This is a genomic window from Dysgonomonas mossii DSM 22836 (genome assembly GCF_000213575.1).
GTDB lineage: Bacteria > Bacteroidota > Bacteroidia > Bacteroidales > Dysgonomonadaceae > Dysgonomonas > Dysgonomonas mossii.
In genome coordinates this window covers 403,700-634,385 of sequence record NZ_GL892004.1, presented here as the reverse complement: position 1 = coordinate 634,385, position 230,686 = coordinate 403,700, and the positions used below count along the sequence as shown (strand labels likewise).

The following is a 230,686-nucleotide window of genomic DNA, read 5'->3' as shown; positions in this document are numbered from 1 at the left end:
TGATTATATTCTTTTACCAGGTCATATATATAATTTGCAATCAGAGCCGGATTATATTCATCACCCGCTTGCTTTACGATCGATGCATATTCAGCAACTTGTTGCACAAGACCCTCTTCTTTTACACTTAGCGAAATATCAGCAGAGAGTGTTGTCGGAATAGAGATCCCTTGTTCCGCAGCCTTACGCAGTATCGATTGTATACGTGCATGTGTATATTGAATAAACGGTCCTGTATTTCCATTAAAATCAATCGATTCTTTTGGATTGAAGGTCATGTTCTTTTTAGGATCTACTTTCAGGATAAAGTATTTCAGAGCACCCATACCCACCATTCGGGCAATATTATTAGCCTCTTGCTCACTTACCCCTTCAAGCTTACCAAGCTCTTGTGATGTTTCTTTTGCTGTAGCAACCATTTCATCTACCAGATCATCGGCATCCACAACAGTTCCTTCGCGCGATTTCATTTTGCCTTCGGGCAACTCCACCATTCCATAAGAGAAATGCACTAGCCCTTTGCCAAACTCAAAGCCTAATTTATCCAACACGATTGACAAAACCTGAAAATGATAATTCTGTTCATTTCCCACTACATAAATCATCTTATTCAAATCTTTATGCGCTTTGAATCGCTGCTGAGCCGTTCCTATATCCTGTGTCATATACACAGAAGTACCATCACTGCGGAGTAATAATTTATGATCTAAACCTTCTGCAGTCAAATCGATCCAGATAGAACCATCTTCTTTCTGATATAAAACACCATTTTTCAGACCGTTGAGTACCGTATCTTTTCCGTCCAAATATGTTTCTGATTCATAATATATTTCATCGAAGTCTACGCCCAGACGCTTATATGTTTCGTCAAATCCGGCATAAACCCAACTGTTCATTTTTTTCCATAAAGAAACAGTTTCAACATCACCGCCCTCCCAGAGACGAAGCATATTGCGAGCCTCGGCCATCAATGTAGACTGAGCCTCAGCCTCTTCTTTAGATAAGCCTTTAGATTGTAGTTCGGCAAGCTCTGCTTTGTAATGTTTATCGAACATTACATAGTAATCACCAACAAGGTGATCACCCTTCTTGCCTGTGGATTCGGGAGTTTCTCCATTTCCCCATTTCTGCCAAGCGAGCATCGATTTACAGATATGGATTCCCCTGTCATTTACTATATTTGTTTTTACAACTCTGTTTCCATTTGCTTTTAACACTTCGGACAGTGCAAACCCCAACAGGTTGTTTCGTATATGCCCTAGATGTAGAGGTTTGTTTGTATTTGGAGATGAATATTCTACCATTACCAAAGGAGAATTATTATCAGCCTTTGTTATACCATAACTTTCTGCGGCATAAACTTCATTTAACACATCAATCCAGCAAGTAGTAGCAATAGTCAGATTAAGAAATCCTTTGATCACATTAAAGCTACTTACCTCCGATGCATTCGCTTTAAGCCACTCTCCTATCTCCTGTGCTGTTTGCTCAGGTCCTTTCTTCGACATTTTCAGAAAAGGAAATACAACTAAAGTATAGTGACCTTCAAACTCTTTCTTTGTTTTTTGTAAAGAAAGCTGTCCTGCTGTCACCACTTGTCCATAGAGTGACTCTATGGCATTAATTATTACCTCCTGTAATCTTATCTCTAGCTTCATATATGATTTTGAAAATTACTTATTCAGGTTGCAAAGCTAAGAAAAAAGTACCCTATAAGGTAGTTTTAGGGCATAAAAAAAGTAGGAAAGATTATTCCCTACTTCTTTTTTCTTTTTTTTAATCAATTATAGTGCAGCTAAATCAGCACCAGCTTTAAACTTAACAGTTTTCTTAGCCGGGATATTGATAACAGCTTTAGTTCTAGGGTTAATTCCTTTTCTTGCTGCTTTTTGAGTTACAGAGAATGTACCGAAACCAACTAGGGCAACTTTGCCATCTTTTTTCACTTCTTCTGTTACTGATTCAATGAAGGCTTCAAGAGCTTTTTTAGAATCAACTTTGCTCAATCCTGATTTTTCAGCAATTGCATTGATAAGTTCTGTCTTGTTCATAATAATTGAATGTAAATGATTTAATTAAACATTATATAACCGAATTGTTTTTTGTATACATTTCTAGTTCTGGCACTCAAATATAAGTGTTTTATTTAATAATCATAAAAAAAAATAGGAAAAACTAGCTAGAATTCAGAAAATATCTAAACGTAAAGTCATTTTCCTCAAGAAAAACAAAAAATATCTGTAATTTTGGGCTTTTGAAACGAAAAAACAAGAAATCAAGATGAATCAAAATAGCTCGGGATTCATGAGTTCGATTCCGGTAGTTACCCGAAATCTCATAATTATCAACTTCTTAGTTTGGATTGCTGATGAATTATTAGGCAGCAGGCTTAATATGAGTAATTATCTTGCTCTGCACTATTTTTATTCAGAACATTTCATGCCTCACCAGATTATAACCTATATGTTTATGCATGGGAGTTTGGGGCATATATTTTTCAACATGTTCGCTGTATATATGTTTGGCCGCACGCTTGAAATGGTATGGGGGCCAAAAAGATATCTGGTCTACTATATGTTGACAGGGATTGGAGCTGCCGCTTTACAAATGCTAATCACATATATCAGAGTTCATTCAATAGAAGCTAACATGTCGGCTGAAGCCATTTCCACGGTATATAATGAAGGAATGGGTATATTGATGAGCAACAGAAACTATACAGATCCTGACATGGGAGCATTAAACTTACTTGTTAACACCAGTATGGTTGGAGCTTCCGGCGCAGTATTCGGAGTATTGGTTGCTTTTGGTATGTTATTCCCTAATGTTGAGCTAATGATGCTTTTCTTCCCTGTACCGATAAAAGCAAAATGGTTTGTTATAGGCTATGGTGTGATGGAATTATTCTTGGGTATTGTGGATAACGCAGGAGATAATGTCGCACACTTTGCGCATTTGGGAGGATTGATCACGGGATTTTTCATAATACTTTACTGGCGTAAGAAAGGAAAAGCAAATGGGCACAATTTTAGAGAATATTAAATATCGATTTAAGCAGAAAGATATACTCATACAGCTTATAATCATCAACATCGCTGTATTCTTGATTCTTTCTGTTATCGGGATTATAGGTAAGTTATTTAAGATCGAAATATTTAACTTATTACCCTACATTGCCGTAACTTCTGACTTCTCTCTACTGATAAAACGTCCGTGGACATTATTGACCTATATGATTGTCCACCTCGAATTCTTTCATATACTGTTCAATATGCTTATGCTCTTCTGGTTTGGACAGATATTCCTGAGTTATTTCAGTCCTAAAAATCTGGGAAGCCTATATTTGCTCGGAGGTTTGGCGGGTGCAATATTGTATATCATATCATTCAACACGATACCATATTATCTGGAAATGAATCATCCCCCAATGATAGGGGCATCGGCTTCGGTTATGGCTATTATTTTTGCTTCCGCCTTTTACAGGCCGAATGCCGAAGTAAGCCTTTTCATGGTATTCCGTGTGAAGATTATCTATATCGCGCTTTTCCTTTTCGTTATTGATTTTATATCGCTAGACAGCAATACAAATCCCGGAGGGCATATCGCTCATATCGGAGGTGCCCTGATGGGTTATCTATTCGCTAAACAATACCTGAAAGGGAAAGATATAACCCGATGGATGAACAAAATAATTGACTCTGTTGCCAACCTAACCAAGCCAAGCTATAAAAAGAAGATGAAGGTTAAATACAAAAGACCTGAAACCGACCAGCAATATAATCAACGTCGCCATAAAGCAACAGAGGAGATAGACCGTATACTGGACAAAATAAAAACTTCGGGTTATAGCAGCCTTAGCTCAGACGAAAAAAAACAGCTATTTGATGCGAGTAAAAAATAAATTATCCAAGATTAGAGTTGGTCGATTTATCAAATATACAGTATTCGCCACCAACCTAATAGCTATCATTATACTCATCTTGTCAACTCTTGCATGGTATGTGGTTCCGTCTCAAGTAACATTTATTGCTTATCTGGGGCTTGGTTTCCCTATTATCCTATTTATAAACATTCTGTATCTAATACTCTGGGTTATTACCTTCCGATGGAAGTATGCATTGGTTCAACTTATCGCAATATGTGCATTCTGGCAACCAATATTAACATGCTATCCAATTCATTTTAAGACAAAAGAAAAAGACATTCCTCAAAAACACATAAAAGTACTCACCTACAATGTGCGTGCTTTCAATTGGGCGAAAGGTGAAGCCGCAAGAAACAATCCGATATTGGACTATTTGGTAAACAGCAATGCGGACATAATTTGTTTGCAGGAATTTGCTGTATCGCCTTCCAACAGTAAGAACAAGAAAAGTATAATATCGGAGGTGGAAATAAAACAAAAGTTGAAAGATTATCCTTATAGCAGAATCATAAAGCTGGGATCATCGCGAGGAAACCTCATATATGGATTAGCCTGTTTTTCTAAATTCCCGATAGAAAAAGCGGAGCGTCTCCCGTTAGAAAGCTCATACAATGGATCTGCTATGTATGAATTAATAATCAATAAGAAAAAGGTAACACTTGTAAATAATCATCTGGAATCGAACCGAATAACATCTGAAGACAAGAAACTATACAAAGAATTCTTCAAAACGAGAGATAGAGAGATGATCGGAGAGGTGGCCATGAACGTGCAAACACGACTAGGAGCAGCTTATAAGATAAGAGAAGCGCAAGCCAAAATAATACGCTCGATCATAGACAAACAAGAAACAGATGCGACTATTGTATGCGGAGATTTTAACGACTCACCTATTTCTTACGCTTATTATACAATCAAAGGAGATAACCTTGTAGACTCTTATGCTAACACCGGTTTTGGACAAGGTATCACCTACCATGAAAACAAATTCTGGTTCCGAATAGATTTCATCATGCACTCTATGGCTTTCCAATCTTATAACTGTACGGTTGACAAGATTAAATATTCCGATCATTATCCGGTTTGGACTTATCTGGCATTTAAAGAGCAATAATCATCAACTTATCCTATTGCAAAACAGAGCATAAAAAGGTTGATCTGTAAGAACCAACCCCTTGTATTTTATTGAAATCATATATTTATCTTACTGTCGATACCGGATGTTTATTTCCCTTATAACTCTTTAGAATTGCTCTTGTAGAACCTATATTCAGCTTCGAGTCGAGACGTACAGGCATGCGGTTGTTATCATTTGTAATATATACCTTCATGGCTTCTTTTTTATCGCTAAAGGCGTCATCCATGATACTTAGTACTAGTTTTATGCAGCTGTATTTATTCTTGTCATTCGCTTCAACGGTTTCTATACCATCGTATTCTATAATCATATTTACCTTTTTCTTTCCCGAGATAAAGTCTGTTTTTGTCGTTTGTCCTTTTCTCATCGAAGAAAAATCTAAAGTTCGAGCATAAAAAACCACACTCATCATATCATATATACACGACGAAGATGTCAAAGTTTCATCAAAACGAAAAGATCCATTTTTGTGGCGCTTTGCTCTTATAATAACATTGTTTCCGGTATACGTATAGCGCACCTCCTCTTTTGTATAGTCCTTTCCTTCAAATGCATCTTTGATATATGCCAACGGTACAAGGTCTTTGGTTGTATAACAAGACAAAGTATCGTTTAACGCAAATACTTTACGGACAGTTCCCGTAGACTGAGCCATCAATGTCATTTTGTAAGCATCAGTGCCATTATACTTTTCCGAAATGGTTTTCAGCGAGGAGGTTCCGGCTTTTGTATAAATAATTCCGTATTTGAAATAAAGATCATAAGACAAATCCTCTCCTGCCTGAAAAAATGTATTATTTAATTTACATTGAGCATTTGCATTCAGTCCGAATAAAGCTGAAAGCATAATTATGATTCCTGTAATTTTTTTCACCATAACTTTATCTTTTATAGTTTGCTAAGTTTTTAATTAAAAGCTATTCGTATTGTTGTAGCTATTATTAGAACTATTTCTATTCCTACCTGTAGCATTTCCTTGCTGGGTAGTAGTATTATTTTGGTTTCTAGTCCGCTGATTTTTAGCGTCTTTTTCTTCTAGTTTTTTCTTTCGCGCTTCTTTATCTTCGGGTTTCTGTTTTGTTATATCCAACGGTTTCTGGCTATCCATGCTATTTGAATTAATCCTCCAAGCCGGGTTATTCTCTTCAATCTCAAAGTTAGCCTTTACTTCGATTGCTTTGCCAAGATAGTAAACCAGTTCGGGTTGAAGTTTCATATCATAATCTCCGGTATCCCAAACTCCATTATTATTCCTATCGAGAACAATACGAGCATAATATGTTCCGGGATCAACGTCTTTAAAAACCGCAACATTATCTATGACTCTGGATTTACGAATTGGTTTATCCGACTTATCTAAAATTTCCATAAAAGAAGGAATACTATCTATGCCTTCTACCCATATAGCCAACTGTCCGTACTGATCTTCATTCTTCACCTTAAAGTTCTGTTCCAGCTTATTATTCCACAATCCGTAGATACTATAAATTGAAGCCGAGTCTATCCTCATCTGGTATTCTGAGCCATACGTCCACCTATTCTTGATAGAATATTTTCGTGGATTTACAGAATCTACAACCAGTTGAACAGGAATGTCGCTATATACACTATCTTTCTTCTGTCGAAGTATAATTTTACTTATCAGAGAATCTGTCGTAATAGGTTCATTAAATTCTAACTGAATATTTTTATAGGTATCCCACGAAGAATTCAAATTATTATTAATCGTTAAGAAGGTAATTGGGGGCTCCTCTCCTTCTTTAAGCTTTTTCCGTTCTTTCTCCTTTTCTTTTTCTTCTTTCTCCTTATCTTTCTTTCGAGTACGGTCTATAAACTTCAATGTGTCAGTTGTTGAAACTAACTGGTTTAAAGAGTCTGTCTTCATATAAGATACACGCAGCATAAGAGTATCCTGAGCCATGAGAGCTTTATCTTTCATCCAATAGATTAACGTATCGTTCTTTGGCGTTTTCTCTAATATAGCCCAATTCTCTTTGTCAAAATTGAGAGGCTCTACTTCCGGCATTGCTGTTGGTGCACCAAAGAACAATGAAAGCTGATTTGGTGTACGCTCATGTTTTTGCAGATATTGTCGCTGAAAGCCCGATTTAAAAGATCTCAAAACGATATTATCAGGTAAGAAGCGTGTATACTCTACTGTTTTAATCGTATCAATTTCTTTCTTGGGTGCTTCTTTCTGATTCTTTGGTGTTTCAGCTTCCTGATCGTGATCATGATCATGGTCTATAAATATAGTATCACTTCTTAGTGCCCTTTCTGATGTAGGTTCGATTATAGTTTCCATAAAAGCTATCGCTTCAGCAGGATTATCATACATATAATCTCTATTGGCATCAGCCAAAGCGTATATCTTATATTTCCCCGGCGCTACACCCTTAATAGAAAATACCCCGGCACTATTGGTACGCCCGATACGATCAAATTTCAGCTTGATAAAAGCTGAATCTTCCAAATTGGCATGTAATCCCACATAAATTCCTTTCACCGGCTCAAGGTTATCTGCGGTTATCACCTTACCGGAAATAGCCAAAGAATCGACAACATCTCCTGTAGAAAAAGAATATGAAAAATTTTCTAAAGGATTCTCCTCATTATTATCTACAATGGCATCCGTAAAATCTACTGTGTAAGTAGTATTCGGCATAAGAGTATCTCGCAATTCTACTGTTACTCGCCTGTTTACGGAGTGTATAATAGGAAAAGCTTTTTGCGGAGGGGTGATAATCACATTCTCTGAAGGATTCTTTATTGTTACATTCTCATCGAAATCTATCGTTATTTTTCCTTTCGCCACACGAGTTGCATTAAAACCCGGCGAACTACGTACCACCTTCGGAGGATCGAGATCAACCGGTCCTCCTGTTGGCGTAGCCATATTTGCACAGGCTACAGCGATCAAAATAGTGACTACTAAAACAAGTAATAATGAGATATATTTCTTTATGGACTGTACCATGTTTTATTTAATTTAACGCAAAAATACGATGTTTTATAGATAAATAGGTAAATAGGGTTATAAAATACTTTAACAGAACGCTTATCTGTGGAAAGAGTTGTTTAAAATCAATTGACTTTCATTTCCCATATTAAAAAGCAAATCCACAATACTCATATTTTCCACGAACCCTAGTTTTTGTTCAAAAACCTGATAATAAGGAATTGACACAAAGGAAGGATCTAGCGATAAATCTTTCTTTGGGTGAATCACATCCCGCATATCGAGCTCATGGTCTTCAAATGCCGTCTTATATCCGGAGGTATATTCTATCACAGGCGATTCGATATTGAGCAAACCTAGAATAAGAATTCGAAGCTCTTCATTAAAATCGAATAAGAAAGAATATTTCTTATGATAAAACGTATAAAAATCATCCTGATAGTATTCAAAAAAAGGAGTTGAATTGTAAGCCGAAACAATCGCATTCCAATGCATATGCTGCCAATTGCCATGATCTGCAATACGAATATCCTTCGTCAATGTTTTTTCGGAAGATGAATGAACGACAGGAATAGATAAAGGAATAGACCCATTAGCCGAAACAATCATAGAGCGATTGCGATACGACTGTTTTGTGTAATTCTCATTCTGCTCAATAAATATATGGTCTCCCTGCACAAATTTTGCATAATACTGAATAGGCGCTAAATAAGCCGATGAAAGATATATATTCATTACAGAATCAATTTACAGAAGTTAAACAACGTTCTTTTCTTACGTTTCCATTATGGGAGCTATACCAGATTAAACGAACTTTGCCTATTATATTCTTAAAAGGGATAAAACCCAACGTACGAGAATCCAAAGCATCTTTTATATTGTCAGATAGCACCCAATAGTAATCGTCTTGGAACCTATAGGTTGCCTGCTCTTTTCCCCCGATGTATAACTTATCGTCAGCAATATGAGCATTATCGTCCTGTTCTTGCAGTATTAGCTGCTTATACACATTAATATTCAAGCTATTAACACTTATCACTTTACCCTTCGATGGAACTATCAAGCGATAATTTTGAGTTGTATCGGTCTTACAACATATAGATAGTGTGGAGTCTTCTATATTCTCATTAATAATAAAAGCCTCTAATCTATTCAGCATAATACTTATTGTATCTGCTCTATGCTTTAAGCTACGAATAGGAATATTATGCTCTTCCATTATAGCCTGTATATCCTTTAACGCCAAAATATTCATGGAATATTCATTCATGACGTCGGCAGAAGCAATATGATTTATACGATTAAGGGATAACAGTCCTTTTTCTACTGAAACGGTATCACCGGGAATAGCAATACAACGACTGACAATTAGATCCTTCTTATCCAACGGCTTACCAACATCCATCGGATTGTTGAACAAGATAATATCGTTTCTCTCAATCCTTTTTTCCAGTATTCTTTTGTAAGGCGCTTCTAAAGAAGTGAGATATGAGCGAACACCAAATATTTTATCAAAAGTAAATGGAATCGTTAATATCGTAATAGGCAGACGAACACCGTATGATGTTTTATCAATAAGTACCTGATCACCTTCCAGAAGAGAGGTTTGCATCTGAGATGAGGATATGGTATATGACTCTACAAAAAAAGTCCGTATACATAACACAATGAGCAAAGTAATTAAAATCACTTTGCCCAAATATGTATAGATGTTTTTCTTTTTTGAAGACATTTTTCAATCCCCAATTTTAGCTTATTATTTTTTATTGCCGGATGTAAAAAGTCTGTTCCAGCGTATTCCGTTCTTATCTTTATCCAAAGAGAGCCATATAAACAAAGGTTTACCTACAACATGATCTTCGGGAACAAATCCCCAAACACGGGAATCGGCCGAATTATCTCTGTTGTCTCCCATCATAAAGTAATAATCCAATTTGAATGTATAAGAATCAGTCTGTTGTCCGTTAATATAAACTTTTCCATCACGATAGTCAAAATCGTTTAGTTCATAATTCTTTATACAGCGTATATATGTTGCTACCTTACGATCTACATCAGTATCAAACTTGATTGTTTCGCCTTTTTTAGGTATCCATAGAGGATGTAAATCTCCGGGTTGAGTTTGCATGTCATAAGTGATAGGATAAATTGTGGGTTGTACAAACTTTTGTCCCATTCTGTTAGCCAACTTATAAAACTGGTTTAGAGGAATTACTTTTTCTACAAATGGCTTTTGTTTCATCTCTTCTGCCATTTCTTTGGTCATATTTACACCGGAATATAAGAATCCGGGATTTCCATTTTTAGCTTTAGGGAAAATTGCCCTTACATACGAAAGGCTATCCACTTCGCTCAAATCCTGATACATCCCTATTCTTTTTTTGTCTTCCTGACTTAAGCCCAAATCATCGAAAGCAGCGGAAGATATATCTGTCCCATTGGTTTGCACACAATATAACAACTGCATTTTTTCAGGGCTTTCTATTGGTTTACCATTGATATAAACTGTATCACCCACGATAGAGATTGTCTCGCCCGGCAATCCGATACAACGCTTTACATAATTTTCTCGCCTGTCTACAGGGCGATAAAGTATGTCTCCGTATGTATTCTTATTTGTCCAAACCTGACTTCGTCCGGCTTCTTTGCACAAAACATAGTAATCTACTTCCTGAAACTTCGAAGCCACTGTATCTCCCGATGGATAGTTGAAAACAACTATATCATTACGCTCGATATGTCCTGTCCCTTTGAAACGCTTATATTCTAACTGAGGTTTTTCAAGATAGGACTTAAATCCAAAGAAAGGAAAAGTATGCTGCATCAATGGTAACGAAAACGGAGTCATTGGAGAACGCGCTCCATAGCTCAGTTTGCTAACACATAGGAAATCACCGACTAAAAGAGATTTCTCTAAGGATGAAGATGGAATCTGATAGTTTTGGAAAAAGAAAGTATTTATAAAATATACTCCTACCAATGCAAAAAGAATAGCATCGATCCAATCGAGGATACTCTTCACTTGACGGTTGTTAGATTGTTTCCATCTACCCCAAGGAACAAATTTAGTGATGTATATATCGATAAAAACAGGGATCAGGATCAATACAGCCCAATACCCGGTCCAGATAACAAACGCAATACAGCAAACACTAGCTAGAATGGCATATATCCATTGCTTCATCCCCGGTTTGCGACGTTCTCTTTTATTTTGCTGATTCGAAGAATTCTTTTCCATATCTTATTTTAAAATTTGAGCATATCACCCATTCCAAGGAATCCTTTTTTACCATTAGTAAATTCGGCAGCCAACACTGCACCAAGAGCAAAACCCACACGGCTTTTGGCATCGTGTTTTATACTTATAATGTCTGCTTCAGACTCATATATTATTTCGTGTATTCCCGGTACTTCTCCTTCACGAATACAATGTATAGACAGGTCTGTTTGTTTTTCTTCTACTTCCAAGTTCCAGCGTTCTTTCCGGTCAACTTCCTTTATAAGGTCTTCTGCCAGCGTGATAGCTGTTCCACTCGGTGCATCCAATTTATGAATATGGTGTACTTCTTCCATCTTCACATCATAGCTTGGATAGTTATTCATAATCTTTGCCAAATATTTATTGAGGGCAAAAAAGATATTAACACCAAGACTATAATTAGAAGCATAAAAGAAAGTTTGACCTTGTTCAGCACAAGCTTTCTTTACTTCCTCCAAATGTTCTAACCATCCTGTTGTTCCTGCAACAACAGCAACACCAACCTCAAAACATTTACGATAATTTTGTATGGCACTATCAGGTGTAGAAAATTCAATTGCAACATCAGCACTTTTGAATGCCGGAGAATTAAACTCCTCCAGATTATTCATATCAATGATTGATACAATATTATGACCTCTTTGCAGGGCTATCTTTTCTATCTCATGCCCCATCTTACCATATCCTATAAGTGCTATATTCATTCCGAGAGTTAATTTAATGAGTAACTAAAGCCTACAAATATACATAAAAACTTATTTCTATGAGATTGGATTTCTAATTTATCCCTGACTATTAGTCTATTTTATACAAAGAAAATTGCAGTTGATAAGAAATATAAACATAAATTATCTATTATTTTCATTTAACTAAATTTCAAGGCGAAAACAATAAACATAATGTAGAAAATAATGTTCTAATAAATATAGAAACTTTATCTGCTTCAATGTACTAGGAGCAGACAATATTGAACTTTACATTTATATATTTTCCAAAAAGAGGATACCTTTTTTCTAAGGTTATCCCCTTCTTATTTTGGATAACAATTAAGTTGAATCCTAAATAAAATTTGACTTATTCACAAAATCATAGATGATGTATCAAACTTCTTCGAAAAGAGGTGTACCAACAAAAAAAGACTGTCTAGGTTAACCTAGACAGTCTTTTAGTATTATAAGATTATTATTTAATCAATAAAATCCACAGTTTCTTCTCCAATCATTTTACGAAGTGTATTTTTCAACTTCACATATTGGATAAACAAATCGTGCTCTGCTATCTTACTTGGCTCATGCATTGGGCTCTTGAAGTAGAAAGACAACCAGTCTTGTATTCCGCTCAGACCTGCACGTTTCGCCAAATCGGAGAACAATACAAGGTCAAGACATAGAGGAGCAGCAAGAATAGAGTCTTTACAAAGGAAGTCCACTTTCATTTGCATTTTGTAACCCAACCATCCGAATAGGTCAATATTATCCCATCCTTCTTTGTCATCATTGCGAGGAGGATAATAATTGATACGTACTTTATGATAAACATTTCCATAAAGTTCAGGATACAGTTCTGGCTGAAGAATATTGTCTATAACTGAAAGTTTCGACTCTTCTTTCGTTTTGAATGAACCCGGATCATCGAGTACTTCCCCGTCACGGTTTCCAAGAATATTGGTTGAGAACCATCCGTTAAGACCCAACATACGAGTTTTGAACATTGGAGACAATACAGTCTTCAACATAGTCTGACCAGTTTTGAAGTCTTTACCACAGATCGGAGTCTGAGTTTTAGCCGCTAGTTCCCACATTGCAGGAATATCTACTGTAAGGTTTGGTGCACCATTGATATATGGGATACCCATCGATACTACAGCATAGGCATATACGTTTGAAGGAGCTAAATCTTTATGATTTTCCTTAAGTCCTTTTTCAAATGCTGCTAATGTTTTATGAACTTCACCAAGCGGAGTGAAAACTTCAGTACTTCCGCACCAGATAACCACGATACGATCGCAATTATTTTTTGTTTTAAAATCTTGGATGTCTTGTTTTACTTGTTCAGCTAATTCCCATTTAGTAGGAGCTGATTTTACCCATGTACCGTGTAGACGTTTAACAAAGTCTTGATCGAAAACAGCTTTCATTGGCTTGATTGCTTCCAATTCGTCTTTCACCTTGTTCAGGTCGTCTTTTGTCAACACATCTGCGTGTACTGCAGCTTCGTATGCGTTTTCTTCGAAGATATCCCATCCACCGAAAACAACATCGTTAAGATCTGCCAAAGGTACAGCGTCTTTAATCTTCGGAAAGCGATTTTCTTCCCTTTTTCCCAGACGCATTGTAGCTAACTGTGTAATTGAACCTACAGGAACACCTTGTCCTTTACGTGTTAATAACGTTCCTGCCATGAATGTTGTAGCAACAGCTCCAACACCAATTGTTAGAATACCAAGTTTACCCTTGGCTTCTTTCACTTGTACTTTTTCCATTTTTAATTAATTTTTAAAATACACTGCAACCCGCAGTAATCCTTTAAACCGGAGACTTTACTTCATCAGGATATTATCTCCCGAATTCATAAAATCCTATATAATAGCATAGTTTCAGTGAAGATCTGTTTTACTTTATTCTCCCAACCCGGGCTTTTCTACCATACAAGCGGTATCCATTACTAAAGCAGATAGTCAGACTGACTCTATAGTATTATCAATGTATTCAAGTATTGCCTTTCAATCTAATTGAAAGATAGATTTCAACTCCATGAAATCCGTTATAATTATATCAGCTGTAGCATTTTCGTCATCGTCACCCCAGCCCAAACCTTTGAGCCAAATAGTTTGGCATCCATTTTTTGTAGCGGGAACAATGTCTTTCGTATAAGAATCTCCAATAACCACAATGGAAGAACCCGGTAGACCGAGCTTCTCAACGCCTAATCCAAATATGGCAGGATCGGGTTTTCTTATACCAACAACAGCCGATTCTATAATATCATCAAAATATTTAAGTAAGTCAAAATCGCCTAATACAGACTGTACATTTCCATAGAAATTAGACACCAGAACCATTGGATAACGGTCTTTGAGTGCTGTAAGGATATCAACTTCCTTTTTAATCAAATCTTTTACAAAGTTATAACATTGATCTGAAATTGCAAGGCTATACATCTTTGTCTTATCATTTTCCTCTAGGAAGCCCTTCTCCAGAAGATATTCTATTTGAAGAGTTACTTTCTTTTTCAGTAAAACATGAAAGTTATCTTCGGGTAATATAACAAGATTAGCAGCCAGATAACGTTCTACATATACGAACGTCTCACGGAACTGTTCTCTGGTTACAGGAACCTTATTATCCAAATATGATTCCCATAAAACTTCAGACCAATGCTTACCATTGCTATCTATAGTACCTCCGTAATCGAAGATAATTCCTTTTACTTTTGACAAATCAAACATACTAAACTTATTTTAATTGTATTTTCCACTCTTTATATCCAGAACAAAGCTTTTACATATTTTTTCATGCTTTGTTACCATGTATACAAGCAGTATATTCAATACAGTTAATTCAAATACAAAATACAACCAAGGCCACCCCAACAATATAGACACAAATAATGCGATAGATCGTGTATTAAAAGAGAGTATATTGGTATATTTCATCAAAGGGAGGCTTTTCTCTCTGAAATCGTTGCGAAAACTTTCAGGAGCAACATCTCCAAATCTTTCTCTGAGTAATCGAAATAACACCTGAAGTCTTGGAGATCGATTTTCCTGATCGGTAGTATAATTACGATAGAAAAACAATACAATTTTTGCTCCAAAGTTTTTACTCCAAGTTAGCTCTTTAAATTTGGCAGTAAGCTCGGCCGAATTGTCTAATTCACTCCCTGCTTTCCCTTTAAGGAACAGTAGATGTACATTGCGATAGTAATCAGCCATCTCCGCTTGTTTGGAATGGAAGTAACCTGTAACACAAGCTAGAACCCATATCCATCCGCCCCACTCGGGATAAAGACGTAAGCAAATACCTACATAAATAGAAGCGAACCACAGATTACCGGCAAAACCATCCAAAACACGTCCTAAAGCAGAAAACTGCTTTGTCATGCGAGCCAACTGCCCATCTGCACTATCATAAGAGTTTGCCCATACGAGTAAAAATATCCCTAATAGAGATATCCATATATTGTCAAAATAAAAACATATACCTGCCCCTATCCCCAAGAAAATACTTGCTATGGTGACAGCATTAGGCGTAACACCTAATTTCTGAAACAATAGAGCCCAACGATAACCGATCGGACGATAGAAATAAATATCTATAAACTCTTCTGTATCCGTTGATTTTAGAGTAGATTCAAGTGTCGGTTGTTTATTATCCATTAATTTATTGATACTACTTTTATTACAAACTACTTTCCGTATAATGCAAATATAAGGTTATTATAATTATCCTTGCAAATCTCTTTGAATCTGCTTATGCACACATTCTGCAATCTTAGGCGCTGCATCACTTCTACAAGGAGCAAAGCTCGGCCAATCGTTAAAGTCAATTATTTTAAAAGAGCCATCCTCGTCTACAACGCAGTCTCCCCCATATACTTTAACATCTAATATCTCACCGGCCTTATCACATGCTTTCTTCAAAGCCTCTACATCAAACGGAAACTCATGCGCTTCACCATTTATTGCTTCAAGTCCAAATTTACTATGGCTCAAATCGTAAGGATAAAACCAATAGAAGAAATCAGTATCTGCCACTCCATAAAACTTAACAAGGTCTCCGACAAGATGTTCGTTGATCACAGCATTGGGTATATCACGTAAAGCAAACTCTTTTAATATCGATTTCACTTCGGGTATATTACGTGCATAGGTTACATCCTCTCTATGAATGGCATGCGAATCACCTCGTTTGATCCAATATGCATCCGCCGTCATTTTCTTCAACTCTTGGGTCGGATCATCGGTTACATCCACTATAAGGCTTGTTGGATATGGTATATGATTTTCCAACAACAAGCGAGTCATTGCCTCACGTGTACAGTTTTCAATACCGGTTCCCGGATTTATTATAACAGCTCCATCCTCTTCTCTTTTCTTTAGTTTACGAATGGTTGTTTTGTCACGAGCCATATTGAATATATATAGCTCATTCTCTTCACTTAAAATAAATTCGTCTTCCGTATACTCCCTTACATCATATCCCATATTTCTTAGACATTCGGCAGTCTCACTGAATATCATGCCGTCATTGCCTATATGATTGGGAGAAAATTTTGTCTTCCTTTTGATTCCTGCTACTTTTATCTTTGACATAGTCTTTATAATGTCCCTATCTCTATTTATATTAATTGTTTAAGAACTTCTCAGCTTTAACGATATCGCCTGCATGATCCACATCTACTATTTTTTCAAAAGGATATGCTTTTAATTGTAAATTGTCGGCAACTAATTGCCTCTGAAAGTTGCGCATACGAGCTTGCCCCGAATTCAAACAGGCCTCAAGCGTATGAATCGCCTTGGGTGTCAAACCGTAAATACCTCCGGAGATGTATTTACAATTATCAGAATGATCTAGAAAGCCTTTTATTGCCATACGTTCATTTACATCCACATAAAGCGGTTTTTCGTCATCTATGAAGTCTGTCACAGCCATCATACCGTCACTTTCCGAATCATTTATGAATGTTTGAATATATTCAGAAAACTCGTCTTCTTTAAAAATTGTGTCTACTGTCGTTAAGCAGAATTTTCCGTCTCTAAGAAAATCTCTCAACTCAAAAAAGCTATGCATCGAGCTGGGTGTGGACTTAATCACAATATTAAAGGGAATGCCCAATTCGAGATTAGTCAGATAGTCTTGCACTTGAGTCATTTCTTCGTTCACAATAATACTTATTGAAGAAGCATTATTTTTGAGAAATATATCAATCAGCCGACGAATCATTTCCACACCATTTAGCTTTACTAATGGTTTTGGCAAAGTAACACCTTCCTGGACAAGTCTAGAACCTTCTCCCGCAGCAATTATAGCGTAATTCATTTTTATTAACTAAATTTTAACTAAGAGGTAAATATACTATTCTTCTGCTTCTTTTATCAGGTCAACACTATCATCGCCGCCTTTATCCACATATAACTTTCTCAGTGGATTAGCATAAGCTTTATCATATTCTATACGATTGCCATAAGTATCAATAGCCATATATATTGCCTGACGGAACGACTCTTCTGAAGCTTTATTCTGTCCTGCAATACTGTATGCAGTACCATGAGCAGGCGATGTGCGCACAATAGACAGTCCGGCAGTAAAATTAACGCCGTCCTCCATCGCTAATGTTTTGAATGGGGCTAATCCCTGATCGTGGTACATAGCCAATATACCATCAAAATGAGTATAATCGCCCGAACCAAAAAATCCATCGGTCGGATATGGTCCAAAGCAAAGTATCTTTTTATCTTGCAACTCATTCAGTGCAGGAATTATAATCTCGTTTTCTTCATTTCCTAACAATCCATTTTCTCCGGCATGAGGATTCAGTGACAAAACAGCAATACGAGGTCGCCCCACCCTAAAGTCTCTTTTAAGACTTCGTTCGAAGCGAGTAGCTGTTTCCACTATCTTTTCCTTCGTCAATGTATTAGGAACCTCTGACAACGGAATATGCCCTGTAACAAGAGCTATCCGAAGAGAGTCTTTTACCAGAATCATTAAACTTTTATCCTGATCTTTCCCAAAACGTTCTTCCAAGTATTCTGTGTGTCCCGGGAATTTAAAGTCTTCTCGTTGTATGTTATGCTTATTAATAGGAGCTGTTACAAGAACATCTATTGCGCCATCCCTGAGGTCGGCGACAGCTCTTTCGAGCGATTGATATGCAGCTTCACCTGCAACAGGAGTAGCTTGCCCCAGCTCTACTTTAGTATCTTCATTGATACAATTGATGATATTGACCTTATTTACAACAGCGTCTTTTACATCACTTATCTGATTAAAAGCAACTGTCTGCAACTCCATCGCCTTGCGATGATAAGCGGCAACTTTAGCTGAACCGTATATGACGGGAATACATATTTCAGCCATACGTATATCTGCGAAGGTCTTTAATATAACCTCATAGCCTATTCCGTTTATATCACCTTGTGTTATTCCTACTTTAATCATAACTTTATATTTAGGCCTCTCAACTTCCACAAAGGAAGACTACACGAGGGTCATTTCTTTATTTTGCCTGATAGATTATTCTAAATCTTTTTTAGAAGCACTTAAAGCATCTCCTTTCATTGTCGACAACATACCACAGGCGGCAAAAATATCTTCTCCACGAGATGCACGAATCGTGCTTGTTACTCCTTTTTTAGTCAAATAATCGCGGAATGCCTCCATTTTCTCTTTAGTAGAAGTTTTCAAATCAACATTAGGTATTGCATGAAAGCGGATAAGGTTTACCCTACACTCAACCCCCCTAAGCATCTGCGTCAACTCTTTTGCATGAATTAAAGAATCGTTGAAGTTGTCAAACATTATATATTCGAAAGACAATCGCCTCTGCTTTGTCCAATCGTATTGTCTCAATAAATCCATTACCCCTGTGATAGGAAATGCTTTTTCGGCAGGCATAATCGATAATCTTTGTTCTTTTTCAGGACTATGTATACTGATAGCCAAATGAGCGTTGCTCTCGTCTAAGAAACGTTTCAACTTGGGCGTTACACCCGTTGTGGAAACAGTTATACGCTTCGGACTCCACGCCATTCCATAATCAGCAGTCATTATCTCGAGTGTCTTTTTCAGTTCTTCGTAATTATCCAAGGGCTCACCCATTCCCATAAAAACCACATTCGTCAAGCTCTCCGCTTCGCGAACAGAATAAAGCTGATTCAATATCTCGTTTGCTGTTAGATTTCCATTAAACCCTTGCTTTCCTGTCATACAAAACAAGCAATTCATTTTACAACCAACCTGAGAAGATACACAAAGCGTTGCCCGATCGTCCTCGGGTATCATAACGGCTTCTATCAGCTTTTCTTTTTCCGTTTTGAATAAATATTTTACAGTACCATCTACAGATTGCTGAAATTCGAGAGGGTTATACCGCCCTATATCATATTTCTCTGACAGCAAAGCTCTGTTTGCCACAGAGAGATTCGTCATTTCATCGATAGATGTTATTCTTTTCTTGTAAACCCAGTCTGCTATTTGTTTGGCAGAAAATCTGGGTAAACCACACTCACCTACTACACCATAGAAATCTTCCATAGTCATACCTAGTAAGTGCCTTTTATTTTCCATATTCTAGTATTTAGCTTTTAGCAAACAGCCTCTAGCAAATTGCTAAAGGCTATCGGCTAACAGCTTATTTTATAATCTTTTCTTAATTGCTTCGCTTTCCTTTTCAAAACCCGGTTTGTCGAGAAGAGCAAACATATTCTTCTTATACGCCTCTACTCCCGGCTGATCGAATGGATTTACGCCAAGAATATAACCGCTTATACCACATGCTTTTTCGAAGAAATAAAGTAACTGTCCGATACTATATTCATCCAGTTTAGGCAACTCTACTTTTATATTCGGAACGCCTCCGTCAACGTGAGCAATCTGAGTACCCAGCTCGGCCATCTTGTTTACAAAGTCTATTCTTTTACCTGCAAGGAAGTTCAATCCATCAAGATTCTCCTCATCAGTCGGCACTGTAAGAGTTTCATTTGGCTGAGCCACAGAAACAACAGTTTCGAAGATAGAACGCTCACCTTCCTGAATCCATTGACCCATCGAGTGAAGGTCGGCAGTAAAGTCTACCGCAGCGTTAAATATCCCTTTATTTTCTTTGCCTTCACTTTCTCCGTAAAGCTGTTTCCACCATTCTGCGATGTAGTGCAATTTAGGATTGAAGTTTGCAAGGATTTCTATCTTTTTGCCTTTTTTATACAACTCATTGCGAGTAACTGCATATATTTCAGCGATATTCTTCTCGAATGACACACTTGGAGCTGTTTCTTTTTCCATATAAACCGCACCTGCCACTAACTGACGAATATCGATACCAGCCAACGCTATTGGAAGTAACCCTACCGGAGTCAATACAGAGTAACGTCCTCCCACATTGTCAGGAATTACATATTTCTTGTAACCTTCTTTTGTTGCCAATGTATACAAAGCACCACGAGCCGCATCGGTGATCGCAACGATACGGTTTTTAGCTTCTTCTTTGCCTACAGCTTTTTCCAATTCAGCCTTCAGGATACGGAAAGCCAAAGCAGGCTCTGTTGTTGTTCCCGATTTGGAAATATTGATAATTCCAAAAGATTTATCTTTCAAATAAGCTAAAAGCTCAACAAGATAATCTTCGCCTATATTATTTCCTGCATATAAAATAACAGGATTTTTACGATCTTTCTGTAACCAGTCAAATGCATTTGATAAAGAATCGATAACTGCTCTTGATCCAAGATAGCTACCACCGATACCCACCAATACAATCACTTCACATTTGGCTTTCAATGCAGCTGCTGTATCTTCAATATCTTTCAATTGTGCATCTGTAATAGAAGATGGCAAATTGAGCCAGCCTAGAAAATCATTTCCTTTGCCTGATCCATCGTGAAGAGCTTCATTGCATTTTTTAGCAAGAGCTGCCTTACTGTTGATATCAGCTTGGCTTATAAAGCCTAATGTTTTGCTAATGTCTAATTTGATAACCTTATCCATATTGTTTCTTTATTTTAGTATCTGTTCTCTTAATGTTTTCACTTCCAGATGTGCAGGAGAATTTTCATACAATATACGATAAACCATATCTGCAACAGGAATATCCACATTATATTTTTCATTGATCTCTCTTACACACTTTGTGCCATAGTAACCTTCCGCTATCATTTCCATCTCTACTTGAGCAGCTTTTACCGAATAGCCCTTGCCTATCATTGCACCGAAGGTACGATTGCGGCTAAAACTAGAATAACAAGTTACAAGAAGATCTCCTAAATAAGCAGAATCCTGTATCCTTCTTTCGATAGGAGAAACGATATCAACAAAGCGTTCCATCTCTGATATAGCATTGGAAACCAATACCGCCTGAAAATTATCGCCATACTTCAGACCGTGACAAATTCCTGACGCAATCGCATATACATTCTTCAGGACTGCGGCAAGCTCAATCCCCGCAACGTCATTCGACACCGAAGCCCGCACAAATCTATTATTAAAGACTTGAGCAATCGCATTTGCCTTCTGAATATCGGCACAAGCGATAGTAGGGTAAGTCAATCGTTCCAAAGCTATTTCCTCGGCATGACAAGGGCCTCCCACAATCGCCATATTTTGGGGCGACACATTATAGTATTGCTCCAGATAATCTGTCACAAGCAAATTTTCCGGAGGCACGATGCCTTTAATCGCTGAAATAATAAATTTATTCGCCAAACTTGTGTTCAACTTTTCAAGATGACTTTTCAAGAAAGGAGAAGGCACTGCAAGGACTATGGTATCCGAATCTTCCACAGCTTGTGTGATATCGGAATAAAATGTAATTCTATCCAGATTGAACTCAACGTTTGAAAGATAAGAAGGATTATGTCCTGTTTTCTTAAAATCCTCTATTTGTTCCGGGCGGCGCATGTACCAGTTTATATGCTTTTCGTGATTAAGCATAATTTTGGCCAAAGCTGTAGCCCATGTACCACCTCCAAATATTGTTATTTTACCGGGAAAACTCATTCATTCATACTTTAATTAGACACAAGGGGATTAGCTAAGCTTTTTCACCCATCCTTCTACTTCGTCTACAGAAGGTAGTGCTAAATCCAGTTTATATTTTTTGTTAACTTCACCTATATCTTGTCTTATCTTCTGAGAATTGACATCCTTCATACTCTCAACAGTAAAGTATCCTGCTTTTTGTAATACAGGAACAAGATCTTCAGCGATTCCTAATTCTTCATATTTTGATACAGCATCTTTCTTCGGTGCTTTTTCGGGACGCATCTGAGGGAAGAACATCACTTCTTGTATGCTTTCCTGACCCGTCATAAACATAACCAGACGATCCATACCGATACCGATACCACTTGTAGGAGGCATACCATACTCTAAAGCACGCAAGAAATCCTGATCGATGAACATCGCCTCATCGTCTCCTTTTTCAGACAATTTGAGCTGATCTTCGAAACGAGCACGCTGATCGATCGGATCATTCAGCTCAGAATATGCATTTGCCAATTCCTTGCCATTTACCATCAGTTCGAAACGCTCTGTTAGTTCCGGATTATTGCGATGTTTCTTTGTAAGCGGAGACATCTCTACCGGATAATCTATTATAAATGTAGGTTGTATATAGTTTCCTTCACACTTCTCGCCGAAGATGGCATCTATCAGCTTTCCTTTGCCCATAGTTGCATCTTGCTCTATATCTAATTGCTTACAAACATCACGTAGCTGATCTTCATCCATGCCACTAATGTCAAAACCTGTAAAATGTTTGATAGAGTCAATCATCGTAACACGAGGATATGGAGCCTTATAGTCTATTTCCTTATCGCCCATCTTCACCTTAGTTGTGCCATGAACATCTGTACAGATCTTTTCCAGCATCCTCTCAGTGAAGTCCATCATCCAGTTATAATCCTTATAGGCGGCATAGAATTCCATTACTGTAAATTCCGGATTATGCGTACGGTCCATACCTTCGTTGCGGAAATTACGAGAAAACTCATATACTCCATCAAACCCACCTACAATAAGGCGTTTTAAATACAATTCATTTGCAATACGTAGATATAAAGGAATATCCAGTGCATTATGATGCGTGATGAAAGGACGAGCTGTAGCTCCTCCGGGAATACTTTGCAGCACAGGTGTATCAACTTCTATATATCCATGTCCGTTAAGGAATTCACGCATAGAGTTGAACACTTTTGTTCTTTTAATGAATACATCTTTTACGTTGTCGTTAACAACCAAATCAACATAGCGTTGACGATAACGTTGTTCAGGATCGGTAAAACCATCATAGGTAACACCATCTTTTACTTTTACGACAGGAAGAGGACGAAGCGATTTACCCAAAACCGTCAGTTCTTCGGCATGTACAGATATTTCGCCCATCTGAGTACGAAAAACAAATCCTTTAACACCGACAAAATCGCCAATATCCAGCAATTTCTTGAAGATAGTGTTATAAAGTTCTTTATTTTCATCCGGACAAAGATCATCTCGAGAAATATAAACCTGTATACGTCCCTCCGAGTCTTGCAATTCCATAAAGGAAGCTTTACCCATAATACGACGCCCCATTATACGTCCCGCTAAAGACACATAACGCTTATCCGCATCATCCTGAAAGCTCTCTTTGATCTCTTTCGAATATGCATTTACTTCATACAATGCAGCCGGATAGGGTTCTACTCCTAGTGCTCTTAGTTCATCTAAACTTTGTCTGCGAATTATCTCCTGTTCGCTTAATTCCAATATATTCATTATTAATCTATCCTCAGATTTTTATTATTTTAATAATATTTTCGCACACGAATAACCCCGCAAAGTTAAGAAATATAATGGAAAACAAACATCTTATTTTTTACTTAAATTTGAGAGACAACACATTCCGATTCAAAATTTAACAAGGATATAAAAATCAAGAGGCAAATCACTGGAAAAGAAAATTAAATTTTGTTTCTTTATTCTTTCTAATTTTTATACATAAAACCTGAAACAATGTACAATAAAAAGATATTATTTTCTCTGCTTCTATTGTTCTGTGCCATATCATTGACAAATACCGCATTTTCTCAAAACCAGAAAATTGTCATTTTAAAGCTAGATGATGTAACCGCAGGAGGCAAGGAAGGAATTGTTTCTCCTCGCTGGCAACGTGTTGCAGACTATATAGAAAACAAAAAAATAAAAGCAGGGTTTGGTATTATTGGATTTTCTCTTGCCGAAGACAATCGGGCTTACTTCAAATGGATTACCAATCGTGCAGAAAGAGGTTTCATTGAATTCTGGAATCATGGTTATTACAACCGTACAAAAGGCGATACAATAGGCGAATTTGAAGGAACTTACGAACAGCAGCTCAAAGCTCTGCATTTGACTGATAGTCTTGCAAAAGCAAAACTCGGACTTCAGCTTCGGGTATGGGGACCTCACTGGAGTAGCACAAACATTAACACTGATAAAGCTTTGGCTCAATTGCCTCAAATTAAAATGACATTAGGCAGTCCTGCGTCTCCGGTCTACTACAAAGGATATATATTGCCGCATACCCTAGATATGGAATACCCGGTACATAATCCGAATTATGATGAATTCCTTAAAGCTTATCGTGAAAAATCGAAAGATTTAAACTATTTCTACCTACAGGGGCATCCAAATAGTTGGGACGAAAACAAATGGAAAAACTTTGTAAAAATAGTAGAGTTCTTAGAATCGGAGAATGTAAAGTTCGTTACTCCATCCGAATTTCTAGAAATAATAAAAGGTAAATAAACTCTAGATAGCCTCAACCTCAAATTAACAAAGTTAAATACTTAATTATTTAAAAAACAATGCCGATGGTAGTGTTTTTTGTACCTTTGCACGCTCAAAAGATGGGAGGAATCACTCCTTAACAGTTAAATGCTTTTTTAGATGTCAAAAACAGCTAACATTGATGAATTACAAAACAAAAAAATAAGTAACCTTCTTTGGCAGTACGCATTGCCGGCCATAGTAGGAACTATGGTGAACGCCTTGTATAATATTATAGACCGTATTTACATCGGACACGGGCCTAATCTGGGAGACCATGCAATTGGCGGGCTTGGTATTGTTTTGCCGATAATGAATCTTACTGCCGCTGTGGGTATGCTGGTAGGTGCTGGTTCAGCCAGCCGTATTTCAATATGCTTGGGTAGCGGTGATAAAGAAACCGCAGAAAAGATAATAGGAAACTCGTTCCTTATGACTCTTTTATTCACTGGAGTACTTGTCACAACTTTATTTATTTTTCTCGATCCTATATTATTAAGGATTGGAGCCACAAAAGAGACATTTCCGTATGCGAAAGAATTCTTACTTTATTACCTGCCCGGTAATATATTTCTGACCATGTGCTTCAATTTCAACAGTATGATGCGTGCTTCGGGCTATCCTCAGAAAGCAATGTATACGATGCTGATCGGTGTTATAGCCAACATTATAATAGCCCCAATTTTCATCTTCTGGTTCGAATGGGGAATAAAAGGTGCTGCGATAGCTACTATCATTTCGATGTTTATCGGGCTATGCTTTGTCATGTACCACTTCATGAACAAAAATAGCATGTTGCGTTTGCGCAGAAAGCATATTGGCTTAAACAAAAAAATAGTATGGGCGGTCGCAAGCATAGGTATGTCTCCTTTTTTCATACAAGTTGCAGCGTCTATCGTCGTATTCTTCATCAATAACAATCTGAAAACCTACGGAGGTAATATTGCTATCGAAGCTTACGCCATAGCAAATACCCTGATAATGATCATTGTAATGATTATGGTCGGACTTACTCAGGGAATGCAACCTATTGTAGGATACAACTATGGAGCGAAAAGGATACAGAGAGTAAAAGAAACTTTGTTTTACACAATAAAAGTTGGTGTGGCTATCGGCTGCATAGGCTTAGCCATAGGCGTACTATTGCCGGACATTATAGTAAAACCCTTCAATCCCTCACCTCCTCTCGCTGCCGAAACAGCAAAAGCCTTACGGATTGTAACAATTATGCTACCACTAGTCGGATTCCAGATTGTAGTTACAAACTTTTTCCAATGTATAGGTATGGCAGGAAAATCAATCTTATTGAGTCTTACCCGTCAATTCCTATTATTATTGCCAGCCTTGTTTATTCTACCTCAATTTTTCGGAGTAAACGGAGTATGGTATTCATTGCCAACAGCTGACTTTTCGGCAACTTTACTGACCGCAGCTTTGTTTATATGGCAGATAAATAAATTTAAGAAAATAGAATCCGCAGAGCGATTATAATATGATAGATCATTTGAACAAACAAAATATATTAGAGCATTTCTCCATAACAGAGAATGACTTGCTTAAAGTAATAAACGAAGCTCTTGGTAAAGGAGGTGATTATGCCGACATATTTTTCGAGCACACTTTCAGTAATAGCATATCACTCCGTGACGGAGAAGTAAATCGTGCAGCCTCGAATATAGATTTCGGCGTAGGCATCCGGGTTGTTTCAGGAGATCAGACAGGCTATGCTTATGTAGAGAATACCCAAATAGCAGAGCTTCTGAAAGCGGCAAAAACAGCAGCAGGAATAGCCTCTATTCCGTCAAAAGGAATAACTCCGATAGAGATAAAAGAAAAGCATTTCAGAAATCACTATAAAATAGAAAGGCATTGGCTTGATGTCTCTGTAGCCGATAAAAAGTCATTTGTTCAAAAATTGAATGATCGAATTTTCGAGCTAGACACTCGAGTCATCAAAGCGTCTGTCAGCTTGAACGATTCCACTTCCTATATTCTGTTCTTTAACTCAGAAGGTATCCTTACATGGGATTACCGTCCAATGAGCCTTATGTCAGGGTCGTGCACAATGGAACAGGGGGGCAAGATAGAAAACGGATATGCTTCACGTGCCTACAGAAAAGGATTTGAATATTTAAACAATGATCTGATAGAGACTTTAGCAAAAGAGGCCGTTGCGCAAACTTCGCTGATGTTCGAAGCTATAAAACCCAAAGGCGGTGAGATGCCTGTAGTGATGGGTGCAGGCAGCTCGGGTATCTTGCTACATGAAGCGATAGGTCATACATTCGAGGCAGATTTCAATAGAAAGAACATCTCCATATTTTCAGATCAGCTTGGAAAACAAATCTGCTCATCCGACATAAATGTTGTGGATGACGGCACGATCGATAATGCCCGTGGCACAATCAACTTTGATGATGAAGGAATGGAAACCCAAAAGACATATATTGTGAAAGATGGGGTTTTGGAAAGCTACCTTCACGACCGAATCAGCGCCAAGCATTACAATGTATTACCTACAGGGAATGGACGGCGACAATCGTTCCGCTACGCTCCCCTACCTCGTATGCGGGTAACATACATGGAAAATGGAGGTATTCCCGAAGCTGACATTATAGCGTCGGTGAAACAAGGTGTATATGTCGATAATTTCACCAATGGACAAGTACAAATCGGAGCGGGAGATTTTACATTTTTCGTAAAAACAGGCTATCTGATTGAGAACGGGAAACTTACTCAACCTATAAAAGATATAAACATTATCGGAAACGGAGCCAAAGTACTCACCGACATCACAATGGTGGGCAATAATCTGAAGATAGATGAAGGCACATGGACATGCGGAAAGGACGGACAAAGTGTACCTGTAGGACAAGGGCTACCTTCGGTGTTAGTACGGAAACTTACTGTAGGCGGAGAATAATATTAGAAATTTACAGCATAAAAAAACAGGATCGATTTCTCAGAAAATTATCGATCCTGTTTTTATTTTAAATATCAGCTATTGCAAATTATTCATTAATAATACTGAAAAGCTCTTCTGCCGCTTCACGTGGCCCTTCTTTGCTTTTACCATCAATCGCCAAAGAAGTATGCATCTCTCCAATTTTTGCATCACTTTCGTCTAAAGCCAAGAAGAATTTACGAACAAGTGTTTCCGCTCTATCTCTTTCTTGCACAGGGCCAAAAGGATTTGCGAAATAAGACTTAACAAGCCCTTTTTCTGTTGTTGTTCCTTTTGCCTTTCTTGCTCCGTCTTCAAAAACCTGTATTGCTTTATCTACATCCTCAAAGAAACTGATCTTTGTTTCCGATTCGGCATAATTATTAGCATATAGCATATAATCAATCGTATACCCTCTCGATATAACTTCATAAGTAGATATCGGAATGGTTACTCGTGCATTTATTCTATCCGGGTTCGTATAAATACCTCTATCCAGCTGAGCAAAAGCATAAGCAGGATCCAAATCGTCGGTACGAACAAACGCCCCTATTTCTGTTCCGTATCCTTTTATTTGCCCATCAGCTTCAAATTGCAAATATCCCATATCATCGAATATTACACGCATGTGACGTATATATTTTTCGTTGAGTGTGCGGAAAGCTTCGAGGCTTTCAGATTTGCCCGCTCCACTATCTCCCATTATAATGATATTTGCTTCTTTACCATTCTTCAATGCAATGTTTACCATAGCCCCATGAATAGGAAGGTTACCTCTTTCCATTTGCTTGATATTATGCAGCGTAAGAAGCATCTTCTTCATATAACCGAAATAGTCGATCTCATCGCAATAATTAGCATAACCGATCAATATATCATTCTTCTTATCCTTATGATAGAAAGTACGTTTTTCTTCATAGCCGTCAGGATATCCGAATACGTAAATCAAATCGGGTTTCTTTCCTACATAATCATTGCCTTTAGCCAGCTCAAACAAATTGGCAAGACCTAAACCATGACACATAAAATCTTTATGGAAATAGACAAAAGCCAACAAGTTACCAACTTTTGCAGGATACAAAAACCACTCATCCTCATTCAGAATCAAATTAGCCAAAGGGTTTGTTTGATGTTCCTGAAAAATACCATCTCTTGTATTCTTCTTCGTATATGAAATATAAGGAGGATTGATAACTACTGTTCCTATAAATGGTATAGATGCAAGCCCTTTATACTCAATCGGACAATTCCATTGCATATCGTTAAGCATCAAGCCGGCATTAGCACCTGCGATAGTCTGACGGTATACGCTATGGCTGTATCCCATTACCGTTTCTTCTGTACGTCTGTAGATAGACAGAATCAACTCGTTGAGGAGTTGGTTCGCTTGCACAAAGCGTACATTTTGGAGACCATCACCCATGCGGTTGTTGTGAACAACAGTAACCCGCTCCAGCCTTCTCCAATAGTTATACAGCATTTCTATAAGCTCTATAAACAAGCCTTTATCCTTAAAGAATGGAGCAAACTTATTGTTTACCACCAAAAGCTCATCTATTTCACATACAGTCAAAAGCTTAACAACCTCTATCAAAGACATGGTAAGCTCCTCATCAGTTTTGAAATCTTTAATAAAATAATCGTAAATAATCTGGTTGTCTTTCTTTATTCTGAAAATAAAGGATTCAACCACCCGATGAAACGCGTAACTACTTAAAATTTTCTGTCTGTTATCACAATACTTCAAAGAGAAATTGATGATAGCACGATCCCTGTTTAATGTAAATTCTTGCAGCATCTTTGTTATTAATTAGTTAATATATTAGTATCAAAATATTTTTATTCCTAAATCTTTTATCTTCTTTATTTTCTTCACACTCTTCTTCCGAAACAATAATGCGGCAATACATATACCGATTGCCAGACAAAAGAGTAAAGACGATGTCAATATAAAATTGTAAACCGTGTCGTGTAATAAGAATGCTGTTTTTGCACCCGTCGTTCCCTCTTCGTATATTCTTATACATCCCAGCATCGTTTTGTAGGCATACAAACCCGGTATCATCGTTATACAAGCCGGCAATGTAAATACAACCGGAGGAGTATGTATTTTATGAGCACAATAGATACCCAAAAGCCCTATCACAACAGTCCCACTCAACGTAGCGGAGATCAAGCCAAAACCAAAATACAATAACGTGAAGCGAATAGCATGCCCCAGCCCTCCCAGCAAACCGGCAACCAACAATCCCTTCTTTGGCGTTTCGAACAATAGTGCAAAACCTATAGCAACAAAAAAACTAAGAAGAGCGTCTTTCAATATATCTATTAGCATAATCAAAAATTACTTATTCCTATTATTGTCATACTAATAAACATCCCCACAGCGATACATAAGAGAATAAATCCTCCGAATGCTCCACGGGCTATACCTGTAGGAATATACCCTTCAAGCAAATCGATTATACTATTTATTAGAGGAACTCCCGGAATAAGGAACAATACAGAAGTAGCAATAGATGTTTGAGGCAAATAACCAAATCCAGACAAGATATTCAATCCTGATATGGTTGTTGTCACAAACGCTGAGCAGATTACAATAACCATCAGGTTAAATTTTCTCTTGATCATCTCCTGACGTACTACAAGCCCCACAAAAGAAGCTAAAAAAGTAAAAGCCCCATCTATTAAATTTCCTCCGGCAAGTAAACATAACGAACCGCAAGCTATCCCAATGAACAGACGAACAAGCCAGACTGAATAACGAGAGGTATTCTTTAACCCTTTTATACGCTCGTGCAACTCCTGTAAGGAAATACGATCTTCGGCAAGTTCCCATGTAAGCAGACTGGTATTGGTGAGTATTCCAAAGTGTACCCCATGATGTATTATCTTCTTATTGGCCGTTATTATGTTTTCCTCATTATCCATATCAGTTACCGAGACCGAGACAGCAGTAAACGAAATCAGCATTTCTACTTTATAGTTTGTCTTCTGTGCTATACGTTGTACATTCCTATTAATTCTTTCACAGTGGGCTCCCGATTCAAGCAACAGGCTACTGACCTCCAATATGATGTCTACAAATTCCTTCAGCGACAACTCTTTGCCTGAATGTGTGTTTTCTACATCTGCACATCGATCATCAATATGCGAATAATCAAGAACGTTTGCGCGCATTTCTTTCTAAACTTTTTACGATTAAACATAAATGTAAAAAGCTCTTTTGAACTTCACAATGCTGCAATAAAAACACACCTGGATAATAACATCTCCTCCGACAAGAGGGATGAATGAAATTATTAGACATAACACTTTTATCGCGAAGCATTGTCAATCCGATTTAAGGCAGGTATCCTGGCTTTCACCATTTCTATTTTCCTTCCCATTTCTGTACGAAACAGTGGATTTTTAAATAGAAACTTTCGCGGTGATTACAGTTGCGCGACAGCTCAGGACTTTCACCTGATTCCCTATTCTCCTCAATATCTGAGGCACCTTAGCGGTTGAAGAATAATGATAAAGAACTTTCGGGAGGCAAAGGTATAGGAAAAAATAATAAATAGCACATCTTTTTTATTTTTTCCTATACAAAAAGATATAAAAGAAAACAAAAAGAGAAGAGTCTCAATCAATAAGCATTTTTACATTAAATGTTTATTATTATGCTGAAAAACATATAACTTTGTCACAGGTTTTGGTGTCATTTACTATATCCATAGAAAATGATGAAAAGGGAATCAGGTGAAAGTCCTGGACAGACCCGCTGCTGTAAGCTCCTCCAAAGACTTTGAACAATACTCTATCCACTGTTCTTACACTGAATGGGAAGGATGCTCAAAGATAAAGTAAGTCAGAAGACCTGCCAGAACCGTGTAATTTGAAGCTTTCGAGGAATAAAGCTGAGGATTTAGGATGGGATTTTTTTTCAGATAGAAAAAAAATTCTCTATTTTATTCTATTACATTTTATTTAAATACGTCTGTATTTGTTTCTTATTCTATTCCACGTAAGCTCCGATAATTGAGTATTTAGAAATTTATTTTATAATTAAATGGAAGCATATAAAAACTTTAAAGGCACACGGTGGCAAGAGGAAATCAATGTAAATGATTTTATACTCCAAAACTATAAAGAATACACAGGGGACGAATCTTTTCTACAAAACCCTACCGAAGCAACAATCAAGCTATGGGAGAAGTTAAGCAAAATGTTTCTTGAAGAAAAGGAGAGAGGCATATATGATGCCGAAACTCGCATCCCTTCACAGATTGATGCTTATGGACCCGGATATATAGACAACGAACTCGAAAAAATTGTAGGAGTTCAGACCGACAAGCCACTAAAAAGAGCAATCTTTCCGAATGGAGGTCTCCGTATGGTGAAACAAAGCTTAGCTGAATATGGTTACAAACTCGACAAAGGAACAGAGGAAATATTCTCAAAATACAGACGTACACACAACGAAGGTGTATTTGCAGCTTATACCGACAGCATCCGCCAAGCCAGAAGTAACGGATTATTAACGGGCCTACCTGATGCTTACGGACGTGGACGTATTATTGGAGATTATCGCAGAGTAGCTCTTTATGGTGTAGATCGATTAATCTCGGAGCGTGAAAAGCGTTTCCAAGAATGTGACCCTATTGTGATGACGGACGATCTGATTCGTCTTCGTGAAGAGCTAAGTTCACAAATAGAGGCCTTGAAAGCATTGAAACGTATGGCAGCTTCGTATGGCTTCGATATTTCTCAACCGGCTAATACGGCTCTGGAAGCTATCCAGTGGACATACTTTGGATATCTGGGAGCTATCAAAGACCAAAATGGCGCAGCAATGAGCCTCGGACGTGTAACCACTTTCCTCGATATCTATATCGAAAGAGATTTGCAGGCCGGCTTAATAACCGAAATAGACGCGCAAGAGCTTATCGATCATTTTGTGATGAAGCTACGTATTGTCCGTTTCCTCCGCACAAATGAATACAATGAACTATTTTCGGGAGATCCTGTATGGGTAACCGAATCGATCGGAGGTATGACAAACAACGGAAAGTCGATGGTTACGAAAAACAGCTACCGTATGCTTCATACGCTTTATAATTTAGGGCCTGCACCTGAACCTAATTTGACAATACTATGGAGTGACAGACTACCCGAAAACTGGAAACATTATTGTGCCAAGGTTTCTATCGATACTTCATCTCTTCAATACGAGAATGACGATCTGATGCGCCCTCAGTTAGGCGATGATTACGGCATAGCATGTTGTGTATCGCCCATGCGGATAGGCCACCAGATGCAATTCTTCGGTGCAAGAGCGAACTTGCCTAAAGCATTGCTTTACACTATAAACGGAGGTAAGGACGAAATAACCAAAGCTCAAGTATTACCGAAACATTGGGTAGAAAAGGTCTCAGGAGAGTATCTTGACTTTGAAGAAGTTTGGGAGAAATTTGATCGTACCTTAGATTGGGTTGCCGAGACTTATGTAAAAGCGCTGAACATTATACACTATATGCACGATAAATATTCATACGAAGCTTTGGAAATGGCTTTGCATGATGTTGATATCGTCCGCACACAAGCATTCGGGGTTTCGGGGTTATCTATTATCGCCGACTCTTTTGCTGCTATCAAATACGGAAAAGTACGCATCGTAAGAAATGAAGAAGGTGACGCAGTCGACTATATCATAGAAAAAGACTACGTTCCGTTTGGGAATAACGATGACAAGACCGACAGGTTTGCTGTGGAAATAGTAGAAAAGTTTATGAGCAAAATCCGCAAACGTAAGATGTATAAAGATGCTATACCTACACAGTCGGTGTTAACCATCACATCAAACGTGGTGTACGGAAAGAAAACAGGAAACACCCCTGACGGACGACGTGGAGGAACACCTTTTGCTCCGGGAGCTAACCCTATGCACGGGCGTGACACTAGAGGTGCTGTTGCATCACTTTCATCTGTAGCTAAGCTTCCGTTTGCTCACGCAAATGATGGTATCTCATACACTTTTGCTATCACGCCAAACACATTGGGTAAAAACAGGAAAGAGGAAGCTCAAAACCTGAGCGGACTTCTTGATGGCTACTTCTTACAAACAGGCCATCACCTGAACGTTAATGTATTTGACAGGAATCTGCTTATCGATGCGATGGAACACCCTGAAAAATATCCTCAGTTGACAATACGTGTATCAGGCTATGCCGTTAACTTCGTAAGGCTTACAAAAGAACAGCAATTGGATGTGATAAATAGAACGATTACTACATCATTCTAATATTTCATTAATAAATATGAGGTTACCCCAAAAGTAAAAATACTCTATTAAACGATTATTATCCTCTTTGTCATTCTGAATGTAATGAAGAATCTCGACTATCTATAAACGAGATGTTTCACTCCGTTCAACATGACAAAAGGATAGTAAAAAAACTTTAGGAGTCTCCTCATTATTTATTAGGAGGAAAACAAATAATGAAAGGTTTAATTCATTCTTTCGAGTCTTTTGGAACCAAAGACGGCCCGGGGATAAGGTTTGTATTTTTTATGCAAGGCTGTCCTCTTCGCTGCCTCTATTGTCACAATCCCGACACATGGAATATGAACGACAAGAAGCACGAACTAACTCCGGAAGAAGCTTTCGAAGAAGTAAAGAAAGTAAAAAACTTCATCCGCAGTGGAGGTGTAACCATCTCAGGAGGAGAGCCCCTACTACAACCCCAGTTCATTATCGAGCTATTTAAGCTGTGTAAAAGTGAAGGTTTACATACAGCTATAGACACATCTGGATATATATTGAACGATAAGGTAAAGGAGGTTTTAGAGTACACAGATCTAGTACTACTAGATATTAAGCATATTAACCCCGACAAATATAAAAACCTCACAGCAAAACCACTGGAACCAACACTTCGCTTCATGCAGTACCTCTCAGAAATTGAGAAACCTGTTTGGCTGAGATATGTGCTCGTTCCGGGCTTCACCGATGATGATGAAGACCTGAATGACTGGGCAAAACAAGTCTCTGAATATAAAAATGTACAGCGAGTAGATATTTTACCTTTTCATCAAATGGGGTTGCATAAATGGGAACAGCTAGGCGAAGACTACAAGCTTAGAGACATTGCGCCTCCTGATCAGTCGGAAATAGAGAAGGCTGAAAATATTTTCCGAAATTATGGACTTAAGATCTGATATATAGATTATTCATAAAACATCTACCTTTACAAAAACAAAAAAAGATCATCAATAAGAATACAAAATTTTATTTTTAGAAAACTTTTTAACAAAAACAAAATTTCAACATACTATACAACAGACAATTAACAACAAACAAAGAAAATATACACCAATAAAAACTTAAATAAAATATCCAATCAAGTCTTTTATTAAGTAAAATCATATAACTTTGTTAACATATACGGTTCCAAGTAAAATTGGATGAAAAGGGAATCAGGTGAAAGACCTGAACTATCCCCGTAGCTGTAAATTTCAGAAAGGAAGTTGGACTCTCACACCACTGTCAACGAATACTGATGGGAAGGTTACCAACTGCGAAATAAGTCAGAAGACCTGCCGTATATACATTCTAGCTTTCGGGAGAAAAGCAGCAGAATTATACAACATATTCACTTCAAATAAGTCTGTGTACTTCCCTGCTCCTGTCAGTTATATTTTAATTGATACAATAAAAGTATAAACGATAACGAATATGATTCAGACAGTTGTAAAAAGAGACGGACGTATCGTCGGTTTTAATGAAGAAAAAATCATGGCAGCGGTTCGCAAAGCCATGCTACACACCGAACAAGGAGAAGACTCCATTTTAATAAGACGTATAACAGACTATGTATCTTGCCAAGGCAATGAGCAAATGACAGTAGAGCAGATACAAGACATGGTAGAAATGGAGCTGATGAAAAGCCCTCGCAAAGAAGTGGCAAAAAAATACATCGCCTATCGTGACAAACGAAGCATTGCTCGCAAAGCCAAAACGCGAGATATGTTTCTGGAAATAATCGAAACCAAATCGAACGATATCACGCGCGAAAATGCGAACATGAATGCCGATACTCCTGCCGGCATGATGATGAAGTTCGCTAGTGAAACCACCAAACCATTTGTGGATGACTATTTACTATTACCGGAAGTAAAAGAAGCTGTTCGCCTCAACTATCTGCATATACACGACAAAGATTATTACCCCACCAAAAGCCTTACTTGCGTACAACACCCTTTAGATAAGATATTACAGAATGGTTTTTTTGCAGGGCACGGAGAATCTCGTCCTGCAAAACGCATCGAGACTGCGAGTATGCTGGGTTGTATCTCACTCGAAACAGCACAAAATGAGATGCATGGAGGACAGGCCATTCCGGCTTTCGATTTTTATTTAGCTCCATTTGTACGCAAGAGTTTTATTGAAGAAATAAAAGTTCTAGAACAAGCTACAGGAATAGAATACAAACATTTGTACGAGGTAGAAATAGATGATTATATTCCTTCTTCGGTCAAACATTTAGAAGGAGACAAACGAATTATACAGCATGCGATAAACAGAACAGTGAGCAGGGTTCACCAATCGATGGAGGCCTTTATCCACAACATGAACACAATCCATTCTCGTGGAGGGAATCAGGTGGTATTCAGCTCTGTCAATTACGGCACAGATACCTCCGCTGAGGGTCGCTGCATCATTCGTGAATTGCTCCACAGCACATACGAAGGTGTAGGAAGTGGTGTAACGGCTATTTTTCCGATACAAATATGGAAAAAGAAACGAGGTGTAAACTATTTGCCGGACGACAAAAATTATGATCTTTATTTACTAGCCAGCAAGGTGAGTGCCCGCCGTTTCTTCCCTAACTTTTTGAATCTGGATGCGACATTCAACCAGCATGAAGACTGGAAAGCTGACGATCCTCGCCGATTTGAACACGAAGTAGCTACAATGGGTTGCCGGACACGTGTATTCGAAAACCGCTTTGGAAAGAAAACATCTATCGGGCGGGGAAATCTCTCTTTCTCCACAATCAATCTTGTACGCATTGCCTTAGAATGTAGAAATATAGAAAATGAAAAAGAAAGAATAGATTGCTTCTACAGCAAACTAAACCAAATACTCGACCTGACCGCATTACAATTGCATCGCAGGTTCGAATTTCAGAAAACTGCCGCTCCCAAACAGTTTCCGTTACTAATGTCGGTATTATGGGAAGGATGCGAGCAAGTAAAAGATGAAAACACGATAGAGAAGGTTATCAATCAGGGCACACTAGGCATTGGCTTTATAGGTCTTGCCGAAGCTCTTGTGGCACTTGTAGGAAAACATCATGGAGAAGACGAACAAGCTCAAAAACTCGGATTGGAGATCATAACTTATATGAGAAATCGGGTAAGTGAATTCTCAGAAAAATATCAGCATAATTACAGTGTACTTGCCACCCCAGCCGAAGGTCTCGCCGGACGCTTTACCCGCAGAGACAAAAAAGACTTTGGACTAATCAAGGGTATTACCGATCGTGAATATTACACTAATTCGAACCATGTACCTGTATATTACCAATGCAGTGCACATAAGAAAGCCAAGACAGAAGCTCCTTATCATGATCTAACCCGTGGAGGACATATCTTCTATGTAGAGATAGATGGTGATGCCACCCACAACCCCGATGCCATATTGACAGTAGTGGATATGATGGATAAATATAATATGGGGTATGCCTCTGTGAATCACAACCGCAACCGTTGTTTGAAATGCGGCTATGAAAATTCGGATACGAAGCTCACCCGATGCCCCAAATGTGGTAGCAGCGAAATAGATCGCCTGCAACGCATAACCGGTTATCTGGTAGGGACAACAGACCGATGGAACAGCGCTAAACTAGCAGAGCTAAACGACCGCATTATTCATGAATAAGTTATCAATACTAAACGTTATACATGACACCACCGTAGATGGCCCCGGATTCAGGACAGCCATCTACGCTGCCGGTTGCACACATAGATGCCCGGGATGCCATAACCCACAATCGTGGAATATAGAAAATGGCACACCACACACCATTGAACAGCTATTAGAGATCATAAAAGAAGATGAGTTCGCAAACGTTACCTTCACAGGAGGAGATCCTCTGTTTCAAGTAGAAGGTTTCACAGAACTTGCACAACGAATAAAAGCAGAAACAAACAAAAATATCTGGTGCTATACGGGTTTTTTGTATGAAGACATTCTAAAATCGAATAGACTTTCTCAGATTCTTCCTTTTATTGATGTTTTGGTAGACGGCAAATATATTGAAGCACTGCGAAGTGAAGAATTACGATTCAGAGGCAGCAGTAATCAAAGAATCATAAATGTGCAAACGTTGGATAAATACAGGGATCCAGCTCAGCTCTTAGAATTTTCAGAAAAAAGTAACATAATCACACATTGTTGAATAAAATTCATGCCGATTTCTAAAATAAACATGATAAATTTATGCGATAAAAAAGAGATATGGTAAACTTAGATTAAAGGTTAGCCATTAAAAACATATATCAATCTCAATTAATATGAGTCCATAATGAATAAAGAGGTTGTAAACAGCTTGGTGCATAGAATCAAATCAGCACTACCGGAAAATGTAAAAATGCCCCATTACCGGATGGATTTGTTATCGTTAGTCCGAAAAGCTTTATATTGCAGATTAAGGGGAAAAACAACATTCAATCTGAATGAAATAATATTAATTCCAAAGGCTTAGATATATCTTTAGATAGCATTGTAAACCCTCAAAAGATGGGAAAATAAGGCATTCTATTTGAAACAAAAATGCTAATAAAAGATACTTCTTTAAAATATATTATGGAGAATATCAAAGAGACATTAAATGCGCATATCGAACTATGCAAACTCGCAAATAAGCACCCTGAGGCTAAAATGTCTATCGCAACAAATACAATGCCCTATCAGTTTTTTCTCAATTACAGCAATCTAGCGAGAATACCATCTTATAAATGGTTATATCAAACCCAACCGGTGGAGAATATGATGACCTTTAGTGAGTATAAAGTATCGGATGAAATAATCAACCTTGCTCATGAATTTGTAAAAGAATATAATACCATTGACTCTGATTTTATATTTGATCCTAACACCTTTAAATCTATAGTTGAAGACATTGTTTTTCTTTACAAATTAAACTTAATAACCAAAGAAGAGCTCAGTTTATTGAAAGAAGAATTTTTAACTTTGATTGACGACCTCGAAATAAAAACTGCATCGGGCAAGTTTAGCCCAACCTCAAAAATATCGGTTTATATATCTAATATTAGCATAGATACGACATACACAATTCTAGAATGGGAGCACAATCAAGTAACACATTTCCGTATATATGGTCTTTGCAGTATAAACACTGAAGATCCAACTATATGCAACGTTCATAAAACTTGGATCAATTCATTAAAACGATGCTCTACATTAATAACAAAAAATGCCGTTCTAATAAGAAAAGAGTATTTTAATGAGCAGAGAAAAACAGTAGAAATAATATTGGGAGAAGATACAATATCTGACGATTAAAAGTTTACAACTACAAGTTTATCTACAATTCAATGTATATTCAAAAGATTTTTTACATCAATACATCGAACATCATCCTAAGCCTTATCAATAGGCTCTAAAACAGAGACATTATTAACAGCCATGTCGATATAGCTTATTGTTTACACAAAATAATTCCCTCAACTTTGTCAGAAATTACCGAACAGACAAACAGCATGAAGGTAATATAAAGATATAAGATAAAAAATATCGTAGAACATTTATCTAGATGTATCATCAAGACGAATTACTCTATTGCCCTAATTCTAACTAAATTTTGCATTTGTGACAATCATTACGTCAGATATTATTTATGAAATAAAAGATTTATGCTGCTCTGTTTTTTTACAAAACAAAATATGATTATAACACAAATAATAGAAATAAACTAAAAGAGAACTTATGAATCGAAACAAACCAGTAACAACATTTCTCGTTTTTATAATGTTGTTCTTGTCCTTATCTACACTGCAAGCACAAGTCTCAATTGGGTCGGGAGAAGAACCTATCTCCGGATCTATCTTACAACTAAAAGAAAAAGGTGCAGTGACCGATGCAAGCCCTAATGCATATAGGGGTTTAGCTTTACCACGAGTAACCCTTTCGGAGAAGAAAGCCCTGTACCCGATGTTCTTAGTAGACCCCGACAATCCGGACTCGGGGCCTAATACGGCTTATAGTGGAGCAACTAATAAGCAGGCTTTAGATAAGGCTCATACCGGCATGATCGTCTACAATCTGACAGAGGACGACGACAAAGAACTATGTTTAGGATTAAACCAATGGGATGGAGAACAATGGAATTGCTTTCAGAGCAAAATGGGAAATGCTAAGTTCGATGCAGTAAATTGTTCCGACATAGAGATCAATGGAGTCTACGTGGAAGGCATACCTACTACTTCCGCTAATTATATAAGTATAAATCTGAATGTAACAAAAGTCGGAGCTTTTTCTATTACGTTAACTACGGGCAATGGCTACAGTTTCTATCAGTCGGGAGCTGCATTGAGTACTGGGAAGATGACTGTGAATATTCCATCTCAAGGCACTCCTGTGGATGCACAAACAGATAAACTATCGTTTAATGGCATAGAACTTATTCCGGGCTGTGAACCCGAAATAGAAATATCTTCTGCCATAGCCAATTACTCTCTGAATTGCTCCAGCATAGTAGTAAACGGAAGATACCTGAAAGGAACACCTTTAACAGTTTCAAATACGATAACTTTAAACGTAACAGTGACAACAAGCGGATCATATAACATAAATACACCTTTGACGAATGGTATCCGTTTTTCTGCCAATGGAAATTTTAATCCCGGGACACATACTATTACTCTTATTGGTTCGGGGACACCTACCGTCAATTCTGATTTCCCGATAACGATTAATGCAAATACGCCACAGGGGAATAACACGTGCAATACAACCATGCCGTTAACCTTGCCGGCTATGACTTATGCCGTTATAGGTTCGGGAAGCACTTATTCTTGGAACTCTACTGCCAGAAGCCAGGCATTGACCAATGGTGGTATCAGTTTTGGTCCGAATGGAATAGTAAAAATAGTAAGCTTCACTCAACTATGGGGTACTTCAACAATAAGTACAGCAACAAACTATCTAAGCAACGGCTATGGTTCCGGAGGGGCTATGCCTGATGTGGTATTGTACTTTGCATACGGTGCTGCGCCTACGGCAGCTCTCACTACGGCGTTGAAGGATTACATCAATAAAGGAGGCTGCGTAATCTATGGGTCGGCTGATGGAACTAGTAGCGATGTGAATACACTGATGAGCGGATTATTTGGTATAAGTCCGGCTATTGCTCAATCGGGAGGGCAAACAGACGACGATGTATATATGATATCTAATCTACCGACTGATCCTGTTATTAATGGTCCGTTTGGAAATCTTTCAGCAAGGCATTGGGGCGAAGATAATGGAACAGCCGGCTCTGTGATAATGACCGAGCTGCCACCTAATTCGGTGCAAATTTGTTCGGCCCGATCTGCTTCCAAAACCTTACAGGATCCACAATACTCAATCGTATGGTACAACGACAGCAAAAACTTTCTTTATTTTGGAGACAGTGTAGGTTCTTCCACAACTGATAATAGCACAAGCGCTTACCCGTCAAGATATAACAGCCAAGGATTACCATTGTCGAAGAATTATGGCCCGGGCACAGCGTGGAACCAGTTTATATACAACTCTGCCTTAGAGCTTAATGCTGTCGCCTGGATTCTAAAAAAGGCGGCGATTAGTGGAATTAATCCTCACTAGATAAAAGATTACTCAAGAAGATTGGCTTAATCAATTATTAAATTAAAAATAGTAATCTCTAGAACTTTTGGGACTTTTCAATCTTAAATATGCTTTCGCAAGAAAGCCTGATTAACAAAGCTACGCGTAGGAAAGGGAGATATTTGCATCTCCCTTTTTATTAAAAACTGAAATGTTCGGAGAAGAAGCAAATGAGTAGATAGAGGAAATCATAAACTAGAATGTTTATATTTGATATTAATCTCAACATGCTGCTAAAATGAAAATAGAAAAAATAACAGAGGGTAAAGACCGGTTTATGAACCTGCTGCTATTGGGCGATGAACAGGAAAGCATGATCCACAAATATTTAGAAAGAGGAGAACTATTTGCTTTATACGACACTGATCTAAAAACCGTTTGTGTCGTTACCCAAGAAGAAGAGAAAACTTTCGAAATCAAAAATATTGCAACTTACCAAAAAGAACAGGGGAAAGGATACGGAAGTCTAATGATGAGATACATAATCGACAACTACAAAGACAAATGTGACATATTATTGGTTGGCACAGGCGACGATCCTACTATATTGTCATTTTACAAAAAATTTGGCTTTGTATATTCTCACACCGTAAAAAACTTTTTCATAGACAATTACGACCATCAAATATTTGAAAATGGCAAGCAACTAATAGACATGGTTTATCTAAAAAATGAAATGAAAAAATCCTGACAGATTTCTCTATCAGGACTGCTGTGCACCCTTTACTGTTCTATTCCCAAACCTGTACTTTAGAATTTGATCGCTTTATTGCCTTTTGTCACATAAAGGAACAATATCCCGTAAGGTTTTTAGATAGTGGATAAATTCGAGAGTATCTTTATGCGTGCTAATTATAGCATCAGACTGACACTGTATAAATAGAACGACATAGTTATATAAAAATTCATCCAATAGTTTAGCAAAGTCTTTAGGAGAAATATCTTCTTTAAAGAATGTATATATCGGTTCCAGATTTATATCCCCTCTTTCTAACTTTTCCATAAATGTTTGCATTAGGCTTACTGCACTTTTGTATTTGTAAGGGTTGCTATAATTGAGTTTGTATAATTCACAATTGCAAAGTAAAGGGCACAGCCTCTCATTTCCTATCAATTGAGACAATAAGATATCAGAAACACAAATAATATATTAATATCCTAACTGTTAAAATATTATCTTCACAAATAAATTATTATTTGCTCTAAATGCTTATTTTTGCATATAAACAAATTCACAAATAGAAAGACATGGAAGAAACAAGCATAAAGAAGAGCAATCATGGTCCAAACGTCCGCCGATGGAGAGAATGGCGAAATATTAATCAAGATGTTCTGGCAGAGCAAATTGGTGTATCACAAGCTACTCTTTCGAGCTATGAGAAAAAGGATAAGCTCGAACAGGATATTTTAGAAAAGATTGCTAAGGTTTTAGATATTCCGGTTGAAGCTATTACTGAACTAGAACAAGGAACCTCTATAAATATTTATTCTGGAACTTGGCAAGACAATGCTATTACCAATCAGTACACTTTCAACCCGTTAGATAAAATAGTTGAGCTTTACGATGAGAAAATAGCTTTATATGAGAGAATGTTGAAGGATAAAGAAGAGGCTATTTCTTTGTTGCATGAGGTGTTGAAGGAGAGGAAGGGGTGAAGTCCTGATAGGCTCACAAAAATGAAAAACATAGAGATTGAATCTATTGAAGATTTAGATAAAACACTGTGATTTTTACTTCGATCTATACGGTATAAGCTATAACAATTTTATCAATAAAATTTCGTTTAAAGAGTAATGGCAGACATTTCAGTAAACTTTGAACTAAAGAATGATAAAATAGTTATATTTGTAGGATAATTATATTTTTCTTAAAAAAAATAGACAATTATGTTATTTTCTCACACAAAAGAAGATAAAAGTAGAGAGCTTTTTTGTTCTTTGCTACAAATTATCATCGAGCAATTACAACATGGAGTCGCTCGAGATCAAGTACTAGAAGACTTTATTCGTTCGATTGTAAGTGATGCAAAATCATTAAATAACGGAGAAAAAGACCATTGTTCTATCAATCGTGAGAATTATGAGTTTATCATTTATCTTAAAGTTAGTCAACCTGAATTGATAAATGAAATAAATCTTGACAAGATTTCTATCGAACAGTATAAAAAATTACTTATAGCTTTTGAGAAAAACAAGTATGAATTAGTCTAAAACATGGATGCTCAGCTATTAAACTTAAATCTATCCCAGTTAGTTCGAGCATGGAATAATTCAAAAGACAATTCCTATGCAGATAAACGACAGCAAGAATATCATGATTGTCTTGGAAAATTGTTTGGCTTTTTAAAACAAGAATCATTTGAAGCGATAGGTGATGTAGAAAAAAGAAATATGAGAGATATTATTTCTTTTTTTCAAAAAAGTCTAGAATTACTGGATAGTAATACAATCAACTCTATACCCTTTGAACTTATTGAATGTATAAAATTGGCTTCTTCGGATTGGATTTCTGATCATGATCAATATATAATTTTAACATCTTATGGTGATTATGCTTTTGTCATCCCAGAAGATATTACTCTTATATATCATCTAATTGAATCTAAATATAATATCCAATTCAAATATAAACTTATTCAAATAAAATTACCTAAATATCTTTTCAGAGATTATTTGACTAATGTAGTATTATATCATGAATTAGGTCACTTTGTAGATAATGTTTTAAAGATATCCCCTGTACTAACGGATTTATTTTTTGTCCACTATGCTTCGAGAACACATGGAATTATAGACGAAATCATTACATATTTCCCTTTTTTGGAAGATCCTCGTTTCTCTGAGAATGATAAGAAGATTTTAATAGCAAATCATACTGGAGAATATTTTAGTGATATTTTTGCATCTCAGTACATAGGATCATTTATAAATCAGCATCTTATATATTTATCAGAAGATTATCCGACTCATGCAAGTATTTCACATCCCTCCTTAACAAATCGAGTTAGATTTGTTGATGAATTTTTAAATAATAAACCAGATGGCTTTGTTCTCAAGTCTTTGAAAGAAACTTTATTTAATGTCTCAAAGTGTAGCTTAGAAAAAAGATTTATCGAATTAAAAAAAGATGATTTTCTTTCTTTAATCCCATCTGAAATAGATAAAAAAGAAAATTTGCATTCATTGTTTAAGCTTGGATGGGATATCTGGTTGAATGAATCATATAAATTCAAATTGAATAATAATATGAAAGATGATTTATTGCCTAGCCAAGTTTATACAATTATAAACAGCCTAATTGAGAAATCAATTAATAATTTTATTATTATTGATTTATGGACAAAAAACAAGTGAAAAAATGTACCTATCTAAAACTAAATTGAAAGAATACATTGATAAGGATAAAATAATCATACGTCCACTTCTGGAAGAGGATCAGATAAATAGTATTTCCATAGATTTTCGCTTAGGGTGTGACTTTTTAGTTTCTATACAAGGAAGAGATGCTTGTATTGATGCTTCTTTAAATAATATTGGAGCGACTAATATAGCCAATTTTTATCAGGAAACTAGAAAACAATTAGGAGACAGCTTTTTATTACACCCTAATCAAACTATATTATCCACAAGTTTGGAATACTTTAAATTACCTAATAATATATTGGGGATTATTAGCATGCGAAGCTCATATGCTAGATTAGGTCTGAGTATTTCTTCAACCCTTGAACCAGGTTACTGTGGCTGTATTTCATTAGAATTAACAAACACAAGCAAAAATCCTATTAAAATAAGTGTAGGATCTCGATTATTTCAGATTCGTTTTGCTTTTCTTAAAGGGACTCAAAGCTACCATGATAAAAAAAGAAAATATTTGTGTCAAGTCCGACCTCAGATATCTAGCTTTCATCAAGATTCAGATTTGATGATTTTAAAAAGGATAGATAACTATAATAATAATATTTTATAAAGTTGAGTTTCATTTAAGCAGAATTTTTTAATAGAGTAAAAGCCTGATAGATTTCTCTATCAGGCTTTTTCTGTACCCAGAGCCGGGATCGAACCGGCATGGAAGTGAATCCACTGGTGTTTGAGACCAGCGCGTCTACCAATTCCGCCATCTGGGCTTGTGCCTAGTGCGGTGCAAAAGTACACATATTTTTCATATATCAAAAGATCAAGTATAACTTTTTTGAAAAAGAATCGTATAATTTTATTTCGCTATTGTCCCTAATCGTTTTGTTTGTATATTAGTATGATATAACTTTGTATAAATTTTTAAAACAAACATGGATAACAAGAACAATTATTGCGTGATCATGGGTGGTGGCATTGGCAGCCGTTTTTGGCCCTTTAGCCGCGAAGCCCGTCCAAAGCAGTTCCTTGATTTCTTCGGAACAGGACGTTCTCTTTTGCAGATGACTGTAGACCGGTTTAAAAGAATCCTTCCTCTTGAGAACATATTTATAGTCACCAATAATGAATATGCTCAGATGGTACAAGACGAACTGCCTGAGTTGAAACCCAATCAGATATTGTTAGAGCCAATGCGACGCAATACAGCCCCATGTATTGCTTTTGCGACTTACCATATCAACTCTTTTAATCCTGAAGCAAATATTGTAGTTGCTCCTTCCGATCACTTGATTCTGAAAGAGGATGAATTCCTTTCTATTATTCAGAACGCTTACAAATTTGTATCTAAACACAATACGTTGTTGACGCTCGGCATTAAGCCTAGTCGTCCCGAAACAGGCTATGGGTACATACAAATGAGCGAAGAAAAGCTGGACGGTGTGAATAAGGTAAAAGTATTTACCGAAAAACCGAATTTGGAACTGGCTAAGGTCTTCTTCGAAAGCGGAGAGTTCCTGTGGAATTCAGGTATCTTTATCTGGAACAACAAAACTATCTTAAGCGCACTTCGTGAATATCTTCCTGAGATAACTTCCCGTTTCGACCGTGGTATCGATGCCTTTGGTACAGAAAAAGAAAAAGCCTTTATTGATGAGAATTTTCCATTTTGCCCGAATATATCAATAGATTATGGCATAATGGAAAAAGCTACAAATGTATATGTACAGGCAGCAGATTTCGGATGGTCTGACTTAGGAACTTGGGGATCACTTTACGAAATATCGGAAAAAGATAATGATGCCAATGCGTCGCTCATTGCCAACACTATATTTTTTGATAGTGCCGAAAATGTTGTGACATTGCCTGCCGGCAAATTAGCGGTTATACAAGGCTTAGAGGGCTATATTGTAGCCGAAGCCGACGGCGTGCTGCTGATTTGCAAGAAGTCGGAAGAACAGCGTATCAAGCAGTTCGTTGCTGACGTAAAACTAAAATACGGAGAAAAATATATATAAAAACAACAACCGAAAAGTAGTGTTTTGTTTATGATCTAAAAAATCATTCTTATATCGCTGTATGCATAATCTATAGAGTAGCGACACATTTTTTTCATAAACAACCATTACTTCATTTATTACAAAACAATTTTATTAATTAAACCGAAATCATTATGTCTATTTTTATTAGAAAATATTACGTTTTACTAGCGTTAGTTATGGCACTATTTTTCTTCAATTGTGGGGGAGGAGCTACTGAATCAAGGCCGGAATTATCACCTGAAGTTAAACAAGTTTTAACAGAAATGGTAACCTTAGAAAATCTCGATGAAAGTGCCGCCAAAATGCTAGAATCACTTCGTGCAGAAACTCTCACGAAAGCTAATCTAGATCAAATCACATCCGACTCGATTGTTATATTTGAAACCTTTGCATCTTCAAACGTCAAAAGATACGCATCAAGTATAGCACAAAAAGGAGCGATAAAGAACTATGACTCTCAACAAGAACGCAGTAATGTTAAAGTTGGAGCCAATCGCAATCTAACCGACTCATACGAACTTGTTGAAATAGAAAGTCCTCATGGCAAGTTAGAAAACTACATCAAATTGCTAAATGAGAATACCCTATCACAAGAACTTGAAGCACAGAGGAAAGTTCCCAAAATTTCAAACACTGTTGAGTTTATTACTATAATCAAAAAAGAGAATGGTCAGTTCAAGACCAAATCCTACAAAAAATAATCATTATCATATAAAATGAGCAGAGAACTTTTGCCAAATCTCCCTTACCTTGTAGCAGATATTAATCTGGCAGACTTTGGGAGAAAAGAAATAGAAATAGCAGAGCATGAAATGCCGGGATTAATGGCACTTCGCAAGAAATATGGAGCAACAAAACCGCTGAAAGGTGCTCGTATCATGGGTTCGTTACACATGACTGTGCAAACAGCAGTACTCATCGAAACCCTGAAAGAATTAGGAGCCGATATACGTTGGGCTAGTTGCAATATTTTCTCTACCCAAGACCATGCGGCAGCAGCTATTGCAGCAGCCGGGATACCCGTATTTGCATGGAAGGGAGAAACCCTTGAAGAATATTGGTGGTGTACAGAGCAAGCATTAGCTTTCCCTGAAGGGAAAGGCCCAAACCTGATAGTAGACGATGGCGGCGATGCCACATTGCTTATCCACTGGGGATATAAAGCCGAAGAAAATGCTGACTTTCTGAATAAAAAAGCTTCAAGCCACGAAGAGCAAGTAATACTCGACACCCTGTCTCGTATTCTTAAGGATGACAACAATCGTTGGCATCGTACAGTTGCCGATTGGAAAGGAGTATCCGAAGAGACAACAACAGGAGTACACAGGCTGTATCAAATGATGGAGCGAGGCGAACTGCTTGTTCCGGCTATTAATGTAAACGACTCGGTAACCAAGTCTAAGTTTGATAACCTCTATGGTTGTCGCGAATCATTAGCCGATGGCATCAAAAGAGCTACCGACGTGATGATTGCCGGTAAGGTTGTAGTTGTTGCAGGATATGGAGATGTAGGCAAGGGCTGTGCTCACTCTATGCGTTCGTACGGAGCTCGTGTTATAGTCACTGAGATAGATCCGATATGCGCCTTGCAGGCAGCAATGGAAGGATTTGAAGTGACAACAATGGAAGAGGCCGTGAAGGAAGGTAATATCTTTGTTACAACAACAGGCAACAAGGATATTATAACTATAGAGCACATGTCTCGCATGAAAGATCAGGCTATAGTATGTAACATAGGACACTTTGACAATGAAATTCAAGTGGACAAACTTGTAAACTACCCTAGCATTAAACATGTAAACATTAAGCCGCAGGTAGATAAATATACATTCCCTGATGAGCATTCTATATTCCTTTTGGCTGAGGGTCGTTTAGTGAATTTAGGTTGTGCCACCGGTCACCCTTCATTTGTGATGAGTAACTCATTCACAAACCAGACTTTAGCTCAATTGGAGTTATGGGTTCGCGACTATGAAGTGAACGTCTATCGTTTACCGAAGCATTTGGATGAAGAAGTTGCACGCCTACACCTTGAACAAATTGGAGTGAAGTTGACCAAGCTGACTGAGGCGCAAGCCGAATATCTTGGGGTTCCTGTAGAAGGTCCATACAAACCTGAGCATTACAGATATTAAGATATCATCTATCAATATAAACGGGCTTTGTTTTAAAGCCCGTTTTTTTTAATATATAAGTACTAAGCACTCGCATCATTATTCAAAAAGTGACAAAAGTGACAGGTTCCAATCTGTTCTTTATGTCACCTTTTTTAGTTTCTGATCACGACTCTTATTTTACTTTTATTTCAAAGATCACTTTTAATTAGATAATTATTATTTTGAAAAGTAATATAAACAAAAAAGAGTTCCGCTGTACAGCGGAACTCTTTTGTATAATATATATAAGATCTATTATTTCTGTCCTTTCAGGATATTAGCCTCATCAATATATTTGTCAGCTTCAATAGCCAGAGGAGAATTCATATATTGGTTTTTTATAATTGAAAACACTTCAATTACTTTATCGTAATTTCCTTGATTACGATATATAAGACCTGCTTTTTTGTATAACATAGGGCTTTGAGAAGCATTATCTACACCTTTAGCAGCCTTGATATAATATGAAACAGCCTCATCTGATTTTCCCAGGTTATCCAAACAGTCGCCGATTGCACCATTCGCCAGTTGTGATATTATTTTATCACTACCGCTATAGTCTTTCAGGTATTCAAGACCTTTCTCGTAGTTACCCATATTTGCATAACAGATTCCGGCATATAGTTTAGCCAGTTTTCCGGCTTTAGTAGAACCATAGTCACTTATGATTGACTCAAATCCTACATATCCGTTTTTATCGCCAAAAACAGCTAATGAATCTTGTCCGGCTCTGAAGTATTGTTCACCTCTGAACATCGCCACCTGAGCTTCGGTAGTTTTTGGCCCTACAATAAAATAGTTGTATGCAAGAAATGCACTAACTACGACAACTATAGCACCAATACCTATTAATAATTGTTTTTGGTATTTTTCAATGAAACGTTCTGATTCTGCAACTGCTGTTCCAATACGTTCCCAGTCTTTTTCTTCACGCAATTCAGCTTGTTTCTTTTTAGACATTTTTAATCTGTTATAAATATTTATATTATTCTGTTTATTTCAAATTTAGCAGCGACAAAAATAGCTGTTTTATCCTTATAAATAAAATCCTTAACTATATTTTTTTATTCGGTATAAAATTTAATGAGTTGTTCAAGTGCTTTTTGGCATGCAGGACAAAAATCTTTGCAGGTATTCGTCTTCATTCTACAGTCAACAGCAGGACGATATATCCCTTTGGATGAATAGCCTCCACCTTCAAAGACTCCAATAGGATATTTATCTGCCGACTTTATATCCGTAGGAATTGGAGTGCCTTTTACCAATAAACTTTTCCATTTCGAATTGAAATCGACAAGTGTTGTTATATTTGGTTCCCAAGGTTCTACACCGAAAGGATAGCTGTCGCTAAACGTATCATTCTCATAATAATATTCATCGGCCAATCCGCCAAAACTATGACCAAATTCATGAACAACAACAGGCTTGAAGTCTGCATGTCCCGTCGTAGTCAATGTATAGGCATTAAAAATACCACCACCGCCATACACATCGGTATTTGCTAATATAATGATATGAGCATAAGGTATCCCTGCAATTGCGTCGTGTATATCTTTTACATTCGTAGTAGTCAGATAACGATCAGAATAAAAGGTATCGAAATGGGAATGAAAAGCAGTTTCATTCCATTTGCCTTTGCGAGGCACGCTTACACCGGAGTCTTTCGATTCTGTTTCTACAGCAATAAAGTTGAACTTATCTTGCATACGATTAAATGGGCTATGTGCTAAAATCTGTTCGCATGCCGTTTTTGCATTTTGCCTGAATTTTTCCATTTCGGCCAGCGTGTAGCCCTCAGCCAGAATAACTACATTGACACATTTATCTACGGGCCCACCTTGATGCATAACAGTATAAGCCGGGATATTTTTCAATCCTTTTTTCCTTATTAGGATATCGTCAGGAGTGACAGTATGCCTAAGAGCGGTTTTGTACGAACCGTCTTTTTCTCGCAAACTTACCTCTATATCAACTTTATCTTTGGGATATGGTAATAAGAATGTGTTTTCGAAACTTTTTCTTACTGTAGCAGCCTCCGGGATGGTTAGCCATTCCTGAAATAACGAACTGAAGGATTCAAGATAAATACATTTCCCGGTATTATGATCCGTCATTTTGATTTGCCCGTTTCCTTGTCTGCCCAGTTCGGCAAGATGGTGGCGGCGTCCTGCCCATTCAGGCAATTGGTTTAATTGTTCGAGAGAAACCGTTTGAGAGACATTGTCACCTGTAAATATATAATCCACACGCAACGTTTTGTTTTCAAAGTATTCTTCAAAGTTTTGAGAATATCCCCCCAGTGCTAGAAGGGAAAGTGATAGGGTTAACAGAAAATATTTCATGAAAAGCTTCGTTTTAGAATAGAACAAAGATAAAAAATTAATCACAATATTTAAGGATAAAGTTTCTATCAATTCAATTTGATTCTTAGGATGGAAGATGAAAATTTATACTTTTTTTGATTTTTCATATTATGCTTTCTTATATAATTGATTAGCTTTGCATCCGAATACACTATATAGTTAGAGGTCTCTACATGAGGAAAATTCAGTTGTTGACGTATACGTTTCTGCTTATTCTTTTTTCTGTGCCTTTTTTGGGTGCACAAATTTCTCGTATAGACTCACGTATAACACATCTCGACAATCCTCAAGACTCATTGCCTACCGACTCTGCATCACCTCGGGTGCGTTTAAGTCGAGACCCTGTTCGTAAAACTCAAAACGATTCTATACGGATGCGTGGAGACTCCCTTCCTTCTGATTCTATAAAGAAAAAGAAAGCTGTTTTGGACGCTGTAGTAGACTACACAGCCAATGACTCTATTGTGCTTACAGCAGGAAATTGGGGGTATCTATATGGCGAAAGCGTAGTGAAATACACCGACATTTCACTCAAAGGAGAAAAGATATGGATGAACATGGATAGTAGCCTTGTTTACGCCACATACGGTCTCGATTCTGTAGGAAAAGAATTTGGATTCCCTGTATTTACAGATGGAGGAACAGACTACGAATCAAAAACAATGAAATATAACTTTAAAACAAAGAAAGGTTATATTACAAATGTGATTACCACTCAAGGAGAAGGTTATATTGTAGCAAGCAGAGCAAAAAAGAACGACGACAATTCGTTTTTCATGAGAGAGGGAAAATATACTACTTGCGACGATCACGAACATCCTCACTTTTACTTGGCACTGACAAAAGCCAAGGTGAGACCGAAAAAGAATGTTGTAACAGGGCCTGCATATCTTGTTATTGAAGACTTACCTCTTCCTATCGGTTTACCATTTGGATTTTTCCCATTTTCTGAAAAGTATTCTTCGGGAGTTATTATGCCATCGTATGGAGATGAACTCGCCCGAGGCTTCAACTTAAGAGACGGAGGTTATTACTTTGCAATCAATGATAATATCGATTTAGCTCTGACCGGAGAAATATATACCAAGGGTTCGTGGGGAATCAATGCCCGATCATCATACAGAAAAAGGTATAAGTATTCGGGGGGATTTGATGTCGGGTATCTTGTGACTAAACTCGGAGAAAAGGGAATAGATTACTCATTGGCAAAAGACCTAAAAATCAACTGGACACATAGCCAAGACCCTAAGTCCAATATGTTTAGGACGTTATCGGCTAGCGTACAATTCTCTACCAGTTCTTACGACCGTAATGATCTGAATACAGCTTATACCCCTGTAGGAACAAATAATACAAAAAGTTCAAATGTAACTCTTACCCAGAAAATACCCAATTCTCCTTGGAGTTTCTCTGCTAATATTAGTGCAGCACAACGGACACAAGACTCAACAATATCTCTTACTTTGCCTAACGTAACAGTTACTATGAGCCGCATAGCTCCGTTTAAGAGGAAGGATGCTGTAGGTGCAGAAAAATGGTATGAAAAGATACAGTTAAGCTATACGGGAGATTTAAGAAATAGTATTACGACAAAAGAAAACAAACTATTTCAGTCCAACTTGCAAAAAGACTGGAATAATGCAATGAAACATACAATCCCTGTGTCTGCCACTTTCAGCGCGTTAAACTACCTAAATATTACGCCGTCTTTCAATTATACCGAGCGATGGTATACAAGCAAAATAGAAAAGCGATGGGATGCTGATCAACGTCGCATGGTAGTTGAAGACACAACCTATTCATTCAACCGTGTTTATGATTTCAATTTCTCTCTTGGTTTTCAAACCAAGCTATATGGGATGTTCACTCCTATATTTTCAAAGAACACTCAGATACGACATGTATTTACTCCTAGCATAAGCCTAAGTTATGCTCCGGATTTTAGTAATCAAAAATTCGGATTTTATGAGAAGTTATATTACTATGATGCGGAAGGAAATTGGAGAGATACAGGAAATAAATATTCTCCATATGAACAAGGCATGTTTGGTGTACCAAGCCAAGGAGCCCAAGGAATGATTAATTTCAGCTTCGACAACAACATTGAGATGAAATACAGAGACTCTAATGACTCTATAAAGAAGATCAGTTTGATTGATAACCTCGGGATTAATTTCAGTCACAACATGATGGCCAAAGAGTTCAAATGGAGCGACATTAATATGGGACTCCGGCTCAAATTCAGCAAATCGTTTACTGTAAATCTGAATGCGGCATTCGATCCATATCTCTATCGGGCTGAAACAAACGATGCAGGGGAAGTAACCAGTTTGAGAAGGGTGAACGAACTTCGTATTTCAAATGGAAAAGGGTTTGGTCGATTGAAAAGTACAGGATATTCTATATCGCCATCCATTAATCAGGATACATTTAAGAAATGGTTTGGAGGCGGCGATGACAAGGATAAGGATTCTAAAAAGAAAGAAGAAGAACCCAGACAGAGTGAGAATAATTTGGCTGCAACCGGCGAGGAAGAAGAACGTAAAAGCTTGATGGAGGCAAAAAAAGATGATAACCAGTATGATGAAGATGGTTATGTAAAAAATGAAATCAAGTGGAATTTGGGGATCAGTTTTTCAATGAATTATAATACGAATAAACTACCTAAACAAGCAGCTCGAAACGATTATGCAGAATATAGAGGTACGCTAACTAAAGCCCTCAGTTTGAACGGGAATATACAGCCGACCAAAAATTGGAGTTTCAATTTCAATGCCAGTTACGACTTCGATGCAGGCAAAATAGCATACATGAGTTGCAATCTTACTCGTAATTTACACTGCTGGTCTATTTCGGCAAGCTTCAACCCTGTGGGTCAATATAAATCTTATTATGTATCGTTACGTGCAAGCTCTTCAATGCTTCAGGATTTGAAATACGAGCAACGCGGGCGGGCATCCAGCTATGATCCTAATTGGGATTAATATTTTTCATAATACTTTGAGCTATGCAAAGTATTATCTGTATTTGTCTTTTACTAAACCTATAAATATCACCAAAGATGAAAAAAATCATTTTCAGTTCTGTATTAATGATATCTCTTCTTTTTATCTTAGGCGCATGCAGTTCGGCAGACAAGCATTTCCTTAAAGATAAAGAGTACAGGGAACAAGTACACCAACAGTTTATGAAACGCAAAGACCTTGCGGCAGGACGTAACGAACAATTATTTTCTGTTTTAGATAAACAAGAACTCACACTGGAACAGCGTGAGGCCTTAGAATTCCTATACGCTTATATGCCTCTCTCAGATCTGGCAGATTATGATGCGGATTTTTTCCTTGGTCAGGTAGATGCAGCATTCAAAGCTCGTGATTACTTCGATTGGGGTAAAAAAATTCCGGATGATATATTCCGCCATTTTGTATTGGTCTATCGTGTAAATAATGAAAACCTAGATACTGCTCGACAAGTGTTCTTCGATGAACTCAAAGATAGAGTAAAAGGGTTGACAATGGAAAAAGCAGTATTAGAAGTAAACCATTGGTGTCATGAAAAAGTAACTTACCGAGGAACAGACGGACGCACATCAGCACCTCTGGCTTTAGCTAAAACATCTTGGGGACGATGTGGCGAAGAATCGACTTTCACCACTGCTGCACTTCGTGCTGTAGGCATCCCTGCCCGCCAGTGCTACACGCCACGATGGGTACACACCGATGATAATCACGCATGGGTAGAAGCATGGGTAGATGGCAAATGGCATTATATAGGAGCTTGCGAACCCGAGCCTGAATTGGATGTGGCATGGTTCTCTGCTCCGGTAAAACGAGCCATGATGGTACATACCAATGTTTTTGGACTGTACAATGGACCTGAGGAAAAAAATGTACAAACAGACCTCTATTCGGTTATCAATCTACTTGGTAATTACACAAATACACGCGACGTAAAAGTAAAGATAGTAGACGAGGCTGGTAAACCTGTAGAAGGTGCAACCGTAAAATTTAAAGTATACAACTATGCTGAGTTTTACCCTATTGCTACAAGTAGGACCAAAGCCGACGGAACAGCTTCTATAATCTCAGGTATGGGGGATATCCTCATCTGGGCAAATAAAGACGATGTGTATGGATATGCTAAATCTACTCCCGAATCGGGAGAAGTGACAGTTACATTAAAGAATAAACCGGGAAAAGGTTTAGATGAAACCATTGTAATGGAAGCCCCGGCAGAACAAGCCATAAAAGAATTAGCGCCCGAAAAGATTGCAGAAAATGCGAAGCGTTTGGCTCACGAAGACTCAATACGAAATGCATATATGGCAACCTTTATAAGCGAATCGGATGCTAAGAAATTTGCAGAAAAAAATAAGCTAAACCCAGATAAGACTTGGAATATCTTATCCAAATCGCAAGGAAACTGGGAGGAAATATCCTCTTTCATGGAGGCTAAGAAAGATAATCCATATCTGAATACATTCTTATTATCTCTATCTGATAAAGATTTGCGAGATACTCCGGCTGCATACCTCTTAGATCACCTAACTATCGGACAAGATGCAGGACAGAAAAAATTAGCTGAAGATAGCCCACTGGTAGGCAGTATCTATTCTCCTAGAATATCACAAGAATTGATTCGTCCTTGGCGAAGCTTTTTCAAAAAAGCATTAACCGAAGATTTCGTGAACAAATCGAGGAATGATATTAATGAAGTAATAAACTTTGTTCGTGAAAATATAAAAATCGATGAAGAACAAAATTATTTTAAATGCCCGATCTCTCCACAAGGTGTATATGAATTGAAAGTTTCAGATAAGCCTTCAAGGGATATATTATTTGTTGCTCTTTGTCGTTCTATGGATATCCCTGCACGTATCGATCGTGCAACAGGACGCCCTCAATACCTGAAGGGAGAAACAGCATGGACTGATGTATTCTTTGATAAGCAAGCCGAAGAACAGCCAAAGGCTACAATTCAGTTTACAAATGCAAAAGGTAATATTGTGAAGCCGGGTTATTACACTCATTTCACAATTGCCCGATACGACAATGGAGACTTTGTAACTCTTGATTATGAAAACAGCATAAAAGATCTACCGGCTAAAATAACAGTGGATGCAGGCTACTATCGTTTGATGACAGGCAGTCGTGGAAATGATGGTTCTGTAACGATAAGTACACGCTATTTTGAAGTAAAAGGCAATGAAGCGAAAACATTCGAAATCGAATTGCCGAAAGTAGAAGGTCGCATTCAGGTACAAGGTATCGTAGATCCGAACACAGTTGTCACATTACAAGACGGTAGTAAAAAGTCAGTCAAAGAACTAACGAACGGTAAAGGTTTGATGATCTGCTTTGCTGATCCGGACAAAGAACCAACCAAGCATATTCTGCAAGACCTTCCGGCCGTACAACAAGCCATTGAAGAATGGGGCGGAGGAATCTTGTTTGCTATTCCTGACGACAAGCTAAGTAAAGCGTTTGATGCTTCTGTCTTTAAAGGTCTACCTAAGCAATCATTATGGATGACTGATCATAACAGGACTCTGTTAAATACAGTTGCGGGAGCTTTGCAAATCGAATTCTCAAACAACTTCCCGCTTACAGTATATATCTCTACAAATGGAGGAATTTTGTATTCTTCGCAAGGTTACCGCATTGGAATCGGAGAGAATATAATTAAGACAATAGAACTGGAGAAAGGAACAAAATAACAGTAAAATATAGGATACAAAAAATGGCAGATCAGCTGATCTGCCATTTTTGTTATTTATAATAATAGCTTACTTTTTTGTATGCTCTGTAATTATTTTCGCAAGTTCTTCTTTAGATACCAATCCTCTTAATCGAGTAATTTCCTTTCCGTCTTTGTATACAACAATGGTGGGCAACACCTCAATCCCTTTATCTATTGAGAATTTCTTGTAGTTGTCAACATTAATTTTTGCAACCTTTGCCGATCCTTTATATTCCTTAGCTATACTTTCGAGAATAGGAGCCATCCGGCGACACGGCCCACACCACGGAGCCCAGAAGTCCACAAATACTAATCCTGTTGCCGTCTCTTTTTCATAATTAGAGGAGGTAAGCGTTACAATAGGAGTATCATTATTTGTAGTAGTGTTATTATTACCAAACACACTATTGCTTCCCAATAAGATCGCCAAAGTCATAAGGACTACGCCCAGTATTGGAAGTGTTATTTTACGTCTCATTATTTAATAGTTTTATATGATTTCCGGCAAATATAATAGTTCTTATCTATTAAAATGTTCTTGTTATAACTATTTATACATTTTTCAGTATGATATATATTAAATTCAACTATTTTTGCATCAGAAAGGTATATAATACGGAATGGATCACGAACCTCAAATACTAGATTTAGATAAAGTACTTGCCGAGAAAGCTCCCAAGATTTATAATAAGGTACCACGTTTTGCAATAAACTATCTCAAGCGAAAAATCCATTTAGATGAACTGAACGAAATACTTACGATCTATGCTGATAAGTATGGAGTGGATTTTATGCAGGCGGTTGTAGGATATTTCAATCTTACATTAGAGACCTCGGGGCTAGAAAATATTCAAGATGATAAAAAATATATATTTGTTTCAAATCACCCGTTAGGCGGACTCGATGGAATTTGCTTATCTGCGGTTATTGGAGAAAGATTCGATAAAAAAATAAAATATGTAGTAAACGATGTTTTATACTTCATCAAGAATCTACAACCTATTTTTCTTCCGGTCAATAAATACGGGCGTCAGTCGAAACAAGCAACCTCAAGTCTAAATGAAGCCTATGAGTCGGACAACCAAATCATTACATTCCCGGCAGGCTTATGTTCCAGACAAGAGAATGGTAAGATTCATGATTTAGATTGGCAGAAAAATTTCATTCTGAAAGCCGTCGAATCAAGAAGGGATGTAGTTCCTGTATATTTTGAAGGCAAAAATTCAAATTTCTTTTATAGATTTGCAAATATAAGAAAGCGTCTGGGCATAAAATTTAATATTGAGTTAATCCTTTTGCCTGACGAAATGTTTAAGAATAAAAATAAAAGTTTTTCCATAACATTTGGTGAACCTATACCATATAGATTCTTTGACAATTCAAAGAGTGCTATGCAATGGGCGCAGTATGTAAAGGAAAAGTCATATAATTTGGCAAAAACAAACAAGAAATAAATGGAAACTGTTATCGCACCGATAAATAAGGATTTATTGAGAGCCGAACTGACGAAAGATAAATTTCTCAGGTATACAAATAAGGCTAACAATGAAATCTATATTGTCACACATCATAATTCGCCGAATGTGATGCTGGAGATAGGCCGTCTGCGTGAGATAGCATTCCGGTATTATGGCGGAGGAACAGGAAAGTCTGTAGATATAGACGAGTACGACAAAATGGATAATCCATACAAGCAATTAATAGTATGGAATCCTGAAGCAGGAGAAATAATAGGCGGATATCGCTTTATATGTGGGCCTGATATTTGCTTCGATAACAATGGTGAGCCCATATTGGCAACATCTCATTTGTTCCATTTCTCCGAAAGGTTTATTAAGGAATATCTTCCTTATACATTCGAGCTTGGACGTTCGTTTGTTACGCTCGAATATCAATCAACACTAGCCGGTTCGAGAGGAATCTTTGCATTAGATAATCTTTGGGACGGATTAGGCGCACTTTCTGTGGCAGATCCCTCTATGAAGTATTTCTTTGGGAAGGTAACTATGTACGACACATACAATACACAAGCGAGGGATATGATTCTTTATTTCCTGAATAAATATTTCCCTGATCCCGAAAAGCTTGTATGGCCAAAACAAGCCTTAACAATAGAGACCGAAAAGAGTAAGCTGAGAAGGCTTTTTGATGGAGAATCGTTTAAATCTGACTATCGCATATTAAATACTTCTGTTCGTAAATTAGACCTCAATATCCCTCCCCTTGTAAATGCTTACATGAGCCTTTCTCCTCAAATGAAGGTCTTTGGAACAGCAGTAAACGATACTTTTGGCAATGTAGAGGAAACAGGAATCCTCATCAATGTAGATGAGATATTAGAAGAAAAGAAAAAGAGACATATCGAGTCTTATTTAAAAGATAAACCGTCGAAACGCTTCTTGAAGAGACTCCGACAAATGATAAACTGGAGTTGGACTAGAGACGAAGACAGGCCTAAACCGAAGAAAAGAAAAAATGAAGGCTTTTTTACAATCTCCCGTAGGATTAATCGAGATAAAAGAGACTGACAGGTATATTTCATCTGTAAAGATTATTCACGAAGAAGACGCGGAAGAATCTGAAGCTTCTCCCCTTTTGAATAATGCAATAAAACAGTTGGAAGAATATTTCTCCGGTGAACGTAAAGTTTTTGACCTACCCTTGAAACAAAACGGCACACCCTTTCAGAAAAAAGCGTGGGAGTATCTGAGTACAATCCCTTACGGCAAGACCGTCTCCTATAAAGATGAGGCTATCTCCATAGGCTCACCAAAAGGATGTAGAGCTGTAGGAGCTGCAAACGGAAAGAATAACCTAGCAATTATAGTGCCTTGTCACCGTGTGGTAAATGAAGGAGGGGGACTGGGCGGCTATGCATACGGAACAGACATAAAGCTCCTTCTTCTTGAACTCGAAAATTATTATAACTTCATGTAAATGCTGAATCTTTCTCGATATAACATAATACTAGCATCCAATTCGCCTCGCAGAAAAGAACTTCTGAGTGGATTAAACATTCCTTATGAAGTAAAAACACTACCAAATATTGACGAATCGTATCCGGATAATCTTATAGGAGAAGATATTGCGATCTATATTGCCAATGAAAAAGCTAATGCTTACCTCGACCAACTGGATGACAATACATTACTGATAACAGCAGATACAATTGTTCTGCTTGATGGAAAAGTTTATGGGAAACCTTCCGATGATACAGATGCTAAACAGATGCTACGCGATCTTTCCGGAAAAACGCATCAGGTAATCACAGGTGTGTCAATCACGACGAAAGAAAAACAAGAATCGTTTGGTGTATCGTCCGAAGTCCGTTTCGCAAAACTAGACGACGATGAAATTGAGTATTACGTTTCCAACTACAAGCCTTTCGACAAAGCCGGAGCATACGGTGTGCAGGAATGGATAGGCTATATCGCTGTAGAGTACATCTCGGGATCATATTTCAATATAATGGGATTACCGATACAAAGATTATATAGGGAACTGAAAAAGTTTTGAACTATATAAAATAAAAAAGACGGTTTGAAACCGTCTTTTCTTATAATAAATAGCAAACTAATGCTCTGAACAATATTCTTTAATGAGGGTTGATTCCGCTAATTGCAGCCTTCTTCAAAGCCCAGGCCACAGCATTGAGTTCCAAAGCTGAATTGTATATATATTGATTCCACGCCGCTCCCGGGCCATAGTTTTTTGACAATGGTAACCCTTGGCTGTTATATCTTGACGGGTAAGCGCCTGTACTGTTATCAGTTGTGGAAGAACCCACACTATCTCCAAAATAAAGGAAATTCTTGCTGTCGTTGTACCATACGATCGAACATTCCGGATTTTGTAATATTTTGGATGCCGAGCGTGCTGTACAAATTTGCACCGATTTAGGAGGCAGCTGAGTCATTATCACTGAGCCTGTTGTTGCATTGTCTTCACCCCAATGTCTGGCTGAAAGATTCCCAAACGGGCCATTAATAACAGGGTCATTAGGGAGGTTTGATATCGGATACACATCATCATCCCCTTGTCCTCCGGTTTGAACGATAGCCGGACTTATACCAAATAATCCGTTCATCAGCGTATTCACATCCGTGACAGTCCCATCGGCAGATCCATAAACTACACAGCCCCCTTTATTGATGTAATCCTTTAACGCCGTAGTGAGAGCTACCGTAGGGGCAGCACCGTAGGCAAAATACAATACAACATCAGGCATAACCCTTCCTACACCATAACCGTTTTCAAGATAGCTCGTAGCTGTACCAACTGCTGATGTGCCCCATAATTGTGTAAAACTTTTTATTCTTACGATTCCGTTAGGACCAAAACTGATACCGCCATTGGTCAAAGCCTGGCTTCTGGCAGTAGAATTCCAAGAATAAGTACTTCCCGAACCTATAACGGCATAAGTCATAGCCGGGAGGGTTAAAGGGATGGTTGTATTACATGTGTTATTTCCCTGTGGTGTATTTGCATTAATCGTTATCGGAAAATCAGAATTGACGGTAGGTGTACCCGAGCCAACAAGCGTGACTGTATGCGTCCCGGGAGTAAAATTTCCACTGGCAGAAAAACGGATACCATTTGTCAAAGGAGTATTTATATTGTATGAACCCACAGTAGTGACGGTTACATTGAGTGTTATTGTATTTGAAGCTGTTAAAGGAGTTCCTTTAATGTATTGCCCTTTAACCTCTACACTAGAGCAATTCAGTGAATAATCGGCTACTTTCGAATTCACTTCTATTTGAGGTTCACAACCTAGAGCGAAGATTACACCAGTGAAAATAAGCTTATCTATTTGTGCATTAACAGGAGTACCCTGGCATGGAAGCTCTACTGTCATCCAGCCCTTACTCATTGCAACCCCGGAGATATAAAAACTGTAACCATTTCCGGTAGTTGCACTAATAGAAAAAGTTCCTGTCTTTTTTACATTCAGATGTATTGTCAGATAGTTTGTAGAATTGGGAGGCGTTCCCTGCACATAGACCCCATTAATCTCTATGTCTGAACAACTCAGAGGATCGAATATTGCATTTCCCATTTTGCTCTGAAAGCAATTCCATTGTTCTCCATCCCATTGGTTTAATCCTAAACATAGTTCTTTGTCGTCGTCCTCTGTCAGGTTGTAAACATACAAGCCTCGGTGTTCTATCTTTGCAGCTTTATAGTCTGCGGCGGTCGTATCCCCAGTATAAAAAGGTAATAATTGATGCTTATTTTCTAATCGAACCCTTGGCAACATAAAGCCTCCCTTCTTGGCTGTGATGTCTCCGGAGATTGAGTTACTTTTTTCTAAATCCTTAACTTGAAGAGTCGCATATTGTTCAGATTTCTCGCCCACACCTATTGTCACCTGAGCGCTGGCAATTTGAGAAAATCCTAACATAAGGAAAATAAATAACACCATGCGATAGGTTATTATCCTCCTGTACTTTTGTTTAAAGTTTGATTGTTTCATGTAGTTTAATTTTAATTTATACTTTACTTTCTATATATCGTTACTCTCAGGCTGTCTTTTAAGCTTACTTTTTCATATTGATAAATGATTTGGAAAATTTTTATCTTATTTTAGAACCATCATATTAAATGCGTCTAAAATACACATTTATTTTTACATATGCGAATTTGATTCCGCTATGCTTTATAGCAGAAAATATTATCTGATTAAATAAAGGAACGTAGAGATGTGTAATTTTGTAAAATAGGATCTTATCCTAATGTCTGTAAAAATACAAACTACGAGCTTACGGTATTTAGTGCCAAAATAGCAAAAATACCGCAAGCATCATTTCAGTAGTTGTAATTATTTAATGATTCTTTGAAAAGCAATCTATACTTTTAGAGATATCAACATCAAATGTCGCCATATTAACACTTTGACCTCTTTATCCTACACTGCCTTCAAGACTTATTTGTAATAGCTTTTGCGCTTCAACAGCAAATTCCATCGGAAGATTCTGCATCACCTCTTTAGCATAGCCATTTACGATAAGCCCTACAGCCTCTTCGGTACCTATACCACGCTGATTACAATAAAGAATCTGATCTTCACTAATTTTAGAAGTAGTAGCCTCATGTTCAATGATAGCTCCCGGATTCGCTATATCTGAATAAGGGAATGTATGCGCACCACATTTATCACCTAGCAATAAACTGTCGCATTGAGAGTGATTGCGTGCCCCTTCTGCCTTTGGTGAAACTTTAACCAACCCTCTATATATGTTTTGACTAAATCCTGCGGATATTCCTTTGGAGACGATACGGCTCTTTGTATTTTTGCCGAGGTGTATCATCTTAGTACCTGTATCAGCCTGCTGATAATGATTGGTTAAGGCAACAGAATAAAACTCACCTATAGAGTCATCTCCGGCAAGGATACATGATGGGTATTTCCATGTAATAGCAGAACCGGTCTCCACCTGTGTCCAAGATATCTTAGAACCTTTTCCTTTACATATACCACGTTTAGTCACAAAATTATAAATTCCGCCCTTGCCTTCTTTATCACCCGGATACCAGTTCTGTACAGTCGAATATTTCACTTCTGCATAATCAAGAGCTATGATTTCTACAATAGCAGCGTGCAATTGATTTTCGTCACGCATAGGAGCTGTACAGCCCTCAAGGTAGCTAACGTATGAATTATCTTCGGCAACAATCAGAGTTCGCTCAAACTGCCCTGTATTAGCCGCATTGATACGGAAATATGTAGACAACTCCATCGGACAACGTACCCCTTTAGGGATATAAACAAAAGATCCGTCACTGAATACAGCCGAGTTAAGCGCAGCAAAGAAATTATCTCTATATGGAACGACAGATCCAAGGTATTTTTTCACCAGTTCAGGGTGCTCTTGTACAGCCTCACTGAAAGCACAAAATATAATACCCTTTTCGGCCAACACTTCTTTAAATGTTGTTTTTACGGAAACACTATCTACAACCGCATCCACAGCCATCGTTTGCACACCGGCTAATATTTCGCGTTCATGAAGCGGAACTCCGAGTTTATCGAATGTTTTCAACAATTCAGGGTCTACTTCATCAAGGCTTTTAGGTCCGTCTTTTTTCTTTGGAGCAGCATAGTAACTGATGCTCTGATAATCGATCTCCGGAATTTCCAGATGCGCCCATTCCGGCGTCTTCATTGTAAGCCAATGACGATATGCTTTAAGTCGGTATTCGAGCAACCAATCCGGCTCATTTTTTTTCGCTGAAATCAGACGTACAACATCTTCGTTGAGTCCGATTGGAATAACCTCAGTTTCAATATCCGTTACAAAACCGTATTTGTAATCTGCGGTGGTAACGTCTTCTAAAATTTTATCTTGAGTTTCTTGCATGATTAATTTTATTTTAGCGAATAGCCACAGGCTATAGGCTGTTAAAGTCCATTATTGGCTGTAAGCAGAAAGCTTATTGCCAGTTTGCAAAGATATTACATTCTATTCATAAATTATACATATATAAATATTTTGCATCACTCATAGAACACATAGAACAGGCTTTTGTTTACTTTTTTCCTTTTTATAACAGTACGATTAATCAATACAATATAAATAGTCGGCTCTCCTGATATCCCATCAGAATAGCCGACACGCTTCAAATCCAAATTAATCTTAATAGTATTATGAATTTTTAAGAACGTTTATAATATTCCCTTGTCTGAATCTGAGTTCTCCAAGCTCTTTTTCCCTGCTTCATGTTTTCTACCGAACGATACGTTCCATGAAAAGCGTAAATAAAGCATGTGTCCGTTTTCTTTTATATACGACCATGACGTCGATGGCTTAATATTAGACACATTACGACTTCCTGCACTCCAATAATCTTTAAACGGATATGACATTCCAACCGAAAGTTGTGCCTCTTTGTATTTATATCCGGCTTCTATATAGTTCCAGTCTTCACCATACCAAATGGTTTCGCCCCACAACTCTTTATATCTGGTATACATTCCCATTGTCAATAAACAGTTTTTATATATAAGGTTGGAACGAGCTCCGCCATGCATAAAATTATGCACATGTGTATTACCATAATTGGACTTAAATATATCCCGATGCACTCCAAACCACCCGGTAACAGTCCATATATCTTTAATAAGCCTCAAAGTAACATCTCCATTTAAGAATAAGTAATGTTCTGCTTTATGGTTATCCGAAAAGCTTACCACCTTATCTCCTTCTATACTAAATGCGTCTACTATAAGCTTATCAAAATACATATAACCGAAGACCGTACTTATATCAAATATTCCTTTACTGTAACTTACAGTCAATCTGTTGTTATATACATTATATGGTTTTAGGTTAGGATTTCCCCTACTTATCTGATAAGTATCGGTTTGTTGCTCTACATCACTTAGTTGCCCCAAAGAAGGAGTACGTGTATTAACAATAAATGAATATTTCAACGACAAATTATCGTTTAATGGATAACTGAGCTGAACGGAAGGGCGGAAGGTATAATAGGTCGCATCCTGTTTACCTTCTTTAAAAAACAGACGAGTTCCACCTACACCGATAGTGTAGCCTAACTTTTTGGCTATTTTTCCTTGTACCTGGGCATACAAATAAGACTCTGCATTTTTCATTTTAGTAATTGTATTTGCACCGCCCTCATACGTATTATCCGCAAAACCTTGTGTATGTTTTATACCCGAGGAAAAAGATAGATTTTCGAACTGCTTTTCATATACGGCTTCACCGATGAGCGAGTATTTATTACCGTCTATTTTATTAAAAATATCGGAAAGAACCTCGCTATCTTCGGTTTCTTTGTATCTACGGTCACTATTGGAACCGATGTATGTCCCCACCAGATTTACTGCAAGTGATTGCTTATTCTTCAACTCTCGCTTAAAGTATATATCGAGTACAGGAGTATATTCATTCCCCTTATTTTTTGAAGAGGAAAGTGTCTTGTTTAAACTATTGGAATATAATATATTCTGAGAACTCTCATTTTTATAATTATAGAACTGGTTTTTAAACAATACGTTAAACACATACTTATCAGGAGATGTAAGATTGTATGATAGATTCAAGTATTGATATTGATAATCCAAAGGAGCATAAATACCTTTCTGTTCTCTGGTGATCGGATTGTTCGGAAAATTCAGTGTCTCTGTCTGATCAGACCACCGTTTGTCATAGCTTCTATAATTGATAAAATAATTGAGTCCGAATTCTGAGGCCTTATAGTTGGTTTTGAAAGTCACGTTATCATTTCCAAACCCTACATATGGAGAATTCCGTCCGTCTGCAAACACATACCCTCCATAATTTTTCTGTCGGTCAACGATCAGATTTAATACAGCACCAACATTCTCATTTCCAAAACGCACTCCGGGGTCTTCAAAAAACTCGACACGAAGAATGTCTTGTGATCTTAAAGCTGCAACTTCTTGCACCGAAGCCCTGACTCCATTGATGCGGAGTTGAACTTCTTGGTTGCTAATTTTTATAGTCCTGTTTACAGCATCTATATTCAATCTAGGTATTGCCATGTTGCTAAGCAAATCGAATGCACTCACAGATGTTTTTACCTGCATTGAGTCGGGCATAAGTATTTGACGATCTATTTTGTTTATTATCCGATTCCCTGTTACAAGGACTTCACCAAGAGTTTTCGCATCTTCCTGTATTTCTATATCACCTAAATCGATGTGTGTTGAAAGGTTACTAATCTTGATAAACGTCGTACGATACCCCATATAAGAGGCTTTGAGAATGTAATCTTGTTTTTGAAACTGACCTGCAATCAAGAACAAACCGGTAGTATCTGTCTGAGAACCGGTGATATATGTAGAATCCACTTTAAGCAATACTGTTGTGGCAAACTCAACAGGCTGTTTTGTTTTCAGATCAACAATACGCCCTTTTATATCTATTGCACTTACCGAGATGTTGACGCTGATAAGTAAAAGTAAGGATAATATGGTTTTCATTCTTTTTGTTTAATCATTTATACTATTTACACGAAATGAAAAGCCATAGTGTTACAATAGATTTCCTTTAAATTCAAAATATTGTCATTTACGATCTTTCTGTTTTTTATAGAATTTTAATTTCCAGCGAGTTCCACAAAAAAAATGGCTGTGACAAAAATATCACAGCCATTATATATATCAGAAGTTGTTAATTAACTTTTAAAGTTAATAGCAGCCTGTGCTGCCGCTAGGCGTGCAATTGGAACACGGTATGGAGAGCAACTCACATAATTCAATCCTACACAATGGCAGAATTCAATAGAAGATGGTTCACCTCCATGTTCACCACAAATACCAACCTTCATGCCCGGACGGGTCTGACGGCCCTTAGTCACAGCAGATTGTATAAGCTGTCCAACTCCTTCCCTGTCTATAGCTTGGAATGGATCTATTTTTAGAATACCTTTCTCTAAGTATATAGGCAGGAATTTACCCACATCGTCTCGTGAGAACCCAAATGTCATCTGAGTGAGGTCATTTGTTCCCAAAGAGAAGAATTCAGCAGATTCGGCGAGTTTATCAGCTGTAATAGCGGCACGAGGCGTTTCCACCATTGTTCCTACTTCAAAATCGATCCTATCTCCTAGTTCGGCAAATACCTTTTCAGCAGTACTGCGAATAATATCTTCCTGGAATTTCATTTCAGTCAACGACGTAGTCAATGGCACCATGATTTCAGGATGTGTTTTTATTCCTTTTTTCTTCAGTTTCAAAGCAGCTTGCAGAATAGCTCTTGTCTGCATCTCAGTAATTTCAGGATAAGTATTTGCAAGACGACAACCACGGTGTCCGAGCATCGGATTCATTTCTTGCAATGATGATATCTTTTGTTTTATCTTACTTTCAGAAATTTGCATTGCCTCTACCATTTCCTCCAAACCCTTCATATCATGAGGCAAAAATTCATGCAACGGTGGGTCCAGTAAACGAACTGTTACAGGAAGTCCTTCCATCGCTGCGAATATGCCTTCAAAATCTTCTTGCTGAAGAGGCAGGAGTTTTTTTAAAGCTTTCTTACGTTCTTCTACATTGTCTGCTAAAATCATTTCACGCATGGCGATGATCTTATCTCCTTCGAAGAACATGTGCTCTGTGCGGCATAAACCAATTCCTACAGCTCCAAAGTTATGAGCAACAGAGGCATCGTGTGGAGTATCGGCATTCGCTCTTACTTTCAGACGGGAATATTTATCTGTAAGCTTCATCATTTCGGCAAAGTCAGCACTCAATTCGGCGTCTTTTGTTCCTACCTTACCGTCATACACTTCTCCTGTAGAGCCATTGATAGAGATCCAATCACCTTCACGATACTCACGATCATCAATCATCAGAGAACGCCTCTTATAATTGATACGGAGATCAGACACACCGGACACGCAACATTTACCCATACCACGAGCAACAACGGCAGCGTGAGACGTCATCCCTCCGCGAGCAGTAAGGATACCTTCGGCAACAGCCATACCCTTGAGATCTTCGGCGGCAGTTTCTATTCTGACAAGGATAACTTTTTTATTTTTATGATGGCTTGTTTGCCATTCAGCATCATCGGCAAAGAAAACGATTTGTCCTGTGGCTGCACCCGGAGATGCAGGAAGCCCTTTCGCTATAACTGTAGCAGCTTTTAACGCCTTAGGTTCGAACACTGGGTGTAGCAATTCATCTATCTTCTGAGGTTCAACACGCAACAAAGCTTCTTCTTCGGAGATCAAGCCTTCGTTTAACATATCCATGGCGATTTTTACGGCAGCAGCACCTGTTCGTTTTCCACTACGAGTCTGAAGCAACCATAGCTTGTTATCTTGTATTGTAAACTCAAGGTCTTGCATGTCTTTATAATGCAATTCAAGCTTTTTCTGAATTTCATTCAGACTCTTGTAAGCTTCAGGCATTACTTCCTCCAGAGACAACCCTCTTTGCTTTCTTTCCTCTTCAGTGATACCCTGTTGTCTTGCCCAGTCATACGAACCCTGTAAGGTAATCTGCTGAGGAGTACGTGTACCGGCAACTACATCTTCTCCTTGTGCATTGATAAGAAACTCTCCATTGAATCGAGCTTCTCCTGTAGCGGCATTACGGGTAAATGCTACTCCCGAACCGGAGTTATCATTCATATTACCGAATACCATTGCCTGCACATTAACGGCAGTACCCCACTCGGCAGGAATATTATTCAGTTTGCGATAAAAGATAGCACGTTCGTTCATCCAGCTTTCAAATACAGCCATGATGGCATTCCAAAGCTGTACCCATGGGTCTGTTGGAAAGTCTTGCCCTGTCTTTTCTTTTATTATTTTTTTGAAACGTACAACAAGCTCCTTCAAATCTTCTGTTCCAAATTCTGAATCTTGTTTTATACCTTTCTTTTCTTTCAGTTCATCTATAATTTCTTCAAAAACATCTTCATCATCCTTTTCAACGGGTTTTAAACCCATTACCACATCACCGTACATTTGTATGAAACGACGATATGAATCCCAAGCAAAGCGAGGAGTCTGTGTCTTACGCGCAATGGCTTCTACGGCTTTTTCGTTTAAACCTAGGTTTAAGATTGTATCCATCATCCCCGGCATGGAAGCTCTTGCTCCCGAGCGAACCGAAACGAGAAGAGGGTTTTCATCATCACCAAACTTTGGCCCTCCCACAACACGCTCGATATGATGTATTGCTTCTTTCACCTCATTTGTAAGAAGTTTTATAACATTTTCTTTACCTTCCTTGTAAAATAAATTGCACACTTCTGTCGTGATTGTAAATCCCGGAGGCACAGGTATACCCATTAGACTCATTTCGGCCAAATTAGCACCCTTCCCTCCTAGCAACTCCTTCATTTTCGCATTTCCCTCGGTAACTGTACCGCCAAAGACATAAACAGACTTTCCACTCATACTGTAACGATTTTAAAAGGTTAGATAATAGTATTTAACATGTTCATGATATTCGTATAGTGTAAAAATAGACTGACTATCTGTTACGATCAATCGATTTCAATATTATGAAAAAATAATCGGATAACAAAGTATTTTAGAGTAATTTAATATGGTTATAAAACATAATAATCCCGACAAGAGACCTTGCCGGGATTACATGAAAATATTATTTTTTGTAAGCGAAACCTCGCTTTTTAACAAATATACACTAGCCTATAACATGCATTGCATCCAACACTAATTTTAGAAGGAATAATGCCGCAATGACGTACACTGTAACAGAAACATCTTTTGATTTTCCGCAAAAAACTTTGATAAACGCAAAGCTTAACATACCGAAAACAATACCTTCTGCTATACTGTATGTAAAAGGCATAAACACGATGGTAAGGAATGCCGGCAAGCCTTCGCTCATGTCGCTAAAATTGATCTTAGCAACAGACGAAATCATAAACAAACCTACGATGATTAATGCCGGTGAAGTTGCAGCAGCCGGAACCATCAGGAATAATGGTGCAAAAAACAGTGCTAAAATGAAAAACAACGCTGTACTTACAGAGGTAAGTCCGGTGCGACCGCCCGATGCGACACCCGATGCACTTTCTACATACGCAGTAACTGTACTTGTACCAAGTATAGAACCCACGGTAGTACCTAGAGCATCAGAGAACAGGGCTTTCTTCATTTGAGGGAAATTTCCGTCTTCATCTGCAAGTCCTGCTTTTGATACCACACCGATCAATGTTCCTACTGTATCGAATAGGTTTACAAACAACAAGGTGAATACAACAATAACCATGTTGACAGACAAAATATGATCCCACTCAAACTGAGCAAAGATAGGTGCGATAGATGGAGGTGTATCAATCACATTCCCTTCGGGCAGTTTAACATCTCCCAAAATAAGACCAAAGATAGTTGCTACAACGATTCCTATCAGAATAGAACCATTTACATTTCTTACAAATAGTACAGCTGTAACAAATAGCCCTAAAAAGGCAATCCATATACTGTGTTGAGAAAAATCTCCTAATGCAACCAATGTAGCAGGACTTGACACTACGATTCCTGCGTTTTTCAACCCGATCAGTGTTATAAACAGCCCGATACCGACAGGTATTGCATCCTTCAATACTTTTGGGATACTTTTTACGATTAGTTCACGAACATTGAAGAACGTAAGTAGTATAAATATAATCCCTTCAATAAATACTGCTGTAAGTGCAAATTGCCAAGAATATCCCATTACACCGCATATTGTGAATGCAAAGAATGCGTTCAACCCCATTCCGGGAGCTTGTGCAATTGGCAATTTAGCATATAATGCCATCATAAGGGTGGCGAAAATAGTTGCCAAGGCTGTAGCAGTAAACAACGCATCTTTATCCATCCCTGTAGTAGACAATATACTTGGGTTTACGATCAGGATATAAGACATCGTAAGGAAAGTGATAAGACCCGCAAGAAATTCTTTGCGTATAGTCGTATTATTTTCCGAAAGCTTAAATGTTTTTTCTAGTAAGTTTTTCATATTCTATTAATGATCAAAAGTTCCACTTAGCAGCAATAGTAGGATTTATATATGGTTCATTTAAGCGAGACCCATTAGCTGAGTTAATAAAGTTGTTGCTTATCTCTATTTCTGTACCTAAAGATAAATTCGAATTAACATTATACCAGAATTGTGGTTCTGTAAGCAGAATTATTTTTTTACCACCTCGGTCTACTCCATGAACCGGGTTTTTATCCTGAGTCCAAACATCAAGGAATCCGCATACAGTGAATTTATTATCAAAGAGGTTAGCTCCCCATGTTACTGTCCACTGAACATCGTTACTAACTCTCTCGAAAGCATTGTATTTATACACTAAATAAGTTCCAAGATTTACGCCTTTAATATTTGTAGCATAAGATGCTCCGGCTAAGTAGGCATTTGCGATAGAAAAACCAAAGTTCTCTGCCTTACCTACACCACCATTAAACTCTAAGTGGGCCATAATTGGGCTTTTTCCCAACTTCAGGTCGCGGGCAATTTCAAGGTACATAGTTCCTATATTTCCTCTGCTTTGGTTAAAGTCCAAATCGACAAACATGAAAGTAGAACCCCATTTGTCAGGTTTGAACATCTCAAACGTTGCAGTAAAATAGTTTTTTCCAGAAATCTTGTCTCCATGTAGGGCATGACGTGGATCGAAATGTAACTGAAGATTCTGTGCCGAAGCATAGAATGAAGCCATTAATACGATTAATGTGAATAGTACCTTTTTTGCCATATTATTAGAATTTATTATTAAAAATGCAAAAATAAGTAAAAAAAAGAATTAAATATTTGTCGAAGGAGATTTAACAATCGTTTTTTTTCAACAATATGTAGAATCCTTTCCCAGCTTCATTTTTTAGTTTTAAAATAAATTATGAGTAAATTTTTATTTTTTATTTTGAAATATAAAAAAATGTCATACCTTTGCACCGCAATCACAGAAAACGGGATGTAGCGCAGTCCGGTTAGCGCACCTGCTTTGGGAGCAGGGGGTCCCAGGTTCGAATCCTGGTATCCCGACACTTTAAAATGCGAGAGTTAGATGAAAATCTAGCTCTCTTTTCTTTTTATATGTACATGCAATTTGCACACAACTATCGAAATGCAAAGAAAAAACTTGCTATCTATAAGAACTCTAAATGCAAATATTTACACTAGCAGATTTCATATTATTTCTTCTTCCTATATTTTTGTATAAAAGATGAAAATATCATTCCTGATATGAAAAAATCGCACCTTGGTTCATTGAGATACATCCAAAACCTTTTAAGATATCAGACGAGCTGTGTTGTGATTTGCTTTCAAAATTGCATCTTAGTTCATTGAAATACATCAACCTACCCCAACAAAAGCTAAAAGACCTCGTTGTGATTTGCTTTCAAAATTGTATCTTAGTTCATTGAAATACATCTAAAGATGGTTCAGGATCAACAACAGCTGGTTGTGATTTGCTTTCAAAATTGTATCTTAGTTCATTGAAATACATCAGAAAACTTTCAATAAAGATAGTCGGACAAGTTGTGATTTGCTTTCAAATCACAATAAGGATTATTCCGTTGTGAAAACATCAATTGCGGCACTTCGGTGTCGCTTTTTCTATTATATATCAAAAAACAATTGTTATGCGTTTGATATGCTATAATAAATACCTCCTCAGTCTCTATTTACAAGTACACTCTATAACATTCCTCAGCAACCTGACTAAGCTCTAAGAAATTAAATCAGAACCTTCTCTCCAAAAACATTGTCCAGACTTTGAATTACAGCAGCTTAGTTAGAGAACGTTAATTCGTATACTAAGAAAGTTTCTATTCTAACTTTTTCTCTTTTTTACACTAAATCTGTGTATTTTTGCATCCACAACAACAAAGATATGATAAGTAAGCAACACAAAGATATTGCCCAATGGTCTATGGAACTGGCTCTGGCAAATGGATGCCAAGGAGCTCGGGTTTCAGTAATTACGGCAAACAACAACTCTTTCGAATACAGAAACACTCAATTAGATAAACTTCACCAAAGCAGTGAAAACAAACTCTATATAGAATTATTTATAGATGGCAGGTACGGCTCATTTTCTACTAATCGGATAGAAAAAGCAGGATTAGAGTCTTTTATAAAAGAAGGTATCACGTCTACTAAATATTTATCAGAAGACCCTTTTCGCCAACTGCCCGACACGCAAAGATATTTCAGAGGAGACGAAACTGATTTAGACCTCTGTGACGGAAGCTTTGAGTCCATTCCAACAAATGAGAAGTTAAATCTTATAAAGCAGTCTGTAGACGAAATACATGGTAGCGACAATCGTATAATCTCTGTCACCTCGGCATACGACGATGGCGTAGGAGCAGAATATATGATTGCCAGTAATGGATTTGAAGCCGAATGTGTAGACTCAGCGTTCAACCTGATGGTAGAAGTATCACTGAAAACGGATGGTGACGCTCGTGCCGAATCCTTCTGGTACGACAGTGCTGTATATTGGGAAGATCTGAAAAAAAGTGGGATAGCAAAAATTGCATTCAACAGAGCATTACGCAAGATCGGGCAACAAAAGATAAAATCGGGCAAATATGACATGCTGTTAGACAATACTACTTCGTCGCGCATATTATCTCCGCTTATCAGCGCAATGTACGGAACAGCACTTCAACAGAAAAATTCTTTCCTATTGAACAAAATGGGAGAAAAGATAACGGCTGACATCTTTACCCTTTACGATACACCACATCTAAAACGCTCCTTTGGTGCCCGATGGTTTGATGGTGAAGGCGTAGAGACAAAGGATAGAACGATTATAGAGAAAGGTATGCTGCAAAATTATTTCATAGACACATACAATTCTCTGAAAATGGGAGTAGCTCCTACCATATCGTCCCCTTCTATTCTTAAAATGTCTTTGGGAGAAAGAAACTTTGATGCCATTTTGGCATCTGTACAGAAAGGTATATGGGTCACCAACTTCAACGGAGGTAACAGCAACCCTACTACCGGAGATTTTTCGTTTGGCATAGAGGGCTTTTTGATCGAAAACGGAAAGATTTCAACTCCATTGGGAGAAATGAACATAACCGGAAATATGCTGTCTCTTTGGGATAGTCTTACAGAAGCGGGAAACGATCCCCGCGAGACTTCCTCTTGGCGCATTCCATCGCTTTTATTCAACAATGTAAACTTTAGCGGATTATAGAATATGAAACCCTTCCACCTCTTATTTCTACTTTTATTACTTCCTATATATATATTTTCTCAGGCTCCTGCCACCGAAATACGTGCCGTTTGGCTAACAACAAACTGGGGTCTCGACTGGCCTACCCAGCATACCAGCGTTAAGGCTCAGAAAGAACAATTAAAAAAAATTCTGGATAAATTACAGGAAGCGAATTTCAACACTGTCCTCTTTCAGGCAAGAGCTCAAGGATATGTTTTTTATCGCTCCAAGATAGAACCTCTCAGCTCATATTTCAATCATGAAGACAATTTCGACCCGTTGGCCTTCGCTATAGAAGAATGTCACAAGAGAGGGATGGAATGCCATGCATGGGTTATAGCCTACCCTATGGACAAAGCCACAGTACGATATAAAGGCAAAGGCAGGCGAAGAAAAGCCACCGTTGTGCAAAACAAACCATCATATTATAAGGCTATAGGAGAAAGGTGGTATCTCGACCCCGGAATGCCAGAAACACGCAATCTGATAGTATCGATAGTGAAGGAGATCGTTCAGAATTATGATGTAGATGGCATTCATTTCGATTATATCCGCTATCCGAGCAACTCCCGCAAATTTCCGGATGACGATACCTACCGAAAATATGGAAACGGGATGAATCTATACGATTGGCGTAGAGAAAATATCAACAAGCTGATCAGTGAAGCATACGATACGGTAAAGGCTCTAAAAAAATGGGTGCAAGTAAGCAGCTCTCCTTTAGGCAGATACAAAGTTCTGCCGGAGGTTTCACCCAACGATGGATGGACAGCTTATGAAACAGTGTTTCAGGATGCAGGTCATTGGCTGAAAAGTGGAAAACACGACCTACTTTTCCCAATGATGTATTACCGTGACCATTATTTCTATCCGTTCCTTAACGACTGGATTGCAAACAGTAACGGACGGCTTATTGCTCCCGGATTGGGTGTTTATCAGATGGATGAATTAAAGTGGCCGCTACAAGATATTACGAACCAAATGCAATACATTCGGGATAAAAAGATCCCCGGAGCAGCATATTTCAGAACAGCGAATGTTCTCAGCAATCTGAAAGGGGTTTTAGATTCTATACACACCTACTACCCTACTCCGGCGAAGCTACCGCCATTGACATGGCTAAACAACATTGCACCGAATTCCCCAACTGATCTACAAGTCTTTAAAGACAAAGACAACAAGCTAAACATTAAATGGAATCCGCCGACAGCAGATGGTGATTACACGTATACAGTTTATGTATCAGATAAAGAACCCATAGACACCAACAATGCAGGTAATATATTATCAACAGGACTACGGACAAATAGCTATACTTTTACAATCAAAGAGGGTGATTTTGGGTATTACTATACAGTAACAGCATCAGATAGATATCACAATGAGAGTACGGTTACCTTCCCCGCATTTTTCTCTCATTCAACAAATGAGCAATAGGCAGGCATCAAGTGAATTTTGACTTCAGTCATAATTTATAAGGAAATCATAAAAAAAGAAAATCAACAGTTTACAATAAAACTGCTGATTTATATATTTTCAATACAATAATACTATCCCTTATTACGCTATGGAAGTCGGTGGCACTATGGCATCCTTTAATTGATTGATTGTCTTATGAAGAATTGGATGCATGTATTCCCCTGCAATCTCAGCTAGAGGAAATAAAACAAAAGACCTTTCTTGAATATGAGGGTGCGGTAATTTCAAATCAGCAGAATCCAGAATTACATCTTCGTATAACAATACATCAATATCTATAATTCGATCGGTATATCTCTGATCCTGAGATTTAACATCTCTCCCCATCTTTTTCTCGATCCATTGAGTGGCTTGCAATACTTCAACCGGAGTAAGTTTAGTCTCCACTTTGCATGCAGCATTCAAGAACTGATTAGCAGACTCAAAGCCGACAGGCTCGGTAATATAAAAAGCGGAAGTGGCGATCACCTCGCCAATCCGCTCTTCTATATAATCTATTGCATTATCCAGATTTTCTCCTCGGTCTCCCAAGTTGGAGCCAAGTCCCAGATAAACATTACGCTTTTTTTCTTTTTCGAGTATCATCAAATGATAAGCATTGCGTCTCCGTAAGTTCCGAATTTATATTTTTCCTTTACAGCGATTTCATATATATCCATTATACGGTCATACCCGCCAAATGCTGCAGTCATCATCAACAATGTAGACTGTGGCAAATGAAAATTAGTAACCATAGAGTCGGCTATACCAAAATCATACGGAGGGAAAATAAACTTATTCGTCCAACCTTGATTTGTTTTCAGGTAACCATCTGTACTCACTATTGTTTCAACAGCTCTCATTACCGAAGTACCAACAGCACACACTCTACGACTTTCATCCTTTGCTTTGTTTACTATTTCTGTCGCTTCCTGAGTAATAAGTAATTGCTCCGAGTCCATTTTATGCTTGGTAAGATCTTCTACATCAATATCTCTATAATTACCCAAGCCCGAGTGTAAAGTTATATATGCGAAATGAACACCTTTAATTTCTAAGCGTTTCATTAACTCACGGCTAAAGTGAAGTCCGGCAGCAGGAGCTACGACAGCACCTTCGTTTTTAGCGAATATAGTCTGATAGCGATCCTTATCTTCGGGTTCTTCACCTCTGTTCAGGTATTTAGGGATTGGAGTTTCACCAAGAGCATAAAGTGCTTTTCTGAACTCTTCGGATGGGCCATCATACAAAAAACGAAGCGTACGTCCACGCGAAGTTGTATTATCTATAACTTCGGCAACCATTGAGTCATCGTCACCAAAATACAATTTATTTCCTATACGTATTTTACGCGCAGGATCAACAAGTACATCCCACAGATGGAATTCCTCGTTTAACTCACGCAGCAAGAATACCTCTATTGTAGCCCCGGTCTTCTCCTTATTTCCATATAAACGGGCAGGAAAGACTTTCGTATCGTTGAAAACAAAAACATCTTTATCGTCGAAATAGTCAATAATATCCTTAAAACTTTTGTGTTCAATACCCCCGGTTTTACGGTTGACAACCAACAAACGTGACTCATCCCTGTTCTTTGAAGGATGAGTGGCGATCAATTCCTCTGGAAGATCAAATCTGAATTGAGAAAGTTTCATGTTTCTTTATCTAAATTTATTATTTATCAATAATTAGTGCGTCCACAAATTCTTCTATCTGGCTTCCCTCAATACACTGATCAAGAGTAACCTCACCTATTCGTGTTCGCTCCAGTGCGGTAAGATGTGCACCTGAGCCTAACGCAACTCCAATATCTCGAGCCAAAGCTCTGATGTATGTACCCTTACTACATACCACTCTAACTCTTATTTCGGGAAAGGAATAGTTGAGAAGCTCGATTTCATCTATAACCAACAACTTTGGTTTCAACTCTACGTCCTGTCCTTCTCTCGCAAACTCGTATGCCCTTTTTCCATCCACCTTACAGGCTGAATATGTTGGCGGCACTTGCTCTATTTCTCCAATAAAATCTTTAAGTTTAGCCTCAACCAGCTCCTTAGTTATATGTTCTACGGGGAAGACGCCATCTACAGCTGTTTCCAAATCAAATGAAGGAGTTGTTTCTCCAATCTTTATCGTTGCAATATATTCTTTAGTCTGATATTGAAAGGATTCTATCAACTTTGTCTTTTTCCCTGTACAAACGATCATAACACCCGTAGCCAGCGGGTCTAGAGTGCCGGCATGGCCGACTTTTAATTTCTTAATACCCAGCTTGCGGCATAATTTGTTTCTCAATTTGCGCACAAGGGTGAATGATGTCCAATTTAGTGGCTTATTTATATATAAGACCTCTCCTGATATAAAATCCATTATACTGTTAATTCGTGTCCTGCCAGCATAAGGATTAGAATAATTCCTCCAACTACAATTCTATACCAGCCAAAAAGTTTAAATCCATACTTGGTTACAAATCCTATAAAGAATTTGATAGCCAACAGCGCTACTATAAACGCTACTACATTTCCTATTATAAGAACAGTCATATTATCCAATAATATGCTGAAATCAAAATCAAATGCTCCTCCATTGGGTGCTTTTATCAGCTTATACACTTTCCATCCGGTAGCAGCAGCCATTGTAGGAACTGCAAGGAAGAAGGAAAATTCTGCTGCATTTTTTCTACTCAAGCCCTGACTCATCCCCCCTACGATGGTAGCCATAGAACGAGACACTCCGGGAATCATAGCTATGCACTGAAAAAAACCAATTATAAACGCATTCTTATATGTTATTTCTTGTGAGTCTTCTTTCGGCTTATTAAACCATTTATCTACAAAGAGCATCACAATACCGCCAAGCACCAACATGATAGCTACAACTGTTACACTTTCGAGCAATTCATCTATTTTATCACTAAATATCAATCCTAAAAAAGCAGCCGGAACAAAACCGATCAGCAACTTCCAATAGAACTCTAATTTATAAAACAAATAGCTGAATATGTTTTTAAAATCGGCTCTTAGTCTATCATTTCTAAAGCGAAAAAAACGGTTCCAGTATAGAACAATCACAGACAAAATCGCACCAAATTGTATAATGACAGTGAAAGCCTTTACAAATTCGCTACTTTCGATCCCTAAAAGACTTTGAGCAATAATCATATGCCCGGTTGACGATACAGGAAGAAACTCGGTAAGTCCTTCTACAATAGCAATTATAATTGCCTCAAAAATACTCATCGTTATTTATAAGTTTTGTAATTAATCAGTTGTGTTCTTTATTATCTTCTGCTAAACTCTTACGACGAGGATACAGTATTCCGACAATCATCAGTAAGAACCCTGCAAGACAAACCATTGGAGCCACAACGATTCTCTTGGCACTAAAGATGTCCGGTTCAAATCCGCCTTCAATGCTGGAAGATGGCCCTGTCATCAGGATAAACCCAACTATAATAATTACGACCGACACAGCACAAATGATGTAATTTAGCTTGCCAAAAGCAAAATCTTTCTTATCCATATGTTTTAAACGTGATAAAGTTTATTTGTAGTCATTCTTAAATACCTATTCACTGAAAATGCTGTGGCAAAGGCCGCTATAAGTATGCCAAAGATAAGGACAAGCCCGTATACAATCAACAATTCGTACATTTTCACAATAGACAGCATATCAGGAATTATGCTTGTAATATAATATATTACTCCCGTAATAGCTAAATTGGCAAAGATAGCAGCAACAACACCACTAATTATCATACGCCACATAAAAGGCCATCTGATAAAAGAGTTTGTGGCACCCACCAATCGCATTGTATTTATCAAAAATCTTTTTGAATATATATTCAGCTGAATAATGCTTCGTATCAGCGTAAAGGATATGAGTACAAGTATCACAGCCAGTATAGCCAATATAGTTCCAATTAAAGAAAGCTTAGAGTTTGCATTTATAATATCACTTTCATTATAAACGATATTATTTACTATCTGAGCTCCTTTTAGATTATGAACCTTAAGACTTGCTTCTACTTTTTTTATGCTGTCGGGATTGACATAGTCAGACTTTATAAACACATCAAAATAGGCATGAGCAGGATTATATCCTAACACCTCTTCGGGATCTCGACCTAGATCTTCTACCAGTTGTTTTTTCGCCTCATCTTTGCTGATATACACAACAGACTTAACATACGGATTTGCATTCAAGTTTTTCTGTATCTTCGTGATAGAAGCATCATCTACATTTTCTGCAAGCTCTATCGATATACCCATATTCTCTTTCAGATACGAACCGATCCCTTTAGCAGTAAACCCTACCAAAAAGGTCAAACCCAAAAGAAAAAGAACAAGAGTTATACTAATCGTAGTAATGACTCCTGTAGTAAATAGTGATATCGTTTTATACTGATGCTTATCAGACATATTGTACAAAGACAAATAAGTAGTATTTAGTGAATGAGTACAAAACACCCAAATTCGCTGCAAAGAAACAAAATAAATACATCTTACAGTAGTATTTTTATCTTTTTTAATAAATAGTTCTTTGCAATTATAGAATAAACACTATTAAAACACCATTTGTTTTGGCTTATAGCTTAATTTAAGACATTAAAGCACTTTTAATCAGACTAAGCCCATTCTCAACTCTCTCAGCCGTTATCTATAACATAATAAAATCACAACATTTGCCCCGCCAATGACTATACAGGCTCAACATGTAAGCATAGGAATTTTATTTTTTTATATATCGTTAGATTGACATTCAGGGGAGGAAAAATATTTTTTGTTAAAAATAGCCTTATATTTGTGTTTATCATTTATTACAAAGGCTCATATAACTTAATAAAATATCATGCAGACAGAATTAACCAAATCAAAATTGAATCCAACAGACTTCTCCGGAAAAGTAGATGGTAAAGAGGTAAAAATGTATGTGCTATCCAATAAGAATGGATTGGAAGCAACCGTCATTAATTACGGAGCAAAAATAGTTTCCTTATCCGTACCTGATAAAAACGGCCAACTCACCGATGTCGTTCTCGGACATAATAATCTAAACGAATATCTCAATTCTGAAGAGCCATACTTTGGAGCTGTATGCGGACGAACAGGAAACCGCATTGCCAAAGGAAAATTTACGCTCGATGGCACAACCTACGAATTGGCAATAAACAATGGGCCAAATAACCTACATGGTGGGCTTAAAGGTTTTAATGCTGTGGTATGGGATGCAAAACAAACGGATCATCAAACTCTAGAGCTGACATATCTATCCAAAGACGGAGAAGAGGGATTTCCGGGTAATCTGAATGTAAAAATGATCTATAAATTGACAGATGACAATTCGTTTGATATAGACTACGAAGCCACAACAGACAAGGCAACAATTTTGAATCTTACAAATCATTCATATTTCAATCTTTCGGGCGAGGGAGATCCTACTATAAACGATCACATTCTGGTCATGCATGCCTCTAGCTATCTCCCAACGGACGATACTGCTATTCCTTACGGAAAAGCTGAACCTGTAAAAGGAACACCGTTTGACTTCACTATTCCTCATACTATCGGAGAACGAATTGAGGACGACTTCGAACAGTTACATTTCGGGAAAGGCTACGACCATACAATGGTATTAGATAAAAAAGAGGGTGAATTGGCCTTAGCAGTAGAATGTTTTTCTCCGAAATCAGGAATTCAAATGAATATTTCGACTACCGAACCGGGTGTTCAGATATATACAGGCAACTGGATGACAGGAAATTTTGAAGGAAAACACGGACACCGTTATCCGATGCGCGCAGCGGTATGTTTCGAAACTCAACATTTTCCGGATAGTATCAACAAACCGGAGTATCCGAGTGTAATACTCAGACCCGGAGAAACGTTCAAGAGCAAAACTGTACATCGATTTACGATAAAGAAATAAGATAACCTTTGTCATTCAAGATGGAGCGAAGAGTACCTCAATAAACGATAGTCTTTTCGCTCCATTCTATTCACGGATTAAGTAAGATACTATTTAGTGGAACACAAACATATAATTTCTTAATTCTGCAACATGAAAACCAAAGCTCTCATAAAAAAATAAACATTGTTATCGATTCCGCCGATGCCGGAGTTATGGCGGAGTTTTATAGCAAGATTCTAAACTGGGAATATACGCATCATCATGCAAATGGCTGGGCAGCTATAACATCTCCCACCGGCATGGTGATAGCTTTTCAGGAGATAGAAAATTATACTCCTCCGGTCTGGCCTTGGCAAAAAGGGAAACAAGGGCAAATGCTACATTTAGACTTTTATGTGGAAAACCTGGAAGAAGCTGTACAATATGCGATACAATGTGGAGCAAGACTTGCCAGCGAACAATATTATAAAACTTCAAAAACAATGATCGACCCGGCAGGACACCCCTTTTGCCTGGATACTGATGAACCCGAGTAAGTAAGATTATTAACTATTTCCTCAACCTTACAAAGTCAACAGAGTGTCCTTCTCTCTTGTGAAGTATCAGGTTGGCTCTTTCCTTTGTCGGCAGAATATTTTTGCGCAGATTTTTACGGTTAATCTCTCGCCAAATCGTTTTCGCCGTTTTCATCGCATCCTTCTCCGATAGCCCCGAAAAGCTCTTGAAATAAGACCGAGGGTTGGTAAATGCTCCTTGTCTGAATTTCATAAAACGGGAGATATACCAATCTTCGAGCAACTGCTCTTCAGCATCTACATAAATAGAGAAGTCGACAAAGTCGGATACAAATATCCTTGGCTTTTCGCTCGGATAATCCATTCCACTTTGCAATACATTCAGACCTTCCAGAATCAAGATGTCGGGTTGCTCAACGATATCATATTCGTTAGGGATAATATCGTATACCAAGTGAGAGTATCTCGGCACTTCTACCCGATCTTTCCCTGATTTTATATCTGTCACAAATTGAAGAAGACGCTTTATATCATACGATTGAGGAAATCCTTTCTTCAGCATTATCCCTTTTTCTTCGAGAGTAGCATTCGGATAAAGGAATCCGTCTGTAGTTACCAAAGACACTCTTGTATTTTCTTTCCATCGGCTAAGCAATGCCTGCAAGACACGGGCAGTAGTACTTTTTCCTACCGACACACTACCTGCGATACCTATTATAAAAGGAATCTTCTGTACTCCTTGATTGAGAAATCGCATCAATACGGACTGCCGGCTCGCACGTGCATGTACATAATAGCTTAACAGACGGGATAGAGGCAGATAAATATCTTCCACCTCATCTATCGATAATTCGTAGTCAATTCCTTGTAGAGTTAGCAATTCCTCATAGGTGAGAGTCATCGGTTCGGAGTCACGTAACGCAGCCCACTGTTCACGAGTGAAAATCATATAAGGGCTAATAGGAAGAGTTGCCATTTGTTTACTTTTGATAACTGCCACAAAGGTATGCAAAAGTTATAAGCCGAATGTTATATGTTATGTATTTTAAGCTTTTCTCTTATAAGCAGCATAGGGTTTGTTTTCTAATTATTTGTTTATCAAATTGTCGCTTACACGTTTTTTTAATACATTTGCACCTCTAAAAACATAGAAACAACTAAATATTAATCTTATGATTACTGCAGACCAACTCAAAGAAGTGTTGGAGCGCGAGGACGCGCTGAGGAGGTATCTTTGACGTCGATGCGAAAAAAATACAACTCGAAGAAGAAGAGCTAAGAACTCAAGCTCCGGGATTTTGGGATAATGCAAAAACAGCAGAAGCCCAGATGAAAATTATACGTGGGCTGAAAGGCTGGATAGAAGGCTATAATGAAGTAAAGGCCTCGACAGATGAGTTACAGCTTGCATTCGATTTTCAGAAAGAAGGTATTACTACCGAAGAAGAGGTGGACGAAGCATATAAAAATGCCCTAAGCCTTATAGAGAATCTCGAATTGAAAAACATGCTCCGCCGTGAGGAAGACAAACTAGGAGCTGTATTAAAAATAAACAGTGGCGCAGGAGGTACAGAAGGACAAGATTGGGCTTCGATGCTATTCCGTATGTATCAGCGTTGGTGCGAAGACAAGAAGTATAAAACGACTATAACCAACTGGCAAGACGGCGATGAAGCCGGTATAAAAACAGCAACGTTGCAGGTAGAAGGCGAATATGCATACGGATATCTCAAGTCCGAAAATGGAGTTCACCGTTTGGTACGAGTATCTCCATTCAATGCACAAGGAAAACGTATGACCTCGTTCGCTTCTGTCTTTGTGGTTCCTTTGGTCGACGATACGATAGACATTGACATCAATCTGTCTGACATCACATGGGACACATTCCGTTCGAGTGGTGCAGGAGGACAGAACGTTAATAAAGTGGAGACAGGTGTGCGTCTGCACTATAAGTACAAAGATCCTGAAACCGGCGAAGAGAAAGAAATCGTCATCGAAAACACAGAGAGCCGCTCTCAGTTTGGAAATAAAGACAATGCGATACGCTTACTGAAATCTCAATTGTATGAATTGGAATTGGAGAGACGTAGCCGCGAACAGTCGAAAGTAGAGGCCGGAAAGAAAAAAATAGAATGGGGTTCTCAGATACGAAGCTATGTGTTTGATGACCGCCGAGTAAAAGATCACCGGACAAATTACCAGACATCAAATGTAAATGCCGTGATGGATGGAGATCTGGATGATTTTATCAAAGAATATTTAATGGAATACGGCGAAGAAGCCTGATTCTGTTCATTATAAATCTTATAGTTATGACAAGAAAGACATATTTAACATGTGTCTTTCTCTGTATTGCTGTACTATCAGCATTGCAGGGAAATGCACAAAAGAAAGTATTAGATCATACGGTCTACGATTCGTGGAAAAGTATATCCAATATCAGTATTACAAATGACGGCATTTATACAGCGACCGTAGTCAAAGAACAAGAAGGAGATGATTATCTTCTGATTAGTAATCTGAAGACAAAGCAGGAGCTGAAAATCCCACGTGCATATACCTACACCATATCACCAGACCAGAAACACATAATAGCGCAGATTAAAGCTCCTTATGCAGTAACACGCCAAGCCAAAATAAAGAAAACGGCCGATGAAAAGATGCCAAAAGATTCTTTAGCCTTAATTTCGCTGGACAAACTTGTAGTTTCTAAAATTCCGAATGTAAAGAGCTTCAAAATAGGAAAAGATTTTTCTGATTACATTGCTTATACAATAGACGACACATTAAAATCTAAAGATAAAAAAGAGCCCAAAGCTCTCACGCTTGTACTCCGCAATCTTTATACATCGAAAGAAGATACCATAAAAAATACGACAGAATATATTTTTAGCCGTAATGGTAAAGGCTTTGCGACAATATTGAAACCTTCAGCAAAAGATACGGTCAATAAACCGGGTGTCCTTTTTGTCGACCTGAATAATTTAAGCAAGGATACGGTTTCTATAAATAAAATAATCTATAAAAATCTTGCTTTATCCGAATCAGGTAAGAAGCTGGCTTATTTAGCTACATCAGATAGTCTGAAAAAGGAAATTAAAGATTACAATCTTTTCTACTTTGACCCGGCTTTAGACTCTGCAAAAATGATTGCAGATAAGAACACCGCAGGCATCCCCGAAAAGTGGACTGTAAGTGATAATTATACTCCACTGTTCAGTAAAAATGAGAAAAGACTGTTGCTAGGAATAGCCCCTATTGTCTTACCAAAGGACACGACTATTCCCGATTTCGAAAAAGCAAAGCTTGACATCTGGCACTGGCAAGAACCGCTTATCCAACCACAACAGCTTGTACAGCTGGAAAAGAAACAGAAGCAAACATTTCTGTCTTACATTGATTTGGAATCAAACACATTCTATCAATTAGCAACAGAGGAAATACCCGATGTTAGTATCTCTGACGAAAATAACGGGCAATATGCCATCGGAACTTCAGACCTGAAATATCAATTAAAGACTCAATGGGATTATCGTGCAAATCAGGAAAATGACATCTGGCTTTTCGACTTAAACAATCATACAAAAAAGCAGATCAAGAGCGGATTACAAGCCAGGCTTATGTTTTCACCACTGGGCAACTTTCTGGCTTGGTATGATATAAATACCCTTCAGTACTATGCCTATTCTATACCAGATGGTAAGGAAGTTTGTTTGACTGATAAATTGAATGTCAACTTTTGGGATGAGAAAAACGACATTCCTACAGCCCCTTCTCCATACGGATATGCAGCATGGACGGAGAATGACGCAGCTTTGCTTGTTTACGACATGTATGATATCTGGAAATTAGACCCTACAGGAATAAAAGCTCCTGAGAATATAACAAAAGGCTTAGGTCGAGAAAAGAAAGTGACATTGCGATATATCAAAACCGATCCCGAAAGTAGGTTTATAAAACCAAACGAAAAACTACTTCTCTCGGCATTCGATAATACGACAAAAGAAAATGGCTTTTATGAATTAGCTAAAAACAATATTAAGCCGTTGACCATAGCAAAATACTCTTATAGCACACCTGTAAAGGCAAAAAATAAAGAAGTATTTGCTTATACGAAAAGTAACTTTAATACCTCACCTGATTTATATTTTACAAGCAATTTGTGGAAAACTGAAAGCAAGCTCTCCGATATAAATCCACAAATGAAAGATTACAACTGGGGAACCGCCGAATTGATGTCGTGGACAACATTTGATGGGAAACCAACACAGGGAATAGTATACAAGCCTGAAGATTTCGACCCGAACAAGAAATATCCGGTGATGATTTACTTCTACGAAAAGCATTCGGAAGAATTGTATCAGTACTTCCCTCCTGCTCCAAGCCGCTCTATTATCAATATACCGTTTTACTGTAGCAGAGGTTATATTGTTTTCACGCCCGACATACAGTACACAACAGGACACCCCGGTGAAAGTGCATACAATTCGATTGTATCAGGTGCTGAGGAATTAGCAAAAAACACATGGGTAGATAAAGCCAATATGGCTATACAAGGGCAAAGTTGGGGAGGATATCAAACCGCTTATCTTATCACACGGACAAATATGTTTAAAGCTGCGGGCGCAGGGGCTCCCGTATCCAATATGTTTAGTGCATACGGAGGTATACGTTGGGGCAGTGGAATGAGCAGGCAGTTTCAATATGAACAAACACAGTCTCGAATAGGTGCTACGATGTGGGAAGCTCCCGAACTTTATAAAGAAAACTCGCCGATATTCTTTGCTGATAAGGTTCAAACTCCACTCCTTATTATGCACAACGATAACGATGATGCTGTGCCTTGGTATCAGGGAATAGAGTATTTTATGGCTTTACGCCGTTTGGGGAAACCTGTGTGGATGCTACAGTACAACAACGAAGCCCATAATTTGAAAGAACGGAAGAATTCGAAGGATTTAAGTATACGCCTGCAACAGTTCTTTGATCATTATCTCAAAGGAGACCCAATGCCTGTATGGATGAAAACGGGTGTTCCAGCTACAGAGAAAGGAAGGACGTATGGATTTGAATTGGAATAAGAGATACTAATATAGAGAGAAAAATAGGCTGGAAATTATCCAGCCTATTTTTTTATATCACATCCACTCCTTGCTCCTTCAGCAAGTTGAGACCAATATCTTTAAGTTTAAATTTCTGTATTTTTCCACTTCCTGTTAGAGGAAAAGAATTTACAAAAAAGATATATTTCGGAATTTTGTGACGAGCTATTTTTCCTCTACAAAAAGCTTTTACATCTTCAGACAGGAGATCTGCACCCTCTTGCAATATAATGAAAGCACCGACTTCCTCTCCATATTTTTCGGAAGGTATTCCGGCCACTTGAATATCCTTTATGCCTTGCATGTGATAAAGATATTCTTCTATTTCACGGGGATAAATATTCTCGCCGCCCCGTATTATCATATCTTTAATACGTCCCGTAATGCGATAATATCCATTCTTATCTTTGACACCCAAATCACCCGAATGCAACCAACCATCTTTGTCTATTACTTCGTTTGTTGCCTCAGGATTTTTATAATAACCTTTCATCACAAGATAACCACGACAGCAGACCTCGCCCTGCTCTTCTATAGCACACTCTTCGCCTGTATCAGGATTTACAATCTTCACTTCTGTAAAAGGGTACTCCCTGCCAACAGTCGTACAGCGTACTTCAAATGGGTCTTCAGTAGTAGAGTGCGTCATTCCCGGAGAAGATTCAGTTAACCCGTAGACACTTGTAATATGTGTTACATGGAGCTTTTCTGTTACTTGGCGCATTAGCTCTATAGGACAAAGTGCCCCTGCCATAATTCCTGTTCGCAAGGAACTGACATCAAATAAATTGAACATCGGATGATTCAGCTCTGCAATAAACATTGTCGGCACACCGTACAAAGCCGTACATCGTTCTTTATGTATAGATGCCAACACCACTAACGGATCGAAACGTTCAACCATTACCTGTGTAGAACCATGCGTTAGGCAGTTCATCGTTGCCAAAACAATACCAAAACAATGGAACAGAGGCACGCATACACACAATTTATCATCCGCTGTAAATTGCATAGCCTCGCCTGTAAAAAAACCATTATTTACGATGTTATAATGAGTGAGCATGACACCCTTAGGGAATCCGGTAGTGCCTGATGTATACTGCATATTCACGACATCGTGACAATTTACAGTACGCTTCGTTTTATTTAAGACATCACACGATACATTTTTACCTAACAACAATATCTCGGCAGTATTATACATTCCTCTATATTTTTCCTGTCCGATAAAAACGACATTCTTCAATTTAGGGAAACGCTCTACATTGAGGTAGCCTCTTTGAGTAGTTTTTAACTCGGGAGCCATCTCATAAACCATGTCAATATAGCTTCCATCAAAAACACCTTCGGTAATGCAAAGAGTATCTATATCTGCATTATCGACAATATATTCTAATTCGTGCTGCTTATAATTGGTATTGATCGTAACCAAAACCGCTCCAATCTTGGCTCCTGCATACAAAAAAGTCAACCAGTCGGGTACGTTTGTAGCCCATATACCAACATGAGAACCGGACTTAACTCCTATCGCCAAAAGCCCCTTAGCCATATTATTTACCCGCTCGTCAAACTCTTTCCATGTGAAACGAAGATCTCTATCTGAATATACTATATATTCTTTGTCAGGAGTTTTCTCTGCCCAATATTCGAGCCATTCTCCTATTGTTCTTTCCGATAGTTGCATTTCATGATTTTTGAAGGTATTATCATAAAGGAGTATAAATCACCGCTAAAATCTTAGCTCCACTTTCACCTCCCGCATGCACATGATGGGATACGATAGAATCGTAATAAATGCTATCCCCTTCTTCAAGCCAATATACATCAGTGCCATAGTTTATTTCAACAACACCTTCTAGGCAATAAATAAACTCTTCACCCTCATGCGTGGAAAGAATAAAATCAACACCTTTTTTTATGGGCTCAATCTGTATAACAAATGGCTCCATGTGCCTCCCCGATTTTGTAGAAGACAGAGAGTAGTAATCCATGTGTTTAACAGAGGAAGTATCTTTTGTAGAAAAGCTTATACTCTTGTTGTATTGTTCTTTGCGAGATATTACAGGACCCGACTCGTCCACATCATCAAGAAAAGTTCCCAATCTTACACCTAATACACGGGCTATCTTTATCAGCGGAGCTAAAGAAGGAATTCCTCCAGTCTCTTCTATTGCAACAACTTGCTTCTCGGCTAAGCCCGAACGCTCTATCATATCAGCAAGAGATATTGATTTCGATTCGCGGATTTCGCGAATCCTCTCCCCGATGCGTTTATTCGTTTTCATGAATAGATAGTAATGTTTATTATTTATTTTTAGTGTAATATACAAAAATATGATATTTCTTTAATTAGTATGACTAATAGTCAAGAGGATATTAAAAAACACTATTATAAATATATTTCTTTAACACAACTATTTCACAAATAAAATTCTAAACCAGAATATAAAAAACTATTCAATGAAATTTAAACAGGCTCTAAGTCCCTAATTTATATTTTCCATTTCATCAGCTTATTGTGCTGAATGAAGTCCTAACTTATTTCCTTCTGTATCCATAAATAATGCAAAAATCCCATTTCAGGAGTGATTGGGGTTTTCTGTACAATGATTTGTCCTCCATTTTTACTTATCTTTTCGAGCATTGGTTGCAAGTCATTTCCTGCATTCAGATAAAGAACCGCTCCATCACTTGTGGGTTTATAATCGCTGCCTTTAACTAAAACTACATTTACGGTTTCTCCGTCACTCGGCAAAACTCCCATTTGTGTTCCGTCCATATCGACTTCTTCGATCGTAATGTCTAAGATCGTTTGATAAAAATGAACTGCTCTTGAGAAGTCTGTTGTTGGAATCTCTACTATTGAAATTAAATTACGCATAATTTTTTATCTTTTATTATTTTAGTTAATTACATTGATTAGAAATTGCGAAGATAAAATACAGTTTATCTTCAAAATTGTATAAATGCGACATTACTAATCTTTTCGATAGAAAAGGGATGACAGCACATTTTGCCTGTCTTCTAAAAAATCTTTAGGATTGATTCCCGTAAATTCTTTAAAATCTTTGATAAAGTGTGCCTGGTCGTAATATTCGTTTTCGTAAGCGATTTGAGTGAGAGTTTCGGTTTTATGGTTAAGTAACATTTTCAGGGCAGCTTGTAAGCGGATTACTTTCCCCAATTGTTTGGGACTGATTCCAATTTGCTTTATAAAATTTCTTTCCAATTGTCTGCGTTTTGATACATTTTCTTTGAGGATTTTACTGATCGATGAATTTCCATTTGTTAGGAGAAGTGTATCAATAGTTGATTTTACAATATTGTCGATTGTGGCTTTCTCGTTGATTTTGTTCAATAAAAAAGTCTCGACAATCTTAATTCTTTGTTGCGTGTCGGTTGCGTGAATGATGTTTTGTTCCAAATCGTTTGCTTTTGTTTCTTCAAAAAGCTCAGTGATCGGGGTTTCCTTATTTGCAAGATTTTTGATAGACGTTTTTACAAAATTTGCAAAACCATAAGGATAGAAACGAACAGCAAAAGTATTTACATATCCTGTTGGTTTAATGTAAAAAGGGTCAGTGGTATGACCAAGCACCATTGCACGTGGTTGAAGGATAAATTCACATTCGGAAGTAAAACGTCTAATATCATCACCGAGAATAAAAGCCATTTCCAAACAGCCATCGGGCACAATTCGTTGTTTGTCTGCGTTATTTTCGGCAGGGACTTCCAACGTCCAGTAACATTTAACTAATGACTTAAGGACATTGCTTGGTTCAAATGTTTCGTACTGCATTTTTGCTAAGAGATTGTTTAAATTTCATTGAATTGTTGCAAAAAATTTATTTGCATAACCAATGCCAATATATTGAAAAAAGTTTATTATGGAAGGACCGTAAACGAAAACATGATGTAAAAGAGATATTTAATAACATTTTTACTTGGTAAAAACAGGCTTTCAATAGCAAATGTTACCTAAAAGACTATTCTAAATAGGAACCGGTGTATTATTATTTTTGCAAATGGTCATTTTATGAAGAGCAAGAGATTCCTCGAATATAAATAAGTTTAAGAAGTTATTCCTATTTTTGCCATACAAATAAAATAATTGTTGAACAATATCTGGTCTTAACAGATTATACATATATGAAAATATATTGGCAGATACTAAAGAAGTACAAAACAAGCCTCATTATAAGCCCGGTTCTTGTATTGATCACCGTACTGTGTGAAACAATACAGCCTTGGTTTATGGCAAAGATTGTAGACGATGGGGTTGTGCACCGTAACCTATCTGTCATTACTGAAATTGGAGCATACATGGTGGGGATATCCATTCTGGGACTTGTTGTAAGCATCATTAATGTATATGTATCTTCTCAAGCATCCATCGGATTTGGCACAGATCTTAGGAGCAAATTATTTTCGAAAATACAGCAGCTTTCTTTTACAGAAATCGATAGATTTAATTCCGCTTCATTAATCACACGTCTAACAAACGATATCACCCGTATACAGCAAGTTGCACTAATGAGTATGCGCTTGTTGTTACGTTCGCCGTTAATGTTGGTTATGTCTTTTTTCTTTGTTATAAAAATAAATACCGATCTTGCTTTTATCATGTTGGGAGTTGTACCTATACTTAGTATTAGCATTTTCCTCATCATGTATAAAGGGCTTCCACTCTTTATGAAAGTACAACAAAAGATTGATCAACTCAATGCCGTGGTAAGAGAGAACCTGATCAATATCCGTGTCGTTAAATCATTTGTAAGGGAGGATTTTGAAACTAAGAAATTTGAGAAGAGAAGCCATGACCTGCAAGATATGGTAGTGAATGCGTCTAATGTTGTGATAGCAATATTTCCTGTCATGCAACTGATAATGAATGTATCTGTTATCGTAATCCTTTGGGTAGGCGGAGCAAAAGCGATAGAAGGTAACCTTAAAGTGGGAGAGCTTATTTCTTTTGTCAATTACATGACACAAATACTGATGGCTTTAATGTTCCTCTCGATGGTGATTGTAAATATAGCGAGAGCTTCGGCCTCATCAGAGCGCATACTCGAAGTAATGAATACAGAACCCTCTCTTGCAAATACCGAAGAAGGCTTATCAAACAAGCATAAAATAACAAAGGGAGAAGTTACTTTCAGTAATGTCTTTTTCCGTTATAATGGCGGTGAAAACGATGTATTGAAGGATATTAATTTCCACATAAAACAAGGTGAAACAATCGCTGTAGTAGGAGCAACAGGGTCGGCAAAGAGTTCCATGCTTCAGCTTATCCCACGACTATACGATGTTACAGCAGGAGAGATTCTCATAGATGGAGTTAATGTAAAGGATTATAATCTGAAAGAATTGCATGCCGAAATAGGTATGGTACTGCAAAAAAATGAACTCTTCACCGGAACAATTATAGATAATCTCCGCTGGGGACGACCCGATGCAACAATAGAGGAAATAGAAGAAGCGGCAAAAGCAGCTCAAGCACACGATTTCATCATATCTTTCACAGATGGATATAACACTCTTTTGGGACGTGGAGGCATTAATGTTTCAGGAGGACAAAAGCAACGGATTTGTATTGCACGTGCACTATTACGTAAGCCCAAAATCCTTATATTGGATGATAGTACAAGTGCTGTGGATACGGAGACCGAACAGAAAATCAGATATAATCTTAACAATCTATTAAAAGGAACAACTGTCTTTATTATCACACAACGTATCAATACAATGCAATCAGCCGACAGAGTGATAGTACTGGAAGATGGTGAGATAGATGCTATTGGTAAACCTGACGAACTAATAGAAAAATCGAAGCTGTATCAGGAAATATACAACTCTCAACAAATAGTCTACTGAGGATATGGCACACGGAGATCACTACAAACAGAGCGGTAAGCCGACAGAGGTTAGGAAAACCTTCTTCAGGCTAATGGCATATCTTGCGAAGGATAAAAACCTTTTGATCGTTATCGGTTCCCTTATCATTATCAGCATCGGGTGCAATCTTGTTGGTTCATATATGATACGTCCTATCATCAACAATTATATCATACCGGGCAACTATGAAGGACTGCTGCATATACTTATTATTCTCGGTGTTATATATCTGATAGGTGTAGCCGCTATATATATACAATACAGGCTATTAAATAGAATAGGCCAGCGTGCAGTAACCCGTATGCGTACAGATCTGTTCAAGAAGATGGAAAAGCTGCCTATTAAGTATTTTGACACCCATCAGCATGGCGACATCATGAGCCGATATACAAATGACATAGATCAGGTGAGCAATGCTCTTACTGATAGCTTATCGGATATGCTGACCAGCGCACTGATGCTGATAGGGATATTCTCACTCATGATCTATATAAGCCCTATACTAACTTTAGCTACCCTGATTACCATCCCTCTCATGTTCCTTAGTGCCAAAACGATCGTAAAACGAAGCAAGAAATACTTCAAAGCACAACAAGATACACTGGGAGACGCAAATGGGTATATAGAAGAAATGATTAGCGGGCAAAAGGTGATCAAAGTATTCGGCTATGAGAAAAAGGTAGAACAGGACTTCAAACAACTGAATCAAAAGCTAAATGAGAAATCAAAAAAAGCACAATTTTACTCGGGAATGATGATGCCTGTGATGCAAAATCTTAATACTTTAAACTTTGTTGTTGTTACTATAGTCGGTGGGCTACTTGCTATATTCAGAGGGTTTGATGTCGGTGGATTGGCCGCATTTCTTCAATATTCCCGTCAGTTTGGTCGTCCAATAAATGAGCTTGCCAGCCTTTACAATAGCATACAAGCGGCAATGGCAGGAGCAGAACGTATCTTTCAGGTAATAGATGAGGCTCCGGAACAAGAAGATGCTCCCAATGCGATAAGCCTCAACGATGTGAAAGGTGATCTGGAAATGAAAGATGTCTATTTTGGATACAAACAAGACAAACTAATCCTAAAAGGAGTATCACTACATGCAACACCAGGGACGAAAATAGCGTTAGTGGGGGAAACAGGCGCAGGAAAGACAACTATATTGAATATGCTTCCCCGCTTCTTCGACATTAAATCGGGAGAAATAACCATAGATGGTATATCGATACATGATATAAAGAGAGAAAGCCTCAGGCAGTCGATGGCTATCGTACTACAAGACACCCATTTATTCACAGGAACGGTATGTGAGAATATCCGTTTTGGACACCCCGAAGCCACAGATGAAGATGTAATACAAGCAGCAAAACTAACCGCGGCGCATTCGTTCATCAAGCGGCTCCCAAAAGGATATCATACGATGCTCGAAAATGATGGGGCAAATTTGAGCCAGGGGCAGCGACAGCTATTAAATATAGCACGAGCAGCTATTGCAGACCCTCCTATCCTTTTGCTAGACGAGGCTACCAGCAACATCGATACCCGCAGCGAACTGCTTATACAAAAAGGACTGGACAAGCTAATGGAAGGACGTACCAGCATTATCATAGCACACAGGCTTTCTACAGTGCGTAATGCAGACAAAATACTCGTACTCGATGATGGCCAGATAATAGAACAGGGCACACATACAGAGCTACTTAACCTCAAAGGGAAGTATTACAGTCTGTATCAGGAACAGTTTGAAGAATTTTAGTGAAGTTATACTAAAAACCCCTATAATAATCAGATAGAAACCCAAAGGAGTAAAATTAACAATATATCTTATTCTCATATTTAAATAATCTTGTACTTTTAGCCCAATTTTCGAATTAGAATAATGAAAGAGAATCACAAAGTTCCGTTTAGCGCATTAGGTGTCGTTTTAGCAATAGGTATCGTATTTGGAGATATTGGTACATCGCCTTTATATGTGATGAGAGCTATCTTGAACACACTACCTGCGGGACAACACAACCATGCGGAATATATTCTCGGTGCTATATCTTGTGTGATATGGACTTTGACAATTCAAACCACACTTAAATATGTCATCATCACCCTTCGTGCCGATAATAAAGGCGAAGGTGGTATTCTTTCTTTATATGCCCTTATCCGGCAAAAATACCGTTGGGCTTATATCCTTGCCGGTATCGGTGCAGCCACATTACTTGCCGATGGCATTATAACTCCTGCCATGACCGTGATGTCTGCCGTAGAAGGGCTTCAACCAATCGCTCCGCATATACCGGTTATACCTATTACTGTAGCTATAGTACTCATCCTATTTCTGGTACAACCCTTCGGGACAGGCTCTTTGGGAAGATACTTCGGGCCACTGATGATCATCTGGTTTACGATGATGGCTGTAATGGGTCTAAGTCAGGTAGTACACGACCTGAGTGTATTCAGAGCTTTTAATCCCATGTATGCCATTCGCTTTTTGATAGAAGTACCACAGGCGATGATTATACTTGGTGCTATCTTTCTGTGTACAACAGGAGCAGAAGCCTTGTATTCAGACTTAGGGCATTGTGGACTGAAAAACATACGCATTTCATGGATCTATGTTAAAGCAGCACTTATACTCAACTACTTAGGACAGGCAGCATGGATTATTAATAGCGGACATGTCACCCCTGATGTAAATCCGTTTTTTTCGATGATGCCCGAATGGTTCAGACTCACAGGTGTAATAATGGCTACTGTGGCGGCAATTATTGCCAGCCAAGCATTGATAAGTGGGTCTTTCACCGTTATCAGTGAAGCTATATCCCTGAATATCTGGCCGAATGTAAAAATACAATACCCGACAGATATCAAAGGACAATTATACATCCCCTCTATCAACTACATGATGATGGTACTCTGCCTTATCATCATACTCACAATGCAATCTTCGATGAAACTGGAAGCGGCCTATGGTCTAGCCATCACCCTCAGCATGTTGATGACCAGCGCCTTGCTATTCCTTTATTTTATGAAAAAGAAGAGACCTCTGTGGTTTACCATTCCACTCACTCTATTCTTCGTTATCATAGAACTCAGCTTCTTCTTCGCAAATATGCAAAAGTTTGCACATGGAGGATTTATACCTATTATAATTGCAGGAGTACTACTCCTTCTGATGTATTCATGGTATAACGGACGCCGTATTAAACGCCACTATACAGTTTATGATCAGGTGGATGAACATTACGTCAGCCAGCTATTAAAGATAAGTGACGACACAACTATACCTAAAGCAGCGACCCATCTGGTGTATATAGTAAAAGCCAATAATAAGAACTTTTTAGAGAGCAAGATTGCTTATTCTCTATTTAAACGGACACCAAAACGTGCTGATACATACTGGTTTGTAAGAATAAAAAGAACCGATGAACCTTATGAATTCAGTTACGAAACAACGATATATGCCCCTAAGAAAATTTTCCGTGTCAATATCCGTGCAGGGTTTAAACTAGGAATACACACAGACAAATATGTAAACTTGATAACCAACGAGTTGGAACGACTAGGTCTTGTAGATCTAACGTCTCGATATCCATCTATGCAGGATGCTAAAGAGAAACGAGGAGATTTTAAGTTTATGATTGTAGACCGCATATTCCGCAATGTGCACATGAACCCTTCAAGACAGATTATCTTAGGATGCTACAACCTTGTAAAGAGATTAACAACCTCAGACACACAGATGTATGATATAGACCCATCTCTTGCTGTTGTTGAGACTGTACCATTAAGGCAAGTAGACCATACCGAGGAGCAACTGAAAGACTTGCTGAACCAAGCAAATGAAGCGGAGTAGTTAAACTCGAAGTCCGTCCAGCAGCTTCACATAAAGCTCTATAGCCTCCCTTATCTCACTCAAATGGATATATTCGTTTGCTGTATGCGAGCGGGCTGAGTCTCCGGGTCCCATCTTCAAGGTAGGAAAAGGCATAAATGTCTGATCAGACAACGTAGGCGATCCATAAGGAGTTTTTCCAATGATAATAGCACGTTGAACAAACGGATTTTCGAGAGAAATTCTCGATGAATTCAGGCGAAAAGACCGGGGTTTTACTTCACAGTCTGTATGCTTATCTATAATATGATAAAGTTCTTCGTTGCTATACAATTCATTGCTTCTTACATCCACAACAAAGTGACACTTGTCGGGTACTACATTATGCTGTGTTCCTGCACTCACCATACTTACAGTCATCTTTACAGGCCCAAGCAAATCGCTTGTCTGCGGAAACTCGTACGTCCTAAACCATTCGATATCTTTGATCGCCTTATAAATCGCATTCTCTCCTTCGTTACGTGCAGCGTGTCCCGCTTTTCCGTATGAAGTACAATCAAGCACTAAGAGACCTTTCTCCGCAATAGCAGGATTCATCTGAGTAGGCTCACCCACAATACCAAACGTAATCTCCGGAAGTTCGGGAACAACAGCTTCAGCTCCACCATTACCGGAAACCTCTTCTTCGCACGATGCTAAGAAAATCAGATTATAATCTTGTTTCTTTTGTGCCAACATAAAGAAAGCATGTAACAAGCACACCAAGCTGGCTCCTGCATCGTTACTTCCCAATCCGTAAAGTGTATCTCCGTCTTCCTCGGGAAAGAAAGGGTCTTTTGTCCAGCCGGATACAGGACGAACAGTATCCATGTGCGAATTGAGCAGAATAGTAGGTTTTGAAGAATCAAAATCCTTGTTCCGAATCCAAAGATTATTTCCCTTTCTATCGGGAGAAAATCCCATCTTACGCATGCACGAAATTATTACTTCTGCTACATGATGCTCCTCTCTACTGAAAGATGGAGTACTTATCATTTCCTTCAATAGATCAACTGCATTGTAGTATAAAGCATCAATATCTTGTTCCATAGATTTTATATTTTAGTGAAAAGGTGACAAAAGTGACACTTTTTCCATTGTTTTGAGTTGTTACTTTTTCTATTATTGAAGCGCATCAAGCTCTTATATTAGATAATATTAAGTATTTATTATAGCTATTCGAACAAAGGATACACACTTTATTCTTTATCACGTACAATCAGTTCGCCGATCTTTAAGTCCAACGGCGTAGTGATCTTTATATTGGTTACTTCCCCTTTTACAAGATGGACATTTACGCCCATCGCTTCTACAACCGAAGCATCATCGGTAAATGTTTCTTTGAAGTCCGTTTGATACGCTTTTTTAAGAATATCCACCTCGAAGACCTGAGGCGTTTGCACCAACCGTATCTTAGACCGATCAACAATGCGGCTTTTATCCTCATCAACAACTTCCCTGAGGCTGTCGGTAGAGTCTATAACAGGTATAACAGCAGGGTATTCTCTCGCAGCATCAAAACACCGCTTTATCATCTCTTCCGAGCCAAAAGGGCGAACTCCGTCTTGCACACCAACCAATCCGTCAGCCACAAGAGCCAATCCGTTTTTCACTGAATGAAAGCGAGTTTCTCCTCCATTGGCAATTGCATGTTCTATCGTGAAGTTATATTCTTCGCACAGGCTTTTCCAATACTCCTGATGAGAGTCAGGCAACACCAAAACAATATTTATATCCTCATCAAACCGATAGAAAGCCTCTATTGTATGCATAAGAACGGGTTTACCGCCGATAGGAATAAACTGTTTCGGCAAATCATTACCCATGCGCAGCCCTTTTCCTCCGGCTACTATAATGACATTTTTTTTCATTCTATTTCGTCCAGAATCTTTTGTATTTCTACATTCGTTTTTTGCAACTTATCTTTACAAAACTTAATGAGGGTTGCCGCTTTTTTTACTTTTTCGAGAAGGATATCTACATCCAAATCTTCATTTTCGATACTGCCCATAATGTCCTGCAATTCTTGCATTGCTTCTCCGTATGTTTGCTCTTTCTTTGCCATAATTTATTATTAGTTACAAGAACAAATTATAATTATTTCTATCATTTATTACCAACCGAACACAATTGTTCTTTTTTTTATTCCAAGTCTATTAACCGAAGATTGATTTAATCAGCATATATATAACCGTAGCAACAGCCAAGGAGAGTATTGCGAACTTCAGTTTTTCAAGAAGTGTATAACTTCTCTTGAGTGCAATATTTACCTCTCCAAACTTATCTATAAAATAAGCATTTCTCCCTTTCTCCATAATCAAAGCCAATCCATCGGAAAAAGAATAGACCCTCTCATAAATAAGGGACACAAGTACTTTATTTTCCTTGTTTATAAATCCCCATTTGCTACCCATCTTTGCAGCGGCAAGCCCTTCTGAGAAAATAGATAAGTCCTCATATATAAAAGGAATAATTTCCTCTCCACTTTCATTAATAAAGCCGTATTTTCCGTTTAAATTGGCATACGCTAATCCTTCTGAATATTGGGATGCAATATCGTCATATATAAAAGAAACTCTTTCATTACCGACCTTGTCGATCACTCCCCACTTCTTATCTTTAGCGATACAAATCAGACCATCTTTACATTTTACACCTTCCGAACGATCATATATAAAGGGAATAACTTCATTACCAAAAGTATCGATAAATCCGCATTTTTCATCTTTGCAAACACAAATAAGCCCTTCGCTAAACTCGAAGATATCATCATAAACAAATGGCACAACTTCGTTACCCTGTTTGTCTATTATTCCGGCTTTACCATCCTTAAAAACACCACAAAGATCTTCCGAAAAGCAGTTTATCCGATCATAACGGCAAGGGATCACCGATTCTCCCTTTTTATCGATAAATCCCCACTTACCATCCTTGCATACCCCGGCTAATCCATTCGAAAACACATCAGCATCTTCATACTCGATAGGAATAACCTCGTTACCGGCTTTATCAAGATATCCGCATTTTCCCTTCTTTTGCACCATTACCAAGCCTTCGGAATAACTAAAAGCCATTTCATAAATACAAGGAACAACCAATTCTCCGAATTTATTAATAAACCCTGTCCCCGATTTTCGTATAATGTGTGCCATCCCCTCTTGAAAACTGAATGCGTAGGAGAAGGGTATTATATTGTTATTGATATTTTTCAAGTCTTTAAATTTAATAATCGTTTTATAAATAAATCTTATTTGTTCATAAAAATATCATCAAGCATTTTATCCATATTTTGCTTGTTGCTTTCACTATATCCAAACCAAGACCCTATGATTTTGCCGTTTTCATCAAGAAGATAATATTGTGGAATTCCATTGACCTGATATCTTTGATTTATATCATCTCTATTTATCATTCCAAGAGAATGGGCATCAAAACTCTGAACATAAGAGACCTGAGACCAGCGATTCAATTCATATTTTTCTATTGAATTAATCCAATCTGCTTTATTATCATCTTTTGAGATTCCAATTATTGCAAAATTTTTATTTTTATATTTCTCTTGTATTTTCTTCAGATGAGTCATTCCTTCAATACAATACGTACACCAACTAGCCCAAAAATCAAGTAGTACATATTTCCCTCTATACTCACACAATTTTACGACTTCTCCTTTGATATCAGGAGCACTAAAATCAGGAGCGACACTTCCTATTTGTGTATTTTCTTTGCCTTGTATGTAATAATCAACGTCCTTTCCTCGCAAAGTATTTTTTAGGCTATCGCCTAAATACATATATAAATATCTAGCGTCCTTGACATTTATCATTTTAGAAAATAGCAAATCTCGTATAAGTTGTGGGGCTATATATGAATCAGTATATTTCATAATAAATTCTTTTTGAGACTTCACTATAGCATCAACAACTCTTTTCTTTTCCACAGAAGTATCGGGTTTTATCTGAACATGTATAAATTCTTTAGACAACGCTTTAAGATCTTCATTAAATAAAAGTTCATATTCTTTTTGGGTCTTCGACCCTTCTACATCAAAGCTATTTAAGCTATCATTCAAAATCTTGATTTGAATTTTTGATGGTTCAACAAAAAAACGAATATTCACATCATTCACGACTAAAGTAGCAAAGGAAGGTGTCTTCGTTTTACCTTCGAAGGTAAATTTTCCGGATTCTATTTTTGCAGAATCTTTAATTTCGACCCACTGATTTTCTCCTTCAATCGTATACTTCAAATAGGCCAATCCATGATTAACCCCTTCAATCGACCCTTTTAGTAAAAAACTATCCGGATTGTTATTTTTACAACTAATAAGAAAAAAAATAATACAGGTTAACAAAATACTTTTTTTCATACCTATATGATATTTCTGAAATTTATTTATTTCACTATAGAATCAAGCTTCCCATCAGCAAACACGGTGGTCAGTTTATCCCCTTTTTTCACTGCGCTACTTTGCTTTATCACTTTCCCATCTTTCATGGTCAAGGTATATCCTTTTTTCAGAATATTCTCGGGCGACGCCAAAAGAAGATGTTTTTCAAACATGTCCAATTGTGTATTTTCATCCTTAAACTTTTGCAAAGCAACTCGTTTTAAAGTATTCTCAAACACTGTAAGATTGTTTATACTCTCTTTGTTTAATTGCTGCGATTCCCTGATAAGAATATCCTGGAACGAAGACAACTTACTATGATTTTCTTTATGTGAACTTTGCAAACCTCTTATCAAAACATTCTTTGCAGAGGATAGAATTGTATCCTGCTCTTTGAGCCATGCTTTAAGTAAGAATGTATTCTTTGTTTCAAAAACGCTTAAACGTACAGCCTCATCCTGTAGTCTTTGCGTAACGACAGAGACAATATCATGAGCCATTTCGTCCAATTCCATCGCTGTTTCTGCAATATTCCCGATCAAGAATTCCGCAACAGCAGTGGGCGTCTTCATGCGTGTATGCGCTACGATATCCAGAACCGTATCGTCCCGCTCATGCCCTATTCCTGTTATTACAGGCAAAGGAAACTGTGCACAGCTTGCTGCCAAAAGATAAGAATCAAAGCTGCTCAAATCCGAAGTTGCTCCTCCTCCCCGAATAATAACTACGGCATCGAAACAATCCTGATATTCATAAATACGCTCCAATGCTGAGATTATAGAACTCTCGGTGCGCTCACCTTGCATGAGAGCCGGAAATAACTTGGTATAAAAAATAAATCCATAAGGATTATTTGCCAATTGATCGAGAAAATCCTCATATCCTGCAGCTGTGGGAGAAGATATTATGGCAATCTTATTTGTAGGAATAGGCAATTCGAGTTCTTTATTTAAGGAAAGAACTCCGTCTTCTTCCAATTGTTTTATTATTGCGGCTCTATTCAGCGCCTGATCTCCGAGTGTATAAGTGGGATCGATATCGTGAACCGTAAGCGTGAATCCGTATAGTTCATGAAACTCAACACTTACCTGAACCAGCACTTTCAGCCCCGATGAAAAGGTCTGTTTTGTCGTGTTCTCGAAATACGCCTTGAGTATATAAAACGTATTTGCCCATATCATTCCCCGGGCTTTAGCAATCAAGGCTCGCCCGTTTATATCCTTCTCTATGAACTCGAGGTAGCAATGTCCATTCTGATTGACACGCACATCGCTTGTCTCAGCACGAATCCAAAACACTTCGGGAAGGGTCTCTTTCAAGACACCCTTGATGAGATTATTCAATTCATAAAGAGAGATTGCAGGACGGTTCATTTCTTTCCTTTCTTTAGCGGCTGTTGCACTGCTGTTTTTTTATCAACCAACTGTTGTGCTATCTCCATCGCTTTCTTCATATCGGGAATACCATAACCATAATCCCTGTTCGGATGCTCATAAATATCAGAAGATTGCCTTACCACCTCTATTATCTCCTTGTTGGTCAATGCAGGAAAAGCCTGCCACAGGCAAGCTACCATACCGCACATAATAGGTGAAGAGAAAGAAGTTCCACTTTTATATGTAACCAACCCATTGTCTCCCACTACCGTTGCTCCTTGTCCGAGAGCCATTACATCGGGTTTTATCCTAAGATCCTCGGTCAAGCCTCTTGAGCTAAACGGAGCTATAACAGAGTCTTTCTGAACAGCACCTACCGTCAATATATTGAAGGCATCGGACGGCGGAGTTATTTTCTCCCATTCCGAATCTCCAGAATTACCCGCACTGATAACGACCAATATTCCTTTCTTTGCTGCAGCATCAGCCGCACGGGATATAAGAGCCGTTCTTCCTGTCAGGTCTTCATGTGTATAGCTTTTTGCCGGATAGTCGAAACTATTATAACCGAGCGATGTATTTACTATATTAACGCCAACACTATCGGCAAACTCGATAGCTGCTGCCCAGTAATCCTCTTCTATAGGATACTCACTGCGAGCATCTTCAGATCCCAGCAACCAAAAACTAGCTTCAGGAGCTGTTCCCACAAACTGCATAGGCTTATTCGTCCCAATGCAAGACAACACATTTAATCCATGCTGGTTGGCTCTATTAAACATATCTTCATTTTCGTAAACAAAGCCTTTGTATCCTTTGATATCCAAATTGTCTAGCATTGCGATTTGAGGTAAATGATTAAAGCCGGCATCGATTACAGCAATTGTCATCCCTTTACCTTTATACCCCGAATCATGAAGGTATTGTCCGTTATTAATTTTGATATTGTTTTTTCCTCTTGCGTAATAATCACCAAACACTACAGTTTCCACAGCCGGATAGGCGATTATACTATCCTTCTTTGTTTCTTCTACCGGCTTACCTCTCCATACAAACAATGCATCCGACACAAAAGGCAACGCCTTATACTTATCAACCATTGTACTATCCGAACAATGAACGGCAACGGTTCGCTGCCACTTGCTCTGTGCTACAACTTTTCCTCCAATACTTTCAATCGCTTTTATATACTCTTTAGATATCGGAAGGTCGGTTTCATCGATCTTTATATTATATTTCTGTCTCCTTTCAAGCGACTTAGCGGACAGAAAGTCTTCCGGCTTATCAATAGAATAATCGCTTTTTTTATCCTTGAGTGTAAGGCGGAATTTATAGTTATATTCCTGAGAGAATACAGAAAGTGAAGCTGCTAGCAAGAAGCAAACAAAAAATGTAGTTCTTTTCATATCTTTATTCGTATGTTTTATACAAAAATAAGGATAATAGCTTTTAGTTGGTATAAGATGTATCGTTATTTGTAAAATATAGGAAGTAAATAGAATATATTAATGATTTAAGGAAAGTTTATGTTATGAAAAACTTAAACAACTTAAAGTATCTAAATCATAAAATAGAAAAAGAGGTAATATCTTATCCGAAAGGAACAATTAATTACCTCTAAGTAAATCATATAGAATAAAGAGAAGGTGTGTCGCTATAGCAAATTTCCAATCTTAAAACCTAAAAATGCGGTTCGTGGCAAGCTAGGACCATAAATGTATGAAGGGTCACGGTCGATGCCTTTATCAAAGTCATTCTGATATGAATTGAAAATATTTTTCATACCTGCAAACCATTCTATAGTAATATTACCCGCAAGCCTCATATCATAATGGAACTTAACTCCTGTATCAAAAAAGGTTTTTGACTTGCGCAATTCTCCGGCTTCGGGGTTAGCGATCTCGGGACCAAAGTACGGAACTAACATTTTGCCTGTATAATTCCCCGTTGCAGATACCCCAAAATTACGAGCAAACTCCCAATCCAACGCTAAAAACCCATAAGCGTCCGGTGTTCGGAAAAACCTCTTTTCACCGAAGGTTTCATCACTCACTTTGTATCGGCTCGACTGAACAGTAAATCCTGCATTCAGACTTAATTTATCGGACGGCATAAGCTTCACCTCTAGGTTTACACCCTGAACAGCAGCTCCATCTTTAGAATTGATACGAGTATAAATCACTGTTCCATTTTCGTCAGGCTCACCAATTTCGTTTCTGAATGGATTATGCAGTTTATTATAGAACCCTTCTACCAAAATATTTGTATTGATACTTCCTATTTTTTTATTAAAGTCGAAGGATAATGTAAAGCTAGAGCTATTTTCTTGTTTTAGATGTGGGTCATTCTTGTTGATTACCTGACGAGAGCCGGATGTTTCTATATGAAGATCTTCATCAAAAATTTGAGGAGCACGATACCCCTTTGAGAAACCAATACGGGTCTGCAAATATGATGAAATATCATACATTATACTTGCCCGGGGCACAACTACCGTTCCCGACTTATCGCTATCGGTCTGCTTATCATCAATAGAGTAATGTTCTACACGTGCTCCGGCTAGGAACTTTGCTTTTCCTACCTTTATCTCATATTGTGCAAAAGCTCCCGTAATATTCAAAGCCTGATCGGATACTATACGATTCGGAACATGCGTGACAATGATATCTGTACCTCCCTCATTCAGTTTATATTCGGGATATCCTAGCTTCATATCGGTAAGGTGCGAGCCGGTATGCTCCACTCCACCGATTAATGTAGAGACATCGTTGACCGACAACTTATATTGAACACCCATATTATAGGTTTTATCCTTTGTATTTCCATAATCGCTCAACGACTGCTTGGCTCCATAGTAAGAATCTCGATCAAGATATTGCCCCGAACCGAATACTGTAAGCAAATCACTCTCTCTGAAATATTGCTCGTATGTCAATGCCCCGGTTATCATATCATGCTTTACCGACTCGGAGATATCTCTTTCGTGGTCGGGATAGTCTTGCTTATTCCCTCCTTTGCGCTCTTCTCGGATATTAAAAAAGTCGAGGCTCAATTTACTTCTGTATGCCGGACGATAAAAAATACGAGTTCCGATAACCGTATTCTTCATAGGTGCTATTTCCGAAAAGCTATCGCCATTTGCATCAAACATATTACGATCTCGCATATTTCCGAAAACAGAGATACCCGTCTTATGATCTTCGGTTACCAATGTAGCATTAAACGTAGCGTTATAATCTGCCACAGAGCCATTCGAACCGCCTACCCCCATTCCGATGAGAGATGTATTCAGGCCGGCTTCGAAGCTATTTGTCTTCGGATCTTTAAGTATAAGATTTATTGTTCCTGCAATTGCATTCGAACCATATAAAACAGAGCCACCGCCTCTGACTACCTCGATACGTTCAAGCATATTAGACGGAATAAGTTCAAGCCCATATACTCCCGCCAAACCGCTAAATATAGGGCGGCTGTTTATCAATATCTGAGAATAAGGACCTTCCATCCCATTCATTCTCACTTGCGAAAAGCCACAGTTCTGGCAATCATTTTCATAACGTAGACCTGTACAAAAGTTAAGTCCTTCACCTAATACTACCGACTGTGTGGTCTCAAGCATCTTTGTACTTATCGTGTTCACAATTACAGGAGCCTCGGTACGTTTCTGCGATGTACGCCCTGCGGTTACCACTACTTCATTAAGATTAAGAGCATCTTCTTCTACCTCGAAGTTAATTTCTATAGATTTGCCTCTTTTAAGTTCAACTTCTTTTTCCTGCGGCTTGTATCCGATTCCATGTGTTACGGCTATAAACCTTCCCTCAGGTAAGTTCGTTAAGGAGTAATGCCCGGTGGCATCGGTTGACACACCTATTGTTGTATTTTTCAGTACAACGTTTATAAATGGAATATGCTCGCCTGTTTTAGCATTGACGACATGACCAAATATATTGGCATCTGTCCTGATCAAATTAGCATGTATAAACGAAGAGAAAAATAGAAGGATAATAAACAATAGAAAGTGTTTAGAAAGACGTTTTAAAAAATTCATAGTGTGTTTAAAATAAGAATAGATAAATTGTTGTTTCTGGATGCGACGCAAAGGTATAAAAATCAAAAAAATCCGACAATCACTATTTCTAGGTATTTTATTTACGTTATAGTAATCTATAATAAGTATCCTCTCTATATCTATAAAAGAAAAAAATCCGCAATATTTAAATTACAGATTTTTCATTTTATGTATTTAAAACACTATAGGGCCTCCTCCCGGATGACCTCCGGGGCCTCTACCTCCCCAGCCTCTATCTCCTCCATCCATATCTTCTCTTTTTGTACCTTTTCCAAATATCTGGAACTTATACACAAAATTGACCATAAAGTAACTATTGATCGTATTAGAAATGGATTCTTGTATATATAATGCATTCTGATCGATATTTATATTACTTCTCTGCTGCAAGATGTCATATATTTTGAACCGTAATAAAGCATTTCCCGTATATTTGTTTTTAAATATACCTTTCAGCATCGAATCCATATTGTAAGTTACCGAAGCATTCCACAGCCATTCATTCAATTTATAACCGGAAGTATAACCCGAGTTGGTCGAATATTGAATATCTGATTGCAAAGTAAGCCCCAAAGGGAAATAAGTGGTGAAGTCACCCTTCGCTCCATAATTAAATGTCTCTCTGTCCTGATCGGTTGATATTGTATTTTTTATATTGTTATATCCGAAGTTACCGCCGATATTCAACAAAAAGCGAGCATCGCTCAACGTTCTTATCTGATCATCAAGAGAACCGGTGCGAAACTGCAATGTCATATTCTCTCTAAAGTTATATGTATCTGCCTTATTTTCCCTTTCATTTATAAATGTAGTGTTGTGGGCATATCTTCCCATTGTAAACGTATTAATCGAGAACTTCTTGTTTCGAAGTGGAGTATTATACGTCAAACCCATAAAACCATCCATATTGCCATCTACATTCTTATAGGTCATTTCACGTCCCTGATCTTTGTATGTAGAAACATTGACGATAGCATCCATTGTATAATTGAAATTTGTGAAAATAGCCAAGTTTGAATTTCTGTTTGTGTTGAAATTCTGATATCGTCCTCTCAAGCTATGTTGAAAGCTTGGCTTCAAATCGGGATTACCATAAGTAACATCAAACCCGCTCTGAGATATGATTCCATCATATAGCTGGGTTGTCGTAGGCTGCGATGTTCTACCACTATAATCTACCCGAAGTGTATTTCTTCTATCCCACTTATAATTAAACTGGGCATTAGGAGCAAAACTCAGAGAATTGCGGGGCTTTATATCTTTTTCAGGCTGGCCGGGCTGAAAAATACTGGTCTTAGACCTCGATGGCTCTAACCCGACTCCCAATGTATAATCGAACTTTTGCCTAATCGATTTAAAATTTAGAGAAACATTCTGGTTAAGGAAGTCATTCTTCACATTACGTGTATATTCTTCAGCTATCACATTATAATTTCCTTCGGCATCTTTATTGTAAGCCTTGCGGTCAGTCTCAGAATGGTTATTACGTACATTATAAGTCAATTGCAAAAAATTATTTCTTCCCAAAGGCTCTACATACGAAACAAATGCACGCCAATTATAACCTTTGTCATCCTGCAATGACTTTTGATCCCTGATGGAATCATTCTTAAGAGGGTCTGCATAGATAGAGTGAGAGTAATCATAGCCTTCACTGTCCGAATTATTCAGTCCACCCGAAAAACTGAAACTCAGTACTCGCCCCTGATTATTCAACTTACGACTGATATCGAGATTTCCGCTCAAGGAAAGCCCCTTTCCATCAACCGTATTCCAAGACGATTCCTTGTAGTTTCTCTCAGGATTATCAGCAAATGAAGTTTCACTTTCCCCCTCTTGATCATTTCTGTTCTTATTGTATTGTATATTCGGTCTGAAAACGATCTTTGTCAGTGAATCGGGAGTCCATTCGAAGCGAAAGTTTGCACCGAAGTTATCACTTTTATTATTTCCGTACGAATTACCATTTTGAGTTTGACTGGTTCCTGTAAATCTTCTGCTTGTCATAATAGATACATCATTATCCACAGAACCATACCGAACATTTCCTCCATATTTTAGCTTATCCGAATACTCAGTAGCAAAGTTCAACCCTCCATTTAGTGTTTTTGCAACTCCATTGTTAGCACCAAATCTCAATCGCCCTCCGCCACGTCCACCAAAGGCACTCGAGGCAAAATCTGAGAAACTGGCATTATTTGTATTATTTAATCCTCCCAACAGTGTAATTTGAATATTATCCCGCATATAATTAAATACCCCATTTGCTTCATAACGCTTTTTACTTCCATAGCCGACATAAGTATCGCCCATAAAACCCTGCTTCATACCTTTCTTTATCGTTAGATTGATCACGGTTTCGTCATCGCCATCATCAAAGCCGGTCATCTGAGACATGTCAGATTTACGATCAAGCACCTGAAGCTTATCTATAATATTAGCGGGCAAACTTTTAGATGCAACTTTGGGGTCATCGCTGAAAAACTCTTTTCCGTCTACAAGGAATTTTTTAACTTCCCTTCCGTTGATTGTTATTTTTCCATTCTCATCTATTTCAGCGCCGGGCATTCGTTTTATCATATCTTCTACCACATCGCTTTGCTGGGCTTTATACGAGTCGGCATTGTATTCTATGGTATCGCCTTTCACTTGTACCTCTATAGCTTTAGCTTCCACTACAGCCTCCCCAAGCATAATAGCATCCTCCTTCATGTATATATCGCCAAGGGACACAGACTTTTGGGCATTTGCTTTGAAGTACTGATCCGTATATCCAATAAATGATATTTGAGCAATATAGCGTCCTTGTCTGACTCCTACGCTGAATTTTCCATTCTCGTCCGTCACTGTACCAGTTACATACGCACTATCTCTAGCATTTAGGATTCTTATACTGGCCATCTCTATCGGCTCTTTCATTTCATTGTCGAATACTGTTCCTGTTATCGCTGTGGTCTGCGATTGTGCACTCAATCCTAAAAATGCACATAGAAATAAAAGTATGGGGATATTCCTTTTCATTTTCCTTTTAATTATTTTTGACTGATTTCTGTGACTGGCAAAACATTAAAAGGTTTAATTATATTTCTATTTTTTATAAATCTTTTTATTTTACTATCTTTTTATATCTTTATAAAAGAAGAAACGGCAAAGATAATCTTTCTGAAAAAGAGTTATCTTTGTATCCAATATAACCTACTTAAAAGAAAAATAAAAAGCTTTACCGCTTCACGATATGGCAAAAAAAACAGTCAGGAAAAAGAAAACTCAAGATAAAAGCAGCTCTTTCATCGAATTCATAAAAAAAGAGCGTACAAAATTCCTATTGGGAGTCTGTCTCTCATTTTTTGGGGCATACATACTACTGGGAGAAATATCATTTTTCTTTACAGGTGCTGCCGATCAAAGCAAGGTAACAAATAAATTCTTTCTTGATCTTATTTCTCACAAACAGGAAATAAGCAACTGGACAGGTGTTGTAGGTGCATTCGTCGCAGAGAAGCTTATAAACAATTGGTTTGGAATATTCTCGCTGCTTATCCCGGTATATCTTATACTGATGGGATTGAAGTTGATGCGTGTCGTCAACATTTCGGCTATCCGTTCATTCCTGCTTATGGCTTATGCCCTTGTGTGGGGTTCTATTACATGTGCTTTTATTTCGAGACTGATAAACGACGGAAGCAACATCCTTTGGGGTGGTCGTCACGGAATGTGGGTAGAAAGAATACTGGAAGCCGCATTGGGTATACCGGGCGTTATTATGGTTATTATTCTTCTACTCATTATATTCCTTATCATTACAAAGAAAGCTTCTATGGAATTCTTCCGTGGACTATTTAAGAATCCACTAAAAAGCTCTAATCAGGAAGAAGAGATAATCGAAGAGGAAGAAGAGGTATATGAAGAAGAGCTTCGGGCTGAAGAAAAGAAAAGCTGGTTCAGCTTTTTAAGGAGAAAGAAAAAAGAGGATGATCAATCTTCGGAAACAGAGGACTTAGGAGATGACTTTATATTACCTACAGCTACCGCAAAGGATAAGAAAACAAAGGACAAGCCGGTAACATCGATGAAGATCGACAACGATTTCGAGATTGTAATACCTGAGGATGAAGAATTTAATCCTACACAAAATACATTTATTCCTCCCGCAAATCCTCAGTCTGTTACGAATACGGAAAATGTTCCGGACTTCTTGCCCGAAGGCGAAGAGATGGAAGAATACGATCCGACCAAAGATCTATCTAGCTTCCATTTCCCATCTACAGAATTGCTGAAAATATATGACATGACAGGCAAAGGTGTAGATATGGAAGAACAGAATGCCAACAAGAGTAAGATCATCACGACTCTACAAAATTATGGTATCGAGATCACATCCATCAAAGCAACTGTAGGACCTACAATCACCTTATACGAGATCGTACCAAAAGCAGGTGTACGCATCTCAAAGATCCGTAACCTCGAAGACGACATAGCTCTTAGCCTCTCGGCTCTGGGTATACGTATTATAGCCCCTATGCCGGGTAAAGGCACGATAGGAATTGAGGTTCCGAACAAAGACCCTCAGATAGTCTCGATGCAATCTGTAATCGCCTCTCGCAAATTTCAGGAATGTGCTTTCGATCTCCCCGTTGCTTTAGGGAAGACAATCACAAATGAGATTTTCATGTTCGACCTATGCAAAATGCCTCACTTACTGGTAGCAGGAGCAACAGGACAAGGAAAATCGGTGGGATTAAATGCCATAATAACTTCGTTACTATACAAAAAGCATCCGGCCGAAATGAAGATGGTACTGGTTGACCCAAAGATGGTAGAGTTCAATATTTATTCAAGAATAGAGAAACACTATCTGGCAAAACTCCCTGACGCAGAAAAAGCGATTATCACCGATGTCACCAAAGTGACTGAGACGCTAAAATCTCTGACTAAAGAGATGGATGATCGTTATGAGCTGCTTATGAATGCCGGAGTGCGTAATATAAAAGAATACAATGAAAAGTTCCGCAAACGCCGACTAAACCCATTGAAAGGACACCGCTTTCTGCCTTACCTGGTTATTATCATCGACGAGTTTGGCGACCTGATAATGACTGCCGGAAAAGAGATAGAAATGCCTATCGCCCGTATTGCCCAAAAGGCTCGTGCCGTAGGTATGCACATGGTGATAGCAACACAGCGTCCGACAACAAATATCATTACAGGAACGATAAAAGCGAACTTCCCTGCCCGTATGGCTTTCCGTGTCACTTCGCAGATCGACTCCCGCACTATACTTGATATGTCAGGTGCCAATCAATTGATAGGACGTGGAGATATGCTCTTCTCACAGGGCAGTGACCTTGTACGTATCCAATGCGCCTTTGTCGACACTCCTGAGGTGGAAGGTATCGCTCAATATATAGGAAATCAACAGGGTTATTCGAGCGCATTCGAACTCCCTGAATATATAAGCGAGATGGGCGAAGACAAAGGTGGAAGTATCGACCTCAATGATAAAGACCCACTATTTGAAGAAGCTGCACGCCTTCTCGTAGTTCACCAGCAAGGATCGACATCGCTAATACAGCGTAAATTCTCTATCGGATACAACCGTGCAGGTCGCCTGATGGATCAATTGGAAGCAGCAGGGATAGTAGGGCCAACACAAGGAAGCAAGGCTCGTGATGTTCTTATTGCTGACGAATACAGCTTAGAACAGAAGTTAAATTCATTTGGCTAAGCCGCCTTAGGGATCAACATGATTATACAAAAAAGACTAGGAAAGTTTAATATTTAAACCTTTAATGAATAACAAAGTCAAAGAAGCTAAACAATATAACAAAAGATGAAAACAAAGTTACTTTCCCTTATATCACTCTTAGTATTCACATTGAGCACTTCTGCACAAGATGCACGCACGATCTTAGACAAGGCCGCCGAAACATACAACAAAGCCGGAGGAGTTGTAGCAAGCTTTACCTTAGACTCTAAAGACACAAAGGCTAAATTGGTATATAGCTACGATGGCAAGGCTTATATGAAGGGAGACAAATTCAAGATAGAAATACCCGATGCTATTACTTGGTTCGATGGTAAAACACAATGGGTATATGTAAAAGATACTGAAGAGGTAAACATCAGCAATCCTACAGGTGCAGAGCTACAAGGAATAAGCCCTTCTATGCTTTTCAGTATTTATAAGAAAGGCTATAATCTATCATATAAAGGTGAAAAAAGAATAGGAGGAAAAACCGTTTTGGAGATAGAACTCATTCCCCAAAAGAAAAATGCAGACATCACCAAAATACTGGTACAAATAGATAAAGCCAGCAATGTATTCTCAAAGATCACACTGACAGATAAAGCCGGCATACAAAATATCTTATCTATAAAAAGCTATCAAACAGGGAGTAATATTTCTGATGCTACTTTTTCTTTCAATAAGAAAGATTATCCCAGTGCAGAAATTGTAGACCTTAGATAACATAGATTGTGTTTATCATTACATAGAAAATACGAACCGAATAACCTTTGAGGATATAAGCGAATTCTATATCTTTGTATAAAATATAAACAAAACATATAAAAACATAAGACATGAACGAAAAAGTACGTTGCCTCATTATTGGCTCAGGACCTGCGGGATACACTGCAGCTATTTATGCATCGAGAGCAAATCTTTCTCCGGTACTATATGAAGGAATACAACCCGGAGGACAATTAACCACAACTACCGAGGTTGAAAACTTTCCGGGATATCCTGAAGGTATTACCGGCCCCGAGTTGATGGAAGACTTAAAGAAACAAGCCACACGCTTTGGTGCTGATGTACGCTTTGGCATAGCTACAGCGGCAGACTTCTCTTCTCATCCACACAAAGTGACTATCGATGGAGAAAAAGTGATCGAAGCAGATACTGTTATAATAGCAACAGGAGCCAGTGCCAAATACTTAGGTCTATCAGACGAAACTAAATATGCAGGCATGGGAGTTTCTGCGTGTGCTACATGCGACGGATTCTTCTATCGCAAAAAGGTTGTAGCCGTTGTTGGCGGTGGAGACACAGCTTGTGAAGAAGCAATCTATCTGGCAGGACTAGCCGAGAAAGTGTATCTGATTGTACGTAAACCATATCTACGTGCATCGAAGGTGATGCAAGACAGAGCTATGCAAAATCCTAAAATAGAGATCTTGTTCGAATGTAATGCTACAGGACTATTTGGCGAAAATGGCGTAGAAGGTGTACATGTAGTAAAACACTTAGGCAAACCTAACGAAGAGAAGTTCGATATCAAGATCGACGGATTCTTCCTTGCTATAGGACACAAGCCAAATACCGACATATTCAAGGCGCAGCTTAACCTCGACCCTGTAGGATATATCATAACAACACCAGGTACTCCAAAAACAGGAGTAGAAGGCGTTTTTGCCGCAGGAGACGTAGCCGACCCTATATATCGTCAAGCGATTACAGCTGCCGGAAGTGGTTGTCAAGCTGCGATAGAAGCAGAAAGATACTTAAGCGAAAAAGGCCTGTAAGGCATCTATATACTAAAAAAAGAAAATCCGGATCATATGATCCGGATTTTCTTTTTTATATATCGTTCTATAAAGAATTACCTTCTCATATTCGGCATTTTGCCACCTTTCATCTGAGTCATCATCTTCATCATCTTACGAGTTTGGTCAAACTGCTTGATAAGCTTATTCACCTCTTGGATAGATGTTCCGCTACCTTTAGCGATACGCTCACGACGGCTTCCGTTCAAGATCTCAGGAGTTGAACGCTCTTTCGGTGTCATCGAATAAATAATAGCTTCGATACTCTTGAAAGCATCATCATCAATATCCATATCTTTAATAGCTTTACCAACTCCCGGAATCATAGATGCCAAATCCTTCAGGTTACCCATCTTTTTGATCTGTTGTATCTGTCCGATAAAGTCGTTGAAGTCAAACTGGTTCTTTGCTATTTTCTTTTGCAGGCGACGTGCTTCTTCTTCATCGTATTGCTCCTGTGCTCTTTCTACGAGCGAAACGATATCACCCATACCCAAGATACGGTCTGCCATACGTTCAGGGTGGAATACATCCAATGCATCCATCTTTTCGCCTGTACCCACAAACTTGATCGGCTTGTCTACAACCGAGCGGATAGAAAGCGCAGCACCACCACGCGTATCACCATCTAGCTTGGTAAGCACTACCCCGTCGAAGTTGAGCCTGTCATTAAATTCTTTTGCTGTATTCACAGCATCCTGCCCTGTCATAGAGTCTACCACAAAGAGAATCTCGTCAGGTTTCACAGCATCTTTAATCGCTGTGATCTCTTTCATCATCTCTTCATCGATAGCCAAACGACCGGCGGTATCGACGATGACAAGGTCATTGCCATTTTGCTTTGCATGCTTAATTGCATTTTGAGCTATCTGTACCGGGTTTTTGCTTCCCTCTTCCCAATATACAGGAACTTCGATTTGCTCTCCTAATATCTTCAACTGTTCGATCGCAGCAGGACGGTAAACGTCTCCGGCTACAAGTAACGGATTCTTGCCCTTCTTAGATTTCAGCATCTTGGCAAGCTTACCTGAGAAAGTAGTCTTACCCGAACCCTGAAGACCCGACATAAGGATTACAGCCGGATTGCCTTTCAGATGAACATCTGTAGCGGTTCCACCCATCAAGGCAGCAAGTTCGTCATGAACTATCTTCACCATCAATTGCTCAGGCTTAACGGCAGTAAGCACATTCTGCCCCATTGCCTTTTCCTTCACAGTCTCGGTAAACTGTTTTGCTGTCTTATAGTTTACGTCGGCATCCAATAAAGCACGGCGAACATCCTTTAGGGTTTCCGCAACATTTATCTCGGTGATTTTACCTTCACCCTTCAGTATCTTAAACGAGCGCTCTAATCTATTACTTAAACTTTCGAACATATTATATGGTTGTTATTTATAATCAAATTACATGGGTGCACAAAGATATAAACTTTTGGTATAAAGTGAAAAACTCACTATGCTTTTCTTATATTTGAAGTCACAAAGAATGATTATGTCAGCACTATGGAATCCGTGGCACGGCTGCCACAAGATAAGCGAAGGTTGCAAACACTGCTATGTGTATCGTGGTGATGCAAGACGAGGCATAGACAGCACGATTGTAACCCAAACAAAAAACTTCGATGTACCCATCCGGAAAAAGAGAAACGGAGAATACAAAATACCATCCGGCACAGAAGTATACACCTGCTTCACATCCGACTTCTTCAACAAAGATGCAGACCAATGGCGTCCCGAAGCATGGCGAATGATAAGGGAACGAAGCGACCTAACCTTTCTGATGATAACCAAACGCATCGATCGACTGACAGTAGGGCTTCCCGACGATTGGGGCGATGGCTACGACAATGTCACCATTTGCTGCACGGTAGAGAATCAGGACAGAGCCGACTATAGGCTACCCATTTATAAGGCGGCACCCATCAAACACAAAATGATTATATGCGAACCCCTCTTGGAAAGGATAGACCTGAACCCTTACATCGGGTCATGGGTAGAGCATATTACCGCCGGAGGAGAATCGGGTCAAGATGCACGCCCTTGCAATTTCGACTGGATCATGGAACTGCACGAGCTATGTATAGCGAATAACATATCATTCTGGTTTAAGCAAACCGGTTCGCGACTGATAAAAGATGGAAGGCTCTATAATGTTCCCAGAAGACTGCAACATGCTCAGGCACGCAAAGCCGGAATCAACTATAAACCATAAAAAGTGCCGATAAAAGTCTAAAAAGTGACAATTCAGCGAAAAAACGTATTCACTACATATCAATCACTTACAATCAAAAAGTGACAAAAGTGACACTTTTAAGCATGTTTTAAAGTGTCACCTTTTGTCACCCTGTTATATCAAAGAACCCTCTCTTATTAGATAAACTTTATAGCTGAAAATGCAAAAAGTAAATCAAGACAGATAGTTCTTAATAAGCTTACAATAGAACGGATCAGAATTTATATCCTACACTGATATATGCAGCCCGATTTTTGATTCTAGTATCTTTAAATACTTTGGTTAATCCATGATCGGCACCAAGGCTAACATTTATTTTATTTAGGAATTCAACACCTACAGCTCCGCCAATTCCAAAATCGAAACGATTGGCATCATCTCCAAAGAAGTCCTGATCTTCAAATTGCTTTGCATCCGATTTTATTTTTCCCCCTACTCCATAAGCCAAATACGGCCCTGCACGGAATACGAGTTTAGTACCGGGTGTTAAATCCAGTTTATATCCGGCATGTATAGGCAATTGAATATACATCGAATTATAGGTAACTTTATCCTTCGTACCGGAAGCATCAACTGGTACATTTTTACCCTTAGTCCCTTTCGTTGTAAACTCAAGTCCCGACATCAAATAAAAACTACTTGGCAATGCAAGCTCGGCAGTCAACCCAATATTGAAACCAACCTTATTATCATCATCTACATTTTGCAACTCGGTCAAATTCATTCCGGCCTTTACTCCTAGAGATACAGGCAATTGTGCAAACATACTAACGCTTGTTACCAAAGCAACAAGCAAAGCAAAAGAAATTTTAATAATTCTCATAATATTAATAAATTAGTTCTGGTTCTTAAGCACCCTAAATTAGACAAATAATTCTATTTGACAAAAAATTGGATATAAAGAAAGCTTCATCAGCACCATGTTTTTTATTGTATATACCGTAAAAAAGCCGACGGACTTCGTTACCCCAGTATAATAAAACCTTTATTTAAAAGATGTAAAAAGTTATCAAGAATAATTTTATTCTGACTACTTTAGCAATCTAAATGTATAACGATATAAATTAATAGCCAGATGAACACTCTTTTATTTTTAGGAAACTTAGGAACCGGAGAAATCATCATCATTGCCATTGTTGTTTTACTATTGTTTGGAGGAAAGAAAATTCCTGAACTCATGAAAGGATTGGGTAAAGGAGTAAAAAGCTTCAAAGATGGTGTAAATGGCCTTGAAGACGATATAAACGGAACTTCTGAAAACAAGTAATAATTTCTTAGAAAATTATTCTTTTGATATAGGCCCGGATTAGTTATAATCCGGGTTTTTCGATTTGTAAACAAAAGCGTTTTATTTCTGTTTTAAGTAATATGGATATATGTATAGATTTTGACGGGACATGTGTAACACATGAGTTCCCTAATATAGGAAAAGATATTGGCGCAATACCTGTTTTGAAAGAACTAACGGATAAGGGGCATCGGCTGATACTCTTTACGATGCGCAGCGACCGCAAAAAGAAGAAAAAAATAAATGGCGAGGAAGTCATCGTTGAAGAAAACGTACTGACAGAAGCCGTAAAATGGTTTGAAGATAATGGCATACCTTTGTATGGCATTCAAAAAAATCCGACCCAACGGTTTTGGACATCATCGCCCAAGGCCTATGGACATCTTTACATAGATGATGCCAATCTGGGATGTCCGCTTATTTACGACGAAAGTATTTGTGACAGGCCTTATGTGGACTGGCTGAAGATAAAAGAAATGCTTGTCGAAAAAGGAGTCTTGTAAAACAGAAGATTCTGTCATTTAGATAGATGCGAACAATCCGACCTGAGCAGTGAAAACACTTTCTTCGCAAACATGATAAAGCCGGAAGATGATCGGTAATGCTATTTATTACTTAACTCAAAAACATTAAGATGAAAAAGATATTGATGGGGCATAATTTCAGGCGGGAAGATTTTGCCGGACTTGAAGGAAAATTTATCATTATATACCCCGAAAACAAGCTGTTCACGAAAGATGAAATTCTAGAACAGATATCCGACATAGATGTATTCGTCCCTAATTTTTCGTTTCAGACAGATGCAGAGATCATAGATGCTGCAAAAAACCTAAAACTGATAGCCAACTATGGTGTAGGCTATAACAATATAGATGTGGAATATGCTGCCTCGAAAGGCATTGCCGTAACCAACACTCCCCAGTCGGTACTAGAACCTACAGCAGAGTTGTGCTTTACCCTGATGATGGCAACAGCGCGTAAAGTCGCTTACTACAATCACAAGTTGCACTCTGGCGTCAGACTCGATTGGAGTATATATGGAGATTTGGGCGTTTCGCTCTATGGGCAAACGCTTGGTATATATGGCATGGGGCGTATCGGGCAGGCGGTTGCACGCAGAGCCATAGCATCGGGCATGAACATCATTTATCATAATAGAAACAGGCTGCCAAAAGACATTGAAGAGAAGTATAACGCCACCTATGTAGATTTCGACACACTCCTCAAAGAGTCGGACGTGGTATCGCTTAACGCACCTGCCACAGCCGAGACTTATCACCTGATGGGAGAAGCCGAATTCAAGAAAATGAAAAACAGTGCTATACTTATCAATACTGCCCGTGGGCAACTGGTAGACGAGAAAGCTCTTGCCGCAGCCTTGAAAACAGGAGAAATATATGCGGCGGGTCTTGATGTGTTCGAAAAAGAGCCTAAGATTTTCCCGGAACTATTGGAATTGGATAATGCCATTCTCTCCCCTCATGCCGGAACAGGCACTTATAGCGCACGGCGGGATATGGCTCACGAAGTGGTAAAAAATATAATCAACTTCTTTGAAGGAGGACAAATAGATAAGGTGAATTAGTTACAATTCACCTTTCTTTATTTTATTCAGCAGCCCATCACAAGAATCTTCCAGCAGATCGAGAACCAGCTCGAAGCCATCAGCGCCCGAGTAGTAAGGATCGGGTACGTGATCGTGTACAAAGTCTTGCGAAAAATCCATCATACGGTATACCTTCTTTTCCGATTCCAAGTCGGGTGCCAGTCGCATTACATCACGATGATTGTTGTCGTCCATCACCAAGATAAGATCAAAATTATCGAAGTCGTTCACCGTGAACTTACGAGACAAAGAATCCAGTGTATAACCCCTCCGTGTTGCATGCTTTCTCATTCGTAAGTCGGGCAATTCATCGATATGATATCCTGACGTTCCCGCCGAATCAACCGTAATTTTATCACTTAACCCCTGCTCTTTTACCTTCGTCTTGAAAATTCCTTCCGCAGCAGGAGAGCGGCAGATATTTCCTAAACAGACGAAGAGTACTTTATATTCCTTTTGATTGTCAATATTTTGCATTTATTTTTTCGTTTTGGTTTATATTAATCGATTAATAACGATTTATACAAAGATATAATTATTTGCTTAGTACCCTAATTAAAGCACTTTCTTAGAACAGATGACAGATAAATTTCGTTCGGAAATGGAATAATGAATTTTAATAATTATAATTAAACAATCACTATCTTTATGAGAATAAATTAACCCATAATTAATAAATAAGCCATGGATGTAACAACTCTCATCTCGATTTTCATTGCAGTATTAACAGCTGTATGTGCCATTTTCGGTCTGATTATTCAAAGGAAAACTGAAAAAATAAAAATTATTGAAAGTCAACTTTCAGAAAAAAAATATATGGCTTATGCTGACTTGGTCGGTATGTTTTATAATATACTAAAAGATGTAAAAAAGGAGAAGAAGTCCGATAGTACAATTATGACGGAACGAATGCTCGAAGCTAAAAAAGATTTGTTTATATACGGTTCGGACGAAGTATTTAGAAAATTCAACGAATGGCTTTGCTATACGAATGAGTATAAAGACGACAATAAGCATATGAAATATTTTCTTGAATTAATGCTACTAATAAGAAAGGATATGAGAAATAATAAAACTTTTATTACGAAAACTGACATCATGATTAACCTTATACAAAACCGCAAAGAAGTTGAACAAATGAAGCACTATTGGGAGTAATTATATCCATAATGTAAACAATGAAGTTATCTTAAACTTTTTTTCATACTGAGGTAACGAAGTTTCTATATTTAGCAACAAGTATCCTTCCTTCGTCAGAATGATAAAGGAGTAACATGAAATAAAGGCTTTTATAAATAAACTATTATCTGAGAATCAGATATAATACTCTGCCATATCAATCAGCCCTGCACGCATCGCATATTTCGTTGCTTCGTGCACATTGTTTACTTCCAGCTTGCGAAAGATATTCTTACGGTGAGTAATGATAGTATGAAAGCTAAGATTGCGATTCGCCGCAATTTCTTTTGTAGTACGTCCTATGGCTATTTCTTTCAGTATTTCTTTTTCTGTAGAGGTCAGTATATGATCCACAGTATCGGTAGGTGCTTTCTGTGCTTGCAGTAATTGGTTGGCAACCCTTGCACAAATAAAACGTTCGCCCCTTAATACATGAGCCAGCGCAATATTTATCTCATCGAGTCCCGACGACTTGAGCACAATACTGTATGCTTCGCTCGTAGATGTCAATCTGCGCAGGAAGTCATAGCTCAGTTCTTCGGAGAATAACAACCAGTTTACATGCGAAAAGCGATAACCTACATTCAGCAAGTCATCTACGCTTATAAAATCAGACAGGGTATAGTCCAGTATCACAACGGCTTCGGGGTGAGAGCTCAACAATCTTACCAGTTCAGATTTACTTTCCGTGAAAAGTACCGAAGAGGCTTTTTTTGTCTCACCTACCAGCGTCTCCATCCCGATACGGGTTATACCTTGTCGGTCTACGATTATAACATCTTTCTGTTCCATTTATTCATTTGATGCAAAGAACAGTAAAGTTAGTTATTTCTGTTTAAAAAACTTATAAAAAAATAGCATTTGATAATCAATTGCGTTATTCCAGTATTCTCCTGTATGTCCTCCCGGACGAACAATATAATCATGATTGATATTTCGGTATACCATTTCTTTGTGCAATTGCTCGTTTACCTGATAGAAAAAGTCGTCTGTTCCGCAATCGAAAATAATAGATAACGAGCCCGGTTCTATCTTATCCAGTTGATTAATCACCGTATGGCTATCCCACAATTCGGAGTTCTCTTTATACGAACCTATACGCAGCTTCATATCCCAGTTGTTTGGGAAAGGGCGAATATCTAAACCTCCACTCATCGACCCGCACGCACCAAAAACATCAGGATGGTTTATACCTAGCCACAAACCTCCATGACCACCCATGCTAAGCCCTGTTATCGCACGGCCTTTGGGTGAAGTAATTGTTTTATAATTTTGGTCGATATACTGCACCAATTCTTTGCTCACGTAGGTCTCAAACTGAAACTTAGGATCGATAGGGCTATCCCAATACCAGCTATTTTGTCCATCGGGGCAAACAACGATCATCCCCAATCGGGTAGCATCTTGCGGTAGTGTTGGTTTGAGCGACACCCACGAATCATAACGTCCCGAGTAGCCATGCAGAAGATACAGCACAGGGTATTTAACCGTACCATCCTTCTTATATCCATCAGGAAGAATTATCACATTTTTAATACTTCGGTTCATTTTAGCACTGAATACCTCAATTGTATCCACAGTCTGAGCCTGTACAGAACACAAAGCAAAGATTGCAAGTAAAAATAAAACAGCTTGTTTTTTCATAATATTTTAGTCAATAATTATAGTTCATGCTTCGTCAAGAAGTCTGCAATAGCCTGCTCTACATACTCCTCTCCTCTTTTCATCGATTCATCCAGGGAAACACTTTCAGGTTTAATAGGAATTATAAAATCAAAGACAGAAGCATATAACTCCTGTGCTCCTTTTTCCGCATCTCCTGCAATAGCTATTACTTTTTTCCCTTCTGCTCGTGCCAGTTGAGCGACGCCATAAGGGGTTTTCCCGTATTGGGTTTGGAAATCGATTTTACCTTCACCGGTAAATACTACATCAGCTTTTTTTATAGCAGCTTTAAGATTGGTATAGTCAATTATAATATCTATTCCTTTCTGTAAACGTGCATTTGTAAACGTTAGCAATCCTGCACCAAGACCTCCGGCAGCAGCGGCTCCCGGCACATCTTTCACGTCTCTGCCCAGTTGATTTTTTATCACTTCTGCATAATGCAGCAATGCATCATCCAGAGTACTTACCATTTCCGCAGTAGCTCCTTTTTGCGGTGCGAAAACAAAAGAGGCTCCGTTTTCTCCGCACAAAGGATTGGATACATCACAGGCTACCTCAATATCTATATCTTGCAATCGCTGATCTATAGAAGAAATATCTATCTTGTCCAATTCTCGAAGAGCTAATCCGCCAAACGGCAGATCTTTATTTTCCTTATCAAGGAATCTGACTCCTAATGCTTGGGCGAAGCCTGCGCCACCATCGTTGGTAGCGCTACCTCCTATTCCCAATATTATTTTTGTTACGCCTCTGTTGAGGCATGCCTTAACCAACTCACCTGTGCCGTATGTAGTGGTCACAAGTGGATTGCGGCTACCCTTATCTATCAAGTAGAGTCCGCTTGCCGATGCCATCTCAATAACGGCAGTAGATCCGTCACCCAGAATTCCATATTTAGCAAAGACAATACCTCCTAACGGATCTGTTACACGCTCTTCATATACCTTGCCTCCGGTAGCATCTACCAAAGATTGCACAGTTCCCTCTCCTCCATCTGCCATTGGAATTTTCGTGCATATTGCTTCGGGATAGACTCTTTTTATACCTCTTTCCATTGCATCGCACACTTGCTTGGCTGTCATGGAACCTTTAAACGAATCGGGAGCTAATACAAAAATTGGGTTTTTCACAGATTAGTAACTTCGTAGATTTACTTCACTCTTGTCCAGACCTGTGTTCTTCCAAAAGCCGAAATGCCGACATAGCCCCTTACTTTCAGCTTATCGTTTCCGTCAAGCGATACGGTACATTTGTACAGTTTACCATTCGAAGGGTCTAGTATCTTTCCGTCACTATATTCTTTGCCATCTTTAGATAAGCCTTTTAGAATCTCAAGGCCAAGAACCGGCTTGTCTTTATCAGCCCCCGAACAGTCTTTACACTTTATATCTTTCTTGGCAGGATTGAGGATCTCGATCACTTTTCCATAGATTTTACCGCCACGTTCGGTAATTTCTACAATCGATTTAGCTTCTTTGGTTTCATCATCAAATGTTTTCCATTTACCAACTACAGACTGTGCATTTGCAGTAAGTATAGAAATAAAGAACGCCGACAGCAATATAAGTTTTAATTTCATACAATAATTTTTTAATTGGTTATTCGTATGCGAAAATAGTCAAAAATAAAGAATAGTTTATTTTGAAACTTTCTAAAAGTGAAGTCTGAAATAATAAATATTGTAAAGAGATTTAGTTCTCTTCCTTTTCTTGTTGTTTTCCAAAAGATTTCTTTACCCAGCGAGGAACAATTAACGCCCCCATCAACAGGTAATTATAATAGGTAAGCAATCGCCACAAAAGGATCATCAACGGCACAACACCTACTAATGGTATAAATTCGCTCAGATATTCTTTAAAGATAAACTCACTGAAACCGCTTCCTCCGGGTGTAGGGCTTACTACCATCATAATCCACATCACAAACTGACGGGCAAAGATAAGCAGATTGTCATGCACAGTAAAGAACGCCATAAAGATAGCATTGACTACCAGATATCGTGACCCCCAAGACAAAATGGTAGCGAGTATCAGAGGCCACCAAAAAGAAAAACCTTTTCCTCGTATTTCCCTCGAACTAATAACCAGATCATCCCCCGCCTTCACCGCACTTTTGTGCCATCGCCTCAGAAATGGTAATCTAAAAAGCTTAATAATAAGCCAGCGTATTGCCTGAGGTCTAAAAAACAGCCCAATTACCAGCAGTGTACACAAAACCATTTTTATGAGATAAGCGACCGCAAACAAAGCTAACACTCCGTTACCAAGGGCCGAATGGTCGGAAAATAAAGTATCGAAAGGGATAAGAAGAAGTAGAATAGGAAATGTAACAACAAAGTACATTTCGTCGAGCAACAACGTAACAAAAACCATTGCCGTACTTCGCCCGACAGGGATTTTCTCTTTTGTCAAGAAAACAACAGCCATTGTAGAACCTCCTACTACCGAGGGTGTTATTGCCGAACCAAATTCAGCCAAAAGAGTGACTTTGATACATTGTATCCACGACAATTGCTTTTCGGTAAGATAGCGATAACGGATTGTAAAGCCGATATCACGCCCCAACATAAAACAAAAGGCTATACATATCCAGAATACAGTATGTTCTGTAATCGTTATCTGTTTCAGATCAGACATGTCAAATTCACGGCTAAGCATGTATATGATAACTCCTATACCGATGAAGGTAGGGAGCAATATCTTCCATATACTAAATCCTTGAGATTCTTTTTCCATATTTAAAATCTGAAAACGTACAAAAATAAGAAAACATTTCGTCTTTTTCTTTTCTTTCGTACATTTACATAGGCGAACTCTTAATAACAAATGAACGATATGCAAAACAGAGTAGAAAAAGCAATCGCTTTATTCAATAGCGGTTATAATTGCGCTCAAGCAGTCTTCACAGCTTATGCGGATATGTATGGTATCGACCCTGAAACAGCCCTGAAACTATCCTGCACATTCGGTGGCGGGATGGCCGGGACACGTGAGATGTGCGGAGCTGTATCCGCCATGACAATGATAGCCGGACTGGAAACAGGAACGGCAAAAGCCAACGATCAGGATGGGAAACAATATTCATTCGATAAGGCACAATATCTAATGAATGAATTTAAGAAAGAAAACAAATCAGTCATCTGTCAGAATCTCTTACTCGAACTGGAGAAAGAACCCGAACCTGCCGATGGTAAAAAACGATGTTCCAAATTCGTTAAGTTATCCGCCGAACTTATCGAAGAACATTTAATCAGAAAGAAATGAATTTTACTCTACACTCGGAAAGAATAAAACTAAGAGCAATCTTAGAAACCGATACTGAAGCTATATACAATTATCGCTCGTTGCCCGAAGTAGCCAAATATCAATATTGGGAACCTTTTACCATGGAGCAAACGCAAGATTTTGTCAGCAGATGCTGTAATCCTAATTTGGACCAAGAAAATAAATGGATAGGCTTGGCTATCGTGTATCAGGGAAAAGTTATAGGTGATTGCGCTTTCAAGGTTAGTGATAATATAGCAGAAGTCGGTTGCAATATTTCGCCCGAGTATCAGGGCATGGGGTTCGCAAAAGAATCATTGAACATTCTCATTCGTTATTTCCTTAAAAATAAAGATGTAAAAGAAATAATAGGGATCACCGATTCAAGAAACATCCCTTCTGTCAGGTTGATGCAATCATTGGGCATGGTTAAAGTTCCGGACTTCGAAACCCGGCTAGTTTGCAAAGGCGAAAATTGCATCGAACACAAATACGCTATAAGAATACATGATTGAAAAATATACACAAAGCATCAAAGCATTTATTTTGCGCTTATGGGAGAAGTATAAAGGAGCAAAAAAGAAGTACCAAATAGGTATTCCGATTTGTCTCATTCTTCTTGTGTGGTATATATTTTGTTTGCCTTCTCCCCTATTCCATGTACCATATAGTACAGTTGTATCCGACAGACACGAAGAGCTGCTTGGCGCACGTATTGCAGACGATCAGCAATGGCGTTTTCCCACAAGTGATTCCATCCCTGAAAAGTATAAGATCTGCCTGATAGAGTTCGAAGACCAGCACTTCCGTGCACATTGGGGGGTAAACCCTTTAGCAATAGCACGTGCTGTAAAACAGAATATCAGCAGCGGAAAAATTATCAGCGGGGCAAGTACTATCACCATGCAAACCATCCGTCTGTCTCGGAAAGAGAACCGCACATTCGGAGAAAAATTCATTGAGATGATATTGGCTACACGCCTCGAATTTTCATACTCTAAAGACGAAATACTTAATCTGTATGCATCACATGCTCCGATGGGAGGCAACGTGGTAGGAATAGACGCTGCATCGTGGCGATACTTCGGACATCAGGCGGCAACACTATCATGGGCAGAGGCAGCAACCCTCGCCGTACTCCCCAATTCTCCGAGCCTGATGCACTTCGGTAAAAACAGAGACAAGCTTCTGAGCAAGAGAAACAAGTTGCTGGAAACACTTCATCAGCGAGGTATTATAGAAAAAATAGATTACGAACTGGCAGTAGGCGAACCTTTACCCTTTCAGCCTTATGCTCTACCACAGATAACACCACACTTGGTTACCCGCATATACAAAGAGGATGGAGGTAAACATATAACAACCACCATAGATAAATACCAACAAGAACAGACAGAATCTATTCTTAACCGTTGGAATGCAGAATTTGCCCAAAATGGAATTAAAAATATAGCAGCAATAGTTTTCGATGTAGAAAAGAATGAGGTTGTAGCCTATTGCGGGAACGTTGATTTCGAGAAAGATATCTCCGCCAATCAGGTAGACATCATACAAGCCCCTCGCAGTACAGGCAGTATACTCAAGCCTTTTCTCTATTGTGCTATGTTGCAAGAGGGAGAATTACTCCCCAATCAACTCCTACCCGACATACCGATCAATATAGGAGGGTTTGCGCCCAAGAACTTCAGCTTGCAATACGATGGAGCCGTTTATGCCTCCGAGGCTCTTGCACGCTCTCTAAACGTTCCGTTTGTGGTATCCCTTCGCAATTATAGCATACCCAAATTCTATAACCTCCTCAAAAAGGCGGGAATGACTACACTCAACCGTTCTGCCGACAATTATGGACTGTCTCTTATATTAGGCGGTGCAGAAGGGAAACTATGGGATATAAGCTCTATGTACCTCAGTATGGCGCAGCAATTAAACTTTTATAATGAAGATGGCAGATATTACGAACTGAATCAACCATCTTATATACTGAATAAAAATAATGGAGAAAAAGACGACCGTATCAGAAACCCGCTATTTTCGGCAGGAGCAATCTGGCAAACATTCGATGCCCTGACAAACCTGAACCGCCCCGAAGAAATAGATTGGCGGTCGATACCATCTATACAAAAGATAGCGTGGAAAACGGGTACCAGCTTTGGGTTTCGTGACGGATGGGCTGTGGGTGTAAATCCCAAATATGTAGTTGGAGTCTGGGTTGGAAATTCGGATGGAGAAGGACGCCCCGGGCTAACCGGTGCTCGTACTGCCGGCATGGTGATGTTCGACATATTCAGTTCATTACCGCAAAGCCGTTGGTTCGAAAGACCTGATCGAGATCTTGTAAGAGCAGAGATATGTCACGAAAGTGGATTCTTGAAAAGTATGAATTGCCCCGAAACAGAAATAGACACGATGTGGATTTGCAAAAAAGGGTTGGAAGCAAAGCCATGCCCATATCATAAACTTGTGCACCTGTCCGAGGATATGCGTTATCAGGTTTACGAAAACTGTGCAGGCAGCAGAGGTATTATACATACATCATGGTTCATTCTACCGCCATCGTGGGAATGGTATTACAAAGAGCAGCACCCTTTTTATCGTTCTCTACCTCCTTATTCTCCCGAATGTATAAAAGATTCGGATGTGAAACCTATGGAGTTTATTTATCCTTTTCCGAATGCCCTCATTTCACTACCGAAACAGTTGGATGGCTCTCCGGGACAACTTGTATTTGAGCTGGCTCACAGAAATCCTCAGAGCCGTGTGTTCTGGCATCTCGATGGGCAATATATAGGAGAAACTGAAATATTTCACAAAAAAGAATATATTCCGGAAAAAGGAGAGCATACTTTAACCGTAGTAGACGATACCGGAGCTAGTCTTTCCACAAAATTCACAATAAAATAAAAAACAAACACACCACAAACATCTACACAGCAATCAGTTATAAAATAAAATGAAAAATATATTATTTTTTACAACATTCCCATGCAACGTTTTTAAAAGAAATGCATCTTTATAATATATTTTTTTAGAAGACTTCTCAGCCTTCATACAAAACACAGTGTACAATAGCTATATTAAAAAGAAATCGCAATTTAGAGTATGCCCCTATTAAATCGCCGATTTAAAAAATAAAAAAAGTATCTGGATCCCCAGATACTTTTTTTATTTATATAAAAGAGTAATTTCTTACTCTTCTTCTTTTTTAGGTTCTTCTGCAACCGGAGCTTCAGGCGCAGCAGTTTCTTCAACTACCGGCAAAGTTTCTGGTGCAACTTCCAAAGCTTCTACTTCTTCAGCTTTTTCTACCTTTTCTGCTTTTGCTTTTTTTGCAGTTTCTTTAGCTTCTACAGCAGGAGCAGCTTCATCTTTCTTCTTCGAACGACGAGTTCTACCTTTAGCTGCAGCTTTCTTCTCTTTCAACATGTTTTCGTTATAGTCTACTAATTCGATAAAACACATTGAAGCATTGTCACCTAAACGATTACCTGTCTTGATGATACGTGTATATCCTCCCGGACGGTCGGCTATCTTCTGCGAGATATTCTGGAACAGTTCTGTCACAGCAGCTTTGCTCTGAAGTTCTTGGAAAACCAAACGTCTCGATTGAGTTGTATCTTCTTTTGACTTAGTAATAATAGGCTCAACCACTTTTCTCAAAGCTTTGGCCTTTGCTACAGTCGTAAAGATGCGCTTATTAGGACTAAGTAACAAAGAAGTACACATATTGGATAACATCGCATTTCTGTGTGCACTTTTACGTCCTAAATGATTAATTTTTTTATTATGTCTCATGTCGCTTATTAATCTTTATCTAATTTATATTTAGAAATATCCATACCGAATGAAAGGCTCAGGCTATCCAATAACTCATCAAGCTCGGTAAGCGATTTTTTACCGAAGTTTCTGAATTTAAGAAGGTCATTCTTATTGAACTGAACCAATTCGCCAAGTGTTTCCACTTCTGCTGACTTCAGACAGTTAAGTGCACGAACCGAAAGGTTCATATCAGATAACTTAGTCTTAAGCAACTGGCGCATGTGCAGGATTTCTTCATCAAACTCTTCGTTACCATCTACTTCGTTTTGTTCAAGAAGAATCTTTTCGTCAGAGAACAACATAAAGTGATGAATAAGGATTTTAGCTGCTTCTTTCAAAGCATCTTTTGGATGAATAGACCCGTCGGTTGCTATTTCTATTACTAATTTCTCATAGTCCGTTTTCTGCTCTACACGATAGTTTTCTATCGCATATTTTACATTACGGATCGGAGTATAAATAGAATCGATAGCTATAACATTAACATCGTCGGACAGACTACGATTTTCATCAGCAGGTACATACCCACGGCCTTTGTTAATATTCAATTCTATTTGGAAGCTTGCACTTTTGTCTAAGTGACAAATTACAAGATCAGGGTTTAATACTTCAAATCCTGACAGATGCTTCCCTATATCTCCAGCTTTGAATACTTCGGTACCTGAGACAGTAATACTTACCTTTTCTGTTTCAATCTCTTCTACGATTTGCTTGAATCGAACTTGTTTCAAGTTCAATATTATATTCGTTACATCTTCTATAACACCCGGTACGGTTGCAAATTCATGTTCGACACCGTCGATTTTTATAGAAGTGATAGCAAAACCCTCAAGAGATGAAAGCAGAATACGGCGTAAAGCATTACCCACGGTAATACCATACCCGGGTTCTAACGGACGAAATTCGAATTTTCCGAAGAAATCATCCGCTTCTAACATCAATACTTTATCCGGTTTTTGAAATGCTAATATAGCCATGAATTTAATTAATTTTTAGAATACAACTCTACGATCAACTGTTCTTTAATGTTTTCAGGGATATCCGCTCTTTCAGGAAGATGTAAGAATTTTCCTGTCATCGTAGCTTGATCCCACTCGATCCAAGGGTATTTGCTATGGTTAAAACCAGATAATGCTTCGCCTACTACTTCAAGTGATTTTGATTTTTCGCGAACACCTACCAATTGGCCTGGTTTTAGTGAATATGAAGGAATATTTACCACAGATCCGTCTACTACAATATGACGGTGAGAAACAAGCTGACGTGCTGCTGCTCTTGTTGGAGCTATTCCTAGACGGAATACAACATTATCTAATCTTGATTCTAACATCTGAAGTAATACTTCCCCTGTGATTCCACGTGAAGCAAGAGCTCTATCAAACATATTACGGAACTGTCTTTCGAGTACTCCGTATGTATATTTTGCTTTTTGCTTTTCACGTAATTGAATACCGTACTCGGACGATTTCTTTTTTCTTCCGTTACCATGTTGTCCCGGAGGATAGTTCTTTTTTGAGAGAACTTTGTCAGGTCCGAATATTGGCTCTCCGAATTTACGGGCGATTTTTGATTTTGGTCCAGTATATCTTGCCATTTTCTTTCTAATTAATAATGAAATGAAGCTAAAATTGTGCAGCCGCGACTACAGAGAGGGTTTTTGTAATCAAATCACAATTTAAGATCCAATTTTTAAATTTGATTAAACTCTTCTGTGTTTTGGAGGACGACATCCGTTGTGAGGAAGTGGAGTAACGTCAACGATTTCTGTTACTTCGATTCCTGCTGCGTGGATAGTACGGATAGCAGACTCACGTCCGTTGCCCGGTCCTTTTACGTATACTTTCACCTTTCTTAGTCCAAGGTCAAATGCTACTTTAGCACAATCCTGTGCTGCCATCTGAGCTGCGTAAGGAGTGTTCTTTTTTGAGCTTCTGAAACCCATCTTCCCTGCCGATGACCAGCTGATAACCTGCCCATCATTGTTTGTAAGCGATATAATGATATTGTTGAAAGAAGAATGCACATGAGCCTGGCCAATTGCATCCACCTTAACATTTCTCTTTTTCGCTGCGACTGTTTTTTTTGCCATATCAAATTAATTATTTTGTAGCTTTTTTCTTGTTAGCAACAGTTTTCTTTCTACCCTTACGTGTACGGGCGTTGTTCTTAGTACTTTGACCTCTCAATGGTAAACCGATACGATGACGGATACCTCTGTAACAACCTATATCCATCAATCGCTTGATGTTTAGTTGTACTTCCGAACGCAAGTCTCCTTCTACTTTAAACTGAGCAGCGATGATTTCACGCACAGCTCCGGCCTGATCATCGTTCCAGTCTTTTACCTTGACATCTTTATCAATACCTGCTTCAGCAAGGATTTTGTTAGCAGAGCTACGTCCGATACCATAAATGTATGTCAAGGCTATCTCGCCTCTCTTATTTTGTGGTAAATCGACCCCAACTATTCTTATTGCCATATATTTTTTAGATTAATTTGCAAAATTAATAAATTATCCCTGACGTTGTTTGAACTTAGGATTTTTTTTGTTTATCACGTATAAGCGACCTTTTCTTCTGACAATCTTGCAGTCAGCAGTACGCTTCTTAATTGATGCTCTTACTTTCATATCTTATGTTTTTTTTATTTGTATCTGAATGAAATCCGTCCTTTTGTTAAATCATAAGGAGACATCTCTACACGTACCTTATCTCCGGGAAGTATTTTAATGTAATGCATACGCATCTTTCCTGAGATATGTGCTGTGATTTCGTGACCGTTTTCGAGTTCTACACGAAACATAGCATTTGATAGTGCTTCAACTATAACTCCATCTTGTTCTATTGCCGATTGTTTAGCCATAAATAAATAAAAGGTTTTTTAAATTGCGTTACTTCCTAAAACAGCTTCTACAAATTCAAATGTAGATAATATGTCTGCTTTTCCCTGACGAATAGCGACTGTATGCTCAAAGTGAGCCGAAGGTTTACGGTCACGAGTTCTTATAGTCCACCCATCATTTTCGAAAACGACATTCTTGCTTCCCATATTAATCATCGGTTCTATGGCGATGCACATACCTTTTTTCAACAAAGGGCCTGTACCTCGTTTACCATAGTTAGGAACCTCGGGAGCTTCGTGCATCTTGCGACCTATACCATGTCCAACCAGTTCGCGAACGACCGAATAGCCATGTTTCTCACAATATGTTTGTACTGCCTCACCGATATCTCCTATACGATTACCCTCTATAGCTTTCTCTATACCCAAATAAAGAGATTCTTTTGTTGTCCGCAACAAAGCTTTCACATCTTCCGCAACTTCTCCTACACAAAATGTATAGGCCGAATCGCCACAAAATCCGTTCTTCTCAGTACCGCAATCAACAGAGATCACGTCTCCATCTTTAAGAATATAATCAGTAGGGAAACCGTGCACCACCTGATCGTTTACCGAAGCACATATAGCACCCGGAAAGTCTACGGTTCCCGGAGCACCCTTGTATCCTAAGAAAGAAGGTATTGCTCCGTGATCGTATATAAATTCTTTAGCAATTTTATCTAACTGAGCAGGAGTTACCCCCGGCTTAATATGTTTAGCTACCTCGCCCAGGGTCATACCCACCAGGCGGTTAGCTTCACGCATCAATTCAATTTCTTCGTCTGTTTTCAGGAATATCATTTATAAACCTCCTTAATAAGCTGCGATCGAACCCGAACGTCCTTTGATTCTACCAGATTTCAATAAGCCATCGTAATGTCTCATCAATAGGTGGCTCTCAATTTGTTGCAGTGTATCCAAAACAACTCCCACAAGAATCAGCAACGATGTTCCCCCAAAGAATTGAGAAAACTCACGGCTTACTCCAAAAGTACTTGCAAATGCAGGCATGATAGCAACCAACGCCAAGAACAATGATCCCGGGAATGTTATACGGGACATTATCGAGTCGATATAGTCTGCTGTCTTTTTGCCCGGTTTGATACCCGGAATGAAACCATTGTTGCGCTTCAGTTCATCTGCCATCTGCACCGGATTGATGGTAACAGCAGTATAGAACCATGTGAAAGCAATAATAAGTACGGCAAGTACAACATTGTATACTACACTTGTATGATCGGTAAAAGACCCTAGAAAACCTGTTTTATCGGTAGAGAATCCTGCAAACATAACTGGCACCATCATGATTGCCTGAGCAAAGATGATAGGCATTACGTTCGCTGCATTTACCTTAAGTGGAATATACTGACGAGCTCCGCCATATTGTTTGTTACCCACTACTCTCTTAGCATATTGAACCGGTATACGGCGAGTACCTTGTACTAGTAATATTGCTCCGCAAACAACCAGTAACAAAAATACTATTTCTGCCAAAAACATAACCAATCCTCCAGCAGGGTTGCTCAATCGTGAAGTAAATTCACCGATCAGCGCATGTGGAAGACGTGATATGATACCCACAAGGATAATGAAAGAAACACCATTACCTATACCTTTATCTGTGATACGCTCTCCTAACCATAAGACAAACATACTACCTCCCGCAAGAATAATTGTAGAAGGAATAAGAAAATCCCATGAAGAAGGGGCTGCAGGTCCTAACGCTCCCAACAGGTATGCAGGTCCTTGGAATACAAGGATTGCTACTGTCAGATAACGTGTATATTGGTTCATCTTGGTACGTCCGCTTTCGCCTTCTCTCTGCAACTTTTGGAAATATGGTATCGCGATACCCAATAATTGGATAACGATAGATGCCGAGATATAAGGCATGATACCTAATGCAAAGATCGAAGCATTGGCAAATGCACCTCCCGAGAACATATCCAATATTCCGAGCAAACCTCCGGCAGTCATAGAATGCAAACTAGCAAGCTGCTGAGGATCTACTCCGGGAAGGATGATGTGAACTCCGAAGCGATAGATCACTACGAAAAAGAAGGTGATGAGGAGCCTTTTTCTAAGGTCCTCAATCTTCCATATATTTTCCAGTGTTTTTACCAATCCCATCTTACTTCAGTTTTGTTACTGTTCCACCTATAGCCTCAATAGCTGCTTCTGCTGATTTAGAGAAGGCATGTGCTTCTACGTCAACTTTAGCTGTAAGGGCTCCGTTTCCAAGTATCTTTACTAATTGATTACCTGATAGGAAACCGCCATCGATCAATGTTTGAACATCGATTTTTGTAAGTTTCTTAACATCAGCTAAACGTTGTAAAACATCCAGGTTGATAGCTTTGTATTCAACACGGTTAATGTTTTTGAAACCGAATTTAGGCAAACGACGTTGAATCGGCATCTGACCCCCTTCGAATCCAAACTTTCTGGAATAACCTGATCTGGACTTAGCTCCTTTATGACCTCTTGTGGAAGTACCACCTAAACCAGATCCGGTACCACGTCCGATTCTCTTTCCAGTTTTAGTTGATCCTTCAGCAGGTCTCATATTTGATAAACTCATATTTTATATTTTTTTATCTTACTAAACTAAATTACTCGACAATAGAGACCAGATGGCTCACCTTGTTGATCATACCTCTGATAGACGGTGTGTCTTCATGCTCTACTACACGATTCAACTTTCTAAGACCCAAAGCGTCTAATGTCATCTTTTGGTCTTTAGGACATTTGATTCTGCTCTTTACTTGTTTAACTTTAATTTTTGCCATAATAATTTTTTCTTTGCAAATTAACCTTTAAACACTTTTTCCATAGAAATACCTCTATTCTGAGCTACAGTGTAAGCATCTCTCAATTCGCCCAAAGCTTCGATAGTAGCCTTCACAAGGTTGTGAGGGTTAGACGAACCTTTCGACTTTGCCAATACATCTGTTACTCCCACACTCTCAAGTACGGCACGCATCGCACCCCCTGCCTTAACCCCTGTACCGGGAGCAGCAGGACGAAGCATAACTTCAGATCCACCGAAACGAGCGATTTGCTCGTGAGGAACTGTTCCTTTAAGAATCGGAACTTTGATAAGGTTTTTCTTTGCAGCTTCAACTCCTTTAGCAATGGCTGTAGTTACTTCACCCGCTTTACCTAGGCCCCAGCCTACGATACCATCTTCATTACCTACAACTACGATAGCGGCAAAGCTGAATGTACGACCTCCCTTTGTTACTTTAGTAACACGGTTGATAGCTACTAGTCTATCTTTTAGTTCGATGTCGTTTGTCGATTTTACTCTATTGTTAACTCCTGCCATTTCTATTAAAATTTAAGTCCACCGTTACGGGCAGCATCTGCCAATTCTTTAATTCTACCATGATACAGGTAACCGTTACGGTCGAATACCACAGTTGTAATACCAGCTTCCTGAGCACTCTTAGCGATAAGTTCTCCAACTTTAGCAGCTATTTCTTTTTTAGGAGCTTTCTCTGATAATTTCAGAGAAGATGCTGCCGCCAAAGTTTTACCTGTCAAATCGTCGATAACTTGCGCATAAATTTGCTTGTTGCTTCTGAATACAGTCAGGCGTGGACGTTCGCTTGTTCCGCGGATCTTGCCACGTACACGCATCTTTATTTTATTTCTTCTTTCTGTCTTTGTTACCATGATTACTACAGTTTATGAATTATTTACCTGCGGCCTTACCTGACTTGCGACGAATAATCTCACCAACAAAGCGTATACCTTTACCTTTGTAAGGTTCCGGTTTACGGAATGAGCGGATTTTTGCACAAATCTGGCCAATCAGCTGTTTATCACAAGATTCTAGTATAATTAGAGGGTTTTTGTTTCTCTCCGATTTAGTTTCTAGTTTCACTTCAGGAGGCAACATCATGTGGATGTTGTGTGTAAATCCTAAAGATAATTCCAGAAGCTGACCTGCATTTGATGCACGGTAACCAACCCCTACTAATTCCAACTCTTTGCGATATCCTTCAGAAACGCCAATAACCATGTTGTTAATCAATGATCTGTAAAGACCATGTAACGCACGATGAATTCTATCATCAGAAGGACGTGTCACAGACAACAATCCGTCTTCAACAGAGACTTTGAGATCAGAATTAATTTCTTGCGATAGTTCCCCTTTAGGCCCTTTTACTGTAACTACATTATCCTTGCCAACAGTAACTGTTACTCCGGCCGGAAGATTTACGGGTAATTTTCCTATTCTTGACATAACTTTCTATCCTCCCTCTTAATTAATAAACATAACACATTACTTCGCCACCAACTTTCAGTTCGCGAGCTTCCTTGTCTGTCATCACTCCTTTAGAGGTAGATACTACAGCTATACCTAGTCCGTTAAGAACACGAGGCATTTCTTTATACCCTACGTATTTACGTAGACCTGGAGACGATACGCGGATTAATTTCTTAATCGCGTTTACTTTATTTACCGGATCATACTTCAAGGCAATCTTAATTGAACCTTGAGGACCCTCGTCTACAAACTTATAGTTAAGGATGTAGCCCTTTTCCATGAGAATTTTTGTAATCTCTTTCTTCAAATTTGACGCTGGAATTTCCACAACTCTGTGTCCAGCCATGATAGCGTTTCTAACACGCGTCAAATAATCTGCTATTGGATCTGTCATGTTTAAATTGATTTAAATTAATCCCGCAACCGGGACAATATTTAATTCTATACTAAAATAATTTCTTACCAACTTGCTTTTTTAACTCCGGGTATTAACCCCTTAGAAGCCATTTCCCTAAATTGGATACGGGAAATTCCAAACTGGCGAATATACCCTTTTGGACGACCTGTAAGGCTGCAACGATTGTGCAGACGTACAGGTGAAGCATTCTTAGGTAGAGCTTGTAGCGCTTCGTAATCGCCATCGGCTTTCAACTGCGCTCTTTTAGCTGCATATTTAGCAACCAGTTTAGCTCTTTTTACCTCGCGAGCTTTCATTGATTCTTTTGCCATCTTATATCAATTCTTTTTTTGCGTTTTTAAATGGTAATCCGAACTCTCTAAGTAAAGCATAACCTTCTTCATCTGTTTTTGCAGAAGTTACAAAGGTAATATTCATTCCCAAAATACGGCTAATGTTGTCGATATTAATTTCAGGGAAGATAATCTGCTCTTCGATACCTAGTGTATAGTTTCCACGTCCGTCAAGCTTACTTTCGATACCTTTAAAGTCACGAATACGAGGAAGTGCTACACGTACAAGTCTTTCAAGGAATTCATACATCTTTTCGTTACGCAATGTTACCATTACGCCAATCGGCATCTTACGACGCAACTTAAAGTTAGAGATATCCTTTTTAGAGTATGTCGCAACAGCTTTTTGACCTGTGATGGTTGAGATTTCGTTAACTGCTGTTTCGATAATTTTCTTATCTGCAACTGCAAGACCAAGACCTTGGTTGATAACTATTTTCTTCAACACAGGCACCTGCATTGTTGACTTATAACCGAATTCTGTCATCAAAGAAGCAACAATACGGTCTTTATATTCAGTCTTAAGAGTTGTTGTATTGCTCATTATTTAATTTCCTCCCCTGATTTTTTAGCGTAACGTACTAGCTTACCATCTACTTCTTTACGGCCCACACGTGTAGGTTTTCCTGTTTTAGGGTCTACTACGTTCAGGTTAGAGATATGGATAGCAGCTTCTTTCTTTTCAATTCCTCCTTGAGGACTTTTAGCATTAGGCTTAGTATGTTTCGATACCATGTTAAGGCCTTCTACGATAGCGCGTTGTTTTTCTACAAAGACTCTCAACACACGACCGGTTTTACCTTTATCGACACCAGTATTCACATAAACTATATCGCCTTTTTTGATATGTAATTTACTCATTGCTTTTTAGTTTTTTGAATTATAGTACCTCTGGTGCCAATGAAACGATTTTCATGTTTGTTGCGCGAAGTTCGCGAGCAACCGGTCCGAAAATACGGCTTCCTCTGATATCACCTGCTGCGTTTAGCAATACACAAGCATTGTCGTCGAAACGTATATAAGAACCATCTGCACGACGGATTTCTTTTTTTGTACGTACGATCATTGCTTTTGTTACAGCACCTTTCTTAATATCACTCGAAGGGATTACATTCTTGATAGCAACCACAATCACATCCCCTACAGACGCATAACGTCTTCTTGTACCGCCTAATACGCGGATACATAAGCATTCTCTAGCTCCACTGTTATCAGTAACTACTAGTCTTGATTCTTGTTGTATCATAATTATTTAGCCCTTTCGATTATTTCTATTAATCTCCATCTCTTTGTTTTACTCAACGGACGAGTTTCCATAATACGTACTGTGTCGCCAATGTTGCACTCGTTTTTTTCGTCGTGAGCGTGATATTTCTTCGTTTTGTTAACGAATTTTCCATAAATAGGGTGTTTTTCTTTCCATTTTACAGCCACAGTGATGGTTTTATCCATCTTGTTACTGAAAACGACCCCGAATCTTTCTTTTCTTAAATTTCTCGTTTCCATCAGCTCTTAATTATTTTTTTAGTTCTCTTTGGCGCAACTCTGTAAGGAAACGTGCGATATCGCGACGTTTTTCTTTAATCTTAGTCGGATTGTCCAATGGAGATACACTGTGGTTTAACACCATTTGGTCTAACGCTGTTCTTTCAGCATCTAGTCTTTCATTCAATTCTTTGTCCGAAAGCTCTCTTACTTCTGCAATTTTCATACTTCTTAAGCGTTTTGAGTTAAGTCATAATCTCTGCGAACTACAAATTTTGTAGTCACAGGAAGCTTTTGTGCTGCTAGGCGCAATGCTTCTTTTGCCACATCATAAGATACACCTTCGATTTCGAATATGATTCTTCCTGGTGTAACGGGTGCAACGAAACCTTCCGGCGATCCCTTACCTTTACCCATACGTACTTCGGCAGGTTTCTTAGTGATAGGTTTGTCAGGGAAAATTCTAACCCAAACTTGTCCTTGACGCTGCATGTAACGAGTTACTGCAATACGAGCCGCTTCGATTTGGCGTCCTGTGATCCATTTGTTTTCCAGGGTTTTGATGCCAAATGAACCGAAAGCCAATTCATGCCCTCTTTGAGCAATGCCTTTCATACGACCTTTTTGCTGTCTTCTGAATTTTGTTTTCTTCGGTTGTAACATTTTACTTCAAACGTTTTTTAATTACTTTCTCTTATTTCTCTTGAAACCTTTTCCTTGGTCACCTCTGTCGTTGCGACGGTTGTCTCCACCTCTGTTACCAGAGTGTCCACCATCTTTGGCAGCTGTGAATGAAGGAGCAAGGTCTTTCTTACCGTAAACTTCTCCACGGCAAATCCATACTTTAATACCAATCAAACCAACTTTTGTTAGTGCTTCGGCATGTGCATAATCAATATCGGCACGGAATGTATGAAGTGGTGTACGCCCTTCTTTGTACATTTCGGAACGAGCCATTTCAGCACCATTCAGACGACCTGATATTTGAATTTTGATACCTTCTGCACCCATTCTCATTGTTGAAGCAATTGCCATTTTGATAGCACGACGGTAAGCGATTTTACCTTCTACCTGACGGGCTACATTGTTGGCAACGATAACTGCGTCCAACTCTGGTTTTTTGATTTCAAAAATGTTGATTTGGATATCTTTATCTGTAATCTTCTTCAACTCTTCTTTCAGCTTGTCTACTTCTTGTCCGCCTTTACCGATGATAATACCCGGACGAGCTGTACAAACTGTGATAGTTACAAGTTTCAAAGTTCTTTCGATAACGATGCGAGATACACTAGCTTTAGCCAGACGGGCATTCAGATATTTACGGATTTTGCTGTCTTCCAACAAAGTATTTCCATATCTTTTGCCTCCATACCAATTAGAATCCCATCCACGGATGATACCTAAACGATTTGCTATTGGATTAACTTTTTGTCCCATCTGCTAATTAATTTTGATTTTCTTTATTAAGTGTATCTACGTGAAGGGTCACATGATTTGAACGTTTACGTATTCTGTAACCTCTTCCCTGCGGAGCTGGACGCATTCTTTTCAGCATGGCTCCACCATCTACGTTTACCAATGATACATACAACTCTCCACTTTCTGCTTTACGCTCATTTTTTGCTTCCCAGTTGGCGATAGCAGAGCGTAACAATTTTTCTATTCTTGCAGCAGCTTCTTTATTTGAGTATTTCAATACACCAAGAGCTCTAAATGCTTCCATTCCACGTATCATGTCGACAACAAGGCGCATTTTGCGTGGAGAAGTAGGAACATCATTTAGCTTGGCGAAAGCAATAGTCTTTTTAGCTTCTTTTCTTGCTTCAGCTACTATATGTTTTCTTTTACCCATTTTAATGTTTACTTTTTATTAATTTACTGGCTTCTGCTCCAATTATTTTTTCTTATTACCTCCGTGTCCACGGAATGTGCGTGTAAGAGAGAATTCTCCTAACTTGTGCCCTACCATGTTTTCTGTCACATATACAGGAATAAATTTATTTCCGTTGTGAACAGCAATAGTATGACCTACAAAGTCGGGGGATATCATTGAAGCTCTTGCCCATGTCTTAACCACAGCTTTCTTACCTGACTCATTCATGGCCAAGACTTTTTTCTCAAGCTTAACATTAATATACGGGCCTTTTTTTAACGAACGACTCATAATTTTCTATTGATTAATCAGGTTATTATTTTTTTCTTCTTTCGATTATGTACTTAGAAGAATGTTTCTTAGGAGCTCTAGTTTTGAGACCCTTAGCGTACAATCCTTTACGTGAACGTGGGTGACCTCCTGAAGCACGACCTTCACCACCACCCATTGGGTGATCGACAGGGTTCATTACTACACCTCGGTTGTGAGGACGGCGGCCTAGCCAACGAGAACGACCGGCTTTACCTGATTTCTCTAGTCCGTGATCTGAGTTTCCTACACTACCGATAGTAGCTTTACATGTAGAAAGGATCTTACGTGTTTCGCCTGAAGGCATTCTTATGATTGCGTAGTTTCCTTCGCGAGAAGTTAACTGTGCAAAAGCACCTGCCGAACGAACCATTTTAGCTCCCTGACCTGGACGAAGTTCGATATTATGAACAACTGTACCGATTGGAATTTTTGCCAAAGGCAATGCATTACCAACCTCAGGAGCAGCATCAGCTCCGGATACCACTGTTTGACCTACTTCCAAACCTTCTGGTGCTAAGATATAAGTTTTAGCTCCGTCTACATAATACAACAAAGCGATACGAGCCGAACGGTTCGGATCATATTCGATTGTTTTTACAGTGGCTGGAATTCCGTCTTTCGTTCTCTTGAAGTCTATAAGCCTGAATTTTCTCTTATGACCGCCGCCGAGATAACGCATAGTCATCTTACCGGTATTGTTACGGCCACCAGACGCTTTTTTACCGACTACAAGGGATTTTTCTGGTACACTTGCAGTGATTTCTTGGAATGTACCAATAATTTTGTGTCTCTGCCCCGGTGTTGTGGGCTTTAATTTACGTACTGCCATTTTTTATTTAGATATTACTAAAAAAGTCTATACTTTCACCTTCTTTCAGGGTGATTATTGCTTTCTTGAATGCAGGAGTCTTACCTTTTATCACACCAGCTTTTGTGTAACGGCTTTTTAGCTTTCCGGAGTAGTTAATTGTATTTACAGACTTAACTGTTACGCCATAAAGCTCTTCTACTGCGTTCTTAATCTCCACTTTGTTTGCACTTGGAGCAACACGAAAACCGTAACGATTCGGAAACTTTTCTGAAATCGCGGTTTGCTTTTCTGTTAAAATTGGTTTTATCAAAATTCCCATAGTATTCTCTCCTTATGCTTTTAATAAAAGATTATCTATAATAGCAACCGAAGACTCAGCCAATACTAGACTTGTACAGTTAAGTATTGAGTAAGTGTTTAAATCAGAAGCTTTTACAACTTTTACTCTTTCTAAATTACGAGCCGACAAATATACATTTTTATTTTGGTCTGGCAAAACTAGAAGTATCTTTTTATCAGCCACTTGCAAATTTTTAGCCAATGCTACAAAATCTTTAGTTTTTGGAGAGTCGAAAGACAAGTCTTCAACTACCAAAATTTGATTTTCTTTTGCTTTAGCAGCAAGGGCAGATTTACGAGCAAGTACTCTTACTTTTTTGTTCAATTTGAAGCCGTAGTCTCTTGGTTTTGGACCAAATACACGCGCTCCACCAACCAATATAGGTGATTTGATATCACCACGGCGAGCACCACCTCCACCTTTCTGACGGATCAACTTACGTGTACTTCCTGACAACTCACTTCTTTCTTTAGTTTTGTGAGTACCTTGACGTTGATTCGCAAGATATAGTTTCACGTCCAACCAAAGAACATGATCGTTAGGCTCAATTGCATAAATAGCATCATTCAACGCTACTTTTTTACCGGTTTCTTTACCGTTTTTATCTAATACACTCAGTTCCATTATCTTTCTATTCTAACGATTGAACCTTTACTTCCCGGTACTGAACCTTTTATTAATAAAAGATTATGTTCCGGAATTATTTTAATAATCACAAGGTTTTGAACAGTAACTTGTTTGTTACCCATCTGACCACCCATTCTTGTTCCTTTAAACACCTTTGCAGGGTACGAACAAGCTCCGATAGAACCCGGAGCACGAAGACGGTTATGTTGTCCTAGAGTAGCTTCACCTACCCCACGGAAACCATGGCGTTTAACAACCCCTTGGAAACCTTTACCTTTCGACACTCCAGTTACGTCAATAAAAGGGTCGTCCATTGAGAACATTCCGTCTACTGTAATAACGTCTCCTAGATTGTATTTCTCTTCATACTTGAACTCGGCCAAGTGTCTTTGAGGTGCAACTCCGGCTTTCTTAAAATGGCCGATTTCGGGCTTACTGGTATGCTTGTCTTTCTTTTCAACAAAGCCTATCTGTACAGCCTCGTAACCATCTTTTTCAGATGTTTTAACCTGAGTAACAACACAAGGACCCACTTCGACTACAGTGCATGGAATATTTTTTCCCTCGGCACTGAATACGGATGTCATTCCGATTTTCTTTCCTAATAATCCTGGCATTTCTCTAAATTATTTATTTAAACTAATATAAATTTTCATCAAACTTTGATTTCTACTTCTACACCACTTGGCAATTCCAGCTTCATGAGTGCATCTACAGTTTTTGCTGTTGAGCTGTAGATATCGATCAATCTCTTATAAGAAGATAGTTCGAACTGCTCACGAGATTTCTTGTTTACGAAAGTTGAACGGTTAACAGTAAAAATACGTTTGTGAGTTGGTAACGGAATTGGACCGCTTACTACTGCACCTGTTGCTTTCACTGTTTTCACGATTTTCTCAGCAGATTTGTCTACCAATGTGTAATCGTACGATTTCAGTTTAATTCTAATCTTTTGACTCATCTTTTGTTTTTAGTTAATTATTAAAATAAATTCTATATAAAAATATTAAAGACTGCAATTAAGAGTCATTTACTAATTGCAGTCTCTTTTATTATTTGATCAAATCAACGCGACCTTTAACCTCAGTTAATACCTGACGTGCGATAGATGGCGAAACTTCTTCGTAGTGAGAGAATGTCATCGCTGACGTTGCTCTACCCGAAGTGATTGTTCTCAAAGAAGTCACATATCCAAACATTTCTGCCAATGGCACTTTAGCTTTCACGATACGTGCACCTGAACGGCTAGACTCCATACCTTCTACCTGACCACGACGTTTGTTTAGGTCAGAAATCACATCACCCATGCTTTCTTCCGGAGTTACTACTTCCAGTTTCATGATAGGCTCTTGCAATGTAGGTCCGGCTTTCTCACATGCATTTCTGAAAGCAAGCTTAGCACAAAGCTCGAAAGACAACTGGTCAGAGTCTACTGTATGGTAAGAACCATCAACAAGCACAACTTTCAGTTTATCTAACGCATATCCTGCAAGCACACCATTCTTCATTGCAGCTGCAAATCCTTTCTGAACTGAAGGGATAAATTCCTTAGGAACGTTACCACCTTTCACTTCATCGATAAATTGAAGTTCTCCTTCAAATCCTGGATCTGTTGGACCAACTTTAACAATAATATCGGCAAACTTACCACGACCCCCGGTTTGTTTTTTGTAAACCTCACGAAGATCAACAGTTTGAGTAATTGCTTCTTTATATGATACCTGAGGACGACCTTGATTACATTCAACCTTAAATTCACGTTTCAGACGGTCGATGATAATTTCAAGGTGAAGCTCACCCATACCTTCGATAATAGTCTGTCCTGAATCCTGATCGGTATGAACACGGAATGTTGGATCTTCTTCTGCAAGTTTTCCTAATCCTGTAGCCAATTTATCCACATCTTTTTGAGTGATCGGCTCAACAGCGATACCAATAACCGGTTCTGGGAAGTCCATAGATTCAAGTACGATAGGATTGTTTTCGTCACATAGTGTATCACCTGTACGAATATCTTTAAATCCTACACCTGCACCTATATCTCCACAACCAATTACTTCTTTCGGATTTTGTTTGTTAGAGTGCATCTGGAACAAACGTGAGATACGTTCTTTCTTCTCAGAGCGGCTGTTATAAACATACGATCCGGCTGCTAATTCTCCCGAATAAACACGGAAGAAACACAAGCGTCCTACGAATGGGTCTGTTGCGATTTTGAATGCCAAAGCAGCCATTGGCTCACTTGGGCTTGGGTGACGAACGATAGTAGCTCCTGTTCTTGGGTCTGTACCTTCGATAGCTACTGTATCTATTGGGCTAGGCAAGAATTTACATACAGCATCCAATAACGGTTGAACTCCTTTATTTTTGAAAGAAGAACCACACAACATTGGATTGATCTGCATAGAAAGAGTACCGATGCGTAGTGCTGCGATAATTTCTTCTTCTGTGATTGAAGACGGATCATCAAAGAATTTTTCCATCAACGTTTCATCACATTCTGCAGCTTTTTCAAGCATTTTCTCTCTCCATTCTTGAGCTTCAGCTAGATATTCGGAAGGAATTTCGTCCAACTCGTAGTCTGCACCCATTGTTTCATCATGCCAGTACATCGCCTTCATTTTGATAAGGTCGATGATTCCCTTGAAGTGTTCTTCTGCTCCAATCGGAATCTGAACCGGACATGGGTTACCATTCAACATTTCTTTTATTTGGCGTACCACTTCAAAGAAATCTGCTCCCGAACGGTCCATTTTATTTACATAACACATACGAGGAACATCGTATTTGTCAGCCTGACGCCATACTGTTTCCGACTGAGGTTCAACACCACTTACAGCATCGTAAGCAGCAATTGCTCCATCAAGAATACGGAGTGAACGCTCTACCTCTACTGTAAAGTCAACGTGTCCGGGAGTATCGATCAAGTTGATCTTAAACATTTCATTGTCATACTTCCAGCTTGCTGTGGTAGCGGCAGATGTAATAGTAATACCCCTTTCTTGCTCTTGCTCCATCCAGTCCATAGTGGCAGCGCCATCATGTACTTCTCCAATCTTATGTGTAAGACCGGTATAAAACAGGATACGTTCAGATGTAGTGGTTTTACCGGCATCGATGTGCGCCATGATGCCTATATTTCTTGTATTCTTTAAACTGTCATTAACCTTTGCCATTGTTTTTTAACTCTTCCTTTTTGTTAGAATCTGAAATGAGCGAATGCACGGTTAGCTTCAGCCATTCTATGCATATCTTCTTTTCTTTTGAATGCGCCTCCTTGATTGTTGTATGCATCTGAGATTTCTGCGCCTAATTTGTCTGCCATAGTCTTACCACCTCTCTTGCGAGCATAAAGGATAAGATTTTTCATACAGATAGATTCTTTGCGGTCTGGGCGAATTTCGGTAGGAACCTGAAATGTTGCACCACCTACACGGCGTGACTTCACTTCTACTTGAGGAGTTACATTATCTAGAGCTGCTTTCCATATCTCGAGAGCAGTTTTTTCGTCGTTTGGTAATTTCTTCTTCACGATCTCCAATGCAGTATAGAAGATATCGAATGCAGTAGATTTTTTACCATCATACATTAAGTGGTTAACAAACTTTGTAACCTTTACATCACCGAAAACAGGATCCGGGAGGATCTGTCTTTTCTTTGGTTTTGCTTTTCTCATTTTTTTTACTAAAAAATTTTGTTTTTGTTTTTGGTTGCCAATTTTAGATGCCTTCAAAAGTTCCGCCGAACTATTTACTCAACCTATATATAGCCTATCCAATAAACTTAAACCGTTTTAATACTTAATTAAAAATCTCGGTTAAAGGGATTGCCTCAGGTAATTATTTTTTCTTACCCTTAGCTGCAGCTGCCGCTGGTGCTCCCGGTTTAGGACGTTTTGCTCCGTATTTAGAGCGGCGTTGTGTACGACCATTTACTCCTGCAGTATCCAATGTTCCACGTACAATGTGGTAACGAACACCCGGAAGGTCTTTCACACGACCACCTCTAACAAGTACAATTGAGTGCTCTTGCAAATTGTGACCTTCTCCAGGTATATAAGCATTCACTTCTTTTGAATTTGTTAAACGCACACGTGCTACCTTACGCATCGCTGAGTTAGGTTTTTTAGGAGTTGTTGTATATACACGGATACAAACACCTCTACGTTGAGGACATGCATCCAATGCACGAGACTTACTCTTTTCAACCAAAACCGCCCGTCCTTTTCTTACTAATTGTTGAATTGTAGGCATGTTGTTTTAATCTTTTGAACTTTTAAAATTCAGTTTTTAATTATACATTTAATTAGCAAATAACACAAGAAACGAACGCTATTCGAATGACAATCAACATATTGCCATCAGAACAAGCCCTTTTCATGCATTATTCGGGTTGCAAATGTAGACATAATCAGCTAATTACACAAATATTTGAAAAGAAAATTGAACAAAAAAAGCAAGATGGAACGTGAATATTCCATCTTGCCACTAAAATTCCGTAGTTTTTATAAAATGCTTCTGTTAGAATGAAAAGTCCACTCCCGCAGCAAATACCTTGTTTGTACGTGAAAATACGTCTTTACCCGGTAAATCTGCAGAGCTTAAATATTTCTCTTTATTTACTGTCCAGTCTGAATATGTTGTCCAGAAATAACCTACATTTATAAGAACGTTTTTGGCAACATTTACCGCACCACCTAAACCTATAGAATATGAGTTGATAGAGAAACTTAAATCTCTCTGATACTCATCTTTTACGCCATAGCGGGTGATTTGTCCTCCGGCACTTACCAAGAACATGTCATCTATTTTATATTCGGCTCCAAATAAATATTCATTTGTACCTCCGTTTATATGCTTTTGTTTATCGTCTGCCATTTTAGCATCCGAGTCGAAAAAGTGGTGATAACCAACACTTGCCAACAGCTTCGGTGTAATCTGATAGGAAGCTCCTACTGTGAATAGAGCAGGAATATCGTGAGGAGTATTTACTCCATCTTTAAACAAGCCTGTATCATCCACTTTGGTTTTATTCTCTACGTTGAGAGCTGTACGAAATTCATATTTCATACCGACATTCAGGTTATTATAGCTAAAGTTGAAACCAAGAATAGGAGAAATACCCCATCCGGATTGTGATGAATCAAGATTTTTATCAGCTACAGCTTTTGCATTATTTTCGTACGCCTGCCCTGCAATTACATATCCCGCCTGAACCTGCTGTATCTGCATTTGATTAAACTGCTCGGCATTTCCAATATTCAACCCTGCCCTTAGTTGGTCGGCCATCGCTTGCGACAGCTTTCCTGCAGTAACAAGTTGTCCCACAGTGTATGCACCGGCTCCACTTTCGATAAAAGGATTCAGGTTTGCAGCAGTTCCTTTTGCCAACGAAGCAGCATCATTAAAAAAGGTTTGAGCAGACATCATGCCTCCAGTAGGATTTAACATGGCGTGTTGAGGGTTAAAAGATATATTTCTCAAATGTCCCTCGTATCTGTTATTTACTATATTAAGACGAAAACCGCCATATACCGAAAACATATTATTGATAGCATAACTACCTCCAATCTGAGCACCATATATAAATGACGATCCACGCATATATGCATCTACCGAATAATTATTTGTAGTGATTCCGCTTGCAGCAAGCAAACCCGGCAACATTGCTATAGTTGATTCGAAAGAAGGCAACCCATCATTAAATGTAGCCTTACCGCCGCCGCCTGTCACTGCAATATTTCCGGAAAGCACCCATTTGCCTTTTTTGTATGCAGCCTGAATACTAGGAATAATCGGAGCTGAAGCTGTTCCCTTAAAGCTTTTTGTAGCATCACCACCAAACCCTGCAAATGGAGCAAAAGTGGAAGTTATTGTTCTTGTTTGAAAAGCACTCTGATTGGAAAAAGAGAAATGGAAACCATCGTTAAGTTTTACAAGCCCCGCAGGATTTGTATAAGCGGCGTCTATTTGTACAGATGCATCACGAGCAACCATTCTGATGAAATGCGCACTCTGATTCGTATTGGTAAGAATACCTCCTGCAAAGACATGCGAGGTACTACACAGGGCTAAAACAGCAATAGCCAATGTCTTCTTCATATTCATTTGATATAATTAATTAAAATTGGGCACAAAGATATAAGGAATCTATTAGTTTCAAAAGAAACCATGTTAAAAATGAACATTATCTTATTGATTATCAAATAGATGTTGTCTATGCAACTAATATTTGGGATTCAGAAATCTTCACATTATTTAGGAGACACACTACAGTTTCGACATATTTTATTTTCGTTTGACACTGATATTTAGCGCAAAACAGTAAAAAAATAATAGATTTGCATAATCATTCATTAAAAGTAACATGAACAAATCCGCTCTCTTTCTTGCGCTAAACATAGGGTTAATAACTTCTTTTCTTTCATGCATTAGCGGCAATGCTGAAAAAAAACTTTTTTACGAAGGAGTGCTTTTCAAATATCCACAAAGCTGGACTGTAGAAACGAACGAATTGCCCGGAGAGTCATATTCGATAAAAGGAAAAGAAGGAAATAACATTATATTCATAACATTTACGGAAAAAAGTACAGACTTAAAGGAAGTAATAGAAACGCATCAAAAAAACGTAGACAGAACAAAGTTTGAATACTCAGCAGAGAAAATTGTCCCATCCAAATTTGGAAAATATGACGCATTATCTTCTAAATTCATGATCGTTAGAGATTCTAAAAAATCTTATGGAAACACGTTCGCTCTTAAAGCAGGAAACAAGAGCTATCTTATTATAATGCAAAGCGACACAGAAGATAATCTGAACAAAAGCTTTGAGACGATTAAAAACAGCTTCGAGATAAAGACTAAACCTTAGAGTATAACATTGAGCAAAAAATCTTCATATCAACAGATAATAAAGTCTACCACCATTTTTGGCGGATCTCAGGCATTGATTATTCTCATTGGCATCATCCGAACCAAGATTATTGCCATATTGCTAGGGCCTACGGGAATAGGTATTATCGGCATCTACCAGTCTATCATAGATATGATGCGATCAGGATTCAGTCTCGGACAGGATACGGCGGGAGTAAAAGACATAGCCGAAACCGAAGCCAAAGAAGATCTTACTACACTAAATAGAACGATATCTCGCTTCAACATTTGGTTCAAATGGTCGGCAATCATAGGCTCTGTCATTTGCCTCATCTTATGTTATCCAATTAGCCTTTGGGCGTTCGACAGCAACAAATACACTCTACCAATTGCAGGATTGGCGATTTGCGTATTTCTGGCAATACTCACAACAGGCAAATCAACGATATTACAGGGGATGCGCAAAATTCCAGAGATGGCAAAATCTGCTGTATGGGGTAGCTTAATAGGCTTAATTATCACCATTCCTATATATTTTATCTTCGGGCTGGAAGGTATTATTCCTGCTTTTATTGTATCGGGAGGAATATCTTTTCTCTGTGTTGAATTTTATTACAGGAAACAAAGTGTAGAGAAAGTTAACATCTCGAATAAAGAAGCTTTCTACGAAGGATTAAGCTCTCTAAAACTTGGGATCTATATTGTATCGGCAGGATTTGTAAGCACTGTCAGTATGTTTCTCATCAGAGCATATATTACACGAAACGATGATATTGAAGTGGCCGGACTATTTCAATCGGCATGGACAATAACAAATGTATATCTTGCACTCATACTCAGGTCGATGGGATCAGACTTTTATCCTCGTCTTTCGGCAATAGCCAGCGAAAAGGATAAAATGAAAGCACTCATAAATGAACAGAGCTATATTGTACTGATTATTGCTTCTCCTATTGTTATAGGCATGATGCTTTTCTCCGACTTCGCTTTATCAGTTCTCTATTCGGGAAAGTTTTCGGGAGCGAATACGCTCTTATGCTGGCAGGTAGCAGGCTCGTTCTTGAAAGTACTAAGTTGGCCGATAGCATTTATCATGCTGGTAAAGAATAAAGGACTTATGTTTTTTATATCAGAAGTTTCATATTATAGTGTATATCTCTTCTCCGCCTATATACTCTACCCACTGTATGGTTTAGATGCGACAGGAATCGCATATTTGGCTGCCTATATTGTATATCTGCCTCTTGTATTCATTATCGGACGTAAGCTCTCAGATTTCAAATGGACTAATACCATTATCTCAATGATCCTGATTAATCTAATGCTGATTTGTATTACATTTTTTATCGTGATATACATACCGCAATACAAATATTTGGGAGTAATCACATTATGTGCCTCCGTACTGTATGCCTTCTTCAAATTGAAGAAAGTATTCAACTTAAAAGATTTGGGTAGTTGGTTTAAGAAAGAGTAATTACTTCTTTTTGCGCTCTTTCTCTATTTCTTTTACACGTGGAATAACCAGATTGTCTTCAATAAAGGTATGCGCTTCGAGCTCCTCTTCAGACATATAGAGCTCGGTAAGAACATTTACCATCAGCATCTGATCTGTCGTGCCCGGAACGTACTTTAACAATATCTGTTTCAGATCATTTATTTTCCCTTCAATATCATTATGCCTTTCTTCAAATATATTGATAGAGTATTGCTTATTCGCATCTTTATCAATCAGAGAGTAGACATAAGGAAAAACAACATCATCCTCATACCTCATATGCTCCAATACTTCTTTGGTATAATTGTCAAAGAAATCAAGAACAACGGTTTGTAGCGCTTTGTCTGTTTCGGGGAAAACCAGTTCAAGCTTACGACGAATATTCGGAAGCCTTCTTTCCAAAAAGTAACTGTGTGAATTTTTAAGGTATCTGAGAAACGGTGCAAGAGGTAATTTGCTGAACACCTCTTGTATATTGGTTATACATTTATTTGATTGATAGTTAGCAAGGAACAGGAAACAATCTGTATCAAAATCATTTTCTTTACAAACTGCCTCAACACTCTTTTCGCCGAACCCAAGCGAAATATTTAATCGATTGAGCAATAATAATAAGTGGTAGTCGGCATCTATAAGCTCCGACATCTTCATTTTCTTATTAAATATGATTGTTACATTCTGCATTGTGTACAAGTTTATTCGTCTTGGTATTTTATTTCCGAAATATCCACTAATTTATTAATTATTGCATATATAGTCAATCCAGAAATACTATGAACTTTCAATTTGCGTGTAATATTTCTGCGGTGCGTAATAGCCGTATGGATAGATATACTATGATGATCGGCTATTTCTTTATTACTCATGCCCTTTACAACACTTATCAAAATCTCTTTTTCTCTATCACTCAACTCTTCGGTGTCTGGCTGTCCTCCCGTTTCTTTCTCAAGACATTTCAGTAAAGTTTCTTCAATTTTCGATTCCGAATCATTTATACGTATAACCGCATCATAGGAACGATAAAACTGCTCATCAATAAGATTATAAACGAGAGCTATTATTGCTGTCTGTTTATCCAAATTGAGCTGCTGCCGAATATCATGCCTTGACGTATGCCCCAGCAACATGGGGTTGATAAGAACAGCATCCGGCTTGAGTATATTTATCTGATAATTTATATCTTCCATTTCTCTCAATTCTACAACTTTACCGACGCTATTTAGCTGAGATAAAACATAAACCAGACCTTTACGAATAATATATGAAGTTTCGGCTACAGCCAGCACTTTCTTCGTTTTAGACATCTTTCGATAGTTTTCTTATATAGAATGATTCTTTATAAGTCACAAATTTCGTGATATTTTATTTTATAAACAAATGTTATATAATATAAATACTCCGGACTTGTGTTTCTAAACAATATTTATAGTAGTTTTGTTTATAGGATTTTTAATACATTCCTAATTTATGATCAACTTTAAGCAGATTACACTTTCTGATAAAAAAGTAATGGATGCCGCCTTTGCAGGAAACGAATACCGTGCCTGCGACTTTTGTTTTACAAACCTTTACGCATGGAATGCAAAATTCAAAACGGTATACGCAATAGAACACCGTACAATATTTCTTCGGTTCCAGGATTCTGACGGACAGACATATTATATGATGCCCATCGGAAAAATGCCACTTATTGATGCATTCAAATTAATAGAAGAAGATGCGAGAATAAACAAAATACCATTCCAGATGAAAGGCATCTCATCTGAAATGTGGGGAAAAATACGCAACGAAATTCCAGGAGAGTTCAGATATTTACCCGATCGCAACAACGATGAGTATATCTATCTATCTGAGAAGTTAATTAACCTTTCAGGCAAAAAGCTGCAAAGCAAGCGTAATCACATCAACCGATTTAAGGCAGACAACCCCGACTGGGAATATTTTCCTCTGACCTCCAAGAAAGAGCTGGAAGAGTGTGCATATATGCTCGACGAATGGGAAGAAGTGAATAGCTCAAAAGCCGATTTCTCTCAACGATACGATTATATTGCAACCAAAATTATGCTCGAAAACTTCGAATATCTGCAACTTCGTGGAGGTGCGATCCGTGTTAATGGAAAGATTGTGGCATTCACGATAGGCGAGCAACTTACGGCTGATACTTTCGTTGTGCATGTAGAAAAAGCCTTCAGCGAAGTAAACGGCGCATATACAATTATAAACCAGCAGTTTATAGAACACGAAGCATCTGAATACAAATATATAAACAGAGAGGAAGACATGGGTATAGCAAACCTTCGTAAGGCAAAAATGTCATACTACCCTGATATATTATTAGAAGAAGGAATTCTTATTCCATTTGTGTAACATTATTTTATATTATCGTTCTCATGATACAATTCGCCAATGAGCAAACAGCAGAATTAGTACGTCGTATGTGGAAAATATGCTTCGAGGATACGGACGAGTTTCTAGACATCCTTTTCACATACAAATACAAGCATGAGAATACACTGATATATTTTGAAGAAGGAGAAGCGGTTGCAAGCCTTCAAATGTTGCCGTATACAATAAACTTCTACCGGCAGGAAATCCCTTTTGCATACATGGCAGGACTATGCACATTGCCCGAACACAGAAAAAAAGGCTACATGGCACAGCTGCTTCATGAAGCGCATAGGATACTTGCCAAAAGAAATATACCTCTTGCAATACTGATTCCTGCAGAAGAATGGCTGTATGACTTTTATAAGAAATATGGATATGAACAAGTATTCGATAAGGGAGAAGATATTATCCCTATCAAAGAAATACTAGATACATATTCCGATAATATCGATATGGCTTATCAAACGTTCGATCAATTATTCAGATTCAGAGACTTTTGTGTGCAAAAGAACAGAAATGACTTTGAGGCTATAGCCAAAGAGTACAAACTGGACGGATACCCCGAAAAAAGGGATCTGCCCGGCATGGCACGTGTGATAGATGCATGGACTCTTTTAGACCTATATGCAAAAGATAATCTATCTAAGAAATTCAGAATAAAAGTAACGGATTGTTCGCAGGGAGATACTCCTCAAATATATTCAATAGACTGTGGAAATGTAGATTTCATATTAGAATCGGAAGGCTCGTTTGATATAGAAACAGACATCCGATTGCTATGCAGACTCTTGTTTGGCTACAAGATTCATGAGCTTGAAGAAAAACATCAACGGTTTTTTGAAGACCATCAGCCGATTATGAATCTGATGTTGGAATAAAAGATTTTTTAAGAAGACTGATGTCTTTTCTGAATTATCTATCGAAGAAATAACTTATCTTTGAATTTTAGTAATATAGTATCGCATATATGCTCGAAAACTTTGGAATAAAAGATATAATTGATATACTATTGGTAGCTACAGTAATGTACCAATTATATAGGATTGTCTCCAAATCGGGTACAGGAGCCATATTCAATGGTGTATTGGCTTTCATGATCTTATGGATACTTGTATCTAAAGTCCTGGAGATGCGCCTTATGGGTGCCATCCTCGACAAATTTGTCGATATTGGACTCATCGTACTCATCATTATCTTCCAAGATGAAATCCGACGCTTTTTGATGACGCTCGGCTCCAATCGCACCTTCCGTTTCTTTGCACGGTTCTTCAGTTCAAAAGAACGTGGAGGTCTCTCAGAGCCAGTTATTACCTCTCTGGTTTTAGCATGTATGAATATGGCCAAAACATATACAGGGGCACTTATTGTTATCGAACAGGAGATTAAGCTAGGACAATATGAAGAAACAGGCGAAGTTTTAGATGCCGAGATCAGCACCCGCCTGATAGAAAATATATTCTTTAAAAACACACCTTTACACGACGGAGCTTTGATTATATCAGGAAACAAAATTAAAGCCGCCGGATGTATCCTTCCCATTTCTCAAAATCAAGAAATACCCAAATCTCTCGGATTAAGACACCGAGCAGCCCTCGGTATATCGCAAGAAACCGATGCCAAAGCAATTGTCATATCAGAAGAAAGGGGTAAAATATCCTTTGTAAGCGAAGGGAAAATACAAACGAATATATCACCCGAAAGGCTACAAGAACTTCTCACTGAAACTATTTTGGTAAAAAAGAAGAAAACATAAACGAGCCGATATACCATGAAAATGCCCATTAAAAATTTATTATTCGTACATGTTTCACTTCTATTTTGTTTTTCTTTATCTGCCGAAAATATTCCGATAAAGATAACGAAGCAATACTTGAACCTGCCTGTTTCGCAGAAAGCAGAAAGAAAAAGGATGAGCTTTAGTGTAGATGGAAAAGAGGACAGATCATTTGTAATACGCCTATCTGCGAATCCCGATTACTGGGTATTTTGCGATATGGCAGCTTATAAGGGTAAGACTATAAACATCAGCTATGAGGGTGATCCATCAGGATTAAGCAAAATCTATCAGGATGACAGAATAGAAGGGCATGAAAATCTGTATAAAGAAAAGAACCGTCCGCAATTTCACTTCACTACTCAACGAGGGTGGATAAACGATCCCAATGGATTGATATACTACGATGGTGAATACCATCTTTTCTATCAACATAATCCTTACGAACGTGAATGGGAAAACATGCACTGGGGACATGCCGTAAGCAAAGACCTGATACATTGGCAACAATTACCCGAAGCACTATATCCCGATCATTTGGGCACAATGTTCTCCGGCTCAACAATCATTGATTATGATAATACAGCGGGATATAACAAGAAAGACAATCCTGCGATGATAGCCTTTTATACAGCAGATAGCTCTGAAAAGCAAGTACAATGCATGGCTTACAGTCTTGACAAAGGGCGTACATGGACAAAATATGACAAAAACCCGCTTATAGACTCAAAAGACAAATGGAATAGCAAAGACACACGTGACCCGAAAGTTTTTTGGTATACTCCGTCAAAACATTGGGTAATGGTACTGAATGAAAGAGACGGGCACTCAATATACACTTCTAAAAATCTGAAAGATTGGAATTACGAAAGCCATATTACAGGATTTTGGGAATGCCCCGAACTATTTGAGCTACCGATAGACGGTAACAAAAACAATACCAAATGGGTGATGTATGGAGCTTCGGGAACATATATGCTAGGCTCTTTTGACGGAAAGACATTCACTCCTGAGGCTGGAAAATATTATTATACTTCGGGATCAATTTATGCTGCACAGACATTTACAAACATCCCCGACAGTGATGGCAGACGCATACAAATAGGATGGGGACGCATAAACCAACCCTATATGCCATTCAATGGAATGATGCTACTCCCTACCGAGCTAACTCTAAAAACCACAAAAGACGGCGTAAGGTTGATAAACAATCCGATAAAAGAGACGGAACAATTGTTTACCCCTGTTCAAAAATGGAGCAATCTGAAATCGGATGATGCCAACAACAAGATGAAAGAGTTCTACAACTCAGACTGCCTGCGCATCAAAACAACAATTAAGCTATCACATGCTACAGATGCAGGGCTCAACCTATTTGGTCAACGGCTGATAAATTATGATATGAATGGAAACATGCTGAACGGAATGTTCTATTCGCCACAAGACATGACGAGTATGGAACTTTCAGCTGATATTTATATAGATCGCACATCTGTAGAAGTATTTATCGACGGAGGAATATTCTCATATTCGATGGAACGCAAACCCGATAGCAATAATACAGAAGGGTTCCACTTTTGGGGGAACAATATCGAGGTCAAAAATCTGGAGGTATATTCAGCAAAATCGATTTGGTAGAATTCCGGTTATTGCTGTTCTACAAGAGAATCATACACCGCTTTTGAGATTTGAGCAATTATACCGCAGTTCACATCATTGCTTTCCATCGAGTCGGCAACAAATACAACCAAAGAATAATATCGACCGTCGGGTAATTGTATGATTGCAATATCGTTTTCCGCTGCCTTCAACCCTTCGGCATTACGAAACGAACTCCCTGTTTTGTGTGCGACGAATGTCCCTTCGGGAAGCAATTCTTTTATTTTATTTTCACCTGTAGTAGTGCCAGCCAGCGCATTCCATAAAAATTCATGAGAAGGCTGAGGTAAGATATTCTGTGTTCTAAATATTTCTAAAACTTGTGCAGTAGTATAGGGGGTAGACCAGTTAGTATACTGTACATCCCAAGGTCCGTGCATTTCTTCTTCTGTGGCAGCAATGGCGAACTCAGATAGACCAAGCCCTCTTATGTATTTATCGACCTCTGCTGTACCTCCTACCAAGCGAAACAGGATATCACACGCATTATTATCACTATTAGAAACTGTATATTTGATAAGATCGGCAACAGAGAGATACATCTCCCCATGGGGATAATCGCCCCTTAACGGGCTGTGAGTATTGGGGAGCAAGTCACTTTTTTTCACATAAACCTGATGATCTAAAGTGAGATTATTCTTATTTAGATAATCTAATACAGCCAATGCTAAATGAAACTTGTATACACTTTGGGTGGGATAACGAAAATTATTATTGATAGTCAACGTGTCTTTTCCATCTACAATAAGAGCCACACCAACTGTAGCATCCTTACCCTCGATTATTTTCTGAATCTTGTTTCTCAAAACGTCATTTTGTGAAAACACAGGAAAAGCAACCACTATGGCTGAAAAAAGAAATAAAAGTTTCTTCATTAACATTAATCTATCAAACGTAATTGTTCTTTTAATCGTAAAATTTCGTCCTGCATCGTATCTATCTTATCCAATAGGTTTTGAATAACATCAATCCCTGCCACATTAATAGACAGATCGTAGTACCAGCGTACATACTGATCCAAGTGCCTCAACTGCGAAATATGTATATACCGTTCGTTATCAACAATGCTTACCTGTATCAGTCCTTCATTTTCAAGCTGCACAATAAAATCGGGCTCTACTTGGTTTTGAATACAATATTCGTGTATAATAATCAGTTCTGAATTCATAACTGTGGCGCTTTAAATTAAGACTTTGCTAACTTTTCGAACAGTTCCCTCTGTTCTGCATTCAGGTTGGTAGGAATTTTCACCGTATAGGTAATAATCAGATCTCCAAAATGTCCATCCTTTTTATATACAGGAAAACCTTTCCCTTTTAGGCGAACTTTTGTTCCATTCTGAGTTCCGGCAGCGACCTTCAATTTTACTTTTCCAGTAAAAGTGTCCACCGTTTCATCTCCGCCAAGCACAGCAGTATACAAGCTAATATCTGCATTGGTATACAAGTCATTTCCTACTCTTTTGAATTTCGGATCCTCTTGTATCACGAACGTAATATACAGATCACCGTTAGGACGGCCATTTCTACCGGGAGCTCCTTGCCCTGCCAACTTTATTACTTGGCCGTCTGCTACCCCTGCGGGAATTGTTATTCGTAAGTTTTTCCCATTTAGAGTTAATGTCTGTTTATGGGTTTCAGAGGCATCACGCAAACTTAAGTGCAGCTCGGTAGTGTAATCTTGTCCTCTAAATGCACTTGTTCGAGAACCTCTGGATGCGCCCCTTCCACCGAAGAGAGATTCGAAGAAATCCGAGAACCCTCCTTCGTCTTCACCGGAAAAGCTATATGCCTTTCCGCCAAAGTCGCCACCAAAGCTGCTATAATCAGCAAAACCTCCATTCTGAGCTTGTTGCTGACGTGCTTTTTCAAATTCTTCGGCATGCTTCCAGTTCTCTCCGTACTCGTCATACTTTTTCCGTTTTTCGGGGTCGGACAGAACTTCATTCGCTTCATTTATCTGCTGAAATTTCTTCTTTGCTTCCTCATCATTAGGATTTATGTCAGGGTGATATTTACGGGCTAACTTTCGGTAAGCCTTTTTTATATCATCGCCACTGGCAGTTTTAGATACACCTAAAATGCTGTAATAATCTATAAATGCCATATATTTTTCAATTATGAGTCAGAAGCATCAGAATATCAACTCCTGACCGAATTTATTTTTTCTTTGTTTTTAAGTTCGTTATATATCCTCAGACAAGCCCATGCATCGAGTGCAGCATACATTTTCTGTGAGTCAGAAAGTACATCTACTTCCCAGTTTGACAGGCGTTGCCCTTTTGATATCCTCTTTTCAAAAAGTATGCCATAAATACGCTGTAAGCCATTGTCTTCTATACCGTAATCTTTAACAAAAGACTGTAATTCGACGAAGTTAGCCGGAGCCAAACTCATCCGCTTGTGTATCGCCGAGAAGTCATCTTTCAGCGACAGCCCGATCTTCTTCACGGCAGGATTGACAAGAAGTTCGGCCAGACAAGCAGGAAACCCGATGAGATTGAGCCGGAATAGGAAACAGGTATCGATTGTAGACAACTGCATAAGTGCTATCTGATGCGTCACTCCCTTACGAAAAGCAGGGCGGGTCTCTGTATCAAATCCGATAGCCTCACATTTGCTAAGATAGTCGCATGCTTTCTTTGCTTCGGTTTCTTCTTGTATTACGATTATTCTACCCGGAAAAACTTCCTGTGCATAAGTAGACAATTCAGCTTTGGATATAGTGTTTACCATAATTCATTTGTATCAGCAGATTCGAGATCTTCATCAAGGTTATCATTTACTATCGTATATTTGAGTGAGTGCAAAGCTCTCAAAACATTTACCAGCTTCTGCCCCCAATATGATTTAAAATTCTCTATACACAAATATAGTGCATCATTCATATTGTCTGTTACACCTCTTTCAAAAACTGTGATGAAGTTCTTCAAATCCTGATAGATATCCGAGAGATCTTCGCTTACACTGGCAGTAATAGGAGTGTCGCTATATTTCATATCCTGAAGAAAAACTTCAAGATACGCATCATTATTCTGAAATACATCATATAGCTTTGAAGAAATATAATTATAATCTCCCTCCGTTACTGTTATCTCTGGTTCCTCCTCTTCATTTATGATATCTGTCTCGGGCACAAGAGAAGCTTTTAAGTAAAGCAGAGGAAGAAGCTTCGTAAGCTTATCTATCAACTCCGCTTCGCTTACATCTTCAAAGCTTTCAAGATAACCACAATATTGTACTGCGACTGTTACAAATTCAATTGTATCACGAGAATAAACGATCTCTCTTAACTGGTTCTCCATTCTATATTTTAATTTTGCTGTCGTTTTACGGACTCAATTATATTATCTAAACTATATTCTGATCTACACAAAACAGATCGTTGATTTTTCTTTAAGTAACAAATTTAACCTATTATTTTGTTAACCGCATTGTTCGGATAATATATTTTATTATCAATCATCCCCCGTTTCTACTCCTTATTTGGATACACTTGCTATTTACCTTATCTTTGCACCTTCTTTCAAAGAATTAGTAAATATATTATACTCTATACTTTCTTACCGAAAAAGAGTATAATTCATTTTTTAACACTATAAAAATTAGCACGAAATGGGAGATACTCCAAATTGCCCTGCATGCAGCATGGAAAATACATATTTTGATGGTACTATGTTTATTTGCCCCGACTGTTTTCACGAATGGACAGGCGAAGCAAAAGCAGAATCAGACGATATGACACCACGAGACAGCAACGGAGCAGAACTACAAGACGGAGATGCTGTTACGGTAATCAAAGATCTGAAAGTAAAAGGTTCATCGATGGTAATAAAAAGAGGTACAAAGGTAAGAAGCATCCGTCTTACAGAGGAGCCAACTGAAGTGGATTGCAAGATAGACGGATCGAGCATTGTACTTAAAACATGCTTCCTAAAGAAATAAGACACATTTAGCCCTTCTGGTATTTAAAATACATAAAAAATATTTTTTTCTTTGAGTCTATTTTTTAACCTAATATAAGTCTTTTTTATAGGGAGGACTATATAACTTTGCATCCATTATGCAGTACAGCCTATTCCCTCAATATAAATATAAATTTTTCAGCCTGGGTAGTGGTAGCAGTGGAAATTGCTACTATCTGGGAACGAATGAATATGGTGTACTCATCGATGCCGGTATAGGGATACGTTCCATACAAAAAGCCCTTCGCGAATACGGTGTCTCATTCGATAAAATCATAGCCGTATTGGTAACCCACGATCATGCCGATCATATCAAAACAGTGGGATGCCTTGGTGACAAATACAATATCCCTGTTTATGCAACGGAGACAGTACATAACGGCATCTTAAGAAACAGGGCTGTACGCGCAAGCTTGGTTCACTCAAGAAAAGTTATAGAAAAAGAGCAAACATTCTCTATCAGAGAATTTCAGATAACCGCTTTTGACGTTCCTCACGATAGTATCGAGAATGTAGGGTATCACATTGAGTTCGATGAGCAGACGTTTGTATTAGTAACAGATATCGGGCGGATTACCGATACGATAAAAGAATATGCCGCGAAGGCAAATCACCTGGTAATTGAAGCCAACTACGACGAATATATGCTTCAGGCGGGTAAATATCCTTACTATCTGAAACAACGCATCGGCAATGGCATGGGGCATCTTAGTAACCGTCTATCTGCTCAGTTTATTGCAAGTATATACAGCGAAAACCTTCAGAACATCTGGCTTTGCCACCTCAGCCAAGACAATAATCATCCCGAAATAGCTTTTAAAGCTGTAGAACAAGCCCTCTATGACAATGGAGTGGTAGTAGGCAAGAACGTAAAACTAGAAACGTTGAGCCGCTATAAAGTGTCGGGACTGAGAGAGTTCTGAGAGACATCTCACTCACGTTGAACATCACAAGAAATATCACCTCTTTATTTTATTAAAGACTCAGCTTCAAATAATGAAAAAAGTAAGATTGCAATAATCGCAGAAAATCTGTTACTTTTGTTACTTCTTAGTAAAAGGGAGAATTGTATGAAAACAATTAATATAAAAGGAGAATTACTAGAACTGTCGCAACCTATTGTGATGGGAATATTGAATATTACTCCTGATTCATTTTTTGCAGAGAGTCGCAAACAGGGAGAACAGGAAATCGTTACCCGTGTAGCAGAAATATTAGCACAAGGAGGTAAAATTGTGGATATAGGAGCACAATCTACACGTCCTTCGTCTACATTATTATCATCAAAAGAAGAGATAGAACGCCTAAAACCGGTATTGAATATTATAAATAAGGAATTCCCCGACGCTATTCTCTCGGTTGACACATTCTATAGCGACGTCGCTCGTTTTTGTGTAGAAGAACATGGTGTTGACATTATAAATGATATATCGGGAGGTGAAATGGACAAAAATATGTTCGACACCGTTGCCTCGCTCAATGTCCCTTATATCCTTATGCACATGCGTGGCACACCTCAGACGATGAGCCAATTGACAGATTACAACAATCTTGTTCAAGATATTTTTTACTACTTCTCTAAAAAGATAGCCGAGCTACACCTCAAAGGCGTAAACGATATTATAATAGATCCGGGTTTTGGATTCAGTAAAACTATCGACCAGAATTATGAGTTGATGGCTTCATTGAAAGGCTTCTCTATTTTTGAGCTTCCTTTACTTGTGGGCATTTCCAGAAAGAAAATGATCTACAATTTAATAGATTCAACAGCAGAAGAAAGCCTCAATGGGACATCCATCCTGAACACTTTTGCCCTACAGAACGGAGCTGACATCTTACGTGTGCACGATGTAAAAGAAGCGGTAGAAGCAGTAAAAATTACAGAAAAATTAAAAGGGTACAGCTTATAGCAAATACCCTTTTCTCATTTTATTATTTGGGACTAATTCTTTTGAAGCGTTCCATTGTTTTCAAAACATCGTTTACGTAACGTGTCGTTTGTCCGGCTCTGAAGTATCCACTTTTACATACAGGATCGTTATAATATTCGGGATTTCCTTTTAGTTCAAGATACTTCTTCACATTTCCTTCCCATATATAAGGGTTAGCTCCATATTTTTGAGCCAAGGCCTGCGCATCATTTATATGTCCATTTCCTCCATTATAAGCTGCAAGCAAGAATTTCTCCCGCTCCTCTATGCTACTTACTTTAGCAAATATTTTGTCTAGCCTGTCGAGTAGCTCTACGGCAGCACCTATACTTAAATCGGGGTTCATGCGATCTTCACTTTTCAGACCAAGAGACGCTGCTGTGCGTGGCATCAATCCCATTATTCCGGCTGCTCCCGCCCATGAGGTGAGATTATTCTGAAAGCGAGACTCATGATAGCATATCGCTGCCAAAAAACGCCAATCGTACTTTGTGCCTTTAGCGTGCTTTTTAAACAGTTCGTCGTAGATGGAAATTGCGCCTTTAGGTAGATTCTTCGGGATTTCGTATTCCCCCTCAAAAGTCTGCTTACTCAGCTCGAAGTATTTTTTAATAATTCCCTTATAAACAGGAGTATTCCCATTCTGCTGGAACCATTCATTTAATGCTTTTGCCAACTGGGGAGAATCTTTCCGTACAGCCCATGATGACCGTTGATCGAAACTGATCTGAAGCGATATATCTATATTCCGATAATATGTTTTGTTCAACTTGGCTATATATTCATCACAGATTGTATATTTTATCTTTCCTTGAGATACCATTTCGATGAGGTCTTCACTAGTAATCGTATCCTCATTTACAGGATGAATGTTGATACCTCCTCCCAGTTCGGAATTCAGATTTAGCAAGCGTTGATAATATTTTGTGTTGTCTTCCACATAGACCTCTTTGCCGATCAAGCCCGTTACATCTTTTATGATAGTATCTCCCTTATTTGCCTGTTGGATTAATACCTGATGGGTTATTTGTTGGAGTCCGCAATATAGGATAGAATCTTTAAGCCCTGTCTGTATAGGTACAGCATAGGCAATGAGGTCGCCTTCACCATTATTCAGCATCTCCACAAGCTTAGTTGTATTCTCCGCTACCTTTACTTTCAATGTCAGCCCATAATGATCGCAGAAATCCTGAGCGAGGTCGTAATCATACCCCATAGGCTCTTCTTTGTATATAAAGTAAGATGTAGAGGTGTTGAGCGTAATAATGGTCAGTTCCTTCTTTTGTTTGATCTGCTCAAAATCATAGGGAGTCTTCTGTTCTTTCTTTTTACAGGCCGACAAGAGACAAAGAACTATCAGTACATATATACAACAGAATTTTCTCATGTTTTTATCAGTTGAGATTTAGGTATTATATATAATTAATCTTATTATAAAAATAAGATCAGGCTATCTTCGTATCTGTTTATATTCTGTAGCTCTCCTGTTTAAGAAGCACTGAACGGATAGAAACGAAGGCTTCCTATTTCATGAAAACCTCCGTATCAATTCTTATTTTTTATTATCAAAATTTCATATCCTGCGAAATCATATTTTCAACTTTCGCATTATATTCGTCAATTACACTATTTACTACATCTGCGGCTGTAGGAAGGTCTTCAATCAGTGAGCTGACTTGTCCTATCTCAAGTTCGCCTTCCGAAAGGTCTCCTTCAAAAATTCCTTTCTTAGCACGTCCACGTCCTAAGATTCCACGCATTTCTTCTACTGTTGCTCCCCTGTCTTCTGCTTCCTGTACTATATTGTAAAAATCGTTCTTTATTAGTCGCGTAGGACTAAGTTTTTTCAATGATAGAATAGTATCTCCTTCTTTAAGATTTATACACAATTCCTTAAACTCCTTAGAAGCCGAACTCTCCTGTGTAAGAGCAAACCGAGTACCCATCTGAATACCTTCCGCCCCTAATGCAAAAGCAGCCAACATAGCACTCCCCGTTCCTATACCTCCCGCTGCAATAAGCGGAATCGATATACTTTTTCTTACTTGCGGAATCAGCACCATCGTGGTAGTCTCTTCACGCCCGTTATGTCCTCCGGCTTCGAACCCTTCGGCTACTACAACATCTACCCCTGCCTCTTCACATTTTAATGCGAATTTAGAGCTGGAAATAACATGTGCTACTTTTATTCCATTATCTTGAAGCTTTTTAGTCCAAAGCTTAGGATTACCTGCCGATGTAAATACAATCTTTACCCCTTCGGATATAATAATATCCATAATCTTTTCTATCTCAGGATACATTAATGGCACATTTACACCAAAAGGTTTATCTGTAGCTGCCTTACATTTTTGTATATGCTCGCGCAATGTTTCGGGATGCATAGACCCGGCTCCTATAAGCCCAAGTCCTCCGGCATTACTGACTGCCGAAGCCAAACGCCAACCACTGCACCAAACCATACCTCCTGATATAATCGGATATTTTATACCAAATAAAGATGTAATTCTATTATTCATTCTTTTCATTCAATTTGTTACGTATTGCAAATTTAGGAAAATATTGAAAATGGAAGTATAATCCAAAGACTAAAGCTCACTCTTTTTGTTGAATATAAGATTACAACGCACTTTTATGTAAATAAATTATCTTATAATAGGGGAAGCACTTCGTTCGTATATATGACAAGCAAGGATAAAGAGCAGAATATATCCAGAAAGTGACAATAAATAAAGGTCTAAAAAGTGTCACTTTTGTCACCTTTTGCTTTATTGTTAGAATCTGTTGAGCAGAATATGTAGAACTTTCAAAAAACAAACGAATTAATTCCATATATTTGAACAGTCAATCATTCAATACATTATCTTTCTATTTATGAAAAACATATTATCAAAATTAAGCTGTTTATTGTTAGTCGTTCTATTTATCTCATGCGGATCTAAAGAACAAAAAGAGACCGGGTGGACATCTCTGCTTGATAAAGATTTGTCACAATGGGATATGTATCTGAGTTATGAGATGAAAGACAACTACAACGGCAGTGTTCCATTAGATACAAACGGAGACACAATCAAACCGATAGGATATAACAATAACCATAAAAATGTATTCACCGTAATACAGGACGGTGACGAACCAATATTAAAGGTTAGCGGGGAAGTTTACGGATGTGTTTTTACGAAAGAGAGTTATAGAAATTATCATCTCCGCCTAAAAATGAAATGGGGAAACAAAAAATGGGAGCCAAGACTAAATAAGTCTTTGGACTCGGGAATACTGTACCATTCCATCGGAGAGTGTGGTGCCGACTATTGGAGAACATGGATGACAAGCCATGAATTTCAACTAATACAGACCGGCACTGAGGGCAGCAGCGGAGACTATTGGTGTATCGGACAAACTCAGATGGATGTGCGTGCCAGAAAGGATTCATCGAGAGTCGTATTCGACAATTCAGCCTCTTTAATCCCAATCGGGGTTAACTCTCCTCACGGCTACTACTGCGCAGCAAAAGGCACAATAGAGAAACCCAAAGATGAGTGGAACGACATCGAGCTTATATGCTACGAAGGCAAAAGTTTACATATTGTAAACGGCAATGTAGTAATGGCATTATCCAACCTTCGCTGCCTGAAGAATGGTGAAACAAAGCCATTAGTAGAAGGCAAAATACAATTACAGAGCGAAGCCGGAGAGGTATTCTATAAAGACATTGAGATCAAAAAGATAAAAGAACTGCCGACAGAATATCAGCAGTATTTTAATTGATAATAAGAAGGAAAGGAAGCTATCTTTATTTTGTAGCTTTAGACTTTTTATAGATAGCCTGCAATTTCTTATTATTAAGCTCTATGCTGAGAGTAGACTGACTAAGATCTTTCTTCTTTTTCCTATCTGAATAAGTTACCTCCTTCTTCACAGGCAATGTTATAAAACAGACGCCTTTGTTGTCAAGAATAGCTTCTATGGAGTCTGTAACAGGAGTGTAAAGCACACTGCGTATTTTATCTGCTTTACGTCCTACTGTCAATGAATCTGCAATATGCTTGCTCAATAGGTCTTTTGAGGTATAGAATTGGCTTAAGGTATCTACTGATAACTTTTGCATTCCCTTACTATTAACAGTAGACATAGCAGTAAAGAAATCTGTCAAGGTTTTCTTCACTTCATCCAGATCTTTTCCTTCGAGCGTTTTCAGCTGGCTAAGATAGTCGTAACGTTCCTGAGCCAAGGCAACGTACTCTCCATCAATCCGTCCGAGTTTTGAATTTTCCAGATAAGCTAAATAAACATCTGCCGAGTTTTGAGCTTGAGCTCCAATCCAACTCAACGAATCTATCACATGCCGAATATCTTTTAGATAAGGTGTTTCAGGATGATCTTTGAGGAAAGCAAACAGGGCATCTATATCATTCGAACTTCTGAGCTTTTCCCAAGCTTTTCGTTCATTGTCACGTAGTTCTACAATCTTTTGATAGGCCTCCTCACTGTATTTTCCTTCAGGGTATTTTACCAAGTATTTAGAATATCCCAAAGGCGTGTTTTCTTCAATACATTTGTTCCAATATGCAGTTTCAGTTGCCAACGTATTCAAATTCTGTTGACGCAAGTAGCCACCTATCACCCCTACTATCATGAAGATAATGAGCCCTACAAAGAAGAATATTAATAACTTCTTATTTTTACGGAAAAATGTATCCTGATCATTTTCCTGTGTTGAAGGTGAAGTCTCATCTTCCTCTAAGATATCATCAGAATTACTTACTTCGTCTTTGTTGGCTTCTTCATCAAGCTCAGGAGATATTACTGCCTCCTCATCTGCCGACAACAAACCAGCAGGATAAGAATTTTGTGCAATTTCCTGACAATCTCGACAGAACATTTCATCATCTTGTGTATCTTTACCACAAAGAGGACATTCATTATTGCCACTATCTGACATATTTATGTTATTTTATTGTTTATTCTCAGCATGTAAACAATCCTATTCGAGGATTGTTTACTCATCTCATTTTCTATATCTCCTCAATTGACATGAGGCTATTTTTATTGTTACTAAATTACAAAACTTTTTTTGATATTGACTGTTTCTAATATTGAATATAAGACATGTTACAAATTTACACAATTCGTACTCAATAAACATTTATATGTCATGGACGTCATCGCTATTATAGAAAAATATTATAAGAAAGATTCTGATCTATACAAGATACTGATCAGACACAGCAAAGAGGTAATGAACAAAGCTCTGGAAATCGCAAAGAAACACCCGGAGTTAAATGCCGATCTCCAATTTATAAAGGAAGCTGCCATGCTTCATGATATAGGTATTTTCCTTACCAACGCTCCTTCTATCGAGTGTAATGGAATAGCTCCTTATGTGTGTCATGGATATTTGGGACGTGAGTTATTGGATGCCCAAGGATATCATCGCCATGCATTGGTTTGTGAAAGACATACAGGCGTGGGCATTTCTCTCGAAGAAATAAAAGCAGAGAACCTGCCTCTACCGCATCGCGATATGCAACCGATAAGTATTGAGGAAAAGATTATATGTTTTGCCGATTGTTTTTATTCAAAGACAAATCTGGGAGTAGAAAAGTCAATAGATAAAATAAGAAAAGGCCTAGAAAAGCATGGTACAAACTCCGTTAAAATATTTGATGAATGGAGTCTTGCTTTTTTATAAAAGACAGATTATTTTTCAGCCAAATACATAGAGCAAACACCAAGCGTATAAGTCTTGTATATTGCTTTTCGGAAACCATTTTTCAATAGAGTCTCTGTCATATCTTTTCCCTGAATAAAAGCTTCAATTGATTTTGGCAAATAAGAGTAGGCTGTTTTATCTTTTGATATCAATCGCCCAACTGTAGGTATAAATAATCTCGAATACAACCAATATGCCTGCTTCATGGGGAAATGCTGAGGAGTGCTAAGTTCTAGAATCATCAATTGCCCTCCCGGCTTAAGAACTCGTAGAATCTCTTTTAATCCCTTGTCTAAATCTTCGAAGTTACGAACACCAAAAGCTACAATGGCCGCATCAAAGGAATTATCTTCAATACTCAACGCCATGCAGTCTTGCTTCTCGAAACTTATTTTATCAGACAAACCCGCCTTTGCTACTTTTTGACGCCCAACATTCATCATGCCTTCAGATATGTCGATTCCCAGAATATGCTGAGGAGATAATATATCATAAGCCTGTATAGCAAGGTCTCCGGTACCGGTGGCGATATCCAATATATGTTGAGGGTTATTCTTTTTAAGCATAGACAAACCCTTCTTACGCCAACCTATATCTATGCCCATGGACATTGTATGGTTTAGGGTATCATAGTTTTCGGCGATGGAGTCGAACATCCGTTCTACCTGTGCTCCCTTATTCTCAGTAGAGGAATAGGGTACTACTTTTTCGGCTTTATAGCTCATTATCTTTTATGGAATATAATTGAAGTAGACTTCAGTTGAAGATCACGCATTCTTGAGATAGAAGAAAGTATCTTCATCTTGAATTTCCTGTATTTTAGTTCTGTTTCCCTCTGCAATAATTCTGAATGGATCGGTTGAGTTATCAACCAAAAGCCAATAATCGGAGATAGGAATAAATAGCGAAAATAGATTCCGCATTCCAGCAAAGTAGCGTCTTACCACAACATCATCAGGAACATGATGCCCTCCAAAACGCACGCGCTGCTCTACCCTTTTTATCGCTAATTCTGGCGATTCGAGCCAAAAATATATAAGTGTTACAAAATAGCCCTCGGCTTGTGCCCGCCTAATAAAGTTGACATACGACTTGGTCGCCAATGTGGTCTCTATAGCAAAGTCTTCCTGAAGACGCATCATTTCATTCATGCGCATAAGCATGATACGACCGGCTTCAATAGCGACTTTCTCCGGCTGAAATGGAGACAATCCTTTGGCTATTTCATCGGCGTTGATAAACTCTTTACAGTCGAGCATTTCAGGAAACATGGCGTATGATGCGGTTGTTTTTCCCGCACCATTACAGCCAGCTATAATATAGAGATTTGGCATCCGTTTCTATCCTCTCTTTTTTAGATATCTGCTAATGTTTTCTTCGATACGTTCCGAAACATTACTTACATCGGCTTTTATAAATGGTTCTCCGACTATCTTCTCGTATAGTTCGATATAACGTTCTGATACACTATTGCAATATTCCTCTGTCATTTCCGGAACAGTCTGTCCTTCTTTGCCTTGGAATCCATTATCCATTAACCATTTGCGAACAAACTCTTTAGATAGTTGTCGCTGTTCTTCTCCCTTTTCAAACAAATCCTGATAAGTATCAGTGTAGAAATAGCGAGATGAGTCTGGTGTATGAATTTCATCTATCAAATAAATCTTTCCATCTTTTTTACCGAATTCATACTTTGTATCTACAAGAATCAGGTTTTTCTGTGCAGCCATTTCTGTACCGCGTTGGAAGAGTGCATAAGTATATTTTTCAAGCTGTTCGTATTCCTCTCTACTAACTAATCCTTGTGCAATTATCTCTTCTTTAGATATATTTTCATCATGACCTTCATCCGCCTTTGTTGTAGGAGTAATGATCGGTGTAGGAAACTTTTGATTCTCTTTCATCCCCTCAGGAAGAGACACTCCACAAAGAGTTCTTGCGCCTGCTTTATATTCACGCCAAGCACTACCGGTCAGATAACCACGAATTACCATTTCTACCTTATACGGCTCGCAACGCAACCCTGTTGTTACCATAGGGTCTGGTGTTGCTAATTTCCAGTTAGGAACAATATCGGCTGTGGCATCCAGAAATTTCGCAGCAATTTGATTCAGCACTTGTCCTTTGTATGGTATACCTTTTGGTAACACAACATCAAAAGCCGAAATACGGTCTGTCGCAATCATCACTAATAGGTCGTTACCTACAGAATATACATCCCTTACTTTTCCATGATAGACATTTGTTTGCCCATTAAAATGGAAATTGGTATTAACTAGAGTACTCTTCATTTGATTTAATTTTTAATTTCCATGTTTATAACATATAAACGCCAAAGCCGTTCATTTTCCTGAGTATATTTATTTCTTTATATTCTTATCTTTTTATTAGAATATCTTTATCCCTTTGTTTATCAACGACAAACAATTTTAGGATTACTCTCTCCAAAGGTAATAGAACTATGTTAAAAAAACAATGGCAAAATAAAGAATAAGAGACTTTTTGTAAGATTTAATAAAATTTCAATTTATCGTTTTTTCTTGCTTCAAATTTATATTCTTACGCTCGAAATTTTCAGAACTTATACCCTAACAATAAACATACTCCCTTATTTTTAAATCCTCTATCATTGAGAAGAGAACTCAATTTAGTGTCTTTACGGCTGATATTTGTGAAACCATATTCAAAATCAAACCCTATAGTGTATTTCTCAAATTCAAGTCCTGAACCAAACCTTATGCCAATGTCTAATTTTTTAAATCCATTTTCTCCAAATGAATCTTGGCTAGTCTCAACATCTTCACCTTCGGCTTGCTTATGAGTTATCTTTAGCCTTGTTTTACCTCCTATGCCGTAGGCGAAATAAGGTCCGCCATGAAAATATAAACTAAGATTATCTTCTATTTCAAGTTTATAGGCAATCAGAAAAGGAATCTGTATGTATTTAAGAGTAAAATCCTGCTTCCATTGTTTTACTCCATTTCCTAAAGTTTCGGCGCTTTTATATACCACCCCTTTTGTTATAAAGCTGACTTCTGTTTGCAGATAAGCGTTGTCTCTGAATTCATATTCGGCAGTGAATCCAAGTTGATAGCCGGCATGTAATTTTTTACTAATATTCGGTGCAACATTCAGTACGCCACTATATAGGTTTCCTCCCCCTCTTATCCCAAATCGGAAAGGAGGCTCATCCTGAGCAAACAAAGAAGTAAAATAAAAGAATAGAAAGATTGTTGTAAAAAGTCTTGTCGTAGTCATATAGTTTTTCTGATTATAAAGTTCCGATCAGATAGATCGAGACATGTTTAGGTACTATGAATTAAATAAACCTCAGTTTATTTATCTGTATATCCAATAGCTTTTACGAAATGTGTGTTTTGTAATATCGTAAATCTTACATTATATGCAAAAGATCATGCTAGTCTTTTCAATAACTCAAATAATATAAATATCTTTTTTGTAAAGTAAATAATTGTCTTTAAATATAATAAACTATGGCTCTAATGTTTCCAATTCTTTCATCCACAAAGCCACAGATGCATCACTCGGCATTCGCCAGTCACCTCGTGGAGACAAGTTTACAGATCCTACTTTCGGACCATCAGGCAGACACGAACGCTTAAACTGTTGAGAAAAAAACCGCCAAAAGAATGTTCTAAGCCATTTCAATATCTCCTCAGTAGTATATTGTTCTGCAAAAGCATGCTTAGCAAGAAAATATATTTTTGAAGGGGGAAACCCAAATCTCAATACGTAATATAAGAAGAAGTCATGCAAGATATATGGCCCTACCACATCTTCTGTCTTTTGCAAGATCTCTCCGTTTTCATCCATAGGAAGCAGTTCGGGGCTAACAGGAGTGTCCATTACATCAAGAAGCACAGCTTTAGACACCTCATCCATATGTGTATCAGCAATCCATCCCACTAAAGTACGCACAAGTGTCTTCGGAATACCCGTATTCACTGCATACATCGACATGTGATCTCCGTTATAGGTGCACCATCCTAATGCCAATTCCGAGAGGTCTCCCGTTCCGATCACAAGCCCATTCACTTTATTCGCATAATCCATCAGTATTTGGGTTCGCTCACGAGCCTGAGAGTTTTCGTAAGTTATGTCATGGGTATTTACATCGTGCTCAATATCTTTGAAATGCTGAATCACGGCATCTTTTATAGATATCTCTTTAATCGTTGTTCCTAACGACTGCATCAACTTAATTGCATTCGTATAAGTACGATCAGTAGTCCCAAAACCCGGCATTGTGATACCGATTATATTCTCTCGAGGTATATTCAGTCTGTCAAATGTTTTGGCTAAAACAAGCAATGCCAATGTAGAATCAAGACCTCCTGAAACACCAATTACTGCCTTTTGAATCTTGGTATGCAGCATCCTTTTGGCTAGGCCGCTAACTTGTATTGAGAATATTTCCTCACAACGTTCATTCAGCGTCCCATCATTTGTCGGGACAAAAGGTGTAGGAGATACAAATCGCCTCAATCCATATTTTTTTATATTTGCTTTTTTATCCTTACCCAATTTATCTGAAATAGATTTTGAAATAAGGTTTTTAGACACAAAAACATCTCTAAATTCAATCCCTTTTATAGCTGCATATTCGGATAAAGAAAATGATTTATTCTTCAACCGATCAATGCGTAACCGGTCAATATCTATATCTGCAACAGTAACTTTACTATCGAACGAAAAACGTTCTCCTTCAGCCAAAATCGAACCATTTTCTGCAATCATACTACTCCCGGCAAATATTATATCGGTAGTAGACTCCCCGTTACCCGATGCAGCATATACATATCCGGAAATGCAACGTGCCGATTGTTGGCTAACGAGAGATTTTCTATAAAGATGCTTACCTGTGGTCTCGTTACTCGCCGAAAGATTAAAAATCACCTCTGCGCCATTGAGGCAAGAGATACTTGATGGCGGTATTGGAGTCCATAAATCTTCACACACGTCAATTGAGAAATTAAACAACTCCGTTTTAAAGACAAGATCAACCCCCACAGGAACAGAACGGTTACATAAGGTAATTGTTTTTTCTTTTAATTCTTCGGATGATGAAAACCATCGTTTTTCGTAAAACTCATTGTAGTTCGGTAAGAACGTTTTAGGAACAGCACCCATAACACGCCCGCCACTAACTACTACCGCCATATTATAAAGTCGATTGGATACAGCAATAGGCAGTCCCACTAACGCCACAATAGACAGATTGCGGGTAGCATCACAGATACGATTGAGTGATTTCAAGGCTTCTTCGAGCAACAAGCTTTGTAGAAAGAGGTCTCCGCAAGTATATGCGGTAATGGATAGTTCAGGGAAAACTATTGCCGAAATGTTATCTCCTTCAGCCTTATTTATGAGTTTTATGATTTCGTCAGTGTTGTAATCGCAGTCTGCAACTTTCAAAGCCGGAGAAGCTGCTGCCACCCTTACAAATCCGTGGTTATTCATACAAATATTATATTTTTACAAACATACAAAAGTTTTTTATTAATCACTTATTATAAAACATATTTAGCCGGCATACTATTTTCTCTTTAACTTTTTTGATGCATCAAAAATTATTTATCTTTGTGTAATCCTAAAAAGCAAATACTATGGACTTTAATATTGACATAACGCAAATTCTGAGCGCATTTGTTGTACTTTTCGTACTAATCGACGTATCCGGCTCAATTCCGATCTTTCTTAGTTTCAAAGGAGAAGGCAGAGACATAAACCCGCTACAGGCTGCTATCTACTCTTTTATAATAATGACAGCTTTCTTATTTGTGGGGAAATGGGTACTCAACATGTTCAATGTAGAAGTATCATCTTTTGCCGTTGCAGGAGCATTAGTCATATTTATTATCTCTATAGAAATGATATTTGGAGTCGAAATATTTAAGAATGATGCACCGGGAGGATCAAAGACTCTTGTCCCTATTGTATTCCCATTAATAGCCGGTCCGGGAACATTTACAGTACTGCTATCCATGCGTGCAGATTATGACGTATCGAATATAATTATTGCCCTATTTCTTAACATGATAATCGTATTTCTTGTACTCAGGTATCTGAAAGTAGTAGAAAAGTTGCTGGGATTAGGAGGTGTATATGTTTTGCGTAAATTCTTTGGAGTTATTGTAATGGCAATATCAGTAAGCCTGTTTACCTCAAACATAAATACCCTGATAGAAAGCCTCAGCGGTAAATAACACATGAGCTGGAAGGATTATCTATATATCCAAAAGGGAGATAGGATAGCGATCATATTATTACTGGTTCTTATCGTCATCTCCGGTGGAATATACATTCTCGTTTCCATTGAGAAAGAGAGTGATAAAACAATCTGTCCAGAATCTGAAAAAGAATTTCATACATTTATAGAAAAGCTAAAAGACAGGGATTCAACAACCTCCTATCCAGAAAAAAATCAGATACAGAAAGACGACACACATTACACAGCGTATCCTCATCAGGAGAAGTTAAAAACAGGTGAAACAATAGAGATAAACAGTTCCGACACTACTGATCTAAAAAAGATACCCGGCATAGGAAGTGCCTTCTCTAATAGGATCGTGAAATACCGCAATCTACTGGGTGGATACAACAATCTGAATCAGCTGAAGGAAGTGTGGGGGATGGATGATGATTTATTCAACAAAATAATACCCTATCTGAAAGTCGTTCCCAACACTGAAAAGATAAAAGTCAACACAGCCTCTTTTGAAGAATTGAATAAACACCCATATATCAAATACAAACGAGCCAAAATCATCATAGATATACGAGAGCGAAAAGGCAAAATAGAGTCTATGGATAGATTGTCTTTGCTCGAAGAGTTTACAGATAGCGACACAAAAAGGCTAACCCCGTATTTGTCTTTTGATTAAAATAAAAAAACAGTAAGAAATCTTACTGCCTCCACTAAAAAAATATAACAAGTCAAAACCTATTTCACTATTACTTTTTGGGCAACCTTTCCGGCCTTCAATATATATATGCCTTTAGGAATTTCAATATTGCACACCCCCAAATATGTTGTAAGGTTTAAGCTTCTTACCTTCACACCCAATATACTATAAACTTCAAGATAGCCGGTCGTTGGAACATTTTCCATTGTTACTTTAGAGATACCATTGATTACAACCTCCAAAGTCATCGTATTATCTTGCTGCTCGCCCACAGTACGAAATGGGTCTGAAGGAAACTCCGATCTAGCCGAATTGGCTGATAAAGAGAGTCCCGCAAACAACGCAATGAATAATATTTTTCTAATTCCTGTCATGAATCATACTCCTAACAAACACAAATATAAATATTAAAGCTTATAAAAGAATAAAATAGAATAAAAAAAACCTTGTTTTTACAATTTTTCACGTAACCCTTCGTTAGCAAGAATTGTATTCGGAAAAACTTTCCTTGCTTCATCCAGCAAAATCTGATTATCAGGGTATCGTGCCGAGAAATGACCAATCATCATTTTTTTTACATTTGCCAGCTTTGCTATCTGTGCAGCCTGAGAAGCAGTAGAGTGCCCTGTGGCCTTCGCTCTTGCAGCATCTTCGTCTACAAAGGTAGCCTCATGATAAAGCAAGTCAACCCCCTCTATAATAGGTACTATCTTTTCATTGTAGGCAGTATCCGAACAATAAACATACGAACGTGCAGGCTCGGAAGGAGTTGTCAGGTGCGAGTTAGGAATAACCTTGCCCTCTTCTGTTATAAAATCAGCGCCCTTCTTTATATTAGCCAAATCCCGAATCGGGATATTATGAAACTTTATCATCTCAGGAATCAAGTGCGCCTCCTTTTGTTTCTCCCGAAAAAGAAATCCGGCACATGGGACACGATGCTTCAGAGGAATTGTAGTCACCGAAACAGAACGATCATCATATATTACTTCACTCTTTTTAGGGTCGAATGTTTCTATCTTCACCTGGAAAGGATTATCCTTACAAAAGAAATCAATCTCAGGTCGCAAAATTTCTTCCAGTCCCGCTACGGAATATATCGTAATATCTCCTGTACGCCCAAGCAGCCCTAATGTAGAGATCAGCCCGATAAGACCAAAGCAATGATCGCCATGCAGATGAGATATAAAAATACTATTAAGCCTTCCAAACCGCAACTTACTTCTTCGAAATTGCAACTGCGTACCCTCCCCGCAATCTATCATAAAGAGCTTGTCCCTTATATTCAATACTTGTGATGAAGGATTATGCAGAGTCGTTGGAGTAGCCGATCCACAACCCAGTATGTCGAGTTCAAACTTCTCCATTATTCGATATGTATAAGCTTATGAATTTGCAAGCTCAGCTTCCACTGTGAGTTCAACTTTATTTGTTCTACGCAATAATCCACATTCTCCAAGTTGATCTTGTCCCCATCAAAAATCGGACTTAAGAAATAATTGTCCGCCTTTGGAAAAATGGAAGCATCAGGAATTGTATCTCCTACTTTAACTGGAATCCTTATTTCGTTTACTACAGGAATCCTGCTTTTTATCGTTTCATAATCTTGCTTGGGGCTACATGTAATATAATCGATCAACGATGGCACAAGGCGTGTACCATTTGTCTCTATTGCTTGTTTATAGCCGTGCTTTCTGAAAACAGCAAGATATTCATCCTTAAGCTGAATAGTCGGTTCTCCACCTGTCCATATAATCCACTTACAAGGATACTGTTTTATCTCTTCCAGTATTTCATCTATAGTCATCACATCACCGTCGGCAAAGTCTGTATCACAAAAGCTGCAAGCGAGGTTACACTTTGTAAGCCTTATAAATATAGAAGCCTCTCCACTACGTCCTCCCTCTCCCTGCAAGGAGTAGAATATCTCATTTACTATCAGCTTCATATATTGCGGTTGTTTTTGGTGTTTCAGAAACTTCTACAGCGTATAACTCCGGGATATCCGCCACAAATGTATCATATAGATATCGGGCAATATTTTCTGCCGTAGGATTAAAAGACATAACATCATTCAAGTGCCTATGGTCGAGTTTCTCGTCAATATATTTCTTTACACTGTCTAGTTCTCTATAATCCTTTATAAAACCTACTTCATTCAATTCCTTTGACTTCAAATGCACGGTAATAACATAGTTATGTCCGTGTAATCGGGAACAAGGATGCTCCTGAGGGAGTCCCTCAAGAATATGCGAGGCTGAAAAAGAGAACTGTTTACTTATTTTGTACATGTACCTTATTCTAAATTTATTAAATACTAAAAGGTGACAAAAGTAACACCTTTTTCGTTGATTTCATTTGTTACCTTTTTTATCAAAACTACAAATAACCTTTCAAGAGGCTCTCCTCATATCCACACATCTATTAATAGATAATTATTCGAAAGAAATGTATCTATTTGAGTTAATCTCTCTTCGGTATATTTATTTCAGCTTTTTGCAAAAACATCGACTAGTCTCAATATTTTCATATTGATCATAATTAGGTATTTGCACATAGCCGCTTCTCTCATAAAGTCTTATCGCATCGGAGAGCTTGCAGCTGGTTTCGAGAATACACTTTGAATACCCCAACTCTAAAGTCCAAGCTTCTAATTCCTTCAATACATTTGAGGCAATCCTTTTGCCACGGCACTCGGGTCTTACAAACATTCGTTTTACTTCCATCGTATCATCCGAATATTTTTTGATTGCTCCACACCCGACAACTATTCCTTCCGAATAAGCAAGAACGACATTCTTTATAGCCTCCACACCGTTATACTGACTGCATATCGTATGAGCCTCCTTATCCATTACATCTAATTCCACATCGAGATCTTGTATAAGCTCGATAAAATCTTTATTGGACGAATCAGTTCTGATTATTGTCATCGATGCATCTGTTATTTTAAAAAATCATCAAAATAGCGAGTTATATGTTCATGCAGATGCACTCTGTCACACCCTATCATATTATGACCATGCCCCGGATAGATGAAGAAGTCGGGATGCGTTCCTTTCTTTATTGCAGAATTTAGGAATTGCAGGCTTTGTTGCATCACTACTGTCGGGTCTTCGTCTCCATGTATAAGCATCAAGCGTCCTTTCAAATCTCCTGCACCTGCCACCATGCTTGTTTCTTTATATCCTTCAGGATTTTCCTGTGGACTATCCATATATCGTTCGCCGTACATCACCTCGTAATACTTCCAGTCGGTAACAGGTCCTCCGGCTACACCTACCTTGAAAGTCTCGGGATGACGAAGCATCAGATTGAGAGTCATAAAACCGCCAAAACTCCAGCCATGAACGCCTATCCTGTCAGCATCTACATAAGGCAAAGATTTCAAATATTCAACACCTGCCATCTGATCCTGAGTCTCTATAACACCAAGTCTGCGATGTGTGATGTTCTCAAAATCTATCCCTCTATAGCTTGTCCCTCTGTTATCGATTGTAAAAACAATATATCCCTTTTCGGCCATATACACATCCCAACCTCTTGCTTGCCCCAGCCATGAGTTATCTACCAATTGCGAATGCGGACCTCCATAGACATAAACTATTACAGGGTATTTTTTGTTCGGATCGAAGTTCAGAGGCTTAACAATGCGATAGTACAAATCGGTACTATTATCGTTTGCTTTCAACGATCCTAACGTAATTTCAGGCAACTCCACATTCTTGTAAGGGTTCTTAGCTGTATGAAAGATATAGGTTTTATTTGTTTTTGTCTCCGTAACGCCTGCTTTACCCGGATTGTTCTGTGAAGTATAAATATCACATACATATTTTCCCGTAGCACTCAGCATGGCATTGTGCACACCTTCTTCTTTCGACAGCTTCTCTCTCTTTCCGGTTTTCAGATTGAGCTTATAAATATGCCTTTCTATCGGGCTTTCTTCGGTGGATACGTAGAATATAGCTTCTCCTTTTTCGTCAAATCCGAGTACAGAAGTGACATCCCAATTTCCTGTAGTGATTTGCTTTAGCAACTTCCCGCTAGTATCGTACAGATACAAATGATTGTGCCCATCACGTTCACTTTGCCAAATAAATTTATTCGGATCATTTTTCAAAAACAGAACAGGATTTTCAGGTTCTACATATTTCGGATGAGTCTCTGTAAATAATGTCGTCTGCAGTTTTCCCGTCAAAGCGTCGTAGCTTCTTAGCACACATGTATCCTGACCTCTATTTACTTCTGCGATATAAACACTCTTTTCATCGGGACTCCAAGATATATTTGTCAGATATTTTTCTTTCGGTGTGCCTGTTTTAAGAAACACTGTTTCGTGAGTTGCGGGATTAAAAACGCCGACTGTGACATGATGGCTTTTCATCCCGGCCATCGGATATTTTATATTTTTCAGTTGAGCAATACGAGTCGAGATATCGACCAAAGGATAATCTGTCACCATTGTTTCGTCCATACGGTAAAAAGCCAGAAGGTTCCCTTTAGGAGACCAAAAAGTACCTTTATTTATTCCGAACTCATTTCTATGGACAGATTGTCCGTTTACAATACCCTTGTCAGTATCGCTTGTGACATCATATTTTTTCCCGTCAGGAGTTTGTACAAAAAGATTATTTTCTAGGGTGTATGCCAAATTGTTACTTTTATCTGACAGGTCGTGATTCTCCATTTTTTCTGTAGAAGAAAAAGTTCCAGACAGCTTCTTATTTACAAAATCATACAAATAGATCTTTTCAGGAGAAACGATCATCAAATTGTTTGACTCTGGAGAAACAAACTGCACGTAAGTTAAACTCTTAACGCTCTCTCCTTCGCCCAAACCACTATTGGCATTAATATCCTTAACTGTAAGTAAAACCTGAGCTGTTTCCTTTTCCGTATTAGGTGCTATCATAATAGAATCTCCCTTAACGTAGGTAAGTTTATCACCAGCCCAACTTACCCGGCGAGGCATTTCGGCACGATACTTGCTGTACGTTTTACCTCCCGGAATAAGGTCTTCGAGAGATAAAGGAATTTCTTGACTATAAGATTTCATAGGAAACAATATGCTTATAAGAAGGAAAAAAAGAGAACCGAATGATTTCATACAATATCTATTTGTTTTTTTACGAGCAAAGATAATGATTTTAAATGTTTTCGTTTCTTACAAAGAGCATATAATAGTATACCGGACAAGGGAAAGAAAATACAATAACAAGAAAAAGATCAAGGGTTAAATATCAAATATTCTGAATATAAACAACTCTTTTTCAGTCAGAATCTATTTTAATAGGAATAAACAAGTTCATCAGCCTTGCTTAAATTAGTTTTTTTTAGAACAATTTTATTTTTTTAAACGTTTAAATAATAAATAGTATCTTTACACGTTCAAAATATCAAGGGGAAGAAGATATATAACTTAACAAAATCAGGAAGAATGTCTATCTATAATGTATTACGCTACATAGGAATCGTTACACTTTGTGCTACAGTAATGATATCCTGTGACAAAAAAGCGACATCGAAATATGAGATATCGGGAAAACTGGAAAATCTCACAGGGAATTATTTCCTAATGTCTCATGAAGTAGGCGACTCCGTTGTTATAGATACAATTCCGATAAATGCAAAAGGAGAATTTTCGTTCAAAGGAGCGGTTGACACGCTTACAGAAATGTCCCTTTATTTCAATCAGAATACAAAAAGCACCTATATACTTGTAAACAAAGGATGGGATGTAGAACTAAAAGGAGATGCATTATACCCCGACTTGATAAACGTGAAAGGCGGAGATGTGAATAACGACCTCACAACATTTAAGAATCAAAACAAAGATTTGCTAAAAAATCGGGCAGACATTTTGATTGCTGCCGACAGAAAAAATTCAGACAACAACGATACCCTGAAAGTTAAAGACTACGTAGTAGAATTAAAGAATATAAACTTCGAATTATCGAACATTGCGGCTAACTATATAAAAACAAATCCAGAGAAGATAGCAAGCGTGATGTTAATCAACACATTTTTCAAAGACGAATCATCTATTCCCCGCCTCGATGAAAACCTCGCTTTACTAAAAGGAAAAGCGGTTGACTTCCAACTAACTGCTGATCTAAAACAATTCAGAGATAAAGTAAAAAGATCATCGATCGGAGCAATAGCACCCGTTTTTAACCTGAAAGATGTAAATGGAAAAAATGTACAGATGTCCGACTTTAAAGGGAAATATGTACTATTAACATTTGCCTCTACAACTTGTGAAGTATGCAAGTTAGAAAAAAAGGATGCCGTAAAGGTGTATAATGAATTGAAGAAACAGAAAAAGAATATCGAATTCATATCTATTATCAAAGATATAGAAGATGAACCTATATCAAAAAACTTCACAGATTCTGTAAAATGGACTATTATACCCGTAAAAGGCGGATGGTCTGCAAAGGAATTCGATACTTATTATATACGCGAAATACCATACAATGTACTTATATCACCTTCGGGTAATATAACCGATAGAGATTTCCCCGTTACCACTTTAATAAAAAAGATGAATGAGCTGGTTGATTCCGGCAAATAAGTCTTAACACTTAGAGATTCCTTTTTTTTCCTTATATTTGTGTAGTATTAATAAAAGTACAGCTTTACTACTATATACAATATAATAGATGTTAGTCAAAATTTTTGGAGCTGCTGTTCAAGGAATAGAGGCTACACTTATCACCATAGAAGTTAACTGCTCGAAGGGGATTAAGTTCATGCTGGTCGGACTACCTGATGCGTCAGTTAAGGAAAGCCATGAACGAATCATTTCGGCCTTGCAAGTAAACGGATACAAATTTCCAAGACAACAAGTCGTCATAAACATGTCTCCTGCCGATATACGCAAGGAAGGCACAGCTTACGACCTGCCTTTAGCCATCGGTATATTAGCGGCATCAGAGAGTGTGAAGCCTGATAAACTTGAGGAATATATAATAATGGGAGAACTTTCTCTCGATGGCAGCATACTCCCCATTAAAGGGGTTTTACCGATAGCCATAATGGCTCGAACAATGGGATTCAAAGGAATTATACTACCCAATAAGAATGCAAGGGAGGCAGCCGTTGTAAACAATCTTGAGGTATACGGTGTAGATAACATCAAAGAGGTAGTAAACTTCTTTAATGGAAACCACGATCTGGAAAAAACAGTTGTGGACACGCGTACCGAATTCTATAATGCCCAACAACTGTTCGATTTCGACTTCTCGGACGTAAAAGGACAAGAAAACGTAAAGCGAGCACTGGAAGTTGCCGCAGCAGGAGGTCACAATCTCATTATCATCGGCCCTCCCGGTGCAGGAAAATCGATGATGGCTAAACGGATGCCTTCCATCCTACCCCCATTCACTTTGCATGAAGCCCTTGAAACAACAAAGATACACAGCGTAGCCGGAAAGATAGGGACAGAAACAGCACTGATGGCTCAACGCCCGTTCCGCAGTCCGCATCATACAATTTCTGATGTGGCTTTGGTTGGAGGAGGAACATACCCTCAACCGGGAGAAATAAGTCTGGCTCACAACGGAGTATTATTTCTTGACGAATTGCCCGAGTTTAGCAGAAGTGTGCTCGAAGTAATGAGACAACCGCTCGAAGATAGAAGAATAACCATATCTCGCTCAAGGTTTACAGTGGAGTATCCTGCAAGCTTTATGCTGATTTCTTCGATGAATCCGTGTCCATGCGGGTACTACAATCATCCCGAAAAAGAATGTGTTTGCCCCAATGGAGCAGTACAAAAGTACCTGAATAAGATATCGGGGCCATTACTCGACCGGGTAGATATTCATATAGAAATAGTACCTGTTCCATTTGAAAAAATATCGGATAAAACCCCTGCTGAAGCAAGTAACCTCATTCGAGAGCGGGTAATTGTTGCAAGAGAACACCAAAGTAAACGCTTCGAGAATGAAGAAGGTATCTACTGCAATGCTCAGATGACACCGAAAATGCTGGCTAAATATGCTTCACCCGATAACGAGGGATTGCAATTATTAAAAACAGCAATGGATCGATTCAATTTATCAGCAAGAGCATACGACCGGATACTAAAAGTGTCTCGAACCATTGCGGATCTGGATAATTCTGAAAAAATTCATTCAAAACATTTGGCAGAAGCAATAAATTACCGAAATTTGGATAGGGAAACGTGGGCGAGTAAAAAATAAATTAATAAATAAGTAATACTAAAAATCTAGATCATGACTTTTACCGAATTAAGTAATTCCATTTTTGTACAAGTAATAAATGATTACCATAAGGCAGATCATGTTGATACTCCAATAAACAACCCGTTTGAAGAAAAAACTATCGAGTATTTTCTGTACCTCAAAAATTGGATTGATACTGTTCAATGGCATCTGGAAGACATTATTCGCGACCCTGAAATAAACCCAACAGAGGCTCTAAAAATAAAAAGAAGAATAGATAAGTCGAATCAGGAAAGAACCGACTTAGTTGAATTAATCGACAGCTATTTTCTTGATAAATATAGAAATATAGAAATACAACCAAATGCCCGCATCAATACAGAAAGTCCGGCATGGGCTATCGACCGTTTGTCGATACTTGCTCTCAAAATATATCACATGCAGCAAGAGGTAGACAGAAAAGATTCTGATGCAAATCATCACGAACAGGTTTCTAAGAAATTAGACATACTGTTGGCCCAGCGTGAAGATTTATCTACAGCTATTGAAGAATTATTAGAGGACATAGAAGCAGGAAACAAGTATATGAAAGTATACAAACAAATGAAAATGTATAACGACCCTGCTCTTAATCCTGTTTTATATGGAAAAGAATCAAAATAACCTAACACTAATTTTGCAATTATGGCTAAAGTATTAGTAATCCGCACTTCCTCGTTTGGGGATGTTGCAATTCTTGTACCTGTCATTTTTTCTGTTGCAGCAAAGTACCCTCAAGACCGCTTTTCGGTAATGACGCGTAAAGCTTTTGCCCCTCTATTCGAAAACTTAGGCTTCAACATTAATGTTATTCCGGTAGACGTAACGGGCAGACACAAAGGCATAGTAGGGCTGTTTAGAATCATCAGGAGGGTTTTAACCCTTGGCTTTTCGCATGTGGCCGATGAGCATGACGTTCTGAGATCTAAAGTCATCCGTTTCTTTATGAAAATGACAGGGCGCAAAATGGCTTATATAGACAAAGGGCGTAAAGAGAAAAGAGAAATGATTGCCCATAAAAACCTACAGCCCCCTTTAAAAAGTACTATCGAACGATATCAAAAAGTATTTGACGATTTGGGATTTCCTGCTCCCATGATTTTTACGAATATACTACAGTTTATACCAAAAGACTTTTCCAGCTTAAGGGCTATAGCTACCGAAAAAACCGGAAAATGGGTCGGAATTGCTCCTTTTTCTAAGCATAAGGGCAAAATATACCCTTTAGAAAAAATGGAAAAAGTGATTGAGAAACTATCCAAAGACGACAATATTACTATATTTCTGTTCGGCGCAGGGAAAGAAGAAGATAGAGTTCTGTCTAAATGGGCTAAAATGTTTCCAAATACAGTAAATACAATGGGGAAATTAAATCTGGAAAGAGAGCTTATGCTTATATCATATCTAGATGTAATGCTCTCAATGGATTCTGCAAATATGCATCTGGCATCTCTTGTTCAGGTTCCTGTAATCTCAATCTGGGGTGCAACACATCCATCATTGGGATTTTATGGGTTCAATCAGGACTTAGACAATGCGATCCAAATAGATATTAAATGTAGACCCTGCTCGGTATATGGAGACCTACCCTGCCAACGAGAAGATTATGCTTGCTTAGAGAGAATCTCGGAAGATATGGTCGTATCTCGTATTCACCAAGAACTGAATAAAAAACAAGTATGAAAATAGCGATCCTTTCACCATTTTTCCCCTACAGAGGAGGAATTGCCCAATTTAGCGAATTGCTCTACAGAGGGCTATCGGGAAATAATGAGGTGAAGGCATTTTCATTTAAAACATTATACCCTAATTTTCTATTTCCGGGAAAAAGCCAGTATGTCCCAGACAATGAATATTCCGATATAGAAAGCCGTCGTACACTGAACAGCATAAACCCTATCAGCTATATAAAAACAGCAAAAGAAATAAATAAATACAAGCCCGACATACTCATTATCTCCTATTGGATGTCATTTATGGTGCCTGCCTACAGCTCTGTTTGCCTGCTGCTAAACAAGCAGATAAAAATAGTGGCACTTGTACATAATGCGATTCCTCACGAAAAACGATTTATAGATAAACCGTTGACAAAATTATTTTTTGATAGATGTGATGCTTTTATCGTATTAAGTGAAACAGTAAGGAAGGATGTATTATCTCTGTGCAAAGGGGCTAATATTTTTTTACATCCGCATCCAATATATGATAATTATGGCGAAACAATAGAAAAAGAGCGAGCTTGCGATAAATTGGGAATAAGAAGAGACAAAAAGAACCTTTTATTTTTTGGTCTCATACGAGAATATAAAGGCTTGGATTTACTCATAGAAGCTATGGATAAGCTTGATGAGAGCTTCCAGCTCATCATATCAGGGGAGAGCTATGGCGATTTTGAGAAGTATAACAAACTTATCGAACAGTCTCGATTAAAGGACAATATAAGAGTATTTGAGCAATATATTCCGGATAATATGGTCGCTACTTTTTTCTCGGCTGCAGATGTTTTAGTATTACCATATCGATCTGCGACACAAAGCGGAGTTACTGCTATTGCAATACAGATGAAACTTCCTATAATAGCCACGAATGTGGGAGAACTAGGGAATAGTGTAAAAGATGCCCAAATTGGAGTTGTAGCACCAACTGCAACCAATACAGACATCGCCGAAGCTATATTGGAATTCTTTTCGGATAAAAAAAAGATCTCTATCTATAAGGAAAAAATTGAAGAAGAAAAGAAACGATTATCATGGAAAAGCTTCATCCAATTTACCGAATCTTCTTTATCCGGGTTGTAACCACGCCCATCTAGTTCATTCTTAACAATCCATATTTTAACATACAGACAAAAGCTCTCATACCGTCTCGCCAACCTATCTTTTTACCTTCTTCATAAGTTCGCCCATAGTAAGAAATACCTACTTCGTATATCCTCACATTAGGATACCTTGATATTTTGGCTGTCACTTCGGGTTCAAATCCAAAACGTCTCTCTTTCAAAGAAATAGATTTCACTATATCAGTTCTGAACAATTTGTAGCATGTCTCCATATCCGTAAGGTTGAGATTCGTAAACATGTTAGAAACAAATGTCAAAAGCTTGTTGCCAATAGAGTGCCAGAAAAATAAAATCCGATGAGGTTTTCCACCTATAAAACGAGAACCATACACTACATCGGCAAAACCATCAATAACCGGCTTTAACAAAATATTATATTCTTGGGGATCATACTCCAAATCAGCATCCTGAATTATAAGATAATCACCCGTAGCTTCTTTTATCCCTCGGTGTAATGCCGCTCCTTTCCCCATATTAACAGGTTGTTCGAACAGCTTCATGTCACACCCCGAGTGGCCTGCAATATATCTCTTTACAACCTCTATAGTATCATCATTGGAGCAGTCATTTACTATAATAATTTCTTTTTCTATATTATTTATTAGCTGTACATCAAGAACCTTATCGAGTATAAAATGAATTATTCTTGCCTCATTGTAGGCAGGAATGATTATTGACAGTTTCATATTCTTGTTTGCGTTTAAAATAAATATCCTAATGAAATATACATATTTCTTGTTCGGGCTTTTCCATCATTGTATCCGGGTGCAAAATTTCTCAATCCACGATCATACCCTATAGCCAAAACATATCTGTCGTATTCGGCATTAACACCGCCACCTAAACCCCAGTCAAATTTTCCGACACCAACACCGAAGAAGTCCTCTTTCTTTCTAAATTCTTTATCGTCATAAACGTATGTCCAATGCGTTTTACCGCCTAAGCCATATGCCATAAAAGGTCCGACATGAAACATCAGACGAAAATCCCGGTTTATAGGCCACAGGTAGCCAACATGAAGTGGTACTTGCAGATACGCAGGCTTATCATTATTAATAAAATAATGACCTGGAGCATCAGATGTGGCCTCTATATATTCTTTCCCTTTAGCCCCTTTTACTGTATATTCCATACCCGTTATCAAATATATTTTATCTGATAATCTGAAATCTACCGTCACACCTATATTGAAGCCAAATTTAGCATAGCTATCGAGTTCACCCCTTGGCACTCCATCTTGTCCGGAAAGATTTATTCCGGCTCTTACTCCTACAATCGCTACATTATCTTGTGCATTTCCGGCTGTTGCTAGCAGAAGCATTACAGCTAATAATCTTGTTGTTTTGTAAATTGCATTCATTATTATAATCCATTATGTTAAGATTCGGTCAAAATAGTCAATCGTTTTAATCAACCCATCCCTGAGTTGCACCTTAGGTTCCCAGTCTAGCTTTTCTTTTGCTAAAGTTATATCAGGGCGTCTCTGTTTAGGATCATCACTAGGCAAAGGCATAAATATCAGCTTCGACTTTGAACCGGTAAGTTCGAGTATTAAGGTTGCAAGTTCAAGCATTGTAAACTCTCCCGGGTTTCCTGTATTTACAGGACCTACAAAAGAGTCATCAGTGCCCATCATTCGAATCATAGCTTCCACAAGATCATCTACATACTGAAAACTTCTTGTCTGAGTGCCATCACCATATATTGTAATATCTTCTCCCTTGAGTGCTTGTACAATAAAATTGGACACAACCCTGCCGTCATTTGGGTTCATATTAGGACCGTAAGTATTAAATATACGTACAATCTTTATCCTTACTGCATTCTGTCGGTGATAGTCCATAAACAAAGTCTCGGCGCAACGCTTTCCTTCATCATAACAAGAGCGTATCCCTATCGGATTCACATTTCCCCAATAAGATTCGGGCTGAGGGTGTACATTGGGATCACCATATACCTCACTTGTAGAAGCTTGCAGGATTTTTGCTTTCAGGCGTTTTGCCAAACCAAGCATATTGATAGCTCCTACCACAGACGTTTTTATTGTTTTTATCGCATTGTACTGATAGTGTATCGGAGAAGCAGGGCAAGCCAGATTATAGATCTCATCCACATCTACATGAAAAGGATGGACTATATCATGCCTGATTAATTCAAAATAGGGATTATCTAAAAGATGTATGATATTATCTTTTGAGCCTGTAAAATAATTGTCTAAGCATAAAACCTCATTTCCATCTTTCAGAAGTCTTTCACAAAGATGTGAACCAATAAATCCCGCACCACCGGTAACCAATATCTTTTTGCGATTCATTATTTTACAGAAATAGCTGTTATTTAATTTATTCTAAAACACAAAGAAACAAAAAAACTTCACGAATATAGTTTTTTTATTAAAAGAAAAACTACCTAAAGTACAGTTTTGCAATAGTTTGAAATTCCCAAATTCTATTTATGAATTTGATTAGGGAAGTATTCTTATTATTTTATAAAGTTACACGTATGTAAAATCTATCCACTCCTATTTACCAGATACTATTTTTTTAATTTCGTTAAGTTTGTTCAAAGCCTCCATGGGAGTCAGGTTATTAACATCTAATGATTTAATTTCATCTCTTACTTGACTGAGAACAGGGTCATCAAGTTGGAAAAAACTTAACTGATACCCCTCTCTGTTTTCTTTGATATCTTTAATCGGTTTCGATATACCTTGTTTACGGTTATCCGATTCCAATTGTTTTAATATCGAATTCGCTCTTTTAACAATGCTTTGAGGCATTCCTGCCATCTTAGCTACATGTATACCAAAGCTGTGTTCACTCCCTCCGGGAACAAGTTTACGGAGGAATATAACTTTATTATCTATTTCTTTAACCGAGACATTGAAGTTCTTTATCCGCTTAAAGGATTTTTCCATCTCGTTCAGCTCATGATAGTGCGTTGCGAACAAGGTTTTTGCTCTTGCCTTAGGATGTTCGTGAATATACTCAACAATAGCCCATGCGATAGAAATACCGTCATAGGTACTTGTTCCACGCCCTAATTCATCAAACAAAACAAGGCTTTTAGGTGATAAGTTATTCAAGATATCAGAGGCCTCATTCATCTCTACCATAAATGTAGATTCGCCTACAGATATGTTATCAGAAGCTCCTACACGAGTGAATATTTTATCCACCAATCCTATTTGAGCCGATTCGGCAGGGACAAAACTTCCCGCCTGTGCCATCAGTGTTATGAGTGCAGTTTGACGAAGCAATGCCGACTTACCCGCCATATTAGGCCCGGTAATAATTATTATCTGCTGCTTGTTACTATCCAGAGATACATCATTGGCAATATAGCTTTCACCAAGCGGTAATTGTTTTTCTATTACGGGATGTCGACCATTCTTTATCTTCAAAACATCCGTGTCATTTATCTCGGGACGAATATATTTATTCTCTTTTGCTACTTTGGAGAAGGAAAGCAAACAATCGGTCTGAGCAATAAGGCTTGCATTTGCCTGTATTGCGGGTATATACTCTACAATGCTAAGAACAAGTTCATTGAATAGATTAGACTCCAAGGCCTGAATTTTTTCTTCAGCACCCAGTATCTTTTCTTCATATTCTTTCAGCTCCTGAGTAATGTAACGCTCTGCATTTACCAATGTTTGCTTGCGTATCCAGCCTTCAGGGACTTTATCTTTATGAGTATTTCTGACTTCAATATAATAGCCAAATACGTTATTAAAACTGATCTTGAGAGATGATATACCAGTAGCTTCAGTTTCTCGTTGCTGTATCTTTAATAAGTAATCTTTTCCTGAATAGGCTATATCTCGAAGCTCGTCCAGTTCCGGATTTACTCCTTTTCTTATTATATTCCCTTTATTAATCAAAGAAGGGGGATCGGGTTGCACTTCTTTTTCGATACGATCATGTATTACCGGACAAGGGTTGAGCCTTTCTCCTATTTCCCTCAAGCTTGGTTCGTCCGAAGCCAAGAACGCATTTCGTATCGGTTCTATCGCTTTCAATGCCACCTTAAGTTGAACGATTTCGCGCGGAGAAACTCTGTTTACGGCAACCTTAGATATAATCCGTTCCAAATCTCCGATCAACGCAAGCTGTTCTTCGAGCAAAGTTTTCAGTTCGATGTCCTTAAAGAAGTATTCCACAACCGACAGGCGGCTATTGATAGGTTTTACATCTTTGAGGGGGAATACAAGCCAGCGACGAAGCATGCGTGCCCCCATTGGTGAGACTGTCTTGTCCAAGATGTCCAACAGGCTTTTGCCTCCTTCGTTCATCGTTGAGATAATTTCAAGGCTACGCACTGTAAACTTATCCAAGCGCACATATTTATCCTCCTCTATACGAGAGAGAGATGTTATATGCCCGATATGAGTATGTTGAGTAACATCCAGATAATGAAGAATAGTTCCTGCAGCAATAACTCCGTTTGTAAGATGCTCCACACCGAAACCTTTCAGATTGCGGGTTTCGAAATGTTTCAAAAGGCGACCTTTGGCTGTATCTTCGGTAAACACCCAATCGTCGAGCTGGAAAATAAAAAAACGAGACCCAAACGACTCTTCAAACATTTTTTTCTTACTTCTCTCTAAGAGCACCTCTTTAGGAGAAAAGTTTGTAAGAAGTTTATCTATATATTCTTTTGTACCTTCTGCAACCAGAAATTCTCCGGTAGAAATATCCAAAAAAGAAACTCCACAAGTGTTCTTTGCAAAATGAATGGCACAAAGGAAATTATTCTCTTTATGATTTAGTATATTATCATTGATAGAAACCCCGGGGGTAACAAGCTCGGTAATACCTCTTTTTACAAGGTTCTTGGTTTGCTTCGGGTCTTCCAATTGGTCACAAATAGCTACACGCCTTCCGGCACGTACCAACTTTGGCAAATATGTATCCAATGCATGGTGTGGAAATCCTGCCAATTCTACAAACTGAGCAGTACCGTTTCCTCTACGTGTAAGCGTGATTCCCAATATCTCGGCAGCATCGATAGCGTCATCCGAAAATGTCTCGTAAAAGTCTCCTACTCTGAACAATAATATGGCATCAGGATGTTTGCTCTTGATCTCAAAATATTGTTTCATCAGTGGGGTTTCAGCTACCTTTTTTGACACAGTATTTATATAGTTTAGATGTTTTTATGAATCAATTATAAGAAAACAAAGATAGAAAAAAATAAATGAAAGTGTGATGAATGTTTATTTTGGCTTCGAAAAACGGAGTTAAAACTTATTTGCTTTTTATCTTTTCAAATCCTTTTACAGTTTAATTGCCATCCAGTTGTCTATATCATAATTTATTTTATTTAACCATAGAAATATATTCTATAGGAAAATATATGTTATATTTGTAGCTGTTTTTAGAAAAAGAAAAAAACGATGAAAAAGCATATAAAGAAGTGGATAGCTACTCGTTCTTTGCAATTTATTTTAGGTATCTTTATCGTGGCAGTAAATACTTCCTGCTGCGTAACAGGATATTGCCAGATAGATGAGAATCAGCAATATGCCGGATCGAAAGAAATAAACAAAGAAAAATAATACAAATAGAATGAGATTATTATTACTAGTATTGATCGCAGGAATCTCGCTTACAACTTATGCTCAAACCAATAACAGTAAGACAGAGGAACCTGCTAAAACAGAAAACAAAGTGAAAACAATACATTTAAATAAAATAGATTTTTTAAAGAAAGTAGCTAATTACGAAGCCAATCCAAGCGAATGGAAATACTTGGGAGACAAACCCGCCTTAATAGACTTTTATGCAGACTGGTGTGGACCATGCAAAGCTGTAGCTCCTGTTTTGGAGGAATTAGCAAAAGAATATGATGGGGAAATATATATTTACAAAATAGATACAGAAGCAGAGCTTGAGTTATCCGCTCTATTTGGAATCAGAAGCATCCCAAGCCTGCTGTTCGTCCCGATGAGCGGAACACCGCAGATGGCACAAGGTGCCCTCCCTAAAAATGCCCTCAAAGAGGCTATAGATAAAGTGTTGTTAGAAAAGGAATAAAAGACTTTCGTATAGGACATAAAAAAAGGACTTCAAGTTGAAGTCCTTTTTTATATTTTGTCAATATCTTATTCCCACTCGATAGTTGCCGGTGGTTTTGACGATATATCATAAACGACACGATTTACACCTTTCACCTTATTGATAATCTCGTTAGAGACTTTAGCTAAAAACTCATAAGGCAAGTGTGCCCAGTCGGCAGTCATAGCATCTGTAGATGTTACGGCACGCAGAGCTACCGTATTCTCATAGGTACGTTCATCTCCCATTACTCCCACCGAGCGGATTGGCAATAATATTGCTCCTGCCTGCCATACTTTATCGTACAGTCCCCATTCGCGTAGCATAGAGATATAGATATCATCAGCATTCTGAGCAATCTCAACCTTCTCGGGAGTAATATCGCCAAGGATACGAATTCCAAGACCCGGACCCGGGAATGGATGACGTTTGATAAGATTTTCCTTCATGCCCAGCTCAAGACCTACACGACGCACTTCATCTTTAAATAACAGGCGAAGAGGTTCTACCAACTTCAAGTGCATCTTTTCAGGTAAACCACCAACATTATGATGCGATTTGATTACTGTACCTGTTATCGACAAAGATTCTATAATGTCAGGATAAATAGTACCCTGCCCCAGCCATTTTATATCGGTGAGCTTATGTGCTTCTTCATCAAAAACATCAATAAAACCTTTACCTATTATCTTACGCTTTTGCTCAGGATCAGTAACCCCAGCAAGAGCTTTATAGAAACGATCTTTAGCATTAACGCCTATCACATTAAGGCCAAGATGCTCATAATCTTTCAAAACGTTTTCGAATTCGTTCTTACGAAGCAAGCCATGATCGACAAACACACACGTAAGGTTTTTACCGATTGCCTTATTCAATAATACTGCCGTTACAGAAGAGTCTACTCCTCCTGATAATGCAAGAATTACTTTGTCGTCTCCTAATTGTTCTTTGAGCTCTGCGACAGTCGTATCGATAAAAGAAGCAGGCGACCAGTCGCGCTTCATCTTACATATATTCAAGAAATTGCTTAATATGCGTGTACCATCTGTGGTATGAAAAACTTCGGGATGGAATTGCACAGCCCATGTAGGCTCTCCATCTATTTTGTATGCTGCAGCCTCTACATCACCTGTACTGGCTATAGTTTTAAAATCGTGAGGAAGAGATGTTATCGTATCTCCATGTGACATCCACACCTGCGTACCTGCTTGTATTCCATCAAAGAGAGGCTCCGAAGAGTCTATTTTGGCAAGATGAGCACGACCATATTCGCGAGAGTCGCTTTTCTCTACTTTTCCGCCCGATGTATAAGCCAAATATTGTGCTCCGTAACAAATACCCAGAACAGGATAGTTTTTTCTTATTTCACTAAGTTCAGGTTTAAACGCATCAGAGTCGTTTACCGAAAATGGACTTCCCGAAAGAATAACTCCTTTTACAGTTTCATCTCCGAATGGAAATTTATTGTAAGGCACTATCTCGCAGTATGTATTGAGTTCTCTTACTCTGCGACCAATAAGTTGGGTGGTTTGTGACCCGAAATCAAGAATAATGATTTTTTCGTGCATAAATATAGATAAGTAAGGGATGTTTATTTAATGCGCACAAAGATACATCATTTTTTGCTCTTACTAAAGAGCTATTTTTATTTTTTTACAGTCCTGAGACTTCTGTGTTATATTAACCTTTGATGTTTAGAAAGGATGCTATAGTTTATGATGAGAAAATACGAATATTGATTATGCTTTAAATGACAAATAAGACATTTGAAAAGGGCTAGTAGATTGATATAGTATACTTGTAGGTAAAAATGAAAAAAGCCTTTCATTTTTGAAAGGCTTTTTTATTTAGTGATCCCGCTGGGGCTCGAACCCAGGACCCCATCATTAAAAGTGATGTGCTCTACCTGCTGAGCTACGGAATCTCCCTGTTGCTTTATCAAAGCGAGTGCAAAGGTAGTTGAAAATATTTATTTACCAAATAATTGGAATAAAAAATTCCCTATACTCCTTCATTTCGCTATTCTTTATCATTCGACTTAACAGATAATAATCTGAAAAATAATACACTATACACAATGATGGGAAAATGTTAATATTTCAAATTTTTGAATAGAGTTCTTGCCTCACGGGCTTTATTCAAATAAATTATCAAAGTATCTCTATCAAATAAGTTCGGATTTTGTGGAATATAAATAAGCTGAAACAACGAAAGAAGCTCTTTGTCGGTAAACTGATCCAGTATTTCATTGAAATGCTCATTATCGTCCATCTCAAAATAGAGCAAAGCCAATCGCTCCTTCACCGCCAGATTATTAGGATCAAGATCTAACAGCTTTTCTGTATAATAAGCAGCCTTCTCATAATCCTCTTCCTTGATGCTAACCAGAGCTAGCCTGTCGGTCAGGTGAAAGTTTTCGTTATCCTCAGTATAGATGTTTAAGTAATATTCTCTTGCCTTGTCATAACGCTCCTGCTTAAACTCAATCTCCCCTGCTATCATATTCAGGTCAAAAAAGTCAGGATTTGAAGCGAGTGCCTTCTGCACTATCTGTGAAGCTTTATTATATTCTTTCTGTTGCAGAAAAACGTATGCTTTTCTCGAAATAGATTCGGAAGTCTCTCCATTCAGCTTTTCATATTCTTCGAGAGCCGACAAAGCTTCGTCAAACATATCAAGAGACTGATAACATTCTGCCAACAGGAAATATATAGAGATATCCCCTGAACTCGTTTGCAACAGTTCATTAAAGATCTCAATCGCCTCTTCAGCCCTTCCGGCTAATGATAAACAGTGTGCCTTTAACTTCAATACATTGTCATCCGAGTCGTTAATGGTAAGAGCAAAGTCAAAGGCATCTATCGCCTTCTCAAACTCCTCTCTGAGAGAATATAGCTTTCCCAGATTAACCCAAGCTTCATACGTATAGGGCTCAATATCCAGAATTTTATTTGTAGTCTCTATTGCTGCATCAAAATTATCCAGCATTTCGTACGAATAGGCCAGGTCAGACAATACATCTGTATTCTCGGGATTGTGCTTCAAACTTTCCTCAAAGTAAGAAACAGCCTCTTTAAAACAGTCAGCCTCAACATGAAGGAAACCCAGCTCGGCGAAGATCGTTTCAGGATCTTCATCCTCTTCTTTCTCTAGCATTTCTTCGGTCAGCTTATATGCTTCCACATAAAGCTCCAGCTGGAGGTAACATTCTATTTTAAGCAGATACAGATCAAAGTCATATTCAGATGACGACATATTTATGATCTCTAAAGCTTCCGCATATTTGCCGTCGTAGACTGCAAACTTAGCCTTCTTCACCAGCAAAGAACTATTAGCCGGATGTATAGCAAGCCCGGCATCAACAATCCTTCTTGCTACATCTGTTTTGTCTAGAGAATCATAGTATTCCGCCAGTTCGTCAAATTCGTCTGCATCAAGATAAATAGGCTTGCCCGACTCTACCGACTGCTCATATTTTGTTACGAGTATTGATATATCTTTTTTCGACATTATTATAATTAATCCATAAAAGGTTACAAAGGTAACTCTTTTTTAAATTGTTTCAGTGCAACTTGCAATATCAATCTTTAATCCACCTGGTTATAGTTAATGAATTTAAAACCAAAGCTTCTGCCATCGGGCTAATGTTCATATCTACAAAACGCACATTATATTTCAGCTCTCCATTTTCATCGGAACTAGAAGTACCAAAGTTGATCAATCGCTGCAATTTTCGAGCCGTCTTAAAGTCTTTTGCTACCACTGCGCCACCTAGAGCAAATTCGTTTGCGGGAATACTATACCCTAAAAACACAGGACCTGAATCAATATCCCCAAGGCTTACCTCACTACTCCGATATCGCTCTTTGAAAAGCCTGAAAACCATCATTTCATTGCTAAACGATTTCCTATAAGCATCGTATAACTCGACAGCAAATGCAGGATCAAATTGGTATATAAACATAATACTCCATCCTAACATTGAGCCCCAAATTCTCCGGTCAAGGGATTAACAGTAGAACATAATACCTTTGTTCGTTCATCCATATAATGCGCTTTAGCATATTGCACCCAATCTCTACACACAGAATCATATTCACTTCCCGTATTATGAGCATGAAGTGCCAATGAGGCTAAAGCAACCGTATTATCGGGTATCCATATTGCCGACGGGTAAGATTCGAGATTAAGGAAAGAAGTCTTCCGATAGCGAAGGTAAAGGGACTTGGATGTTTTATCGTTCAGACTATCAAATGTAGCATCATCAGAAAGCAATCGATAACAGCCAAGCATCAAATTTAGATGTCCTAGATATAACACCGAATAATCAGGAATAGAATCGAGCTCGGTAAAATTCTCTTTTATGTTATAAAAAGAGGTTATTTTATTATCCAGAACCTTTATTATACTTTCCTTTATTGTAGGCACTACGCGTTCTTTGTAGGTAGAATCTTTAATAGCCAAATTAGTAAAGGCATAAGTAGAATAAGAATATGAAAATAGCATAAACTCATGACTTTCTCTACCTAAAAGCATCACCTCTGAATTAGAAGCTAAAGGTTCTTTTATTACTCTTTCGAGATAATTTAATCGAAGATTCAGCTCCTTTTTATCGGGATAAGTATAGGTTTGAAATTGAATAGCGATTAGCCAAACTATAAATCCAGCCAACAGAAATAATAATATTTTATACTTTAATTTCATTCTGCGAATCATATCTACAACGCCTAAAAAACCAATCGTAACAAGAATCTGAAATACATCAGCTTCTTACTTATTACCGAAAAAGTGACACTTTTTACGATGCTTCAAACTGTCACCTAAAAACAATTGCGTTCCATACGCCTGAAATATTTTCATAACGTAAAGAACGCAATATTATATAATAGATAAAATTAATTATTTATCTTTTACCTTTGCCCAAGAATCTTTAAGAGACACAGTACGATTAAAGACCATATTGCCGGGAGTAGAATCTTTATCTACGCAGAAATAGCCTGTACGTTGAAACTGAAATTTGTCCCCTTCCACCGCACTTTTGAGATAAGACTCCATCTTGCAGCCTTTAAGTACTTTTAATGAATCAGGGTTCAAAAGCTCTCTGAAATCCCTTCCATCATCGGCAGGATTTTCAACCATAAATAAGCGGTCGTACAAACGCACCTCAGCATCGAAAGAGTCTTGAACAGAAACCCAGTGTATCGTTCCTTTCACTTTGCGTCCGCTTTCGGGCATACCGCTTTTTGTGAGTTCATCATATTCAGCATATACCTCTATTACATTTCCTGCTTCATCCTTCTTACAGCCTGTACATTTTACGATATAAGCATTTTTCAAACGCACTTCATTACCCGGCGTAAGACGGAAATATTTCTTAGGAGCATCTTCCATGAAGTCGTCACGCTCTATATACAGTTCGCGAGAAAACAGAATATCATGACTTCCCGAGTTTTCATCTTCAGGATTATTCTGAGCCACCATCACTTCTGTCTTATCCTCAGGATAGTTTGTAATCACAAGCTTAACAGGGTCGAGAATAGCTGATACACGAGTCGTTTTTTTATTGAGGTCTTCCCTTATGGCAAACTCAAACAAGCCAATATCGTTAACGCCATCATACTTCGTATAGCCTATCTTATCCATTAGTATACGAATAGACTCAGGAGTATATCCTCTCCGACGGAATCCCGTAATAGTAGGCATACGTGGGTCGTCCCAACCGCTAAGAATACCTTCTTCTACCATTGCTCGCAAATTGCGTTTACTCAGCAAAGTATATGTAAATTGCAATTTATTGAATTCATATTGATGAGGGCGATAACTGTCTGTTGCCAACTGATCTATAAACCAATCGTAAAGTGGACGATGAGGAACAAACTCAAGCGTACACAACGAGTGGGTTACCCCTTCGAAATAATCACATTGCCCATGAGCAAAATCATACATCGGGTATGCTTTCCATGTAGTTCCGGTACGATGATGCGGACGATTGATAATACGATATATGATAGGGTCTCTGAAGTGCATGTTCGAAGCAGCCATATCTATCTTAGCACGAAGTACCATACTTCCTTCTTCAAAAACTCCTTCGTTCATCTTTTGAAATAAATCGAGGCTTTCTTCAACAGGGCGGTCACGGTATGGGCTGGCAACTCCGGGTTCGGTAGGAGTTCCTTTTTGCTTCGCTATTTCTTCGGCCGATTGTTCGTCTATATAAGCTTTTCCTTCTTTTATCAATTGTACTGCAAAATCCCACAACTGAGGAAAATAATCGGATGCATAATATACATTCGCCCAGTCATATCCCAGCCAGTGTATATCGTCCATGATAGAATCTACATATTCTACCTCTTCTTTTTCAGGATTGGTATCATCAAACCGAAGGTTACATACTCCTCCATACTGCTGTGCTATACCAAAGTCTATGCAGATAGCTTTTGCGTGCCCGATATGTAAATATCCATTTGGTTCGGGCGGAAAACGAGTCTGTACACGGCTGTCATTTTTACCTTCTTTCAGGTCATTCTCAACAATAGCCTCTATAAAATTAAGACTCTTCTTAGGTTCTTCCGTATTCAACGTATTTTCAGACATATAAGTATAGGATTTTATTTATTCCCGGATTAGTTTGCTTTTGTTTCCTCTGTCAGGTACTTGTAATATGCTTGCAGAAATTCTTCATTTTTATCCGTGCCCTTGTATTCAGACATAATTTCTTGAGCTTCCATATATAGTTTTTCCGCCTTTTCTAAATCCAGCTCTTTTACATATTTCAAGGATTCTTTATTCAGTTCGGCCGCTTTTTTTGCATCACTGTCCAATGACGAACAGGAGGCGAACATCAATAAAATAAAAATAAAAGACACAAGATGTTTCATTCCATAAAAAATTAAGATACAAAGATATGTTTTTTTGGATTATGAGTTGTAAGTTGTGAGTTATAAGTTGAAGGTTATGCATTTTACACTTTCAGATAGATTCTTTTTTGAGGATTAAGAGCTTACTTGGGGGTCTGTTCAAATTTTAGTCAATGAAGAATATTAAAATCTTTAAACGAAAACAGTGCCAATATTATATCTTTGTCTTAAGTTAGTTATCCGTCAAAACATTAACGAGTATGATCTTACGGAAGATAAATGCTCTGGCAAAATCATAAACAAGAGATATGAATAGAAGAAGCTTTTTGAATGTAGGGATTGGTTTGTCTTTAGTTTCGTTGCTTCCCAACAAATTGGCAGCAAGAAACGAAGCATACAAAGCAACGAATAAAGTCATAAAACCCGCGAGATTAAACCTCGGCGATAAAATCGGGCTGGTAGCTCCGGCTTGGCTGTTAAGCGAAAGCGGGTTGCAATCATCCATAGAGAATATAAGGCAACTTGGCTTTGAGCCTATCTATTCGGAAAAGATCCTCGACCAGTATGGCTATTTTAGTGGAACGGACAAAGAAAGAGCCGAGGAATTTAACAATATGATTAAAAATCCTGGAATAAAAGGAATAATCTTTGCCGCCGGAGGATATGGTTGTGCCCGAATTCTTGATATGGTAGACTATAACCTGATTAAGAAAAATCCGAAGCTTATTATGGGATTCAGCGACGATACAGCCCTCATCAATTCGATATATAAAAAGACAGGATTGATAACATTTCATGGCCCTGTGGCTAAGCTACTTGACAATGATTATTCGAGAAAACAATTCAAAGATATTGCTGTCAATCCGACCGACAGATATACAATAGTAAGTGCACCGGAAGACCTCCTGAAAGCGGAAGAGGAGAAGATATATGAACGATATACAATAAATCACGGCAAGGCAAAAGGGGAACTAACAGGGGGCAATCTAACCCTCATCTGCTCTATGGTAGGGACTCCTTATCAGATAGATTTAAAGAACAAAATCGTGATGATTGAGGATGTTGGAGAAGAGCCTTACAGAATTGATAGGATGCTAACCCAACTGATAGCTACAGGAGAATTAACTAAAGCCGCCGGAATTGCAATCGGAGTTAATAAGGATTGCGACAAATCAGAAAAGTCAACTGCTCCCAATTCATTTACACTCAGAGAAGTAATTGAGGATCGGATTAAACCTTTAAATATTCCGGCAGTGCATGGATTATCATTTGGACACATCGATAATAACTTTACTTTCCCCATCGGAATAAAAGCAGAACTGGATGCAACGAATATGACAGTAAAACTACTCGAAAGATCTGTTATTTAAGATACTCGTTCATCTATTTTTATAAAAGTTTCGTTGAGATCAGAGGACTATATAGTTGCAAACGACATGTTTTTTGTATCTTTAACGCTCAATTAAAAAACACTGAAAATGAAAGGAAAAATTCTTGTTACGGGTGGTGCCGGATATATTGGCTCTCATACTGTAGTAGAGTTACAAAACGCAGGTTACTCTGTCGTTATTATTGATGACTTATCTAATTCGACAGCAGATTCCATTGATGGCATTGAACGCATAACAGGCATACGTCCTATTTTTGAAAAACTAGACTGCAACGATATTGAGGGTTTGAGAAAATTGTTTACTGCTCATTCGGATATAAATGGTATTATACACTTTGCAGCCAGTAAGGCCGTAGGCGAATCGGTTCAAAAGCCACTACTATACTATAGAAACAACCTGAATTCGTTGATCAATCTACTCGATCTGATGCCTGAGTTTGGTATCAAAAACATTGTATTCTCATCTTCGTGTACCGTATATGGTGAGCCCGATAAGAATCCGATAGACGAAACAGCCCCGGTGAAACCGGCGGAATCTCCTTATGGGAATACCAAACAAATAAATGAAGAAATAATAAAGGATGTAGTACGCTCGGGTACTGATATAAAAAGTACGATACTGCGCTACTTCAACCCGATAGGTGCGCATCCATCGACAGAAATAGGAGAGCTTCCAAACGGAGTACCTCAAAACCTTGTGCCTTATATCACTCAAACCGCCATTGGAGTACGCCAACAACTAAGTGTATTTGGCGACGATTACGACACTCCTGACGGTTCATGTATTCGCGACTTTATCAATGTTGTAGATCTGGCAAAAGCGCACGTGATAGCAATAGATCGTATGACAGGAAAAAAATCGCTGGAAAAAGTTGAAATATTTAATCTTGGGACAGGCATCGGAGTTTCGGTTCTGGAGCTTATCAAAGTATTTGAACAGGTGTCGGGTGTGAAATTAAACTATAAAATAGTAGGTCGCCGTGAAGGTGATATAGAAAAGATATGGGCCGATCCCAAACGTGCAAATACCGTACTGGGATGGACTGCCAAGGAAAACATAGAAGACACAATGAAGTCAGCGTGGAATTGGCAATTGAAACTAAGAGAAAAAGGTATTATGTAATGACTTTGAGATAGAACACAAAAAGCAGCCGGTTAACCGACTGCTTTTTTATTAATATCCTTTTTGGAAAAATATTTCCTCTTATGCTAAAAGATCATTATATTCTTGATGTTTTTGTATATATACTTTTGTATAAGGGCATACAGGATGAACTTTCAGCCCGTTTTCGCGAACATAGTCTAACAGATATTTAGTTAGAGCTGCTGCAATACCCCTACCTTCGAGCTCTTTAGGAACTTCGGTGTGAGTCACCACATAAACTCCGTCATTTACACGATAGTCCACAAGAGCTATTTTGCCTTCTACTTCTGTCTCAAAACGATTTTTGAGTTCATTATGCTTAATATTATATTCCATATTCCCACTTGTTTGGTTATAAAGTATAAACAATCTAACCTTCTGTTTAGTTCCCTCCAAAATTGAATACCAAAGGTATATAGGACGGAGAAGTGATAGGAACATTACCAATAAGGAATGTTGGTTTCAACTGAACAAAGACCTTCGATTCTTTATTTCCTATACCGATAAAATTTTTAGCAATATTCACAACCGCATCTTTAGAGTTGTTCTTCATCAACGTTGCCAGATCTACACCTATTGCAATAGGCAGGGTTTTGGTTTGCCCTGCTTCAACACTCAATGCTTGATTCAGAGAGCCGGTAGTAAGCTGAATATCATCAACACTTATTATGTATTGCAAGCCATTCATCATAGCAGCAGACGTATTCGGATTTTTCACATCCAGATTGAGTGTAAAATTCAAAGGGATAGACGAAGCGTTTCCACTCAAGATAGAGGTTACTTTTGGTATGGAGGTTACCGATAGCCCATTCGATAAATTAATCCCCGAAACAGTCAAACCCGAGATTGACTTATAGTTATATTCGCAGTTTATCATGTTATATGTACCCGACAAACTCTTTTGAACACTATCACAACTAATAAATATAGCCATGATGATAAGCAGTGATAAGATTTTCTTCTTCATTTTTTAGTCTGTAATTATTACATTTTCTCGAAATTACTTTATAGTCACCATCGTTGCTCCATAACCGTATTCACGGAAGGAAGCATCTTGATAATATGCCGATTTATATTTTGAGCTTAATTCTTTCAGTATAGCATTCTTTAGTATGCCATCACCCTTACCGTGTATGAATACAATCTTCTGCCCTTTGTTCCGCTTATTTTCATCCATAATCTCTTTGAATTTGTTGATTTGATATTCAAGAATATCAGAAGAAGACAACCCCAAAGTATTATCAATTAATTCATCTGCATGCAAATCAATCTCAATAATCGGACTTTTTTCTTTTTTTGCGATTGGTTGTATGCGAGGTCGTTGCGAGACTTCTTTCTCTTGCATAGCAGAAGCTATTTCTTCAGGAGAAATAATTAATTCCTTTTCTGCCAAATCGCGACGAACAATAGAATACAGCATAGCATCATCTTCGAAATAATCATTTTCTTTAAAGCTATGAAGTTTGTAAAACTTTACTGTATCAATCCGAAGTTCAACAGAATATGTGTTTTTTAAAGAATAAGGCTTCCCTTTTTTATAGGCAAAAAACTGTAAACAAACCTTCTCTATATCATTCAACTCTGTCTTCTCAAATTCTTCGAGAAAGAGCTTTGTATTCGGCTCAATAACCCCTGTAGCTCTACTAACCCATCCTGCTTCAGCCCGACCCATATAGTTGTACGACAAATAATAATTGCTGTCATTGATAAGATAGCACTCAAAGTTTGTACTACTAAGGCTCTTTATATCCACAGGCAGATAAGCAAGATTGACAGTCAACAGCTCTCCTTCTTTTGTCTCCTCGGGCTTATACTCCTCTTCTTGCTTTATCGTTGAAGTTTGCTGCACAAACGTCTGCTGAGAAGATTTGGTCGATTGTCTTACCTGCATATCGTTTGCAGGCTCTATCAAGACCGTCTCACGGATAAGAACAGGAATATCAAACCCTTCCTCATCTTCTACCAACACAATATCTTTTCCCTGAAATCCCCGTACAACACCACCACCTGTAGTATTGAGGAAACGAACTTTATCTCCGATCTTCATAAATCTTAATTATTCTTTTTTAAGCTATTATTCAGCTTTTTTATTCACGCAAAGTTCCTTATTTTTGTCGGATAAAAAAAGTAATAAGTGGAAATATCCAGCCCTCAAAAAATACACATTCAAGATTATAATTATAATCTTCCGGATGACCGTATTGCCAAATATCCCCTGACGAAACGGGATAACTCAAAACTTCTTGTATATAAGAACGAGAAAATAACCGATACTGTTTTCAGTAATATAAATAATTTTCTGCCCGAAAATTGCCTTATGGTATTCAACAATACCAAAGTAATACAAGCAAGGCTTCATTTTCAGAAAACAACCGGAGCTCAGATAGAGATATTCTGTCTCGAACCTTGTATACCGAACGATTATCAGCTCAATTTTCAACAAACTGAAAAATGCTCATGGGTATGCTTGATCGGTAACCTTAAAAAGTGGAAAGAAGGAAGCCTTACTCGGCAAATAAAGGTAAACGAGCAAATTGTAAATTTCACGGCTACTCGTGCAGGATCTCATGGAGACGCTCACGTTATAGACTTCGAGTGGGATAACCAAAGTGTGACATTTTCAGAGCTGCTTGATGCTGTAGGAGAATTACCAATTCCACCCTACTTAAACAGGGCAACGGAAGAACAAGACAAACAAACATATCAAACTGTATATTCTAAAATAGACGGATCTGTTGCCGCACCTACTGCAGGACTTCATTTTACCCCCGAGGTCATGAAATCATTGAAGGATCAGGGCATGAAACTGGCAGAGGTTACTCTTCATGTGGGAGCCGGAACTTTTCGTCCGGTAAAATCGGATGAAATAGGAGACCATGTAATGCACTCTGAATTTATATCCGTACAAAAGAGTTTCATTGAAGGACTGCTAAAGTTTGAGGGAAAGGTTATCGCTGTAGGCACAACGTCAGTTCGCACTCTCGAAAGCCTCTACTATATCGGAGTATCACTCGAAAACCAGAAGCAGTCACATTTGCACGTTTCTCAATGGATGCCCTACAATGATTCGAACAATAGGCTATCGAAAAAGGATGCTTTAAGAAATATTTTAGCATATTTAGAAAAGAATTCACTAAGCATGCTGATTGCAGATACTCAAATTATTATTGCACCCGGCTATGAGTTCAAGATAGTAGATGGCATAGTAACGAACTTTCATCAACCTCAAAGTACACTCTTGTTGTTAGTATCAGCATTTTTAGGCAACAATAATTGGAAAAATATATATGAACATGCCCTCTCCTCTGATTATCGTTTTCTAAGCTATGGGGATAGTTCTTTATTATTAAAAGATTAACATAAACGAAAGAATAAAATTTATGAAAAAGAAAAGTATATATATTATTCTGGCTATTCTGGCTATAGGTTTATTCTTTTATGGATACCGGATTTTTAGTACCGGATTCGATATAGATAAAACTGTATATTTATATATCGATGATGAGAAAGATTATAATACATTGCACCAAGTGATACAGGATAGTGCAAAAATAAAAAGCATTTCGAGCTTTGACATACTTTCTCTCTTATTAGATTACAAATCGAATATAAGAACCGGACGCTATGCTGTAACCCCGGACATGAGTGTATATGATCTCATAAAGGACTTACGTAGCGGACATCAGTCTCCGGTAAAACTTAAATTTAATAATATACGGACAAAGGAAGATCTAGCTCAACGCATTTCAGAGCAGCTAATGATAAATAAAGAGACTTTACTCAATACACTGGAAGATTCTATTAAATGCAAAGAACTCGGATTTAATCCTAAAACTGTAGTGGCCATGTTTATACCCAACACCTACGAATATTATTGGGATGTAACCATCGATAATTTTCTACAGCGAATGAAGAAAGAATATAAAAAATTTTGGGATAACGATCGCTTAGAAAAGGCAAAGAAAATAGGATTGACTCCTGTTGAGGTTTCCACGCTTGCTTCTATTGTAGAAGAAGAATGTACATATTCAGACGAATATCCTAAAGTTGCAGGTTTATATATCAATCGTTTACACATCGGGCAAGTGTTGCAAGCAGACCCTACTGTGAAGTTTGCTGTTGGCGATTTTAGTCTACGCCGTATTTTAAATGTGCATACCGAAATTGATTCTCCGTATAATACCTATAGAGTAAAGGGGTTGCCTCCCGGTCCTATTCGCATTCCATCCATCAAAGGGATAGATGCTGTGCTGAACTATACAAAACATGATTATCTGTACATGTGCGCAAAAGAGGACTTTTCAGGATATCATAATTTTGCGGCAAATTATCAGGAACATTTAAGAAACAGGTCTTTATACATCAAGGCTTTGAACGCTAGAGGAATTAAATAATGGGATGATCAGAAAGCATTCTGGTCTCCTTTAAAGACATTTGCAATGGTCAGATAAATAATTTTCAGATCAAGGAAGAATGTCCAGTTTTCGAGGTACCAAACATCTCTAACCACACGTCCTTCCATTTCCTCAACAGTTTTGGTTTCGCCTCTATATCCTGTAACTTGTGCCCATCCTGTAATACCGGGCTTCACCAAATGGCGTACCATAAATTTATCTATAATAGAGGAGTAAAGCTCCGTATGCTTAAGCATGTGTGGACGTGGCCCTACAACTGACATATCATTTCGTAGGACATTGATAAATTGAGGGAATTCATCTATACTTGTTTTCCGCATAAAAGCTCCTATTTTTGTCACGCGCGGATCTCCTGAAGTAGCTTGCAGCTTATCTGCTTCCTTATTAGGACGCATAGACCTGAATTTATAGCAGTTGAATACTCTGCCTCCCTTGCCTGTTCTTTTCTGCTTAAAAAAGACCGGCCCCTTAGATGTTGCTTTGATTATTGTGCCAAATATGACATAGACAATAGGGAATATTGTAAGAAGGACAAATAGAGAAAGAATAAGATCAAAAGACCTTTTTACCAATCTATTCGAGAAATGCTGCAAAGGCTCGTTTCTAAGACTAAGAATTGGGGTAGACTCTAAAAAAGTTAGAGCAAAACGCCGTTTTATATATTTATGAAACTCAGGAACTAAATGGAAACGAATCATATTCTTTTCAGAATAAGTGATTAGATCCACTATCGTCTCTTCCTTGTTATTAGGTAAAGTACAAAAGATTTCATCAATCTTCACCTGCTGAACATAAGCCTTCACCTCAGAGACCTTTCCTAAATAATTTGGGAGTACATCTTTCTTGTCCGGATTATCATCAAAGAAGCCCATTACTTTATATCCAAAGTCACTGAACAATAGCGATTCATGTATTTTTATCCCATTCGAACCGCCTCCGATTATAACAACCTGCCTATAATTATAGCCTTTTCTACGATAATATTTTAGGGCTATTCTGAAAATAATATGCCAAAGAATAAACGATGTAGCGAGGATAAAGAAGCCGACAATCCATGGTATAACAGGGATAGAAACCACATTGAATACAGAAAATCCGGTAGTAACCAAGAACGCATATATACCAATAAATATAGTGGACTTCTGCGCGATATTATCTAAATATATAACATTGGTTGCAATCTGGACATTAACAAAAGAAGCTACAAAGAAATAGCACAGGTTTATAAGCAAAAATGCGATCATGAACTCTTCGGAATACACAGTCGTCATATGTATTGGCTCATGGTAGATATAGAATGCTATCAAAAAAAACATGTTAATAAGAAGTAAATCGCCAATGCGAATTATCCAATCAATCATAAATCCATATCCGTCTTTTCCTTCTGTTACATTCATAGCTGTATACAAATATAAAGGTGCAAATATAACTATTTGTTACCAAAACTTAACGTAATTAGACATTATCAGAAGCCTTATATCGCTTCTTGTACATAAATATTATAAGAATAACAGTAAAAATAAGGCTAAGTATCGTAATCCATATATTTTTCTCCAAAGAGTAAACACTTAATTCTTCGTATTGAGGTGTTCCATAATATATAAATGCCAGCACAACTCCTATTACATTATTTACAGTATGTATGACGACCGGAACCCAAATTGTCCCTGACCAAACAAACATATAGCCTAGAACAGCTCCGAGTAACACACGTGGGATAAATCCATAAAACTGAAAATGCATTGCGCTAAAAATGATGGCAGCTATCCAAACGGCAAAATGTTGATTCTTTACTATTTTTTGTATAATTTGCTGCAAACACCCTCTAAAAAAGAGCTCTTCACCTAGTCCTGCAACCACTGCAATAATTAATAAGTTTAGGATAAGCCCGTTCATCGATTTATCGAGGAATAAAAGACCTGTCGTTTTTTCTGCCGCCAGCTCATTATCTTTCATCCAAGCCTGAATAGCAGACATCGATTCCGGTAATACGATCTGCTGATTATAGTATCCAATAAAATTGACAAGAGGTTGTATTACTACTATTAAACAAATTCCTAACAGTAGAAAATTAACATTATAAGATTCGTCTATTTTCAGATATTCTTTAGTATTGCTCTGTGATAAAAAAGCAAAAGCAAGCGAAGGTATAATAAAGAAAAATGCAGACTGCAGAGTCAATGCCATTCTTGTGAACTTTACAGATTGGCTCAATTCGTCTAAGTGCCCACTATGAGAGATTATTAAAGTTATAAATATTAGCCCCGAGAAAGCTAAGAAAATAAAAAAGAAAAGTTGCGCCCAACCACCCATTCCGTATAATAAGCCTTTGTTATTTTGCTCCATTTTAATTAATTATTGATCCTAAGTATACTTATTCCTGAACAGCTTTTTGAGTCGGCACAATACTCCACCAAAGTCTTATTCTCTATCACAACCTGCTTCTGCTTACTCGACGCATGTATAAAGTGAAGTTCTCCGTTTTGCCAATATGCAATACCTATATGAGAATAGTCGAGACCTTGAAGAGAAGTAGCAAATACAACAATATCACCACTCTCTATTTTTTCTTTATTTTTAGATATAGATTCAACAGGAACTATTCTATAATTATTCCTGTTATTCACCGTTCTTTCTATTTCTTTCATTTTTGAGATATTTGACTCATTATCTTTCAGATGCTTATACGATTGAGGATGTCCCGACATAAAACTCAGCAGATGATTTACAACTTTACCTCCGATATCTGTACTGATATTTCTCAATAAGTTGTTTCTTTCATTTTCATATATCCAATCACTTGTATAATGAAGACGAGAGGTATAGCCCTTAATTTCTCCGCCACGATAACGCATATTGATTAAACAAGAGCAGTAGTTTTCGAAAGAACTATCTCCTGATTTTATGACACGTGCCAGAGCAATACAATTTTCTACAAACGTTGTACAATCTAACTCCCTCAAGTTTACAATGAGAGTTTCTTTATCCGAAACTTCGAGAGTAGATGCAACATAAGGCTTACCAAGAAAGAACTTAGCAGTTTTTACCAATAACTGATTAAAGGGAAGGTCTTTCTGTGGTTTAAATTGCTCAATGTAGCGAACAAAAGTCAAAGAGTCTTCTTTCTGGTATATTACACTATTTTCTCCCTTCATTTGAAAAGGAAGTATGATTAAAAGAGACAAAGCAAAAAACCTATAGGATTTCATAATCTATCATTTAATAGTTAGGTATAAATTTTACCTATTTGCAAATATATGAAATTAAAGAGGTTCGTTTTCCCTTTTAAATGAAAAAACGGAAGTCTATTATTCTAGACTCCCGTTTTCAATATTCTTATCATTTTGGAAACTATTGATCAATTATTGCAGACGCTTTAGACGATAGAGCAATTGCTGTATAGCTTCTTGATAGTCATCTATAATTGCCTGTGTAAAAGCTTCTGCAAACAACTCTCTTTGAGATTCAGTATATTTGAAAAACTCTTCGGCATGTTTTACTATGTCTGCAGGATTAGCTGTTTCAGGAATTACAATATCTAAATCGCCCTTTACTGCATAGGATGTTTCTACAAGACGATCTGTAACGTCAAGAAGGTCTTCCAAGGCTTGGTCTAATGCAATGTGTTGTGCATAGCTACCTTTACCTGTAACGTGCCAATGATAAAGTTTTAAACTATTGTTGAAAGAAAACATCTTTCCAACAAATTTTGCAATATCAGCATTTACTGATACATTCTTTTTTTCTTTTAATGTTGAAGTACTCATGATGATAAAATTTATTTATTAATATTGTTTTTATATAGACAAATATAATAATAAAAAGAGAGAATTCCAAATATATACAATTGAATATCTAGATACTGACATAGACGCTACCTATGATAGTTCTCTCAATACAAGTAATGTATTGCATATTATAAAACGATATAATGCAACTCTTTGTTTATTCTATTAAGCCTATTATGATGCTGAATGTTTAAAAAAACATAATTCAGGAAGATATTGATATATTACCCCTAAAATGGATATGATTTTATATCAAAAGTAGGAAGAGTGTCAGTCTAAGTAAAGGCGTCTCATCTTTATAAGATCTACCTTCAATTCCTTAGTAAGGAAATTCATGATAGTCCCATGATCTCGCTTTATTTGGTTAATACCCGCTTGCAAAAACATGCGTTTAGTGGTAAAAATAGGTTCCGCTCGTGGATACTTAGCAATAAACGCATCATATTTATCACTCAGGTATATTTTGGAAGAAAGGTAATCTTGCATAATGGTTTCTTCATCAACCCCCAATGCGTATAGAACAAGAGCTGCTGCCATCCCGGCTCTATCCTTACCGGCAGAACAATGGAAAACTAATGGAGCACTCAAATTATTTTGTATGATGGCAAAGAAGATCCGATAAGCCCGGACACATGCAGGGTCGCTTACCAGCAGACGATTCATGTGCTTCATGTGGCTATCTATATTCGTTTTCAGAAGGTTCGCTTGTATCCCCTCACTACTCAGGTTACCGGGAGTAATGGCAATGGGATATGTAAACTGTACTGTTGAAGGTAAATTGTCTCGATAGCGTTTCGTCTCTGCTTGTGCCCTAAAGTCTACAACGGATACTATTGGGATACTTGACAGATAAGCGACATCGCTGTCAGTCAGGCTAGACAACTCATCTGCACGAAACAATTTACCCCATTTAGTATATCTGCCGTCTTTGGTCTTGAAGCCGCCTAAATCCCGAAAATTATAACACCCTTCCATCGGAAGATGGTGTTCAGAAAGATTTAGAATCTCGCCATTGTTATGCAATTCAAAATAGATACGAATAGACGTGCTCACATTCAAAGGAAATACCCCACTACCATTACCGCTAAGTATTGGCTCTTTGTGGTTTATATTATCAAATGAATCGCCGGCGTATAAGTACCAGTTGCCTTCAGCTTCGAGTCTGAAACTTGCGGCTTTAGTATACTTATCACGTATTATTTGCGCCTTTAATATAGCCGTATCCATTGATTACTTAAACTTTCTTTTCTTGATAATGATAGCAAATGCTAAAGAGGATTTTTATAAAACCATGACAAATATACAGAATTAGTTGAAATATTGCTAACTGCCCGATTAAAACAGAGAATATGTAAAAAAAGGTGAATGTTTACAAAAAAGACACAAAGTATTGATAAGGATTTACAACTAATGTATCTTTGTTGAAATACAACAGTGTGATAAATAGTTATTTTCATGAAGATTAAGCTAATAAGTTCGTTAATAAGCATACTCTTTTTATACAATTGCTCTCCTAACCCAACTACGGTGACAGTAATGTGTGAACAGGATCGTAAAGGAAATTATATCCTGAAGTGGGAACTGTATCCGGAAGTAGACAACACACCTGTTGAAATATTCGTTTCGGATAATGATAGCTCTTTTCCTTCAAACGCAAAACTGATAACCAACTCGAATGACTACATCGCTGTCATAAAGAATGAATCGGACACTGTAGAAAAACGAAAATACTTCCGCATAAAAGTAGCAGGCGTACTCTCTGAGGTTGTTACAAACCGATTCTTTGAAATGGATAGTATTCAAAACTTCAGAGATATTGGCGGATACATCACAAACGATAACAAACGTGTGCGATGGGGTAAGATATTCCGTTCGGGAAACTTCTTCCGCATGACTACGCACGACAGTTTAGAAATGAGCAGTCTAGGAATAAAAACCGTCATCGACCTCAGGTCGGAGGACATAATGAAGAAGAATATAGAAAGATATACAGCCTTCAAGAACATCCGCATTCCTATCGCTTATAATGGATACAACTCTATATCACAAAAAGTGATGGAAGGCCGATTTCTTCGTGGTGACGCTATCATATACACACAGGATACATACAAGGATATGATCAATAACTTTGCCAGTCAGTATGCAGAATTCTTCGACTACCTATGCGATGAAAACAATTACCCGATCGCTTTTCATTGCTACTTAGGCAAAGACCAGTCGGGGCTGGCTACATTCTTTCTTCTCAGAGCACTGGATGTACCTATGGATATAATAGAAGACGACTATATGGCTTCAGATATGGTGATCGACCGCACAAAGCTGGTAAGAAATGCAGACAGCCTTTCGGAGTCGCGACAAGAAGCTTTCACAATGCTTTCACGAACAGATTTAGCATATCTGAAATATGGTATCTCCTGCATCAGGGAGAAGCGAGGATCGGTAGAAGACTACATGCTTCATGAATTAAAGCTGACTCCCGAGAAAAGGAAAAAGCTGAAAGCAATATTACTGCACTAAATTAAATCAAACAATTGACTTATATAATAACGAGACTTGGATTTGCTGTTGCATCCAAGTCTCATTTTTGTATTTATACAGTAGTCTCTTATTTTACCTCTACTTCTATAATCGAACTTATATCATCCAGTTTTCCATCGATTGTAAATGTCACATCTCCGGTCTTTTTATCTCTACCCCAAACAAGCTTGGAGTCTACATTCAGCCATTTTGCCGACTTTATGTTAGGAATGTTTAACGTAATGGACGGAGTATCTTTTTCCAGAATGTGAATATAATAGGTCTTGCCCTTATTCGTTATTGCTCCCCATGATTGAGGAAGAGTAAACCCTTGCTTTGTACCATATATAGTATATCCATACTTATCCATCCATTCTCCCATCTGCTGAAGCCTTTCGATACATTCTGTCTGAATCTTTCCATTCGGCATTGGGCCTACATTCAACAATAGGTTTGCACCTGTACCTGCTGTACGAATAAGCAGATCCAAAAGTTCTTTTGTCGATTTATATTTATCATCAGTAATATCAAAACCCCAAGATCCATTTATTGTCTGACATGTTTCCAATGGGAGTTTCGACACCTCTTGCCCACTCAATCCTCCTTTATTTTCGCCCGGCACATCACGCTCAAATATCTGATAGCTTTCGCCCTCAAAAGGTGGTAAATGATGGTTGTTTGCGATTAAACATTCAGGCTGTAGGCGATGTATCAGTTCATATATTTCAGGGTAATGCCAATCAACATAAGTAGACTGATCTGTTCTATTTTCATGTTCTGTCTGATCCCAATGGCCATCAAACCAGATACCGGCTATTGGTCCATAGTTCGTTAACAACTCAGTCAACTGCGCTTTCATAAAATTAATATAGCTGTTCCAATCACTTTTTTCTGTACGTCCCGATCCTTTTCCTGTACGCCCTGTTTCATACTGATAGTCGGAACGCATCCAATCCAGAATCGAATAATATAATACAAGCTTCATCCCTTGCTTATGGCACTCATCAGCGAGCTGCCTAACAATATCCTTGCCATAAGGGGTATTCATTATGTTCCAATCCGATTGCTTGGTATCCCAGTTGCTGAAACTATCATGATGACGCGAGGTAAACGCAATATATTTCATACCTGCGCTTTTAGCTATCTGAACCCACTCTGCTGCATTAAATTTCTGCGGATTAAAGAAATCTTGGAGTCGTTTATATTCGTTTGTTTTTATCGGGCGGTTGTTCATCACCCATTCGCCATCACCTAGCACGCTATAAGGTCCAAAATGGACGAACATCCCGAAACGGGCATCTTCAAACCACTTAACATCGGGTTTTACGGCTTTCGATTGTGCCGACAAATTTGCCATAACGAATATTAAAGCAAAGAATAAAAAATACTTCTTCATTTTGTTTTTATTTTAGACATTAAGGTCAATTCTCAATTAAATTAATATGAGCTTTTTATATACCTGAGGTAGATACAAAAATAAACAATTAGAGTGTTACCCACTTCTACTTTTCCGATAAACCAATAGTACAAATTCGATATTATCTATTACCTATATTTCTCAATATAGCATAAAAACGATTAGAAAGCTTTTATTATAAATTATTATATGTCTCTCTATATTCGCTGGGAGTCTTTCCTATGTGATGTTTAAAAACCCGGTTGAAATAAGAGATATTATCCAAAGACAGTTCCATCGCCACATCCCTTATTGGCATATCGGTAGTAAGAAGAAGAAGTTGAGCCTTTTCTATCTTTTTCATGTTCACATATCTGAGAGGAGTGCAGTTCATTTCTTTCTTAAATACCCGAATCAAATGATCTTCGGAAATACAAGCGACATTTGCAAGCTCGGCCAATGTAATATCTTTTCCCGTATTTTCGTGTATATATCTGAGTGTATTACTAATGCGTATGTCCTTATTATCCGATTTTGTTTTAGCTAATGTAAAGAATCTGGATATAAGCTGATACAAAATTCCTTGCGTTTCGTATCTCGAGTGTATCGACATCTTGCTATTATCTGCCACATACTGATCAAATGTACGAGGGTTATCATACAGCTTGGGGTCGTAATGCCTCAAATGCCTTCCCGGATTGATTTCAAGCAATCGTTTGTTCAGCATTAGACCTAATGAGTCGGATTTGACTTCTATCGGAAAATCGTATTGATCGAATATCGATTCCTTTCTCACCGTCTCCTCATAAAAGTGAATATAATAAAGTGAAAAGAAGCTATCGCACTCATTATCGTGCATTGTAAATGGAGGGACAAGGTATAGATGATCCGGTTTTAGAGAAAACGGCTCTCCGTTGATGTATGTGATCGCTTTGCCGCCGGTTACATAATATATACGGGCAAAAGGACTATACACAGACTTCCAGTTCCAGTTTGCATTTAGCTCCGAATAACCGACATTCAGCAATATAAATTTAGGTCTTTCTGCGGTTTTAGACATAAAAGTAGTCGTTTTTGTTTCCCGATTTTATGCAAAGATATTCATTTATTAGGAGAAATTTTCAGTATAAGCGGATGTAAACTTTTAATAAGTACTAAAAAGGATCCACCATTGCCCTTTTGGGGATTACCCAAGCATTCTATAGTATACCAATTAATCAGTTGGTGAAAAAGAATCACGCTTTTGTTATATTACAAAAGGCTGTGTTACTCTTTTTACCCTGTGGTTTGAAAAAGGTGACAAAAGTGACACTTTTCAGTATGGTCGTATTATGTCACCTTCTTTTACTTCGCTCCTTTTCACTTTTCGATACAAATGGGGTGGAGGGAGGCAATAATCCCTGATAAAAACATATTCCGATTCTTCTTTCTCTTGAGTTACTGTTTCGCCCTCATCTTCAATCTGTACATCCTGCAAATTATCTGAATCAGAGACCCGTTCGGTCGGTTCAGAAACAATTTCTTCCCTTTCTATTTTCTTTTCGAACGGTGCATTATTCATCAGTTTCTCCCGCAGCTCATTCAAACTATCTTTCGTTTTGGGGTCTTGTACGATTATCGTTAAGGGTTGACTGTGCTCTTTGTCCTCTTCTTCCTTTGTTTCGTTGTGTGACAATACCAGCCTGATAGCATGGGTATCGGGTGCATATTCTTTTTGTCTGACTACACGGGTTTTCAGTACTAGTTTGTCGGGATTGTCTTTGTCAGGAACATAGGTTGTTCGTATCTCGGTGAGAGTATAACCTTCCAGCTTTTTCTTTAACGATCGGCGGGCAGTAATTGCCAACGCCTCATCCCTGCTTTCCATTGCTGCTTCTATTGCTTTTCTAAACTCGGGTTTCTTGTCTCTCCACTCATAGAATGATTTGCGGGTTATTTTCAGGTGTTTGCAAATCTCAGTGATCGAATAGGTGTCTTCTTCTATCAGCGAGACGATCTTTTCTGCCAGTCTTTCGGTATACTTTGCCATATCTGTTATAATTAGTTGTTTATAATAGATAATTATTTAGAAAAGTGATGAATAAGCAGGAGAGAGGTAGGGGCAGTGGCTTGTCCCTATCCGTTAATATTCGGGCGACCACAAGGAATCGCCCCTACTGTAGCCAAAACAATTTGTGGATAGTAGGGTTATAGCATCATTTCACTCACTGATTTGCATTATTATGAATATAAATACTATCTTTAACATTCGAAAAAACACCCTTAAATTATCAGAAAACAGAAATTTATTAAAAATTAAAGCGAATGCGAATTATTTATTTTTGTTTTTTCCTGAGTATGTTAATATGCCCCAGACTCTACTCTCAGGAAATAAACCCAAACATCTTATACAAGATTGTTAGCCCTTCAGGTTTTGTAGTAGATAACAGAGACGTGAACGACAACGCTGCATCTCTTTATTTATCGAAAAATGAAAAGAGCAGCCAAGGGCAAGTATGGAAAATAGAAAAGCTGAAAAACGGCTCTTACATGATCTCCAACCCCTTTATCAACAAAAGTATTGACAACAACAATACGACAACAGGTAATGGAAATCCTGTAATTCAGTGGGACAGTAACAAGTCGAACGTAAATCAGCAATGGCTATTGAATGTAACAGGTACAGGAGCTTTTGCTATCATTCATAAAGCGAGCGAAATGGCTTTGGCTTTCACCGGAGAGGATGCTGTCGGCACACAGTTGTCGCAACTTCCAAACTCTTCGCAAACATGGAGGCTGGTTCCTACAAATATTAAACCGCCTAAAGAGGAAAAGTCAAAACCAAGTAAAAACGAATGGGAGAATGAAACAATCTTTGCAGTAAACAAAGAACCCGGACATGTAACCTATATCCCTTTCCCTTCTGTAGAAAGCCTTAAAAAAGATAAAAGCTTCGATAAACCGTGGGAAGAACCATCATCCTCCTTATATTTATCGCTGAATGGTGATTGGAAATTCCATTGGGTAAAGAAGCCATCGGAACGCCCTAAAGATTTCTACAAGACAAACTATGATGTTTCGTCGTGGAAAGAAATACCTGTGCCTTCCAACTGGGAAATGCACGGATACGGAACACCCATCTATACGAATATAACTTATCCATTCAAGAATAATCCTCCATTTATACAACCGCAAAAAGGATACACCAACGAGATAGAAGTAAATCCCGTAGGATCGTATCGCCGTGATTTCTCTATTCCTGCAGATTGGGATGGCAAAGAAATCATCTTACACTTCGATGGTGTATACAGTGGAATATATGTATGGATCAACGGTAAAAAAGTAGGCTATAGCCAAGGGGCAAACAATGTTGCCGAATTTAACATTACAAATTACGTTAAGACAGGCACAAACACCATTGCAGCTGAAGTCTATCGCTGGACAGATGGAAGCTATATAGAAGATCAGGATATGTTCCGCCTCAGCGGAATTCACCGTCCGGTGTACTTATATGCAACACCTAAAGTACATGTACGTGATTATTTCTTACAGTCAGATTTCAAAGGAGATGACTACAGTTCTGCGCTTTTCAAGGTGAAAGCTTCGATAAAAAATTATGATAAAAAAGCATCTCAAGCTACGACACTCGATGTATCGCTTTTAGATACCAAAGGCAAGGAGGTTGCAAATATCACACAACCTGTTGGAGCATTGAAGGCGAACCAAGAACAGGAATATGACATACAAGCTAGTGTTTCAAATCCATCATTGTGGTCTGCCGAAAAGCCGAACCTTTATACTGCAATCATTACCCTGAAAGACAATAATGGGAATGTATTGGAAGCAATGTCCTCGAAGTTTGGGTTCAGAAAAATAGAAATGAAGAATAAACGTGTTTATATCAACAATGAACAGGTTTTCTTTAAAGGAACAAACAGACATGACATTCACCCTAAATTCGGAAAAGCTGTGCCTGTAGAGTCTATGATACAGGACATCGTAATGATGAAGCAACATAATCTGAATACAATACGTACAAGCCACTACCCTAACGACCCAAGGATGTATGCTTTGTACGACTATTACGGACTGTATGTAATGGATGAGGCCGACCTCGAAAATCATGGCAATCATTCGATAAGCGGTATGCCTAGTTGGATTCCGGCATACAAAGACCGAATAGAAAGAGTGATACAACGAGACAAGAACCATCCTTCCGTCATCTTCTGGTCTTTGGGTAATGAAGGAGGAAATGGCGACAACTTCGATGAGATGTATAAAGTAGCTAAGCTGCTCGATCCGTCACGCCCCGTTCACTATGAAGGCAAGAATGAAGCAGCCGATATAGATTCACACATGTATCCCGATTTGGCACGTATGGCAGCCTTTGACCAAAGAGATACCGACAAACCATATTTCTTGTGCGAATATGTTCACTCGATGGGGAATGCACCGGGCAATATCGCCGAATATTGGGATTATATAGAAAACAAATCGCAACGGATGATAGGCGGATGCGTTTGGGACTGGGTAGACCAGGGTCTGAACATGTACGGAAAACCTGACAATCAATATTACCTAGGGGGTGATTTTGGAGACAAACCAAATGACTTTGACTTTGTATGCAACGGGTTAACAACTCCCGACCGTAGGGTTACAGCAAAGCTGCTGGAGATAAAGAAAATATATCAATACATCAAATTCCGTGAACTGTCGTTGAATACAGGCAAAATTGAGATTGAAAATAAGTATGACTTTACCAATCTGAATGAGTTTAATATAAAATGGGAGGTTCTTAAAGATGGAGTTAAATCCGAAACCGGAACAATGCCTTCGATAGCCTTAGCACCGAATCAAAAAACAATAATCACTGTGCCATATAATAAAAATATGGATGCAGGAAGCGAGTATCTGTTGAATATATATTTCACGCTAAAGAACGATACGAATTGGGAAAAAGCAGGCTATGAAATGGCATCAGCACAGTTTGCCCTGAACGGCAGACAGCCAATCTCTTTGGTTGACACATCATCTATGAGTGACGTGCAAGTGAGTACACAAGGTGATAACCTTGTAATAGGCGGCCGTAATTTCAATACTGCATTCAACTCACAAACAGGTATAATGACTTCTCTTCAGTATGGCGGAAAGGAAATGATACACAACCAAAGCGGGTTTAACCTGAATTGGTATCGTAGTGTGAATAACGACAAATACACCGATCAGAACTATTATACGACAGAGAATGACAAACCGATGTTCAGCTATCAACTGTCGCCGGACAAAAAATCTGTAACTATTCTGACTGCCACTACAGCTACAATAAAAAGCCCGAAAGAAGTGCGAATTCCATATACTGTAAAGTATACGATCTACGGAGATGGAACAATTGATGTAGATGCGAATTTCACGTCTCCTTCTGCAGGATCATTTGTTCACCGCTTGGGCTTACAAGTCGTATTGCCACAGGGAATGGAAAATGTTCGTTATTATGGACGTGGCCCTCACGAAAACTATTGGGACAGAAAGCTTTCTGCATACATAGGGCAATATCAGACCACCGCAAAAGGAATGGAGCAAGAGCACTATGTGAGAGCACAAAGCATGGGCAATAGGGAAGATGTGAGATGGGTTACCATCACAGACCAAAATAAGAAAGGGATTAAAATCCAATCGAAAGACAGATTAGGATTTAGCGCTCTGCATTTCACCGATCAGGCGTTGTGGGAAGCTGTGCATGATTTCAAATTGAATGAGATCCGTAAACCCGAAGTGTATTTAAGTCTGGATTGTATTCAACAAGGTCTAGGTAACGCAAGTTGCGGACCTCTGCCACTGCCGCAATACATGATTCCGGCTAATCAGAACCTAGGTTATTCGTTCAGAATACAAGGAGTAGAATAAGCAAACATTAAGAGAATAGCAAAGGCTTGTAATGACAATTCATTACAAGCCTTTTTGTTTGGGGGTATGATGCATTGTGAATACTCTATAAAATATTTGTAAATCTGCATTTTAAATCTTATATTTACTCTTAACCTAAATTAAAAACGATTCTAAAGAAAGGATTGCGTATGAATATACTTCTCGTTTGATCATTAAGAAAATACAATTTCTTATAGTTTGTAACATATTAAATGCCACTGATTATGGAAAGGTATAAGAAATATAGAACAATACAGAAAACTTCATACATCGTGTTTTTCCTTTATTTGCTAATTCTGGCTTTAAGTAATTTCAGCTTTAACGGAAAGGTAGAATATATTCCGTACTTTATAATTATCCCGTTCGTCGTTTATTGTATAATAATGATAACAACAGAAATTCTGATATATAAAGAAAGAGAAGATTTTTTTGATACAAAACAGAGCCAGATGAGCAAAACAAATTTCAGGAATGATAGAATAGAAGCATCTACTTTATCGAAAATATAGATATAAACGAAAGAGGAGATTTTTTAAAAATCTCCTCTTTTTCAATTTATCTTCGTTCGTTATAAACTCCAAATTCTGCTATAGTTGGAGAGCCCTTAGATTCTTCTATTGATATGCGAACCTTATTTCCCCATACTTTATCAAACCTATGTATTTTAATAACATCCGATTTTACTCCTGAGAAAATAGTCTGCCATTTTCCATTATGGAGGTATTCCAATTTATAGGATTGTATATCGTTCTTGTTATTTTTTTCAGTTATTGTAATCATATTGAATGGCTGCTCATTGTTGCCTAGCTCTATTTCCAACCACGGTTTGCTTACCAGTGGATTTGACTCCCATCCTGTTTTGAAATTATCATCATTCGCAAAATCCATGAGCTGCATATCCCAGCTCCAGCTCGAATTTGCCGGTTTAAACTTTGCTATATTCGAAGAGATAATTGGAGCTTCATTTTTGGGCAAGTTATTTAATGCTCCTTCATTTTTCCACAATTTACCTATCCGGCGAAAAGCGGCAACAGCATTATCGTCTATCAATCCATCCCTGTTCGGAGCAGCGTTAAGAATAAAGTTACAATAAACCTTATTGAATGGGATTATATTGTCGTTAACCAATTTCACCGGATCTTTTACTGGCGTTTTAGGAAAATCTTCTTTCCAAAACCAAGCCGAATTTATGGGCAGACAAGACAGAGCCGGCAAAGAATTACTGTCTTTAGAAATATGCTGACCAGCACCTTGTTCATACGATTTTATATCTGTATAAAATAACGCCTGAGTAGGATACTTTGCTGCATTCAGATCCATCACAAGACAATTGGGTTGCAAAGACTTGATGAGATAGTATATATCTTCGAAAGGTATTTCGTCGTAAGAAATGCGTGACCACGGAGCATCCCACCCGTCGATTATCAGGGCTTTTATTTCTCCATAGTTGGTAAGAAGTTCTGTCAACTGAGCTTTTACCATGTCTATATGCTTAGTACTAATAAAACCCGGACGTAATTTATGATGTGTATCAAGAATCGAGTAATACAACATTACTTCAAGGCCTTCTTTTCTGAAAGCATCAGCGTATTCCTTTACCACATCGCGCTTCAATGGGCTATTCATCACATTATAGTCTGTAGTCTTGGTATCCCAAATACAAAAACCACTGTGATGTTTGGTGGTAAGGCATCCATAAGTCATGTTGGCTTCTTTTGCCGTTTTGGCCCATTGGTTACAATCTAACTTTCGAGGATTAAAAATTGAAGGTGAAGCATCAGGATCGGCCCAATCATCGCTCATAAAGGTAGGGATATTGAAATGGATAAACATTCCAAAACGCATGTTTATAAACTCTTGCTGGAGATCGGGTAATGATTTGACTTGACAATAGCCGGACAAAATAAAAAACAGGCTAAGAATTAATAATGGGCATTTTTTCATAATAAATAAAGGGGTTTAATTTATGCGAATATAGCTATTTTGAAAGATGATGAAACAGAAAATATAACACTTTTGAGCTTTTCAATATTGAAATTATATTTTGATCTGTTATGATGACTTTTTAAGAATGAAAAAATTAAATAAAATATATTGGTACATTTTTTTGATTAACTTCGCATTATTAAGTAAAAAAGTCTGATCCTGTTTCATAAGCTCTTTATGATATGAGAAAACTCCCAATCATCCTATTTTTATATTCTCTTGCTAGTATTGTATCTGCAAACGATATAGGGAACAGTTATATTAATGAACTGAATAAAGCGATAAACAACAAGAAATACTATGATGAAAAGAAAGAGCAAAAGATTAATAGCCTTAAACAGCTCTTACACATATCAGATCTCTCTCTTGCCCAAGAATATGATATAAATTTCAAACTGTCGAAAGAATACAGGAAATACAGAATGGATTCGGCAGTTTACTATATGGAAAAGAACCAAGATATAGCGAAGAAGTTAAATAGCATGGACGTTATCAACGAAACCAATCTAAATCTGTCGCTATTATACTCTGCAACAGGAATGTACCTCGAAGCAAAAGATATATTAAACCATATTGACAGAAAATCATTATCCGAAAAATTAGTTCCACTTTACTTTGAATCCAATAGTCAGTTTTACGGACACTATGCGCAAAGCAATGACAGGCATGCTTATTTTCAGATAAATGAAGCTTACAGAGATTCGTTACTTACAGCTTTAGACCCCAATTCTGTAAGGTATCGAATAACCTATGCCGAGAAGATATTCTATCAGGGACAAATAGAAATTGCCGAAAATCGCCTTCTAAAACTTATGGATGAGATAGCGGAAGATGATCCGGATTATGCCTTTGTCGCATATCTATTGGGTAAAGTCTACGAGAATAAAAAGAAACAAGATCTACAAAAAAAATATTTTGCGCTTTCAGCCCTATCGGATATTAAAAACTCAATAAAGGATAACGCCTCTTTGCAAAGCCTGGCATTGGTTTACTATGAAGAAGGAGACATAGATCAGGCCTATAAATTTACCAAGTCGTCTATCGATGATGCTGTTTTTTGCAATGTAAGATTCAGAACAATAGGCATTTCAGAGTTTTACTCAATCATCAATACAGCCTATCAGGCGAAAGAGGCAAAACAAAAAAGTAAACTGCAATTATACCTTATACTTATTAGCATCCTCACCGTATTCCTTATCGTTGCAGTGATATACGTATACAAACAAATGAAGAGAGTTTCGCGAATAAGGAAAGAATTGTATCGAGCGAATGTAAAGCTGATCGACCTGAATCAGGGAATTACGGATACCAATAAGCAACTCAAAGAGGTAAATATTCAACTATCTGAATCAAACCATATAAAAGAGGAATATATTGCCCATTTCTTCGATTTGTGCTCAACATACATCACTAAACTGGAAGATTATCGTAAATCTCTGAATAAGAAGGCTGCAAATAACCAGTTGGATGATTTGTTTAAAACACTAAAGTCTACAGCCTTTGTTGACAATGAGCTGGAAGAATTATATAAGAATTTTGATAATATATTCTTAAGTCTTTATCCCACATTTGTAGAAGACTTCAATACCCTACTTATAAGCGAAGAGCAGGTAGTTCTTAAGCCCGGAGAATTACTCAATACCGAACTGCGAATATTTGCCCTGATCCGTTTAGGAATAACAGATAGTGTAAAGATTGCTAGCTTCCTTCGCTATTCATTAAGCACGATCTATAATTACCGCACCAAAGCCCGGAATAAAGCCGCTGTATCGCGTGACGAGTTTGAGAACTTAGTGATGAAAATTGGCATAATACAGAAAAACAGATAAGTTAAAACACCTTAAGATTACTACTTTTTAGCCCTACAGTAAAAAACTCAGAACACTGTAATACAGAAATATAACTACATCATAACACTACTTTTTTGGTTCAAAAAAAAGTTACAGGCATTTATACCCATAATTTTGAAATAATTAATACCGGAAAATAAATATTTCCTAATCAATAATCTAAATTTTTATAATACCATGGCATGACTCACAGTTATAACCTCTAATCTGTACAATTTACAGTAGTATTAGCATACACTATTATGTAACTAAAAATCCAAAATCACATTTAAACCTAAAGAAATCATGAAATGTAATAAAAAACGAACAAGTAAACAATTCTTGTATAAGATTTGTCTAATTTTTGCCTTGTTGGTTTCCGGTACAGTAATGGCTCAAGATGTAGTAAGCATCTCGGGTATTGTTACCGACCAAACCGGAGAACCTATTATCGGAGCTAGTGTAGCTGTGAAAGGCACTACTACCGGAACAATGGCTGATGTTGACGGAAAATATTCTATTTCTGCACCAAACAACGCTACACTTGTATTCTCTTATGTGGGAATGAAGACTAAAGAAATTGCAGTAGCGGGCAAAACAGCTATCAATGTCACTTTAGAAGAAGCATTACAAAGTCTGGACGAAGTTGTTGTTATCGGTTATGGAACTCAACGTAAAGCCGACCTCACCACATCTGTAGCCAGCGTATCTGCCGACGAATGGGCAGACAGACCGATTATATCGGCACAACAAGCCCTTCAGGGAAAAGCAGCCGGTGTACAAGTAATACAACCTTCGGGAAAACCCGGAGTAGGGATTCAGGTTCGCGTCCGTGGAGCGTCTTCACTTAATGCAGGAAATGACCCGATATACGTTGTAGATGGTATCATTACGAATGACATTACCAATATATCTCCAACTGATATTGAGAGCATGCAGATATTGAAAGATGCTTCATCTGCTGCTATCTACGGTAGCCGTGCAGCAAACGGTGTTGTTCTTATCACAACCAAAAGAGGAGCAAAAGGAAGAACTCAGGTAGACGTGAATATGTATGCAGGGTTCTCAAATATTACAAAAAAAATAAAAACACTCAATACAAATCAATATTATGATTTGATGAGTGAAATCGGAATAAGCGTAGACCGTACAAATCAGAATTATACAGACTGGGCCAAAGAAATGTATGGAACAGGTGTTCAACAAAACTATCAGGTTTCTATTTCGGGCAGCACAGATAAAACCAATTATTATGTGTCGGGTGGCTACCAAAAAGAAGAAGGTATTATTTCTCCTGCCGACTATGACAGGTACTCTTTCAGAAGTAATCTTTCTACCGAAGTTAAGCCTTGGTTCAAGATTGCATCAAACCTAAGTTTTGCTCGTAATTCACGCATGGATGCAACAGACAATGCAAACTCTGGTCGTGGCGGTGTTATTATGTCTATACTAAACACACCTCCATTTATGCCTATATGGGATCCTGAAAAACCAGATCAATATTCTACAAATCCATTCCAGTCGTCATGGGAAAATCCTTATGCGCAAGCAAACACTTATGACAAGAACGAAGAATACCGTTTTATGGGTAATCTGGAATTAGATTTTACCCTGGCAGAAGGACTACATTTCAAACCTAGATTTTCAGTAGACTATACTTCACATACTTGGGATAAATTTATCGATCCGATTAAAACTCAATATGGTCGTCAAGCAAATGGACGTGGAGAACATGCAGATGATGGTTATTTGACATGGCAAAGTGAAAATATTTTATCCTACAGCAAAAAGTTCAATGACAAACATAATTTCTCTGCTTTGGGAGGTATTACGATGCAACGCTACAGACACAACAACTCTTACATGTCTGTAGAGGATTTTGTAAAAGGTACTACTTTCAAAACAATGACTCTGAATATGGCGAACAAAATAAATAATGCTTATACATCTAAAGAAGGTAACTCCCTAACGTCTTATCTTGCCAGAGTACAATACGACTATGAAAGCCGTTATTTATTCACTGCAAATTTCCGTGCAGATGGCTCTTCAAAACTTTATCATAGATGGGCGTATTTCCCGTCACTATCTGCCGGATGGCGTTTCTCTAGCGAAAAATTCTTCGCACCTTTAACTACATTTGTAGATGATGCTAAATTGAGAGTAGGTTGGGGACGCAATGGTAATCAAGGAGGAATTGGTAATTACGATTTATATGATACATTTGAAATAGTTAAACAAGAAGCTACAGGACAAGGTCCTGCTTTAAAGCCTGGAAGACTAGGTAACCGTGACCTGAAATGGGAAGTTACGACTCAATATAATGCAGGATTAGATCTGTCTTTATTTAATTCTCGCTTAACAGCTGAATTTGACGCTTATTACAAAAAAACAACAGACCTATTGTTATATATCACAATACCGTCTACCATAGGAGGAGCAACACTACCGATGCGTAATGACGGAGAAATGGTAAATAAGGGTTTCGAGTTTAACCTGAATGGACAGATACTAACAGGTGGATTTAAGTGGGATGCAAACTTGAATATGTCATTTAATAAAAATAAGCTTACTAAACTAGGTTTAACTCCTCAGTTTACTACTGGCTATATAGAGAGTACTGGTGATGATGTAATCATGATTAAAGAAGGATTACCTTTGGGTGCATTCTATGGATACGTTGCAGAAGGAGTTAATCCAGACACAGGAAACATTATCTATAAAGACCTCAATAACAATGGAACTGGAGGTGTAGATAAAGACGGAGTGATTGATTCAAGAGATAGAACAATTATCGGTAATGCACAGCCTGATTTCACATTTGGATTTACACATAATTTCTCTTGGAAGAATTTCACTCTGAGTGCATTCTTCAATGGGTCTTATGGCAACGATATTTTCAACGCCTCAAGAATTGATGCTGAAGGAATGTTCGACTCCAAAAATCAAACAACAACTGTACTTAATAGATGGGTTCGTCCGGGTATGATTACAGACGTACCAAGAGCAGGAGCTCTTACCAATTCTTTAAACTCTTCACGCTTTGTTGAAGACGGTTCATTTATTCGATTGAAATCATTGACTTTATCTTATGCATTCAATCAAAAAACGTTGAGACCATTAGGTGTATCTAAGTTGAGTGTATATGGAACAGTAAACAATTTGTTTACATTGACAAAATACAGAGGATACGATCCTGAATTAAGCTGGACAAACAATAATAATGCTGCACAGTTGGGTATAGATTATGGAACTTACCCACAGGCTCGTACTTTTATTTTTGGTCTTAATTTAACATTCTAAAAACTAAATCCGATGAAATACAATATAAAGAATATATTATTTAGGGCTATTATATGTATGATATTTATCCCATTTATCTCATGCGATAGCTTCCTTGATGAATCTTCGACAACGGTTACAAATGAAAACACAGGAGGAGGAGGTAAAGATAATGCGACACAGTATACCACAGCCACTCAGATGGAACAGTTGTTAGCAGGTGCATACAGTGATTATGCTAACGAATTTTGGCAACTAGACTGGTATATAATGAATGATGCTCAAGCCGATAACGCTTATGCCGGTGAACCAAAAGACATGACCATGCAATTTGATGAGCTTAGAGTTTCAGCTTCTAATGGCGGTGTAAAACGCGACTGGGGATATATGTATTCTCAAATATCGAAGGCAAATACAATTATAGAATGGATTCCTAAAATTAAAGATACCGCACTAACAGAGCAACGTAGAGGCCAAATAGCAGGTGACGCTCATTTTATGAGAGCATTGTGTTACTTCAATCTTGTTCGCATATATGGAAGTGTACCTTTAATTACACAGTATGTACCTGAAATAAGCATTAGCAATATTGATACTATATACCCATTGTTGTATCCTAAACAAGAAACTGTAGAAAATATCTATACCCAGATTGTAAATGACTTGGAATATGCCGAAGCAAACGTGATGGATTATTCAGCAAACAAGTTTAAAATTACCAAAGCTCTTGTACATCTTATACAAGCACAGGTATATGCTACCAAAGACGGCTTTGAAAATACAGACTGGAACAAAGTAAAACAGTACGCCAAAGCGGTTGTAGACGATACTCGTTATGGATTAATGGATAATTACGATGACTTGTTTGCCGTTGCCGAAACACCTTCTAACGGAGTACTTCCTAGTGTAAATCTGGTAAATGAACATTGCAAGGAATCCATCTTCGAAGTAGATTACAATAGCTGGTCTACTTTAGGAAACTGGGGAGCCCAGATGTTCTACGGCATCGACTGGAAAAAATTCAATACGCCAAGTCAGGATTTGTACAAAGCATTCACTTCTGCGGGAGATGTAGTACGTAGAGATGCATCTATCATGTTTGGAGATGTTACAGGTAAATGGACAGACAAGTATTGGCCTTCTAACAAATATCCTTATTGCTATAAACTCAGATCTCAAGAGGCCGGCAATATCGTTATATTCCGTCTGCCGGAAGCAATATTATTATTAGCCGAAGCAGAAAATGAGCTAGGTAACATAGGTGAAGCAAAAAATCTGGTAAATAAAATCAGAAAACGTGTCGACTTGGCTGACACACCGGCTAATACGAAAGATGCCATGCGTCTAGCAATAGAGAATGAGAACCGTTTTGAGTTTGCTTTCGAAGGAAAACGCTGGATGGATCTTAAACGCAGAGGTCGTTTTATTCAGGTAATGAGATCCGCTTCCGACCATCAGAACGCTTATGCATCTCGTCTGAATGAAAATAAACTTGTGTGGCCGATTCCTCAAAGCGAACTAGACCTGAATGTTAATCTTGTTCAAAACCCTGGCTATTAATCTATAAATTAAATGCAGAAAAATATGAAATCTATATATAAAGCAATTATGTGCGGATTGTGCTCATGTATTCTCCTCGCCTCATGTGAGGAAGAAGATACAAGAAAAGTATTTCCGCATTCAACACCGGTAATTGAGTCGGCGGCAATCAATCCAACTACATTTTCTTATGGGGATTCTGTTACTATCACGGCGAAAGTTTCTGATCCTACAACTCCTCTTTCTACATTGGAAATGAAAATGATAGTGAATGACGTACTTGTTGCACAGCAATCGATACGCACGGCTGGCAATAGCACCGAGGTATCTTCTAAATTTAAGGTAGCCTATACAAGCGAGCTGCCGGAAGATGCAAGCGTTGAAGTTCTTTTAACCCTAACCAATGTTGAAGGAGATCAAACGACAGGTACTATCACAGGAGTGAAAGGAAAAAGGACTTATTATAGCAAATTATATCTTGTACTGGATAATGGACAGGTAATTACCTTAACTCCTGAAGCTTTGAAATCTGATAAGTACAAATCATCTGAACTTAAGCTCAAGGCAAATAGTATCCGTTACAGAATCGCGGAGAAAATTACTACAGATAATCAGATCGATTTCTCAGGACATGTATGGGGAAGTAAATCAGGAGCCGTTCAATTGGTAGATGAAACCGGTGACTATATTACTACTGCGAACACAAGTATTGACTATATTACAAATATTGTATTTGACAACTATAAGTTCACAACAAGCTTAGCCGGAGATAAATACAATCCGAATGACCTTGTAATAGATAACTTTGGCGATGTAACAGCGAGTGGTGAAGCATTTAAGAAACTATCACGCACATTTGAGAAAGATCAGGAAATAAATCTATTCGCCGATCTTGCTTCTACAGATATTGTATATGATCTCAATTACTTTGTACGTACAGCTGAGGATAAGGTCAAATTTATTGGTGATACAGGAAGCTATGATCTGTATTATAGCGAAACTCGCCAAGTAGCCATAATAGATCCTTCGGTAAGAGAATATCCAAACGTATTGCTTGCTGCCGGAGAAGGTCTTGGTTATCCATCGAAAGTGAAACCTGGAGCACATACAGCATGGGATTTCAACGCCCCATTACAAGCTATTGTTTTCCGTAAAGTGGCAGCAGACATATATCAGGCTGTAGTCTACTTCGATGCATCTAAAGCGAACTTCAAACCATTTGAAAACAGATCATGGGCTAATGAGAAGAAATCAACAAACTTCACGATGCCTTCTATCT

General features: G+C 38.1%; 212 protein-coding genes, 3 tRNA genes and 3 riboswitches (2 of these 218 cut by a window edge). Of the genes, 77 read left to right on the top strand and 138 right to left on the bottom strand.

The genetic code is table 11. From position 1 onward, the window contains the following. Together argS and HMPREF9456_RS02700 are read right to left on the bottom strand one after the other, a co-directional pair. Positions 1-1,658, bottom strand: partial view of an arginine--tRNA ligase gene (argS, locus tag HMPREF9456_RS02705; RefSeq protein ID WP_006841919.1) — the 5' portion only. Its footprint begins 139 nt before the window's first position; 1,658 of the gene's 1,797 nt are visible here — the first part of the coding sequence; the start codon lies at positions 1,656-1,658; the stop codon falls past the left edge of the window. A gap of 126 nt (positions 1,659-1,784) precedes the next feature. Continuing rightward, positions 1,785-2,051: an HU family DNA-binding protein gene (locus HMPREF9456_RS02700; RefSeq protein ID WP_006841918.1), complete on the bottom strand. Its 267-nt coding sequence runs from the start codon at positions 2,049-2,051 to the stop codon at positions 1,785-1,787. A 229-nt stretch (positions 2,052-2,280) separates the two neighbouring features. Here HMPREF9456_RS02700 and HMPREF9456_RS02695 point away from each other — a divergent pair, with 229 nt between their 5' ends. Genes HMPREF9456_RS02695 through HMPREF9456_RS02685 form a run of 3 tightly spaced genes read left to right on the top strand, consistent with a single transcriptional unit; the run spans position 2,281 to position 5,039 of the window. Beyond that, complete coding sequence (locus HMPREF9456_RS02695) at positions 2,281-3,042, top strand: rhomboid family intramembrane serine protease (protein WP_006841917.1); 762 nt, start codon at positions 2,281-2,283, stop codon at positions 3,040-3,042. Further along, the gene (locus HMPREF9456_RS02690; protein WP_006841916.1) at positions 3,017-3,901 is read left to right on the top strand and encodes a rhomboid family intramembrane serine protease; all 885 of its coding nucleotides are present in this window, start codon (positions 3,017-3,019) and stop codon (positions 3,899-3,901) included. Before HMPREF9456_RS02695 ends, HMPREF9456_RS02690 begins: the two co-directional genes overlap by 26 nt. Next, entirely contained in the window at positions 3,885-5,039 is a 1,155-nt protein-coding gene (locus HMPREF9456_RS02685) for an endonuclease/exonuclease/phosphatase family protein (RefSeq protein WP_006841915.1), read from the top strand. The genes HMPREF9456_RS02690 and HMPREF9456_RS02685 overlap by 17 nt, the downstream gene beginning before the upstream one ends. Positions 5,040-5,124: 85 nt before the next feature. Here HMPREF9456_RS02685 and HMPREF9456_RS02680 read toward each other — a convergent pair whose 3' ends face one another. The 16 genes from HMPREF9456_RS02680 to lysS form a co-directional block, all read right to left on the bottom strand. Further along, positions 5,125-5,940 (bottom strand): DUF3108 domain-containing protein, encoded by an 816-nt coding sequence (locus HMPREF9456_RS02680; protein ID WP_006841914.1) that lies wholly within the window; start codon positions 5,938-5,940, stop codon positions 5,125-5,127. 33 nt (positions 5,941-5,973) lie between these two features. Continuing rightward, positions 5,974-8,040: an Ig-like domain-containing domain gene (locus tag HMPREF9456_RS02675; RefSeq protein ID WP_006841913.1), complete on the bottom strand. Its 2,067-nt coding sequence runs from the start codon at positions 8,038-8,040 to the stop codon at positions 5,974-5,976. Positions 8,041-8,121: 81 nt separating this feature from the next. Continuing rightward, complete coding sequence (locus HMPREF9456_RS02670; RefSeq protein WP_006841912.1) at positions 8,122-8,757, bottom strand: WbqC family protein; 636 nt, start codon at positions 8,755-8,757, stop codon at positions 8,122-8,124. 7 nt (positions 8,758-8,764) lie between these two features. Next, the gene (lepB, locus tag HMPREF9456_RS02665) at positions 8,765-9,754 is read right to left on the bottom strand and encodes a signal peptidase I (RefSeq protein WP_006841911.1); all 990 of its coding nucleotides are present in this window, start codon (positions 9,752-9,754) and stop codon (positions 8,765-8,767) included. 24 nt (positions 9,755-9,778) lie between these two features. After that, positions 9,779-11,260, bottom strand: coding sequence for a signal peptidase I (gene lepB, locus HMPREF9456_RS02660; protein WP_006841910.1), 1,482 nt, complete (start codon positions 11,258-11,260; stop codon positions 9,779-9,781). An 8-nt stretch (positions 11,261-11,268) separates the two neighbouring features. Then, a complete protein-coding gene (gene dapB, locus HMPREF9456_RS02655; protein ID WP_006841909.1) occupies positions 11,269-11,985 on the bottom strand; it encodes a 4-hydroxy-tetrahydrodipicolinate reductase in 717 nt (238 codons plus the stop codon). Between the two features lie 482 nt (positions 11,986-12,467). Then, positions 12,468-13,763 (bottom strand): inositol-3-phosphate synthase, encoded by a 1,296-nt coding sequence (locus tag HMPREF9456_RS02650; protein WP_006841908.1) that lies wholly within the window; start codon positions 13,761-13,763, stop codon positions 12,468-12,470. Between the two features lie 240 nt (positions 13,764-14,003). After that, positions 14,004-14,729 carry an HAD family hydrolase gene (locus HMPREF9456_RS02645; protein ID WP_006841907.1) on the bottom strand — a complete coding sequence of 242 codons (726 nt, stop codon included), beginning with the start codon at positions 14,727-14,729 and terminating at the stop codon, positions 14,004-14,006. Positions 14,730-14,741: 12 nt separating this feature from the next. Further along, a complete protein-coding gene (locus tag HMPREF9456_RS02640; RefSeq protein WP_006841906.1) occupies positions 14,742-15,659 on the bottom strand; it encodes a CDP-alcohol phosphatidyltransferase family protein in 918 nt (305 codons plus the stop codon). 66 nt (positions 15,660-15,725) lie between these two features. Beyond that, complete coding sequence (locus HMPREF9456_RS02635) at positions 15,726-16,595, bottom strand: ATP-grasp domain-containing protein (protein WP_006841905.1); 870 nt, start codon at positions 16,593-16,595, stop codon at positions 15,726-15,728. A gap of 31 nt (positions 16,596-16,626) precedes the next feature. Next, entirely contained in the window at positions 16,627-17,322 is a 696-nt protein-coding gene (locus HMPREF9456_RS02630) for a sugar phosphate nucleotidyltransferase (RefSeq protein WP_006841904.1), read from the bottom strand. A 36-nt stretch (positions 17,323-17,358) separates the two neighbouring features. Continuing rightward, positions 17,359-18,444 (bottom strand): 4-hydroxythreonine-4-phosphate dehydrogenase PdxA, encoded by a 1,086-nt coding sequence (gene pdxA, locus HMPREF9456_RS02625; protein ID WP_006841903.1) that lies wholly within the window; start codon positions 18,442-18,444, stop codon positions 17,359-17,361. A 75-nt stretch (positions 18,445-18,519) separates the two neighbouring features. Next, positions 18,520-19,572 carry a dual-specificity RNA methyltransferase RlmN gene (rlmN, locus tag HMPREF9456_RS02620; protein ID WP_018074666.1) on the bottom strand — a complete coding sequence of 351 codons (1,053 nt, stop codon included), beginning with the start codon at positions 19,570-19,572 and terminating at the stop codon, positions 18,520-18,522. A 69-nt stretch (positions 19,573-19,641) separates the two neighbouring features. Beyond that, positions 19,642-20,988 (bottom strand): glucose-6-phosphate isomerase, encoded by a 1,347-nt coding sequence (locus HMPREF9456_RS02615; RefSeq protein ID WP_006841901.1) that lies wholly within the window; start codon positions 20,986-20,988, stop codon positions 19,642-19,644. Positions 20,989-20,997: 9 nt separating this feature from the next. Beyond that, positions 20,998-21,996: an NAD(P)H-dependent glycerol-3-phosphate dehydrogenase gene (locus tag HMPREF9456_RS02610; RefSeq protein ID WP_006841900.1), complete on the bottom strand. Its 999-nt coding sequence runs from the start codon at positions 21,994-21,996 to the stop codon at positions 20,998-21,000. Positions 21,997-22,026: 30 nt separating this feature from the next. After that, positions 22,027-23,754, bottom strand: a complete 1,728-nt coding sequence (lysS, locus tag HMPREF9456_RS02605; RefSeq protein ID WP_006841899.1) for a lysine--tRNA ligase — start codon at positions 23,752-23,754, stop codon at positions 22,027-22,029. 237 nt (positions 23,755-23,991) lie between these two features. Here lysS and HMPREF9456_RS02600 point away from each other — a divergent pair, with 237 nt between their 5' ends. From HMPREF9456_RS02600 to HMPREF9456_RS02590, 3 genes are all read left to right on the top strand, one after another. Continuing rightward, positions 23,992-24,765, top strand: coding sequence for a polysaccharide deacetylase family protein (locus tag HMPREF9456_RS02600; protein WP_006841898.1), 774 nt, complete (start codon positions 23,992-23,994; stop codon positions 24,763-24,765). A 141-nt stretch (positions 24,766-24,906) separates the two neighbouring features. Further along, positions 24,907-26,277 (top strand): MATE family efflux transporter, encoded by a 1,371-nt coding sequence (locus tag HMPREF9456_RS02595; protein ID WP_006841897.1) that lies wholly within the window; start codon positions 24,907-24,909, stop codon positions 26,275-26,277. Between the two features lies 1 nt (position 26,278). Then, entirely contained in the window at positions 26,279-27,709 is a 1,431-nt protein-coding gene (locus HMPREF9456_RS02590; RefSeq protein ID WP_006841896.1) for a TldD/PmbA family protein, read from the top strand. 88 nt (positions 27,710-27,797) lie between these two features. Here the strand turns inward: HMPREF9456_RS02590 and HMPREF9456_RS02585 are convergent, their stop codons facing one another. Genes HMPREF9456_RS02585 through HMPREF9456_RS02575 form a run of 3 tightly spaced genes read right to left on the bottom strand, consistent with a single transcriptional unit; the run spans position 27,798 to position 30,910 of the window. Further along, positions 27,798-29,528 carry a hypothetical protein gene (locus HMPREF9456_RS02585; RefSeq protein WP_006841895.1) on the bottom strand — a complete coding sequence of 577 codons (1,731 nt, stop codon included), beginning with the start codon at positions 29,526-29,528 and terminating at the stop codon, positions 27,798-27,800. Between the two features lie 30 nt (positions 29,529-29,558). Continuing rightward, positions 29,559-30,065: a threonine/serine exporter family protein gene (locus tag HMPREF9456_RS02580; protein ID WP_006841894.1), complete on the bottom strand. Its 507-nt coding sequence runs from the start codon at positions 30,063-30,065 to the stop codon at positions 29,559-29,561. 2 nt (positions 30,066-30,067) lie between these two features. After that, positions 30,068-30,910, bottom strand: a complete 843-nt coding sequence (locus HMPREF9456_RS02575; protein ID WP_006841893.1) for a threonine/serine exporter family protein — start codon at positions 30,908-30,910, stop codon at positions 30,068-30,070. 150 nt (positions 30,911-31,060) lie between these two features. Continuing rightward, positions 31,061-31,245: riboswitch (cobalamin riboswitch) on the bottom strand. 165 nt (positions 31,246-31,410) lie between these two features. Continuing rightward, a riboswitch (cobalamin riboswitch) is annotated at positions 31,411-31,614 on the top strand. Positions 31,615-31,784: 170 nt separating this feature from the next. Here HMPREF9456_RS02575 and pflB point away from each other — a divergent pair. The 7 genes from pflB (at position 31,785) to HMPREF9456_RS02540 (ending at position 42,321) form a co-directional block, all read left to right on the top strand. Further along, on the top strand, positions 31,785-34,016 hold the full coding sequence (gene pflB / locus HMPREF9456_RS02570) for a formate C-acetyltransferase (protein WP_006841892.1): 2,232 nt from the start codon (positions 31,785-31,787) through the stop codon (positions 34,014-34,016). A 197-nt stretch (positions 34,017-34,213) separates the two neighbouring features. Then, entirely contained in the window at positions 34,214-34,933 is a 720-nt protein-coding gene (gene pflA, locus HMPREF9456_RS02565) for a pyruvate formate-lyase-activating protein (protein WP_006841891.1), read from the top strand. Between the two features lie 210 nt (positions 34,934-35,143). Next, positions 35,144-35,333: riboswitch (cobalamin riboswitch) on the top strand. A 117-nt stretch (positions 35,334-35,450) separates the two neighbouring features. Next, entirely contained in the window at positions 35,451-37,658 is a 2,208-nt protein-coding gene (locus HMPREF9456_RS02560) for an anaerobic ribonucleoside triphosphate reductase (RefSeq protein ID WP_006841890.1), read from the top strand. Further along, entirely contained in the window at positions 37,651-38,178 is a 528-nt protein-coding gene (gene nrdG, locus HMPREF9456_RS02555) for an anaerobic ribonucleoside-triphosphate reductase activating protein (RefSeq protein ID WP_006841889.1), read from the top strand. Before HMPREF9456_RS02560 ends, nrdG begins: the two co-directional genes overlap by 8 nt. 407 nt (positions 38,179-38,585) lie before the next feature. Beyond that, positions 38,586-39,305 carry a hypothetical protein gene (locus HMPREF9456_RS02550; protein WP_006841887.1) on the top strand — a complete coding sequence of 240 codons (720 nt, stop codon included), beginning with the start codon at positions 38,586-38,588 and terminating at the stop codon, positions 39,303-39,305. Positions 39,306-39,728: 423 nt separating this feature from the next. After that, complete coding sequence (locus HMPREF9456_RS02545) at positions 39,729-41,609, top strand: hypothetical protein (RefSeq protein WP_006841886.1); 1,881 nt, start codon at positions 39,729-39,731, stop codon at positions 41,607-41,609. A 259-nt stretch (positions 41,610-41,868) separates the two neighbouring features. Then, positions 41,869-42,321 (top strand): GNAT family N-acetyltransferase, encoded by a 453-nt coding sequence (locus HMPREF9456_RS02540; RefSeq protein WP_006841885.1) that lies wholly within the window; start codon positions 41,869-41,871, stop codon positions 42,319-42,321. 75 nt (positions 42,322-42,396) lie between these two features. Here the strand turns inward: HMPREF9456_RS02540 and HMPREF9456_RS02535 are convergent, their stop codons facing one another. Next, positions 42,397-42,633, bottom strand: a complete 237-nt coding sequence (locus HMPREF9456_RS02535) for a hypothetical protein (protein WP_006841884.1) — start codon at positions 42,631-42,633, stop codon at positions 42,397-42,399. 245 nt (positions 42,634-42,878) lie between these two features. Here HMPREF9456_RS02535 and HMPREF9456_RS02530 point away from each other — a divergent pair, with 245 nt between their 5' ends. From HMPREF9456_RS02530 to dcd, 4 genes are all read left to right on the top strand, one after another. After that, positions 42,879-43,286, top strand: a complete 408-nt coding sequence (locus HMPREF9456_RS02530) for a helix-turn-helix domain-containing protein (protein WP_006841883.1) — start codon at positions 42,879-42,881, stop codon at positions 43,284-43,286. Between the two features lie 231 nt (positions 43,287-43,517). After that, positions 43,518-43,841, top strand: a complete 324-nt coding sequence (locus tag HMPREF9456_RS02525; protein ID WP_006841882.1) for a hypothetical protein — start codon at positions 43,518-43,520, stop codon at positions 43,839-43,841. 3 nt (positions 43,842-43,844) lie between these two features. Then, entirely contained in the window at positions 43,845-44,984 is a 1,140-nt protein-coding gene (locus tag HMPREF9456_RS02520; RefSeq protein WP_006841881.1) for a hypothetical protein, read from the top strand. Between the two features lie 4 nt (positions 44,985-44,988). Continuing rightward, on the top strand, positions 44,989-45,597 hold the full coding sequence (dcd, locus tag HMPREF9456_RS02515) for a dCTP deaminase (protein ID WP_006841880.1): 609 nt from the start codon (positions 44,989-44,991) through the stop codon (positions 45,595-45,597). A 73-nt stretch (positions 45,598-45,670) separates the two neighbouring features. On the opposite strand, the gene HMPREF9456_RS02510 is transcribed toward dcd, so the two are convergent. Then, positions 45,671-45,754 (bottom strand) — tRNA-Leu (locus HMPREF9456_RS02510). Between the two features lie 162 nt (positions 45,755-45,916). On the opposite strand from HMPREF9456_RS02510, the gene HMPREF9456_RS02505 reads away from it, so the two are divergent. The 3 genes from HMPREF9456_RS02505 to ahcY all read left to right on the top strand — a co-directional run bounded on the left by HMPREF9456_RS02505 (position 45,917) and on the right by ahcY (position 49,158). Next, the gene (locus HMPREF9456_RS02505) at positions 45,917-46,999 is read left to right on the top strand and encodes a mannose-1-phosphate guanylyltransferase (RefSeq protein WP_006841879.1); all 1,083 of its coding nucleotides are present in this window, start codon (positions 45,917-45,919) and stop codon (positions 46,997-46,999) included. A gap of 155 nt (positions 47,000-47,154) precedes the next feature. Then, positions 47,155-47,724 (top strand): hypothetical protein, encoded by a 570-nt coding sequence (locus tag HMPREF9456_RS02500; RefSeq protein WP_006841878.1) that lies wholly within the window; start codon positions 47,155-47,157, stop codon positions 47,722-47,724. Between the two features lie 15 nt (positions 47,725-47,739). Then, positions 47,740-49,158, top strand: a complete 1,419-nt coding sequence (gene ahcY / locus HMPREF9456_RS02495; RefSeq protein ID WP_006841877.1) for an adenosylhomocysteinase — start codon at positions 47,740-47,742, stop codon at positions 49,156-49,158. A 276-nt stretch (positions 49,159-49,434) separates the two neighbouring features. Here ahcY and HMPREF9456_RS02490 read toward each other — a convergent pair whose 3' ends face one another. Together HMPREF9456_RS02490 and HMPREF9456_RS02485 are read right to left on the bottom strand one after the other, a co-directional pair. Further along, complete coding sequence (locus HMPREF9456_RS02490) at positions 49,435-50,139, bottom strand: tetratricopeptide repeat protein (RefSeq protein WP_006841876.1); 705 nt, start codon at positions 50,137-50,139, stop codon at positions 49,435-49,437. Positions 50,140-50,243: 104 nt separating this feature from the next. After that, entirely contained in the window at positions 50,244-51,521 is a 1,278-nt protein-coding gene (locus HMPREF9456_RS02485; RefSeq protein WP_006841875.1) for a M64 family metallopeptidase, read from the bottom strand. Between the two features lie 194 nt (positions 51,522-51,715). Between HMPREF9456_RS02485 and HMPREF9456_RS02480 the strand changes: the two genes are divergently transcribed. Together HMPREF9456_RS02480 and HMPREF9456_RS02475 are read left to right on the top strand one after the other, a co-directional pair. Beyond that, positions 51,716-54,526: a putative LPS assembly protein LptD gene (locus tag HMPREF9456_RS02480; RefSeq protein ID WP_006841874.1), complete on the top strand. Its 2,811-nt coding sequence runs from the start codon at positions 51,716-51,718 to the stop codon at positions 54,524-54,526. 77 nt (positions 54,527-54,603) lie between these two features. After that, positions 54,604-57,258, top strand: a complete 2,655-nt coding sequence (locus tag HMPREF9456_RS02475; RefSeq protein ID WP_006841873.1) for a transglutaminase domain-containing protein — start codon at positions 54,604-54,606, stop codon at positions 57,256-57,258. A 69-nt stretch (positions 57,259-57,327) separates the two neighbouring features. Here HMPREF9456_RS02475 and trxA (HMPREF9456_RS02470) read toward each other — a convergent pair whose 3' ends face one another. Then, positions 57,328-57,759 carry a thioredoxin gene (gene trxA / locus HMPREF9456_RS02470; RefSeq protein WP_006841872.1) on the bottom strand — a complete coding sequence of 144 codons (432 nt, stop codon included), beginning with the start codon at positions 57,757-57,759 and terminating at the stop codon, positions 57,328-57,330. A gap of 142 nt (positions 57,760-57,901) precedes the next feature. Between trxA (HMPREF9456_RS02470) and glsA the strand changes: the two genes are divergently transcribed. From glsA to HMPREF9456_RS02450, 4 genes are read left to right on the top strand one after another with little or no spacing between them, the layout of a single operon-like run. Further along, complete coding sequence (glsA, locus tag HMPREF9456_RS02465; protein WP_006841871.1) at positions 57,902-58,735, top strand: lyso-glycine lipid O-acyltransferase GlsA; 834 nt, start codon at positions 57,902-57,904, stop codon at positions 58,733-58,735. After that, a complete protein-coding gene (gene glsB, locus HMPREF9456_RS02460; RefSeq protein WP_006841870.1) occupies positions 58,736-59,809 on the top strand; it encodes a glycine N(alpha)-acyltransferase GlsB in 1,074 nt (357 codons plus the stop codon). Next, positions 59,757-60,218, top strand: a complete 462-nt coding sequence (locus HMPREF9456_RS02455) for a methylated-DNA--[protein]-cysteine S-methyltransferase (protein WP_006841869.1) — start codon at positions 59,757-59,759, stop codon at positions 60,216-60,218. The genes glsB and HMPREF9456_RS02455 overlap by 53 nt, the downstream gene beginning before the upstream one ends. Next, a complete protein-coding gene (locus tag HMPREF9456_RS02450; protein ID WP_006841868.1) occupies positions 60,219-60,797 on the top strand; it encodes a Maf-like protein in 579 nt (192 codons plus the stop codon). A 79-nt stretch (positions 60,798-60,876) separates the two neighbouring features. Here the strand turns inward: HMPREF9456_RS02450 and HMPREF9456_RS02445 are convergent, their stop codons facing one another. The 6 genes from HMPREF9456_RS02445 to HMPREF9456_RS02420 all read right to left on the bottom strand — a co-directional run bounded on the left by HMPREF9456_RS02445 (position 60,877) and on the right by HMPREF9456_RS02420 (position 72,496). Further along, complete coding sequence (locus HMPREF9456_RS02445) at positions 60,877-62,757, bottom strand: hypothetical protein (RefSeq protein ID WP_006841867.1); 1,881 nt, start codon at positions 62,755-62,757, stop codon at positions 60,877-60,879. A 427-nt stretch (positions 62,758-63,184) separates the two neighbouring features. Next, positions 63,185-64,642 (bottom strand): Fe-S cluster assembly protein SufB, encoded by a 1,458-nt coding sequence (gene sufB, locus HMPREF9456_RS02440; RefSeq protein ID WP_006841866.1) that lies wholly within the window; start codon positions 64,640-64,642, stop codon positions 63,185-63,187. Between the two features lie 305 nt (positions 64,643-64,947). Continuing rightward, complete coding sequence (locus tag HMPREF9456_RS02435; protein ID WP_006841865.1) at positions 64,948-67,251, bottom strand: outer membrane beta-barrel protein; 2,304 nt, start codon at positions 67,249-67,251, stop codon at positions 64,948-64,950. A gap of 194 nt (positions 67,252-67,445) precedes the next feature. Then, positions 67,446-70,181: a pyruvate, phosphate dikinase gene (gene ppdK, locus HMPREF9456_RS02430; protein ID WP_006841864.1), complete on the bottom strand. Its 2,736-nt coding sequence runs from the start codon at positions 70,179-70,181 to the stop codon at positions 67,446-67,448. 250 nt (positions 70,182-70,431) lie between these two features. Further along, the gene (locus HMPREF9456_RS02425) at positions 70,432-71,754 is read right to left on the bottom strand and encodes an NCS2 family permease (protein WP_006841863.1); all 1,323 of its coding nucleotides are present in this window, start codon (positions 71,752-71,754) and stop codon (positions 70,432-70,434) included. A gap of 13 nt (positions 71,755-71,767) precedes the next feature. Then, positions 71,768-72,496, bottom strand: coding sequence for a DUF5020 family protein (locus HMPREF9456_RS02420; protein ID WP_006841862.1), 729 nt, complete (start codon positions 72,494-72,496; stop codon positions 71,768-71,770). 212 nt (positions 72,497-72,708) lie between these two features. Between HMPREF9456_RS02420 and HMPREF9456_RS02415 the strand changes: the two genes are divergently transcribed. The 3 genes from HMPREF9456_RS02415 to HMPREF9456_RS02405 all read left to right on the top strand — a co-directional run bounded on the left by HMPREF9456_RS02415 (position 72,709) and on the right by HMPREF9456_RS02405 (position 76,414). Then, positions 72,709-72,783, top strand: a tRNA-Pro gene (locus HMPREF9456_RS02415). Between the two features lie 853 nt (positions 72,784-73,636). Then, entirely contained in the window at positions 73,637-74,956 is a 1,320-nt protein-coding gene (locus HMPREF9456_RS02410; protein ID WP_018074672.1) for a TldD/PmbA family protein, read from the top strand. Between the two features lie 3 nt (positions 74,957-74,959). Then, the gene (locus HMPREF9456_RS02405) at positions 74,960-76,414 is read left to right on the top strand and encodes a glycoside hydrolase family 10-like protein (RefSeq protein ID WP_006841860.1); all 1,455 of its coding nucleotides are present in this window, start codon (positions 74,960-74,962) and stop codon (positions 76,412-76,414) included. Positions 76,415-76,537: 123 nt separating this feature from the next. On the opposite strand, the gene folK is transcribed toward HMPREF9456_RS02405, so the two are convergent. Genes folK through HMPREF9456_RS02375 form a run of 6 tightly spaced genes read right to left on the bottom strand, consistent with a single transcriptional unit; the run spans position 76,538 to position 80,856 of the window. Then, on the bottom strand, positions 76,538-77,041 hold the full coding sequence (gene folK / locus HMPREF9456_RS02400) for a 2-amino-4-hydroxy-6-hydroxymethyldihydropteridine diphosphokinase (RefSeq protein WP_006841859.1): 504 nt from the start codon (positions 77,039-77,041) through the stop codon (positions 76,538-76,540). Next, positions 77,041-78,090, bottom strand: a complete 1,050-nt coding sequence (gene queA / locus HMPREF9456_RS02395; RefSeq protein ID WP_006841858.1) for a tRNA preQ1(34) S-adenosylmethionine ribosyltransferase-isomerase QueA — start codon at positions 78,088-78,090, stop codon at positions 77,041-77,043. Before queA ends, folK begins: the two co-directional genes overlap by 1 nt. 19 nt (positions 78,091-78,109) lie before the next feature. Then, positions 78,110-78,805, bottom strand: a complete 696-nt coding sequence (truB, locus tag HMPREF9456_RS02390; RefSeq protein WP_006841857.1) for a tRNA pseudouridine(55) synthase TruB — start codon at positions 78,803-78,805, stop codon at positions 78,110-78,112. Beyond that, positions 78,805-79,674, bottom strand: coding sequence for an undecaprenyl-diphosphate phosphatase (locus HMPREF9456_RS02385; protein WP_006841856.1), 870 nt, complete (start codon positions 79,672-79,674; stop codon positions 78,805-78,807). Before HMPREF9456_RS02385 ends, truB begins: the two co-directional genes overlap by 1 nt. A gap of 25 nt (positions 79,675-79,699) precedes the next feature. Continuing rightward, positions 79,700-79,957, bottom strand: coding sequence for a DUF3098 domain-containing protein (locus HMPREF9456_RS02380; protein ID WP_006841855.1), 258 nt, complete (start codon positions 79,955-79,957; stop codon positions 79,700-79,702). A 5-nt stretch (positions 79,958-79,962) separates the two neighbouring features. Continuing rightward, complete coding sequence (locus HMPREF9456_RS02375) at positions 79,963-80,856, bottom strand: cell division protein FtsX (RefSeq protein ID WP_006841854.1); 894 nt, start codon at positions 80,854-80,856, stop codon at positions 79,963-79,965. A 430-nt stretch (positions 80,857-81,286) separates the two neighbouring features. On the opposite strand from HMPREF9456_RS02375, the gene HMPREF9456_RS02370 reads away from it, so the two are divergent. After that, entirely contained in the window at positions 81,287-82,363 is a 1,077-nt protein-coding gene (locus tag HMPREF9456_RS02370; protein WP_006841853.1) for an aldose epimerase family protein, read from the top strand. A gap of 194 nt (positions 82,364-82,557) precedes the next feature. Further along, positions 82,558-82,881 (top strand): VOC family protein, encoded by a 324-nt coding sequence (locus HMPREF9456_RS02365; RefSeq protein WP_006841852.1) that lies wholly within the window; start codon positions 82,558-82,560, stop codon positions 82,879-82,881. A 13-nt stretch (positions 82,882-82,894) separates the two neighbouring features. On the opposite strand, the gene coaA is transcribed toward HMPREF9456_RS02365, so the two are convergent. Further along, positions 82,895-83,836 carry a type I pantothenate kinase gene (coaA, locus tag HMPREF9456_RS02360; RefSeq protein WP_006841851.1) on the bottom strand — a complete coding sequence of 314 codons (942 nt, stop codon included), beginning with the start codon at positions 83,834-83,836 and terminating at the stop codon, positions 82,895-82,897. Positions 83,837-84,032: 196 nt separating this feature from the next. Between coaA and prfB the strand changes: the two genes are divergently transcribed. Together prfB and HMPREF9456_RS02350 are read left to right on the top strand one after the other, a co-directional pair. Then, a protein-coding gene (gene prfB / locus HMPREF9456_RS02355) for a peptide chain release factor 2 (RefSeq protein WP_147591709.1) occupies positions 84,033-85,146 on the top strand; the annotation gives its coding sequence in 2 pieces (ribosomal slippage) (positions 84,033-84,095 and positions 84,097-85,146; 1,113 coding nt in all). Between the two features lie 26 nt (positions 85,147-85,172). Continuing rightward, positions 85,173-87,941: an alpha/beta hydrolase family protein gene (locus HMPREF9456_RS02350; RefSeq protein ID WP_006841849.1), complete on the top strand. Its 2,769-nt coding sequence runs from the start codon at positions 85,173-85,175 to the stop codon at positions 87,939-87,941. 52 nt (positions 87,942-87,993) lie between these two features. On the opposite strand, the gene HMPREF9456_RS02345 is transcribed toward HMPREF9456_RS02350, so the two are convergent. From HMPREF9456_RS02345 to HMPREF9456_RS02330, 4 genes are all read right to left on the bottom strand, one after another. Beyond that, positions 87,994-89,646 (bottom strand): AMP-binding protein, encoded by a 1,653-nt coding sequence (locus HMPREF9456_RS02345; protein ID WP_006841848.1) that lies wholly within the window; start codon positions 89,644-89,646, stop codon positions 87,994-87,996. Positions 89,647-89,668: 22 nt separating this feature from the next. Continuing rightward, positions 89,669-90,247 carry a helix-turn-helix domain-containing protein gene (locus HMPREF9456_RS02340; protein ID WP_006841847.1) on the bottom strand — a complete coding sequence of 193 codons (579 nt, stop codon included), beginning with the start codon at positions 90,245-90,247 and terminating at the stop codon, positions 89,669-89,671. 248 nt (positions 90,248-90,495) lie between these two features. Further along, positions 90,496-90,843, bottom strand: coding sequence for a VOC family protein (locus HMPREF9456_RS02335; RefSeq protein WP_006841846.1), 348 nt, complete (start codon positions 90,841-90,843; stop codon positions 90,496-90,498). A gap of 96 nt (positions 90,844-90,939) precedes the next feature. Beyond that, positions 90,940-91,761, bottom strand: coding sequence for an AraC family transcriptional regulator (locus tag HMPREF9456_RS02330; RefSeq protein WP_006841845.1), 822 nt, complete (start codon positions 91,759-91,761; stop codon positions 90,940-90,942). A gap of 350 nt (positions 91,762-92,111) precedes the next feature. Here HMPREF9456_RS02330 and HMPREF9456_RS02325 point away from each other — a divergent pair, with 350 nt between their 5' ends. The 3 genes from HMPREF9456_RS02325 to HMPREF9456_RS02315 all read left to right on the top strand — a co-directional run bounded on the left by HMPREF9456_RS02325 (position 92,112) and on the right by HMPREF9456_RS02315 (position 97,704). Beyond that, a complete protein-coding gene (locus HMPREF9456_RS02325; RefSeq protein ID WP_006841844.1) occupies positions 92,112-93,836 on the top strand; it encodes an ABC transporter ATP-binding protein in 1,725 nt (574 codons plus the stop codon). A gap of 4 nt (positions 93,837-93,840) precedes the next feature. After that, positions 93,841-95,613, top strand: coding sequence for an ABC transporter ATP-binding protein (locus HMPREF9456_RS02320; RefSeq protein WP_006841843.1), 1,773 nt, complete (start codon positions 93,841-93,843; stop codon positions 95,611-95,613). Between the two features lie 123 nt (positions 95,614-95,736). After that, positions 95,737-97,704 (top strand): KUP/HAK/KT family potassium transporter, encoded by a 1,968-nt coding sequence (locus HMPREF9456_RS02315; protein WP_006841842.1) that lies wholly within the window; start codon positions 95,737-95,739, stop codon positions 97,702-97,704. On the opposite strand, the gene HMPREF9456_RS02310 is transcribed toward HMPREF9456_RS02315, so the two are convergent. The 9 genes from HMPREF9456_RS02310 to HMPREF9456_RS02270 form a co-directional block, all read right to left on the bottom strand. Further along, entirely contained in the window at positions 97,705-98,772 is a 1,068-nt protein-coding gene (locus HMPREF9456_RS02310) for a M20 family metallo-hydrolase (RefSeq protein ID WP_006841841.1), read from the bottom strand. A 149-nt stretch (positions 98,773-98,921) separates the two neighbouring features. Next, positions 98,922-99,593 carry a 2-C-methyl-D-erythritol 4-phosphate cytidylyltransferase gene (locus HMPREF9456_RS02305; RefSeq protein WP_006841840.1) on the bottom strand — a complete coding sequence of 224 codons (672 nt, stop codon included), beginning with the start codon at positions 99,591-99,593 and terminating at the stop codon, positions 98,922-98,924. After that, the gene (xseB, locus tag HMPREF9456_RS02300) at positions 99,590-99,787 is read right to left on the bottom strand and encodes an exodeoxyribonuclease VII small subunit (RefSeq protein WP_006841839.1); all 198 of its coding nucleotides are present in this window, start codon (positions 99,785-99,787) and stop codon (positions 99,590-99,592) included. The genes HMPREF9456_RS02305 and xseB overlap by 4 nt, the downstream gene beginning before the upstream one ends. A gap of 91 nt (positions 99,788-99,878) precedes the next feature. After that, positions 99,879-100,874: a WG repeat-containing protein gene (locus HMPREF9456_RS02295; RefSeq protein WP_245530978.1), complete on the bottom strand. Its 996-nt coding sequence runs from the start codon at positions 100,872-100,874 to the stop codon at positions 99,879-99,881. Positions 100,875-100,969: 95 nt separating this feature from the next. Then, positions 100,970-102,091: a TlpA disulfide reductase family protein gene (locus HMPREF9456_RS02290; RefSeq protein ID WP_006841837.1), complete on the bottom strand. Its 1,122-nt coding sequence runs from the start codon at positions 102,089-102,091 to the stop codon at positions 100,970-100,972. A 26-nt stretch (positions 102,092-102,117) separates the two neighbouring features. Continuing rightward, the gene (gene xseA, locus HMPREF9456_RS02285) at positions 102,118-103,485 is read right to left on the bottom strand and encodes an exodeoxyribonuclease VII large subunit (protein WP_006841836.1); all 1,368 of its coding nucleotides are present in this window, start codon (positions 103,483-103,485) and stop codon (positions 102,118-102,120) included. After that, positions 103,482-104,894, bottom strand: a complete 1,413-nt coding sequence (locus tag HMPREF9456_RS02280; protein WP_006841835.1) for a S8 family peptidase — start codon at positions 104,892-104,894, stop codon at positions 103,482-103,484. Before HMPREF9456_RS02280 ends, xseA begins: the two co-directional genes overlap by 4 nt. 248 nt (positions 104,895-105,142) lie before the next feature. Next, entirely contained in the window at positions 105,143-107,539 is a 2,397-nt protein-coding gene (locus HMPREF9456_RS02275) for a TonB-dependent receptor (RefSeq protein WP_006841833.1), read from the bottom strand. Positions 107,540-107,734: 195 nt separating this feature from the next. Further along, entirely contained in the window at positions 107,735-110,581 is a 2,847-nt protein-coding gene (locus HMPREF9456_RS02270) for a TonB-dependent receptor (protein WP_006841832.1), read from the bottom strand. 214 nt (positions 110,582-110,795) lie between these two features. On the opposite strand from HMPREF9456_RS02270, the gene HMPREF9456_RS02265 reads away from it, so the two are divergent. The 3 genes from HMPREF9456_RS02265 to trxB all read left to right on the top strand — a co-directional run bounded on the left by HMPREF9456_RS02265 (position 110,796) and on the right by trxB (position 115,084). Next, entirely contained in the window at positions 110,796-113,285 is a 2,490-nt protein-coding gene (locus tag HMPREF9456_RS02265) for an FtsK/SpoIIIE family DNA translocase (RefSeq protein WP_006841831.1), read from the top strand. 105 nt (positions 113,286-113,390) lie between these two features. Continuing rightward, on the top strand, positions 113,391-114,029 hold the full coding sequence (gene lolA1 / locus HMPREF9456_RS02260; protein WP_006841830.1) for an outer membrane lipoprotein periplasmic chaperone LolA1: 639 nt from the start codon (positions 113,391-113,393) through the stop codon (positions 114,027-114,029). Positions 114,030-114,142: 113 nt separating this feature from the next. After that, on the top strand, positions 114,143-115,084 hold the full coding sequence (trxB, locus tag HMPREF9456_RS02255) for a thioredoxin-disulfide reductase (protein ID WP_006841829.1): 942 nt from the start codon (positions 114,143-114,145) through the stop codon (positions 115,082-115,084). A gap of 77 nt (positions 115,085-115,161) precedes the next feature. On the opposite strand, the gene ffh is transcribed toward trxB, so the two are convergent. Next, positions 115,162-116,481 (bottom strand): signal recognition particle protein, encoded by a 1,320-nt coding sequence (gene ffh, locus HMPREF9456_RS02250; RefSeq protein WP_006841828.1) that lies wholly within the window; start codon positions 116,479-116,481, stop codon positions 115,162-115,164. A 115-nt stretch (positions 116,482-116,596) separates the two neighbouring features. Between ffh and HMPREF9456_RS02245 the strand changes: the two genes are divergently transcribed. After that, entirely contained in the window at positions 116,597-117,316 is a 720-nt protein-coding gene (locus tag HMPREF9456_RS02245; RefSeq protein ID WP_018074677.1) for a DUF5131 family protein, read from the top strand. Between the two features lie 235 nt (positions 117,317-117,551). Here HMPREF9456_RS02245 and HMPREF9456_RS02240 read toward each other — a convergent pair whose 3' ends face one another. Continuing rightward, positions 117,552-118,160 (bottom strand): porin family protein, encoded by a 609-nt coding sequence (locus HMPREF9456_RS02240; protein WP_006841826.1) that lies wholly within the window; start codon positions 118,158-118,160, stop codon positions 117,552-117,554. Between the two features lie 252 nt (positions 118,161-118,412). Between HMPREF9456_RS02240 and tatA the strand changes: the two genes are divergently transcribed. From tatA to HMPREF9456_RS02225, 3 genes are all read left to right on the top strand, one after another. Continuing rightward, positions 118,413-118,604: a twin-arginine translocase TatA/TatE family subunit gene (tatA, locus tag HMPREF9456_RS02235; RefSeq protein WP_006841825.1), complete on the top strand. Its 192-nt coding sequence runs from the start codon at positions 118,413-118,415 to the stop codon at positions 118,602-118,604. Between the two features lie 101 nt (positions 118,605-118,705). Next, positions 118,706-119,128 carry a hypothetical protein gene (locus HMPREF9456_RS02230; protein ID WP_006841824.1) on the top strand — a complete coding sequence of 141 codons (423 nt, stop codon included), beginning with the start codon at positions 118,706-118,708 and terminating at the stop codon, positions 119,126-119,128. Positions 119,129-119,259: 131 nt separating this feature from the next. Beyond that, positions 119,260-120,210, top strand: coding sequence for an NAD(P)-dependent oxidoreductase (locus HMPREF9456_RS02225; RefSeq protein WP_006841823.1), 951 nt, complete (start codon positions 119,260-119,262; stop codon positions 120,208-120,210). Here the strand turns inward: HMPREF9456_RS02225 and HMPREF9456_RS02220 are convergent, their stop codons facing one another. Beyond that, the gene (locus HMPREF9456_RS02220) at positions 120,211-120,708 is read right to left on the bottom strand and encodes a low molecular weight protein-tyrosine-phosphatase (RefSeq protein ID WP_006841822.1); all 498 of its coding nucleotides are present in this window, start codon (positions 120,706-120,708) and stop codon (positions 120,211-120,213) included. It abuts the gene before it with no gap. A gap of 207 nt (positions 120,709-120,915) precedes the next feature. Here HMPREF9456_RS02220 and HMPREF9456_RS02215 point away from each other — a divergent pair, with 207 nt between their 5' ends. Then, positions 120,916-121,389 carry a hypothetical protein gene (locus HMPREF9456_RS02215; protein ID WP_006841821.1) on the top strand — a complete coding sequence of 158 codons (474 nt, stop codon included), beginning with the start codon at positions 120,916-120,918 and terminating at the stop codon, positions 121,387-121,389. Between the two features lie 156 nt (positions 121,390-121,545). On the opposite strand, the gene HMPREF9456_RS02210 is transcribed toward HMPREF9456_RS02215, so the two are convergent. From HMPREF9456_RS02210 to HMPREF9456_RS02190, 5 genes are all read right to left on the bottom strand, one after another. After that, entirely contained in the window at positions 121,546-122,202 is a 657-nt protein-coding gene (locus HMPREF9456_RS02210; protein ID WP_006841820.1) for a helix-turn-helix transcriptional regulator, read from the bottom strand. A gap of 33 nt (positions 122,203-122,235) precedes the next feature. Continuing rightward, entirely contained in the window at positions 122,236-123,054 is an 819-nt protein-coding gene (locus HMPREF9456_RS02205; protein ID WP_006841819.1) for an alpha/beta hydrolase, read from the bottom strand. Between the two features lie 17 nt (positions 123,055-123,071). Further along, positions 123,072-124,208 carry a glycerate kinase gene (locus HMPREF9456_RS02200; RefSeq protein WP_006841818.1) on the bottom strand — a complete coding sequence of 379 codons (1,137 nt, stop codon included), beginning with the start codon at positions 124,206-124,208 and terminating at the stop codon, positions 123,072-123,074. A 20-nt stretch (positions 124,209-124,228) separates the two neighbouring features. Further along, a complete protein-coding gene (locus tag HMPREF9456_RS02195; RefSeq protein ID WP_006841817.1) occupies positions 124,229-124,657 on the bottom strand; it encodes a DUF2147 domain-containing protein in 429 nt (142 codons plus the stop codon). A 112-nt stretch (positions 124,658-124,769) separates the two neighbouring features. Beyond that, on the bottom strand, positions 124,770-125,813 hold the full coding sequence (locus HMPREF9456_RS02190) for a lysylphosphatidylglycerol synthase transmembrane domain-containing protein (protein ID WP_006841816.1): 1,044 nt from the start codon (positions 125,811-125,813) through the stop codon (positions 124,770-124,772). A 99-nt stretch (positions 125,814-125,912) separates the two neighbouring features. Here HMPREF9456_RS02190 and HMPREF9456_RS02185 point away from each other — a divergent pair, with 99 nt between their 5' ends. Genes HMPREF9456_RS02185 through pbpC form a run of 3 tightly spaced genes read left to right on the top strand, consistent with a single transcriptional unit; the run spans position 125,913 to position 129,242 of the window. After that, positions 125,913-126,341: a C-GCAxxG-C-C family protein gene (locus HMPREF9456_RS02185; RefSeq protein WP_006841815.1), complete on the top strand. Its 429-nt coding sequence runs from the start codon at positions 125,913-125,915 to the stop codon at positions 126,339-126,341. Next, on the top strand, positions 126,338-126,856 hold the full coding sequence (locus HMPREF9456_RS02180) for a GNAT family N-acetyltransferase (protein WP_006841814.1): 519 nt from the start codon (positions 126,338-126,340) through the stop codon (positions 126,854-126,856). The genes HMPREF9456_RS02185 and HMPREF9456_RS02180 overlap by 4 nt, the downstream gene beginning before the upstream one ends. Continuing rightward, complete coding sequence (pbpC, locus tag HMPREF9456_RS02175; protein ID WP_006841813.1) at positions 126,849-129,242, top strand: penicillin-binding protein 1C; 2,394 nt, start codon at positions 126,849-126,851, stop codon at positions 129,240-129,242. The genes HMPREF9456_RS02180 and pbpC overlap by 8 nt, the downstream gene beginning before the upstream one ends. Before the next feature lie 285 nt (positions 129,243-129,527). Here the strand turns inward: pbpC and rplQ are convergent, their stop codons facing one another. The 34 genes from rplQ to HMPREF9456_RS02010 all read right to left on the bottom strand — a co-directional run bounded on the left by rplQ (position 129,528) and on the right by HMPREF9456_RS02010 (position 149,613). After that, complete coding sequence (gene rplQ / locus HMPREF9456_RS02170) at positions 129,528-130,133, bottom strand: 50S ribosomal protein L17 (RefSeq protein ID WP_006841812.1); 606 nt, start codon at positions 130,131-130,133, stop codon at positions 129,528-129,530. A gap of 8 nt (positions 130,134-130,141) precedes the next feature. Beyond that, positions 130,142-131,134 (bottom strand): DNA-directed RNA polymerase subunit alpha, encoded by a 993-nt coding sequence (locus HMPREF9456_RS02165; protein ID WP_006841811.1) that lies wholly within the window; start codon positions 131,132-131,134, stop codon positions 130,142-130,144. Positions 131,135-131,142: 8 nt separating this feature from the next. Continuing rightward, positions 131,143-131,751, bottom strand: a complete 609-nt coding sequence (rpsD, locus tag HMPREF9456_RS02160) for a 30S ribosomal protein S4 (protein ID WP_006841810.1) — start codon at positions 131,749-131,751, stop codon at positions 131,143-131,145. Positions 131,752-131,856: 105 nt separating this feature from the next. Next, a complete protein-coding gene (rpsK, locus tag HMPREF9456_RS02155) occupies positions 131,857-132,246 on the bottom strand; it encodes a 30S ribosomal protein S11 (protein ID WP_006841809.1) in 390 nt (129 codons plus the stop codon). 10 nt (positions 132,247-132,256) lie between these two features. Then, positions 132,257-132,637 (bottom strand): 30S ribosomal protein S13, encoded by a 381-nt coding sequence (gene rpsM, locus HMPREF9456_RS02150; protein ID WP_006841808.1) that lies wholly within the window; start codon positions 132,635-132,637, stop codon positions 132,257-132,259. 33 nt (positions 132,638-132,670) lie between these two features. Next, positions 132,671-132,787 carry a type B 50S ribosomal protein L36 gene (ykgO, locus tag HMPREF9456_RS16980; RefSeq protein ID WP_006841807.1) on the bottom strand — a complete coding sequence of 39 codons (117 nt, stop codon included), beginning with the start codon at positions 132,785-132,787 and terminating at the stop codon, positions 132,671-132,673. Between the two features lie 14 nt (positions 132,788-132,801). Next, positions 132,802-133,020, bottom strand: coding sequence for a translation initiation factor IF-1 (gene infA / locus HMPREF9456_RS02145; RefSeq protein WP_006841806.1), 219 nt, complete (start codon positions 133,018-133,020; stop codon positions 132,802-132,804). A gap of 18 nt (positions 133,021-133,038) precedes the next feature. Beyond that, entirely contained in the window at positions 133,039-133,839 is an 801-nt protein-coding gene (gene map, locus HMPREF9456_RS02140) for a type I methionyl aminopeptidase (RefSeq protein WP_006841805.1), read from the bottom strand. 12 nt (positions 133,840-133,851) lie between these two features. Further along, entirely contained in the window at positions 133,852-135,168 is a 1,317-nt protein-coding gene (secY, locus tag HMPREF9456_RS02135; RefSeq protein ID WP_006841804.1) for a preprotein translocase subunit SecY, read from the bottom strand. 1 nt (position 135,169) lies between these two features. Further along, entirely contained in the window at positions 135,170-135,619 is a 450-nt protein-coding gene (gene rplO, locus HMPREF9456_RS02130) for a 50S ribosomal protein L15 (protein WP_006841803.1), read from the bottom strand. A 31-nt stretch (positions 135,620-135,650) separates the two neighbouring features. After that, entirely contained in the window at positions 135,651-135,827 is a 177-nt protein-coding gene (gene rpmD / locus HMPREF9456_RS02125; RefSeq protein WP_006841802.1) for a 50S ribosomal protein L30, read from the bottom strand. 20 nt (positions 135,828-135,847) lie between these two features. Continuing rightward, positions 135,848-136,366 carry a 30S ribosomal protein S5 gene (gene rpsE / locus HMPREF9456_RS02120; RefSeq protein ID WP_006841801.1) on the bottom strand — a complete coding sequence of 173 codons (519 nt, stop codon included), beginning with the start codon at positions 136,364-136,366 and terminating at the stop codon, positions 135,848-135,850. A gap of 5 nt (positions 136,367-136,371) precedes the next feature. After that, positions 136,372-136,716, bottom strand: coding sequence for a 50S ribosomal protein L18 (gene rplR, locus HMPREF9456_RS02115; RefSeq protein WP_006841800.1), 345 nt, complete (start codon positions 136,714-136,716; stop codon positions 136,372-136,374). A gap of 19 nt (positions 136,717-136,735) precedes the next feature. Beyond that, positions 136,736-137,290 carry a 50S ribosomal protein L6 gene (gene rplF, locus HMPREF9456_RS02110; RefSeq protein WP_006841799.1) on the bottom strand — a complete coding sequence of 185 codons (555 nt, stop codon included), beginning with the start codon at positions 137,288-137,290 and terminating at the stop codon, positions 136,736-136,738. Between the two features lie 22 nt (positions 137,291-137,312). Continuing rightward, on the bottom strand, positions 137,313-137,708 hold the full coding sequence (gene rpsH, locus HMPREF9456_RS02105) for a 30S ribosomal protein S8 (protein ID WP_006841798.1): 396 nt from the start codon (positions 137,706-137,708) through the stop codon (positions 137,313-137,315). A gap of 65 nt (positions 137,709-137,773) precedes the next feature. Beyond that, positions 137,774-138,043, bottom strand: a complete 270-nt coding sequence (gene rpsN, locus HMPREF9456_RS02100) for a 30S ribosomal protein S14 (protein WP_006841797.1) — start codon at positions 138,041-138,043, stop codon at positions 137,774-137,776. Between the two features lies 1 nt (position 138,044). Further along, positions 138,045-138,608 (bottom strand): 50S ribosomal protein L5, encoded by a 564-nt coding sequence (rplE, locus tag HMPREF9456_RS02095; protein WP_006841796.1) that lies wholly within the window; start codon positions 138,606-138,608, stop codon positions 138,045-138,047. Next, the gene (gene rplX / locus HMPREF9456_RS02090; protein WP_006841795.1) at positions 138,608-138,925 is read right to left on the bottom strand and encodes a 50S ribosomal protein L24; all 318 of its coding nucleotides are present in this window, start codon (positions 138,923-138,925) and stop codon (positions 138,608-138,610) included. Before rplX ends, rplE begins: the two co-directional genes overlap by 1 nt. 19 nt (positions 138,926-138,944) lie before the next feature. After that, positions 138,945-139,310 (bottom strand): 50S ribosomal protein L14, encoded by a 366-nt coding sequence (rplN, locus tag HMPREF9456_RS02085; protein WP_006841794.1) that lies wholly within the window; start codon positions 139,308-139,310, stop codon positions 138,945-138,947. 2 nt (positions 139,311-139,312) lie between these two features. Continuing rightward, positions 139,313-139,570, bottom strand: a complete 258-nt coding sequence (gene rpsQ / locus HMPREF9456_RS02080) for a 30S ribosomal protein S17 (protein ID WP_006800252.1) — start codon at positions 139,568-139,570, stop codon at positions 139,313-139,315. Between the two features lie 10 nt (positions 139,571-139,580). Continuing rightward, positions 139,581-139,775, bottom strand: a complete 195-nt coding sequence (gene rpmC / locus HMPREF9456_RS02075) for a 50S ribosomal protein L29 (RefSeq protein WP_006841793.1) — start codon at positions 139,773-139,775, stop codon at positions 139,581-139,583. Between the two features lie 5 nt (positions 139,776-139,780). Continuing rightward, complete coding sequence (gene rplP / locus HMPREF9456_RS02070; protein ID WP_006841792.1) at positions 139,781-140,212, bottom strand: 50S ribosomal protein L16; 432 nt, start codon at positions 140,210-140,212, stop codon at positions 139,781-139,783. A gap of 21 nt (positions 140,213-140,233) precedes the next feature. Then, complete coding sequence (gene rpsC, locus HMPREF9456_RS02065; RefSeq protein ID WP_006841791.1) at positions 140,234-140,986, bottom strand: 30S ribosomal protein S3; 753 nt, start codon at positions 140,984-140,986, stop codon at positions 140,234-140,236. A 7-nt stretch (positions 140,987-140,993) separates the two neighbouring features. Further along, positions 140,994-141,401: a 50S ribosomal protein L22 gene (rplV, locus tag HMPREF9456_RS02060; RefSeq protein WP_006841790.1), complete on the bottom strand. Its 408-nt coding sequence runs from the start codon at positions 141,399-141,401 to the stop codon at positions 140,994-140,996. Positions 141,402-141,443: 42 nt separating this feature from the next. Beyond that, the gene (gene rpsS / locus HMPREF9456_RS02055) at positions 141,444-141,713 is read right to left on the bottom strand and encodes a 30S ribosomal protein S19 (protein ID WP_006800257.1); all 270 of its coding nucleotides are present in this window, start codon (positions 141,711-141,713) and stop codon (positions 141,444-141,446) included. Between the two features lie 25 nt (positions 141,714-141,738). Further along, entirely contained in the window at positions 141,739-142,563 is an 825-nt protein-coding gene (gene rplB / locus HMPREF9456_RS02050; protein ID WP_006841789.1) for a 50S ribosomal protein L2, read from the bottom strand. A 7-nt stretch (positions 142,564-142,570) separates the two neighbouring features. After that, positions 142,571-142,864, bottom strand: coding sequence for a 50S ribosomal protein L23 (gene rplW / locus HMPREF9456_RS02045; RefSeq protein WP_006841788.1), 294 nt, complete (start codon positions 142,862-142,864; stop codon positions 142,571-142,573). A gap of 12 nt (positions 142,865-142,876) precedes the next feature. Further along, positions 142,877-143,509 carry a 50S ribosomal protein L4 gene (gene rplD / locus HMPREF9456_RS02040; RefSeq protein WP_006841787.1) on the bottom strand — a complete coding sequence of 211 codons (633 nt, stop codon included), beginning with the start codon at positions 143,507-143,509 and terminating at the stop codon, positions 142,877-142,879. Continuing rightward, positions 143,509-144,129, bottom strand: a complete 621-nt coding sequence (gene rplC, locus HMPREF9456_RS02035; protein WP_006841786.1) for a 50S ribosomal protein L3 — start codon at positions 144,127-144,129, stop codon at positions 143,509-143,511. Before rplC ends, rplD begins: the two co-directional genes overlap by 1 nt. A 38-nt stretch (positions 144,130-144,167) precedes the next feature. Continuing rightward, complete coding sequence (gene rpsJ / locus HMPREF9456_RS02030) at positions 144,168-144,473, bottom strand: 30S ribosomal protein S10 (RefSeq protein ID WP_006841785.1); 306 nt, start codon at positions 144,471-144,473, stop codon at positions 144,168-144,170. 91 nt (positions 144,474-144,564) lie between these two features. Then, positions 144,565-146,688, bottom strand: coding sequence for an elongation factor G (gene fusA / locus HMPREF9456_RS02025; RefSeq protein ID WP_006841784.1), 2,124 nt, complete (start codon positions 146,686-146,688; stop codon positions 144,565-144,567). 23 nt (positions 146,689-146,711) lie between these two features. Further along, on the bottom strand, positions 146,712-147,188 hold the full coding sequence (gene rpsG, locus HMPREF9456_RS02020) for a 30S ribosomal protein S7 (RefSeq protein WP_006841783.1): 477 nt from the start codon (positions 147,186-147,188) through the stop codon (positions 146,712-146,714). Positions 147,189-147,351: 163 nt separating this feature from the next. Continuing rightward, positions 147,352-147,765 (bottom strand): 30S ribosomal protein S12, encoded by a 414-nt coding sequence (rpsL, locus tag HMPREF9456_RS02015; RefSeq protein WP_006841782.1) that lies wholly within the window; start codon positions 147,763-147,765, stop codon positions 147,352-147,354. Between the two features lie 267 nt (positions 147,766-148,032). After that, positions 148,033-149,613, bottom strand: a complete 1,581-nt coding sequence (locus HMPREF9456_RS02010) for a hypothetical protein (protein WP_026176988.1) — start codon at positions 149,611-149,613, stop codon at positions 148,033-148,035. Positions 149,614-149,878: 265 nt separating this feature from the next. Between HMPREF9456_RS02010 and HMPREF9456_RS02005 the strand changes: the two genes are divergently transcribed. After that, complete coding sequence (locus HMPREF9456_RS02005) at positions 149,879-150,382, top strand: hypothetical protein (protein ID WP_006841780.1); 504 nt, start codon at positions 149,879-149,881, stop codon at positions 150,380-150,382. 9 nt (positions 150,383-150,391) lie between these two features. Continuing rightward, positions 150,392-151,861, top strand: a complete 1,470-nt coding sequence (locus HMPREF9456_RS02000) for an oligosaccharide flippase family protein (RefSeq protein WP_006841779.1) — start codon at positions 150,392-150,394, stop codon at positions 151,859-151,861. On the opposite strand, the gene HMPREF9456_RS01995 is transcribed toward HMPREF9456_RS02000, so the two are convergent. Continuing rightward, positions 151,862-152,566, bottom strand: coding sequence for a hemerythrin domain-containing protein (locus HMPREF9456_RS01995; protein WP_006841778.1), 705 nt, complete (start codon positions 152,564-152,566; stop codon positions 151,862-151,864). It abuts the gene before it with no gap. An 11-nt stretch (positions 152,567-152,577) separates the two neighbouring features. Then, positions 152,578-153,186: a LuxR C-terminal-related transcriptional regulator gene (locus tag HMPREF9456_RS01990; RefSeq protein ID WP_006841777.1), complete on the bottom strand. Its 609-nt coding sequence runs from the start codon at positions 153,184-153,186 to the stop codon at positions 152,578-152,580. A 163-nt stretch (positions 153,187-153,349) separates the two neighbouring features. Between HMPREF9456_RS01990 and HMPREF9456_RS01985 the strand changes: the two genes are divergently transcribed. The 4 genes from HMPREF9456_RS01985 to HMPREF9456_RS01970 all read left to right on the top strand — a co-directional run bounded on the left by HMPREF9456_RS01985 (position 153,350) and on the right by HMPREF9456_RS01970 (position 157,682). Then, the gene (locus tag HMPREF9456_RS01985) at positions 153,350-154,249 is read left to right on the top strand and encodes a DUF2156 domain-containing protein (RefSeq protein ID WP_006841776.1); all 900 of its coding nucleotides are present in this window, start codon (positions 153,350-153,352) and stop codon (positions 154,247-154,249) included. Between the two features lie 23 nt (positions 154,250-154,272). Further along, the gene (locus HMPREF9456_RS01980; RefSeq protein ID WP_006841775.1) at positions 154,273-155,148 is read left to right on the top strand and encodes a GNAT family N-acetyltransferase; all 876 of its coding nucleotides are present in this window, start codon (positions 154,273-154,275) and stop codon (positions 155,146-155,148) included. Positions 155,149-155,237: 89 nt separating this feature from the next. Next, positions 155,238-156,023 (top strand): diadenylate cyclase CdaA, encoded by a 786-nt coding sequence (gene cdaA / locus HMPREF9456_RS01975; protein WP_006841774.1) that lies wholly within the window; start codon positions 155,238-155,240, stop codon positions 156,021-156,023. Positions 156,024-156,038: 15 nt separating this feature from the next. Beyond that, on the top strand, positions 156,039-157,682 hold the full coding sequence (locus HMPREF9456_RS01970) for a glycoside hydrolase family 32 protein (RefSeq protein WP_006841773.1): 1,644 nt from the start codon (positions 156,039-156,041) through the stop codon (positions 157,680-157,682). An 8-nt stretch (positions 157,683-157,690) separates the two neighbouring features. On the opposite strand, the gene bla is transcribed toward HMPREF9456_RS01970, so the two are convergent. From bla to HMPREF9456_RS01945, 5 genes are read right to left on the bottom strand one after another with little or no spacing between them, the layout of a single operon-like run. Then, positions 157,691-158,578: a class A beta-lactamase, subclass A2 gene (bla, locus tag HMPREF9456_RS01965; protein ID WP_026176990.1), complete on the bottom strand. Its 888-nt coding sequence runs from the start codon at positions 158,576-158,578 to the stop codon at positions 157,691-157,693. A 5-nt stretch (positions 158,579-158,583) separates the two neighbouring features. Continuing rightward, positions 158,584-158,871 carry a chaperone modulator CbpM gene (locus HMPREF9456_RS01960; protein ID WP_006841771.1) on the bottom strand — a complete coding sequence of 96 codons (288 nt, stop codon included), beginning with the start codon at positions 158,869-158,871 and terminating at the stop codon, positions 158,584-158,586. Between the two features lie 17 nt (positions 158,872-158,888). Beyond that, on the bottom strand, positions 158,889-159,809 hold the full coding sequence (locus tag HMPREF9456_RS01955) for a DnaJ C-terminal domain-containing protein (protein WP_006841770.1): 921 nt from the start codon (positions 159,807-159,809) through the stop codon (positions 158,889-158,891). A 35-nt stretch (positions 159,810-159,844) separates the two neighbouring features. Beyond that, positions 159,845-160,438: a 3'-5' exonuclease gene (locus HMPREF9456_RS01950; RefSeq protein ID WP_006841769.1), complete on the bottom strand. Its 594-nt coding sequence runs from the start codon at positions 160,436-160,438 to the stop codon at positions 159,845-159,847. Beyond that, positions 160,432-161,007, bottom strand: coding sequence for a DUF5063 domain-containing protein (locus HMPREF9456_RS01945; RefSeq protein ID WP_006841768.1), 576 nt, complete (start codon positions 161,005-161,007; stop codon positions 160,432-160,434). Before HMPREF9456_RS01945 ends, HMPREF9456_RS01950 begins: the two co-directional genes overlap by 7 nt. Positions 161,008-161,317: 310 nt before the next feature. Here HMPREF9456_RS01945 and HMPREF9456_RS01940 point away from each other — a divergent pair, with 310 nt between their 5' ends. The 3 genes from HMPREF9456_RS01940 to folP all read left to right on the top strand — a co-directional run bounded on the left by HMPREF9456_RS01940 (position 161,318) and on the right by folP (position 163,577). Continuing rightward, entirely contained in the window at positions 161,318-161,647 is a 330-nt protein-coding gene (locus tag HMPREF9456_RS01940; RefSeq protein ID WP_006841767.1) for a zinc ribbon domain-containing protein YjdM, read from the top strand. 118 nt (positions 161,648-161,765) lie between these two features. Next, a complete protein-coding gene (locus HMPREF9456_RS01935; RefSeq protein WP_006841766.1) occupies positions 161,766-162,590 on the top strand; it encodes an MBL fold metallo-hydrolase in 825 nt (274 codons plus the stop codon). Between the two features lie 147 nt (positions 162,591-162,737). After that, positions 162,738-163,577, top strand: a complete 840-nt coding sequence (folP, locus tag HMPREF9456_RS01930; RefSeq protein ID WP_006841765.1) for a dihydropteroate synthase — start codon at positions 162,738-162,740, stop codon at positions 163,575-163,577. Positions 163,578-163,599: 22 nt separating this feature from the next. On the opposite strand, the gene HMPREF9456_RS01925 is transcribed toward folP, so the two are convergent. Next, positions 163,600-164,985, bottom strand: coding sequence for an MltF family protein (locus HMPREF9456_RS01925; RefSeq protein WP_006841764.1), 1,386 nt, complete (start codon positions 164,983-164,985; stop codon positions 163,600-163,602). A gap of 178 nt (positions 164,986-165,163) precedes the next feature. Beyond that, positions 165,164-166,117 (bottom strand): NAD(P)H-dependent flavin oxidoreductase, encoded by a 954-nt coding sequence (locus HMPREF9456_RS01920; protein ID WP_026176992.1) that lies wholly within the window; start codon positions 166,115-166,117, stop codon positions 165,164-165,166. A 355-nt stretch (positions 166,118-166,472) separates the two neighbouring features. On the opposite strand from HMPREF9456_RS01920, the gene HMPREF9456_RS01915 reads away from it, so the two are divergent. Further along, complete coding sequence (locus tag HMPREF9456_RS01915) at positions 166,473-167,366, top strand: 3-keto-disaccharide hydrolase (protein WP_018074683.1); 894 nt, start codon at positions 166,473-166,475, stop codon at positions 167,364-167,366. 25 nt (positions 167,367-167,391) lie between these two features. On the opposite strand, the gene HMPREF9456_RS01910 is transcribed toward HMPREF9456_RS01915, so the two are convergent. Continuing rightward, positions 167,392-168,540, bottom strand: coding sequence for a hypothetical protein (locus HMPREF9456_RS01910; RefSeq protein WP_006841761.1), 1,149 nt, complete (start codon positions 168,538-168,540; stop codon positions 167,392-167,394). A 213-nt stretch (positions 168,541-168,753) separates the two neighbouring features. On the opposite strand from HMPREF9456_RS01910, the gene HMPREF9456_RS01905 reads away from it, so the two are divergent. Beyond that, entirely contained in the window at positions 168,754-169,290 is a 537-nt protein-coding gene (locus HMPREF9456_RS01905; RefSeq protein ID WP_006841760.1) for an HD domain-containing protein, read from the top strand. Positions 169,291-169,298: 8 nt separating this feature from the next. Here the strand turns inward: HMPREF9456_RS01905 and ubiE are convergent, their stop codons facing one another. The 5 genes from ubiE to HMPREF9456_RS01880 form a co-directional block, all read right to left on the bottom strand. After that, positions 169,299-170,036: a bifunctional demethylmenaquinone methyltransferase/2-methoxy-6-polyprenyl-1,4-benzoquinol methylase UbiE gene (gene ubiE, locus HMPREF9456_RS01900; RefSeq protein ID WP_006841759.1), complete on the bottom strand. Its 738-nt coding sequence runs from the start codon at positions 170,034-170,036 to the stop codon at positions 169,299-169,301. A gap of 42 nt (positions 170,037-170,078) precedes the next feature. Beyond that, the gene (locus tag HMPREF9456_RS01895) at positions 170,079-170,645 is read right to left on the bottom strand and encodes an ATPase (RefSeq protein ID WP_006841758.1); all 567 of its coding nucleotides are present in this window, start codon (positions 170,643-170,645) and stop codon (positions 170,079-170,081) included. Positions 170,646-170,651: 6 nt separating this feature from the next. Continuing rightward, positions 170,652-171,602, bottom strand: a complete 951-nt coding sequence (locus HMPREF9456_RS01890; RefSeq protein ID WP_006841757.1) for a phosphoribosylaminoimidazolesuccinocarboxamide synthase — start codon at positions 171,600-171,602, stop codon at positions 170,652-170,654. Between the two features lie 283 nt (positions 171,603-171,885). After that, positions 171,886-172,569, bottom strand: a complete 684-nt coding sequence (locus HMPREF9456_RS01885) for a porin family protein (RefSeq protein ID WP_006841756.1) — start codon at positions 172,567-172,569, stop codon at positions 171,886-171,888. A gap of 234 nt (positions 172,570-172,803) precedes the next feature. Next, the gene (locus tag HMPREF9456_RS01880; RefSeq protein WP_006841755.1) at positions 172,804-174,792 is read right to left on the bottom strand and encodes an NAD(+) synthase; all 1,989 of its coding nucleotides are present in this window, start codon (positions 174,790-174,792) and stop codon (positions 172,804-172,806) included. Between the two features lie 146 nt (positions 174,793-174,938). On the opposite strand from HMPREF9456_RS01880, the gene HMPREF9456_RS01875 reads away from it, so the two are divergent. Beyond that, positions 174,939-175,538 (top strand): MarC family protein, encoded by a 600-nt coding sequence (locus HMPREF9456_RS01875; RefSeq protein ID WP_006841754.1) that lies wholly within the window; start codon positions 174,939-174,941, stop codon positions 175,536-175,538. Positions 175,539-175,541: 3 nt separating this feature from the next. Beyond that, positions 175,542-176,216, top strand: a complete 675-nt coding sequence (locus tag HMPREF9456_RS01870) for a ComEA family DNA-binding protein (RefSeq protein WP_006841753.1) — start codon at positions 175,542-175,544, stop codon at positions 176,214-176,216. A gap of 59 nt (positions 176,217-176,275) precedes the next feature. On the opposite strand, the gene HMPREF9456_RS01865 is transcribed toward HMPREF9456_RS01870, so the two are convergent. From HMPREF9456_RS01865 to HMPREF9456_RS01840, 6 genes are all read right to left on the bottom strand, one after another. After that, positions 176,276-176,611 (bottom strand): T9SS type A sorting domain-containing protein, encoded by a 336-nt coding sequence (locus tag HMPREF9456_RS01865; RefSeq protein ID WP_006841752.1) that lies wholly within the window; start codon positions 176,609-176,611, stop codon positions 176,276-176,278. A 78-nt stretch (positions 176,612-176,689) separates the two neighbouring features. Next, positions 176,690-177,604, bottom strand: coding sequence for a ribonuclease Z (locus tag HMPREF9456_RS01860; RefSeq protein ID WP_006841751.1), 915 nt, complete (start codon positions 177,602-177,604; stop codon positions 176,690-176,692). Beyond that, positions 177,604-178,185, bottom strand: a complete 582-nt coding sequence (locus HMPREF9456_RS01855) for a 7-carboxy-7-deazaguanine synthase QueE (RefSeq protein ID WP_006841750.1) — start codon at positions 178,183-178,185, stop codon at positions 177,604-177,606. The genes HMPREF9456_RS01860 and HMPREF9456_RS01855 overlap by 1 nt, the downstream gene beginning before the upstream one ends. Further along, positions 178,166-178,528, bottom strand: a complete 363-nt coding sequence (queD, locus tag HMPREF9456_RS01850; protein WP_006841749.1) for a 6-carboxytetrahydropterin synthase QueD — start codon at positions 178,526-178,528, stop codon at positions 178,166-178,168. Before queD ends, HMPREF9456_RS01855 begins: the two co-directional genes overlap by 20 nt. A gap of 192 nt (positions 178,529-178,720) precedes the next feature. Further along, complete coding sequence (locus HMPREF9456_RS01845; protein ID WP_006841748.1) at positions 178,721-179,170, bottom strand: GNAT family N-acetyltransferase; 450 nt, start codon at positions 179,168-179,170, stop codon at positions 178,721-178,723. 11 nt (positions 179,171-179,181) lie between these two features. Next, positions 179,182-181,344 carry a S9 family peptidase gene (locus tag HMPREF9456_RS01840; RefSeq protein WP_006841747.1) on the bottom strand — a complete coding sequence of 721 codons (2,163 nt, stop codon included), beginning with the start codon at positions 181,342-181,344 and terminating at the stop codon, positions 179,182-179,184. A 330-nt stretch (positions 181,345-181,674) separates the two neighbouring features. Between HMPREF9456_RS01840 and HMPREF9456_RS01835 the strand changes: the two genes are divergently transcribed. The 5 genes from HMPREF9456_RS01835 to HMPREF9456_RS01815 all read left to right on the top strand — a co-directional run bounded on the left by HMPREF9456_RS01835 (position 181,675) and on the right by HMPREF9456_RS01815 (position 187,263). Then, positions 181,675-182,811: a redoxin domain-containing protein gene (locus HMPREF9456_RS01835; RefSeq protein WP_006841746.1), complete on the top strand. Its 1,137-nt coding sequence runs from the start codon at positions 181,675-181,677 to the stop codon at positions 182,809-182,811. 88 nt (positions 182,812-182,899) lie between these two features. Beyond that, on the top strand, positions 182,900-184,444 hold the full coding sequence (locus HMPREF9456_RS01830; RefSeq protein WP_006841745.1) for a YifB family Mg chelatase-like AAA ATPase: 1,545 nt from the start codon (positions 182,900-182,902) through the stop codon (positions 184,442-184,444). 33 nt (positions 184,445-184,477) lie between these two features. Further along, a complete protein-coding gene (locus tag HMPREF9456_RS01825) occupies positions 184,478-185,089 on the top strand; it encodes a DUF4254 domain-containing protein (protein WP_006841744.1) in 612 nt (203 codons plus the stop codon). A gap of 21 nt (positions 185,090-185,110) precedes the next feature. Beyond that, positions 185,111-186,148 (top strand): glycosyltransferase family 9 protein, encoded by a 1,038-nt coding sequence (locus tag HMPREF9456_RS01820; protein ID WP_006841743.1) that lies wholly within the window; start codon positions 185,111-185,113, stop codon positions 186,146-186,148. Further along, the gene (locus tag HMPREF9456_RS01815) at positions 186,145-187,263 is read left to right on the top strand and encodes a glycosyltransferase (RefSeq protein WP_006841742.1); all 1,119 of its coding nucleotides are present in this window, start codon (positions 186,145-186,147) and stop codon (positions 187,261-187,263) included. Before HMPREF9456_RS01820 ends, HMPREF9456_RS01815 begins: the two co-directional genes overlap by 4 nt. A 10-nt stretch (positions 187,264-187,273) precedes the next feature. Here HMPREF9456_RS01815 and HMPREF9456_RS01810 read toward each other — a convergent pair whose 3' ends face one another. The 4 genes from HMPREF9456_RS01810 to mutS all read right to left on the bottom strand — a co-directional run bounded on the left by HMPREF9456_RS01810 (position 187,274) and on the right by mutS (position 192,408). Then, entirely contained in the window at positions 187,274-187,990 is a 717-nt protein-coding gene (locus tag HMPREF9456_RS01810; protein ID WP_006841741.1) for a glycosyltransferase family 2 protein, read from the bottom strand. A gap of 14 nt (positions 187,991-188,004) precedes the next feature. Beyond that, positions 188,005-188,664, bottom strand: coding sequence for a porin family protein (locus HMPREF9456_RS01805; RefSeq protein ID WP_006841740.1), 660 nt, complete (start codon positions 188,662-188,664; stop codon positions 188,005-188,007). Positions 188,665-188,676: 12 nt separating this feature from the next. Further along, entirely contained in the window at positions 188,677-189,618 is a 942-nt protein-coding gene (locus tag HMPREF9456_RS01800; protein WP_006841739.1) for a UDP-glucuronic acid decarboxylase family protein, read from the bottom strand. Positions 189,619-189,825: 207 nt separating this feature from the next. Continuing rightward, positions 189,826-192,408: a DNA mismatch repair protein MutS gene (gene mutS / locus HMPREF9456_RS01795; RefSeq protein ID WP_018074685.1), complete on the bottom strand. Its 2,583-nt coding sequence runs from the start codon at positions 192,406-192,408 to the stop codon at positions 189,826-189,828. A gap of 294 nt (positions 192,409-192,702) precedes the next feature. Between mutS and HMPREF9456_RS17330 the strand changes: the two genes are divergently transcribed. Beyond that, entirely contained in the window at positions 192,703-192,864 is a 162-nt protein-coding gene (locus HMPREF9456_RS17330; protein ID WP_006841737.1) for a hypothetical protein, read from the top strand. Positions 192,865-192,874: 10 nt separating this feature from the next. Continuing rightward, complete coding sequence (gene trxA / locus HMPREF9456_RS01790) at positions 192,875-193,342, top strand: thioredoxin (RefSeq protein WP_006841736.1); 468 nt, start codon at positions 192,875-192,877, stop codon at positions 193,340-193,342. 68 nt (positions 193,343-193,410) lie between these two features. Here the strand turns inward: trxA (HMPREF9456_RS01790) and guaA are convergent, their stop codons facing one another. From guaA to HMPREF9456_RS01755, 7 genes are all read right to left on the bottom strand, one after another. Continuing rightward, positions 193,411-194,931, bottom strand: coding sequence for a glutamine-hydrolyzing GMP synthase (guaA, locus tag HMPREF9456_RS01785; RefSeq protein WP_006841735.1), 1,521 nt, complete (start codon positions 194,929-194,931; stop codon positions 193,411-193,413). 283 nt (positions 194,932-195,214) lie between these two features. Continuing rightward, a tRNA-Lys gene (locus tag HMPREF9456_RS01780) sits at positions 195,215-195,287 on the bottom strand. 167 nt (positions 195,288-195,454) lie between these two features. Then, a complete protein-coding gene (locus HMPREF9456_RS01775) occupies positions 195,455-196,873 on the bottom strand; it encodes a tetratricopeptide repeat protein (protein WP_006841734.1) in 1,419 nt (472 codons plus the stop codon). 70 nt (positions 196,874-196,943) lie between these two features. Next, positions 196,944-197,327 (bottom strand): hypothetical protein, encoded by a 384-nt coding sequence (locus HMPREF9456_RS01770; protein WP_245530976.1) that lies wholly within the window; start codon positions 197,325-197,327, stop codon positions 196,944-196,946. An 11-nt stretch (positions 197,328-197,338) separates the two neighbouring features. Then, positions 197,339-198,067 carry a hypothetical protein gene (locus tag HMPREF9456_RS01765; protein ID WP_018074686.1) on the bottom strand — a complete coding sequence of 243 codons (729 nt, stop codon included), beginning with the start codon at positions 198,065-198,067 and terminating at the stop codon, positions 197,339-197,341. A 195-nt stretch (positions 198,068-198,262) separates the two neighbouring features. Further along, entirely contained in the window at positions 198,263-199,957 is a 1,695-nt protein-coding gene (locus HMPREF9456_RS01760; protein WP_006841731.1) for a glutamine--tRNA ligase/YqeY domain fusion protein, read from the bottom strand. Between the two features lie 29 nt (positions 199,958-199,986). Beyond that, positions 199,987-200,241, bottom strand: coding sequence for an outer membrane protein assembly factor BamD (locus HMPREF9456_RS01755; RefSeq protein ID WP_006841730.1), 255 nt, complete (start codon positions 200,239-200,241; stop codon positions 199,987-199,989). 287 nt (positions 200,242-200,528) lie between these two features. Here HMPREF9456_RS01755 and HMPREF9456_RS01750 point away from each other — a divergent pair, with 287 nt between their 5' ends. Beyond that, complete coding sequence (locus HMPREF9456_RS01750) at positions 200,529-201,590, top strand: S66 peptidase family protein (protein ID WP_006841729.1); 1,062 nt, start codon at positions 200,529-200,531, stop codon at positions 201,588-201,590. A 108-nt stretch (positions 201,591-201,698) separates the two neighbouring features. Further along, on the top strand, positions 201,699-202,733 hold the full coding sequence (gene galE, locus HMPREF9456_RS01745) for a UDP-glucose 4-epimerase GalE (RefSeq protein ID WP_006841728.1): 1,035 nt from the start codon (positions 201,699-201,701) through the stop codon (positions 202,731-202,733). Between the two features lie 81 nt (positions 202,734-202,814). On the opposite strand, the gene HMPREF9456_RS01740 is transcribed toward galE, so the two are convergent. Genes HMPREF9456_RS01740 through HMPREF9456_RS01730 form a run of 3 tightly spaced genes read right to left on the bottom strand, consistent with a single transcriptional unit; the run spans position 202,815 to position 204,801 of the window. Continuing rightward, a complete protein-coding gene (locus HMPREF9456_RS01740; protein ID WP_006841727.1) occupies positions 202,815-203,090 on the bottom strand; it encodes a GNAT family N-acetyltransferase in 276 nt (91 codons plus the stop codon). Positions 203,091-203,136: 46 nt separating this feature from the next. Continuing rightward, positions 203,137-203,721, bottom strand: a complete 585-nt coding sequence (locus HMPREF9456_RS01735) for an LEA type 2 family protein (protein ID WP_006841726.1) — start codon at positions 203,719-203,721, stop codon at positions 203,137-203,139. Between the two features lie 33 nt (positions 203,722-203,754). Beyond that, the gene (locus tag HMPREF9456_RS01730; RefSeq protein WP_006841725.1) at positions 203,755-204,801 is read right to left on the bottom strand and encodes a DUF2027 domain-containing protein; all 1,047 of its coding nucleotides are present in this window, start codon (positions 204,799-204,801) and stop codon (positions 203,755-203,757) included. A gap of 87 nt (positions 204,802-204,888) precedes the next feature. On the opposite strand from HMPREF9456_RS01730, the gene HMPREF9456_RS01725 reads away from it, so the two are divergent. Both HMPREF9456_RS01725 and mltG read left to right on the top strand, forming a co-directional pair. After that, a complete protein-coding gene (locus HMPREF9456_RS01725) occupies positions 204,889-206,112 on the top strand; it encodes an S-adenosylmethionine:tRNA ribosyltransferase-isomerase (protein WP_006841724.1) in 1,224 nt (407 codons plus the stop codon). Between the two features lie 22 nt (positions 206,113-206,134). Further along, positions 206,135-207,148, top strand: coding sequence for an endolytic transglycosylase MltG (gene mltG / locus HMPREF9456_RS01720; protein WP_006841723.1), 1,014 nt, complete (start codon positions 206,135-206,137; stop codon positions 207,146-207,148). Positions 207,149-207,156: 8 nt separating this feature from the next. Here mltG and HMPREF9456_RS01715 read toward each other — a convergent pair whose 3' ends face one another. From HMPREF9456_RS01715 to HMPREF9456_RS01695, 5 genes are all read right to left on the bottom strand, one after another. Then, complete coding sequence (locus HMPREF9456_RS01715; RefSeq protein ID WP_006841722.1) at positions 207,157-208,566, bottom strand: undecaprenyl-phosphate glucose phosphotransferase; 1,410 nt, start codon at positions 208,564-208,566, stop codon at positions 207,157-207,159. Positions 208,567-208,624: 58 nt separating this feature from the next. Further along, positions 208,625-209,515, bottom strand: coding sequence for a CPBP family intramembrane glutamic endopeptidase (locus HMPREF9456_RS01710; RefSeq protein ID WP_006841721.1), 891 nt, complete (start codon positions 209,513-209,515; stop codon positions 208,625-208,627). 5 nt (positions 209,516-209,520) lie between these two features. Beyond that, on the bottom strand, positions 209,521-210,378 hold the full coding sequence (locus tag HMPREF9456_RS01705) for an N-acetylmuramoyl-L-alanine amidase-like domain-containing protein (RefSeq protein ID WP_006841720.1): 858 nt from the start codon (positions 210,376-210,378) through the stop codon (positions 209,521-209,523). A 153-nt stretch (positions 210,379-210,531) separates the two neighbouring features. Further along, entirely contained in the window at positions 210,532-210,936 is a 405-nt protein-coding gene (locus HMPREF9456_RS01700; RefSeq protein ID WP_006841719.1) for a DUF5856 family protein, read from the bottom strand. 291 nt (positions 210,937-211,227) lie between these two features. Next, on the bottom strand, positions 211,228-212,184 hold the full coding sequence (locus HMPREF9456_RS01695) for a tyrosine-protein phosphatase (protein WP_006841718.1): 957 nt from the start codon (positions 212,182-212,184) through the stop codon (positions 211,228-211,230). A gap of 228 nt (positions 212,185-212,412) precedes the next feature. On the opposite strand from HMPREF9456_RS01695, the gene HMPREF9456_RS01690 reads away from it, so the two are divergent. After that, positions 212,413-213,474: a tyrosine-protein phosphatase gene (locus HMPREF9456_RS01690; protein ID WP_006841717.1), complete on the top strand. Its 1,062-nt coding sequence runs from the start codon at positions 212,413-212,415 to the stop codon at positions 213,472-213,474. An 88-nt stretch (positions 213,475-213,562) separates the two neighbouring features. Here HMPREF9456_RS01690 and HMPREF9456_RS01685 read toward each other — a convergent pair whose 3' ends face one another. From HMPREF9456_RS01685 to HMPREF9456_RS01675, 3 genes are all read right to left on the bottom strand, one after another. Beyond that, positions 213,563-214,870: an alpha-L-fucosidase gene (locus tag HMPREF9456_RS01685; RefSeq protein WP_006841716.1), complete on the bottom strand. Its 1,308-nt coding sequence runs from the start codon at positions 214,868-214,870 to the stop codon at positions 213,563-213,565. Positions 214,871-215,066: 196 nt separating this feature from the next. Beyond that, entirely contained in the window at positions 215,067-215,930 is an 864-nt protein-coding gene (locus HMPREF9456_RS01680; protein ID WP_006841715.1) for an AraC family transcriptional regulator, read from the bottom strand. Between the two features lie 255 nt (positions 215,931-216,185). Continuing rightward, a complete protein-coding gene (locus HMPREF9456_RS01675; RefSeq protein ID WP_006841714.1) occupies positions 216,186-216,899 on the bottom strand; it encodes a terminase small subunit-like protein in 714 nt (237 codons plus the stop codon). 275 nt (positions 216,900-217,174) lie between these two features. On the opposite strand from HMPREF9456_RS01675, the gene HMPREF9456_RS01670 reads away from it, so the two are divergent. Then, positions 217,175-220,753: a glycoside hydrolase family 2 TIM barrel-domain containing protein gene (locus tag HMPREF9456_RS01670; protein WP_006841713.1), complete on the top strand. Its 3,579-nt coding sequence runs from the start codon at positions 217,175-217,177 to the stop codon at positions 220,751-220,753. A gap of 576 nt (positions 220,754-221,329) precedes the next feature. Here the strand turns inward: HMPREF9456_RS01670 and HMPREF9456_RS01660 are convergent. Then, the gene (locus HMPREF9456_RS01660) at positions 221,330-222,718 is read right to left on the bottom strand and encodes an alpha-L-fucosidase (RefSeq protein ID WP_006841711.1); all 1,389 of its coding nucleotides are present in this window, start codon (positions 222,716-222,718) and stop codon (positions 221,330-221,332) included. Between the two features lie 224 nt (positions 222,719-222,942). Between HMPREF9456_RS01660 and HMPREF9456_RS01655 the strand changes: the two genes are divergently transcribed. The 4 genes from HMPREF9456_RS01655 to HMPREF9456_RS01640 all read left to right on the top strand — a co-directional run. Further along, positions 222,943-224,589 (top strand): DUF6377 domain-containing protein, encoded by a 1,647-nt coding sequence (locus HMPREF9456_RS01655; protein ID WP_006841710.1) that lies wholly within the window; start codon positions 222,943-222,945, stop codon positions 224,587-224,589. Positions 224,590-224,895: 306 nt separating this feature from the next. Next, positions 224,896-227,889, top strand: a complete 2,994-nt coding sequence (locus tag HMPREF9456_RS01650; RefSeq protein WP_006841709.1) for a SusC/RagA family TonB-linked outer membrane protein — start codon at positions 224,896-224,898, stop codon at positions 227,887-227,889. A 12-nt stretch (positions 227,890-227,901) separates the two neighbouring features. Next, complete coding sequence (locus HMPREF9456_RS01645) at positions 227,902-229,428, top strand: RagB/SusD family nutrient uptake outer membrane protein (protein ID WP_006841708.1); 1,527 nt, start codon at positions 227,902-227,904, stop codon at positions 229,426-229,428. Between the two features lie 24 nt (positions 229,429-229,452). Beyond that, on the top strand, positions 229,453-230,686 hold the 5' portion of the coding sequence (locus tag HMPREF9456_RS01640) for a DUF5016 domain-containing protein (RefSeq protein ID WP_006841707.1). 134 nt of this gene lie beyond the right edge of the window; the window shows 1,234 of its 1,368 coding nt (coding positions 1-1,234); its start codon is at positions 229,453-229,455; the stop codon falls past the right edge of the window.

Excerpts from the sequence above, each read along its gene's own strand:
- HMPREF9456_RS02700 (WP_006841918.1), bottom strand. The coding sequence starts at position 2,051 with ATGAACAAGACAGAACTTATCAATGCAATTGCTGAAAAATCAGGATTG.
- HMPREF9456_RS02695 (WP_006841917.1), top strand. The coding sequence starts at position 2,281 with ATGAATCAAAATAGCTCGGGATTCATGAGTTCGATTCCGGTAGTTACC.
- HMPREF9456_RS02690 (WP_006841916.1), top strand. The coding sequence starts at position 3,017 with ATGGGCACAATTTTAGAGAATATTAAATATCGATTTAAGCAGAAAGAT.
- HMPREF9456_RS02685 (WP_006841915.1), top strand. The coding sequence starts at position 3,885 with ATGCGAGTAAAAAATAAATTATCCAAGATTAGAGTTGGTCGATTTATC.
- HMPREF9456_RS02680 (WP_006841914.1), bottom strand. The coding sequence starts at position 5,940 with ATGGTGAAAAAAATTACAGGAATCATAATTATGCTTTCAGCTTTATTC.
- HMPREF9456_RS02675 (WP_006841913.1), bottom strand. The coding sequence starts at position 8,040 with ATGGTACAGTCCATAAAGAAATATATCTCATTATTACTTGTTTTAGTA.
- HMPREF9456_RS02670 (WP_006841912.1), bottom strand. The coding sequence starts at position 8,757 with ATGAATATATATCTTTCATCGGCTTATTTAGCGCCTATTCAGTATTAT.
- lepB (WP_006841911.1), bottom strand. The coding sequence starts at position 9,754 with ATGTCTTCAAAAAAGAAAAACATCTATACATATTTGGGCAAAGTGATT.
- lepB (WP_006841910.1), bottom strand. The coding sequence starts at position 11,260 with ATGGAAAAGAATTCTTCGAATCAGCAAAATAAAAGAGAACGTCGCAAA.
- dapB (WP_006841909.1), bottom strand. The coding sequence starts at position 11,985 with ATGAATATAGCACTTATAGGATATGGTAAGATGGGGCATGAGATAGAA.
- HMPREF9456_RS02650 (WP_006841908.1), bottom strand. The coding sequence starts at position 13,763 with ATGGAAAAAGTACAAGTGAAAGAAGCCAAGGGTAAACTTGGTATTCTA.
- HMPREF9456_RS02645 (WP_006841907.1), bottom strand. The coding sequence starts at position 14,729 with ATGTTTGATTTGTCAAAAGTAAAAGGAATTATCTTCGATTACGGAGGT.
- HMPREF9456_RS02640 (WP_006841906.1), bottom strand. The coding sequence starts at position 15,659 with ATGGATAATAAACAACCGACACTTGAATCTACTCTAAAATCAACGGAT.
- HMPREF9456_RS02635 (WP_006841905.1), bottom strand. The coding sequence starts at position 16,595 with ATGTCAAAGATAAAAGTAGCAGGAATCAAAAGGAAGACAAAATTTTCT.
- HMPREF9456_RS02630 (WP_006841904.1), bottom strand. The coding sequence starts at position 17,322 with ATGAATTACGCTATAATTGCTGCGGGAGAAGGTTCTAGACTTGTCCAG.
- pdxA (WP_006841903.1), bottom strand. The coding sequence starts at position 18,444 with ATGATTAAAGTAGGAATAACACAAGGTGATATAAACGGAATAGGCTAT.
- rlmN (WP_018074666.1), bottom strand. The coding sequence starts at position 19,572 with ATGGAAAATAAAAGGCACTTACTAGGTATGACTATGGAAGATTTCTAT.
- HMPREF9456_RS02615 (WP_006841901.1), bottom strand. The coding sequence starts at position 20,988 with ATGGATAAGGTTATCAAATTAGACATTAGCAAAACATTAGGCTTTATA.
- HMPREF9456_RS02610 (WP_006841900.1), bottom strand. The coding sequence starts at position 21,996 with ATGAGTTTTCCCGGTAAAATAACAATATTTGGAGGTGGTACATGGGCT.
- lysS (WP_006841899.1), bottom strand. The coding sequence starts at position 23,754 with ATGAATATATTGGAATTAAGCGAACAGGAGATAATTCGCAGACAAAGT.
- HMPREF9456_RS02600 (WP_006841898.1), top strand. The coding sequence starts at position 23,992 with ATGTACAATAAAAAGATATTATTTTCTCTGCTTCTATTGTTCTGTGCC.
- HMPREF9456_RS02595 (WP_006841897.1), top strand. The coding sequence starts at position 24,907 with ATGTCAAAAACAGCTAACATTGATGAATTACAAAACAAAAAAATAAGT.
- HMPREF9456_RS02590 (WP_006841896.1), top strand. The coding sequence starts at position 26,279 with ATGATAGATCATTTGAACAAACAAAATATATTAGAGCATTTCTCCATA.
- HMPREF9456_RS02585 (WP_006841895.1), bottom strand. The coding sequence starts at position 29,528 with ATGCTGCAAGAATTTACATTAAACAGGGATCGTGCTATCATCAATTTC.
- HMPREF9456_RS02580 (WP_006841894.1), bottom strand. The coding sequence starts at position 30,065 with ATGCTAATAGATATATTGAAAGACGCTCTTCTTAGTTTTTTTGTTGCT.
- HMPREF9456_RS02575 (WP_006841893.1), bottom strand. The coding sequence starts at position 30,910 with ATGCGCGCAAACGTTCTTGATTATTCGCATATTGATGATCGATGTGCA.
- pflB (WP_006841892.1), top strand. The coding sequence starts at position 31,785 with ATGGAAGCATATAAAAACTTTAAAGGCACACGGTGGCAAGAGGAAATC.
- pflA (WP_006841891.1), top strand. The coding sequence starts at position 34,214 with ATGAAAGGTTTAATTCATTCTTTCGAGTCTTTTGGAACCAAAGACGGC.
- HMPREF9456_RS02560 (WP_006841890.1), top strand. The coding sequence starts at position 35,451 with ATGATTCAGACAGTTGTAAAAAGAGACGGACGTATCGTCGGTTTTAAT.
- nrdG (WP_006841889.1), top strand. The coding sequence starts at position 37,651 with ATGAATAAGTTATCAATACTAAACGTTATACATGACACCACCGTAGAT.
- HMPREF9456_RS02550 (WP_006841887.1), top strand. The coding sequence starts at position 38,586 with ATGGAGAATATCAAAGAGACATTAAATGCGCATATCGAACTATGCAAA.
- HMPREF9456_RS02545 (WP_006841886.1), top strand. The coding sequence starts at position 39,729 with ATGAATCGAAACAAACCAGTAACAACATTTCTCGTTTTTATAATGTTG.
- HMPREF9456_RS02540 (WP_006841885.1), top strand. The coding sequence starts at position 41,869 with ATGAAAATAGAAAAAATAACAGAGGGTAAAGACCGGTTTATGAACCTG.
- HMPREF9456_RS02535 (WP_006841884.1), bottom strand. The coding sequence starts at position 42,633 with ATGGAAAAGTTAGAAAGAGGGGATATAAATCTGGAACCGATATATACA.
- HMPREF9456_RS02530 (WP_006841883.1), top strand. The coding sequence starts at position 42,879 with ATGGAAGAAACAAGCATAAAGAAGAGCAATCATGGTCCAAACGTCCGC.
- HMPREF9456_RS02525 (WP_006841882.1), top strand. The coding sequence starts at position 43,518 with ATGTTATTTTCTCACACAAAAGAAGATAAAAGTAGAGAGCTTTTTTGT.
- HMPREF9456_RS02520 (WP_006841881.1), top strand. The coding sequence starts at position 43,845 with ATGGATGCTCAGCTATTAAACTTAAATCTATCCCAGTTAGTTCGAGCA.
- dcd (WP_006841880.1), top strand. The coding sequence starts at position 44,989 with ATGTACCTATCTAAAACTAAATTGAAAGAATACATTGATAAGGATAAA.
- HMPREF9456_RS02505 (WP_006841879.1), top strand. The coding sequence starts at position 45,917 with ATGGATAACAAGAACAATTATTGCGTGATCATGGGTGGTGGCATTGGC.
- HMPREF9456_RS02500 (WP_006841878.1), top strand. The coding sequence starts at position 47,155 with ATGTCTATTTTTATTAGAAAATATTACGTTTTACTAGCGTTAGTTATG.
- ahcY (WP_006841877.1), top strand. The coding sequence starts at position 47,740 with ATGAGCAGAGAACTTTTGCCAAATCTCCCTTACCTTGTAGCAGATATT.
- HMPREF9456_RS02490 (WP_006841876.1), bottom strand. The coding sequence starts at position 50,139 with ATGTCTAAAAAGAAACAAGCTGAATTGCGTGAAGAAAAAGACTGGGAA.
- HMPREF9456_RS02485 (WP_006841875.1), bottom strand. The coding sequence starts at position 51,521 with ATGAAATATTTTCTGTTAACCCTATCACTTTCCCTTCTAGCACTGGGG.
- HMPREF9456_RS02480 (WP_006841874.1), top strand. The coding sequence starts at position 51,716 with ATGAGGAAAATTCAGTTGTTGACGTATACGTTTCTGCTTATTCTTTTT.
- HMPREF9456_RS02475 (WP_006841873.1), top strand. The coding sequence starts at position 54,604 with ATGAAAAAAATCATTTTCAGTTCTGTATTAATGATATCTCTTCTTTTT.
- trxA (WP_006841872.1), bottom strand. The coding sequence starts at position 57,759 with ATGAGACGTAAAATAACACTTCCAATACTGGGCGTAGTCCTTATGACT.
- glsA (WP_006841871.1), top strand. The coding sequence starts at position 57,902 with ATGGATCACGAACCTCAAATACTAGATTTAGATAAAGTACTTGCCGAG.
- glsB (WP_006841870.1), top strand. The coding sequence starts at position 58,736 with ATGGAAACTGTTATCGCACCGATAAATAAGGATTTATTGAGAGCCGAA.
- HMPREF9456_RS02455 (WP_006841869.1), top strand. The coding sequence starts at position 59,757 with ATGAAGGCTTTTTTACAATCTCCCGTAGGATTAATCGAGATAAAAGAG.
- HMPREF9456_RS02450 (WP_006841868.1), top strand. The coding sequence starts at position 60,219 with ATGCTGAATCTTTCTCGATATAACATAATACTAGCATCCAATTCGCCT.
- HMPREF9456_RS02445 (WP_006841867.1), bottom strand. The coding sequence starts at position 62,757 with ATGAAACAATCAAACTTTAAACAAAAGTACAGGAGGATAATAACCTAT.
- sufB (WP_006841866.1), bottom strand. The coding sequence starts at position 64,642 with ATGCAAGAAACTCAAGATAAAATTTTAGAAGACGTTACCACCGCAGAT.
- HMPREF9456_RS02435 (WP_006841865.1), bottom strand. The coding sequence starts at position 67,251 with ATGAAAACCATATTATCCTTACTTTTACTTATCAGCGTCAACATCTCG.
- ppdK (WP_006841864.1), bottom strand. The coding sequence starts at position 70,181 with ATGAGTGGAAAGTCTGTTTATGTCTTTGGCGGTACAGTTACCGAGGGA.
- HMPREF9456_RS02425 (WP_006841863.1), bottom strand. The coding sequence starts at position 71,754 with ATGAAAAACTTACTAGAAAAAACATTTAAGCTTTCGGAAAATAATACG.
- HMPREF9456_RS02420 (WP_006841862.1), bottom strand. The coding sequence starts at position 72,496 with ATGGCAAAAAAGGTACTATTCACATTAATCGTATTAATGGCTTCATTC.
- HMPREF9456_RS02410 (WP_018074672.1), top strand. The coding sequence starts at position 73,637 with ATGATAAGTAAGCAACACAAAGATATTGCCCAATGGTCTATGGAACTG.
- HMPREF9456_RS02405 (WP_006841860.1), top strand. The coding sequence starts at position 74,960 with ATGAAACCCTTCCACCTCTTATTTCTACTTTTATTACTTCCTATATAT.
- folK (WP_006841859.1), bottom strand. The coding sequence starts at position 77,041 with ATGATACTCGAAAAAGAAAAAAAGCGTAATGTTTATCTGGGACTTGGC.
- queA (WP_006841858.1), bottom strand. The coding sequence starts at position 78,090 with ATGAAACTTTCTCAATTCAGATTTGATCTTCCAGAGGAATTGATCGCC.
- truB (WP_006841857.1), bottom strand. The coding sequence starts at position 78,805 with ATGGATTTTATATCAGGAGAGGTCTTATATATAAATAAGCCACTAAAT.
- HMPREF9456_RS02385 (WP_006841856.1), bottom strand. The coding sequence starts at position 79,674 with ATGAGTATTTTTGAGGCAATTATAATTGCTATTGTAGAAGGACTTACC.
- HMPREF9456_RS02380 (WP_006841855.1), bottom strand. The coding sequence starts at position 79,957 with ATGGATAAGAAAGATTTTGCTTTTGGCAAGCTAAATTACATCATTTGT.
- HMPREF9456_RS02375 (WP_006841854.1), bottom strand. The coding sequence starts at position 80,856 with ATGTCTGATAAGCATCAGTATAAAACGATATCACTATTTACTACAGGA.
- HMPREF9456_RS02370 (WP_006841853.1), top strand. The coding sequence starts at position 81,287 with ATGCAGACAGAATTAACCAAATCAAAATTGAATCCAACAGACTTCTCC.
- HMPREF9456_RS02365 (WP_006841852.1), top strand. The coding sequence starts at position 82,558 with ATGGCGGAGTTTTATAGCAAGATTCTAAACTGGGAATATACGCATCAT.
- coaA (WP_006841851.1), bottom strand. The coding sequence starts at position 83,836 with ATGGCAACTCTTCCTATTAGCCCTTATATGATTTTCACTCGTGAACAG.
- HMPREF9456_RS02350 (WP_006841849.1), top strand. The coding sequence starts at position 85,173 with ATGACAAGAAAGACATATTTAACATGTGTCTTTCTCTGTATTGCTGTA.
- HMPREF9456_RS02345 (WP_006841848.1), bottom strand. The coding sequence starts at position 89,646 with ATGCAACTATCGGAAAGAACAATAGGAGAATGGCTCGAATATTGGGCA.
- HMPREF9456_RS02340 (WP_006841847.1), bottom strand. The coding sequence starts at position 90,247 with ATGAAAACGAATAAACGCATCGGGGAGAGGATTCGCGAAATCCGCGAA.
- HMPREF9456_RS02335 (WP_006841846.1), bottom strand. The coding sequence starts at position 90,843 with ATGCGTAATTTAATTTCAATAGTAGAGATTCCAACAACAGACTTCTCA.
- HMPREF9456_RS02330 (WP_006841845.1), bottom strand. The coding sequence starts at position 91,761 with ATGCAGTACGAAACATTTGAACCAAGCAATGTCCTTAAGTCATTAGTT.
- HMPREF9456_RS02325 (WP_006841844.1), top strand. The coding sequence starts at position 92,112 with ATGAAAATATATTGGCAGATACTAAAGAAGTACAAAACAAGCCTCATT.
- HMPREF9456_RS02320 (WP_006841843.1), top strand. The coding sequence starts at position 93,841 with ATGGCACACGGAGATCACTACAAACAGAGCGGTAAGCCGACAGAGGTT.
- HMPREF9456_RS02315 (WP_006841842.1), top strand. The coding sequence starts at position 95,737 with ATGAAAGAGAATCACAAAGTTCCGTTTAGCGCATTAGGTGTCGTTTTA.
- HMPREF9456_RS02310 (WP_006841841.1), bottom strand. The coding sequence starts at position 98,772 with ATGGAACAAGATATTGATGCTTTATACTACAATGCAGTTGATCTATTG.
- HMPREF9456_RS02305 (WP_006841840.1), bottom strand. The coding sequence starts at position 99,593 with ATGAAAAAAAATGTCATTATAGTAGCCGGAGGAAAAGGGCTGCGCATG.
- xseB (WP_006841839.1), bottom strand. The coding sequence starts at position 99,787 with ATGGCAAAGAAAGAGCAAACATACGGAGAAGCAATGCAAGAATTGCAG.
- HMPREF9456_RS02295 (WP_245530978.1), bottom strand. The coding sequence starts at position 100,874 with ATGGCACACATTATACGAAAATCGGGGACAGGGTTTATTAATAAATTC.
- HMPREF9456_RS02290 (WP_006841837.1), bottom strand. The coding sequence starts at position 102,091 with ATGAAAAAAAGTATTTTGTTAACCTGTATTATTTTTTTTCTTATTAGT.
- xseA (WP_006841836.1), bottom strand. The coding sequence starts at position 103,485 with ATGAACCGTCCTGCAATCTCTCTTTATGAATTGAATAATCTCATCAAG.
- HMPREF9456_RS02280 (WP_006841835.1), bottom strand. The coding sequence starts at position 104,894 with ATGAAAAGAACTACATTTTTTGTTTGCTTCTTGCTAGCAGCTTCACTT.
- HMPREF9456_RS02275 (WP_006841833.1), bottom strand. The coding sequence starts at position 107,539 with ATGAATTTTTTAAAACGTCTTTCTAAACACTTTCTATTGTTTATTATC.
- HMPREF9456_RS02270 (WP_006841832.1), bottom strand. The coding sequence starts at position 110,581 with ATGAAAAGGAATATCCCCATACTTTTATTTCTATGTGCATTTTTAGGA.
- HMPREF9456_RS02265 (WP_006841831.1), top strand. The coding sequence starts at position 110,796 with ATGGCAAAAAAAACAGTCAGGAAAAAGAAAACTCAAGATAAAAGCAGC.
- lolA1 (WP_006841830.1), top strand. The coding sequence starts at position 113,391 with ATGAAAACAAAGTTACTTTCCCTTATATCACTCTTAGTATTCACATTG.
- trxB (WP_006841829.1), top strand. The coding sequence starts at position 114,143 with ATGAACGAAAAAGTACGTTGCCTCATTATTGGCTCAGGACCTGCGGGA.
- ffh (WP_006841828.1), bottom strand. The coding sequence starts at position 116,481 with ATGTTCGAAAGTTTAAGTAATAGATTAGAGCGCTCGTTTAAGATACTG.
- HMPREF9456_RS02245 (WP_018074677.1), top strand. The coding sequence starts at position 116,597 with ATGTCAGCACTATGGAATCCGTGGCACGGCTGCCACAAGATAAGCGAA.
- HMPREF9456_RS02240 (WP_006841826.1), bottom strand. The coding sequence starts at position 118,160 with ATGAGAATTATTAAAATTTCTTTTGCTTTGCTTGTTGCTTTGGTAACA.
- tatA (WP_006841825.1), top strand. The coding sequence starts at position 118,413 with ATGAACACTCTTTTATTTTTAGGAAACTTAGGAACCGGAGAAATCATC.
- HMPREF9456_RS02230 (WP_006841824.1), top strand. The coding sequence starts at position 118,706 with ATGGATATATGTATAGATTTTGACGGGACATGTGTAACACATGAGTTC.
- HMPREF9456_RS02225 (WP_006841823.1), top strand. The coding sequence starts at position 119,260 with ATGAAAAAGATATTGATGGGGCATAATTTCAGGCGGGAAGATTTTGCC.
- HMPREF9456_RS02220 (WP_006841822.1), bottom strand. The coding sequence starts at position 120,708 with ATGCAAAATATTGACAATCAAAAGGAATATAAAGTACTCTTCGTCTGT.
- HMPREF9456_RS02215 (WP_006841821.1), top strand. The coding sequence starts at position 120,916 with ATGGATGTAACAACTCTCATCTCGATTTTCATTGCAGTATTAACAGCT.
- HMPREF9456_RS02210 (WP_006841820.1), bottom strand. The coding sequence starts at position 122,202 with ATGGAACAGAAAGATGTTATAATCGTAGACCGACAAGGTATAACCCGT.
- HMPREF9456_RS02205 (WP_006841819.1), bottom strand. The coding sequence starts at position 123,054 with ATGAAAAAACAAGCTGTTTTATTTTTACTTGCAATCTTTGCTTTGTGT.
- HMPREF9456_RS02195 (WP_006841817.1), bottom strand. The coding sequence starts at position 124,657 with ATGAAATTAAAACTTATATTGCTGTCGGCGTTCTTTATTTCTATACTT.
- HMPREF9456_RS02190 (WP_006841816.1), bottom strand. The coding sequence starts at position 125,813 with ATGGAAAAAGAATCTCAAGGATTTAGTATATGGAAGATATTGCTCCCT.
- HMPREF9456_RS02185 (WP_006841815.1), top strand. The coding sequence starts at position 125,913 with ATGCAAAACAGAGTAGAAAAAGCAATCGCTTTATTCAATAGCGGTTAT.
- HMPREF9456_RS02180 (WP_006841814.1), top strand. The coding sequence starts at position 126,338 with ATGAATTTTACTCTACACTCGGAAAGAATAAAACTAAGAGCAATCTTA.
- pbpC (WP_006841813.1), top strand. The coding sequence starts at position 126,849 with ATGATTGAAAAATATACACAAAGCATCAAAGCATTTATTTTGCGCTTA.
- rplQ (WP_006841812.1), bottom strand. The coding sequence starts at position 130,133 with ATGAGACATAATAAAAAAATTAATCATTTAGGACGTAAAAGTGCACAC.
- HMPREF9456_RS02165 (WP_006841811.1), bottom strand. The coding sequence starts at position 131,134 with ATGGCTATATTAGCATTTCAAAAACCGGATAAAGTATTGATGTTAGAA.
- rpsD (WP_006841810.1), bottom strand. The coding sequence starts at position 131,751 with ATGGCAAGATATACTGGACCAAAATCAAAAATCGCCCGTAAATTCGGA.
- rpsK (WP_006841809.1), bottom strand. The coding sequence starts at position 132,246 with ATGGCAAAAAAAACAGTCGCAGCGAAAAAGAGAAATGTTAAGGTGGAT.
- rpsM (WP_006841808.1), bottom strand. The coding sequence starts at position 132,637 with ATGGCAATAAGAATAGTTGGGGTCGATTTACCACAAAATAAGAGAGGC.
- ykgO (WP_006841807.1), bottom strand. The coding sequence starts at position 132,787 with ATGAAAGTAAGAGCATCAATTAAGAAGCGTACTGCTGACTGCAAGATT.
- infA (WP_006841806.1), bottom strand. The coding sequence starts at position 133,020 with ATGGCTAAACAATCGGCAATAGAACAAGATGGAGTTATAGTTGAAGCA.
- map (WP_006841805.1), bottom strand. The coding sequence starts at position 133,839 with ATGATATTCCTGAAAACAGACGAAGAAATTGAATTGATGCGTGAAGCT.
- secY (WP_006841804.1), bottom strand. The coding sequence starts at position 135,168 with ATGGGATTGGTAAAAACACTGGAAAATATATGGAAGATTGAGGACCTT.
- rplO (WP_006841803.1), bottom strand. The coding sequence starts at position 135,619 with ATGAGTTTATCAAATATGAGACCTGCTGAAGGATCAACTAAAACTGGA.
- rpmD (WP_006841802.1), bottom strand. The coding sequence starts at position 135,827 with ATGGCAAAAATTAAAGTTAAACAAGTAAAGAGCAGAATCAAATGTCCT.
- rpsE (WP_006841801.1), bottom strand. The coding sequence starts at position 136,366 with ATGGCAGGAGTTAACAATAGAGTAAAATCGACAAACGACATCGAACTA.
- rplR (WP_006841800.1), bottom strand. The coding sequence starts at position 136,716 with ATGGTAACAAAGACAGAAAGAAGAAATAAAATAAAGATGCGTGTACGT.
- rplF (WP_006841799.1), bottom strand. The coding sequence starts at position 137,290 with ATGTCAAGAATAGGAAAATTACCCGTAAATCTTCCGGCCGGAGTAACA.
- rpsH (WP_006841798.1), bottom strand. The coding sequence starts at position 137,708 with ATGACAGATCCAATAGCAGATTATTTGACGCGTGTTAGAAACGCTATC.
- rpsN (WP_006841797.1), bottom strand. The coding sequence starts at position 138,043 with ATGGCAAAAGAATCAATGAAAGCTCGCGAGGTAAAAAGAGCTAAACTG.
- rplE (WP_006841796.1), bottom strand. The coding sequence starts at position 138,608 with ATGAGCAATACAACAACTCTTAAGACTGAATATAAAGACCGTATTGTT.
- rplX (WP_006841795.1), bottom strand. The coding sequence starts at position 138,925 with ATGAGTAAATTACATATCAAAAAAGGCGATATAGTTTATGTGAATACT.
- rplN (WP_006841794.1), bottom strand. The coding sequence starts at position 139,310 with ATGATACAACAAGAATCAAGACTAGTAGTTACTGATAACAGTGGAGCT.
- rpsQ (WP_006800252.1), bottom strand. The coding sequence starts at position 139,570 with ATGGAAACGAGAAATTTAAGAAAAGAAAGATTCGGGGTCGTTTTCAGT.
- rpmC (WP_006841793.1), bottom strand. The coding sequence starts at position 139,775 with ATGAAAATTGCAGAAGTAAGAGAGCTTTCGGACAAAGAATTGAATGAA.
- rplP (WP_006841792.1), bottom strand. The coding sequence starts at position 140,212 with ATGTTACAACCGAAGAAAACAAAATTCAGAAGACAGCAAAAAGGTCGT.
- rpsC (WP_006841791.1), bottom strand. The coding sequence starts at position 140,986 with ATGGGACAAAAAGTTAATCCAATAGCAAATCGTTTAGGTATCATCCGT.
- rplV (WP_006841790.1), bottom strand. The coding sequence starts at position 141,401 with ATGGGTAAAAGAAAACATATAGTAGCTGAAGCAAGAAAAGAAGCTAAA.
- rpsS (WP_006800257.1), bottom strand. The coding sequence starts at position 141,713 with ATGAGTCGTTCGTTAAAAAAAGGCCCGTATATTAATGTTAAGCTTGAG.
- rplB (WP_006841789.1), bottom strand. The coding sequence starts at position 142,563 with ATGGCAGTACGTAAATTAAAGCCCACAACACCGGGGCAGAGACACAAA.
- rplW (WP_006841788.1), bottom strand. The coding sequence starts at position 142,864 with ATGGGAATTTTGATAAAACCAATTTTAACAGAAAAGCAAACCGCGATT.
- rplD (WP_006841787.1), bottom strand. The coding sequence starts at position 143,509 with ATGGAACTGAGTGTATTAGATAAAAACGGTAAAGAAACCGGTAAAAAA.
- rplC (WP_006841786.1), bottom strand. The coding sequence starts at position 144,129 with ATGCCAGGATTATTAGGAAAGAAAATCGGAATGACATCCGTATTCAGT.
- rpsJ (WP_006841785.1), bottom strand. The coding sequence starts at position 144,473 with ATGAGTCAAAAGATTAGAATTAAACTGAAATCGTACGATTACACATTG.
- fusA (WP_006841784.1), bottom strand. The coding sequence starts at position 146,688 with ATGGCAAAGGTTAATGACAGTTTAAAGAATACAAGAAATATAGGCATC.
- rpsG (WP_006841783.1), bottom strand. The coding sequence starts at position 147,188 with ATGAGAAAAGCAAAACCAAAGAAAAGACAGATCCTCCCGGATCCTGTT.
- rpsL (WP_006841782.1), bottom strand. The coding sequence starts at position 147,765 with ATGCCTACAATTCAACAATTAGTAAGAAAAGGACGGGCGGTTTTGGTT.
- HMPREF9456_RS02010 (WP_026176988.1), bottom strand. The coding sequence starts at position 149,613 with ATGAAGAAGACATTGGCTATTGCTGTTTTAGCCCTGTGTAGTACCTCG.
- HMPREF9456_RS02005 (WP_006841780.1), top strand. The coding sequence starts at position 149,879 with ATGAACAAATCCGCTCTCTTTCTTGCGCTAAACATAGGGTTAATAACT.
- HMPREF9456_RS01995 (WP_006841778.1), bottom strand. The coding sequence starts at position 152,566 with ATGCAGAATGTAACAATCATATTTAATAAGAAAATGAAGATGTCGGAG.
- HMPREF9456_RS01990 (WP_006841777.1), bottom strand. The coding sequence starts at position 153,186 with ATGTCTAAAACGAAGAAAGTGCTGGCTGTAGCCGAAACTTCATATATT.
- HMPREF9456_RS01985 (WP_006841776.1), top strand. The coding sequence starts at position 153,350 with ATGATCAACTTTAAGCAGATTACACTTTCTGATAAAAAAGTAATGGAT.
- HMPREF9456_RS01980 (WP_006841775.1), top strand. The coding sequence starts at position 154,273 with ATGATACAATTCGCCAATGAGCAAACAGCAGAATTAGTACGTCGTATG.
- cdaA (WP_006841774.1), top strand. The coding sequence starts at position 155,238 with ATGCTCGAAAACTTTGGAATAAAAGATATAATTGATATACTATTGGTA.
- HMPREF9456_RS01970 (WP_006841773.1), top strand. The coding sequence starts at position 156,039 with ATGAAAATGCCCATTAAAAATTTATTATTCGTACATGTTTCACTTCTA.
- bla (WP_026176990.1), bottom strand. The coding sequence starts at position 158,578 with ATGAAGAAACTTTTATTTCTTTTTTCAGCCATAGTGGTTGCTTTTCCT.
- HMPREF9456_RS01960 (WP_006841771.1), bottom strand. The coding sequence starts at position 158,871 with ATGAATTCAGAACTGATTATTATACACGAATATTGTATTCAAAACCAA.
- HMPREF9456_RS01955 (WP_006841770.1), bottom strand. The coding sequence starts at position 159,809 with ATGGCATTTATAGATTATTACAGCATTTTAGGTGTATCTAAAACTGCC.
- HMPREF9456_RS01950 (WP_006841769.1), bottom strand. The coding sequence starts at position 160,438 with ATGGTAAACACTATATCCAAAGCTGAATTGTCTACTTATGCACAGGAA.
- HMPREF9456_RS01945 (WP_006841768.1), bottom strand. The coding sequence starts at position 161,007 with ATGGAGAACCAGTTAAGAGAGATCGTTTATTCTCGTGATACAATTGAA.
- HMPREF9456_RS01940 (WP_006841767.1), top strand. The coding sequence starts at position 161,318 with ATGGGAGATACTCCAAATTGCCCTGCATGCAGCATGGAAAATACATAT.
- HMPREF9456_RS01935 (WP_006841766.1), top strand. The coding sequence starts at position 161,766 with ATGCAGTACAGCCTATTCCCTCAATATAAATATAAATTTTTCAGCCTG.
- folP (WP_006841765.1), top strand. The coding sequence starts at position 162,738 with ATGAAAACAATTAATATAAAAGGAGAATTACTAGAACTGTCGCAACCT.
- HMPREF9456_RS01925 (WP_006841764.1), bottom strand. The coding sequence starts at position 164,985 with ATGAGAAAATTCTGTTGTATATATGTACTGATAGTTCTTTGTCTCTTG.
- HMPREF9456_RS01920 (WP_026176992.1), bottom strand. The coding sequence starts at position 166,117 with ATGAATAATAGAATTACATCTTTATTTGGTATAAAATATCCGATTATA.
- HMPREF9456_RS01915 (WP_018074683.1), top strand. The coding sequence starts at position 166,473 with ATGAAAAACATATTATCAAAATTAAGCTGTTTATTGTTAGTCGTTCTA.
- HMPREF9456_RS01910 (WP_006841761.1), bottom strand. The coding sequence starts at position 168,540 with ATGTCAGATAGTGGCAATAATGAATGTCCTCTTTGTGGTAAAGATACA.
- HMPREF9456_RS01905 (WP_006841760.1), top strand. The coding sequence starts at position 168,754 with ATGGACGTCATCGCTATTATAGAAAAATATTATAAGAAAGATTCTGAT.
- ubiE (WP_006841759.1), bottom strand. The coding sequence starts at position 170,036 with ATGAGCTATAAAGCCGAAAAAGTAGTACCCTATTCCTCTACTGAGAAT.
- HMPREF9456_RS01895 (WP_006841758.1), bottom strand. The coding sequence starts at position 170,645 with ATGCCAAATCTCTATATTATAGCTGGCTGTAATGGTGCGGGAAAAACA.
- HMPREF9456_RS01890 (WP_006841757.1), bottom strand. The coding sequence starts at position 171,602 with ATGAAGAGTACTCTAGTTAATACCAATTTCCATTTTAATGGGCAAACA.
- HMPREF9456_RS01885 (WP_006841756.1), bottom strand. The coding sequence starts at position 172,569 with ATGACTACGACAAGACTTTTTACAACAATCTTTCTATTCTTTTATTTT.
- HMPREF9456_RS01880 (WP_006841755.1), bottom strand. The coding sequence starts at position 174,792 with ATGAATAACCACGGATTTGTAAGGGTGGCAGCAGCTTCTCCGGCTTTG.
- HMPREF9456_RS01875 (WP_006841754.1), top strand. The coding sequence starts at position 174,939 with ATGGACTTTAATATTGACATAACGCAAATTCTGAGCGCATTTGTTGTA.
- HMPREF9456_RS01870 (WP_006841753.1), top strand. The coding sequence starts at position 175,542 with ATGAGCTGGAAGGATTATCTATATATCCAAAAGGGAGATAGGATAGCG.
- HMPREF9456_RS01865 (WP_006841752.1), bottom strand. The coding sequence starts at position 176,611 with ATGACAGGAATTAGAAAAATATTATTCATTGCGTTGTTTGCGGGACTC.
- HMPREF9456_RS01860 (WP_006841751.1), bottom strand. The coding sequence starts at position 177,604 with ATGGAGAAGTTTGAACTCGACATACTGGGTTGTGGATCGGCTACTCCA.
- HMPREF9456_RS01855 (WP_006841750.1), bottom strand. The coding sequence starts at position 178,185 with ATGAAGCTGATAGTAAATGAGATATTCTACTCCTTGCAGGGAGAGGGA.
- queD (WP_006841749.1), bottom strand. The coding sequence starts at position 178,528 with ATGTACAAAATAAGTAAACAGTTCTCTTTTTCAGCCTCGCATATTCTT.
- HMPREF9456_RS01845 (WP_006841748.1), bottom strand. The coding sequence starts at position 179,170 with ATGACAATAATCAGAACTGATTCGTCCAATAAAGATTTTATCGAGCTT.
- HMPREF9456_RS01840 (WP_006841747.1), bottom strand. The coding sequence starts at position 181,344 with ATGAAATCATTCGGTTCTCTTTTTTTCCTTCTTATAAGCATATTGTTT.
- HMPREF9456_RS01835 (WP_006841746.1), top strand. The coding sequence starts at position 181,675 with ATGTCTATCTATAATGTATTACGCTACATAGGAATCGTTACACTTTGT.
- HMPREF9456_RS01830 (WP_006841745.1), top strand. The coding sequence starts at position 182,900 with ATGTTAGTCAAAATTTTTGGAGCTGCTGTTCAAGGAATAGAGGCTACA.
- HMPREF9456_RS01825 (WP_006841744.1), top strand. The coding sequence starts at position 184,478 with ATGACTTTTACCGAATTAAGTAATTCCATTTTTGTACAAGTAATAAAT.
- HMPREF9456_RS01820 (WP_006841743.1), top strand. The coding sequence starts at position 185,111 with ATGGCTAAAGTATTAGTAATCCGCACTTCCTCGTTTGGGGATGTTGCA.
- HMPREF9456_RS01815 (WP_006841742.1), top strand. The coding sequence starts at position 186,145 with ATGAAAATAGCGATCCTTTCACCATTTTTCCCCTACAGAGGAGGAATT.
- HMPREF9456_RS01810 (WP_006841741.1), bottom strand. The coding sequence starts at position 187,990 with ATGAAACTGTCAATAATCATTCCTGCCTACAATGAGGCAAGAATAATT.
- HMPREF9456_RS01805 (WP_006841740.1), bottom strand. The coding sequence starts at position 188,664 with ATGAATGCAATTTACAAAACAACAAGATTATTAGCTGTAATGCTTCTG.
- HMPREF9456_RS01800 (WP_006841739.1), bottom strand. The coding sequence starts at position 189,618 with ATGAATCGCAAAAAGATATTGGTTACCGGTGGTGCGGGATTTATTGGT.
- mutS (WP_018074685.1), bottom strand. The coding sequence starts at position 192,408 with ATGAAACAATATTTTGAGATCAAGAGCAAACATCCTGATGCCATATTA.
- HMPREF9456_RS17330 (WP_006841737.1), top strand. The coding sequence starts at position 192,703 with ATGAAAAAGCATATAAAGAAGTGGATAGCTACTCGTTCTTTGCAATTT.
- trxA (WP_006841736.1), top strand. The coding sequence starts at position 192,875 with ATGAGATTATTATTACTAGTATTGATCGCAGGAATCTCGCTTACAACT.
- guaA (WP_006841735.1), bottom strand. The coding sequence starts at position 194,931 with ATGCACGAAAAAATCATTATTCTTGATTTCGGGTCACAAACCACCCAA.
- HMPREF9456_RS01775 (WP_006841734.1), bottom strand. The coding sequence starts at position 196,873 with ATGTCGAAAAAAGATATATCAATACTCGTAACAAAATATGAGCAGTCG.
- HMPREF9456_RS01770 (WP_245530976.1), bottom strand. The coding sequence starts at position 197,327 with ATGTTTATATACCAATTTGATCCTGCATTTGCTGTCGAGTTATACGAT.
- HMPREF9456_RS01765 (WP_018074686.1), bottom strand. The coding sequence starts at position 198,067 with ATGAAATTAAAGTATAAAATATTATTATTTCTGTTGGCTGGATTTATA.
- HMPREF9456_RS01760 (WP_006841731.1), bottom strand. The coding sequence starts at position 199,957 with ATGTCTGAAAATACGTTGAATACGGAAGAACCTAAGAAGAGTCTTAAT.
- HMPREF9456_RS01755 (WP_006841730.1), bottom strand. The coding sequence starts at position 200,241 with ATGAAACATCTTGTGTCTTTTATTTTTATTTTATTGATGTTCGCCTCC.
- HMPREF9456_RS01750 (WP_006841729.1), top strand. The coding sequence starts at position 200,529 with ATGAATAGAAGAAGCTTTTTGAATGTAGGGATTGGTTTGTCTTTAGTT.
- galE (WP_006841728.1), top strand. The coding sequence starts at position 201,699 with ATGAAAGGAAAAATTCTTGTTACGGGTGGTGCCGGATATATTGGCTCT.
- HMPREF9456_RS01740 (WP_006841727.1), bottom strand. The coding sequence starts at position 203,090 with ATGGAATATAATATTAAGCATAATGAACTCAAAAATCGTTTTGAGACA.
- HMPREF9456_RS01735 (WP_006841726.1), bottom strand. The coding sequence starts at position 203,721 with ATGAAGAAGAAAATCTTATCACTGCTTATCATCATGGCTATATTTATT.
- HMPREF9456_RS01730 (WP_006841725.1), bottom strand. The coding sequence starts at position 204,801 with ATGAAGATCGGAGATAAAGTTCGTTTCCTCAATACTACAGGTGGTGGT.
- mltG (WP_006841723.1), top strand. The coding sequence starts at position 206,135 with ATGAAAAAGAAAAGTATATATATTATTCTGGCTATTCTGGCTATAGGT.
- HMPREF9456_RS01715 (WP_006841722.1), bottom strand. The coding sequence starts at position 208,566 with ATGAATGTAACAGAAGGAAAAGACGGATATGGATTTATGATTGATTGG.
- HMPREF9456_RS01710 (WP_006841721.1), bottom strand. The coding sequence starts at position 209,515 with ATGGAGCAAAATAACAAAGGCTTATTATACGGAATGGGTGGTTGGGCG.
- HMPREF9456_RS01705 (WP_006841720.1), bottom strand. The coding sequence starts at position 210,378 with ATGAAATCCTATAGGTTTTTTGCTTTGTCTCTTTTAATCATACTTCCT.
- HMPREF9456_RS01700 (WP_006841719.1), bottom strand. The coding sequence starts at position 210,936 with ATGAGTACTTCAACATTAAAAGAAAAAAAGAATGTATCAGTAAATGCT.
- HMPREF9456_RS01695 (WP_006841718.1), bottom strand. The coding sequence starts at position 212,184 with ATGGATACGGCTATATTAAAGGCGCAAATAATACGTGATAAGTATACT.
- HMPREF9456_RS01690 (WP_006841717.1), top strand. The coding sequence starts at position 212,413 with ATGAAGATTAAGCTAATAAGTTCGTTAATAAGCATACTCTTTTTATAC.
- HMPREF9456_RS01685 (WP_006841716.1), bottom strand. The coding sequence starts at position 214,870 with ATGAAGAAGTATTTTTTATTCTTTGCTTTAATATTCGTTATGGCAAAT.
- HMPREF9456_RS01680 (WP_006841715.1), bottom strand. The coding sequence starts at position 215,930 with ATGTCTAAAACCGCAGAAAGACCTAAATTTATATTGCTGAATGTCGGT.
- HMPREF9456_RS01675 (WP_006841714.1), bottom strand. The coding sequence starts at position 216,899 with ATGGCAAAGTATACCGAAAGACTGGCAGAAAAGATCGTCTCGCTGATA.
- HMPREF9456_RS01670 (WP_006841713.1), top strand. The coding sequence starts at position 217,175 with ATGCGAATTATTTATTTTTGTTTTTTCCTGAGTATGTTAATATGCCCC.
- HMPREF9456_RS01660 (WP_006841711.1), bottom strand. The coding sequence starts at position 222,718 with ATGAAAAAATGCCCATTATTAATTCTTAGCCTGTTTTTTATTTTGTCC.
- HMPREF9456_RS01655 (WP_006841710.1), top strand. The coding sequence starts at position 222,943 with ATGAGAAAACTCCCAATCATCCTATTTTTATATTCTCTTGCTAGTATT.
- HMPREF9456_RS01650 (WP_006841709.1), top strand. The coding sequence starts at position 224,896 with ATGAAATGTAATAAAAAACGAACAAGTAAACAATTCTTGTATAAGATT.
- HMPREF9456_RS01645 (WP_006841708.1), top strand. The coding sequence starts at position 227,902 with ATGAAATACAATATAAAGAATATATTATTTAGGGCTATTATATGTATG.